Raw genomic sequence first — 181614 nt, 5'->3', positions numbered from 1 at the left:
GATTGCTGGAGAGTGAAGGTACGCATGAGCCGAAAGCACTGACTGGGTGAATGGATGTCAGATGCTATTATATCGCTCCAAGCCTTGTTATTGCAGGCTTTGGGCGTGAGTTCAGCTCGTTGAAGTCACGGATTCAGGAAATAGAGCGGATCGCCGTTGAACGCTCTCCCTCAAGAGCCAAGCCAGACGGATAAGTCGCGCTTGATCCGTCTGGCTTGGCTCTTGAGGGAAGGCGGATCAATCGGCAATCGTGGTCGCCTTTGTTCCGTGCCTTCGCATCTTCGGTGCCCCCGCTGACTACTGGCCTGATAACTTCCCAGGGATGTCTGCAGAGTGTGGAGTGGTCTGTGAGTAGGGTGGAGTATGAGAGTCTTTCAGGACGGTCCGTATAACCACACGTTAAGTCGGACCCTGGCTGGCGCCAGTGCCGCTTAACATCCGTCGTTAACACTAGGGAGTTGAGTTTGAGCAAGACGAACAAGCATGGACTCTCCCGCTATATCCCTGCCGATATCGAAAGGGATGTCCGAGTGCGCTCAAAGTTCGGTTGTGTTTTTTGCCGATCTGCGATCTACCAATATGAACACATTGTTCCCGAGTTCAACGATGCTACAGAGCACAGCAGTGAACATATGTGCCTTTTGTGTGGACGTTGCCACGATAAGGTTACAAAAGGCCAAATATCCAAAGATAGTGTCCGACGGCAGTACGAAAAAGTTCAGACCGATGCGAATATCAAACGACCTTTTGATGACCTTGTTCTGGACAGCCAAAGCCTGACAGTAGTTCTTGGTTCTAGCATTTTTCACGGAGCAAGAACTTTGATCGAAATAGATGGCGATGCGGTTCTCGCCATTGAGCCGCCAGAAGATGGAATGTCGTTTCCAACGATCTCGGGCGAATTCTCAGACGAAAATGGAGAAGAGCTTTTCCGTATCGAACGGAACGTCTGGTCGGGTCCGCCTGACGTTGGGATATGAAAGTTGAAGGAAAGGAAATAGTTATCCGGTCCGCGCCAGGAAAAGTTGCTCTTAAATTAATTATTGAACCACCGAATAGAATAGTGGTTGAACGCCTCGATATGAGAACGAGGAGCGCTTTTTTAAGGTTAAGAAAAGGATCGCTTGAAGTTGGAAGGGTTGAAGCTGATGCTGAATATTCAGTCGGGTTGGAAAGATTTGAATGTGACGGTGCAGATGTCGGCGTGAAAGTGGACTCCGTTGGGGTGCAGGAGCCAATCTTAAAAGCTGTCCGTATGGTTGGTGGGAAAGGTTTAACCCTTGAAGGAACGGGGATCTCTCTCGGGACAGGTACATCGAGAATGACTATTCTTGGGCTATCAATTGAGCATGCAACCAAGCGGTATACAAAGAGAATGGTGTTTCCTCTCCAAGAGGATCTGCAGGGCTATAGCGAAATTTTACCACCACGCATCTGATCGGACTGGTGTTAACAATCGGCTGCACAGCGACCGATTTTCCGCCGCTTCGCGGCTCCAAACCGGCGCGTGAGCCGGGCGTTATGCATAAAAAGGCCAAGTCATGGTGTTCTGATTTTTACATTATTCTACAATAAGCTCGTTGGTCTTTGAGTATAGGAAATTGGGGCAGAGCTCTACTGTTTTGCCAATATAGATGAGGTGCCGGTCTCTGGGGGGGGGCATGTTTTCGTTAATAGGGATAGTTTTAATTGCTGGGGGAGTGAAGATCAACGATGAAGCTCCGGGTATTTCAATAATTCTTATCATTGCCGGTGTAATCATATTTGGTTGGTCTTTCACTCTGCCGCAAACAGGGCAGGCTTATGGCTAAATTTTGGCTAAGGGAGTTTCTTTCACTGTCAGATCCATCACTATCAGATTCGTAGCATAACCAGTGCAGGCACAGCGACGCCCTTTCTATTACGCCTTCGGCTCCATTTCAAGGCCGCGCGTGCTGCAAGCGTTAGGGTTCATCATGACCGATGAAATTGAATTCCTTAAAAATGAAGTCGCTAGGCTAAGGACTGAACAGCTCATAGAGGATGACCCAGTAAGAAGGCTGAGCCTCGAAAAGAAAATTGCCGAAGCCCGCGCAATTATCGAAAAGTTCGACACAAACGAACCAACGGTCAAGAATGAAACACGACCGTTCAAGGCGGAAAAAGACCAAAATAATTCAAGCAGCGGTGCTCCCCAGAAACCAAAAGCCAAACCTGCTGACAGTGCTGGGCAGACAAAGTCTCCCGTAACCAACCGCATGTCCCTCATCAAAATCGCCGAGGGTGTTATTGCGGGCGTTCTGGTGCTTGTTGTTGCTTGGGTGATTGCTCATTATTTCGGGGTTACGCTATGAAAACCCTAACAAGGCAATTAAATTCGTTCCGGCCTGCGGCCTCCACCGGACGCCCCTGTCGGGCCGCCGTTTATTGCTGGCGTTATGTTTTCTGGAGTGACAAGTGGCTTCAGCAGAGCACATAAAATATCGGAAAATGGAGTTTCGACCCAATGTGCCGGATACGCTCTTCTCCGAGGACGAGATTGAGCTACTCATCAATTATGGCTCGTGGCTTGCCGCCCTTATGCGTGGCGCAATTACTCCTGAAACACCGGCCCAAGAACGCTTCATAGAGGTTTGTAGGGGAAATAAAGAGCCGCAAAGTCAGTTCGAGAAGGTCTGGGCCAAGTACATGAAACGCAAAATCTGGGAGTCAGAGAACCCAGACTATGTGGGTAAGCAAGAGGCAGATTTGCTGCTAGATTTGGGAATCACTGGTCGTGGATGGGGCGTTTACGGTCACTTCAAGTAAGAACATAACAAGTGACTGTGGTGTCAATTCCATAAATTAAGCCATTTCACCCCGCCATGATTCCTGGTTTTTGATCATGGTATTGAGCACCACAATCATCTTTCTCATGCAGGCGATGAGGGCGACTTTCGGGATCTTTCCCTGGGCCTTCAGGCGTTCATAAAAGCGTTTGAACACCGGGTTGCACTGGATGGATGAGAGCATGGCCATGAACATCACGGTGCGGACTCTGTGGCGGCCACCTCGTATCCTTCGTTTGCCATTAAGCTTGCCACTGTCTCGGTTGATGGGCGCTACGCCGACAAGCGCCGCGATCTCCTTGCGGTTCAGTGAACCTAGTTCTGGGAGTTCACTCAGGAAGGTGTAGGCGAGCACTTTTCCAACGCCAGGCACGCTGGTCATGATCTCCATTTTGGTACGCCACTGATCCACTTTGGCCACCTCTTGCTCAATCTGCCGGGTGACCGTTTCAATCTGGTTCTGAAGCATTCGGAGCATACTTTTGATCGACCGGTGAAGGGATTTCGGCAGGATCTGGAGACGGTTTTTCTCCATGGTGGACATTTCCAGAAGCTGAGAGCGGCGGACCAGTAAGTCCTTAATCTTCTGGGAGGTTTTGTCTGGGATAGGCTTGGGCTCAGGTTTCAGTGTGGCGGCGTATTGCGCGATGACCTGTGCGTCGATGCGGTCGGTTTTGGCGAGCACGCCAATGGCCTGAGCATAACGTCGAACGCTGATGGGATTGACGATGATGATCGGCAAACCGGCTTGGTCGCAGGCTTGAACCAGGGCCTGTTCATATCGGCCAGAGGATTCAACAACGATGCGTTCGATCGCGTAGTTTTTAAGGATACGGACAAAGCGACGAATATGCGCTTCGGTATTTGGGATGGTGTAGAACTGCCCGGAGGGATGAAGAGCGATGTCCAGATTGGCTTTACCGACATCGACACCGACATTGACTGGGGTTTGGATTTCCGTGTTGTTCATAATAAGCTGACTCTGCCTTGCTATACGGGCTCGAGGCCCCGATGACTGTTCGAGTTATCGCTTGAGAGTCATGCAGCGCTGCACACTTGTTATCGGTCTCTCGACAGAGGAGCCGGTCAGGCATCGAGCTGCTGCATGAAGGCCCCCAGCGGCCACTGGGGGGTGGGCCTCAATTTACCCAAACACGGCAGAAATTATCCATACAAGGCCAGGCACAGCGACGGCTTTTCCGTTGCGGCTTCGCCTACACTACAAAGCCGCGCGTGCTGGCGGCGTTAAATTCCCAAGGAGGGACTATGAAACATCTCACCGTTTTTGGACTAGCAATACTTCTTTTCAGCTTGCCCGCGCATAGTCAGCAAGCTTGGAGAGACTGCACTCCCGGCTCTATTGGCCCTGGAGGATGCGATTCGATTGGTCCTGGAGGTGGTCGCTCCATCGGCCCCGGAGGAGGTATGTCTATTGGCCCCGGCGGCGGTTTATCAATTGGTCCTGGAGGCGGGCAATCCATCGGACCGGGTGGTGGCCAATCTATAGGGCCAGGTGGCGGAAAATCGATTACGCGCGATCGTAGCCGGGGCCTAAATACGGACACCATGCGACCGTACAATGATCCATATGGTGCGCAGCCGCCTCGAATTAATCAGTTTGGTTCAGGCTCCCAATAAAATTTAACCATGCGGTCAACCGGACGCCAAAAGCGTGCCGCTTTTGGTTCCCTCCGCTGCGCTCCGGCGCCGGTTACCATCAGCGTTATGTGGAAGGGAAGCCATGACTTGCAAGAAGTGTGAAGAAGCGGTTCAGCCGCAAAGAATAAAGCGTCCTGACGATCTCTCAAGAGCGATTTTGGCTGCGGCCAATGCAATTGAATTGGGCATCCTAAGTTATGAGGGGGCTGGAGCGTGGGGGGATCCATTTCAATCTATCGCCCGAGGGGACGGTTGGGGCGATTTTGTAAATAACTATTTCTCATGTTTGTCATGTGGGCAGTGGTTCAACCTCCAGGCTGAGACATATCACGGAAGTGGTGGTGCGTTTGAGCCAGTGCGGGAACCGGCGGAACAAATTCAGAGAGACGTTTACCCCACATAACCAGTCATTCCAGTTCGTTACGGCCACAAAAGGCGTGGCCTCCACCGGACGCCCTTGTCAGGGCGCCGCTGAATATTGGCGTGTGTTCCGGGCATGGCACAGAACTAGGGAGGTGAAAGTCCTCCTGCCAGGTGTTCGCAGAGCCGAAGGCTAGGAGAAGGGCAAGGGCGTCACCGCGAGGTGGGTCTGAAGGAAGCCCAATCCAAAGCGGCGGGGCGACGAACAGGAACCCGATACGAGGTGTGGTACACCCGGGGCGAGCGGGCACGTGACCGCGAAGCCCTCCTTCTGCGATTGGGGTGTACTTTATAAATTGGGCCGGGCCGCGTTCGGATTCACGCCGTGAAAGCTCTGTGGCTTACCCCGGGAGGTCTGCTACGTGTGGACGGACCCACTGAGAGACGAGCGATCGCCTCTGATCGCGTGGCAGAAATCAGCAGAGGGCATAGTAGGTTCGCCCGTGAACCGAAGGCCCGAACAGAGACAGGAGTCGAGAGTCCGTGCAGGGAAACGGGATGGCATCCGCAAAGCAGCTAGCGCTGCCCCTGGAGTCTCCAGGGGATGAACCCGTTGCCGGAAATCGGGAAAGCTCGCACTCCGTTCAACCCTCACCGTGGATGGCGCGTGTATTGAGCAGGGACAACCTCAATCGCGCCCTGAAACAGGTTCGACGTAACAAGGGAGCGCCGGGCATCGACGGCATGACCGTGGATGAATTGCCGGATTACCTGCGCCAACATTGGCCAGAAATCCGGCAACAGCTGCTCCGGCAGACCTACCGACCCAAACCGGTCCGGCGGGTCACCATCCCAAAGGCCAACGGAGGTTCCCGCACTCTGGGTATTCCGACGGTGCTGGACCGCTTTATCCAGCAGGCGATTGCCCAGATTATCCAACAGGACTGGGAACCCCGCTTCCACCCCCACAGCTACGGCTTTCGTCCGGGGCGCTCTGCGCATCAAGCGGTGCGATACGGACAGCGCAACGCTCGGGAAGGCTGTAACTGGGTGGTGGATCTTGATCTGGAAGCCTTCTTTGATCGGGTAAACCATGATCGGCTGATGGCTCGGCTGAAACGCCACACGCCGGACAGGCCGATGCTCAGGTTGATCAACCGGTACCTGAAGGCAGGCGTTCAGATCGACAACCGCAAAGCTCCTACACCCGAGGGCGTGCCGCAAGGTGGGCCACTGTCTCCGGTGTTGGCGAATGTGGTGCTGGACGAACTGGATTGGGAGTTGGACCGGCGCAACCTGAAATTTGCCCGCTACGCGGACGACTGTCAGATCTACGTTGGCAGTCGCCGTGCAGGCGAGCGGGTGATGGTGAGTCTGACGCGCTTTATCGAGGACTCGCTGAGGCTCACAGTGAATGCACGAAAGAGCGCGGTGGATCGGCCCTGGAAGCGAGACTTCCTGGGCTTCACCCTCAGCCGGAAAGGGCAGCGACTGAAAGTGGCTGACAAAGCCATCACCAAGCTGAAAACCCAGATCCGGACACTGAGCCGCCGAACACGTGGCCACTCACTGGCCCAGGTGATCGCAGATCTGAAAGAGACCCTGCTTGGATGGAAAGCGTACTTCGACGCAGCCGAAGTACTGAGCCCGCTGCGGGACCTGGACAAGTGGATACGGCGGAGAATGAGAAGTTACGTGTGGAAGCAATGGGGCCGAAGGGGGTATCGTGAGTTGAGGAAGCGGGGTGTCTCGGTCAGATTGGCCTGGAACACCGCCAAATCGGCCCACGGCCCGTGGCGGTTGGGTCATTCGCCGGCATTGCGGGAAGCCCTACCGGCCCGGTTGTTCCGGAGCTATGGACTGCCGGAATTGGCAGTGCGGTAACGGGTTGAGTCAAGTCACTGAATCGCCGTGGTACGTGATCCGTATGCCCGGTGATGTGGGAGGAGGGGCATCGTGAGGTGCCTCCCTATCCCGATTAAATCAGTAGTGATACCGGAGTTGGGCGATAAGCAAAGCATCATCCGTGACTTTGTAAACTATTCGGTGTTCTTCATTGATCCTACGAGACCAGTACCCGGCAAGGCTGTGTTTGAGGGGCTCGGGTTTACCAACACCTTCGAAAGGCTCTCGCTTCGTCTCTTTTATCAGCTTGTTGATTCGGTTAAGAATCTTTTTGTCGGTTTTCTGCCAGTACAGATAGTCTTCCCAGGCGTTCTCGGAGAAGATGAGTTTCATTCAAGAAGTTCCTTTTCTTGACCGTCGCCTTGCTCCAGCTCGGCAACGGATTCCAGCAAACGCCGAGCGTTTTTTGGTGCGCGAAGAAGGTATGCAGTTTCTTGCAGCGCCTCGTAGTCCTCCAGGGAGATCATTACCACTGACTGCGACTTGCTCCGTGTGATGATCACAGGGGAATGGTCTTCACAGACCTGCTCCATGGTTTTTGCTAGATTGGTTCTAGCGGCTGTGTAGCTAATGGCATCCATAAGGTTGCTCCTGTACAGGATGTTGGTCATGGACAGGTTACCGTACGCCAAAGGATTTAACAATCGGCTGCACAGCGACCGATTTTCCGCCGCTTCGCGGCTCCAAACCGGCGCGTGAGCCGGGCGTTAGCACCTCAGGTCCGACGGCTGTCGTTCACGTCGTCCGCAAGCCAAGCCTTGATCAGCGATTGATAGGGCATGTCCCGCTTGTTGGCTTCGATTTTGATCCGATCAAGCAGAGGTTCCGGCAATCGGAGTGAGATCGTCTTGGTTGAGGGTTTCAGTTTCGGGAACGAAGCCGGCTTAGCCTGACTCCAGTCCAGGTAATCGGTGGAATCGTGGGTTTCCCAAAACTCCCGCTCTTCTGCTTCGGTTTTAAACTCAGGCATCTTTTTTAGTTTGCTCATAAACAGCCCTCTCTTTTCGGTGCATGTCGCGAGCGGAAATCACCCGAATCAGCGTTCCGTTCTGCCTCAGTGTGAATGTGATGTGGAGCAATCTCTCGTCATCTGTTTCACCAAGGGCATGAAAGCGGGCCTCAGCCTGGCTATGTTTGAAGTCTTCCAACACCAGAAGCGGCTCATTAAAGAAAATCTCTTCCGCTTCAGACTGGTTCACGCCGTGTTTCTCCGCGTTCTTACGGGAGTTGCCTTCGTCCCAGTCAAAGCCAGTAACTTGTGCCCAATTGATCATAAAAGTATATTATCAGCATATACGCAGTCGTCAACAAGTGCTAACCAATGCAGGCACGGCGATGCTCACTACATTGCGCCTTCGGCTCCATTCCGTGGGCGCGCATGCTGCAAGCGTTATGCGCTACGGAATAGTTGAGAGTATGGCATCGGGTGTATCGAATAAATTAACGGGATAGGTTTTTTGTGCACCTAGTGTCGGCGGTACTGGGGTAGAACCCCCACTCCATCCCGTTACCCAGCAGCCAGCATCGCTTTTGATCACGACTCATCGCCATTTATAGGGCTGGCAGTATTTCTTGCAGGAGGGTGAACAACTCAAAGTTGTCGCTGGCTGAGGTTGGCGACTACGCTGACATCTGAATACATGGTTCACCATGCTTTTCAGTCAGCGGAGGTGGCATGAGGTTTCCCTCAAGCACTGCATTCGCATTAGTGGGCGCGGGGTTGATTGCGATCAGCTTCGGCTTTGCGCGCTTTGCATTCGGCCTGTTCGTTCCGCCCATTCGTGCGGATCTGTCTTTGTCGCCCCATGTGGTCGGTATCATCGGTGCACTCCCTCTGATCAGTTTTGCGCTGGCGTCGGGGTTGCTGGCCTGTGTGGCGCCGTGGTTGCCGATCTGGCAGACCGCAATAATCCGCCGATCACCCAGGCATTGATGTTGATGATGCTTGCGGCGAGTCTGGCTCTGTTGGCTGCCAGTCCAGACAACCTGCCGCTGGCAGCTTTTTCAGCCCTGGTGTTCGGCCTGGCCTATATGAGTCTGACCGGGCTGTACCTGATGACAGGGATTCGTTTGTTGCCGGGGCGGCTGTCCATGGGGCCGGTGCTGCCATTCATGGCGGTGTCTCTGGGACAGGCAGCGGGCTCGCCTGTGGTCGGTATGCTGGTGGGGCAGGTGGGGTATGCCAATGCCTTTGGATTCTTCTGTGCGATTGGCATTGTGGTGGCCATGTTTTCCCCCCTATACCCGCGCTATCTGGAGCAGGAACCGGAGGAGGAGACGGAAGACGAAACCGGGCTCCAGGCTGCTTACGATTACCAGCTTCAGAACGAACAGGGCGAGCCTTTCCGGTACAAGCGCATGGGCAAGCATTAGGTGCAACAGAAAGCAGAAACCCGGCCGTGGCCGGGTTTCCTGGGGTTGGGCGGTATTCGATTATTGCTTCAGTCCCATTTCCTCAATCGAGATTTCCCGCATCTTGAACTTCTGGATCTTCCCGGTCACGGTCATCGGGAATGCATCCACAAACTTGTAGTTTTTGGGAATCTTGAAGTGGGCGATCTTGCCCTTGCAGAAGGCCTGCAGGTCCTCTGCGGTTACCGGGTCTGCATCGGGCCGCAGTTTCACCCAGGCAATCAGCTCTTCACCGTACTTCTCGTCCGGAATACCGGTTACCTGCACCTCTTCAATGGCGGGGTGGGTGTAGAGGAACTCTTCGATCTCTTTCGGGTAGATGTTTTCACCACCGCGGATCACCATGTCCTTGATGCGGCCCACGATCTGGATGTAACCATCCTCGTCCATGGTCGCCAGGTCGCCGGTGTGCATCCAGCCGGCATCGTCGATGGCTTCGCGGGTCTTTTCCTCGTTGTTCCAGTACTTCAGCATTACGCTGTAGCCGCGGGTACACAGTTCGCCAATCTCACCGCGGGGCATGACGTTACCGGTGCCCGGGTCGACAATCTTGGTTTCCAGGTGCGGCTGGGTGCGGCCCACGGTGGTGACCTGCTTCTCGAACGGGTCGAGGGAACTGGTCTGGGTGGAAACCGGGCTGGTTTCCGTCATGCCGTAGGCAATCTGCACTTCCTTCATGTGCATTTTGCCGTTGACCTTCTTCATTACTTCGGCGGGGCAGATGGAACCTGCCATGATGCCGGTGCGCAGGGTGGAAAGGTCGTAGCTGTCGAACTCCGGGTCGGCCAGTTCGGCGATGAACATGGTGGGCACACCGTACAAGGCCGTGGCTTTTTCCTGGTGGACCGCCTGGAGTACGGTTTTCGGGTCAAAGCCTTCGCTCGGGTAGATCATGGCGGTGCCATGGGTGATGCAGCCCAGGTTGCCCATCACCATGCCGAAGCAATGGTAGAGCGGCACTGGAATCACCAGCCGGTCGTTCTCGGTCAGGCGCTGGCTTTCACCAACAAAATAGCCGTTGTTCAGAATGTTGTGGTGGGTGAGCGTGGCGCCTTTCGGGTTGCCGGTGGTACCGGAGGTGAACTGGATATTGATGGGGTCGTCGAACTGCAGCTCATCCTGACGCTTGGCAAGGTCCGCCTCTGATACGTCGCCGGCAAAGCCCAGGAAATCCTGCCAGGTCCACATACCCTCGTGGTTATCCGGGTGTACGTTAATGACCGCCCGGAGATCGGGGACGTTGTCAGCTTTGAGTTTACCGGGTGCGCTGCGCTTCAGTTCCGGGGCCAGCTCGTAGATCATCTCCCGGTAGTTGGAGGTTTTGAAGCTGTCGGCGGTAACCAGAACGCTGATGCCGGCCAGATTCATGGCGTACTTCAGCTCGTGCACACCGTAGGCCGGGTTGATGTTTACCAGAATGGCGCCTACTTTCGCAGTCGCAAACTGGGTAACGGTCCATTCGTAACGGTTGGGTGACCAGATGCCCACGCGGTCGCCACGCTTGACGCCGATGGCCATGAACGCCCGGGCCGCCTCGTTCACCTTGTCGACGAACTCTTTGTAAGTCCAGCGAATGTCCTGGTGCAGGCACACCAGAGCCTCGTTGTCGGGAAACTGTTGGGCGGTGCGGTCCAGCATATCGCCGATGGTCATGCCCAGCAGTGGCTTTTCTGCGATACCGCTGGTGTAACTTGGGAGAGTCTTGCTCATGTCTCTGCCTCCATTGTTTTTGTAGTTGAGGGCTGGAAAGTTACTGGCACAGGCCCCCGAGTGCCTGGCCCACTTTAGAGCCGTTATGACGTTTCAGTTGCGCGCAGATCCAGTCGCCGGTTTTCACCAGCTTGTTCAGATCCACGCCGGTATCGATGCCCAGGCCGTTAAGCAGGTATAGCACGTCTTCGGTGGCTACGTTGCCAGATGCCCCTTTGGCATAAGGGCAGCCGCCCAGACCGGCCACAGAGGCGTCAATCACGCTTACGCCCTCTTCCAGTACTGCGTACAGGTTGGCCAGGGCCTGGCCATAGGTGTCGTGGAAATGCGCCGCCAGTTTGTCCATGGGCACATGGGCGGCCACGGCTTCGAGCATCCGCTTGGCTTTCAGGGGCGTACCCACGCCGATGGTGTCGCCCAGGGATATTTCGTGACAGCCCATGTCGTACAGGGCCTTGGCCACGGTGGCCACTTGTGCCGGTTGGATATCGCCCTCGTACGGGCAGCCCATCACGGTAGACACGTAACCGCGTACGGGAATGCCGTGTTTGCGGGCTTCTTCAACCACCGGTGCAAAGCGCTCCAGGCTTTCAGCAATCGTGCAGTTGATGTTCTTTTGGGTGAAGGACTCCGATGCCGCACCGAATACCGCTACTTCGTCGGCCCCGGCCGCCAGGGCGCCCTCGAATCCTTTCAGGTTCGGGGTGAGGGCCGAGTAGCGAACGCCGGGTTTACGGGTGATGCCGGCCATCACTGCGGCCGCGTCGCCCATTTGCGGCACCCATTTGGGTGATACGAAGCTGGCGGCCTCGATGTGACTGAGACCGCAATCGGCCAGCCGGTCGATCAGGCCGGTTTTGACCTCGGTGGCGATCACATCGCCGGGCTCATTCTGAAGCCCGTCCCTGGGGCTCATTTCCACCAACCGAGCCTGCTTCGGAAAGGCCATTATTCTGCCTCCCCGGTGTCGATGGCGATGAGTTCCGCACCCTCGGCCACCTGGTCACCCTCGGCGTAGAAAATCTCGGAAACCACACCATCGGCGGGCGCCTTGATGGCGTGTTCCATTTTCATGGCTTCCATGATCACCAGCGTCTGGCCGGCCGTTACCTTGTCGCCTACCTGGGCCTGAATCGCCACTACGGAGCCGTTCATGGGCGCCGCCAGGCTGCCTTCGCTGGCCATTTCCTCAAACCCGTAGGTTTCCCGGTATACGGTGCACTTGAAGGTATCGCCCTCGTAGAAGAGCACCAGTTCTTCGTTGTGCAGGTTGCCGTGCACGCTTAGCCGGTGGCCGTTGATCACCGCCTGCAGGTAATCGTCATTCAGTTTGGCGTTCAGGTGGTACACGCTGCCGCCCACGAACACCTGGTAGCGGTCATCCCGTTCCAGGATCTTGAGCTCGTGTTTATCGTCGCCCACCTGAAGGGTGAGAGGCTGGGCGTATTCGGAGTTCATGCGCCAGCTGTTCTTGCGGCCGAACGGCGACCAGGGATCGCCGGTAACCGGTTCCGCTGATTTGCGTTGCTCCAGGATGAATCCAGCGGCAAGCACCAGTGCCTTGTCCAGATCCAGTCTGGATTTCGGGAACAGCAGGTCGTTGTGAGTGGCAATGAAGTTGGTGGTCAGTTCGGCTTCGCGGAATGGCTGCGCATCCACCGCCGCGTGCAGGAACCGGATATTGGTTTTCAGCCCGGCGATACGGTAGTGCTCCAGGGCCTGAACCATGCGGTTGACCGCCTGTTCGCGGGTCTCGTCCCACACGATGAGTTTGGCAATCATCGGGTCGTAGTGGATGCTGATTTCATCGCCTTCGGTCACGCCGGTATCTACCCGCACGTGGGCAGACTCATCCGGAGTGCTGAGGTAACGCAGGGTTCCGGTGGCTGGCAGGAAGTCCTGATCCGGATCTTCGGCGTAGATACGCGCCTCGATGGCGTGGCCACGGGTCTTTACCTGGTCCTGGGTCAGCGGCAGGGGCTCACCCCAGGCCACTTTCAGTTGCCATTCCACCAGATCCTGGCCGGTGACCATTTCGGTGACCGGGTGTTCTACCTGCAGGCGGGTATTCATTTCCATGAAGAAGAAGGAACCGTCCACGTCGTACAGAAACTCGACGGTGCCGGCGCCCACGTAGTTGATGGCCTGGGCCGCCCGCACCGCGGCTTCGCCCATGGCTTTGCGGGTGTCTTCACTGAGGCCGGGGGCGGGCGCTTCTTCCAGCACTTTCTGGTGCCGGCGCTGCACGGAGCAGTCCCGCTCGGCCAGATAGATGCCGTTGCCGGATTGATCGCAGAACACCTGGATTTCGACATGGCGTGGCTGGGTCAGGTAGCGCTCGATCAGCATGTCCGGGTTGCCGAACGCATTTTTTGCCTCGCGCTGGGCCGCGGCCAGGGCATCGTCGAATTCGGCCATGTTTTCGACCACCCGCATGCCTTTGCCGCCACCGCCGGCAACCGCTTTCAGCAGCAGCGGGAAACCGCATTTTTCGGCTTCAGCCCGCAGCAAGTCCGGCGACTGGTCCTTGCCGTGGTAGCCCGGCACCAGCGGTACACCGGCGTCTTCCATGATCGCTTTTGCCGCGGACTTGGAGCCCATGGCGGCGATGGCGGAAGAGGGCGGGCCGATGAAGACGATATCGTTGGCTTCGCAGGCTTCTGCGAAGTCGGTGTTTTCAGACAGGAAGCCGTACCCCGGGTGGATAGCCTGGGCACCGCTTTCTTTGGCAATCTCGATAATCTTGTCGGCCCGCAGGTAGCTCTCAGAGCTGGGGGCGGGGCCGATGTAGAAGGCCTCATCGGCCATGGCCACGTGCCGGGCGTTGGCGTCGGCTTCGGAATAGACCGCTACGCAACGGATGCCCATTCGATGGGCCGTCTGGATGATCCGGCAGGCGATTTCGCCCCGGTTGGCTATCAGGATCTTGTTAAACATTATTGTGTCTCCGGAATCCAACTGGCCTTTCGTTTGTTCAGGAAAGCGCTAAGCCCTTCCTGGCCTTCTTCGCCCACACGAATATCAGCGATGCGCTGCGCGGTGTCGTCAATCACTTCGGAGGTGATGGTCTTGTGGCTGACCGCAAAGACCAGTTCTTTGGCTGCTTTCATGGCTTCGGGACCGTTCAGCGCAAGTTGCAGTAGCAGCTCGTCGCAACGCTGGTGCATGGCCTGTTCGTCTTCGCACACCAGGTGAACCAGGCCGTAGTGCTGCGCCTCCTGAGCACTGAAGACTTCCGCCGACAGGAAGTAGCGCCGGGCCTGACGTTCGCCGATGGCTCGCACCACATAGGGGCTGATCACGGCCGGAATCAGGCCGAGTTTGACTTCGCTCAGGCAGAAGCTGGCTTTTTCAGTGGCCAGCACGATGTCGCAGCAGGCCGCTAGGCCGACCGCGCCGCCGAAGGCCGCGCCCTGCACCAGGCCGATCACGGGCTTGGACAGGTGGTTCAGGGTGTTCATCAGACGGGCCAGTTCCCGGGAGTCGTCCAGGTTTTCCTGGCGGGTGTTGTCCGCCATGCGGCGCATCCAGCCCAGGTCGGCACCGGCAGAAAAGTGTTTGCCCTCTGAGCGCAGGATAACAATCTGGGTTTGCTCATCCCGGTCCACGTGTTCCAGTGCCTGAATCAGCTGCTGGATGATCACGTCGTCGAAGGCATTGCGTTTGTCCGGGCGGTTCAACACCACTTCCGAGACGCCATCGCCCCGTTGGTGCAGCAGAACCGCTGTGTCTTGCTGTGACATGGCTGCGCTCCTTTACATGCGGAACACGCCGAAGCGCGTTGGCTTGGCGGGCCGGTTGAGGGTGGCAGACAGGCTCAGGGCAACCACTTCCCGGGTCTGGGCCGGGTCGATCACGCCGTCATCCCACAGGCGGGCGCTGGCGTAGTAGGGGTGGCCCTGGTGTTCGTAGGTTTCGGTAATGGGCTTCTTGAACTCGGCTTCTTCCTCCGCGCTCCAGCTCTGGCCTTTACGCTCGAGGCCTTCCCGGCGCACCTGCGCCAGCACGCCGGCTGCCTGTTCGCCGCCCATGACGGAGATCCGGGCATTCGGCCACATCCACAGGAAGTCCGGGCTGTAGGCGCGGCCACACATGCCGTAGTTGCCGGCGCCGTAGCTACCGCCAATCAGAACGGTAATCTTGGGCACGTTGGCACAGGCCACGGCCATCACCATCTTGGCGCCGTGTTTGGCGATGCCCTCAGCTTCGTACTTCTGGCCGACCATGAAGCCGGTGATGTTCTGCAGGAACAGAAGCGGTATGTTTCGCTGGCAGCACAGTTCAATAAAGTGCGCGCCTTTCTGGGCGGATTCGCTGAACAGGATGCCGTTGTTGGCGATGATGCCCACGGGGTAGCCGTGGATGTGGGCAAACCCGGTTACCAGGGTGGAGCCGTAGTAACGCTTGAATTCGTCGAATTCTGAGCCGTCTACGATGCGGGCGATGACGTCGCGCGCATCAAACTGCTTGCGCAGGTCGGTGCCGACGATGCCGTAGATTTCTTCCTGATCGTACAGCGGTGCGCGGGGCTTCTGGACCTCAACCGGTACTGGTTTGCGACGGTTCAGGTTGGCCACGCAGCGCCGGGCGATTGCCAGGCCGTGGGCATCATTCTCGGCGTAGTGGTCGGCCACGCCGGAGATTTTACAATGCACGTCTGCGCCCCCCAGGTCTTCCGCGCTGACCACTTCACCTGTGGCGGCTTTTACCAGCGGTGGGCCGGCCAGGAAGATGGTGCCCTGGTTACGGACGATGATGGATTCGTCGGCCATGGCGGGCACGTAGGCGCCCCCGGCGGTACACAGGCCCATGACGACGGCGATCTGGGGAATGTCGTCTGCGCTCATGCGGGCCTGGTTGTAGAAAATGCGGCCGAAGTGGTCGCGGTCGGGGAAGACTTCGTCCTGTTGGGGCAGGTTGGCGCCACCGGAATCCACCAGGTAGATGCAGGGCAGGCGGTTGGCCATGGCGATTTCCTGGGCCCGCAGGTGTTTTTTCACGGTTAGCGGGAAGTAGGTGCCGCCTTTGACGGTGGCGTCGTTGGCGATAATCATGCACTCGGTGCCGGAGACGCGGCCGATGCCGGCGATGACGCCAGCGGCGGGCACTTCTTCCTTATAGACGTTGTAGGCGGCGAACTGGCCGATTTCGAGGAAGGGTGAGCCTTCGTCGATGAGGGTGTTGATGCGCTCGCGGGGCAGGAGTTTGCCTCGGTCGGTGTGGCGCTTCTGGTAGTCGGGGCCGCCGCCCTGGTGGATCTTTTCGACTTTTTCCCGGAGGTCGGCGACGGCTTGTTGCATGGCCTGGTGGTTGGCCTGGAATTCGTCGGACCTTGGGTTGATTTTGCTTTGGAGCACGGTCATTGGTTCGTATCCCTCGGTTTGGGGGCGTCCGGGTCTGGCGGGGTGTGCTTTCCGGGAAATGCTACGAGCATTCCGCCAAGCCCTTGTCCAACCTCGTCAATTCATGTGTTGTTGCTGCGGGGCTGGAGGGGGAGCCTTCCGAAAACCGCTACAAGCACATCCATGTGCGCTTCTCTCCGGCCATCCATGGCCTCCGACATTTTCGGAAGGCTCCCCCTCCAGCCCCTTGTCGTACATTGGGAGCTGGAGTCCGCGCTTCGTTACTTGTTCAGGAACAGCTCGCGACCGATCAGCATCCGTCGGATTTCAGACGTTCCAGCGCCGATTTCGTAGAGTTTCGCGTCCCGCAGCAGGCGGCCGGTCGGGTATTCGTTGATGTAGCCGTTGCCGCCCAGCAGCTGGATGGCGTCCAGGGCCAGTTTGGTGGCCATTTCGGCGGAGTAGAGGATGGCGCCGGCGGCGTCTTTGCGGGTGGTTTCGCCGCGGTCGGCGGACTGGGCCACCATGTAGACGTAGGATTTCGCGGTGTTCATCCAGGTGTACATGTCGGCGACTTTGCCCTGTACCAGTTCGAATTCACCGATGGCCTGGCCGAATTGTTTGCGCTCGCGGATGTAGGGGACGACCACGTCCATAGCAGCCTGCATGATGCCCAGCGGGCCGCCGGAGAGGACGAGGCGTTCGTAGTCGAGGCCGCTCATGAGGACTTTGGCACCGTTGCCCACGCCGCCGAGGACGTTTTCTTTGGGAACTTTGCAGTCCTGGAACACCAGTTCACAGGTGTTGGAGCCGCGCATGCCGAGTTTGTCGAGTTTCTGGTGGCGACTGAAGCCCGGGTAGTCGCGCTCCACGATAAAGGCGGTGACGCCTTTGGAACCGCCTTTCGGGTCGGTCTTGGCGTAGATAACGTAAGTGTGTGCGTCCGGGCCGTTGGTGATCCACATCTTGTTGCCGTTGAGGACGTAGTGGTCGCCTTCGTCGCGGGCGTGGAGTTTCATGGAAATTACGTCGGAGCCGGCGTTGGGCTCGGACATGGCCAGGGCGCCGATGTGTTCACCGGTGACCAGCTTGGGCAGGTATTTCTGCTTTTGTTCTTCGGTGCCGTTGCGGTGAATCTGGTTCACGCACAGGTTGGAGTGGGCACCGTAAGAGAGGCCAACGGAGGCCGAGGCGCGGCTGATTTCTTCCATGGCGATGACGTGGGCCACATAGCCCATGTCGGAGCCGCCGTACTCTTCGCTGACGGTAATGCCCAGCAGGCCCATGTCGCCCAGTTTGCGCCACAGGTCCATGGGGAATTCGTTGTTTTTGTCGATTTCCTCGGCCCGCGGGGCGATTTCGGTGGCGGCGAAGTTATTCACCTGTTCCCGGAGCATGTCCAGGGTCTCGCCGAGGCCGAAATTGAGCTCTGAGTACTGTGATTTCATCGTTTGCTACCTTTTTGTTTTTAACGTCGGGTATCCGTTGGCTGCCAGGTTCTATTTGCTGACAGCGGTTTCTTTGGTGTTCGTCGTCAGGCCCTGCTCTTCCTTTTTCTTCTGCAGTTCGGTCAGGGCCTCGCGGCACCGTGCTTCGGCGGTGTCCATTTCCATCTCTGCCATGGCAATGTCTTCTTTCTGCTGTTCCAGCTGTTCCCGTCTTGCGCTGAGGATTTCCAGCATCTTCAGCAGCTGCTTTTCATTGCCGGTCAGCGTTTCGTCCCAGAGGTCGAACAGTTCTTTGGTTTCGGCCAGGGAAAAGCCCATGCGCTTGCCCCGGAGAATCAGCTTCAAGCGAACGCGGTCCTTGGTGCTGAAGATCCGGGTTTGCCCGCGCCGGGTGGGCTTGAGCAGCCCCTGGTCTTCATAGAACCGGATGCTCCGGGTGGTTACATCGAACTCCTGGGAAAGCTCGCTGATGCTGAAAGTTCGTTTTTCGCTCATGACGGATTTCCTTTTTTCACCAAGGTTAGTTAAAGTTTACGTAAACGTAAAGTGTTTTTGTGGTCCGAATGGATACCCGCGGATCAGACTTCGATCATTGTTAATAAGGAGTACCCGATGGAATTCCAGAATGTGCCGGCAATTGTAACAGGCGGTGCCTCCGGTCTGGGTGAGGGCGCTGCCCGTGCTCTGGCGGCGGCTGGCTGCAAGGTTGCGATTCTTGATGTGAACAAGGAGCAGGGCGAAAAGGTTGCGGCTGAGCTCGGCGGTATCTTCCTGCATTGCGATGTGACCTCGGCCGACAGTGCTGAGGCTGCTGTTACTGCTGCGCGAGAGGCTCACGGCCCCTGCGGTGTCGCCGTGAACTGCGCGGGTATTGCGCCGGCGGCCAAGATTCTGGGCCGGGAAGGTGTGATGCCGCTGGAAAGCTTTAGCAAGGTGGTCCAGGTTAATCTGATCGGCACCTTCAATATCTTGCGGCTGGCGGCTGCCGATATGGCGCAACGGGAACCGAACGGTGACGGCGAGCGCGGTGTCATCATCAATACCGCTTCGGTTGCTGCCTACGAAGGCCAGATTGGCCAGGCGGCTTACAGCGCATCCAAAGGCGGTGTGGTGTCCCTGACCCTGCAGGCGGCCCGCGAGCTGGCCCGTGAAGGGATTCGGGTGAATACCATTGCTCCTGGCCTGTTTATGACACCAATGCTGGCGGGTATGCCCCAGGAAGTGCAGGACAGCCTTGCAGCCACGTTGCCGTTCCCGAAACGCCTCGGTAAGCCGGAAGAGTTCGGGATGATGGTGGACCAGATGGTGCGCAACCCGATTCTGAATGGCGAAGTCATCCGGCTTGATTGTGCCCTGCGGATGGCGCCAAAGTGACATTGGAATAACCTGCCAAAAGCAGGTTTCTGTAATGGTGTTCGCCAAAAGCGAACCGGTAACCACAGGTGAGTGATATGACTAACCCTGTCGATCAGGAAGAACTGGCTCTTTTCCGGGAGTCTGTGATCAAGGCTCTGGAAACCGAAGTGGCCCCGCATTACGAGGCCTGGGAGAAAAGCGGCATTGTGCCACGGGAGCTTTGGAACACTCTGGGCGATGCAGGCATGCTGTGTGTCGATGTGCCGGAAGACTGCGGCGGCTGCGGTGCACCCTTCCAGTACTCGGTCGTGGTGGGTGAGGAGCTTGCCCGGCTGGGATTCGGTGCGCTTTCCACCAACGTGATGGTGCATTCCGACATTGTCGCGCCCTACCTCAGCCATATCGGCAATGAAGAGCAGAAACAGCAGTGGCTGCCGAAGATGGTATCAGGTGAGGCGGTAGGCGCCATCGCCATGACCGAGCCGGGCGCCGGCAGCGACTTGCAGGCCATGCGCACCAGCGCTGTGAAAGACGGCGACGACTACATCCTCAATGGCTCCAAGACCTTCATCACCAACGGCCAACACGCCGATATGGTGATCGTCGCCGCCAAAACCGATCCCAAAGCCGGAGCCAAAGGGATCAGCCTGTTTCTGGTCGATACGTCGTTGCCAGGATTCAGCAAAGGCCGGAACCTGGACAAGATTGGCCAGCACTCTGGCGATACCTCCGAGCTGTTTTTCTCCGACATGCGCATACCTGCCTCGGCGTTGCTGGGCGAGGAAGGACAGGGTTTCGTTTACCTGATGCGCGAATTGCCCCGTGAGCGACTGGTGATCGGAGCGCTGGGTGTGGCAGCGGCCCGGGGCTCGCTGGACATGACCATCCAGTATGCCCAGGAGCGTGAGCTGTTTGGCCAAAAGCTCAGTCAGTTGCAGAACACACGCTTCGAAATTGCCCGCATGGAAACGGATTACCGCATCAACAAAGCGTTTGTGGATCAGTGCATTCGGGAATACGAACAGGGCAAATTGGATGCCCCCACGGCGTCCATGGCCAAGTACAGCGCTACCGAGATGCAGTGTCGTGTTGCTGATGGCTGTTTGCAGCTGTTTGGCGGCTATGGCTACACCACGGAGTACCCGATTTCCAGGAACTTTATTGATGCCCGGGTGCAGCGGATTTATGGCGGCACCTCGGAAGTAATGAAGGAAATCATTGCCCGGTCGGTTTTAGGTCGCTAATCCCCTATCACTTTTTCGGACAGATATAGACGTTGACCGGGCGGGTGCGGGGAGGCCTTTCAGGAACCGTCAAAAGCCATGGATGGCTTTTGTCGAGCGTACAGGGATGTATTTACAGCGTGTTTCTGAAAGGCCTCCCCGCACCCGACCGCTCACCAAAAAATGAGGACAGTCACCATGAGCTCAAACGATATAGTAATAGCAGGCTCCGCCCGAACCCCCATGGGCGGAATGATGGGCTCCCTGAGCTCGGTACGTTCACCGGACCTGGGCGCCGTCGCCATTAAGGCAGCCATTGAACGCTCCGGCCTTCAGCCGGCAGACATCCAGGAAGTGATCATGGGCTGCGTACTGCCCGGGGGGCTGGGCCAGGCACCAGCCCGCCAGGCCTCGAGGGCCTCTGGCATCCCGGACAGCTCAGGTTGTACCACCATCAACAAAATGTGCGGCTCCGGCATGCAGGCCGTCATCATGGCCCACGACCAGATCAAAGCTGGCACCAACAACATCATGATCGCCGGCGGCATGGAAAACATGAGCCAGGCACCGTATCTGTTGCCGAAAGCCCGCGCCGGCATGCGCATGGGCCATGGCCAGGTACTCGACAGCATGTTCCTGGACGGTCTGGAAGATGCCTACGAAGGTGGGCTGATGGGAGTATTCGCGCAGCGCACGGCTGACAAATTCGACATCACCCGCCAGGCCATGGATGAATTCGCCATCGGCTCCCTGCAGAAATCCCTGGCGGCCATCGAAAACGGCTGGTTCCGGGACGAAATCGTACCGGTAACCGTTCCGGGCCGCGGCGGCGACACCGAAGTGGATACCGATGAACAACCGGGCAACGCCAAACCGGAGAAAATTCCACACCTCAAACCCGCGTTCGCTAAGGACGGTTCTGTCACCGCCGCCAACTCCAGCTCCATCAGTGATGGTGCTTCCGCGCTGGTACTGGCCTCCGCCGCCGAAGCCGATGCCCGGGGCCTGACCCCGCAGGCCCGCATCGTGGCGCATGCGACTCACGCCCGCTTACCGGCTGAATTCACACTCGCGCCCATCGGCTCCATCGAAAAGGTGCTGAAGAAAGCAGGCTGGAGTATGGATGATGTGGATCTGTTCGAGATCAACGAAGCCTTTGCCGTGGTCACCCTCGCGGCGATCAATGAGCTGAAGCTTCCTGCGGAGAAGGTCAACGTGCACGGCGGTGCCTGCGCGCTGGGGCATCCGATCGGCTCCTCCGGCTCCCGGATCATCGTCACCCTGATCAATGCGCTGAAACAGCGTGGGCTTAAGCGTGGTGTAGCCTCGCTCTGCATCGGTGGTGGTGAAGCCACGGCTGTGGCTATTGAGTTGATCTGATCGGCTGATATTCCCTGTAGCCTGTCAGCTCTGGGGCGGGCTTGCGGGATGGCCGGTGGATTTTTCTTGTAAAAAGAACTCGCTTCGCTCAGACACCTTTTTCCGGCGAAAAATACCCCATACCCCCGTACCTGCCCCTAGACGAGAAGGCTGGGAACCCAAGCCCCACTAAGGCAGATCTGTTACGGCCCCAGTAGATGCAGAGCTCACCACACGGGCATACTTGGCCAGCACGCCCCGGGTAAATCTGGGTTCTGGCGGCGTCCAGGCTTTGCGCCGTTTTTCCATTTCCGCGTCAGAGATTTCCAGCACAATCGAGTTGCTCACGGCATCAATGGTGATGGTGTCGCCGTCTTCCACCAGCGCAATTGGCCCGCCCACGGCGGCCTCTGGTGTGATATGGCCAACCACAAAACCATGACTGCCACCGGAGAAGCGGCCGTCGGTAATCAAGGCTACATCGCTGCCAAGACCTTTGCCCATAATCGCCGAGGTGGGGCTGAGCATTTCCCGCATGCCGGGCCCGCCCTTGGGGCCTTCGTATCGGATCACCAGCACGTCGCCGGCCACCACGGTGCCGTCCAGGATGCGTGCCTGGGCCTCCTCTTCCGAGTGAAAGACACGGGCGCGGCCGGAGAAATGGGTGCCTTCCTTGCCAGTGATTTTCGCCACCGAGCCTTCCGGAGCCAGGTTGCCGTAGAGAATGCGCAAATGGCTGTCGGCTTTGATCGGGTTGTCGAAGGCGTGGATGATCTGCTGGTCTTCGGGGTAGGGCACCACGGTCTCGAGGTTTTCTGCCAGGGTCTTGCCGGTCACCGTGAGGCAGTCCCCGTGCAGCAGCCCCCGGTCGAGCAGCATCTTCATTAGCGGTTGAATGCCGCCAATGGCCACCAGCTCGGACATCATGTAGAGGCCGGAGGGGCGAAGGTCTGCCAGGACCGGTACCTGTTTGCCGATGCGTACGAAATCGTCCAGTGACAGCTCCACTCCCACGGTACTGGCCATACCCAGAAGGTGAAGCACGGCGTTGGTGGAACCGCCCAGCGCGATCACCACGGTGATGGCGTTCTCGAACGCTTCCCGGGTCATGATGTCGGAGGGCTTGATATCGGCTTCCAGCAGTTTCAGCACCGCGGCGCCTGCGGCTTCGCAATCCGCCAGTTTGCTGTCGGAAACGGCGTTCTGGGCCGAGCTGCCTGGCAGGCTCATGCCCATGGCCTCAATGGCAGAGGCCATGGTGTTGGCGGTGTACATCCCGCCACAGGAGCCTGGGCCGGGAATCGCGGTTTCCTCGATCTGTTTGACTTCGATCAGCTTCATGTTACCGCGGGCATGGGCGCCCACCGCCTCAAACACAGAGATGATGTCGGTATGGTTTTCGCCGGGCATGATGGTGCCGCCGTAAACGAAGACCGAGGGCCGGTTCAGCCGGGCCAGGCCCATCATGCAGCCGGGCATATTCTTGTCGCAGCCACCGATGGCGACCAGTCCGTCGAAGCCCTCACAACCGGCCACGGTCTCAATGGAATCGGCAATCACCTCGCGCGACACCAGAGAATATTTCATGCCCTCGGTGCCGTTGGCGATGCCATCGGAGATGGTGATGGTGTTGAAGATCAGGCTCTTGCCCCCGGCTCCGTCGGCACCCTTGGCGGCCTCCCGGGCCAGGCCGTCAATGTGCATGTTGCAGGGCGTGAGGTTGCTCCAGGTGGAGGCAATGCCAATCTGAGGTTTTCGGAAATCCTCGTCGGTAAAACCAACCGCCCGGAGCATGGCCCGGCTGGCGGATTTATTGATACCGTCTACCACCGGTGCCGAGTGTCGGCGTCGTTTATCGGTTGTCATGCGTTATCCCTCTCCGTCGTTTCAAGCCGATCGCGACCGTGCCATGGTATCGGAGACCAGTTCAACTCCGGCAACGGTATGCAGTTTCTCCAGCTGAGATTGAAGCATAGCAACTGGCCGGGAACCCTCCAGCGTGAGGGCAATGTCGAGGGTATCGCCAGTTGATTCCATGGCCATCCTGGAAATCCGGAAGCCGCGTACCCGCACCACCCGGCACAGCCGCTCCAGAGCTGCCGCTTCCTGGTTCATGCGGCAATTCAGGGTATATCGTTGACTGGCGCTTTCATGATTCGGCTTCATGCTACCTGCTCCTTGCGGCTGTTGGTTTTACGGGGTTCGTCAATCATTTCCTTGTTGCTGGCGCCGGCTTTGACGATGGGCCAGACGTTCTCTTCACGACTGATGGCAACGTGCAGCAGCATCGGGCCGTTGTAAGCCAGAATGGTTTCGATGCCGCGGCGGATCTGGTCGGTCCGCTCAATGTGCAGGGCCGGGATATCGAACGCCCGGGCCATGGCGACAAAGTCCGGATTGTCGTCCAGATCGATCTGGCTCTCGCGGTTGTTGTAGAACAGTTCCTGTTGCTGACGAACCATGCCCAGGCACTGGTTGTCCAGAATGATCAGCTTCAACGGCAGGTTGTAGCGCCGTATGGTGGCCAGTTCCTGAGCGTTCATCATGAACGAACCATCACCGGTCACGTTGATGACGGTGCGCGTTCGGTCCGAGAACTGGGCGCCGATGGCCGCCGGAAGCCCGAAGCCCATGGTGCCCAGGCCTCCGCTGGTCAGGTGGTGGCGTGGATGGGCGAACTGGTAGTACTGGGCAACCCACATCTGATGCTGGCCAACATCGCAGGCGATGACAGTGTCGTCGCCGGTGATGCCGGAAAGCTGACGGATGAATGCGGGGCCGGTAATGGGGGCCAACGGTTCCTCGTTATCGGCGGCGCGAAAGCCTCCGGTGGTATGCCAGGTGCGGCATTGTTTCTGCCAGGCGTCGATAGCCAGTGGCTCAGCCGCAATGGCATCGGTCAATGCCGCCAGAATGGCGTTCAGGTCACCACGCAGAGACAGGTCTGCCGGCCGCAGTTTGTTGATCTCGGCGGCATCGGCGTCAATATGGATCATCCGGGCATTAGGCGCGAATCCGTCCAACTTGCCGGTGGCACGGTCATCCAGCCGGGCGCCGATGACGACCAGGAGGTCGCACTCGTCAACCGCCTTGTTGGCCGCCCGGGAACCGTGCATGCCGAGCATGCCCAGATCATTCGGGTTGTTTCGGCCGGCGTTGCCTATGCCTTTGAGGGTAACCACGCCCGGCAGCCCCGAGACTTCGGCAAAGGTACGAAAACGGTCTTCGGCTCCGGCCAGAGACACACCGCCACCACTGTAGAGCAGGGGCCGCCTGGCTGATTTCAGCATGGCCAGGGCCGGGCCGATCTCCGGGCAATCCGCTGGCGGTGCCTCCGTGCAGGCCGGGGCTGGAGCCTCAATCTCGGACAACAGAATGTCTTTGGGAATATCAATCCACACCGGCCCGGGGCGGCCAGCCTGGGCGAGGTCGATGGCTTCCTCCAGAATGCCCGGCAAGTCTTCGGGGTCGTCCACCAGGTAGCTGTGTTTGACGATGCCCAGGGTCATGCCAAGGATGTCGGTTTCCTGAAAGGCGTCGGTACCAATCAATCCGGAGGGGACCTGCCCGGTGATCACCAGCAGGGGGATGGAATCCATGTAGGCATTGGCAACGCCAGTGATCAGGTTGGTGGCGCCGGGGCCGGAGGTGGCAATACAAACCCCCAGTTGGCCACTGGCCCTGGCATAACCGTCTGCCGCCAGGGCGCAGGCCTGCTCGTGGCGGCACAGCACATGCTCCATTCCCACGTCATCCACCAGCGCGTCATACAGGGGCATGATGCAGCCACCCGGATACCCGAAAACCGTGCTGATGTTATGGCGGTGGAACGCTGCAAGAATGTGCTGTGAGCCGTTCATGGTCGTTTTTCCCTTTTTCTTTGCCGCAAAAAAGAAACCCCCGGGACCTTGCGGTGCCGGGGGTTTCTGGTGTCGTTGTCAGGTTGTCGCTATCTCACCCGCTTGTCCACGCAAAAGCCCCCGGACGGTACCACGACCACCAGGACTAGCTTCACAAGGGCCATAACTGCGTTGAGATTCATGGAATCGACAATCTGCTCTGAATAGAGTTGAACAATGTGTGTAGAATCTAACCCACGTTTTCAGGCGGATGCAAGGGCTTATTTCCGGAAATTCAACCGGTGCCGGTTTTTCCGCTTTCTCAAACCGAATCTGTTCACGGCGAGTGGTGCATGACAAGAGCAAAATGGAGCTCCCTGGGATTATCCCTTCTGGTCATCGTGTTATTGGTTATCTGGATGGCAACGGGTGAGGTAAAAGTTGCCAGTGATGAGGCGCCGGAGGAGCCGGCCTCCGAACAGGTAGCCATAACTCGGGTAGAGGTAACACCGGTCAGCGCCCGGACTTATCAGCCAGCCCTGAAACTTCAGGGCCAGCTGGAGCCCTGGCAGTCGGTTCAGGTCAGTGCCCGGGTGGACGGCACCGTTGAGCAACTGAACGTTCAGCTGGGGCAACAGGTGAAAGCGGGTACGGTGCTTGCGACCTTGTCGACGGATGGTCGGGATACGGTGGTACAGCGCTGGCAGGCCAGTATTCGCAAGTTGGAAGCGGATCTGGCCGCCGCCCGGAAGCTGCGTTCCAGCAATCTGGCCGCGGAAACCGAAATCCTGCGCCTCCAGAGTGAGCTTGCAGCCGCCAGAGCCGAGCTGGCTGCGGCCGAGCTTGCCCTGAACCACCTCAAACCGATGGCGCCTTTTGATGCCATTGTGAATCGCCGCGAAGTGGACGAGGGCAGCCTGGTACAGGTGGGAACCCCTCTGTTTGAACTGGTACAGATAGACCGCCTGAAAGCCACCGGGCAGATCCCCCAACAATCGGCGGCGCTGGTTCAACCGGGGCAGGCAGTCGATATACAACTGCTGGATGGCTCCCAGCTGGCCGGCGTTGTCAGTTTTGTGGCCAGCGCTGCCAATTCGGACACCCGAAGTTTTGCGGTGGAAGTGGTGGTGGAGAATCCGGAATTGAAGCGGGCCGCGGGCGGCTCCGCCAGCCTGAGCATTCAACTGCCGGAGCAACAGGCCACATTCATATCGCCTGCCTACCTGGGGCTGGATGACGATGGTCGCCCCGGCGTGAAGTTTGTCGATGCTGATAACCGGGTGGTGTTCGAAACCGTACGACTGCTGAGCGTTTCCACCGACGGTGCCTGGGTTGCCGGATTGCCGCCGGAGATCCGCCTGATTACCCGAGGGGGTGGGTTTGTCTCGCCGGGTGAACAGGTGCGCCCTGTCGACACCTCAGACCAGCGGGGCTGACCGCCATGCGAGCATTGATTGCCGCGGCCATGGACCGAAGCCGCACCACGCTGTTGTTGTTCCTGTTCCTGCTGTTGGGCGGTATGGCGGCCTACCAGGCGATTCCCAAGGAATCCAATCCAGACGTCACCATCCCGATGATCTATGTCTCGATGACGCTTGAAGGCATCAGCCCGGAAGACGCTGAGCGCCTGCTGGTCCGGCCCATGGAGCAGGAGCTGCGCTCGCTGGAAGGCATCAAGGAAATGCGGGGTACCGCCTCAGAAGGCCATGCCTCGGTAATGCTTGAATTCGACGCCGGTTTCGATCCGGACAAGGCGCTGCAGGATGTCCGGGAGAAGGTGGATACCGCCCGCAGCAAGCTACCCCAGGAAGCCGACGAACCCCGGGTCAATGAAATCAACGTATCGCTGTTTCCGGTGTTGTCGGTAGGCTTGTCCGGTCCGCTGTCGGAACGCGAGCTGATCACCATTGCGCGCCGACTTCAGGATGCCATCGAAGCCATTCCCGAAGTGCTGGAGGTGGAAATTGGTGGCGACAGGGAGGATCTGCTGGAGATCGTGGTGGATCCCCAGGTGCTGGAAAGCTACGGCATCGATTTTGATCAGTTGGCCTCCCTGGTTACCCGGAACAACCAGCTGGTGGCTGCCGGCTCACTCGACACGGGTAATGGTCGGATGGCGCTGAAAGTGCCGGGAGTAATCGAAACCATCGAAGATGTGATGTCGATGCCTGTTAAGGTAGACGGCGACACTGTGGTTACCTTCGGTGATGTGGCCATGCTGCAGCGCACCTTCAAAGACCCGACCGGCTTCGCCCGCATCAACGGGGAGCCCGCCTTGGTACTGGAAGTTTCCAAGCGCTCGGGCGCCAACATTATTGAAACCATTGAGCAGATTCGCACCCTGATTGATGAGGCCCGGCCCCGGTTGCCGGAGACCCTCGATATCCGCTTCATCATGGATCAGTCTGAGGAAGTGCGCGATATCCTCTCGGATCTGCTCAACAACGTGCTGACTGCCATTGTGCTTGTGATCATCGTGGTGATTGCGGCCATGGGGCCCCGCTCTGCGGTGCTGGTGGGGCTCACCATTCCCGGGGCGTTTCTGACCGGCATCCTGGTGATCTGGAGTATGGGCCTGACGCTCAATATCGTGGTGCTGTTCAGCCTGATCCTCGTGGCGGGCATGCTGGTGGATGGCGCCATTGTGGTGTCAGAGCTGGCAGACCGGAATTTGTCGGACGGGCAGCCGGTCAAAGCCGCCTGGGTGGAAGCAGCCTCGCGCATGGCCTGGCCGGTTATTGCCTCCACTGCGACGACGCTTGCGGTCTTCGTGCCGCTGCTGTTCTGGCCCGGAGTGGTGGGCGAATTCATGAAATACCTGCCGATGACCGTGTTGATCTGCCTGATTGCTTCGCTGGCCATGGCGCTGGTTTTTCTCCCGGTTTTGGGTGGCGTGAGCGGAGGTCGCCGGCACCACCAGGATGCCAGTGAAGGGCGTTTCATGCGGGGCTACCGACAGGTGCTGGCCGCTCTTCTGCAGCGCCCGGGCCTGACCTTGCTCGGCACCCTGATGGTGATTGTTGTGATCTACGCCGCCTATGGGCGCTTTAACCACGGTGTCGAGTTTTTCCCGAGTGTCGAGCCGGATTCGGCCCAGGTTCAGGTGCGGGCTCGTGGCGATCTTTCGGTGTGGGAACGGGATGCCATTGTGCGTGAAGTGGAGTCTCGGCTGCAGAATATGCCGGAGGTAAAGGCCCTGTATGCGCGCTCCATGGTGACCACCAGCTCCCAGATGGCTCCGGATGTGATCGGCGTTCTGCAGTTCCAGTTCACGGACTGGTACACCCGCCGCACTGCCACGGATATTCTGGAAGACTTTCGGGAACGTACGGCAGATATCGCCGGTATTGAACTGGAGTTCCGCAAGCAGGAGGGCGGCCCGGCTGAAGGCAAGCCCATCGAGCTGCAGGTCAGCAGTATGGACAGCACACAGCTGGATGGCTATGTCGACAGCATTGAGAACCGCATGCGCGAACTCGGTGGTTTTGTCGATATTGAAGACGACCGGAGCTTGCCCGGGATCGAGTGGCGCCTGAATGTGGATCGTGAGGCGGCCGCTCGATTCGGTACCGATGTGTTGAGCATCGGCAGTGCGGTTCGGCTGGTAACCAATGGCCTGGTGCTGGCCACCTACCGGCCGGAAGATGTTCGCGATGAGGTGGACATTGCGGTGCGGGTGCCCAACAACTGGCGGGAGCTGGATCACCTGGAGCGCCAGACACTGAACACCCCTCGCGGTCAGGTGCCGCTGTCGGAATTCGTGGACCTGGAGCCAGGCGACAAGACCGGCTCAATCGTGCGGGTTGATGGCCAGCGCACGATCACCATCAAATCGGATATTGCGCCGGGCAGGCGAATGGACGAGCTGCTGCGGACCCTGCAGGCTGAGATGCCTGAGCCACCGGAAGGGGTGAGCGTGCGCTTTGCCGGCGAAAACGAGGATCAGCAGCAGGCCGCCAACTTCCTGACCTCCGCTTTTCTGGTTGCGGTTGGCCTGATGTTGCTGATTCTGGTGACCCAGTTCAATTCTCTTTACCAGACCCTTCTGATCCTGTCGGCGATTGTATTGTCCACCGCCGGAGTGCTGCTGGGCTTGCTGTTTTCCGGTCAGTCTTTCGGCGTGGTGATGGTGGGCATGGGCATTATTGCGCTGGCGGGTATTGTGGTGAACAACAACATCATCCTGATCGATACCTTCAACCAGATGAAGCGGGAGGGCAAAGCCGCCTACGAGGCCGCCCTGGAGACCGGATGTCTGCGTTTCCGGCCGGTGTTGCTGACGGCCATCACCACGATTCTTGGTCTGATGCCCATGGTGTTGGGGGTGAATGTGAACCTGCTGGAGCCATCATTGGGCCTGGGGGCTCCATCCACTCAATGGTGGACCCAGCTGTCCAGTGCCATCGCCGGTGGCCTTGCCTTTGCGACTCTGCTGACACTGCTGCTGACGCCCGCACTGCTGGTTCTGGGAGAACGCACCGGCCAGCGGGTCAGGGCGCTGGCCGGGCGCATTGCGCGGCGCGATCAGTAGCGGATTCGTTGGGCCAGGTCTTTGGCTTTGCTGGCCATGGCTTCAAGTTCCGGAACCGTGCGCAGGTTATCCTCGGCAGCGCTGTGCATGGCTTCGGAAATTTCAGCGACTTCGGTAACGTTGCGATTGATGTCTTCGCTCACACTGGTCTGCTCCTCGGCGGCCGTGGCCACCTGGGTGGTGGCATCATTCACGCTGACCATCCGCCGGGTAATGTCCTCCAGGGTTTTGCGAACGGCATCCACCGATTCACTGCTTTCCCGGGCCACCACTTCTGACGCCTGCATATATTCTGTGGCATCCCGGGAGCCGCCCTGAATGCTGGCAATAATCTCATCAATCTCGACCGTGGCCTCCTGGGTTTTCGCAGCCAGGTTGCGCACTTCATCGGCCACCACCGCAAAGCCTCGGCCGGCTTCGCCGGCCCGAGCAGCCTCGATGGCTGCGTTCAGCGCCAGCAGGTTGGTCTGATCGGCAATCTCGCGAATGACTCGCATCACATCACCCACGCGCTGACCGCTCCTGGCCAGTTCCGCCACTGTGGTGGCCGAGCTCCGGATCTGATCTGTCAGGCGATTCATGCTGTTGACGGCATCGTTGATCTGTTCGTCGGCATGGCGGGTCTGGTTCGTGGTCTCATCGACCTGGCTGGCTACTGAGGCCGCGTGCTGAGCAACATCCTGAGCGGTGGCGGACATCTCGTTCATGGCGGTTGCGATCTGGTCGATACGCTGATGAGCCCGATCAGACTGGGACGACACGGCATCGGCGTTGGTCCGGATCATGGCGCCGGTGTCTGCCAGTTGTTCGGCGTTGTGTTTCATCATTTCGCCGGTTTCCTGCAGGAACCGGTGCAAGGCGCGGGCGGTGTCTGCCAGCTTGCCCAACTCATCCGGGCGCTTCAGAGTGACCGGACCGGTCAGATCGCCTTTGCCGATGCGATCCAGCTTGCCGATCAGTTCCTGGGTTGGTCGAACCACAGAGCGAACCAGCACGCTCAAGCACGCCAGTGTGCCGAGAATAATGGCTGCCAGTAGAAATCCTCCCATCAGCCAGGTGGTGCTGGTGGCTTCGTCACGAAGCTCGGCGGAATGAGCCACGGCGGTGTCCCGGATTCTGGCGGATGCCTCTTCAATCAGTTTGGATGGTTCCCGGTCTATGCCGGAAACGGCCTGATCGCCTGCGGTGTGGTCGTAACCCGAGGAGACAAAATCGCGGAACCCTCTGCGATAGGCTTCGCCCATACGCTGGTGAGCGGTTCGGAACTGCATCATCAGGGATTGTGCCTGGTTGTCATTCAGTTCAGGAATCAATGCGCCCAGTTGTTGCTGGATATCCGCTTCCACCGCCTGGAAACGCTGCCAGTATTTTTCACGCTGGCCGGTATCGGCGCCCCGGATCAGCACGTTTTTCCATTCCTGAACCTGGGTTTTGAAGTCGCTGAGAATGTCCTGGGCCTGAAGTGCCTGGACCATTTCCTCGCTCACCAGATGATCATACTCATTCTGGGTGGCCAGAGAACGGTTAAAGTAGATGCCTGCAACAACGGCAATCACGAGGTTGGACACCACAATAATGGTAAGGATCCGGTTAAGGATACTTTTGAAGTACCAGTTCATGGGTGGGGTTCCTGTTTTAATCCGGGGGGTGGGGGTAAGATAACGCTTCATTGGAAGCCGGCCGGCTTTCCTGATCTGTTTATCGGCTGCCATTTTACATGCTGAACCCTCTCACTGAAATTTATCGGGACGACTGGCTGCTGGCCGTGCACAAGCCAGCCGGATTGCTGGTGCATCGCAGTCCCATCGACAAGCACGAAACCGAGTTTGCCCTGCAGTATGCCCGGGCCATGAATGGCGGTGAGCATGTATACCCGGTGCACCGGCTGGATCGTCCCACCTCGGGCGTTTTGTTGTTTGCCCGGGATCCGGAGACGGCGCGTACGCTTGGTCTGGCGATGATGGCCGGGGCCGTGAGCAAAACCTATCTGGCGATGGTCAGGGGCTGGGCACCGGAGCAGGGGGTGGTCGACCACCCGCTCCGGGATGAGCCGGAAGACCGACGTCTCAAAGGTCAGGAGCAGCCGGTTCGTGAGGCGCTCACCCGGTATCGCCGGCTGGCGACGACCGAATTGCCGGTGGCGATTGAGCGTTACCCCACGAGTCGATACAGCCTGGTGGAACTGAAGCCCGAAACCGGCCGGAAACATCAGCTTCGCCGGCATATGAAACACATCAACCACCCGATCATTGGCGATGCCAACCACGGTCGGGGCAGGCACAACCGGTATTTCGCCGAGCGTTTCGGTCAGGGGCGCTTGATGCTGGCAGCGACGGAGTTGCGGCTGAGACATCCGGTAACCGATGAGCCTCTGTGTCTGAAGGCCCACCCGGAGAGCAGTTTTGCGCAGGTGCTGGCTATTTTTGACGGGAACGACCTCCCTCTGCTGCAATAGCGGAGCGTTTCCGAACGGGCCAACTTGTGTAGCTTTTTATGTCAATTTGCGACAAATAGTACCCTCGGCAGACGCTTCGCTCACCTTGGTGCATACTCCTTTGTAAGCTTATAACCAATAAGAAAGGCGCATGACGCCAGAGACTCATATGCCAAGGCTCTTTGTCTTATTCAGTCTGCTGTGTTGCTTGTTGGCACCGTCTCTTTCGAGTGCCGAATCGGTGGAGTGGGGCCAGTTCTCCAAGCGACTGGAGCTCTCCCGTTTCGTCGACTACTGGAAGGAAGAGGGCGCCCGGTCGATCGAAGACGTTCGTGGTTTGCCGGCCCAGGCCTGGACCGGGAACGGGAGCGACAGCGTCAGTCTCGGCTATGGCGACGACATCTACTGGTTCCGCGTTGAGCTGACCAATACCCTGAAATCGGAAGCCAGTAATTTTCTGGAGATCGGTTACCCTGTCCTGGACCATATTGAGATCTACCGTGAGGTCAGGGGGAAGCTGCTTGAACCGCTGATCCTTGGGGATAAGCGTCCTTTCTACGATCGGCCGATCCACCATCGCAATTTCATTGTCCCGTTGGTGCTGCCCCCGGAATCGTCCACAACGGTTTATCTTCGGGTGGACACCACCAGCTCTATGCAGGTGCCCATGACGCTCTGGGAGCAGGATGCCTTCTACGCGGCTGAACAGGCTCGTAGCCTGTTTGAGGGGATCTATTACGGCATCGTCCTGGTGATGATGCTTTACAACCTTTTCGTCTTCATGGCTGTGGGAGAGCGCAGTTTTCTCTACTACGTGGGCTATATTGCAGCGATGCCGCTTTTCCTGGCGTCACTGCACGGTGTGGCGTTCCAGTACCTCTGGCCTGAGGCGACCTGGTGGAACGACCAATCCATTATTGTGTTCCTGAATCTGGTGGTGCTGTTCGGGGGGGCCTTCAGTATTCGCTTCATCAGTGTGACAAGAAAAAACCACCCGTGGCTGAACCGGTGGACGATGGCGATGATCATGACGGCCGGCCTGCTTGCTCTGGCGGGCCTTCTTATTCCCTACAGGCTGATGATTCTTCCGACGATTATGGTTGCCTTTGTAGGATGCTCCACCATGCTTATGCTGAGTGTGGTGCGCTGGCTGAAGCGTGACCCAGCTGCCCGGTATTACACGGTAGCCTGGGTTTTTATGCTGTTCGGGGGCATCGTATTGGCGCTGAGTAAATTTACCATGCTGCCCAGGAACCTGCTGACTGAGAATGCCACTCAGGTTGGCTCGGCCCTTGGCGTGATTCTGTTATCGCTTGCGCTGGCCGACAGGCTGAACCGGGAGAAGAAGAAGTCGTTTGCGGCCCAGCAGAAGTTATTGCGTGAGGAACGCAAAGCTCGACTGGCCCAGGAAAAATCGTTGCGTGTTCAGCAAGAGGCTAATGCCCTGTTGGAAGAGAGGGTGCAGGAGCGGACCCGCGACCTGGAATCCCTGAACGAACAACTACTGGAACTGAGTGCGACGGATCCCCTTACCGGACTCAAAAACCGGGGGCACTTTGACAAAAAGTTTCAGGCTGACGTGGTCCATGCCTATCGGTTTGAGGAGACACTGTCGCTTCTGGTGGTAGATATTGATCACTTCAAGAGCTTTAACGATACCTACGGACATCTCGTTGGCGATGATTGTCTGAAAATGGTCGCCGACTGCATCAAACGTCACGTCACCCGGCCGCAGGATCTGGCCGCGCGATACGGCGGCGAGGAGTTTGTTGTCCTGTTGCCAGACACTCCGGAAGCGGGCGCCGTTCGGGTCGCCGAGAGAATCCGCGAGGAGATTCAGAAAACAGCTTTCCGGGTCTCCGATCAGGTACTTCATCTGACCGTCAGTATCGGTGTTTGCAGCTGCGCGCCCGCCCGGGCGGACGCCACCAAAGCGTTGTTTGCCTGCGCCGATGGCGCGCTTTACCAGGCCAAGGCGGAGGGCCGCAACCGGGTAATTGCAAATACCCAGGCCGGGCAGGACCAGGCAGTCTGTCAGGCCTGATTTGACCGGGCTGCCTGGCTTAGAGTGGGCCAGGGGTGGTTGGCTTCCAGCGCGTAGGCAATTTCAAGTAGCGTTCGCTCATCGCCATGCCGACCCATAAACTGCACCGAAATGGGCAGGTGCTGGCTGCTTTCCCCCATAGGCAAGGCGATAGCCGGAGCACCTGTGGCGTTGGCCAGCGGCGTAAAACTCACATAGCGGGTCAGCCGTTCGAACAGGGTATCGAAAGGTACGCCGGGGTTCAGATGGCCCAGTGGCGGTGTGGTATGTCCCAGGACGGGGGTCAGCACCGCGTCATAATCATTCATGTGCCTCTGATAGTCGTGCCAGGAGCGTTTCAGCCGCCAGATGACAGCGGGCAGGCGCCAGAACTGGCGGCGGAACATTTTGTCGAGGCCATTGGTCAGGCCGTCCACTCGGGATTTGTCGAAATCCGGGTGATAGAGCTTCTTACCGCGGGCTTTTACACCGAACGCGAGCATCCCCCAGTAAAGCGCAAAGTCATCCGGAAATGAGCTGGCGACCGGCACATCCATGGGCTCGATAATGTGCCCCAGCTTTTCCAGGTAGCGGGCCGTCTGCTCCACGGTTAGCCGGGTTTCCGGGTCGGTGGGGTGGCCGTTGATGGAGTCCAGCACCAGGCCAATGCGCAATTGTCGGCCAGAGGGGCCCTGCACATGCCCGATGGCGGGTAGTTTCCGGTTCTTGAACCAGGACTCGGCGTACGCCAGGAAGCCGGCGGTATCGCGCACTGAACGCGTGACGACGCCATCACTGATGATGTTGACGGGTAAATCCCGGGCGGCATCGTTATCCACTACTCGGCCTCGTGTAGGTTTCAGGCCTACCAACCCGCAACAGGCAGCCGGTATGCGGATAGAGCCGCCACCGTCATTGGCGTGGGCGATGGGCACCACGCCGGCTGCGACCAGGGCGGCAGCACCGCCGGATGAAGCACCACAGGAATAGTCCAGGTTCCATGGGTTGCGTGTCGGGTCTCCCTGGGCGGGCTCAGTTGAGGCGTTAAAACCGAATTCCGGCAGTGTGGACTTGCCCAGGCAAATATAGCCCTGGGACAGCATCTGTTCGGCAAAAGGGCTGGTTCTTTTGGCCACCCGGGGCGTGACCGCCTGTGACCCGTGCCCGGTGGGCAAACCCTCAACGTCTGTGTTGTCCTTGATATAAGTAGGTACACCGGCAAAGGGGCCAGTCTGGGCGTCCGGTCGCTGGCTCTGTGTCAGCGCTGGCTGATAACGTTCAGCCACTACACCATTGATCACCGGCGCCGCCAGCTGTGCCCGCTCTATCGCCGCCGCCGTCACTTCCTGCGCCGAAACCTCGCCTGAACGAATCCGTTCAGCAAGTGCAGTAGCGTCGTTGTCGGCCATCGCGTCGTTGCGGAAACAATGGAAGCGGGTACTGGGTGGCTGATTCATGGCGGCTCCTGAAAGCAAAAACAGAGGCTTACTAACATAACTCAGGCTTAAACGTGACGTTATGTCATTTCAGGTATGGCGTCACAAAATGGGTGCAAAATATGGCAGCAAAGGATTGATCGGTGTCTCTTTCAATGCAGCCTCAAGCACAGTAAGCTGTTTGCCAACCTACTGAACCAGAATGAATAATGGATCTGATCGAGCCAGCTGTCCGGGTTTTTCTCGGCGTTTTTTTCCTGATGATTGGTCTGCAGTTTGCAGCCCGTACGCTCGGCCTGTATTCACGATTAGGCTTCTCTCACATCAACTATGGCAGGGCCGGTACGGCTACCTGGTGGCATCGCCACACCTTTAACCTGTTCCGGGCTGCGATTCTGCTGGTTTGCCTGGCCAGGATCTGGGTTGATCTGGACGCCTGGCTGGGCGTTTTCCCCCTGCTGTACCACTGGCCGGTGTTACTGGCCGGGGCTGTGCTTCTGCTGGTTTCCTACACCGCCGTGAACTATCTGCAGGCCTACATGCATGAGGACTGGCGTTCCGGCATTGATGACCAGCATGGCAGTGGGCACCTTCTGACCGATGGACCTTTTGGTCGCAGCCGGAACCCGCTGTTTCTGGCGGTGATGACGGGGCAGTTGGGGTTCTTTCTGGCGTTGCCCAGCGTGTTTTCGCTGGTGTGCCTGGTGACTGGCGTGCTGGTGATCATGCGCCAGGCCAGGGAGGAAGAGAAAGCCCTGGCCAGGCGTTTTGATGAACAGTACGAGGCCTATTGCAAACGGGTGCCCCGCTGGTTCTGACTGTCGGGTTCAGGATGCTTTGTTCCGCGCTTCCTTGATCACGTCGTAAGCGTGGCTGATTTCACGGGTTCGTTCTTCCGCCATTTCCCGCATACTTTCCGGCAAGCCGCGTCCGGCGAGTTTGTCCGGGTGGTTTTCACTCATCAGTTTGCGGTAAGCGCGCTTGATCTCGGCGTCTGAGGCCTCTGGCGAGACGCCAAGAACCTTGTAGGCATCATCGATCTGCTGGCTGCTGGAATAATTGCGGGTACCGCCCGCTTGGCCGGCATGGGCACCACGCAGCATAGCTTCGAGCTGGTCGACCTGACTTTCCGGCAGCCCCAGCCCACGGGCGATACGAACCAGCATTTCGTGCTCGGCCGGATGTACCTGCCCGTCTGCGGCAACCGCAGACACCTGTACCTGCAGAAACATCTGCAACAGCACCGGCTGGCGGCCGGACGCCCGCATGAAGCGCTGGAGTTCGGCATCCAGGTCGAAGTCCGATGCTTTACCCCGGTTGAACGCTTCCTTGGCCATGGCTTTCTGGGATTCGTTCAGGCGAAAGCGAACGAACATGGCCTCTGCCATCTGGATTTCATCCCGTGAGACCACGCCATCGGCCTTGCACAGGGCGCCCATCACCGCGAACACGGATTCAATGAAACCGGCCTGCAGCCCCTGAAGCTTGCCCAGCAGTCGGCTTTTCATGCGCTGGAACAGGAACGCACCAATGGCTGCGCCAACCAGAAAGCCGGGGAATCGACCAAAGACATAACCGATCAGACCGCCAAAAATGATTGCGAACAGCATTCTCTATCCTTCGTTGAGTAAACAGTCCTGAGAATATACGTGTTTTTGGTCAGGGCTTCATGAACAGGCTTTCATCCACGGCATCAATCTGCTCGGCCTTCAGGTGCTGGGCACCGTAGCGCCGATAGGTTCCGGAGCGCACGAAGAGCAGGAATACGTCCCGGTCTATATGGCCCTGTCTGGTCATGTTATCCATGATGTTCAGCGCTTCAGACAGTGTCTTGCCCTGCTTGTAAGGGCGATCCACGGCGGTCAGCGCCTCGAAGATGTCAGCTACGGCCATGATTTTCTCGGGAATGCTCATATCCTCACCGCTCAGGCCGAAGGGGTAGCCCTTGCCGTCCACACGCTCGTGGTGGGTGCCGGCCAGCCGGGGCACACGGGCCAGACGGTCTGGCAGGGGCAGGGCATCCAGCATGCAGATGGTCTGCACGATGTGTTCGTTGATACGGAAGCGCTCTTCTTCCGTCAGGGTGCCGTACTGGATGGTCAGATTGTGGAGTTCTCCCCGGTTATCGGCATACTCAGGCAGCTTCATGTCAAAGCCCCAGAGATTGCGCGGGTCGTCCCGCTGGACCGGAGGCACCCGGTCGCCCCAGGTGCGAATATGCCAGGGTTTGTCTGCCAGCAGTGGCTCGGTGGCGGGCAGTGCCGCTTCCGGAGAATCCGCCAGGGCTTGCTGCTCATCCCCGGAGAGGCCCAGCCGGTCACTGAAATGGCGTTGCCAGGTCTGGGCTCCGATCTGGCGAATGCGCGCTACATCCTCGTCCGACATGGACTCACTGCCCACATTGGCGTTTGCCAGGAAGCCAAAGTCAGCCTGCAGTTTTGCCTGGGCCTCATCTCTGTAACGGGCAGCCTGGGTCGGGTCTTCTCCATTCAGGCAGGCTTGAAGGTAACGGACCTCGGCATCCCGGTGCAGGATTTCAAAGCGGGCCCGGATTTCGTGGATGCGGTTGTAGATGGTTTCCAGCTTTACGGCTTTGTCGACCACATATTCCGGGCTGGTGATCTTGCCGCAGTCGTGCAACCAGGCCGCCAGGTGAAATTCGTAACGTTCGTCTTCGTTCATGCGGAAATGGGCAAAAGGCCCTTCCGATGCCTGCTCTGCCACCTCCGTGATCATCTGGGCGAGCTTGGGGACCCGCTCGCAATGACCGCCGGTGTAGGGCGACTTGGCATCAATGGCGCTGGCCACCAGGCGGATAAACCCATCGAGCAGGGCCTGCTGGCTTTCGATCAGTTCACGGGTTTCGATGGCAACTGCGGCGGAGCCGGCAATTTCATCCACGAAAACAATCAGGTCATCACTGAGGTGGGTGTGGTCGCCCACTTCCATTTCGATGATCAATGCACCAATGAGTTTCTTGCGTCGATTACGCAGGATGGCAAACACCGGGTGGCCGGATATGTGGTTTCTTAGCTGGCGAATGATCTCGTTATCGTCTGCCGCCTGGTTGATGGCTGGCAGGCTGGCGGGCAGTTCAAGTCCGCGGTTAACAGCCAGGTCGAGCTTATGTTCATGGCTGCTGTACAGGTAAATCGCGCCCCTTTCCTGGCTGACGATGGCGATGATCTGGTCAAGAATGTCGCGTAACAACTGGTTCAGGTCCTGGCCCCGGTTGAGCACCGTGGCGATGTTCTGGAAGCTTCGGATGGTGCGGGCCATGTCATCCAGGGCAATGCTGAGCTCCGAGGCTTCCCGGATATGCGACTCCGAACGGATTGGCGTGTCAAAGCGGAAGCGGGAGAGGCTGCTGACCCGGTCGGTCAGGCGTTCAAGGGGTTTGCCCACCTGGCGCCCCATAAACCAGCCAAGTATCAACAGCAGAAGCGCTATGGCGCCGGCGATCGCGGTCTGGCGGGCAAGGGCGGCCCAGACATCGGCCAGCAGTTCATCCGAGGGAATGGCGACAACCACGGAGAGTGCTTCATCGGGCAGGGTTCCAAGTCGCTCGGCCATGCCATACCAGTCACGGCCCTGCTGCTGAAAGCGGCGGATTTCCCGGTTGGTGCCAGGCTCAAGCACCTGGCGGATCACGGCATCGGGCTCGGTGTTACCGTCGGCGTCTGCAAGCAGTTCCCCGGAGGCGCTGACAATGGCCAGCCGGCTGCCTGGGGTCTGTTTCAGCTCCGCCAGTTGCGAGCCCAGGTCGGTCACGGTGACATCAACACCCAGCACGGTACCCGGGATACTGGCGGCCCTCTGAGACAGGGTCAGCCCGGTTTCCTGGGTGGTGAAAAACACATAGGGCGCTGATAGCTGCAGTGAATCTCCGGCCCTGGCTGCCTGATACCAGGGGCGCTGGCGGGGATCATAGTCGTAATCCGGCAGCGAGCGGCGTTCGAGCAGTTCCAGGTCGCTGTTATAGAATTGCCAGATGCCCTTGCGCAGGTTGCCCTGGTATTCCAGGCTTTGCAGCAGATAGCGACTGGTTGCGGGGGCGTCCGGAAACTGGAGTGAGCCCGAACTGCGAATCTTACGGAACAGGAAAAAATCGCCATTGTCATAGCCTGCGTATACCGCACTGACAATATCGCTGCTGGTGAGCACATCGGCAATCACCGGCAGGCGTTGCCGTCGTTGCTCAAGGGTGGAACTCCGGGTGAGTGGGTCGTGCCGCAACAAGGCCAGCGCCGTAGCCGGCGGTTGGGTAATGGCATTGATACGATCGTCCACGCTGAGAGCCAGCTGTCGGGCAGTGGCGGCGGCAGCGGTGACCTTGGCCTGTTCCATGCCCCGATAACTCTGGGCCACCAGTGTTATGGCCAGTATCAGCATTCCCAGGGTGATGGCAGACGCAATCAGGAATGCCAGTGATACCCGGGCGGTCTGTTTGTTGTGTGGCAGTTTTGTCTGTCTCACAGCGTCGGGATCCAGCGACGGATGAAGGGTTCTCTAAGTGTAGACGCTCTGCGGGCGTTATTCTGATTTCAGAAGATAAACGGGTGGCTTATGACGCCAGATCTGTTTTCCGGGTTGAATGATCAACCGACAGTGGAAGCCTTTGACGAGGGCGTGGTTGTGCTACGGCGTCATGCCGTGAAGCACCAGCAGGCCTTGATGCGAGATATAGATCAGGTGACGCGACTCGCGCCGTTCCGCCATATGAAAACGCCGGGTGGCCATCAGATGTCGGCCGCCATGACCTGTTGCGGCCCCCTGGGGTGGGTGACTGACGAGACAGGGTATCGCTACCAGCCCCAGGATCCGTTATCCGGGCTTCGGTGGCCGGCCATGCCCGAAAGCTTTGTCTCATTGGCCCGCAAGTCGGCCCGGGAAGCGGGATTTCCCGGCTTTGACCCGGATGCCTGCCTGATTAATCGCTATCAGCCTGGGGCCAAAATGGGACTGCATCAGGATAAGGACGAAAAAGACTTTGCCTGGCCCATTGTGTCGGTGTCTCTGGGCCTGCCCATTGTGTTTCAGTTTGGTGGACTCAAGCGCAGCGACCGCCCCGCGCGTATTCTGCTGGAACATGGTGATGTGGTGGTCTGGGGCGGCCCGGCCCGTTTGCGTTACCACGGCGTCCTGACTCTGAAAGCCGGTGAACACCCGGTGACCGGCTCGGCCCGCTACAATCTGACCTTCCGTAAGGCTGGCTGATACCTTATTGCAGCCAGGCCACCAACAGGCCTGCGGCCAGAGATAACACCATCGGGCCAGCCACCAGCAGACCGGTTTGTCGGTTGCCGATACTCCAGGCGATGCCCGATTTCACCAGATTATTCACCGCTGCCGCGATGACAATCCCCAGCACGGCTGCATCCATGCCCAGGCCATCGTTGGACATCCGGGTAAGAGACAGGGTGATGGCATCGACATCCGCCACGCCAGAGGTGGCGGCCAGGGCGTAAATGCCGACATCGCCAAAGGCATTCTTGAGGAATTCCCCCAGTAACAGAATGGCGGTCAGCAAGAAACCGAACACCAGTGCGGAAGAGAGATCCAGCGGGTTCTGGTTCATGGTGGGCTGGCTCACCTGCAGTTGCCGGGCGTTGCGGCGCCAAATGATCAGCGCGGGCACGTAGAGGAGGGCGGTCATCATGGCGACCGGCCAGATCAGGCTGGGTAGCAGTGCCTTGTTGATGACCAGGCAATAAACCAGAATCCGAGGGAACATGGTGCCGCAGGCAATCAGGATGCCGGCAGCAAACTGCGGGCTGAAGTCGGGATTCTTCGCCGATTGCCGGGCGAAGTGCAGGCTCAGGGCGGTAGATGAACTCAATCCGGCAAACAGACTGGTGAACAGAATGCCTTTGCGGGCTCCGGCAACCCGGATGGCAAAGTAACCGACAAATGAGATGGAGGCGATCATCACCACCATCCACCAGATTTCCCGGGGGTTCAGCACGCCACCCGGGCCCATGGCCTCGTTTGGTAGCAGAGGCAGCATCACCACCGAGATCAAGAGCAGTTTGAGGGCCGCGTCCAGTTCGCTGGCCTGAAGCTTGTGTACCCAGCCGTGGATTTCTTCCTTGTTGTCCAGAATGATGGCGGTGACCACCGCAGCAGCGGTGGCGATCACCGGATCCACCGCCACGGCAACGGCGCCAAAACAGAAGGTCAACAACATGCCGACCATGCCGGTAATGCTGAAATTGCGGATGTGTTCCAGGCGCTCGCTGTAGGCCACCAGCCCCATGGCCACTACACTGAGTAGCAATACCGGAAAGGCCCAGGGGGTAATCTGCTCCGACAATACGGCGGCAATACCGCCCAACAGCCCGACCAGTGAGAAGGTGCGGATACCGGCAATGCGTTCCCCGGATTTCTGCTCCCGGGCATCCCAGCCCCGCTCCAGGCCAATGATGGCCCCGAGCAGCAAGGCCACGGCCAGATTGATGGTGGTCTGGTTGGCGTTTAGGAACTGGCTTGCTACATCGTCCATGTATTTGTCACCACAAAGATTATTTAAACGCATTCTAGGCAATTAGCGGCCCCGGCGGCACCCCCGGTCTGTCTGGATGGCCAGTCTGGCCATACTTTCAGGACGGTTTCTGGTACCCTTCGCGGCCCCGATCTGATATCCCCAGGAATTGAAAGCGACACCCCTGACCATGACAAACGCACTCAAGCAGAACTGGTTTTCGAACATCCGCGGCGACTTACTCGCCGGAACCGTGGTTGCGCTGGCACTGATTCCGGAGGCGATTGCCTTCTCTATCATTGCCGGGGTTGACCCGAAAGTGGGCTTGTATGCCTCCTTCTGTATTGCCGTGATTATTGCCTTTGTAGGTGGCCGCCCGGGAATGATCTCGGCGGCCACCGGCGCCATGGCGCTGCTGATGGTGACGCTGGTGAAAGAGCATGGGCTGCAATACCTGCTGGCGGCAACCCTGCTGACCGGTGCGATCCAGATTGCCGCCGGCTACCTGAAACTGGGCGGCTTGATGCGGTTTGTATCCCGTTCAGTGGTGACCGGGTTCGTGAACGCTCTGGCCATCCTGATTTTTATGGCCCAGTTGCCGGAACTCACCAATGTGACCTGGCATGTCTACGCCATGACCGCCGCTGGTCTGGCTATTATCTATCTCTTCCCGCTGATACCCACTGTGGGCAAGTTGATTCCGTCTCCGCTGGTTTGCATCGTCGGTTTGACCATTGTTTCCATGGTTATGGGGCTGGATATTCGTACCGTAGGTGATATGGGGGAATTGCCGGATACCTTGCCGATTTTTCTGTGGCCAGACGTACCGCTGACGCTGGAAACCCTGATGATCATCCTGCCCTACTCACTCGGTCTTGCCGTGGTAGGGCTGCTGGAATCCTTGATGACGGCGACGATTGTCGATGATCTGACGGACACTACCAGCGACCGTAACCGCGAGTGCAAGGGCCAGGGCATTGCCAATATCGGTTCCGGCTTGCTGGGCGGCATGGCAGGCTGCGCGATGATCGGTCAGTCCATCATCAACGTGAAATCCGGTGGTCGCACACGTTTATCCACGCTCACGGCCGGGGTCTTTCTGCTGATTCTGGTGCTTGTGCTCGACAAGTGGCTGGTGCAGATTCCGATGGCCGCCCTGGTGGCCGTGATGATTATGGTCTCCATCGGTACCTTTAGCTGGGATTCCATCCGTAATCTCAGGGAGCATCCATTGTCCACCAATATCGTGATGCTGGTTACGGTCATTGTGGTCGTCGCCACCCACAACCTGGCTTTCGGCGTGCTGGCCGGTGTCCTGCTGGCGGCCCTGTTCTTCGCCAACAAGGTTGGCCATTACATGCTGGTGACCTCCGAGCTGGACGAGGCAACAGACACCCGTCGCTATACCGTGGTGGGCCAGGTGTTTTTCAGTTCCTCGGAAAAATTCCTGGAATCCTTTGACTTCAAGGAAGCGGTGGACAATGTTGTGATAGACCTCAGCCGCGCGCACTTCTGGGACATTACCGCCGTTGGCGCGTTGGACAAGGCAGTGATCAAGTTCCGCCGTGAGGGTGCGGATGTGGAAGTGATTGGCCTGAATGAGGCCAGTGCCACCATCGTTGACCGCTTCGGGGTGCACGACAAGCCCGACGCCGTTGACCAGCTGATGGGGCACTGATATGACTCAGACCAAAGAAAACTCTGACATTCGCAGCAATAATAACAGCCAGAATCAGGCGCAAGGCGAGGCAGCTATGACGGCAGACAAGTTGAGAATTGTGGCGTGTATTGACGGTTCACGGGCTGCCCCCGCGGTGTGCGACTTTGCCGCCTGGGCCAGCCGCCACATGGACACGCCGCTGATGCTGCTGCATGTTCTGGATGAAGAACGGTATCCGGCCGAGCCGGATCTGGCTGGCAGCATCGGCCTTGGCAGCCGCGAGCATTTGCTGGATGAGCTGGCGGAGCTGGACCGTAAGCGCTCCAAGCTTGCCCTGGAGCATGGCCACCACATGCTGGACGAAGCAGAGGCCAGGGTAAAAACTGCGGGTATTGGCGAGACGGTCAAGCGCCAGCGCCATGACAACCTGGCCGAGGCTCTGACCGCGCTGGAAAAAGAAACCCGGCTATTTGTGATGGGGTTGCACGGTGAAAGCAGTTCCGATCGCGATGTGCACATCGGTAGCCAGCTTGAGACCGTGATCCGTAGTGTGCATCGTCCGATTCTACTGGTGCCAGATGAATACAGCGAGCCGAAAAGTGCCATGGTGGCCTTTGATGGTTCCGCGACCGCCTTCAAGGGCATTGAGATGATTGCGGCCAGCCCGGTGTTACGGGGCATGCCTTTGCACCTGGTGATGGTTGGAGCCGACACGGCCGATCGTTGGGAGCAACTGAAAAAAGCGGAAAAAATGCTGGAAGGCCTCGGTGTTGAGATCACGCTGGCTATCCGCGCTGGCGATGTGGAGCCCACGCTGCACGCCTATCAGGAAGAGCACAGCATCGACATTCTGGTGATGGGCGCTTACGGCCACTCGCGAATCCGCCAGTTTCTGGTGGGCAGTACAACAACCACCATGCTGAAAACCGCGCACAAGCCGCTGGTTATTCTCAGATAAGGAGCAACCATTGCTCACAGGCAGCCGAGAGGGGAAGCCGATGATCAGAAGGTTATTGCCCCTGATATCCCTGGTTGTCCTTGCTGGCTGTGCAGGAGGGATCAAGCCGATGGAACACGGGCCGGCAATACCGGTCGCCTCGGAGCCAGACGCTTTTCTGCAGTCACAGAGCCAGGAGCGGGTCGGCTCCGGGCTGCCGGCGGTGAAGCTGCTGAATACCGGCCAGGATGCCTTTCTGGCCCGGGCTGCTCTGATCGAGACCGCCAACCAGCGCATCGACGCCCAGTATTACATCTGGAACGATGATGACAGTGGGCGTTACCTGGCCAGCCGTCTGGTTGCGGCCGCTGATCGCGGGGTGGTGATTCGCCTGCTGCTGGATGACATTAATGTTGCTGGCAAGGAATCCCTGTTCGCCCTGCTGGATGCCCATGCCAATATCCGTGTGCGTATATTCAATCCATCCCGGTCCCGGGATGGATTCGGTCGCTGGCTCTCGTTTATCACTGACTTTGATCGCATCAACCGGCGCATGCACAACAAAACCTTTGTGGTGGATGGTCTTGTGGGTATTGCCGGGGGCAGGAACATCGGGGATGAGTACTTCGATCAGCATCCGACACTGAACTTCCGGGACCGCGATGTCCTGGTGCTGGGGCCGTTGGCGGAGGACATGACCGCCAATTTTGAGGCCTACTGGGACAGTCCCTGGACCTTGCCGCTGGTAGAGCTTTATCCCAAGCCTGAACAGGCACAACCGAAGCTCAGCGTCCTGATTGAATCTGCCGCCTCGCGGCATTACCAGATCGAGCCCCCAGGAAACCGGCAAACGGCAAGAACCTATCTGGCGACCTTGTTTGCCAACACCGTTTCCGCACCCGCCGAACTGGTGTTTGATCCGCCTCCCGAAGACCCGGATGCCCCCGCAGAGGCTCCCCAGCGAACCGCACAAGCCCTGTATGAACTGGTAGAGGACGCTCGCTCCGAGATTTTGATTGAATCGGCGTATCTGATCCTCACCGACAACCAGCTGAAAGCGGTTGACGGAATTGGCAACGGTCGCCTGGAGGTCGCTGCACTGACCAACTCCCTGGCGACGAATGATCTGGTGACCAATCATTCGGGTTATGCCCGCTGGCGCCGGGCGATGCTGGAACAGGGTATTGAGCTGCACGAATTGCGATCGGATGCCCCTGCCTGCCAACGTTGGGTGGCCGCCAGCGCGGCCTGTGACGGCGGTGAGGTAAGCCTTCATTCCAAAGCGGTGGTGTTTGATCGGGAAACCCTGTTTATCGGTTCCTTTAACGTGAATCTGCGTTCCATTTATCTCAATGGCGAGACGGTGCTGGTGATCAAAAGCCCGGAGCTCGCCGGTGCCGTGGCGGACGATATCCGTTACGCCATGGAGCCCCGGAACAGCTGGCGGGTTGAGCTGAATGGCCAGGATGAACTGGTCTGGCGGTCAGAGGGGCAGGAGGTGCAGCACGAGCCGGAGGTGGGTTTCTGGCGCCGGGCCATGTCGCGGATGCTGTCGTGGTTGCCTATCGAGAAATACCTGTAGCGGGGCTCAGGCTTCGTTGCCGGCAGCCACACCGGACGCCCAGGCCCACTGGAAATTGTGACCACCCAGGTGCCCGGTCACGTCCACCACTTCGCCAATAAAAAACAGGTTCGGCCGATCCAGAACCGCCATGGTTTTGGAGGAGAGTTGGCGTGTATCAACTCCGCCCAGGGTCACTTCTGCCGTTCGATAACCTTCGGTGCCGGCAGGTTTCACCGTCCAGTTGCCCAGAGTGTCGGCAATCTGCTCGATGTCCTGATTGCTGCAGCCTTGAAGTGGGCCCTGCCAGCCCTGAAGTTCATTAAATGCCTGGGCAAAACGTTTGGGCAGATGCTGGTTGAGATACTGCGCCAGAGTGGATTGCGGCTTTTGCCTGCGAAGTGCCAGCAGGTCCTCCTGAATACGCAGGCCGGGCAACAGGTTGATGTGCACCTCATCCCCCGGCCGCCAGTAGCTGGACACCTGCAACATGGCCGGGCCACTCAGCCCCCGGTGCGTCACCAGCATGGGCTCGCGGAAATGCTGGTTGTGGCAGTGGGCATCCACAGGGCAACTGACGCCCGAGAGTGGTGCCAGTTGCTGTTTCAGCTCCGGTTGCAGGGTAAAGGGCACCAGCCCGGCCCGGGTCGGCAGAATGTTCAACCCGAATTTTCTGGCAAGCTCATAACCGAATCCGGTCGCGCCCATGGTGGGAATGGACAGGCCGCCGCAGGCAACCACCAGAGATTCGCAGCTCAGCACGCCGCTGCCGGTCACAACCTGATAGCCACCGGCCACCTCCCGTACCTTCTGAATCTGGGTCTTCAGCCGGATCTCCGCGCCCGCCCATTCACATTCGGTCAGCAGAACATTGAGGACATCTTTGGCGCTGTCCCGGCAGAACAACTGACCGGGCGCTTTCTCTTCGTACTCGACGCCGTGTCGATCCACCAGTTCGAGGAAATCCTGGGGCGTGTACCGCTTCAACGCCGAGATACAGTAATGGGGATTGTCCGAGAGGAAATTGGCGGGTGTGCTGTTCAGATTGGTGAAATTACAGCGCCCGCCGCCGGACATCAGAATCTTCTTGCCCGGTTTGTTGGCATGGTCCAGCACCAGCACATGCCGACCACGGTAGCCGGCGGTTGCCGCACACATCAGCCCTGCTGCGCCGGCGCCGATGATGATTACGTCATACGCTGAGGATGAACCTGCCATGATACTACCCGCCGTTGGTGAAAAACGCCGGGCAGTATACCAGCCTCACGGCAGGTGAACGGAGCCTTCCATGTAGAAGGCTGCCTGGCCAGAGATGGCGACCCGCTCGCCCCGGAGCTCGCAGCGCAGTTCGCCGCCGCGGGCAGAAACCTGGCGAGCCCTGAGTCCCGTTTTACCAAGCTTCTCAGCCCAGTAGGGCACCAACACGCTGTGGATGGAACCGGTCACGGGGTCCTCGTCGATACCGGCGCCGGGAGCGAAATAGCGGCTGACAAAATCGCAGTCCGTTCCCGGCGCGGTCACAATCAGGCCCTGGTTGCCCAGCTCGGCCAGTTTGCGGTTGTCCGGAGTTGCGCTCCGCACCTCGTTTTCGGAATCCAGCACCACCATGTAATTGGTGTCGTTAGGCACGTAGAAAGACTCGCCAGGTGCCCCAGGCAAAGCCTCCAGAATCAGCGCCGGCGTTGGCCTGTGCTCGAAGGGCAGGTTCGGGAAATCCAGCTCCAGCCAGCCTTCTGCCCGGCGGGTAACAGCCAATGGACCACTTCTGGAGTGAAAATTCACGGTGTCGGCCGGCCAGCTCAGCCGGTTGAACACCACCCACGCCGAGGCCAGTGTGGCATGGCCACATAACGGTACTTCCACCGCAGGGGTGAACCAGCGGATGTGAAAATCCGCCCGGTCAGACTCTGGCAACGGCACCAGGAACGCAGTCTCCGACAGGTTATTCTCCAGCGCTATTGCCTGCATCCGCTCGTCTGGCAGCCATTGGTCCAGCGGCATAACGGCCGCCGGATTACCGCCGAACAGGGTGTTGGTAAAGGCATCGACCTGATAAATCGGTGTGGTGTTCATAGGTTCTCCCTGTTGAGGTTGGTCAGATAATGTCTGGCTGGCGAACGGGCGAAGCGCTGTAATTCCTGCTCACTGTAGCAGTGGACTTCCGGCAGCGGGCGGTTGCCGGTGAGAATCCAGTGGTTGTGGCCGGCCGGGATTACCCGGATACCATCCCGGGCCAGCCCTTGTATGGTTTTGAGGTGGAGACCGTTGCCTGTCGTAGCGTCTGCACCGGCAAGGTTGAACAGATCCTTCCGACTGGCTCTGGGTCTATCCGGTTGTTGATTAAAACACTCGTGGGCTTGCTGTGCGTGTGCCATGGTGAAACTCCCTCTTCAGTGGATGGCTCTATTGTTCGCTTATCCGTGTTGCCATAACAGATTCAGTTAGCCAGGCATTGAATCGGTACAGATAACCTGTAATCTGAACTGTGCTGGCCGAAAAGTAGCCAATCTGTACTGCCTGAATTGACGCCGGATCTGCTGCAATAGACCTTGATTGGCCACTGCAAACAGGGAGAAGACCATGGGTGTGCTTTATAATCAGGTAGCAGATCAGCTGCAGGGGCTGATCCGTGATGGCGTTTACCGGGAGGGTGAGCGGTTGCCCGGGGTTCGGGTGCTCAGCCGCCAGTTCGGTGTCAGCATTTCCACAGTGCTTCAGGCCCACCAGACGCTGGAAGCCCGTGGCTATCTGCAGGCCAGGGAGCGCAGTGGCTATTTCGTAAAGTTGCCTGCCAGGGACGTGCCGGAACCCAGAATGTCGGAACAACGCAGCCAGCCGCTGCCGGTGTCTGCCCGGGAAATGACACTGGATCTGTGCGCGGACGAGCAAAAGCGCATGGTGCCGTTGGCAACCGCCATACCGCACCCGGATTACCTGCCGCTGCGGCAGATCCAGCAGAGCACCTTGTGGGCTGCCCGGCGGGGCCTGGAAACCCTGGACTACGCCTTCCCCGGCAAGGAATCCTTTCGCCGGCAGATTGCCCAACGCATGGCCAGCCTCGGCGTGCCGATTTCGCCAGACGATGTGCTCGCCACCAATGGTGCTCAGGAGGCCATCATCCTGGCCCTGCGAGCGGTCACCCAGCCCGGCGACATTGTGGCGGTGGAATCGCCTTCCTTTCCGGGAATCCTGCAGGCTCTGGAGGTGGTGGGGCTCCGGGTGATTGAGATTCCAACCCATCCCTCCGATGGTATCAGCCTGGAGGGGCTTCAGCTGGCCCTGGAGCAGTGGCCCCTGAAAGCCTGTGTGGTGGTGCCGAACCACAGTAATCCCATGGGCGCCCGGATGACGGACGAGCGCAAGCAGCAGCTGGTGGCCATGATGGCGGCTGCCAATGTGCCGTTGATTGAAGACGATATCTATGGCGATCTGTACCACACCGGTGAGCGACCGCGGCCGGCCAAGGCCTTTGATCGCGCAGACAACGTGATCTACTGCAGCTCCTTCTCCAAAACCATTTCACCGGGCCTGAGACTGGGCTGGATGATTCCCGGCCGGCACATGGCCAGTGCCCGCCAGCACAAATATTTTGTCAACCTGGCAACCTCGTCCATTCCACAGCTGGCGGTGGCGCATTTTCTGGAGCAGGGCGGTTACGATCGCTATCTGCGGGCTGCCCGCCAACACTACCGGGAGGCGACCGAACGGCTGCGTTCGTCCGTGGCCCGGTCGTTCCCGGAGGGCACGGCGGTCAGCAGGCCACAGGGAGGGTTTGTGCTCTGGGTGCAGCTGCCGGACGGTGTGTCCGGTACTGAAGTGTATCGGCGCGCCCGGGCCGAAAACATCAACGTGGCACCGGGGCTGATGTTCTCAACCACCAACAAGTTCGAGAACTGCCTGCGACTGAACGGTGGCAATCCCTGGACAGACCGGCTGGAGACCGCGGTGATACGACTTGGCTCCCTGGCCCACGAAGTCCAGCGTCATTCTGGCTGAGCGGGCGGCCTGAGTTCGAGCGGGTTCAACAGACCCGCGGCAATGGCCAGGCCGGTCACGTCTGGCAGACGCTCCGCACCAAGGCGCTTCATCACCCGGGCCCGGTACAGGTCGATGGTCTTGACGCTGACATCCAGCTGCTCGGCAATTTCCTTGCTGGTGTAACCCTGGGCCAGGGGCAGGAATACATCCTTTTCCCGGCGGGTCATGCTGGCAATCAATGCTTCGGTACTGGCAGCAGGCGTTGCGTTTGGTACAGGATCGTCGGCGTCCTGAAGGGCTTGTTGCACACTGTCCAGCAACAATTGTTCGTTGAATGGTTTTTCGATGAAGTCAAAAGCCCCGGACTTGAAGGCCCGTACCACAATGGGCACGTCGGCGTGGCCGGAAACAAAGATGATCGGCACGTCCAGGCCTCGTTTCTGCAACTCTTCCTGTACGTTCAATCCCCCCAGCCCCGGCATACGGATATCCAGAACCACGCAGCCAGGGCGCTGGTCTTCCACCGCATCAAGAAACTGGCGGCCATCGATGTAGGCTTTCACCTTCAGCCCCACTGATTCCAGTAGCCACTGGGTGGATTCAAGCATGCCGGCGTCGTCGTCGACCACGTAGACCGTGTTGTGCGTGTCTGGCATCAGGGTTTTTCTCCTGGCGGATGTGCGAAATCTGCGGTGCGATTTGGGGCGAGTCGGTGCTGGTTAGGCGGGAATCGACAGATCAATGACAGCCCGCCGGTTTCGGCGGGTATGGCGTCGAGAAAGCCGCCAAAACCTTCGATAATCGAACGGCTCATGGAAAGCCCGAGCCCCAGGCCTTTGGGTTTGCTGGTGAAAAACGGCTGAAACATCTGGCGTATGCCTTCGTCATCCAGGCCCGTGCCCTCGTCGGTGACCTGGATCAGGGTTTCGCGCTGATCGTTGATGCAGGTGGTCACCACGATATGGGACAGCCGGCCGGTTTCGCCACGGGCTTCGACATTGGCTTCTATGCCGTTACGGACCAGATTGATCAATACCTGCTCCAGCAGAACCGGGTCTGCGGTAATCACGGGAGAATCGGCGGCCAGATACTCCTGTAACCGGACCCCGTTTTTTTCAGCTTCCCACTGGCACAGTTTCACTACGTCGCTGATAACGGCATTGAGCGAGACCGGTGCCATGCGCTTCTGGCCCTTGCGCAGGAAAGCTCGTAGCCGTTTGATGACTTCTGAGGCCCGGTTGGCATGATGTACGATCTTCTGCAGACCGTCGTCCACTTTCAGCAGACGGTCCGGATGTTTGTCCGCTTCCTTGAGAAAACGCTGGCTGGCGCTGGCGAAATTGACGATGGAGGCCAGCGGCTGGTTCATTTCATGAGCAATGCTCGAGGCGAGCTCGCCCAGGGTGGCCAGGCGGGCGGTATGGGCCAGCTCGTCTGCCAGTCGGCGGTTCTGCTCTTCCGATTCTACCCGGGCCGTAATATCACGGGAGACACTGATCACTTCGACTACGGCACCGGTGTATGTCTCGCGGATGGCCCGGCTGGCAATTTCGAACCAGCGGCGGCTGCCGTCCCGGTGATGGAGTTCCAGAGTGAGGGTGGCGTAGCCGTCTTCCCGCAGGCGGTGGCGGGTTTGTGCCAGCTCTTCGGCCAGATTCTCCCCCTGGAAAACGTCTTCCAGGGCTTTGCCGCGCAGCTCTTCGGGCCAGTATCCCAGCAGCCGCCAGGAAGCGGGCGTGGCGTCGATAAAACGGCCATCCGGGGCATGGCGGGAGATCAGGTCGGTGGTGTTCTCAGTGATCAGGCGGTAAAGCCGGTTGGAGCGGACCGCCTGCTCCTGATCCCGAATGTCGTTGGTGGCATCGCGCCCGCGCACCAGAACCTGCGTGCCCTCTGGCAGGGGAATAAAGCTCCACAGAACGATTCGATCACTGAACCGTGACTCCACATCCTCAATGGCCCGGCCCTGGCCGATGGCCGCCTGCACCAGCGCCTGAGTGTTTACCGGTAACAAAGCATCTGGTGTCTGTGCTTTACTGATAGTGAGCAACTCACGGGTGGCACGGTTGCAGTCGGATACCGTGGCGTCGGCTGCCAGAATCAGCGTGGGTTGCGGGTCGCTGTCCAGTAGGAGATTGATTTGTCGAGAATTGTTGGGATCTGTCATGTTTTATAGAAGTATTCCCATAATACCATGGTAGAGTTTCTAGTAATTTTGCTGTGGTCTACCATTTTCGGCAATGCTGATTATAGCTGCTTTAGCGATTCTTCTGAATACGCCATAAGAACAACATCCGAGTTAGAGGACCACGCCAATGACGTCGATCTTTGACCAGGGCCTAGAGCCCCGGGACGCGAACTACGCTGTTCAATCCCCCATAGATTTTATCGAGCGCACGGCCAGTGTGTATCCGGATTACCCGGCCATTATTCACGGTGCTATCCGCCGCACCTGGGCTGAAACCTACGACCGTTGTCTGCGCCTGGCATCTGCCCTGAAAGGCCGTGGAATCGGCCGGGGCGACACCGTTGCCGTGATGCTGCCGAACATTCCGGCCATGGTGGAGTGCCATTTCGGCATCCCTATGATCGGTGCCGTGCTCAATACCCTGAACGTTCGCCTGGATGCCGAAGCCATCGCCTTCATGCTGGAGCATGGCGAAGCCAAGGTGGTGATTGCTGACCGGGAGTTCGGTCAGGTGATCAAGGACGCGGTGCGCCATCTGGAGCACAAGCCGCTGGTGATTGACGTGGATGACCCGGAATATGGTGAGGGCGTTCAGGTCAGCGATCTGGATTACGAGGCCTTCCTGCAGGAAGGGGACCCGCAGTTTCAGTGGAGTTTCCCGGATAATGAGTGGGATGCCATTTCACTGAACTACACCTCCGGCACCACCGGTAATCCCAAAGGCGTGGTGTACCATCACCGCGGTGCCTACATCAACGCGCTGGGCAACCAGACGGTGTGGTCCATGGACATGCACCCGGTGTACCTGTGGACGCTTCCGATGTTTCACTGCAATGGCTGGTGTTTCCCCTGGACCATTACCGCCATGGCCGGTACCCACGTGTGCCTGCGCCGGGTAGACCCGGAGAAGATTTTGCAGCTGATTCGTGACCATCAGGTTACCCACATGTGTGGTGCACCGATTGTGTTGAACGCACTGCTGAACGCCTCTCCGGCTGCCAAGGCGGGGATCGACCACGAGGTGAAGTCGATGACCGCCGGCGCTGCGCCCCCCGCGCAGGTGATCGGTGCCATTGAGGAAATGGGCATCAAGGTGACCCACGTGTACGGCCTGACCGAAGTCTACGGCCCGGTCACCGTCTGTGCCTGGAAATCCGAGTGGGACGAGCTGCCGTTGCAGGAACGTGCCAAGGTTAAGGCTCGCCAGGGTGTGCGTTATCACACGCTGGGAGGCACCATGGTGGCAGACCCGAACACCATGCAGCCGGTGCCTAAAGACGGCAAGACCATCGGTGAGATCTTCCTGCGCGGCAACACCGTAATGAAGGGCTACCTGAAGAATCCCAAAGCCACCGAAGAAGCCTTCCGGGGCGGCTGGTTCCACACCGGAGACCTGGCGGTCTGGCACGAAGACGGTTACATGGAAATCAAGGATCGTCTGAAAGACATCATTATTTCCGGGGGTGAGAACATTTCCACCATCGAAGTGGAAGACACGCTGTATCGTCACCCGGCGGTGATGGAAGCGGCGGTGGTGGCCCGTCCGGACGAAAAATGGGGCGAAACACCCTGTGCCTTCGTTACCCTGAAACCGGAGGCCGGCGATGTCTCCGAGGAAGACATCATCAACTTTTGCCGGGAGCATCTGGCCCGGTTCAAGGTGCCGAAGACCGTGGTCTTCACCGACCTGCCAAAGACCTCAACGGGCAAAATCCAGAAGTTCGTACTGAGGGACCAGGCCAAAGAGCTGAACTGATTCCTTGAACGGCTGCGCCGCTGGCGCAGCCAACCTCTCCACAAAAACAACACAGGCTGGCATCTGAAATACGGTGTCTGGAGGTATCGTTATGCAAATGTTCCACAGAAAGAATGGTGAAGAGCAGCCGTACTGGCCTGCTGGTCCCTTTAAAGTCCGACTGCCGTTTGTCCATTACCGCTGGGAATTCGCGGAGATGGTGCAGGCGTTGATCATGTTTGTGGTCAGTCTGGCCATGATTCCGCTGCTGGAAAAATATCTCGGTGTTCCCTACGACGTGGCCCTGGCTTACGTGGTGATCTGCGGTATCGGCTTTATGCTGCCAGCCTTGCTGGGTGTGCCTCTGGTGCCCGGCTGGATTACCCCGGGTATTCCGGTGGTGCTGCTGTTCCTTTCCGATTATGAACCCGGCCCTGAGGCCATCCAGGCGCTGTTTGCATTGCAGTTCCTGGTGTTCCTGATCTTTCTGATTCTGGGCGTGACCCGTCTGGGCAGCAAACTGGTTAACTGGATTCCGCGCTCGATGAAGGGCGGTATCATTATTGGTGCCGGTATTGCGGCATTGATGGGTGAAATCGAGGCCGGCGGCCGCCTGGCCAACACGCCGATCTCCCTGATCGTGGGTGGTCTGGTGTGTCTGTATCTGATGTTCTCGGTCTCGTTCAAAGGCTTTGTCGACAAGAACGTGCTGGCCCGCAAGATTGCCAACTACGGCATGGTGCCGGGCATGGTGGTGGCCATTCTGGTGGGCTTTGCCACCGGCGAATACGATGTGCCGAACGTGGAGTGGGGGATCACCAAGCCGGCGTTCGACCAGTTGTGGAACTACCTGCCGTTTAGCGTTGGTTTCCCGGATCTGAATGTATTTCTGTATGCGATTCCGACCGCAGTCATTGCCTACGTCATTGCCTTCGGTGACATCGTGGTGGGTCAGTCCCTGATGAATCGTGTCGACCACCTGCGCAAAGACGAAGACATCGACAACAGCGTGGACCGTGTGCACCTGGTGACCGCTATCCGTAACGGCGGCCACGCATTCTTCGCGCCATACCCTGGCCTGGCTGGCCCGATCTGGACGGCGGTGACCGCCACCATGGCCGAGCGCTACAAGTACGGCCGTAATGCCATGGATTCCATCTACAGCGGTGGTGGCACCTTCTGGATTACAGGCTTTATCGCACTGTTTGTGCTGCCGCTGGTGAGCTTCTTCCAGCCGGTGCTGCCGATTGCGCTGTCGCTGACACTGCTGCTGACCGGCTATATCTGCCTGATGGTGGGTCTGGAACAGCTGGAGAACAACACCGAGCGCGGTATCGCCGGTACCATGGGTGTGGTACTTGCGGTCTACGGCGCAGGCTGGGGCCTGGCCACCGGTGCGGTGTTGTATTTCCTGATTGAGCGCACTCACATTCTCGGCTTTACCCCAGATCCGGAAGCACCGGGTGTGGAGCCGGTTAAAGAGCACTGAACCTGATGCCGCTGTGTTCGGCGGCGGCATCTACCCACTGTGTGTCCTTGGGAGGCCTGAGCGCCTCCCTTTTTTGTTTCTGGTCGGGGTTCTGACAAGTTGTCATATTGTGACAAAGCGTCTTTTATTCTTGAGGTATGCCTTCCGGTTTGCGGTTACCTGGGGGTAAACTGGTTCCGTTGGTTAAAAATTACCCGCAGTCAAACTCCCGATAACAACAAACAGACCACAGGAGGCTGCCATGACGATCAGCTCCACCCCCGATGGTGTCACGGTCAAACCCCGGCACCTGCGGTTCGATGTTCGTACCGAACTGAGAACGCTCTGGCATGGTAACGATGCCTTTCGAACGGCCTTTTTCAATGCCTTGTCCCTGCAGTTTCCGGATGGCGAGCAACAGTTTATCAACGCAGTCCGGCTCTACCGGGATCAGATTACCGATCCCAAGTTGAAGGAGGAGATCAAGGGCTTTATCGGCCAGGAGGCTCTGCATAGTCGCGAGCATAAGGAATACAACGAGGCTCTGAAAGCCCGGGGCTACGATATTGATGCCCTGGACGAACGGTTCCGCAAACATATGGAGTGGGTCGGGCGCCTGCCGCCGAGTCGGCAGCTGGCCGGGACTTGTGGTGCTGAGCACTACACGGCCGTTCTGGCCAACGCCATTCTCAGTCACCCGGAGTGGATGGAAGGGGCGACTCCAACCATGAAGAGGCTGTGGCGCTGGCATGCCATTGAGGAAACCGAACACAAGTCGGTGGCCTTCGACGTATACCGTGCCTGTATTGGCAATGACAAGCTTCGCCGGATCGTGTTCCTGTTCGTAACCTGGAATTTCTTCCGCTACACCTTCCTTAATACCTGCAGCCTTCTGAAAACCGACGGCAAGCTCTGGAGCCTGAGAACCTGGTTGGGCGGGCTGAATTTCCTGTGGGGAAAACCGGGGGTTCTGCGCAAGTGCCTGCCGGATTTTCTGGCCTATTTCCGGCGGGATTTCCACCCGTGGCAGCAGGACAATCGCGGTTTGCTGGAAGCCAATCTGAGGGAACTGGAAGCCTGATCCGGTTCCCGGTTTGCTGAAATTTTCATCAGCCTGTGTAACACTGGGGCGCTGCAAAATAATCATAAAAAAGGGCGCTCCCGCCAGAGGACACGCCCGAATCCGGAGACATTCAGCATGCGAGTTGGTCTGATCGTTGATAGCGCCTGTGATCTACCCTATGAATTCGCCCGCAAACACGACCTGTTTGTGCTGCCCGTCACGGCCATAATTGATGGCCAGACCTACATCGATAACCACGATCCTGTCCGTACCCAGGAGTTCTATCAGAGCGGCCTGCTCGATAAGGGGCACCAGGCGGAAACGGAGGCGTTCAGCGCCGAGCAGATTCATGATCTTTTCATGGAAAAAATTGTCACCGAATTTGATGTCGCCATCTGCGAAACTGTTACCCGCAGCCGGAGCCTGATTTACCAGAACGCATCTGAAGCCATGAACTCTGTGATGGCGCATTATGAAGAGGCGCGCAAGGCTGCAGGCCGGGATGGCAAATTTTCCATGCGGGTGATCGACAGCAAACAGATCTTTGCCGGCCAGGGGCTGTTGGCGGCTCACACGCTGAAGCTGATTGGCCAGAAAGTATCGAAGAATGCGCTTCGCCATGAAGTGGAAACCTTCACCGACAAAATCTACACCTGTGTCATTCCCCGGGATCTGCATTACATCCGTGAACGCGCCCGGCGCCGAGGTGACAAAAGCGTGTCTGCGGTGGCGGCTTTCCTGGGTAAGGCGCTGAACATCATCCCGGTGATTTTCGGGCAGGGTGTGGAAGGCAAACCGGTTGCCAAGACCCGTAACTTCGACATGGCTGTAGAGAAGGTGATGAATTACGCGGTCGCCCGGGTGGAAGCGGGTTTGCTGACGCCGTATGTCAGCCTTTCCTGTGGCCTGAGCTGGACCGAGATCGAGGATCTGCCGGGCCTGAATCGCCTTCGAGACGCGTGTGAGCAGAACGGCGTTGAGCTGTTGTTGTCCCAGATGGGTATTACCAGTGCCATTTATGTGGGGCCGGGCAGTATCTGCCTGGCGTTGGCCGCGGAGCCTCACGAGTTCAGTGATTTTCAGTAAATCGAACGGGCCGGTCGCCAGACTGGCCCTGTATCACGCCTGAAGGTGTAGTTCGGGCAAACCCGCCTTACCCCGGAACGTGTTAGCCTCTTTGCCAGACAAGAAAACCTGGCAAAGGAAAACAGGCTTATGACCGAGACCACCTCAACCCTGGCGGACCAATTACTTGAAGCCCACGTTCGGCACGAGCTGAATGCCCTGAAAGGCGCCAAACTGAAAAAGTTCCTGCATCAGGAAGTGGACGAACTGCTGGAGTATGCCAATAGCGTGACCCTGGAGCGTGTGGTTAGTGCCGAGCAGATTATGGGCCTGATCCGGCGGGTGGTGGTGAGCATGGAGCTGGATGCCGGCATTCCGGAGTTGGCAGCGAACCTGGCAACCGAAGTGTTGAAGGCCCCGGTTCAGAGCCAGACCAGACTGGGCGATATTCTGTCCCGTGAGCAGGCCAGTGCGTTTGTTGAGGAAGCCCTGGAGTTGCGCCATCAGCGGGAACGGGTGATCAGTGAGATTATGGCTCACCCGGTTTATCAGGAGCTGGTGTCGAATGTGGTCTATCACGGCCTGGTGAACTACCTCTACGAGGATAATCTGATTACCCGCTCAGTACCCGGGGTGGGCTCGATGATGAAGTTCGGCAAGAAAATGGCTAACAAGGCGGTGCCGGGGCTGGATGAGACCTTTGAACGCCGCATCAAGGCCTGGCTTTCGGACAGCCTGCCGAGCCTGATTGCCCGAAGTGAGCAGTTCCTGCACAAGGCTTTGAGTGATGACGAGCTGCGTGACACTGTCATGGCGGCCTGGGTGTCTCTCGAAGACCGAACCATCGAGGATCTGCAGGACGGACTGGGTGATGTTCAGCTGCAGGAATTTGTGGTGCTGGGCTATGACTTCTGGCTGCATTTCCGCCAGACCCCGTATTTTGAGGGCTGCGTTCAGGCAGTAGTGGAGGGGTTGTATGCCCGTTATGGTAACCAACCGGTGATGAACCTGCTCGCGGATATCGGCGTCACGCGGGAAGTGATTGTCACGGAACTTGAAGCGGTGGGCTTGCCGCTGGTGGATCTGCTCCGGCAGGAGGGCTATCTGGAAGCGTTGTTGCGGCGCAGGCTGGAACCGTTCTATCGTTCGGCGGCGACGAAAAAGCTGCTGGCGGCCGCTGGCTGAAACGCATCAGGGCCAATCAAAAAAGGCCGGAGGTGATGCCTTCGGCCTTTTTCGTTTGCGCTCGGCCTGGCCTCAGCGCTCCAGGTACTTGAGTTTGTCGGGCTTACCGTCCCACTCTTCGGCATCTGGCAGCGGGTCTTTCTTTTCAGTGATGTTGGGCCACTTGCCGGCCAGCTCTGCGTTGATTTCAACAAAGGCTTCCTGGCCTGCCGGCAGCTCGTCTTCCGAGAAGATGGCCTCGGCCGGGCACTCTGGCTCGCACAGGGCGCAGTCAATGCACTCGTCCGGGTCGATGACCAGAAAGTTGGGGCCTTCGTAGAAGCAGTCCACGGGGCAGACTTCCACGCAGTCGGTGTATTTACACTTGATGCAGTTATCAGTAACGATAAACGCCATAGTCAGATCCCTGGTTCGTAGAAGATTCAGTCTCATCAGGAGCCTGTCAGTTACCCGGCCCCGTTTATAATTTGGAGCGATATTGTAGGGAGCCCCCCACACTGCCGCAAGCGTTGGCCTGCTATATCGTTATTACCCAGATCAAGTTTGGCGCAGAATGCTGTTATTTTGCCAGTAACTCCTTGAGTTCATAAAGCTGGTTCAGGGCGTCTCTAGGGGTAATGCCGTCCAGATCGAGCTTCTCCAGAGCCTGTTCCACTACACTCGGCTCGGCCACGGCAAACATGTCGCCCTGGTACACTGCATCCACACTGGCGGTCTTAGCCGCAGATGGCGTAGCCGGTTCCGGCTCATTAACGCTCACGGGCGCCGGCGACGGGTTGCTGCCTGCTTCCAGGCCTTCCAGATGCGCCAGCTGGGTTTTGGCGTTGCGGATCACATCCTGGGGTACACCGGCCAGTTTTGCCACCTGCAGCCCGTAACTCTGGCTTGCCGGGCCATCGTGCACATTGTGCAGAAACACGATGGAGTCGTCGTGCTCGGTGGCGGTCAGGTGCACGTTAACCGCATGTTCGAGGTCATCGGCCAACTGGGTCAGCTCGAAGTAGTGGGTGGCGAACAGGGTGTAACACCGGATGTTCTTTGCCAGGTGCTCGGCCGTGGCCCAGGCCAGCGAAAGGCCATCGAAGGTGCTGGTGCCGCGGCCCACTTCATCCATCAACACCAGGCTGTGTTCGGTGGCATTGTGCAGGATATTGGCGGTTTCAGTCATTTCCACCATGAAGGTGGAGCGGCCACCGGCTATGTCATCCGAGGAGCCCATGCGAGTGAATATCCTGTCCACCGGGCCAAGCACGGCGCGGTTGGCAGGCACGAAGCTACCGGTGTAAGCCAGCAGGGCAATCAGGGCGGCCTGGCGCATGTAGGTGGACTTACCGCCCATGTTCGGGCCGGTGATCACCAGCATGCGGCGTCTGGTATCCATCAACAGGTTGTTGGGCACAAACGGCTCGTCGAGCAGCTGCTCCACCACCGGGTGCCGACCTTCCTCCACATCAAATCCTGGCTGGTCGGTAAATTCCGGCGCGGTGAAGCGCAGGGAAGTGGCTCGTTCGGCGAAGTTGCTCAGCACGTCAAGTTCGGCCAGGGCCTGGGCGGCGTCCTGTAGCGGGGCCAGCTGTTCGGCCACGGTTTCGAGGACATCGTCGTACAGGCCTTTTTCCCGGGCCAGGGCACGGCTTTTGGCGCTCAGTGCCTTGTCCTCAAACTCTTTCAGTTCCGGGGTGATGAAACGTTCGGCGTTTTTCAGGGTCTGGCGGCGGATATAGTCCACCGGCGCCTGGTCAGACTGCGCCCGGCTGATTTCGATGTAATAACCATGCACCCGGTTGTACCCCACTTTCAGGGTGGAAATGCCGGTGCGTTCACGCTCCCGGGTTTCCACATCCAGCAGGTACTGGCCGGCGTTTTCACTGATGTTGCGGAGTTCATCCAATTCTTCGTCGAAGCCTTCGGCAATCACACCGCCATCACGAATCACCACGGGCGGGTTGTCGATGATGGCGCGTTCCAGCAGGTCGGCCAGTTCCGGGTATTCACCGATGACGGTGGCCAGCTTCACGACATGGTGTGAGTTGACCGGTTTCAGTGCCTCCTGCAGTTCTGGCAGGGCATGAAAAGCGTCGCGCAGGCGCGCAAGGTCCCTGGGGCGGGCAGAACGCAGGGCAACCCGGGCCAGAATCCGTTCGATATCACCCACCCGTTTCAGCAGATCGTGCACCGGCTCATAGTGGAAACCGTCCAGCAGCGCAGATACTGCCTGCTGGCGCTGGCGCACGCGCTCAACATCCCGAAGTGGACGGTTCAGCCAGCGTCGGAGCTCCCGGGCTCCCATGGCGGTGGCGGTGCGGTCCATCACCCAGGCCAGGGTGTGTTGTTGGCCACCCATCAGGTTGGTGTCGATTTCCAGGTTCCGGCGGCTGGCGGCATCCAGTATCACGGCGTCTTCCCGGCGTTCGCGGGTCAGTTTTCGGATATGTGGCAGTGCTGTGCGCTGGGTCTCCTTGGCGTATTGCAGCAGGCAGCCGGCAGCGCAAACGGCCAGGGTCAGGTCTTCGCAGCCAAAGCCGGTGAGATCGCGTACCTGCAACTGCTGGGTGATCACCCGGAGGGCGGTGTCCGATTCAAACAGCCAGGGGCCCTGGCGGCGTACGCCGGTGAAACCCTCAAGGATGTCGGTATAGGGAAAATCCTCGCTGATCAGGATTTCAGCGGGTCGCAGGCGCTGAAGCTCACCCTGCAGGGCTTCAAGGCTCTCCAGTTCCGACACCGCGAACCGGCCGCTGGAAATATCCAGTGAGGCAAAACCGAACTGCTCTTTGTGATGGTAGATGGCTGCCAGCAGGTTATCGCGGCGGTCTTCCAGAAACGCCTCGTCACTCAGTGTGCCGGGAGTGACAATGCGCACGACCTTGCGTTCCACCGGGCCCTTGCTGGTGGCAGGATCTCCAATCTGCTCGCAGATAGCGATGGACTGGCCCGCGCGAACCATGCGGGCAATGTAGCCTTCGGCCGAATGGAAGGGTACCCCTGCCATGGGAATCGGATTACCTCCGGACTGGCCACGTGCGGTCAGGGTAATGTCCAGCAACTCTGCGGCTTTTTTAGCGTCGTCGTAAAACAGCTCGTAGAAGTCCCCCATGCGGTAGAACACCATCTCGTTCGGGTGTTCTCCCTTGATTTTCAGGTACTGCTGCATCATCGGGGTGTGCTTGGACAGGTCCGTCATAGTTCCTCAATTCTTCCGGGTAAACATCGGCAAGGGTGGTGGCACGCCGTTCGGGATACCAAAACCCGCGATGGTACCACGGTCCGGAGGTGTCGGCAGCCGGTCAGTCACTCAGGGCATCATCAGTCCGGGATAGTCTGTCGCCAGCCTTTGCAGGTCAGCCGGTTCGTCGACGTCGTTCAGGGTTTCGCTCTCCGCCAGCCGCCACCCCAGGGCCGCCAGACGCTGTCGGGTGATGGCGGCCACCTGTTCGGTACTCCAGGGTATATCCGTGAAGAGGGTCGGGCTGAAACGCCGGAGCCCCAGCAGGGCATAGCCGCCGTCGGCGACCGGACAAAGGCAGGCATCGTGGTTCAGGAGGTCGCCGGCCATTTGCCTGAGTCGGTTGGCGTCAAGATCCGGGCAGTCTGTTCCGATCAGGATCACCGGTAAGCCGGCTGTCAGGGCATGTCTGGCGGCTTCCGCCATGCGATGGCCCAGGTCACCTTCAGCCTGGGAAGACAGGATGGCTCGGTCCCCAAGGTCCAACTGTTGCCAGTATTCTGCCGCAGGATCCGGGCTGACACAGAGCTCCACCGGGCCGATATTGGCGTCGAGGGCCTGCGCTAGAGTGTGCCGCAGCATGCGGTCTGCCAGCCGGGCGGCACCGGCCTCGCCCAACGCCGGGATCAGGCGGGTTTTTGCCTTTCCAGGTCGGGGTTCTTTGGCGATAACAATAATACGTGTCTGGTTCATCGGTAACGGGCTGCCAGTTGGTCTGCGGGAACGCCGCGCCAATAGGCCCAGCGCAACTGCCACATTAAAAAGATCGTCCGCCAGCCGCCGCGCTGGTCCCAGCGCCGGCCGGAGGTGACCACTCTGTCACTCAGACACACCGGGGGCGTGATGTGTTTCAGGCGTTTGCAGATTTCCACATCTTCCATCAGTGGTTGTTCCGGAAAGCCTCCGACCTGCTCGAACAGGGTTCGAGTCATAAACAGGGCCTGATCGCCCGTGGCGATGCCGGTCAGTCTTGAGCGCAGGTTCATCATGGCGCCAACGATCGGCAACAGGCGGGAACGGCCGTCGATACGAACATCAAAACGGCCCCAGCTGGTTTCTGAGCGTGCCAGGTGAGTCATTACTTGCGTGTCCGCATGCTCCGGCAACCGGGTGTCCGAGTGCAGGAATATCAGGAAAGGCGATTGGCTGCTGCGTGCTCCAGCATTCATCTGGGTTGCGCGTCCGCGGGCAGAGCGAATCAGGGGAAACCCCCTCGCTTCAATGAGACTGTCCGATTTGTCGTCGCTGCCGCCATCCACCACAATGATTTCGGCGCCCCGCTGACGCCAGATTTCCAGGTGGCTCAGCAGTGATTCGATACCGTCGATCTCGTTGAGAACGGGGACGATGATCGCCATCCGGGGATCTTCTTCGCGTATTGGGTGTCGCAACATGGATTTTGGTGGCCTCCTGAGAGGAGCATATCAGAGCTCGGGGTGGTGAGCATGGCAGGCGGGAGATGAGGTTATGAAACGACTGGTTTTGCTGGGTGCCGGCCACGCTCACATGGTGGCGTTGCGTCAGTTCGCGCGCGAGCCGTTGCCGGAAGCTGAGCTGGTGGTGGTGTCACCGTCCCGGTGGCAGTACTACTCCGGGATGATCCCGGGCTGGCTGGCCGGGCACTATCGCTTCGATCAGTGTCGTGTCCTGGTCGAGCCCACGGTGATCGCCGCCGGTGGCAGGCTGGTGCTCGATCGGGCTGTTGAATTGCGGGCAGCCGAGCAGGAGGTCGTGTTGGCAAGTGGTGAACGGGTGCCCTACGATCTGCTCTCTGTCGATGTTGGATCGGCCAGTGACAGTGCCGTGCTGAACGAGCCGGACAGCATGATCCTCGGTGTTAAGCCCGTCGAACGATTTGCTGAAGACTGGCCGGCAACCGAAAGATCCCTGCGCGCCAGAGCGCGCCCGCGCATTGTTGTTCTTGGTGGAGGCGCTGGAGGTGCGGAGATCGCTATGGCCCTGGCCCGGCGATCAGCGGACTGCGACCAGGCGGGCGTTGTTCTGGTGGCCGGCAGCAATGGTGTAGTGCCGGGCTTTCGTCCCCGCTTTCGCCGCCTGGTGCGGCGGGCGCTGATGCGCTGCGGTGTCGAGATTGTTGAGGAGTATGGCGAACCGGTGGTTGATGGGGTCCGGTTGGCTGGTGGGCGACGAATGCGGGCCGATGCGGTTCTGGTATCTACCGGTGGCAGGGCTCTGCCCTTTCTGGAAGCCAGCGGCCTGGCCGTAGACGAAGCCGGTTTTGTCAGGGTAGACGCCAGCCATCGCAGCACGTCTCACCACAATGTGTTTGTGGCCGGAGATGCCTGTAGCCGGGTTGACCAACGGCTGGACCGTTCCGGGGTACACGCGGTTCGTGCCGGGCCGATACTGGCCCGCAATCTTGCGGCTGCGACATCGGGTAAACCGTTGGTGCGTTTCTATCCGCGCAGGTTTTCGTTGTACCTGTTGGCGGCGGGAGACTGCACGGCGATTGGTAGTTATGGCCCCTTGACGTTTTCGGGCGCCTGGGTCTGGAAGTGGAAAGACCGCATTGATCGCGGATTTGTTGACAGTTTTCCCGGAGCCTGAGACTGGCGACGGGCATTATAGGAAACGGGAGAACCGTATGAATGTGACCGACGGACAATTGGCCAAGGCTGGTGACGCGCTGGCGGCGGCGCTTGAGCGCAGGCGGATGACCATCGCTACCGCTGAAAGCTGCACCGGTGGCTGGGTGGCCAAGGTGCTGACTGACCGGGCGGGTTCGTCCGCCTATGTTATGGCGGGTCTGGTGACCTACAGTAACGCCGCGAAGCAGGCCATCCTTGGCGTACAAGCTGATACTCTGGAGCAGTGCGGGGCGGTCAGTGAACCGGTGGTGCGACAGATGGTGACAGGTGCCATACGTGCCACAGGCGTGGATATCGCTGTCGCTGTCAGCGGTGTTGCCGGGCCGGGTGGGGGTAGTGCAGACAAGCCGGTTGGTACGGTCTGGTTTGCCTGGGGCAGCCGGGCTGACAACACCGAAGCCCGGGTAGCGCATTTCGATGGCGATCGGGATCAGGTGCGACGGCAGTCGGTTTTGTATGTATTAGAAGGAGTTACCGGATTTGTCGAAACCCTGTGAGGATTTTCACCTTTCCGGGGGTTGGTCTCCTTCTGGCCATATGTTTTAATACTGTTCAAATATACAGGAAAACACTGGATGGCTATTCAGGTTTTCTCCGGATTCTGCCGCATTGGCCAACAAGGTTGAGCGGCCCTGGTAACGAGGGTTTGCAAGAATGGAAGATAACCGCAAGAAAGCACTCGGCGCAGCGTTGAGCCAGATCGAACGTCAGTTCGGTAAAGGTGCTGTAATGAAGATGGGCGACCAGCCCCGTGAGGCGATTCCTGCCGTATCCACCGGCTCCCTTGGGCTGGATGTTGCTCTGGGCATTGGTGGTCTTCCTTACGGCCGGATCGTTGAGATTTACGGCCCGGAGAGCTCCGGTAAAACCACGCTGACTCTGCAGGTTATCGCGGAAGCGCAAAAACAGGGTAAAACCTGTGCCTTTGTGGATGCCGAGCACGCACTGGACCCGGTTTATGCGGAAAAGCTGGGTGTTAACGTTGATGAGCTGCTGGTTTCCCAGCCGGATACCGGTGAGCAGGCGCTGGAAATTGCCGACATGCTCGTGCGCTCGAACGCGGTGGACGTGATCATAGTCGATTCGGTAGCGGCCCTGACCCCGAAAGCGGAAATCGAAGGCGAGATGGGCGACAGCCACGTGGGTCTTCAGGCTCGCCTGATGTCACAGGCACTGCGCAAGCTTACCGGTAATGTGAAGCACGCCAATTGCCTGATGGTGTTCATCAACCAGATCCGTATGAAGATTGGTGTTATGTTCGGTAGCCCCGAGACCACCACCGGTGGTAACGCCCTGAAATTCTATTCCTCTGTGCGTCTGGATATTCGCCGTATCGGTTCGGTGAAAGACGGCGACGAGGTGGTGGGCAACGAAACCCGCGTAAAAGTCGTCAAGAACAAGGTGTCGCCTCCGTTCCGGCAGGCGGAGTTCCAGATCATGTACGGCAAGGGCATCTACCACATGGCGGAAGTGCTCGACATGGGCGTGAAAGAAGGCTTTGTGGACAAATCCGGCGCCTGGTACGCCTATAACGGCGACAAAATCGGCCAGGGCAAAGCAAACGCTTGTAAGTTCCTGGAAGAGAACCTGGATATCGCCAATGAAATCGAGGCTAAAGTGCGTGACAAGCTGATGCCCAAGCCGGTCAAGAAAGAGACGGCGGAGGCTCCTGCTGAAGCCAATGGCGAACTGCTATAAATTCTAAAAAGAGAAAGATAGGGAGGCGTGACATGAAGCGACTGCTAATTGTGGCTCATGCCCCGTCTCCGAATACCCTGAGATTACGGAGCGCCATCGAAAATGGCGCTCGTAATCCGGACATCGAAGCGGTAGAGGTGGTGGTAAAGGCGCCTCTCGAAGCTGGCCCCGAAGACATCCTCGCATGCGACGCCATCATCCTGGGCACCACGGAAAACCTCGGCTACATGTCTGGCGCCCTGAAAGACTTTTTCGACCGCAGCTACTATCCCTGCCTGGAGAAAACCCAGGGCCTGCCTTTTGCCTTTTATATCCGTGCCGGCCATGATGGTACCGGGACCCGCCGAGCTATTGAGACCATAACCACAGGGCTGCGCTGGAAGCTGGTGCAGGATGCACTGGTATGCCGGGGTGAATTCCGGCCCGAGTTTGAAGGGCAGTGTTACGAGTTGGGTATGGCAGTGGCGGCCAGCCTTGACGCCGGCCTGATTTGATCAACTGGCGTAGCGGTTGTAGAAGCCTTCAATACGGGACAGTGCGTTGTCCATCGTTCGTGAGTAGGCATTTTTGTCCAGGCAATAGGCAAACTGCAGACTGACCCGATATCCCGCCTGGTAGGGCTGGCAGGCGATAACCCGGGCGCCGACCCGGGATTCACTGATGTACTTGCCCTCGATATCAAGAAACAGTCGCACACCTACATCCACCGGTCGTGGGCAGAGAACCGCCATACCATAGCGGTTCATGTCCAGGCAGGTAACTGCCACAGGCTGTTTGCCACGGCCGAAGAAACCGCGCTCACGCAGTTGAACCCTCAGGCAGGACGCCGGAAAACGATCCTTGATGCGGCGATCTGCGGAATTATTCGTCATGTTTTCAGTCATCACGTGTCTTGTACTTGTTGTGGCCGGATTCCGTCCGGGAGATGAAGTGTAGTAATCGACGGCTTGCATGAAAAATGACCACGGCCGGATTTGTGACCAAGTTGGCACTTGCGGTCGGCTCTGGCCCCTTTCGATAAAACCGGACGAGGTACGCGACAGACCCGGCCCCAGGCACTACAATGGCGGGCCTGAAATCCGACAAAACTGACCGTTACGGGAAGCCAATTTGAAGTCTCTGCCCCTGCATCAGCTGTATAAAGCCTGCGTCCTCAAAGACCTGCCATTCAAGACCACAAGGCAACTTGAGCCCCTGGCCGAAATCGTGGGCCAGAACCGTGCCCAGGAGGCCGTGCGCTTTGCCCTGGCCATGCCCCATGGCGGCTACAACGTCTATGCCGTGGGTCGGAATGGGCTGGGCAAGCGAACCATGATGCTGCGTTACCTTGAGCATCATGTGGACACGCTGCAGCAAAGCCATGACTGGTGTTATGTCGCCAACTTCGAGGAACCGCGTAATCCCAAGCTGTTGCAGCTGCCGGGAGGTATGGGGACCCAGCTGAAGCAGGACATGGAAAAGCTGATGACCCGGCTGGTGAAAACGATCCCCCAGACTTTTGACAGCGACAGCTTTCTGGAACGCTCGGAGCAGTTGAAGAATGATTACGGCAAGAGGCAGGAAGATGAGCTGGCCAAAGTGGCTGCCCAGGCCAAACGGAAAAAGGTAAGCCTGACGGTAACCACCCCCGGTGGCTATCGCCTGGTCGCCATGAACGGCGACGAGCCTCACACGGCGGAAAGTTTCCAGGCTCTGACCGAGGAGCAGCGGGACAAGTTTGAGGACTCGATCAACAAGCTTGAGAAGAAGTTGCGCCAGGCGTTGCGGAAAATGGCGGACTGGGAACAGGAATATGCCGACAAACAGCAGGCTCTGAACCAGGAGACCCTAGAGGGTATCTCCGGCCATCAGATTGACGAGCTGGTGGAGAAATACCGTGAACAGCCCGATGTGGTTACATACCTGGAGGCGGTTCGCAAAGACCTGGTGGATAACCTGGATATCTTCCTGGAAGACGACGAGGAGCAGGCTGCCATTGCCTGGGCCGCACTGGACAAGAGAATGCCCCGGCGCTACCTCATCAATGTGCTGGTGCATCAGAAAACCAATGAAGTACCGGTGGTGGTGGAAGATAATCCCACCTATCACAATCTGTTCGGCTATGTGGAAAACGTGACCTACAAGGGCACGGTCTTTACCGACTTCTCTCTGATTCGGGCCGGAAGCCTGCACCGGGCCAACGGTGGCTATCTGCTGATGGACGCCATCAAGGTGCTGGAGCAGCCGTTCGTATGGGATGGTCTGAAGCGCGCATTGCGATCAAAATCTATCCAGATCAACTCCCTGGAGCGGGAGCTGACCCTGTCCGGCACCATTTCCATCGAGCCGGAGGCGGTTCCTCTGAACGTCAAGATTGTGTTGTTCGGCGATCGGGAAACCTGGATGCTGCTGCAGGAATACGATTCCGAGTTTGCCGAGCTGTTCCGGGTAACGGCGGATTTCGAAAACGAGATGTACCGCACCGAAGAGAGCCAGTTGCTGTACGCCAAGTTCATCTCCAGCCTTGTGGTTGAGAAGAAGCTGTTGCATTGCACCAACAAGGCGGTGGCTCGCATTATCGAGCATAGTGCCCGCATGGCTGACCATCAGGACAGGCTGTCGTTGCATGCCGCCGACATCGCCAACCTGTTGCGAGAGTCGGATTTCTGGGCCCGCCAGGCTGGTGCCAAGCTGATTTCTGAGGTACATGTGGAACGTGCGCTGGAGAGCGCCCGTTACCGCAGCAGTCGCATCCGTGATCAGTTCTATGATTCCATCCGGGACGGTTCCACTCTGGTGACCACCACGGGCACCTGCGTAGGTCAGGTAAACGCGCTTTCGGTATTGTCCACCGGTGGCTTCGAGTTTGGTTTGTCCAATCGTGTGACCGCAAGCTGCTACTATGGAGATGGCGGAGTCATGGACATTGAGCGCGATGTGAAGCTGGGAGGCAATATCCACTCCAAGGGCGTGATGATTCTGAGTTCCTGGCTGGCCTCTCATTTTGCCGTGAACGATCCCATGCACCTGTCTGCCAGCCTGACCTTTGAGCAGAACTATGGCGAGGTGGATGGCGACAGTGCCTCGTTGGCGGAACTCTGTGCGCTGATTTCGGCCTTGTCCGGCATTCCGGTGCGGCAGGATCTGGCCATTACCGGCTCTGTTAATCAGTTTGGCGAGGTTCAGCCGATTGGTGGTGTGAACGAAAAGGTGGAAGGCTTCTATGCCACCTGTGAGCTTAAAGGTGGTCTGACCGGCAGCCAGGGTGTCATCATTCCAACCACCAATGTCCAGAACCTGATGTTGGACAGCGAAGTGGTGCAGGCGGCCCGGGCAGGGCGGTTTGCCGTGTACCCGGTTGCCCGGGTGGAAGAGGCGATTACACTGTTACTGGGCAAGCCGGCGGGCAAAGCCGATGAGAAAGGCAGGTACCCCAAGCAGAGTGTTTTTGGCATTATTCAGCAACGGCTCGAAAAAATGCGCGAGCATGAGCGGCAGGAGCACGCCCGGGACGATCATAAAGATCCGTCCATTCACTGACCGGCACCATAATAAAACGGACAGGAGAGTACAGATCCATGACTGAGATCCAGCAAACTGTGTACGTGGTAGAGGACGATGAAGCCGTTCGTGATTCACTGGAGTTGTTGTTGAAATCCGATAGCAAGCCGGTGAAAACCTACGAAAGCGCCAATGCCTTTCTGAAGGACTATTCCGACAAGATGGCCGGCTGCATCGTGCTGGATATCCGTATGCCCGGGATGGATGGCATGGAGCTTCAGAAGAAGCTTAACGACAAGCATTCGATCCTGCCCATTATCTTTGTGACCGGCCATGGCGATGTGCCGATGGCGGTGGACGCCATGAAAGAGGGCGCCGTGGATTTCATCCAGAAGCCCTACCGTGAAGAGGCTCTGCTGGAGAAGATCGAGGCGGCCCTGGAGCAGGATCAGGAACAGCGTAAATCCCTGGACGAAAAACAGGAAATCATCCGCCGGGTGAAGAGCCTGACGCCCCGCGAGCGGGAAATCATGGACCGCATGATTGCCGGCCAGGCCAACAAGGTCATCGCCATTGAGTTGGAAATCAGCCAGCGTACCGTGGAGATTCACCGTTCCCGCGTAATGCACAAAATGGGCACCCATTCCCTGGCCCATCTGGTACGTATGGTCCTGTCCGTAAAGGACCTTATCGACTAGGACGGCCGGCACCGTCATCATGTCCGAACGTTTTTAACCGGCCGTATTTCTATGACTGAAACTGTCAGTGAGAACTCCGAGGTGACGGTTCTGTTGGTGGACGACAACCCGCAGAACCTGAAGGTCCTCTACGAGACCCTGAAAGACAAAGGCTACCGTTTGCTGATCGCCAACGAAGGCGAGAAAGCACTGGACCTTGCCCACCGACACCACCCTGAAGTCATCCTTCTGGATATCATGATGCCGGAAATGGACGGCTATGAGGTCTGCGAGCGCCTGAAAGCCGACCCGCAAACGGCCGACTGCGCGGTGGTGTTTCTGTCGGCACTGGATGATCTGCAGGCCAAGGTAAAAGGTTTTTCTCTTGGCGGCGCGGATTACATTTCCAAGCCGTTTCAGTCCCAGGAAGTGATTGCGCGGGTGAAAACCCATGCCCAGGTGATTCGCCTTGAGCGTGAATTGCAGGCCCGGAACCGCGAACTCCAGGGTGATCAGGCCCGGATTCTCAATTCCATCAGCGAGGGCATCTACGGCCTCGACGAGAATGGCATCATTGAATTCGCCAATCCCGCTGCGGGCATGATCATGGGCTGCCCGGTTGAAGACCTGATCGGCAAGAGCTTTTTTGATCTGCATTTTTCCACCGCGTCAGATTCGGAAGACAACCTGCCGGTAATGGCTACCTGCCGGCAAGGCGTGGCCGAGAACCAGCGCGATATCCGTATGCTACGGGCCGACGGTTCCGGTTTCCCCGCGGAGTATCGCTCAACGCCAAAGCTGGATGACGAAGAACTCCACGGCGCGGTGGTGGTGTTCCGGGATATCACTACCGAGCTGGAAAACGAGCAGGCACTGGAGGATGCCCGGGCCATGGTTCAGGAGCAGCGGGATCAGCTGGCCCACACCTCCCGTTTGAGCACCATGGGCGAGATGGCGGCGGGATTTGCCCATGAAGTCAATCAGCCACTGACGGCAATCACCAATTACGCCCGAGTGGCCAAGCGTATGATGGGCAAGGAGCAACCCGACCTGGGTTTGCTGCAGGAAACCCTGGACAAGGTCGAGGCTCAGTCCCATCGCGCCAGCGAAATCATCCGCCGGATCCGGCGATTCATGAAAAAACCCGCCACCGGTAAGGAAATACTCTCGGTTCCCGGTTTGCTGGAGGATACCCGCCAGTTTGCCGAAGTCGACATGCGCAACAACGAAGGTGGCATCGAGGTACAGGTAGAGGATTCGCTGCCGGATGTGCTGGCCGACCCCATACAGGTGCAGCAGGTCGCCCTGAACCTGATACGCAATGCCCTGGAAGCCACCCGCAGTGCCGGCGCGGCAACGCCGGTTGAAGTGAGTGCCCGCCGTTGTGGCGACCACTGTGTCCGGGTTCAGGTGCGGGACCATGGCATCGGAGTCGCCGAAGAGGCCGAAGAGAAACTGTTTCATCCGTTTCATACCACCAAGGACGAGGGTATGGGGATCGGATTGGCCACCTGCCGCTCCCTGATTCAGGCCCAGGGCGGCGAAATCGGATACGAGCGCCCGGACGATGGCGGCGCTTGTTTCTGGTTCACCCTGCCTGTTTCCGGAGCCGAAGGAGAACTCTGCGCTCCGGAGGAATAAGCGCTACAGCCAGTCGATGCGCCCGGTCAGATGCGGGGCATCGCCTTTCGCATTCAGTAACTGGAAATCCCAGCCATCCTTTCCTGTCTGCCAGTTGAGCATCGCGTTTCCCGGCAGCAGCAGGGGTTTCTTGAACTGGCAACTGGCCCGCACCGGGCCATCCTTCCATCCCTTCTGATTCTCCAGCAGCGCCAATGCCCGTGCTTTGCTCCACATGCCATGGGCAATGGCCCGTGGAAAGCCGAAGGCTCTGGCGCTCAGGGCGTGCATGTGGATCGGGTTTCGATCCCCCGAGACTTTGGCGTATTGCCGGCCCAGGTTTTCCGGGGCCTTGATCGCTTCGGAGAATGGGTAGGTTTCCAGCTCCGGTTTCGGTTTGGTGCTGGTTTTACCAGGGCCGTTGGTTATCCGGAACAGGTTGGTACTGACTTCCTCCCAGATCAGGCGCCCTGAGGCCCTCGCTTCCGTCACCAGGTCAAATTCCAGCCCCCGGTCGGTGCGTTGCTGGTTGCCCAGGATAACCCTGAGGTCCAGGTTTTCGCCTGCGGCCAGAGGGCGATGCTGGGTGATGCTGTTTCTCAGATGCACCAGGCCCAGCAACGGCAGCGGGAATGCGGGTTCGGTCAGCAGTTTCAGATGCAGGGGGAACACCAGGATATGCGGCCAGGTCACAGGCAGCCGGGTTCCCGGATGAAAACTGCAGATTTTCAGATAATCACGGAGTGCAGGGGTGTCCGTGGTAACGCCCAGGAGGCTGGCCTCCAGTCTTGGAATCTGCACCGCTTCCGGGTTGTTCGTTCCGGATTTCGGCAGCAGTGCCCTGCCGTACAGAGGCAAGAGGGCAGGAGGCGTGTGGTGATAAACCAGTGGCGCGGACATCGTAGCGTTCTCCTTGGTCGGCCCGGGGCCGGCGTCCATGTGCATGTCTTGATGGCAATGTGGTTTTATTCTGGGCATTGCCAATTTCTGGTACAACTGTGCGTTTGTGGCCTGATATGCTCTAATGTACGACGAAAGTCTGGCAAACCCGGCCAGATCTGGCATTGACCTGGCGTGCTCCGGGCCCTGTCCGGCGGGTCAAAGTAGTAACCAATAAATAAAAAAGCGGGATACTATGCAGGAACTACGTGATGCAGGCGTGATGCTACGCCTGATATACGAGGCGATGAAGCGAAGAGGTATTGATACCGACGCCATCTTCAGCCGCCTTGGCGTTAACGAGCAGTATGTATACACGGATCAGCTTAGGACTCCCCACAGCGCCCAGCTCTATTTCTGGCAGGCGGTGGAGGATGTATCCGGTGACCCCGATGTTGGTTTGCACCTTGGGCCATTGCTCCCCGCCTACAAGGGGCAGGTACTGGAATACCTGTTCCTGAGCAGTCCGACGTTTGGCGAGGGCTTGCGCCGCGCCCAGAATTATCAGCGCTTGCTCAGCGATGCCGCCAACACGGATTTTTTCGTGGCTGGCGATGAAGCCTGCATGGTTCTTGATACCGCCTCAGACGATGTTCGCCGTCTGAAACACTTCAATGAGTGTTTTGTTCAAGGCCTGATTACCTTCTTCAAATCCATTACCGACGGCAATTTCTACCCATCCCGGATTGAGTTCGAGCATGATCGGGAGCAGGGTCAGGACCATGTTCGTGAGGTGTTGGGGTGTGAGGTGGTGTTCGGTGCCGAGGAGAACCGGCTTTATTTCCCCGCCGAATTGCTGTCCCATGCATCGCCTCATGCGGAACCCGAACTGTTGGCCCTGCATGAACGCTTCGCCAGTGAGCAGGTGGCCCGGCTCGAGAAGAAGGACATTGTTGGCCAGGTGGAGCGCATCATCGCGGAATTGCTTGATAGCGGCGAAGTCACGCTTGATGCCGTGGCTGAGCGTTTGGGGATCAAGCCCCGGACCCTGCGAACCCGGCTGACCGAGGCCGAGACCAGTTTTAATCAGGTATTGGCGGATTTCCGCTACCGTCTAGCACGGCAGCTACTGGCCACCACCGATGAATCCATTGATGAAATTGTCTATCTGACCGGCTTTTCAGAACCCAGTACGTTTTATCGGGCGTTCAAGCGCTGGTCTGGCATGACACCGATTGAATACCGCAAGACCGCCCAGGGCAAGGATGCAATGGTTGATGCCATGTAAGTGGCGATTCAGGCAAATCTGAAAAAAGTTTGGCAAAATCGTTGACATAAACGAGGGCCTCTTTATAATGCGCCCTCGTTGTCACAGAGCAGTCGCAAGACAGCTCAGGCAGCTACGCGGAGCGGTAGTTCAGTTGGTTAGAATACCGGCCTGTCACGCCGGGGGTCGCGGGTTCGAGTCCCGTCCGCTCCGCCATTTTTTACCTCCCCTGAAGTCTTCTCAGTTTTTCTTGATCCTCAGAATCTTTCGATGTTCGCCCGGGCTGATGCCATGCCATCGCTGGTATGCCTTGTGAAATGCCGGAGGGTTGGCAAAGCCGAGCAGCCAGGCAATTTCTGCCAGCGAGCTGTCGGTTTCCTTCAAGTAATCCCAGGCCAGTTGTTGGCGGGTAGTGTCCAGTAATTGCCGGAATCCACTGCCTTCTTCGGCCAGCTGTCGTTGCAGTGTCCAGGGCGTCAGGCCCATTTTTGCGGCCAGAACGTCCACCGACACCTTGCCACCCACCAGTAATGGCGCCATGTGATGGCGGGCGCGATCGGTAATTCTCCACCCTCGCTGGATTCGCTGCAGTTCCTGTTCGCACAGGCTCACCAGTTTCTCATTCATGCCTCTCTGCGCCTGCGCCGGTACCAGCTCCCAGATTGTGTCCTTGATCCGGATATCGTTTGCCGGAGCCCCGAATTCCACGGGGCATCGGAACCAGCTCTCGAACAGGTCGTCCTGACCAATGGATGGGTACTCAATCCGGACACGCTCCAGTACATCGTAGCGGCCGGTCATGTGTCGAATCAGTTGGGTCCAGGCGGCCAGCACAGAATCCACGACAAAATAGTTGTATTGGTTATAGGGGCGAATGGAATAGAAGCTCACGGTTTTCATTGCGCGCTGAAAGCTGGGAGCCCCGCGGGAATTATGACTGGTGAGGAGCGAATATCGCACCAGCAATTCAAGTGCCCCGGCGACTGTCCCGGCGGTTTCGGCGGCGAGCCCCGCCATGCCGGCGTCGACCGGGCGTGACAGCGCCCCCATGCGCAGCCCCAGCGCCGGATTCCCCGTGGCATTGATAGCGGCGTGGCCCAGTCGCATGAATCTGGGGATGCTGATACGGGCATCGACAGCCGCCTGTTCCGGAGCGCTCAGATGGAACCGTGCTTTCAGCTGTTCCGCATCTCCACCTTCGGCAGCAACGGCCCGCAGTAGCACGGAGACATAGAGCAGGCTGATATCGCCCAGAGCATTCCGGGCCGGCGTTCGGGATTTGATCATGGGCCTATTATTGATGTTTTTCAGGGATAATCAAATGTTATTTTTGGATATTGTTGGCGCAGAGCAGGGTCGGTAGTGTTATGCCCATAACAAATGGGCGGATGTCCCGATACCTGATCAGATGAGGAGAATTTCATGACCACTGCTTCCGGCGAGAGCAAATACCCGAATCTTCTGAAGCCTCTTGATCTGGGCTTTACCACGTTACGCAACCGTACCCTGATGGGGTCCATGCACACCGGCCTTGAGGAAGTGAAAAACGGTTTTGAGCGCCTGGCTGCTTTCTACGCTGAGCGCGCCCGTGGCGGCGTTGGTCTTATCGTGACTGGTGGTATAGGCCCGAATACGGAAGGTGCGGTATTCCAGCATGCGGCCAAGATGAATACCGAGGAAGAGTCCGACAAGCACAAGGTCATCACCAAGGCGGTTCACGACGAAGGTGGCAAGATCTGTATGCAGATTCTGCATGCTGGCCGCTACGCCTACTCTCCGGAGCTGGTGGCACCCTCTGCTATTCAGGCGCCCATCAACCCTTTCAAACCCAGGGAGCTGGACGAAGCCGGTATCCAGAAGCAGATCGACGATTACGTGAATTGCGCCGCTCTCGCGCAGCGGGCCGGCTATGACGGCGTCGAGATCATGGGTTCTGAAGGTTACTTCATCAACCAGTTTATCGTCGCTCACACCAACCACCGCACCGACCAGTGGGGCGGCAGCTACGAGAACCGTATCCGTCTGCCGCTGGAGATTGTGCGCCGGGTCCGTGAGCGGGTGGGTGAGAACTTTATTATCGTCTACCGGTTGTCCATGCTGGACCTGATTGAAGACGGCAGCACCTGGGAAGAAGTGGTTCACCTGGCCAAGGAAATCGAGAAAGCCGGAGCCACCATTATCAACACCGGTATCGGTTGGCACGAAGCCCGTGTTCCGACCATTGCCACCTCGGTGCCCCGGGCCGCATTTACCAAGGTAACAGCGCGCCTGAAGGGCGAGGTCAGCATTCCTCTTGTGACCACCAACCGGATTAACATGCCGGATGTCGCCGAGAAAGTCCTGGCGGACGGCGATGCCGACATGGTCTCCATGGCCCGGCCGTTCCTGGCCGATGCTGAGCTGGTGCTGAAGGCGGAGCAGGATCGTGCCGACGAGATCAACACCTGCATCGGCTGTAACCAGGCTTGTCTGGATCATACCTTCAGCGGCAAGCTGACCTCCTGCCTGGTCAACCCGCGGGCCTGCCATGAAACCGAGCTGGCTTACGTTAAAGCGGCGCAGCCCAAGTCCATCGCGGTAGTCGGTGCCGGCCCTGCGGGCCTGGCGTTTTCCACCGTGGCCGCGGAGCGTGGTCACAAGGTGACCCTGTTTGATGCCGGCAGCGAAGTCGGTGGCCAGTTCAACGTGGCCAAGCGTATTCCGGGCAAGGAGGAATTCTACGAAACCCTGCGTTATTTCCGGAAAATGCTCGACAAGACCGGGGTCGATGTACGTCTGAATACCCGGGTTTCCGCCGAGGAACTCAAAGCGGGTGGTTTCGATGAAGTGGTTCTGGCTACTGGTGTGGAACCCCGCACTCCGGATATCGAGGGCATTGATCGCCCGAACGTTATCGGTTACCTCGACGCCCTGTTGGAGCGCAAGCCGGTGGGCCAGCGAGTGGCGGTGATCGGTGCCGGTGGTATCGGTTTTGATGTGTCCGAGTTTATTGTCCACAAGGGCGATTCTCCCTCTCTGAATACCGAACACTTCATGAAGGAGTGGGGCGTGGACCTGTCGGTCGAGCATCGCGGCGGTATCCAGGGCGTTACGGCGGAAGTGCCGGCACCGGCTCGCGAGGTCTATCTGCTGCAGCGTAAGGCCTCCAAAGTGGGCAAGAATCTGGGCAAGACCACAGGCTGGATTCACAGAACCTCGCTGAAGAATCGCCATGTTCAGATGGTGCCGGGGGTGACTTATCGCAAGATCGACGATGAAGGTCTGCACATCACGGTTACGCCGAAAGGCGCAGAGCAGGGTGAGGACAAGATCCTGCCGGTGGATACCATCATTGTGTGTGCGGGTCAGGAGCCGCTTCGCGAACTGCAGGCCGGTGTTGAGGCAGCGGGCATTCCGGTACACCTGATTGGTGGCGCCGATGTGGCGGCGGAGCTGGATGCCAAGCGGGCCATTAACCAGGGCAGCCGGCTCGCTGCGGAGATTTGATCACAAATCGTTGCAGTTTTTCTCTGTGCTTCGGCACTTGTCTGGCTAGACTATGTCGGAAAGTGTTTGAATTGGAACCAAAGGGCGCTGGCGAGCGTCCGGAACTGAGATTCCCGGGGCACGGAGAAGGTTGATGGTAAATGCCAGCCAGGCCGCTGAAGGTTATTCGGCGGTATTTTTTATGGACGGTAGCCAGGTTGCCCGGCAGATGAGACTGTCGGAATTTGGCGCTTTCCTGGATGGCTATGTTGGTCTGTCAGACCTGGCCGAGACTGATGTCCGGGCGGTTCTCGTCAATCTCAGCACCGATCTGAATGTGCGTTCTCTGGTGTTCTTCCGCATCTGGTTTGATGAGGAGGGGCGCGCAGACAGCCACTGGAATGTCCCCATTGAAGCGCTGGCAGAGCAGGGCGCGAAAGGCCCCAACATGGGGGGCGGCCCTATCAGGCTGGTGTGTCGTAGTCAGTGTCCGGATCCAGAGTTTGCCAATGAACTCTGGGACCCGGACATGACCCCCGGAAACAACCATTTTCAGGCCATTCGCAAGGCGGTTGACGCCAATACTCTCCGTTTTCAGAAGATCGAGCCCGAAGAAGAGAATATCCCGGTACTCACTGCCCCGACCCCGCAATCGAACAGTGACGATGGTAGCCGTGACCGCGCGCGTCTGGCTCAGGTCCTCCGCGAGCAACGGCTCAGAATCAAGACGCTCCAGAGCGTCCATCGGGATTCACTGGCTGACCTTCAGCGTGAGCATCGCAATGAAATGCAGGGGCTGCGCAGTGAGCTGGCGGACCTGGAGCAGCGACACGAACGCCTGAAACTGACCAACGAGCAGTTGAAAAAACGCCTGTCCCAGCGCAATGAGCAATACCTGAGCATGCAGGAGAAAATGGCGGAGGGCAGTGCCGAACAAGGCAGGGAAGATGCCAACGCCAATGCCGAGACGGTGTTGTTGCGGGAACAGTTGGAGCGCAAACAGCGGGAGCTGGAATTGCGTGACGACAAGATCGTGGCTCTGGAGCAGGAGAACCATGAACTCCGCCATCGCCAGCCTCCGGAAGATTCCCTGCTGGAGCAGCTGCGCACCCAGGCGGTATTCCTGGTGGCCTACCACCCCGGTGTCGGGCATATTACTTTGCCCTACGAAGACATCGACACTTACTTCGGGAACCCACTGGCCTATGCCGCAGAGCGCTGTGGCATGAATGAGCCAGCCTATCGGGAATGGCTTGCCCACTATGAACACCCCGTATGCAAACATGTTGATGACGAAGGCAAAGCCTGTGGCGAGCCCATCATGCGCGTGACCCAGCCTGCCGAATTCGAGCCCGGACAGGACGATCGCTGCGACCAGCACAAGGCCTGATCGGTATCTTTTTTCAGAATCTGCCCGAGTTTCGTTAAACTGTTTCCTGTTTCATTCAGAGACCACGGGACACTTCATGGACCAGTTCAGGAATATCGGCATCGTCGGGCGCATGGGCAGCGTCAAGGTGGTGGAGTCTTTACGGCAGCTCAAGCAGTACCTTACCGCCAACAATTACCATGTGATCATCGAGGAAGACACTTCCACCATGATTCCTGGTCATGGTTTGCAGGTGGCCAGCAAGAAGCTCCTGGGTGAGATCTGTGATCTGGTGATCGTGGTCGGGGGTGATGGTAGCCTGCTGGGCGCCGCCAGGGAGTTGGCCAAGTCCAAGATTCCGATTCTTGGCGTGAACCGCGGTCGACTGGGATTTCTGACCGATATCTCGCCGTCAGATCTTGAAGAGCGCCTGGCCCGGGTTCTTGAGGGCGATTACATCGAAGAATCCCGGTTTTTGCTGGATGGCCATGTTGAGCGTAATGGCCAGCCATTGGGGTATGGCTCGGCATTGAACGACGTGGTTCTGCATCCGGGCAAATCCACGCGCATGATTGGCTTTGATCTGTTTATCGACGGTCATTTCGTCTACAGCCAGCGTTCAGATGGTTTGATTGTGGCGACGCCGACCGGCTCTACAGCCTACTCTCTGTCGGCTGGTGGCCCGATTATGCATCCCAAGCTGGATGCGGTGGTGCTGGTGCCCATGTTCCCCCACACCCTGAGCAGTCGGCCGATCGTGGTGGATGGTAAAAGCGAGATCAAACTGGTGATCGGCGAAACCAATGAGACCTATCCACAGGTCAGCTTCGATGGTCAGATGAACATTGCCTGTGCCCCGGGGGATATCATCAGAATCACCAAAAAACCATTCAAGATCCGTCTGATTCATCCCACCGATCACAATTTTTACGCGACCTGCCGGGACAAGCTGGGCTGGGCAAGCGAAATAGCAGCGAGTTGATCATGGCGGCAATCAAGACAACCGCACATCGCGGCTACGACGTTATTGGTGACATCCACGGCTGCGCCCATACCCTGGAGCGATTGCTGGAGCAGATGGGGTATCGGAAGCGGAACGGCATATACCAGCACCCCAGCCGACAGGCCATTTTTATCGGCGATATTATTGATCGTGGGCCGAGAATACGGGAAGCGTTGCACCTGGTGCGTGACATGGTGGAGCACGGCTTTGCCCGAATTGTCATGGGCAACCACGAGTACAACGCACTGGGTTACTGCACCCGGGCACGGCCAGGCAGCGGCAAGAAATTTCTGAGGGAACACAATGCCCGCCACGATCGGCTGATCAAGGAAACCCTTGAGCAGTTTGATGCGTATCCACACGAATGGAACGAATTTCTGGAGTGGTTTTATAGCATTCCGCTGTTCATTGATGAGGATGGCTTCCGCGTGGTGCATGCCTGCTGGGATCAGACCCTGATTGATCAGTTCCGCCAGAGCCAGGGCGGCGCCTGTATCGACGAGGATTTCCTGCACGCCTCGGCGGCCATCGAATCCTTTGCCGGGCAGGTGATGGATACCCTGTTGCGCGGAACTGACCTGCGCCTGCCGGAAGGGATGTCCATTACGGGCCGGGATGGCTACGTCCGGCAGTTCTTCCGTACCAAGTTCTGGGCAGACGACCCGCAAACCTATGCAGATGTGGTGTTCCAGCCGGACCCGCTGCCGCCGGAGGTGGCCAGCAGGACTTTGCGCGAGGAGGAGCGCAAGCAGCTGATTACCTATCCACTGGACGCACCGCCGGTGTTTGTCGGGCATTACTGGATGGAGGGTGCCCCTGCTCCGCTCAAGCACAATGTGGCGTGTATTGATTTCAGCGCCGTGAAGTATGGCAAATTGGTGGCCTATCGGTTTGATGGGGAAAAGGTGCTCTCTTCGGACAAATTTGTCTGGGTTGATGTTGACCGGCCGGAGCAGCCCGATTACCCGACCAGCGAAGATAGTGTCGCCCGCTAACACCAGAGAGGTAGTTTTGGATAGTCCGTCGTCTTCTCCGATCACTCCTGGCGGCCGCTGGCAGCCGGCGCCCCGTCATGCCCCTTTTGTCATTGGCGTCATCGTGGTTGCCGTGGTGATGGTATGGCTGACCGGCATGGGGCAGAGCAATTTTGCCGCCGCTATGATGATTGTCGACCCCCGGCCGTTCAGCTGGGATACCTTCAGCACACTGGCAGGGCGCCTGGAAGCGCTCTCTATCACCCTTTCGGAAGGCCAGGTCTGGAGGCTGCTGACGCCGGATTTCCTGCATTTCAGCTGGACCCATATCATCTTCAACTCGGTGATGCTCTGGTTCCTGGGCAGTCAGATCGAATGGATGGACGGCCGGGCACGGCTGGTAGGACTGTTTCTGGCCACCAGTCTGGCGTCCAATCTTCTACAGTATCTGGTGTCCGGCCCGCTGTTCGGCGGGCTCTCGGGGGTGGTGTACGGCATTCTCGGTTATTGCTGGTTGAGCCAGCGAAGACTGCCGCGTTTCCAATTCCCGCCGGCACTGGTGACCTTTGCGCTGGTGTGGATGATCATTGGCTTTACGCCAGTGCCGGAGATGATTGGCGTGGGTCGCATGGCCAATGAGGCACACCTGGGCGGTTTTCTGGCCGGGTTGGCGATGGCGGCGATCATGCCTCCTCGTCGATACCGACGCTGAAACAAAAAAAAGCCCCACCAAAAGGTGAGGCTGTTAAAAGAGCTTTTAGCTCCTGATGAGGGAGTTTTCGGAGGCAATAAAAACAGGTGCTTACATGGGTTTTTGGCTCAGGTATACAAATAGGTATACACGAAGCTAGCTCCTGTCATCCGCTTGCTCGGCGTCTTCAATCAGCTGCTCGCTGTACCGATAAACATCCGAAAGCCGAAACATAACCCGCGCCATGCGGCCGTTTCCGGCCTTGTGTCCCTTCGGACAGCGATCATCACGCTTACGCAGACGGTCGAATTCGGTGGGGCTTCTGCCGATGATCGCGGCCGCCTCCTTCCGTGAGACCTGAACGTACTTCGGATCAAACCGTTTGACCGGTGGCGCCTCCCGCTTGCTGGTCTCTATTTGCATCATGATCAGGCTCCTGTCGTGATTTCGTGTTGCTGATTTCCTTCGCGCCGTTTCTGCCGTCCGCGCCAGCGCTGATAGTGTGCTTTGATCTGCCGGAACCGGGTGGCGGCCTGGACGTTATGGTCCAGTTCCGCCCGGCTACCGATGTTGCAGGCGGTCAGGATCAGGTCCCGGGCGTCTTCCTCTGAGTGGGTACCATCCGGAATGTGAACGCCGCCTTTGTGGCTCTGGGCTCGATCCAGGTAGCGGCGGAATTCCGGATCCTGGCATAGCATGGCGGCGGATCTGGCCAGGTGGCCGCCTTTCACTTCATTACCGGACATTATGAACCTCCATATTCTTGCCGTTCGGTGGTGTGATCTCGTAGCCGAGTGATTCGAGAAACCTGATAGAACGCTCTATCTGGGTAGACCGTTCGTTGACTTTGCGCAGCCGCATGGGCTGGCCTTCATCCTTTAAGCGCTCGATTCGTCCGTTCTCTATATCCCAGCTCAAAAGCGCAACCACACGCTTCTGAGGAATTCCGGTCAGCGCTTCCAACTCAGCAGATGATCGGGGTTGGCCATCCTTTAATGCTCGTCGGAGTGTCTCGGTTTTGTTGCTCACGGTGCCTCCTCACCTTCATCCGCATCATTAAAAAGACACTCGCCACAGAAGTATTCGTCGCTGTCCGGGTCCGCGGGGTTCTTGGGAGACATTGGACCTTCGCCGCATTCCGGACACGTTGGGCCATACCCTTTCAATTGTTCTTCACCGTCGGCCTGCTCTTTCAATGCCTTCTCCCGTCTCCGATCGATGAACTCCTGGCGCCAGTCCAGCGCCTTCTCGCAGGCCTGCTCGTAGCTCTCGGCATAGATCCACTTAATGCTGTAGTAGCCCCAGGAAAGGCGATGGGAATCAGCCGTGATGTCCTGCGGTACCGGCGTGGCGAACTTGACCAGGTAGCCGAACTTCTGGTTGTCGGTGAGGTGCTCGAAGATCAGGCCTTCGTCGTCCAGGTCGTAGGGCGGCTCGATGCCGATCTCTTCCCAGATCCGGTCTGGCTCGTCTTCCATGAACGCTTCCCGGGCAATGTCCGGCCAGGCGTCCTGCGCCAGCATGGTGGGGATGTGGATAATCCCCTCTGCCCGGATGTTGTTTTCAAACATCATGTCGATGATTGCTTCTTTCACGCTGCGTTCTCCTGTTCCAAAACCCGCTTTCTGTCTTCCAGGTATTCCCGGTTTACCTGGTGCCACCGGTCGTATCGCTCCTGGCTGAAGCCTGGGCCGGCCATTCGGGTGATGATCTTCTCGTTGTCGGTGATCCGGCGGATGACTTCCGCCGGGGCGTATTGGTAGTGCCAGAGCTCCAGCGGATCCTCGGGTTTCTTCCCGTGCCAGGTCTGGCAGATCCAGCCCAGGTCATACACCTGGTCGGTGCGCTGGGCGTTGAGCGCATCGGCGCGGAGCTGGTGGTACAGGTCCTCTACCTGCTGGATGTTGTAGCTGGGCAGATCAAACAGCCGGCTTTCCATCCAGCTCTTGCCGTCTGGCGCGCGACACAGGGCCCTCACTCCGACGAACCAGTTACGCGGGCGATTTACCAGGTGGTGGGCGAGGTCTTCGCCCATGGTGATCCAGCCGAACGGGGACCACCGCTCGGCGGTGGTGTATTGCTTGCCATCCACCGGGCTTGTCAGGCCCTCCCAGGTCCACACCCGGGAGTTGGCGAACAGGCGCTGGTCTCTGGCGATCGCGCTATGGTTTTTCCTGCGGTTTCGCTTCTTGCTCACTGCTGGAACTCCCCAATCTTGTTCAGCGCTTTGCGCCCGGCACGGAGCATGGCCTGGCGGTGGCTTTTCTTTTCAATGCCGCGAGAGTTCATAAGTTCCAGAACTCTGATCACCTTGCGAATCGTTTCTACCGGTTCGGTCTCGGCATGGCTGGTGATGCTGATGGCGCAATCGTCGGCGCTGGTGCCGATTAGGGCGGTCATTTCTTTTTCTTGGGTGGTTTCAATTAGCCCTCCGTAAGATGCGCGAACCGCCGTTCGTGCTTCATCCTCCCGGAGACCTTCTTCAAATTCCTGTCTGGTGACTGTTTGCATGCTCATGCCGCTGTCTCCTTCAGCTCGACTTCGATGGGCTTGTTCAGTGCGATCAGGTGATCCAGGTAGCGGATGAACTGTTCCAGGCTGGCCATGCGCGCCAGGTATTCGTCGTTCATCTCGCTCTTATTGAGCCAGTCGTAAAACGTCAGCCTGATATCGATCTCGGCCAGCTTGTCCGGCAGCTCAATTTCGTCCCTCCATTCGGTATTGGCCGGCATAATCCTGATATCGGTGCTGTGCGTGTGGCCGTGAATATTCAGGTGAGCCTGAACAATGCCGCGGCGGTTCAGCACCATGCACTGCAGCAGCACTTCCTCCGTGGCCAGGTGCAGGTTTTCGATCATTTCTTCTTCGGTTAGCGTCAGCATTTTCATTATTTCTCCTCGGCCTTTCCGGCCTGTCTTTATCGGTAGTTCCGAGTTCTTGCTTCCAGCAGCTGCTGGCAGTCCACGCAGGTGGGGCAGCCGGGCAGCGCTTCCCGCCGTTTGGCCGGGATCTCGACACCGCACTCTTCGCAGTGAGGGTCGTCACTGGTCGCGGTGGTCCGGTTGCGCTGGTTCTCAAGGGCAAGTTCCAGGGACTGCTCGATGTAGTCGCCAGCGATGTCGGCTTTATCCATGGTTCAGGTGCTCCGTGGCTTCGGGGTTCAGATCGTTGGCCGGTACCAATCGCACCAGGCCGGCTTCCATGCATGCGGCGGCTTCCTCGGGGGAATCGAAGATCAGGACCATGGCCACGCGGTGGTGGCAGCGGCCGTGGTCTTCGTTGATCACTGTGAGCTCGCCAACGTCATGCAGGCGGGCTTCCGGGGTGGTCTGTGTTGTGATTGCCTGTTCCATACTGCTCTCCTGTCTTTTGAAGAATGGGTAACCCCAGTCCTATCACGTGTTTTCAGAATGCAACCCCAGAGGGGTCAGTTAACCCAGCTCGCCGTGTGTTTGGTGCCTTCCGGCTGGTGTTGGGCGATGCCGAGTTTCCGGCTTACGGCATTCAGCCCTTTCACAGTGATGACGGTGCGGCCGTAGTGGCTGTAGCCGGCCACCGGGTGGCGGTACATCTTGGTAATCACGCGGAACACGCCCCGGCCACGCCAGCGGCCCGTTGGCAGGTTGTCCCTACCCAGCATTCCTTCCTCGCGCAGGCGGCGGATCAGGGTGTTTCGGCCCATGTTCAGCAGGGCGGCGGCTTGGTCGAAGGTGTATTCCACGGCTGCTTCCTCCTTACACTTCTTTCTCGAAGATCCAGCACCGAACCGACGTGCTGGCAGATGAATTGAGGCTCTCGCGAATGACCGAGCGCACGGTGCGGCTGCTTTCGATGAACTTCCGGCTGCGGCTGGTCTTCAGGTGGCGTTTTAATTCCGATATCGGGGGGATGCGCAGCTTGGCTTCGGCGCACACCTGCTCGAAATGCTTCAGGTTCACGGCGATCAGCTTCTCGTTCTCGCCGTAGTGGTTCAGCGTTGGGGTGCCGTTCAGGCCCTCGATGAAGTCGTAGGCTTCCCAGAATTCCTGGACCATCGGGTGGTCGGCGTTCACGGAGGTCTGACGCTCCTTGGCCATGTCGATGATCATTTCCCGGGCTGGTTCCAGGTAAGATTCGGGCAGAAGATTCAGCCCTTCCGGGCCGAGGCAATCGATCAGGGCGGTCATCTGGCCGTGGTTCTTGGCAATCCGGTGGATGCGGATTTCCGGAAGTTCAGCCAGGGCCTTTTCGTACTGGGGCGCCCGCTCGCACACCAGGCGCATGATCTGTGATTCCGATGTGGTGGCATGCAGGGCGAAGCCGGAGACCTGGTTCATGGGCCAGCGCTCCAACTTCTCGGCGAGGGCCTTGGTGGTCTCGTTGTGGTTTTCGCGGGTCACACTCACGTGAACGATCCGCTGCAGCACCGCGTCGCTGGCGTTCACCTGGGCGTTCTGGCTGATCACGATGGCGCCACGAAAGGGTGGCTCGTAGGTGTCGTTGCCGCCATTCTTCTGGCCACGGCTGCGCACGCTGCGGCCGTTGTAGGCCGTTTTGAGTTCGTCCCAGTCGAACTGCTTCTGCTTGGCGCCGGCTTCCTGGTCCCGATCTGACTCGATCAACACCACCGGCAGGTTGGATACCTGGGCAAAGTTCCGTGCCCGGGCGGCGAGGGTGGCCTTGCTCGGGTCGAAGCCCTCGTAATCCTGACGACCTACCAGCTTCCACAGGAATTCGATCAGCGTGGACTTACCGGAGCCCGCCTCACCGACGATCTCAATGAACGGGAAGCTCTTGTGTTCCTTACGGATCTGCTCGGCGAAGAGGCTGCCCAGCCAGTAGGCCAGGGCAATCACACCCTTCGGGCCGAAACACTCGGCCAGATCCCGGGCCCATCCGCGTTGGTAGTCGCCGCGATCTTTATTGATGGAGAGAGAAACCGACTCGGAGAGCGTCTTCACAGACATTCGGCCGATGTCGTAGTAATCCTCATTATTCAGCTCGTGGATTTGGCCCGCGTGAACAGCCAGTTCCGGGAATACCCAGGTTTCGTGCTCTTTGCTGTAGCCAATGAAATCGATGGTCTCAACGGTTTTGATACCGCTGATTTGCTGTTTCAGAAGGCGATCCAGCTGCTGGCTGGAGCCGGTCCATACGGCGCCGGGGGCTATGCCCAGCAGGCGCTTCTTAAATTCGCTGGCACTGGCCAACTGGCCGCCGCTGAAGGTGTTCTTCACGGGCCGGCCGTCGTGCGGGAAGTCCACGCGGTAGTAGTACCAGGACTCGTCCGTCACCTTGTTGGCCAGGTAGTACAAGGCGGTGGGGTAGCAGTTGGCGATCTCCACCACGGCGTTGCATTGTTCCAGGGCCCGGTCGACCATCTGGCGGTCTGTCAGCGGCTCGTCGCTGTCCTCCAGGTCCCGCATTGCCCTGTGGAATTCCTCCATGTTCAACTTGAACCAGAACAGCCGGTTGTTGAAACCGAACGGGAATTCATTGCGCCCGGTGTGGCTATACATCCGGTTCGCTTTTTCCTGGGCGCTGCGGGCAATCACCAGGTCGCCCTGGTACAGAAACTCCTTGGTGGTGGGCTCGCCGTCTTCTTTGATCAGCTCGCCGCGCTGCCAGGCGTCGTTCCAGTCGCGTTTGTGCTTGCCTTCCTGGGGGATGACAGCTGCGCCTACCTTCCAGCCCTGGGACCGGGCGATGTTGGCGAACTTGCGGATGTAGCGAACGCCGGCTTCGTCGCCGTCCATGGCCCAGATCAGGCGGGGCAGTTCCTCGCCGGCTTCCTCCCGGGCCTTCTGCAGTTCGGCCAGGAAGGTATCCGGGTAGTTGTTGCAGCTGAAGGCAGCCACAGCAGCGATACCGGCGTGGTATAACGCGGTAGCATCGAAGATGCCTTCCACGATCCAGAGCTCTTTGCCCTGAGCCAGATCCAGCCCGGGCGGTACCCAGGCGAGACCCTTGGTTTTGCTGCCGTAGTTGAAGTGGGCCTTCTTCTTGCCGAAGCGGTGCGGCTTGTCGATCAGCCGCTCCCAGTAGTCGCCTCGATCGTTTATCTTGAAGCGAACCGTGGCGGAACCGATATTGCGCTCTCGGTCCCAGTATTGCTCCTGGGTGTACCAGCCCAGGACTTTGGTCAGATCGAAGCCACGGCCATGCACCATGTAAGCGTCGGCCACTTCGGTACCGGTTTCCTTTTCGCCGGCTTTGCGATCCTTCCGGCCGTAGCGCTCCGTCCAGCTGTCGAACAGGTCCGGGAACAGCTCTTTGACGTGGTGCTGCTCCCCGCATTTGCTTTCGCGGCCGCACTTCACCATCCAGGGGGTCTCGGTGCCCACGAACGCCTCTCGCTTTCCGCAGGAAGGGCAGCGCAGGCGGCGGAGGAATGAGCCCCGTTCTACTCCGTCAAAGTCGCTCTGGAGCCGGCGCAGGATGTCGGCCCGTAGTTGGTCTTGCATTCGGAGCGCTCCGGATCAGGCGGGGAGTTGGATTGCTGTGGCCTGGTCCCGAAGCTTGAGCAGCTCCTGAACCGAGAAGATGCTGGTGCGGCCAGACTGGTCGTGAACCACCACCGTGTTGCCGGTAGTGAGACTCACGTCGACATAGGCCTTCGGCTGTTTGGTGCCTTCCAGATCGTGCCAGGCACGAATAACCAGCAGGGACGCCCGGCGGCGGGAGCACTGGTATTCCTCCATCAGGCTATCGACGGTCATTTCGATGCATTCCCGGGCATCTGTGCTGCCTTTGCGAAGGGCCAGAAGCTGGGAATAGGCGGCGTCAGTCATGCTTTGAGCTACTGCGTTCATCGCGTTGCGTCCTTCTTTTTAGGTGAGTACTTCTCGTAGGCCAGCTCCATTTCCTGCTGGCATTGCTCGCGGACTTCTGGAGCGAGGGGGATCTGGCGGACATTGCCGTCTGGGTCCAGAGAAAGCCGATCGGTATGGGTGAGGAACACCACGCCTTTGTATCCGCAGTGGTCCGCGTCCTGGCAGAACACGTAAAGCTGCCGCTGTGCCGAGATCATCTGCACGCTGGTGCGAACTCGGCAGACACCGGCGCAGTGGGGGCAGAGTATCCGGAGGAAGTTGTTCCGGACTCCGGACTGGAGCCGCTGCTGATTTTCAGCATCTGGGGTGCTCGGGTTCTTGGCCTGCAGCACCGGCCCATAGGAAACCTCCACGGAGCCGCGGTATCCGCATTCGATGTTCCGGCACTGAACGAAGGCATCTTTGCCCTTCTGCTGGATCGCCCTGCTGGACTGGATCGAACAGGATTCGCCGCAAGCCGGGCAGCCGATGGTCAGGTAATTGCGGGTTATCTGGTTGAGCTTCACTTTCTGGGGCCTCCTACGGCATGAAGCGCCCGGTTTCTGCCGGTCAACTTCAGGCTGGCTCCTCGCATGCGTTGTTTGATCAGCCACTCGGCGGCCTGATCCATGGTTTCCAGGCCCTGCTGTTTTCGAATGGTGTCCAGCAGTTCGGCCTGTTGGTCCGTCAGTTCCAGGGTGATTTCCGGCATCGTTTGAGGACCTCAAATGGTGCGAATGTGGGCCTCGGAAAGTGGCGCACCACCGGCCATGCTTGGAGACGTGGGCAGAAGTGCCGCCTCAGCCTGAGCGATCAGCATCTGGCGTAGCAGGCTGGCTCTGTCGGTACCGGTGTAATCCACCAGTGCGTTGATCACGGCAGCCTCGTAGTCGTCCAGATTGAGGCTCACACGGTGTTTGCGGATGCGTTTGGGGTCCTGATACATGCGGCTACTCCTTCAGTGCTTCAGGCAGACGTTTTGCGCTGGTAGTCATTCAGGCCTTGCAGAAAGAAGATGCGGGCCTGGGATGCCAGGGAACGGCCTTCCGCCAGGGCGGCCTGCTCCAGGGCGGAACGTTCTTCCGTGAGAAGGCGAAGCGCGATCGGCTTCGCAGTTAAAACACCGACGGGTGCGCGGTGGCTGGGACTGGGTTTTTTTGCACCTTGCATGGTGTATCCTCTGTGTAACGCTGAATTACACAGAAGGATAAACGCCATTTGGATAAACAATCAACCAAATGACGGATGAAATTTAACTATGGAAAACTATCTGACTGATAAAAGTCTTTTGGCTGAACGCATATTAAGCCGAATGAAAAGTGTTCTTGGTGTCACGATGGACAAGGATGTCGCGGCATATTTCGATATTAAGCAGGCAAGTGTTCATAACTGGCGCAAGCGAGGGACGGTTCCATACGATCAGTGTGTCCAGCTCGCTATGGATAAAGGTATTAGTCTCGATTGGCTGATTATTGGCCGAGACTCAGACGGTCAGGTTGACAGTTTTCCAGTCGCTCAAGATGTTGAGTACACCGAAGTACCGCTTTATGACGTGGAAGCAAGCGCTGGCAATGGCTCCTTCTTCAGTCATGAGCGAGTGATTAGCTACATCAAATTTCGCAATGACTGGCTCGCCCGTGAGGGCCTCCATGCAAAAGACCTGGCTTCTATTAGAGTCTCTGGAGATTCGATGGACGGCACACTCTCTGATGGCGATACGGTTCTGATCGATTGTTCCAGGAAGAAGCCAGATGGTGTTTTTGCTATTCGGATTGGGGATGCACTCCGAATAAAGCGTTTGCAGACCATGGCTGATGGCAGCCTGCGAGTGTCCAGTGATAACGCTCTGTATCAACCTGAGACTATTCATCCGGAGAATTTCGGGAATATTGAGATTGTGGGGCTTTGTTATTGGCGTGCGGGCCGGGTGTTTTAGCAGAATAAATAACTAATAAAAACGCGCTGGATATAATTATTAAAAAGGAGGTACGCAAAAATAATGAACGGTATAACTATAAACAAAGTTATTATCCATGGATTCAACAAAGATAAGAATGGGCCGGTAGAAGATCCGGATTGGGGCAGCATACTTGATACGACAAACAAAGGTGTCGTTCGATTGTTAGAAGCTATACTCGATGCCTATGGAAAAAAACACAATCGGGTTCAGTACGGCACTTTCTGCGAACCGTCAAGGAGAGGAAAATTTGCTGATCACTTCATGTCTTATTACGAGCTTCATTCTATTGAAGACCAGAATTTTGAAGACTTGAGTACAACAGCCATTAACGAACTGATGCGAACGGCCCATTCAGCGTCTGCGGCTACCGGTGGTTATATTGTGTTTTATGATTATCTGAGAGATGGTGTCAGGTTCTTCATGGTAGCTATGGTAAAGCAGCGGCCTGGACTTAGAATTACAGAGAAAATGGTTCCTGAGCTGGTGACTGAGGTGGAAACGAATAAGCTACATCAGGCCGCGAGAATTAATTTTCAGAAATTCTCAGAGTACAATTCGGCTACAGACGAAGAAAAGCAAGAGATTAGCTACCTTAACTTCCTTAGCCCAGCGGCATCGGCTGGGGCCTCCACGTATTTTATTCTGGCGCTGGATTGTATACCCGGCGTAGCCACATCTCGTGCAACGACAGCTGTAATTCGCGAAGCTTTTGCTATCTATAGCGATAACGGTAAACTGAAGCATCACGCACATGACATGCGCGCTGAAATGGTCAGTTTTTTAAAAGATAAAGCTGAGAATCAACAGCCAGTAAACTTACATGAAGTTTCAGCTATATTCCAAAAACATTTGCCGTTAAGTGTTTCGGATGAGGCTGAAGAAATAACTCAGAAATATATCGATACTTTGAATGACGAGTCAAATGCTGTTCCGTTTCAGTTTAATGTTAACAAAACTAGTACCAATGCATTTTCTCAGGTCACCGCAAAAACTAAGGCGTGGTCATTTAATGTGGAGTATAGCGTTTTGGGGGATGAACCTGGGGCGACAGTATATTATGATAGGAAAACTGGCTCTTTGACATTCACCGAATTGCCTGACGATGTAAAGCAAAAAATAATCAATGATCTGGATGCTAGGCAGCAATGACCATACGGACTTTTGTAGATTTATATAGGAGATCCGGCAAGCCTGGTTTAGTCGATGGCTGCTTTGCGGCAACCATTGAATATGAGGGTGCAAAGGATTTACTTGCCCGAATCTACGCAAAGAACAGCTCCTCGGTCCGTAGTTGTCGGGTAGACGGTCAGTTTGTGATGGAGAGTGTCGACCTTCCAGATTCTGGCAGCAAGGTGGAATTTGAGATATTGGTTCCATCTAATACTGATAGTAGGTTTTATCAGTCCCTTTGTGACATGCTAAATAAATCGCCAAGGGTATCTCAGGGAATATTGCCGTCTGAGTACTATTTGGTTCAAGAGGACTTTTATAGTCTCGAAGCAGATGATAATTCCGAAATTTCAAATGGCCTTGTAAAGACTTGCGAGCTTATCAGCTATTTGGTCAACCTTTCTCACTATAAAGATAAGACAAATGCTCAGCTAGGTGAGAGGTTGGTTTTTGTAAAACACGAAAGTGACAGGCATGACATTCCTATCGTTATAGAAACGAAGGTTGTGTCTTCGGTGGTTTACGCCGCATCTGCGATAAGTTTGGATATTGTCAGATCTCTGTGCGACGACAGTCAGTACGAGGATCCACATTACACTGCTCGTCTTGGTGTGTTCCACACGTCAATTGCTGAGTTCTGCAATAGGTCAGTAGATAATGAGGCCGAGAATTTTAAGAAACTGGTTGTTGAATGGGACGAATTCCTACGGTTATATCATAATAACTTAGAGGTTTATTTAAGCGGGTTCGCTTTTCAGAAAGCTAAGAAGGAAGTAGCTGATGCGGAGTTGGAGCTTGCAGCAAGTTACTCCAAAGTTCTATCGGATATTTCTGGGAAGCTTCTCGCCATTCCAGCATCGTTTGCCGGTTTGGTTGCGCTTTTAAAAGTAGAGGGTATTGCTCAGCAATTTCTTTCTGTTTTGGCCCTCGTAGGTGCGGCATTAATTGTCGCAGCTTCTGTTGTTAACCAAAAGCGTCAATTTAAGCAGGTGAGGCATGCTCGCCGTATTGTTTCTGACTCGCTTGAAGGTGAGAGCGCCCGTTATCCCGAAGATCTAAAGTCTAGAATACAGGAAATGAACAAAAGTTTAGATCGTGGCGAGCGTTGGATAGGAAACATGTTGTTTGGGATGCGTTTCTTAGGATGGATGCCTGCTTTAATTGGCACTTTTATATATTACGAGTTAAATGGTGGTCGTGATGCGTTTAATCAGGGGGTCAATCTGATATCGATGATGTTGGTTAAATCTCTATCGTAGTTGGCGTGTATTCTTAAACCGTTTTCCAGTATCTCAAGATTTTGTCTCTGTATCTAACGTTGTGACCAGTCCCCCATCACTCAAACTGTGACTGGCCCTGGTTACCACCCATTCCCGCCCGTTGATCTGCCGCTTGAATCCCTCTGCCCGCAGCTGCCACTCCGGCCCAACATCCGGCCTACCTGTGGACAGAGTAATGGTTAGCTCCGCCTCACCACGGTTCAGTCGTCGAAGCTCAGCCTGTGCCGCGGCCTTGGCCTCGCTCTCATTAGCATAGGTACCTCGCAGTCGTTTCACCCGTTCTTCCGTACCCTCCTGCACCTGAACCTGCTGGCCGGCGTCGACATCGTCCCAGAAGGCGATGACACCCGTGTAGCCGTCGCGATCGGTTTCGCGGTAGGTACCGCTGTCGCCGCTGCGAGGCCTTACGGTTATGGAGGGCAGGGCGGTACCGCCGGCGGTGGCCGCTTCTCCTCGAGGAGTGAATAGCAGCCTGCCCGCTTTCACGGTGGCGATCGCGTCGTGGCGTTCTCCCAGGCGAGTGAGCAGATTCAGATCGGATTCGTCGGTCTGGTCCAGGTGTTCGATGCTGATCGAAGCCAGGCTGCCGCCGATTACGGGCTCAAGCTCGTTTTCCCGGGCGATGGTGGTTACCAAATCGCTGAGGGTTACCTGGTCCCAGCTGCGGGTTCGGCGTGTGGGCAGGCCGTTGCGCATGTCGGCGCTGCGGGCGGTTATGTTCAGTACGTTGGGCGCCCAGCTGTACGAAGCCTCGTCCACAATGAACAGGCCCTTCTCGAATAGCGGCTGGCCTCTCCACCCAATAGCCAGTTGGATCTCTGCGCCCTTGGGCGGGATCTCCAGGGTATTGTCGTGGTCGCTGAGGGTGAGGGACAGTGTGTCAGCCTCATCCCCTGGTGTTTCATCCAGGGTAAGGTCTATCAGCCTGCCGTTCACCGTTGGAGTGATGTTGCGGCCGTTTACCACCAATCGATAATCAGGGGCTCGGTGCTGCATCAGGCGATGCCTCCGCTATTGCGCCTGGGCTGGTAAAGCCCGAGCCCGATCGCGGCATCCCGGCTGGTGGCGGCACGGTCGCGGAAGGCCTGAAAGTCGTCCTCGTCTACCCGCACCAGGTTGATGGTGAAGTCGATCTTGCGGGGTACCCCATCGGAGAAGAACACGGTACTGGTTTCTTCAACGCCAGTGACACACCAGAATCCGAACACCCGGCCAGAGCCTTCAATCAGGGGCCAGGCCTTGCCTTCGTCGGCCATGATGCGCACGTCGTCCAGGGTTACGCGGCCGCCGGTGAGCTCCGGGTAAAGGGTGCCACTCAGGGTGATAGTGTCTTCACCCGGGCCCAGGTATTGGTAAGCGGGGCGCTGACCAACGCGGCTTTGGCTGGGGTGTCGCCACTGGGTGCTGCGCTGGAGCTGCTGATATGGCAGCGACTGCACTTCGAAGACGAACATTCCGAGGGTCATCATCATGGCTGATTACTCCCTGTCATACAGTGCACTGCGGGCACGGGTGGCTTTGCGGCGGTCGCGCTCCTGGAGAATCCGATCGATCTGGGCCGCTATCTCTCGTTCGCTTTGCCCTGGTGCTGCATAGACATTGATCGTTACGCTATCGCCAGCAGTGGCTGCAGAAGGCGAGCCGGTGGCGATCGGTGGGCGGTTGTCGAACTGGACGCCGGCCGCAGCGGGCAGGGCGGACGCGCCAATGGCAATGCCGGCCCCTACACTGCGCACACGTTTGCCGAACCCGCTGACCTGCTTCAGTGCCGCCGGTTCCTGTTTCTGGATACCTTTCCGGTATCCCTCGAGGGTGTCCTGGCCAGCGCTCATGAATACCCGGGACGGTGACTTGATCCCGAGAACGCCCTTGAACCAGCCGATAGTTTTCTGGCCTGCGTTCACGATGGTGTCTTTCACCTTTTTCAGGCCGCCTAACAAGCCACCCACCAGACCGTCCATGATCATGGAGCCAAAGCCGGAGAACTTGGCTGGCAGGCTCTTGAAGAAGTCCATGATGGCGCCCCAGTTCTTGTAAATCAGGTAACCGGCGCCGGCGATAGCGGCGATGATCAGACCGATGGGGTTGGCGGTAAGCGCTACTCCGATCGCTTTGATGCCAGCCGCAACGGCCGGTAAACCGCCGGCCAAGCCGACGACTGCACTGGTGGCCATGAAAATGGCCTTGCCGAAGGCGAGGATGGCCATGATGGGCTTCATGGCCAGAACCACGGCTAGGATCATCCCCAGGTTATCGAAACCGCCCACCATGGTGGCGAGGTTACTGGTGATCATGCCCAGTGTCTTTGCCGTGGATGCGGCACCGACAGCAATATCACGCAGCACCGGGATGGCGTTCTTGAGCTTGGTACCGAAGGTGGAGGCGAACGCGCTTACCTGGTCCCGGTTCTCCCGCATCCAGGCGGAGAGGTCACCCATCATGTCGGTGATGGCGGGCATGAGCTCGGCGCCGATGGTGTTCTTCATGCCAGCCATGCCCAGCTGTGCGTCCAGCATTGCATCCTTGAAGGCTTCCGCGTCTCGGGCGGCCTGTTCGCTGAGCACATAGCCCGTGGCTCGGGCATCGCGTCTCAACGCCTGAAGGCCTGAACTGCCATCCTTCAGCATGTTGACCATGGCCACACCTTCGCGCCCGAACAGCTGAGCGGCGATGGCTACTCGCTGTGACTGGTTCTCTACGGAGGAGAGCCGATCGGCCACTACTTCCAGGCTTTGCTCTGGGGTCAGCTTGGCCAGGTCTTCAGCGGAAAGTCCCAACTCCTCGTAGGCCTTGCGGGCAGCGCCGGTGCCTTGGGTGGCTTCGCCCATTCGCTTGATGAACCGTTCCAGACTGGAATCGAATTTCTCGGTAGACACGCCGGAGCGCTCAGCGGCGTAGCGTAGTTCCTGGAAGGGGCCGAGTGCGATGCCGATCTTGTCGCCTGTTTTCGCTACCTGGTCGCCCAGGGTGGCCGTGGAGTTCGCGATACCGAAGATGCCAGCGGCAGCACCGGCGCCAACCATGGCCGTGCGTCGGCCGAACCGGCCTACTTCACCGGTCATGTTGCTGAACTTTCCGGATATGTCGGCCTTGCCCAGCTGATCCAGGTACTTCCTCTGGCGCTGGATTCGGTTGTTGGTAGCCTGCATCTGATCGGCCAGGCGCCGTTGCTCGCCGGATAGGTTGCGCACGTCCACGCCGGCATCGCTCAGCCGCTTGCGGACTTTGCCCAGCTCCTTCCGCTGGTCCTGTCCCTTGCGGGTGAATTTCTCCACCTCCTGCCGGGCTTTGTTGTACTCATTCCGAAGTTTGGCGGTCGGCTTGCTGGTTGTTCGGAGCTCGTGGCCCAGGCGGCGAACGCGCTCCTGTGATTCAGCCAGGGCCTTGGCATTCTTGCCCAGGGCATCGTCCATCCTGCGGAAGGATGAGATGTCACGCTGTGAGTTCTGCAACTGCTTCGTTTCCGCCTGGGCCTGTTTCAGCGCTCGGGCGGTACCGGTGGTGGTTGCGTCGATCTTCTTGAGGGGTTTGGTGAGCTTGTCTCTGGCGGCGAGTACCACCTGCAGGTCGAGGTTCTTGGCCATTACTCCTCCGTCGAGCTTCGCCTGCGGGCGTGTTCCCGCCACTCCATGAGTTCAGAAAGGGGCATGTCGTTCATGTCTGACGGCCGCCAATGGAAGATGGCGGCGATGTCAGCCATGGCTTCGTCTACGCGGTGTGGGATTACCCCTTCAACCGCTTCGGCAGCAAAAAACCGGCGATCTCGGTACCGCAGGCGGCCAGATCGGCCGGGTCCATCTCACGCACTTCCTGTTCGGTGAGGGTGGGGTTGCTGATGCGCGGCAGCACCTTGGTGATGCTGTCCACGTCCATGTTGATCAGGTCTGCCAGGGACAGGCCACGCAGTTCGCCAGAGGCCGGCTTGCGCAGGGTGAGCTTGGCCACCTCCTCCTGGTTGCGCTTGATCGGGGTATCCAGTTCGACGGTTGAAGTTACGGGCTTACTCATGAATCAGGGTCCTTACAGGCCAATGTTGCGGCGGTGTTCGGCCAGGCGATCCTGGCCTCGGATTCGCTCAACCATGCCGGGCACGTCGATCTCGACCACTTCCTCACCGCCGATGGTGAGCTTGAAGTAACTGAGTGTGGTGGTGACGGACAGGGTGTTGTCACTGCCAGGCTCGGCATCGCCCATGGCAATTTCTCGGTGACGGCCACGGACCACGATTTCCACGGGCAGGGTCTCGCCGGTGTCATCGCGCTGGTAGCTGCCGGAGAAGCGCAGCAGGTCGGCGTCCAGCTGGCTGGTACCGAAGTTGTCGAACAGGCCGGGGATGAGGCCTGCCGGGGTCCACTGGAACTCCATCTTTTCCATGCCCTGGTCGATGTCCACCGGGGCGTTCATGCCGCCGCCACGGAACTCCTCCATCTGGCGGACCATGGGCGGCAGGGTGAGGGAGGCGATCTGGCCCTGCCAGTTATCGCCGTTGCCGAACAGGTTGAAGTGCTTCAGCTTCTTGGGAAGTGCCATTGCTCAGCTCCTTATGCGTTCACGCGGGCGGCGAAGTCGGCCAGGTACCGGTCGGTGATCCGCTGACGGAACAGCAGGTTCTCCAACGGTGGTACCGGGGTGTAGTCGTAATCGATGTACAGCTTGCCGGCCTTCAGGGTGTCTTTGGTGTTGATCTCCGGATCCAGCCAGGCGCGTGCATCCACGATCAAGCCCAGGAGCTTCAGCTCGCGGAACTTGGCATTGATCCCTTCCAGGATGTCCTTGGCCAGTGATGGATGCATTGGTTTGTCCACGGCCCACATGTGCGCCTCAGCGATGGTGTCGGCGAGGATCTGGGCCGTGCGGGTGTAATTCTCGAAGGCGAACAGCGGATCCGAACTGCAGGTCCGGGAACCCCAGAAACGGAAACCGTCACGCTGGATCAGGGTGGTGACTTCGTTGGCGTTGAGCAGGCCGGCGTCGGTGTTCGGGTCCTGCAGATCCCAGTGCACGTCCTTATCGATGCCCGTTACTCCGTTTACCGCCACGTTAGACAGCGTCTTGTGCCAGCCCACCTGCTGGTCGATCTTCGCGCGCAGGCCCATGGCGCGAGCTACAGCGGCGGCCTGTTCCACGGTTGCGGTGTTGACGTTGAACGCGGTGAAGTCCGGCCAGATCAGCATCAGTTCCCGGGCGCCAAAGCCGTTACGGTAGAGGATGGCCTCAGAGATGGTCTGGCAGTTGTGTGCGTAGGCGTATGCGAATGCCCGCAGCTGCTGGGCAATGGTGATCAGCTCAGCAGTGACGTTCTCGGTGTCGAGACCGGGAACACCCAGAATGCGGGGTTTTACGCCCAGGTTCTGCTCGGCGGCCAGCAGTGCCTTCATGCCCGTTTTCTTGCCCTGGGCATTGGTAGTGCCGATCACGTTGGCTTCGGTGTCTTGCTCGGTCTGGCCCTCGGCAACCCGAACGACAACCATGATCGGTGAGGTTTGGTCGCCGATCGCATCCAGGGCCTTGGGCAGGGTGCCGGTGGTGCCAGCATTGCCGATCGCTTCGTCAATTCGGGTGACCAGAACCGGGGTATTCAGCGGGAAGGGCTCGTTCTCGCCACCGGCCAGGCTGGTGAAGTCCACGGCATTGACCAGGCCGGAACCATCGCTGCCGGCATCGTTGGCAGCGGTGACCAGGGCTGAGGCCTCGGCGCTGCCGTTGATGGCGGTAACCACCTGGTTGGCGGTGCTGGTGATCACGCCGGAGGCGTCGGTGGCCAGTGTTACGGTGATATCGTTGCCGCTGACACTCACGGCCAACGCTTCGGAATTCGCCGCTGGATCGACGTAGCGGACGCGGATCTGGTTGCCGGCGGTACCTACGGCCGCTGCAGTGATCAGCACATCAGCATTGTTGGCAATGGCCGGAACAACGGCTTCAGCCGCCACGCCAGGCAAGGCTTCGGGGGCTGTCGCAACCAGGCCGATAACGGCGGTGGAAACAGTGCGAATGGTACGGGTGCCTTCGTTAATCTCAAGCACCCGGACGCCGTGGTGGTATTGGTCGGGCATGACGCCTCCTGGTCATCTCAATGGCGGTGTTTTAACTGCCATAATGAACGCTGAAGGCTGAGAGGCTAGGTTGTGGATTTGTGGCAGGGAGCGATACAAAAAACGGGCAGGTTTAGCTCACAGGAATGAGCGCCGGGGACAGGAGAAGATCCCTTGGGGTTATTCTGTGGCTTCTATCACCACGAAGCAACGGGCAGCCGGCCTGCTCAAATGCCCAGGCGATCAGCTCAGAGCAGAACCAGGCATTCTGGTCCTGCCAGTTTCGGCGGAAACCCCAGCCGAGAATACCCGGCCAGTCGTAGGGCCTACCGATCTGGCTGCGGGCTGCCTCGATCGTCTCCACCGAACCAGACACTTGAAATCGTGCGTAGGTCTGGATGGGTTCGGGATCTCGAATAGAGACACCATAGCGGGCCGTCGCTCCTAGTAGTCGCCCGTCGTCCAGCACTAAATCCACGTGACTGTAGGGTGACCATGTAGCCCAGCGGATCACTTGGCTACCGACCCCTTTTGTGGTCGAGAACTGGAGTGTGATCATGTGGGCTCCATTGCATTCAACTGATCAATAAAGGGTTGAGCTATACCGGAAAAGTCGCTTCCGTCAGGTGCTGATTTGACGGAGGCCTTGCCTGCAAGTCGGATTCTTCGAATAGTGATCAATACCTGTTCCCAGTCTGCTGCGGTTTGCTCGATGCTAGCTGCAGCTATCTCGAAACTGATACCTTCAGCCTCTGCCCAATCTTTGACGGCGGGCGGCACATTTTCTGAGGGGCTGCCTTCCTGTCGCCACATTTCTACCTGTTGCAACGCGAGTCGATACTCTTGTTCAACTAATTGTCCTGCACTTACATAGCGAGATCTGGCGTTGCCAGCTGCTGTATCGATGCTGACAATCGCTCGGTTTCGAAGCACGGAGTCTTCTTCTGATGGAGTTGGTACCCAGGTTGGACGACCATCTTCACCGGGACCTCTTTGCATCCCAGGAGGGGGTGAACTCAGACCATAGGTAAGCCATTCGGAATCGGTGACCTCAATTACATCAGCGGGCAATTCGTCCTCTGGCCAGCCTTCTTTGAGGGCGTAGAGCTCAATCATGTCGTCAGGTAAGAACGCGTTTTTACTGCTTTGGTAATACATGGCTAGTCCTCAGTATCCAATGGCTGACCATCCGACGGTCAAGCTTATGTTGTTACCTATGGGCGCCGCACCGGGTTCGGCGGAGTAAAGAGCCAGCTGTCCATCGTTTTGACTTTTTCCGGTGGCTTGGGAGATGACATAGCGATTCGTCAGTTCGCTAACGTGCGTAGGCTGGAAAGAGACGCACTCGTTTGGGAACGCGATTGGAAAAATCACGCTTTGAGTGTTGGTGGTAACCGTGACTTCACCCCATTGACGGATCATGCCGTTGGGAAGCTGCTCATACCCATTGGTGGCTTTCACTGCTGGCATATTTCCGGTGTGGGCGACTTCTACCCATGGCTGCCATCCATTAACGCCATTCAATCTCCGGAAGAACATTCTGTTTTGGTCATAGGGGATAAAGATTTGGCAAGCATAACTACCATTGCTCCCATGCCTTGCGACATAGAGATATCCATTCTCGTCAGCGTCTGCTGGCCGATTGCTTTCACCAGCCGGATTGCCTGTTGAATAGTAAAAGCCTGAGGCGACTACTTCGTTGATATCTCCAGACCTCAGAGATCCACCGCCTAAACCAAACTGGCCGAACGCCTCACGCACTCCAGCAGCATCGGGGAATTTTCCTGGCGTGCCTTGCTTGGCTTCGGATGTGGATGCTTTTTGTCCCGAATGAAGGGCAGTTTGGCCTTCTGGGATTCCGTGTACTCCACCGGTTTTTTCGTTGTGAGAATTCACAGCGCTATCCGAATAGCCACGGGTAGCGAGAACCACCGATGGATCTACTTTGAGTGTCACTGCCTCGGTGTCGGAAACTTCCATCACGAAGCGGATTGTCTGAGTTCGGCTGGAGCCTTCGGCCAATACTGGCTTGTAGGTCTCTGGGTAGTTGCCATACCCGATCAAATCGCCATCGATATCGAAAACCCCGATCTCTCGAATCGTCCAACCGCCTACGTCTGGAGGTAGTACTTGCTCAACTACTACCCAGTTGGGATTCTGGCCATCCACTTCACTCAGGTTTATCGGTGCACGGCGCACTTCATTTACCAGGGCGGTACGGGAGGTTTCGGGCGTTGGCAGGGCGCCATTGCCGTCACCTACTGCCAGATCGGTGATTTCAATGGTTTGCCCCAGGGCGATCGCGTTCGCCAGCTTGGCCTGGCCTACGTCAGTGAGGATGGTGTAGAAGCTTGGCATGCGCTCTCCTATTGCGGATAAACCGTTGCTGAATCGTTGCTGTCAGTTGCCATGCAGACGAATAAAGGTCCGCTTACGGCGATGGTGCCAGGCTGATAGGGCAGGACTGCTGTAGCATCGCCATCGTAAGTAGCTGCACCAGCGTAGAAAGTGCCGAACGTCTCGCCGGCAAGGTCCAGCCCCGTGATGTGGCGGCTGGCAGGTTTTGCGTCATCGATGAGCCTTTCCAGTTCCTGGTACATGGCATCTGTGATGCCGGTGTTCAGTACACCGATGCGCAGCGCGAACGTCCCCGGCGTGCCCACTGGTGTGGTTTCCCACCATTCGGTTACCTCCAACAGATACCCAAGCGGCTCGACGACCCGGCGTAGGGCGCTGATCGTTCCCTTTTTCTTGTGCACGTAAAAGCTGGTGGCGATCACGTCGCGTTTGGCCGCTTCCGTCCAGGTTGGGTCCCAGCGATCGACGCTGAAGGCCCAGGCCAGATAAGGCAGCAGTCGCGCCGGGCAACTATGCGGGTTCCATAGGGTGCGCAATGGCACTGGTACCCGCTGGATATCGGCCAGAGCTTCAGAGGCAGCCCGTTCAAGCGGCGTCGCGTTGCTGGGTAGCAGAGGAGTGCGGTCGTCACTCATCGGAACCACCAATTACGACGCTAACGCTGGTGCAGTAGGCTGCCTCGGTCTCGTCCAGCACCACGTCCGACGCGGGTGAAGTTAGCTCCACTCGCTGGACGCCTTCTACGTGCAGGGCTGCGTGTAGAGCTGAGATGCGTATATCCCGACCAATACGGCGCTGGGTGCCGATATAGTTGTCGAGTGAGGCTCGGGCAGCTTCGATGATGGGTTCCTGTTCCGGGCCAGGGTAGACGTATAGGGTAGCTTCTACCTGGTAGTTAATGATGGTCGCCGACTGAACGGTCAGGCGGTCGCCGACCGGGCGGATATCCTCTGCAGAGAGGGCCGTGTCGACGTTGGTGATAATTTCCTGACTGGCTGTGCCATTGCCTTCAGATGACAGAAGGGTGACCGTTACATAGGCCGGGTTTGGACTGATCGCCCTGGCATCAGAAACCCGGCCATCAGCCGACAAGGCATGGAACTCGTAGGCTTTGGTTGGTCCGGCCACACTCAAACCTTCCCAGGACTGTTGTGAGCGCAGCCGCAGGCTATCGTTGGATTCGTAGGTGGGCTGTATCGGCGGGATGGAGTTCGGATCGCCTGGATCCACCATCAACCGTTCGGTGTCGAAGTTGGCAACCAGGTTGTCCAGATCTTCATCCTCGGCAAACGCCAGCATGTTGGCCACTGCCGCTTCGTTTACCCGCTTACGCCATACCAGCTCACGGTAGGCATTCTCCTGCAACTGAATGGTGAGGGGTTCGGATTCCAGGGCGAGCGTTTCCTCCACCTCCTGGCGACGATCTTCAGGTACCAGGGAAAGCAGTTTCTGTTTCCGTTGTTCCAGGATGGTTTCGTAATCCAGCTCCTCGATAACCTTGGGCTTGGGGAGTCTGGATAGATCAATGGGGCCGCTCACAGCGTACCTCCTACCGGCACGCGGATCTGATCGGATTCACCGGTGTCAGTCCTGGTCAGAGAAATCTCAAGGGTAAAGCGGCCGTCCTCGCCCATGGAGCGGTTGACGTTGCCAACGCGAACCCTTGGTTCCCACTGTTGAATGGCAACAACGGCCGCACTGTAAAGCCTGAGCACGGTGGCACGATTTAGGGGTTGATCAATCAGTTCAGGGATCAACGAACCGAAATCCCGGCGCATAACGCGGGATCCCAACGGTGTCGCTAAAATGGTACCGATGCTCTGACTGATATGTGCTGTTCCTGACAGGTAACGGCCCGTCGCTGCATTCATTCCCATCATTCGACCTTGTAGGTACCGGCACTGGAGCCGCCTGTTACTGGCACTTGCGCGTTCGCTTGAATCTCATCCACCACGGCGTTGGAAATGGCCTCTGCCATTTTCTCAACCCAGCTGAAGGGGCCTGTTTCGTTAGCGCCCTGAGCTTTCATTTCATTGATGATCCGGGTTTTCAGCTGACTCTTGCTTAGGGCCATGGCTATTTCCCCGCTGTTACTGTGCTAGATCCATCACCATGCGGAAGGCCGGTGAAATGGCAGATGTGGCCCGTGGTGACGACAGGATTGCCATTGTTGTGATGAATCTTCAGAGCATTGACTCTGCACGTTCCGGCCACCGCTGTAGTGGCGTTTCCGCCTACGTTGACTGTGGCGTCGCCGGTTATGTTGATGTTCACCTTTCCGGGAAAGCTGGCGACCAGCTCTTTCTTCACATGGTCGTAGGTGATGCTGGCACCGTCCGGGTAGACTCGCTTATGCTCGTCGGCGCTGTCGGAGGGTGCGTTCTGCTTGTATAGCCCGGTCACAATGATTGCCTGTGCCAGGTCGCCAGACGGCGAGAGCAGAACTACTTGTTCCCCAACGGTGGGTGGATCCCATTCCAAGCTGGTACCGGTTCTCGCAGATACCCATGGCTGCCAACCTGTGAGGTTGTCTCCAGCCTGGATGCGGGCACGCGCGCGCGAAACATCGACTTCGGCCACTTGGCCGATTCGGACAATGTTGTTGATCAGGCGGAAGGCTTCAGCGAGAGTATTCATGGGGCCAGTTTGTATTTTTGGACCCAACAATAAGAAGCCGTTGACGTTGTAACGGCCAGCGGAACAAAAAGCAGGGTTTAGGGCTGGATGTGTTCCAGGACGCGGTCGGCGATGAGTTCAAGGTCGCCCCGACCAAAGCCTATCAGGCGGCGAGCAGGGTAGTCGTAGATCGGGCCGTTCTTGTCCACCTTTGCACGCAGTCCGAAGTGGTGAATCACGGCGATTCGGGCTGCTGGTCCGGCAAAAGCCAGGCCGGCGGAATCCGGGCTGGTTCTGATCTTGAGGTACTTTGCTGTCCTCAACTTGGTAAACATAGCCTTTTTGCGAATCTGGCCGCGTTTACTGCGTAGGTTCCTTTTCTTTCTCGGGTCCCATTTCTGTCCATCGGGCCCTTCCTGGGCTTTCATCCGCTCCTGGTTCTCTTTCCGGAGATCCCGGGAAATGGTTTTCATCAGCTTGCGGCGTTCGGCTGGATCCATCTTCCGCAGCAGCGGTTCCACCCAGCCGGCGAGGGCGTCGATGTCGTCAGTCATCGCCCGGTACCTGTTCGGTCAGGCCGTGGAGGTCCATGATGATCTGCCACTCGGCATCCGGGTTCATTTGCATCTCTGGCTCAGGCAATACGTGCTCGGTCTGGAAACCAGTCTCCAGCGCGGTCACGATCACCCGCTCGGTCACGTTCACAGTGATGCTGATGTCGTAGCTGTTGTTGTTCAGGAGCTCGGCCTCAAAGCTGATGGAGCGTTGCGGATCCGCGCCAGGCTCACGGTATGCCAGCCAGGAGAGAATGGGCAGTATCAGGTGGTCAAGATCGCCGCTGTAATCGGTGACGATAATCCTGATCGGCAGGGTATACATGTGGCTGAGGTTCGGGCCCTGCCAGAATTCGATGTTTCCATCCTCGATGAAACTCAGAAGCTTATCCGGGTTCCGCTTGAGGTCCGATACATTGGCCAGTATGTGATTTCGGAGATCGGCAAGTTTTTTCATTCTGGCTCCTGCGTGCTCATCTGCTGGGCTCTCTGTTCGCAGCTTTCGATCTCGTCCCAGATTTCAGTCATGCGATCGTTCTGGGTGGTGAGTTTGATGCTGTACCGGTCAATCAGATCCAGCAGGTCGCCGTTCTGGTTCATCCACTCTCGGCCCGGGTGACGCTCCTGAATCGCCAGTGCCTTCACGTTGCTGCACACCAGGTATTCCGTTGTCTGGATGTATCGGACCTTTCCGGAGCAGGCGGACAACAACATCAGGGAGCTCAGTGCGAGCCCAGTTACGATAGACTTCATTCTCTTTCTCCAGTTGGGCCCGGGCTGCTCTTTCAGCCTCGAGGGCAGCTTCCAGGTCGGAGCCCTTCGACTCGATTCGTTCAATCCGCTCAGCCAGGCGGTCTCGGGCCTCTGTCATCTCCGTGAGTCTGGCCTGTGTCTGCTCTGCTTCTTGTTTCTGCAGGTTCAACGCATGGGCGGTTGATGCCAGTTTCGCGCTGGTTTCCATGTTCCGCTCGATGCTGGCCCAAAGGGACCCGCAAAGCGCGGTAATGACCAGCCCAATGACCAGGTATAGTTTCATTCCTGTTTTCTCCCGCTGTTGACGTAGAATCCGAACCATGCGGCCGCGCCGGTCCAGATCACGTTCGCGTAGAATTGCTGAGCTGTGGTGGGAACTTCCAGGGCGATGAACCATTGGTGGGTGTCGAAACAGAGCCAGCCGTAAAGGATCACCAGGAGTCTTGGGACGACTCTCCAAGCGTCCAGCTGTTCAGGTGTCAGTTTCACGAAATTCGCCCCACAGCGCGGAACCTGTCATAGGCGGCCGCCATCTTGGTGTCGTACTGGTTTCGGGCGTAGGCTGGGCCGTTGTAACGCTCTGCGAAGGCTGTCCAGTCACGGTTCTTCAGCGCCTGGTGCAGGGCCTTGTCCTTTTTGATGAACCGGAGGAACGCCTCCAGCTGCTCACCTTCGCTGCGGTGCATGGCTGCCCAGAAATCGAACGGGGACGAGTAGCCCAGGGCCTGCCAGTGGAAACCCATAATCTGGAAAAGGCCCCAGCTGGCTGACTCGATGGCGGTAGGTTCGTGGATGCTTCGTGCCCGGCTCAGGCGTCGCCATTCCCCCTCACCGCCAACATACCCGCCTGGCTTTGCGTTTACGATGCCAGGCGCCTTGGCGGCGTTGTGCCCCCGCTCGGAAGGGTGTAGGCGTCGGTACATGATGTGCCGCTCAAAAAGGATCACCGGCTTGCCGGAGGGCAGGAACCCGGATTCCTTGCTCTCTACCTCGGTCACCGCCTTGATCGCGGCGAGCTGCACGCCCAGCCGTCGTGCGGCATTTTTCAGATCATCCTCACTCAGCAGCTTGTCTGGGCTGATGATGTTGGCTGGATCCAGGCGGGCAAGAGTGGCCGGGCCGGCGATGCCGTCAACCATGAGGCCGTTCTTGCGTTGGAAGCGGATGACGGCTTTCTCTGTCGATTCACCAAACCAGCCGTCCACCTCGATAGCTGCTCCAGAACTATTCAAGCTGGCTTGCAGCTCTGAGACATGCTGGCCTACGTCTCCGATCTTGATCATCATGTCGTGGCTCCTATGACTGCGGCTGCAGCGCTGAACAGCTCTTTACGCATGGCAAATGCGATACCAGCGATACCGATGATTACCCAGACAGCCCCAGCGAAGAACCATACCTTTCTGGCCAATCCGGTCACGTTCCTATCCAGGCGGTTAATGGCGCCCTGCATGGCAGATTCACCTTTTTCCATTCGCTGCTGGCTGTGTTCCAGGTAATCCTTCAGCGCCTGTTGGGTTTCCTTATGGTTCTCTTTCTGGTCTTCAGCGAGGTTCTGAAGGTCTTTGTGCAACCCGGCGACAGCGCTTTCCAGCGCATTCACTCGTGGGTGAAGATCCTCCAGGTGTCTCAGCCTTGCCGCCCAATCTAGGGCGACCATCTCTTGCAGTTGCATAGATTCAGCCTTTTCTGGCGGCATGCCGTCTCCCTAATTCCACAACTGGACGGTCGCTTGGGTGGGTTTGGCTGCGACTTCTGGCATTTTGATCACGGTGCCGATCGGCAGTACCGGCCCCAGATCGGCGAGGCCAGGGTTCGCAGCAAGAACTGACTCAGTGACGCCGGCGGTGTAGCCGTAATAGCGGAAACAGACCCAGTCAACGGTATCGCCCTGGATGGTTCGAACCTCGTCCATCAGATCAGCTCCACGGTGGTGCGATTGGCGCCCCGGATATCGGATAACGCCCAAGCAGCATCACGCCTGAGATCATCACCGGTCAGATCCATGGCCTCGGCCCTCGCTTCTCCTTTCCCTGTGGAGTCGTAATCCCGGTACCGCTCGATCAGGTTGGCCTTTGCCAGACACCAGACTGCCCGAAGGTATAGGCGCACGTTTGTGCCGGATGGTTGCCAGTCGGCATCTGGCACGTTTTCCAAGCTGTCGAAGCCGAGATCCTTCTGAGACTTCATGTAATCGGCCAGAGAGCGGTTGGCATCGAACATCCCGGCCTCGAGGGCGTGCTGGGCTCGCTCGTCAGTGACGGTGCCGTCCAGGCGCATCGAATCGCGGAATTCCTGAAGGTTCAGGTCCGGGAAAAAAGCTGCGTTGGTGATGATGACGGGCTCGGTGGTGCCACCGGCTGCGATCAGGCTCATACTGCCTCCGGGTGAAGGCGGTGGACGGGGCCGTAGAGCTTCCGGCGTGGCCTTGGCTCAGGGCCCCGTGCCGCCTGGCGTCGGGGTGCCGACTCGGATCCGGTTATTGTCCGGAATTCTTGAGTTCCTTTCTCAGGCGCTCGATTTCCTTTTTCACGCCGATCTTGTCGTTCAGCTTCAGCGCCCGCTCATAAGCGGCGACTGCGGCTTCGGTGTGCCCGGTGTTATCCAGAATCGAGCCTTCTGCCTTGAAGAGCTTCGCCTTTACCTGGTCGTGCATGTCCGCATCCGCGAACAGGGCCAGGCAACGCTGGAGCTGTTCCAGAACCTCTTCCTGGTTCTCGGCTTCCTTATCCAGCTTCAGGGCAAAATCGGCCACTTCCTCAGAGACGAGAGCCGCGGTGCTGCGCTGGTACCGGTCCGGCGTTTCCAGCCCATAGTTTGCAGCGTACTCGGCGATATCCATTGCCGTGGAGAGCTCGCCCACATCCAGGTACCAGACCATCAGGGTCATCAGCACATCGTCCTGCTGGCCTTTGCCACCTTCCAGAACACCCTGAACATAGCTTTCGTAGTTCGGCAGGAGCTCCCGCTTCGCTTCAATCTTTCGCTCAATGCTCTGGATGTCGGACAGGCGCCGGATATCCTCGACGATCGCGGCCTTGTGGAGCTCATAGGAATCACCTTGAGGCCTGGCCGGCGTGGCCTGCGATGCCTCTGCCTTCGCCCGGGCACGGTCGAAGTGCTTGCGGGCAGGGCTCGGCCGGGGTTTTCCACCCTCTCCACGGTTGTAGGGGTTGGGCCGTTCCTTGCCCGAGGCTTCTGCCCGTTCCTTGTCTTTGGCCTTGGCTTCCTGCTGGGCCTTTTCCAAATCCTCGGCCGCAGCCGCCTCACGGGCGGCGCGGACCTGTTCAAACCGTTTCTTCGCTGGGCTGACCATTACGTCCCCCTTACACCATCGTGATGTTTTCAACGACTGCGCCGGCACCGAAGTCCTCGATCACGTAGGCATCGTTTGATGACTCGAAGTTCTCGATGCGGTTACGGCGCGGGTTGTCGATGATGTGACGGCGGCGGCCACCTTGCTGCCAGTAGATAGACAGGTTCTCCAGGGTGGTGATCATCAGGGTGCCGTCCGGGATGTATGGCACCTGAATCCCCTGCAGGCCGCCGATGCGCTTCTGGCTCACCAGCAGATCCAGTGCCTGCTGTTCGGTCGGGGCGTTGGACTGGTTGATCAGCGGGAAGTACTTGTCGGACATCAGGGTGCGGCCGACCAAAACTACCATGTCTGGATTCTCGCGATACCACGGATCAACCATGCTGTTCAGAACATCGAAGACCAGAGCGTCGAGGTTCTTGTAGTCGCCCGTGTCGCCAATGGTTACCTGGCCAGAGGATGCAACCACTTCGTTCAGGACTCGCTCGGCAGCCTGCTCGCGATAATGCTGGAGCCAGCCCTTGTTCACATCCTGCAGGAGCGGGTTGGTGGAGCGATTGGTGGCGGCTGCCGCGCTGGTACCGTTCCAGCCGATCATGATGCGGTCGAGGGCCTGCTGGCGAACGATGGCATCGCGCAGCATGGCCTGGAAGTTCGGGAACTTCGCCCAGGCATCGATCTTGGAGTAGGGCACAGCGGTGTCGAACTCGGTCAGGAAACACTCGTAACCATTGCCGGTGGTATCGCTGACGTCGGACGGGGTCCGGTCGTTGGCGCTGACGTCGGTACGGCCGGCGATGGTGGAGCCAACGCCTAGGCCAACCTTCTCGCCTTTGATTTCGTCCACACCGATCATGTTGATCCGGCTCAGGAAGTCGCTGGACTCCTGCATGCGGCGTTCCAGCGTTTGCTGGACGGTCGGAGTGACCGCGAAGGCCTCCGCTGCGGATTCAACGCCATTCAGCTTCGCGATCTGCTGCCGAAGCTTGTTGAACTGTACTCGGGATTCATTACGCATAGTCTGACTTCCTTCAGCAGTCGGTGAGGATTGCGTTTTCGCCACCGGTGGCGGGCGGACGCTGGCTGTGGTTGTGGGGGGATTTCTCCAGCTGGGCCTTCAGTTCGTTGAACTGCTGTTCCAGCGTTTCGTGGTCCTTCTTCAGCTGGCTGTAATGCCCCTGGGTTTTCTCCAGTTCGCTCCGCAGCTCCTGCGCTTCGGATACGAACAGGCCCAGCGTGCTCTCCAGATCCTTTTTGAAGTCGGCGAATTTGGCGGCGCCGGCTTCCCGGTGCTTGGTGAACAGAGCCTTCACCTTTTCGAACAGGCTGGGCTCTTCCGGGTCGCTGCCGGATTCGCCACCGGCTTCTTCGGTGAAGTCCAACTCGGTTTCCAGGGCAGCGGTGAACAGGTTTTCCGGGCGTTGCTTTCGGTCGTTCAGCGGGTTGGTTTTGGCGCTGGCACTGAACTGAAGCATCTCGGTACCGAGGGACGCTGGGGAGTCGGTGACGGCCAGACCTACCAGGTAGGCTTCGCCGGTATCTGAGAATTCCGGATCCACCTCGATGGAGGTGTAAATCTTCTGACGCTCCTTGTTCATGCTGACCAGGTCGTTGGTCGGCTCGATCTGGGCAAAGAGCTCCATCTTGCCGTCGGCGTTCTCTTCAGCCCGAAGTGCGTGGACATCACCCAGGGCTTTGAAAGGGCCATCGGCAAACATGCCGCGCATGTGCTCCAGCCAAACCCGGGCACCGTACTTCTGCGGGTTGAAGTTCTTGGCCATCTGCTCGATCCACGCCCGGCTGATAGCCCGGCCATCGGTAGTGGCGCCTTCGGTGGCCACTCGGAACCATTTTTTCATGTTGCCTCTCCAGTGCCTGTTGGGCGATGCTTACTCAGTTGTCATGCAAGTGCCCCCAGATTCGTGGGAAGGGCATTCAATGCCAACCTGCCGCCTTTGTGTCGATTCCCCATACAAAACACCGCACGCTGAACCCTCGCGCGCAGCCTTTACGCTGGCTGCATGGATAAAGTCGTCGAATCGGAATACAGAGAACAGTTCGTCTCCGCCCGCACTCTGCTGTGGATGGGGTGGCGGCCTTCGCGCATTGCGGAGCACCTGGACATTAGCCCGCAGTTGATCAACGCCTGGCGAAAGCGATTCAAATGGGACGACGCTCCACCGATGGAGCGGGTGGAGAGTTCGCTCGAATCTCGGATGATTCAGCTGATCTTCAAGGACCCGAAGGAAGGGAAGGACTACAAGGAAATCGATCTGCTAGGACGGCAGTTCGAACGGTTGGCTCGTGTCCATAAGTATGAGGAGACCGGCCGCGAATCGGATCTGAACCCGAAGATCCAGGAGCGGAACCGGGCGCCCAGAAAGGCCAAGAACGATATCGGCGAGGAAGGCCTGGAACTGATCGAAAAAGCCTTCGATGAATCGCTTTTCGACTACCAGCACAAGTGGAAGGTGGCGGGCCTTACCCAACGGATCCGGAACATTCTGAAGTCACGCCAGATCGGTGCAACCTGGTACTTTGCCCGGGAAGCGATCGTGGATGCGTTCCACACCGGCAAAAACAAGATCTTCCTCAGTGCCTCGAAGGCCCAGGCCCATGTTTTCCGGCAGTACATCGTCCAGTTCATCAAGGACACTTGCGGGGTTGAACTTCGAGGCGATCCGCTGGTGCTGCCCAATGGCGCCACCCTATATTTTCTCGGTACCAACGTCCGAACCGCCCAGAGTTACCACGGCGATCTGTACATGGATGAGTACTTCTGGATCCAGAACTTCCAGGAGTTCCGGAAGGTGGCCTCCGGCATGGCCATGCACAAGAAGTGGAGCCAGACCTATTTCTCCACACCTTCCGCGATCACCCATGATGCCTACCCATTCTGGACCGGTGACCTGTTCAACAAACGCCGGGCCAAGGATAAGCGAGTAAGCATCGACACTTCCCATGCGGCACTTGCCAATGGCATGGCGTGTGGTGATGGCCAATGGCGCCAGATCGTTACCGTCGAAGATGCCATGGCAGGTGGGTGCGACCTGTTCGATATCGACCAGCTGCGCCTCGAGTACTCCGATGATGAATACGCGAACCTGCTGATGTGCCAGTTCGTGGATGACACCCACGCCGTGTTCCCCCTGGCCAAGCTGCAGCGCTGCATGGTGGACAGTTGGGTGGAATGGCGAGACCTGAAGCCGTACACCGATCGACCGCTCGGTGATGGTGCGGTCTGGATTGGTTACGATCCGGCAGGCGGCAGCGAGGATGGAGACGGAGCCGGTGTTGCCGTGGTGTCTCCATCAAGATCCAACCTCAAGCCCCACCGGGTAATCGAGAAACAGCGCTTCCGGGGCCTGGACTATGAACAGCAGGCCGAGGAGATCCGCAAGCTCACTCATCGCTACAACGTCGCCTACATCGGCATCGATACCACCGGCCTGGGTGAAGCTGTCGCCGAGTTAGTGGAGAAGTTCTTCCCCGCGGTAACACGATTCAACTACAGCCCGGATGTTAAAGCCCGTCTGGTGATCAAAACCCAGAACATCATCGACCGCGGTCGCCTCCAGTTTGATGCCGGCTGGAGCGATCTGGCCCAGAGCTTTATGGCAATCCGCCGGGGAATGACCGATTCCCAACGCCACATCACCTACAAATCCGGCCGTCGTGAAGACACCGGCCACGCCGATCTGGCATGGGCGGTAATGCACGCACTGGCAAATGAACCCCTCGAAGGGCCAACCGAACAAGGTGGCAGCATGATGGAGATTTATTGATGACCAAACCGCACGTTGAAGCTTTCACCTTCGGTGACCCGGTACCGGTGATGGACCGGTATGACATGCTCTATACCGGCTGCTGGATGGCTGGAATGGATTACTACGAACCGCCGGTGGACCAATCGGCGCTGGCCAAGTCATACCGGGCAACGGCTCACCATGGAAGCGCACTCCAGGTGAAACGGAACATTCTGGTGAAGTCTTTCCAGCCAACCGAGTACCTGAGCCGTCAGGATTTCTCTCGCATGGCTCTGGATTACCTGGTGTTCGGCAACCTCTATGGGGAACAGCTGACCAACCGGCTCGGTAATCTGGTACGGATCCGGCCTGCTCTGGCGAAGTACTGCCGCCGTGGTGTCGAGGAAGATCAGTACTGGTGGGTTCACGACTGGGAGCAGAAACAGGAGTTTCCGCGAGGAAGCATTGTTCACCTGATGGAGCCCGATATCGACCAGGAACTCTATGGCGTTCCGGATTACATCGGATCCCTGCAATCTGCCTGGCTGAATGAAAGCGCCACGCTATTTCGCCGGAAGTATTACCAGAACGGAAGCCACGCCGGGTTCATAATGTACATGACTGATCCCGCTCAGAATCAGGAAGACATCGATGCCCTTCGCAAAGCTTTGCGTGAAAGCAAGGGGCCGGGCAACTTCAAGAACCTGTTCATGTATGCCCCGAACGGCAAGAAAGACGGCATGCAGGTGATCCCTGTGAGTGAAGTAGCGGCCAAGGACGAGTTCTGGAACATCAAGAATGCCACCCGTGACGACCAACTGGCCGGCCATCGCGTGCCGCCCCAGCTGATGGGCATCATCCCAACTAACACCAGCGGCTTCGGCGATTCGGAAAAAGCTGCCCGAGTCTTCGCGGCCAACGAACTGGAGCCACTGCAGGAGCGGCTGCTGGAAATGAACGACATCGTGGGCAAGGAAGTGATCCGCTTCCGGCCCTACAGCCTGGGCGAACCAACCGCCTGAACCTCTTTAGACGACTGCGTCAGCGTTTGGCCACCTTCGGGTGGTCTTTTTTTGTGCCCGAGATAGGCCACCCCCGGGGCGGGGTGCCCACACCCGACGCTCGCGGTCACCCCGCCCCGCCTGCGCGCTCTTGGTACCGAGGTTTTTCAACGGCCCGGAATTTCAAACGCTGCATGAGCTGTAAGTCATTGATTGATGGTCTGCCGGGTCCTGCGAAGTAGGGGGGTCTTCGGAAAAGTGTAACAACGTAACAGGGGCTGAAAATGGCTTTCAGGTAACTGATATATATAGAAAAATCCTGTTACACCCAAAGTGCAACAAAACGTAACGGAAATGCTACATCGTTGATTTTATTAGGGTAGATGATCGCTATTTGTTACAGGTAGAAAGTGTAACAACGTTACGTTTTTACCTTCAAAAGTGTAACAAGTAATTATCAATAAAATCAGATAGCTATAAGCAAATATTACACTTATTACAGTTGTTACACTTTTCCGAAGCCCTCCTGCATTCTGAGCCAGCCCGCCCAACGCGCACGCACACACGCGCGTATATCACTCAAAATCGCCGCTCTTTTATAAACAGAGTTCAGGCAATAAACGGAGCTGGTCTGCAGGCGTGAATGTGAGGAGAGCTCGTATCAGCGGAGAATACGCACGGAGAAGTCGTCCTGTTTCTCCTGGGCGGTGCCATCGGCCAGAGCGTGGAGGTAATCGGCGTACCACTGCATCATCTGCCGCCGTTGCCGAAGGTACTCGGCTTTGTTGTAAACACCAGAGACACCACCCTCAACGTGCGCCAGCTGGCGTTCGACAAAGTCCTTTCGCCAACCGTGATCGCGCAGCAGCGTTGAGGCCGTGTGTCGAGCTCCGTGGCCGACCAGCTTTCCCTTATATCCCATCAGGTTCAGCGCCATGTTGAACGAGGTGTGGCTGATCGGTCGGCGTGAATCTCGGCTACCAGGGAACAGCCAGCGGCAATTGCCTGTCACGTCAGATAAGAGCTCAAGCCATCGCACGAGTTGAGTCGGCAAGCTTATGACGATGTCCAGGTCCTTTTTCATTTTAGTTCCTGGAATAGTCCATAACGCTTCGTCCAGATCGATTTCAGGCCATTCGGCATGCCGAACCATGCCTGGTCTACTCGCTGTTAACAGCAGCATCCACAAACCAACTCTGGTGTTGAACGTGCTGTTGGATCGGTGGAGGCTGTTCAGAAAAGCGGGGAGCTCTGGCTCCAGCAGGAAAGGGTGGTGTTTTGTCGGTGGCGCCTTGCGGGCAACCTCGCCCAGTTCACCGGCCGGGTTGAATTCCCGGTGGCCGTGGGCGATCGCCAGTTTGAAGATCTGGTTCAGCCAGCTCCGGACCTTCTTCGCTATTTCGAAGGCCTTTCGTTCCTCGATGCGTGACTGGACCTTGGTGCACTGAGCTCGCGTCACAGTGTCTATCTTGTAGTCGCCGAGAATCGGCAGGATGTCATTGTCCAGGGCATCCCGCATCAGTCTCAGAGTCTTCGGTGCGAGATCATCCCCGGATTTGCGCCGGTACCAGTCCTCGGCGACCTCTCGGAACAGCGGTTTTGAGCGTTTGCCCTCGCTGTATTCTTTCAAGTCGACACCGCTGGCCGCTTTCTTCTGCAGAGCGTAAGCCTTTTCCCGGGCTGCCTCGCCGGAAACATTCGGGTAAGATCCCAGTCCAAGCCATGCCCATTTACCGTTCGGACGTTTGTATCTGAGGTTCCAGGACTTGGTACCGTTGGATTTCACCCGAAAATACAGGCCAGGACTGTCTTTTTCGCGATAGTCCTTGCTTTCAGGCTCCAGGTTGTCCAGAACTGTATCGGCGAGCGGCCGTCGCTTGATCTGTGACCGTTTCATGCATTGATCCGGTGTAGTTTGAGCACAGGTCTACAAGGCGGGGCCAGGTATACAAAGGGGTATACATAAAAAAAGGGGCTGGCACGGTGACGCCTGGTTAAATCAGGTGAACACTATACCAGCCCTAACGAGCTTTCAACGAGAGTTCTAGCCAAGTACGGTTACACTCGGTTAGCCTCTCTAGCTCCTGATGAGAGAGACCAAATGATACGACCGTTGTCATTTGGTGAATTAATGATAATCGTTATCATTTTTAATTGTCAAACGGTCTTGGCATTTTTTTATATGAAGAAACGTTCAGGAGGCGGGAATGACATACGAAGAACTGATTGAGCGGCTGGACCCGACGGTTTACCGCAACCTGAAACGGGCCATTGAGCTTGGCAAATGGCCAGATGGTCGCGCGCTGACCCGTGAGCAGCGCGCTATCAGCCTTGAAGCTGTGATTTATTATGAAGAGAAGCACAACGTGCCGGAAGAACAGCGAGTGGGATACCTGGACCGTGGCGAGAAAGCCGGTACCGCTTGCGATCCGTCTGTGCAGTTCCGCAAAGATCGCCAGGGTAACAACGATGTGGACCCCGATCAGTTTGTTGAGGTCAAGGTTTGAGCGAATCCATTGATGTAACCGGTCGGCTTCGTAAGATGCCGGCCGAGGCCGGCGACCCGGTGGCCTATAACCTGGCTATCGGCGACAAACGCATTACCCTGAATGACCTTATTGGTCATAAGGTGCGGCTGAATTTTGATGGCGTGATTCGCTGTATTCATTGCGATCGCACCACCAAAAAGAGTTTCAGTCAGGGCTACTGCTATCCGTGTTTCCGAAAGCTGGCCGCCTGCGACAGCTGCATCATGAGCCCGGAAAAATGCCACTATCACCTGGGTACCTGCCGGGAGCCGGAGTGGGGCGAGGCCAACTGCATGGTTGAACATGTTGTGTATCTGGCCAATTCCAGCGGCTTGAAAGTGGGTATAACACGGGCCACCCAGGTACCGACCCGCTGGATTGATCAGGGGGCGGTAACGGCGATACCGATGCTGCGGGTCGCCAGCCGTTACCTGTCTGGTCTGGTGGAAGTGGCGTGCAAGAACCACGTGGCCGACCGCACCAACTGGCGAGCCATGCTAAAGGGTGATGTGCCGGAGCTGGATCTGGTGCAGGAGCGTGAGCGCCTGTTGGACTTGATCGCAGACGACCTGGCGCAATTGCGGGCGCAGCATGGTGAAGACAGCATACGAATTGTGGACGAAGCCACACTTGGGCTGGGTTATCCGGTTCAGGTATGGCCGGCCAAGGTGAAAACCCATAATCTGGACAAAACGCCGGAAGTGGAAGGCTTGCTGGAAGGTATCAAAGGCCAGTATCTGATGCTCGACACCGGTGTAATCAATATCCGCAAATTTACCGGCTATGAAGTCCGGTTCCGGGTTCTTGACTGAATCCGCCATGTCTTTTCTCTGGAGAGTATGAATGCGAACCAACCAGCCACAAACCATTTACCTGAGTGAATACAAGGTTCCTGCGTATCTGGTTGATCAGGTGGATCTGCGTTTTGAATTATTTGAAGACGGCGCCCGTGTGCACAGTACCCTGACTGTGCGCCGCAACCCGGATTCCGCGGAGAGCGCTGCCCCTCTGTTTCTGCACGGTGATAGTCTGCAACTGGAATCGGTTGCCCTGAATGGCTCGCCTCTGGGCACCGGTGAGTTCGAAGACCGTGGCGATGCGCTGGTCGTGCCCTCGGTGCCGGAAGAATTCGAGCTGCAGGTAGTCACCTGGATCGAACCTCAGAACAACACCCGGCTGGAAGGTTTGTACAAGTCCTCCGGTATGTTCTGCACTCAGTGCGAGGCGGAAGGATTTCGCTGCATTACCCTCTATCCGGACCGGCCGGATGTCATGGCGCGCTTCCGTACCCGTATCGAGGCAGACAAAAGCGCCTATCCCGTGCTGCTCTCCAATGGTAACCCGGTGGATAAGGGCGAGCTGGAAAATGGTCGCCATTTTGTCACCTGGGAAGATCCGTTCCCCAAGCCGGCTTACCTCTTTGCCCTGGTAGCCGGAGACCTGGAGGAGAAAAAAGATACCTTCACCACCTGTTCCGGCCGCAACATTGATCTGCGGATGTATGTCGAGCCCCGCAACGCGAAGAAGTGTGATTTCGCGATGGATGCCCTCAAGCGTTCCATGCGCTGGGACGAAGAGGTCTACGGGCGGGAGTACGACCTGGATATCTTCATGATCGTGGCGGTGGACGACTTCAACATGGGCGCCATGGAAAACAAAGGGCTGAATATTTTCAACTCTTCGTGTGTGCTGGCCAGTCAGGAGACTGCCACGGACGCCGCCTTCCAGCGTATCGAGGCCATCGTCGCCCACGAATACTTCCATAACTGGTCCGGCAACCGGGTAACCTGCCGCGACTGGTTTCAGCTGAGCCTGAAAGAGGGTTTTACGGTGTTCCGGGATTCCCAGTTCTCTGCCGATATGGGATCGCCGACGGTGAAACGAATAGAGGATGCCACCCTGTTGCGCACAGCACAGTTTGCCGAGGATGCCGGCCCCATGGCCCACCCGGTGCGCCCGGCGTCTTACATGGAAATCTCCAACTTCTATACCCTGACCATCTACGAAAAGGGTGCCGAAGTGGTTCGGATGATCCACAACCTCCTTGGTGACGAGATGTTCCGTAAGGGCAGCGATCTGTACTTCCAGCGCCATGACGGGCAGGCGGTCACCACCGATGATTTTGTTCGCGCTATGGAAGACGCGTCCGGGCGGGACCTGGGCCAGTTCCGGCTATGGTATGAGCAGGCCGGCACGCCGGTGGTTTCGGTGTCTGATGAGTACGACGAGGCGCGCGGTGTCTATCGGCTTACCGTGCGCCAGAGTATTCCTGACACGCCGGGCCAGACCGACAAGAAGCCGCAGCATATTCCGTTTGCGCTCGGGCTTCTGGGCGCCGACGGGCAGCCTCTGCCCCTGAAGCTGAGTGGTGAGAGTGGCGAAGCGCCTCTGGAGCGGGTGCTGGAGCTGAGCCAGGCGGAACACTGCTTTGAGTTTGAGGGCCTGTCGGAGCGCCCGGTACCTTCTCTGCTGAGAGATTTTTCTGCCCCCGTGCGGGTGCACTACCCCTGGACGCGGGAGCAACTACTGTTCCTGATGAGCCATGATCCGGACGGTTTTAACCGCTGGGACGCAGGTCAGCGCCTGGCCGTGGACGTTATTCAGTCTCTGGTGGGGGCTCCGGAGTCTGCCGGGGTGGAGCCGCGCCTGGTGGATGCCTATCGGTCGTTGCTGCAGGACAGCGAGCTGGATCAGGCTCTGATGGCAAAGATGCTGCAGTTGCCTTCAGAGGCCTATCTCATTGAGCTGGCGGAGCAGGCTGATGTTGCTGCCATTCACCAGGCCCGTGAAAAGGTGCTTGGTTATTTGGCTGAAGGCCTGCGGGATGAACTCATGGCCTGTTATCAGCGTAACGCCGGGCAGGGCGATTACCAGCTGACGCCCGAGGCCATTGCCCGCCGCAGTCTCCGTAACACCGCGCTGGGCTGGTTGCTACATATTGGTGATCAGGAAGCGCTGGCGCTGGCCAAAGAGCAGTTCCGGGGCGCTGATAACATGACTGACCGGCTCGGCGCACTGCGAGCGTTGGTGAATTCTGATTTCGCGGAAGATCGAACACAGGCCCTGGAAGCCTTTTACAAGCGATTCAGCGACGACCCGCAAGTGGTAGAGTTGTGGTTCTCGGTGCAGGCTTCCAGCGATCGTGCAGGTCAGCTGCCGCAGATACGGCAGTTGCTCGATCACCCGGCGTTTGACTGGAAGAATCCGAACAAGGTGCGCTCTGTCGTGGGTGCCTTTGCGGCCCAGAACCTGGCGGCATTCCACAATCCTGACGGCAGCGGGTATGAATTCCTTGCCGAGCAGGTATGCCGACTGGATGACAGCAATCCCCAGATTGCGGCGCGACTGGTGGCACCGCTGACCCGTTGGCGGAAGTTCGCTCCCGGGTATAGCAAACAGATGAAATCGGCACTGGAGCGGATTCGCGATAAAGCCGAGTTGTCCCGAGACGTGTATGAAGTAGTACACAAGAGCCTGGCAGACTGACGCCGGAGCCTGGCCCCGCGACTGATGCCGTGGGGCCCTTTGTCTGGCTGTGATTGTAAAGCCGTCGTCACAGCCGGATACAAAATCGCACTTTCGGTCGATAGACAATGTTGCCGGATCGGCTAATCTGTCAGAAAGTCTGCGATTGCATCAGACGATAACAAAAAGGCCCACAGAGGCTTCCAGACGGATTTAAGGTTGCACAATGAGATACAACAAAAACGTTTTGTTTGGCGGGTTGCTGGCTCTGTCCTTTGCTGCTTCGCCACTTCAGGCGGCAGTGTCTTCATCCGAGGCAGCGCGCCTTGGCCAGGATCTCACCCCGTTCGGTTCACCCAAGGCCGGTAACAATGCCGGCACCATTCCGGCGTGGGATGGCGGCCTGACGGAGCCGCCGGCTGGCTACGAGGGCAGCGGGCAGCACCATATCAATCCATTCCCTGACGACGAAGTGCTGTTTACCATTACAGCCTCCAACATGGATCAGTACAGCGAGTATCTGACCGATGGCGTCCGGGCGATGCTGGAAACCTACCCGACCACCTTCCGCATACCCGTGTATCAGTCCCGGCGCACCCACGCGGTGCCCGAATGGGTGGCTGAAAACACCCGTAAGAACGCGGTAAATGCCGAGATTGTGGGTGAGGCAGAGGGTATTGAGGGTGCCTTTGGTGGCTATCCTTTCCCGATTCTTCACGGCAATAATGAAGAAAAGGCCTGGCAGGTAATCTGGAACCACCTGACCCGTTGGCGCGGTGTGTCTGTCACCCGGCGCTCCAGTGAGGTGGCGGTTCAGACCAACGGCGACTACAGCCTGGTGACCTCTCAGCAGGAAGCGTTCTTCAACTTCTACAACCCTGAGGGTGGTGAAGAAGATCTGGACAACGTGATCTTCTACTATCTGTCGTTCACTCAGTCGCCACCCCGTCTTGCCGGTGGCGCCATTCTGATTCACGAAACCCTGAATCAGATCATCAATCCGCGCAATGGCTGGGGCTATAACGCTGGTCAACGTCGTGTCCGCCGTGCTCCGAACCTGGGCTACGACTCACCGATTGCGGCCTCCGATAACCTGCGTACCGCTGATGACACCGATATCTTCAACGGTGCCATGGATCGCTATAACTGGGATTACGAAGGTGTTCGGGAAATCTACATTCCCTACAACAACTACCGGATCGGTGAGAAGGGAACGCCTTACTCTGAAATTCTGGGTATGTCCCACCTCAATCCTGATCTGACCCGCTGGGAGCTCCACCGCGTGCACGTGGTCGAAGCGACCCTCAAGGAAGGCGAGCGTCACATCTACGGTAAGCGCCGCTTCTATGTGGATGAAGACAGCTGGAACACCGTATTGCTCGACCAGTATGACGGTCGCGGCAATCTCTGGCGTGTGACCATGGGTATTCCCAAGAACTACTACGAGTTGCCGGGGGTTTGGACGGTGCTTGATGTGTATCACGATCTCCAGGCGCGTCGATATCACGTGTTGGGTCTGGACACCGAAGAGCCGAATACCCGTGTATTTACCAATGATGTACCAAACACACGGTACTTCTCGCCAGCTTCTTTGCGCAGGCGAAGCGTACGCTGAGGCTTCGGCGCCGGTTTGATCCGGCGCCTGAGGCCACAAGCAGGATGTCGACCGGCGGCCCAGGGGGCTGCCGGTTTGTTTGCGAGGGCTGCTGCCAGTCGTGCAGCAGGCGCATCAGGATTTAACCAACGTAAAGGCAATCTGAATGGCTAAAAGGTTCATGTGCGAGACACTGGGAACTGCCTGCCTTGGCCTCTCTATGGCACTGGCAGCTCCAGCGGCATTTGCACTCGCGGATATTATCGAGACACCGGCGAGGCCAACAGAACTGGCTCCCCAGTCACTACTGACCGACGCAACCCGCGCAGACGATCGAATCGTGTCAGTGGGTGAGCGTGGGCACGTAATCTATTCCGACGATCAGGGCCAGTCGTGGACGCAGGCCGAGGTGCCGGTGGCGGTCACGTTGACCGCCGTTGATTTTGGCACCGAGCAGCATGGCTGGGTGGTTGGCCACAGCGGTGTTGTGCTGCATTCCAGCGATTCCGGGGAGACCTGGGAGCTGCAGCTCGATGGTATTCAGGCCGCCGAGCTGGTGATTGCCAGCAAGGAAGACCAGATTGCTGAGCTGGAAGAGCGCATTGAACAGGCTCCGGAAGAAGAGAAGGCTGACCTGGAGTGGGCGCTTGACGATCTGTTCTTCGCCCTCGAAAACACCCAGGCAGATATGGAAATCGGGCCGGTTAACCCGTTCCTTGATGTCTGGTTCGAAGACGAGAACCACGGTTTTGTGGTGGGTGCCTATGGCATGATTCTGCGAACCCAGGATGGTGGGCAGACCTGGGAAGACTGGGCGCCGAAACTCGATAACCCAACCAACTTCCACTACAACAGCATTACCGAGGTAGCCGGTGGCGCGCTGGTGGTGGTCGGTGAAGCTGGTCAGATTCACGTATCTGTTGACGGCGGAGAATCCTGGGAGAAGCGGGAAAGCCCTTACGACGGCTCCCTGTTTGGCGTCACCGGAACCGGGCGGGTGAACGAGGTGCTGGCGTTCGGCTTGCGGGGCAACACTCTGCTGTCGACCGATCTTGGCCGCAGCTGGACCATGGTGCCCAATGAGGGTGGCGCCACCCTGAATAACGCGGCGGTGGCCGAGGATGGACGCATTACCCTGGTGGGAAATGGCGGCGCAGTGCTGATGAGCACCAACAATGGTGAAAGCTTCCGCCCCTACTTCCGCAATGACCGGGAAGGTGTCATGGGTGTGGTTCCATTGCCGGGAACCAATCTATTGCTGGTCGGCGAAGGCGGTGTTGAGATTACCGACGCTCGCGGCCGGAACCTGAATTAACGCCCTGGTGTGGCATCAACGGATTAATGGATAGAGGGGTTTTTTAATGTCTGACCCGATGCATGACAGGGGTGAACATTACCTGACAACGCCCAAGGCGGAACCGTTCCTTGAGCGTTTACTTTTCAACAACCGGGCGCTGATCCTGGTCGCCTTTTTTGTGCTGACGCTGTTTCTTGGCTACAACGCCATCAAAATTCAGCCGGATGCCAGTTTTGAGCGGATGATTCCGCTGGAACATCCGTACATCGTCAATATGCTGGATCACCGGGACGACCTGGACAACCTGGGTAACTTTGTCCGGATTGCGGTTGCCGTGGAAGAAGGCGACATCTTTACTGCCGAATACATGGAAACCCTCAAGCAGATCACCGATGAGGTGTTCTATCTGAATGGGGTGGACCGTTCCGGCCTGAAAACCTTGTGGACATCGAACGTTCGCTGGGTAGAGGTTACCGAGCAGGGCTTCCAGGGCGGTACGGTTATTCCGGATGGCTACGATGGCTCCCGGGAGAGCCTGGAGCAGTTGCGCCAGAACGTATTGCGTTCGAACGAAGTGGGCCGTCTGATATCAGACAACTTCAAGTCCACGATTGTGTATGCTCCCCTGTATGAGAAAAATCCGGAAACTGGTGAGGCTCTGGATTACGCAGCATTCTCCCGTGAGCTGGAAGAGAAGATCCGGGAGAAGTACGAAGCACAGAATCCGAACGTCAATATTCACATTGTTGGTTTCGCCAAGAAAGTCGGTGACCTGATTGAAGGTATCGGCTCCATTGCCTGGTTTGCCGGCATTACCATTCTGCTGACCACGCTGCTGCTGTTCTGGTATTCCCGCTGTATCGCCGGAACCCTGGTGCCGATCTTTACCTCAATCATTGCCGTGTTCTGGCAGTTGGGGGCCCTGCGGCTGCTGGGCTATGGCCTGGATCCATACTCGGTACTGGTGCCGTTTCTGGTGTTCGCGATCGGTATCAGTCATGGGGTTCAGATCGTTAATGCCATGGCGGTTGAGTCGGCCAAAGGTTTCGATGCCGTCACCTCAGCACGTCTGGCGTTCCGGGCTCTTTATATTCCGGGCATGCTGGCGTTGATTTCTGACGCTGTCGGCTTCCTCACGCTGGTGTTTATCGAAATCGACGTTATTCGTGATCTGGCTGTGGCGGCCGGTCTGGGTGTGGCGTTCGTCATTATCACCAACCTGGTGCTGCACGTTCTGATCATGTCTTACATCGGCATCTCCAAAGGCGGTGTCCAGCATGTTCAGAATCATGGTGAAAAGCAGGACCGCAAGTGGCGGGTCATGTCCTACTTCTCCCATCCGGGGGTTGCGCCGATTTCCCTGCTGATCGCGGTGATCGGCCTGGGGCTGGGCATGTACTACAAGCAGGACCTGAAAGTGGGGGACCTGGACCAGGGTGCGCCCGAATTGCGCCCGGATTCCCGCTACAACAAGGATAACGCCTACATCATCAACAATTATTCCACCAGTGCAGACGTGCTTGTGGTGATGGTGAAGACCCCGGAAGAACAATGTACCCAGTACAACGTACTCCGGGCCATGGACAGTCTGCAGTGGGAGCTGCAGAACACTCCGGGTGTGCAGAGCTCCGCCTCCCTGGCTGATGTCTCCAAGCTGGTTACCAAGGCTCTGAACGAGGGTAACTGGAAGTGGTACGAGATTTCCCGCAACCAGACCATCATCAATGCCTCCATTCGTGACGCGCCGGCAGGTTTGATTAATACCAACTGCAGTCTCACGCCGGTTCTGGTGTTCCTGGAAGATCACAAGGCGGAAACTCTGGAAACGGTAGTCGAGCGGGTCGAACAGTTCGCCGATGCCAACAGCAACGAAGAGCATACCTTCCTGCTGGCAGCTGGTAACGCCGGTATCGAAGCGGCGACTAACGAGGTGATCTCGAACGCCAAGGACATGATGCTGCTGCTGGTGTATGGCGTAGTGAGTTTGCTCTGCTTCCTGACCTTCCGCTCCATCAGGGCTGTGGCCTGTATTGTGATTCCGCTGGGCCTGACCTCCATCCTGTGTGAGGCGATCATGGCGGTGTCCGGTATCGGTATCAAGGTGGCCACGCTGCCGGTGATTGCGTTGGGTGTGGGTATCGGTGTGGACTACGGTATCTATATCTACAGCAAACTTGAAAAGTTCCTGCTGGAGGGCAAGACGCTGCAGGAGGCGTACTATGAAACCCTGCGCTCCACCGGTAAGGCGGTTATCTTTACCGGTGTGACTCTGGGTCTTGGTGTTGTGACCTGGATATTCTCTCCGATCAAGTTCCAGGCGGACATGGGCTTCCTGCTGTTCTTCATGTTCCTGTGGAACATGGTAGGGGCAATCTGGCTGCTGCCGGCCCTGGCGAGATTCCTGCTTCGCCCGGACAAGATGCTGGCGAAAGCACGGGCTGCGAAGTCCTGAAAATCGCCCTGAACCAGCAAAAAAGCCCGCCTGTGCGGGCTTTTTTGTTGATAGGTCAGCTGGTTAGCGTGCTAATCCTTCCTTTATTTATGGCCAGAAGTGTTCTATGTTCTAGAACGAACCGGATGTTTGCCCGTATACCCGTGCGGGTAATCGACTATAACTATCAAGAAAAGGAAGAGCACACATGACACTGAAACTCAAAGCGTCCGCTTTTGCCGTTGCAGCCGCCGTGAGCCTGGGTGCCGCGTCCTCTGCGGTTTCCGCGCAGGAACAGCGCTTCGTGACCATCGGTACCGGTGGTGTTACCGGCGTTTATTATCCGGCGGGTGGCGCTATCTGTCGCCTGGTGAATATGGATCGCAAGGAGCATGGTATCCGTTGCTCGGTTGAGAGTACCGGTGGCTCCGTTTACAACCTGAACGCCATTCGCCAGGGCGAGCTGGATCTGGCTGTTGCCCAGTCCGACTGGCAATACCACGCCTACAATGGCACCAGCCAGTTTGAAGATGCGGGCAAAAACGAGAAGCTGCGTGCGGTCTTCTCGCTGCACCCTGAGCCGTTCACCGTGGTTGCCAGCAAAGGTTCCGGCATCAAGACCTTTGAAGACCTGGAAGGCAAGCGCGTGTCTGTGGGTAATCCGGGTTCTGGCCAACGCGCCACAGCAGAAGTGCTGATGGATGAAATGGGCTGGACCATGGATAAGTTCTCGCTGGCGGCTGAGATCAAGGCTGCCGAGCAGTCCCAGGCGCTGTGCGATGGCAACATTGACGCTTTCTTCTACACCGTTGGCCACCCCTCCGGTGCCATCAAGGAAGCCACCACGTCCTGTGACAGTGTAATTGTTGCCGTTGACAACAAGGCGACGGAAGCGTTGATCAAGGAAAACCCCTACTACCGTAAGGCAGTGATTCCGGGTGGTATGTACCGTGGTTCCGACGAAGATGTAACTACCTTCGGTGTGGCTGCTACGTTCGTTTCCTCAACTGACGTTCCGGAAGATGTCGTGTACGAAGTGGTCAAGGCCGTGTTCGAGAACTTCGACAGCTTCAAGCGTCTGCACCCTGCCTTCGGCAACCTGAAGAAAGAAGAAATGGTCTCTGATGCCCTGAGTGCGCCGCTGCACCCGGGCGCGGCCAAGTACTATCGCGAGGCTGGCCTGATCGACTGATCGGCCAGGAATATCAACAGAGCGGGCTGAGGCCCGCTCTGTTGATTCAGTAAGGTTATTTCCCATCACAGGAACATTCTATGGCAAAGAATGACCCCGGTACCGGGGCGGGAGTTGATGCCAGCAAGGTAGAACAGGTATTGCAGACCGAAACCGGAGGCCGGGCGCTGACCGGGCCTGCAGCGGTTATCCTGTTCATCGTTCCGGTGTGCTGGTCGTTGTTCCAGCTCTGGATTGCATCACCCCTGCCGTTCATTCTGAATTTCGGAATATTCAACTCCACCGAAGCGCGGTCAATTCACCTGGCGTTTGCGGTGTTTCTCGCTTTCTCGGCATTCCCGATGATCAAGGGGGTGCATGCCAACAAGGTCCCCCTATACGACTGGGTACTGGCTTTGGCTGCTGCGTTTGCGGCTTCCTATCTTTATGTTTTTTATGATGCTCTTTCGCAGAGGCCGGGGGCACCAACCACCATGGATCTCTGGGTGGCGTTGGGTGGCCTGGTATTGCTGCTGGAAGCTACCCGGAGGGCCCTTGGGCTCCCGCTGACTGTTGTTGCGGCGGTTTTTATTGCCTATTCACTGGCCGGCCCTTACATGCCGGATGTGATTTCTCATAAAGGCGTGAGCCTGAACAAGCTGGCTTCCCACCAATGGCTCGGAACCGAGGGGGTATTCGGGGTTGCTCTTGGGGTATCTACCAGCTTTGTTTTCCTGTTTGTGTTGTTCGGTGCCTTGCTTGAGCGGGCGGGAGCCGGTAACTACTTTATCAAGGTGGCTTACGCCATGCTGGGGCATATGCGCGGAGGCCCGGCCAAGGCGGCGGTGGTTTCCAGTGGTCTGAGTGGGGTGATTTCCGGCTCCTCCATCGCCAATGTGGTGACCACCGGTACCTTCACCATTCCCCTGATGAAACGGGTCGGTTTCCCGGCTACCAAAGCCGGCGCGGTTGAAGTGGCTGCGTCCACCAACGGCCAGCTTACCCCGCCCATCATGGGGGCCGCGGCCTTCCTGATGGTCGAGTACGTGGGGATTTCCTATCTCGAGGTGATCAAGCACGCCATTCTGCCGGCACTGATTTCCTATGTTGCCCTGATTTACATCGTCCATCTGGAAGCCTGCAAGCTGAAGATGGAAGGGGTAGAGCGGCTGAATCGTCCAACCCTGGCCCAGCGCATGCTGAACTGGGTGGTCATTCTGATTGGCCTGATCGTACTGACCTTCGCGGTTTATTACGGGGTTGGCTGGACCAAAGGGGTGTTGGGTGAGGCCGCGCCCTGGGTGCTTGGGCCGATTCTGGTGATGATATATGTCGGCCTGGTAGGTTATGCCACCCGCTTCCCGGAGCTGGAGGAAGACGATCCCAATAAAGAAATGAACGAGTTGCCAGAGGTAGGCCCCACCGTTAAAACCGGACTCTATTATCTGCTGCCGGTGGTGGTGCTGGTCTGGTGTCTGACGGTTGAACGCTTTTCGCCCCAGCTGTCTGCCTTCTGGGCGACCTTGTTCATGATCTTTATCGTTATTACCCAGCGGCCGCTGAAGGCCTTTTTCCGCAAGCATGGCGGATTGGTTTCTGAGTTCACCGGCGGCATCAGTGATTTGTTCCATTCGCTGGCGACCGGCGCCAGGAACATGGTGGGTATCGGCGTTGCGACAGCAACGGCCGGCATCGTAGTTGGTACGGTGACGCTGACCGGTATCGGCCTGGTGATGACTCAGTTCGTGGAATTCCTGTCTGGCGGAAATCTGCTGCTGATGCTCATCTTCACTGCTGTGATCAGTCTGATTCTGGGGATGGGATTGCCGACAACCGCCAACTACATTGTGGTTTCCACCTTGATGGCGCCGGTTATCGTAACCCTGGGGGCCCAGAATGGCCTGATCGTTCCGCTGATTGCGGTGCACCTGTTCGTGTTCTATTTCGGGATACTGGCGGATGATACGCCGCCCGTGGGGTTGGCCGCCTACGCGGCGGCGGCAATCTCAGGGGCAGACCCGATCCGAACGGGTGTCCAGGGTTTTACCTACGATATTCGAACCGCCATCCTGCCGTTCATGTTCATCTTCAATACGCAGCTGTTGTTGATTGGCCTGACTGGCTGGTTTGATCTGCTGGTTACGGTGTTCAGTGCCGTCACGGCCATGCTGGTGTTCTCGGCGGCAACTCAGGGCTTCTGGTTCACCCGGAGCCGGAAGTGGGAAACCCTGTTGTTGTTGCTGATTACCTTCACCATGTTCCGGCCCGGTTTCTGGTGGGACATGATCTATCCGCCGAACGAAGAGCGGCCGGGGACCGCCGTTATGGAATACGTGGCGGATGTGCCTGCTGATGGTGAGGTGGTGCTGAAGGTGTCAGGCATGGCGCTGGATGGCAGTGATGTCACCACCTACGTCGAGCTTGAGATCCCTGGAGGTGAAACCGCGCAGGAGCGCCTGGCGGGTGCAGGCCTGGAAGTGTCAGAGCAGGGCGGTGATCTGGTGGTGGATTTCGTCAACTTTGGCAGTGCTGCGGAAGATGCCGGTATCCAGTTTGGCTGGACCATTGATGCAGTCCAGATTGAGCTGGAGCGGCCACCAAAAGAGTTGATGTTTATCCCGGCACTGTTACTGTTGGGCCTGGTCGCTTTCGGACAGCTCAGGCGCAAGGCGCGGGAGGATGCTCAACCCCAGCCGGCCTGATTGGCTTCGGCTCCGTAAAAACCCGGCGTTGCTGCCGGGTTTTTTTCTGTTAGACTCGCCCTCAAATCCGGCTCGCGGTTTGTGTCGCGCAGCCCGGCAACCAAGTGATCTTTGGTATAGATCACCGCTGAGAAACCACGAGGAGATCATCATGCCCGTCATTACCCTGCCAGATGGCAGTCATCGCAGTTTTGCTGAACCCGTAACCGTACACGACGTTGCCGCAGACATTGGCGCGGGCCTGGCCAAAGCGGCCCTGGCCGGAAAGGTTAACGGAAAGCTTGTGGATACCAGCCACCTGATTGAAAACGATACAGAGCTGGCGATTGTGACGGAGCGTGATGAAGAAGGCGTGGATATTATTCGCCACTCCACTGCTCACCTGATGGCCATGGCGGTTCAGGAGCTGTTCCCTGGCGCCCAGGTCACCATCGGTCCGGTAATCGAGAACGGCTTCTACTACGACTTCAAATATGAGCGCCCGTTTACCAACGAAGACATGGCGCGTATCGAGAAGCGCATGGAAGAGCTGGCCAAGCAGGATCTGCCGGTATCCCGTTCCATTATGTCCCGGGACGAAGCGATCAAGCTGTTTAACGAGATGGGCGAGGAGTACAAGGTTCGCATCATCGAGGATATTCCGGGAGAGGAAGACCTGTCGTTCTATCGTCAGGGCGACTTCATCGATCTTTGCCGTGGTCCTCACGTGCCCAGCACCGGTAAGCTCAAGGCCTTCAAGCTGACCAAGGTGGCCGGGGCCTATTGGCGTGGCGATACCAGCAATGAGCAGTTGCAGCGTATCTACGGTACGGCCTGGTGTAACAAGAAAGACCTCAAGGCCTACCTGCACCGCCTGGAAGAAGCTGAAAAAAGGGATCATCGCAAGATTGGCAAGAAGCTGGGCCTGTTCCACATGCAGGAAGAAGCCCCGGGTATGGTGTTCTGGCATCCGGATGGCTGGTCCCTCTATCAGGAGGTGGAACAGTACATGCGTGCCCAGCAGCATAAGCATGGCTACAAGGAGATCAAGACACCTCAGGTGGTGTCGCGGACCCTGTGGGAAAAGTCCGGCCACTGGGACAAGTTCAAGGACGACATGTTTACCACTGAGTCCGAGAAGCACGATTACGCCATCAAGCCCATGAACTGTCCGTGTCACGTGCAGGTGTTTAATCAGGGGCTGAAAAGCTACAAGGATCTGCCACTGCGCCTGGCCGAGTTTGGCTCCTGTCACCGGAATGAAGCTTCCGGCGCGTTGCATGGCCTGATGCGGGTGCGTGGTTTTACCCAGGATGATGCCCATATCTTCTGTGAGGAAGATGCTATCCAGGAAGAAGTGTCTGCATTTATTGCCATGTTGCACGAGATATATGCAGACTTCGGCTTCAGTGAAATTCTTTACAAGTTGTCCACCCGCCCTGAAAAGCGGGTAGGGTCGGACGAAGTCTGGGACAAAGCCGAGGCAGCGCTCGAGCAGGCGCTGAACCGTGAAGGGGTTGACTGGGAGCTGTTGCCGGGCGAAGGTGCCTTCTACGGCCCGAAGATCGAGTTTTCTCTGAAAGATTGCCTCGGTCGGGTATGGCAGTGTGGTACCATCCAGGTCGACTTCTCGATGCCGGGTCGTCTGGGGGCGCAGTATGTGGCCGACAATTCCGAGCGCAAAACGCCGGTTATGCTGCATCGGGCGGTATTGGGTTCCTTTGAGCGCTTCATCGGTATCCTGATCGAGGAGTACGAGGGTGCTTTCCCAACCTGGCTGGCACCGACACAGGTTGCTGTCCTGAATATTACCGATAAACAGCGTGATTACTGTCAGAATCTGGCCAAAAAACTGGATTCTTCAGGCTATCGGGTTAATGCTGACTTGAGAAACGAGAAGATCGGCTTTAAAATCCGCGAGCATACTCTAAATAAGGTTCCCTATCTGGTTGTTGTTGGCGATAAAGAAATCGAGAACAACGCCGTTGCCGTCCGGACACGTAAGGGCGAAGACCTGGGAACCATGTCGGTCGACGATTTTGAAAAGCTGCTTGCAGCCGACGTCGAGCGCAAAGGTAGAACCAAAACGGAGATCTGATTATTAAACAGCGAGCGAATCGGGGTGGGCGCGCACCCAAGGCGCCTATCAATGAGAATATTGACGCAACTGAAGTCCGACTGATTGATGCCGAAGGCAATCAGGTCGGGATTGTTCCGATCGAAGACGCCCTGCGTATGGCGGAAGAGGCGACCCTGGATCTGGTACAGGTTACGGATTCCGATCCGATCGTCTGTAAGATAATGGACTACGGCAAGAAGATCTTTGAAGAGAAAAAGGCCAAAGCGGCTGCCAAGAAAAAGCAGAAGCAGACGCAGGTCAAAGAGCTGAAGTTCCGACCAGGAACGGAAGAAGGGGATTATCAGGTCAAACTACGCAACCTGGTACGTTTCCTTGAGAACGGGGACCGCGGCAAGATCACAATCCGGTTCCGTGGACGTGAGATGGCACACCAGGAAATTGGTATGAAGCTCATGCAGCGGATTGAGGAAGATGTGGCAGAAATAGCCCAGGTTGAGATGCGGCCGAAAATGGAAGGCCGGCAGATGACCATGGTTATCGCACCCCGCAAGAAGAAGTGAACCTGATCCCGTGACGGGTCCCCCGCATTAGCGGGGGATTTGTCGTTCAGGGGCACAATTGTTTATCCAAAATAGAATGCGGAGTTTTAAAAATGCCGAAGATGAAAACCAAGAGCGGAGCTACCAAGCGGTTCAAGAAGACCGCCACTGGCTTCAAGCACAAGCAGTCCTTCACCAGCCACATCCTGACCAAGAAGAGCCCGAAGCGTAAGCGTCAGCTGCGCGGTACCAAGCTCATCGCCAAGTCGGACGTAGCGTCTATCAAGCGCATGACCGCGTGCTGATTCAGCCGCGCGAATCATTCCTTAGAAAGTAAAGGTAGAAGGATTAAAGTATGGCTCGTGTAAAGCGTGGCGTGGTAGCACGTCGTCGTCACAAGAAGATTCTCAATCAGGCCAAAGGTTACTACGGTGCCCGTAGCCGTGTTTACCGCGTTGCCAAGCAAGCGGTTATCAAGGCCGGTCAGTATGCCTACCGTGACCGTCGCAACCGTAAGCGTGCATTCCGCGCTCTGTGGATTGCCCGTATCAACGCTGGCGCCCGTGCAAACGGTCTGTCTTACAGCCGTCTGATCGCTGGTCTGAAGAAGGCGAATGTTGAAATCGATCGTAAGGTTCTGGCTGATCTGGCCATGAACGAACAGCAGGCGTTTGCCGCTGTTGTTGAGAAGGCCAAAGCGTCCCTGTGATCGCTTAAGCTCTTTCATCGATTGCTGATCGATCCGGGCGCCCCATGTTTCATGACGGCGCCTTCTGATAGGGGAAGGGCACGCTCTTCCCCTATTTTTGTTTTAACCTACCCCATTTCTGGTTTGGAGCAGGGTCAATGGAAAACCTGGAGCAACTGGTTCAGGACGGGTTGAATGCCGTAGAAAAGGCCGACAACCTGCAGGCGCTTGATCAAATTCGTGTGGAATACCTCGGCAAAAAGGGTGTGATTACCCAGCAGGCAAAAACTCTGGGCAAGCTCTCTGCGGAGGAGCGCCCTGCGGCCGGCCAGAAGATCAATGAAGCCAAGGGGCAGGTGGAGCAAGCCATCAACGCACGGCGGGCAGATCTTGAGAAAGCGGCCATTGAAGCCAGGCTTGCGGCGGAATCCATTGACGTAACACTGCCGGGAAGGGGGCAGGACCTGGGTGGTTTGCATCCGGTAACCCGCACCCTGCAGCGCATTGAGGAAATCTTTGCCCGTGCCGGTTATAGCGTAGAGCAGGGGCCTGAAATCGAAGACGATTACCACAACTTCGAAGCTCTGAATATTCCCGGGCACCACCCGGCTCGTGCCATGCACGATACTTTCTATTTCAATCCGGGTACCTTGCTCCGTACCCACACCTCGCCGGTACAGATTCGGACCATGGAGGCAGGCAAGCCACCGTTCCGCATGATCTGCCCCGGACGGGTCTATCGCTGTGATTCCGATATGACTCACACCCCTATGTTCCATCAGGTGGAAGGTCTGCTGGTGGAGAAGAATGTCAGCTTCGCGGACCTGAAAAGCACCGTGGAGGAATTCCTCAGGGTTTTCTTTGAGCGGGATCTGAAAGTGCGCTTCCGTCCCTCCTACTTCCCGTTCACCGAACCATCGGCGGAAGTGGATATTGAATGGGGACGTGAGCAGGATGGCAGCATCAAGTGGCTGGAAGTGATGGGCTGCGGCATGGTGCATCCGAAAGTGTTCGAATATTGCGGTATTGATTCCGAGGAATATCGCGGGTTTGCTTTTGGTCTGGGTGTCGAGCGCCTGGCCATGCTTCGTTATGGAGTAAAAGACCTGCGTATGTTCTTCGAAAACGACCTGCGTTTCCTTCGTCAGTTCCGTTGATACGACACCAGGAATTGGCGTAACAGGCTCAGAATCAACCGAATCAGGACAGGACCAGGATAATGAAATTCAGTGAACAGTGGCTGCGCGAGTGGGTAAACCCGAACATTGGCTCTCAGGAGTTGATGGACCAGATCACCATGGCGGGGCTGGAAGTCGACGGCTTTGAGGCCGTGGCTGGCGAATTTTCCGGCGTGGTTGTGGGTGAGGTCGTTTCCGTTGCGCCCCATCCGGATGCCGACAAGCTGCGGGTGTGTCAGGTGAGCAATGGCGAGCAGACCGTGCAGGTGGTCTGTGGTGCCCCCAATGTTCGCGACGGGCTGAAGGTGCCTTTTGCCGAGGTGGGCGCTGTGCTGCCCGGCAATTTCAAGATCAAGAAAGCCAAGCTCCGGGGGCAGCCCTCCGAGGGTATGCTGTGTTCGGAATCCGAGCTGGGCTTGTCCGATAACCATGACGGCCTGATGGAGCTCCCGGAGGATGCCCCGGTTGGGCAGCCGGTGGTTGACTATCTGAAGCTGAATGACATCACCATTGATGTGGATCTGACCCCGAATCGCAGCGACTGTCTGTCCATCAAGGGCCTGGCCCGGGAAGTGGGCGTGTTGAACAGCCTGGTCACCAATGCGCCTTCCATTCCGCACGTGGAAGCGGTGCACTCGGAAGTGCCTGATATCCGGGTGGAAGCCCCTGAGGGTTGCCCCCGTTATCTGGGGCGTGTTCTGCGAAACGTCAATCTGCAGGCAGAAACGCCGCTCTGGATGCAGGAGAAGCTGCGTCGTTCCGGTATCCGTTCCATTGATGCGGCGGTGGATGTCACCAACTACGTCATGCTGGAACTGGGCCAGCCCATGCATGCCTTTGACCGGGATGAGATCAAAGGTGGGATTGTTGTGCGTATGGCTGGCTCGGGCGAAAAACTGGTATTGCTGGACGGTCAGGAGGTCGAGCTTACTCCGGAAACGCTGGTGATTGCCGACCACGAGAAGCCAGTGGCCATTGCCGGTGTGATGGGGGGCGAGCATTCCGGGGTGAGTGAGAAAACCCGGGATCTGGTGCTTGAATCCGCCTATTTTGACCCGATCACGCTGGCCGGCAAGGCTCGTCAATATGGCCTGCATACAGATGCCTCCCACCGTTTTGAGCGGGGCGTGGATTATGAGCTGGCACGGGATGCCATGGAGCGGGCAACCGGTCTGCTGATGGCTATTGTCGGGGGTGAGCCCGGCGAAATTGTCGAAGTGGCCAGCAAGGAACACCTGCCAAAGGCGCAGGTGATTGATCTGCGTGAGCAGCGCCTGGCGGATGTGTTGGGGCTTAGAATTGACCGCACTACCGTTGAAGAGATTCTCAGCCGGCTTGGCCTGCACATCGACAAGCTGTTGAAAGACGGCTGGCGTATCAGTGTGCCCAGCTTCCGGCCGGATATTTCCATCGAAGAAGACCTGATCGAAGAGGTCGGTCGCATTTTTGGTTATAACAATCTGCCGGTCACCGAGCCAACCGGCTCGCTTGGGCTGCGGGCCCGGGAAGAAGCGGTTCGGCCGCTGTCTGCTGTGCGTAACTTTTTCGTCGCCCAGGGCTACCAGGAAGCGGTGACCTACAGCTTTGTTGATCCCAAGGTTCAACAGCTGGTGGATCCGGAACGTGAGGGGATTGCGTTGGCCAATCCCATCTCGTCGGATCTTTCGGTGATGCGCACGACGCTTTGGAGCGGCCTGCTTAAAACCGTGGGCTACAACCAGAACCGGCAGCAGCCCCGTATTCGCTTGTTCGAGACCGGTTTGCGATTCGTTCAGGATGCCGATGGCATCAGTCAGCAGCCGATGTTGGCAGGGGTGGTGGTTGGTAACCAGAATCCCGAAAACTGGGTAAACGGTCGCAGAACCACGGATTTCTTTGATGTAAAAGGGGAATTGGAAAGCCTGTTCCGACTGCTTGGCATCGAGGTTGATTTTATTGCCAGCCAGCACCCTGCGCTGCATCCGGGCCAGACGGCGGAACTGTTGAGGGATGGCGAGCATGTGGGCTGGCTGGGTGCACTGCATCCACAAGTTCAGAAAAATCTTGAACTTAATGGCACGATCCTGATGTTTGAGCTATTCTTGAATTCGATCGTTGCCGGTTATGTGCCTAATTTCAAAGATATTTCAAAATTCCCGGAAGTTCGCCGGGATTTGGCTATCATTATCGGGAGCGATGTGGCGTTCGCCCAGGTAGAACATGTGGCCCGTAAACATGCTGGCGAGCACCTCACGGCGTTGCGTGTGTTTGATGTCTACGAAGGTGAAAGCCTGGGTGAGGGTAACCGAAGCCTGGCTCTGAGCCTGTTCTGGCAGCATCCTGAACGCACGCTTAACGAGGACGAAGTGCATTCGCTCTTCAATGGGGTTATCGATGCCCTGAAAGAAGAGTTGGGGGCAACACTGAGGAGTTGACAGATGGCGGCTTTGACGAAAGCGGACATGGCAGAGCGCTTGTACGAGGAGTTGGGGCTTAACAAGCGGGAAGCCAAGGAAATGGTGGAAGCTTTCTTCGACGAAATCAGAGGCGCACTCAGCCACAACGAGCAGGTGAAGTTGTCGGGTTTCGGCAACTTCGATCTCAGGGACAAGAAGCAGCGACCGGGACGGAACCCGAAAACGGGTGAGGAAATTCCCATCAGTGCACGGCGCGTAGTTACGTTTCGACCAGGTCAGAAACTGAAGCAGAAAGTAGAAGCGTATGCTGGAACCCAGTCATAACAATGAGCTCCCGGTTATTCCGGGCAAGCGTTATTTCACCATTGGTGAAGTAGCCGAGCTGTGTGCGGTCAAGGCGCATGTGTTGCGCTATTGGGAGCAGGAATTCCCGCAGCTGTCGCCGGTCAAGCGCCGGGGCAATCGCCGTTACTATCAACGCGCGGATGTGATCACCATCCGCCAGATCCGCAGCCTGCTGTACGATCAGGGCTACACCATTGGTGGTGCCAAGCAGAAGCTCAGCAGCAGCGAAGTGAAGGATGATACTTCACAGTACAAGCAGTTGATCCGTCAGATGATCACCGAGCTTGAGGAAGTGCTGGATGTGCTGAACACGCCGGTGCGCTGAAACAGCAGTAAGCCTGTCTGCATTGAAGAACGACAAAGGCCAGAGTGGCGAGAGCTGCTCTGGCCTTTGTGTTTCTGGTGCCTGGAGGCCTATTTTGTTTTGCAGGTTTTGATGCCGAGCAGGGAATAGGCAGGGCAGTTTCCCACCAGTGCTGTTGCCAGCGGTACAATGCCAATCCAGCCCCAGGGCGTCTGAGGGCCAACAAAGACCAGGGCCAGCAGGACAACACCCACGATGGCACGAATAATACGATCAGCGGAACCCATGTTTACCGTCATCTTGGTCTCTCCTGTGTGATGTCGGATGATGGTTTGACTATAGGCCTGTTATTGGCCGGGTTCAGTGATAAAGTCACACAGGCAGACGACTTTCGATACAAGGCAATGCGGAATGGCCAGGCACAGTATTCTCGACACACTACATGACTCCTTGCGCAAAGATGCCCTTGAGGGGCTCCAGGCCATGCGTTTCCCTCCCGGGCAGGTGCTGTTCAGTGCCGGAGAACATTGCCGGGGGCTTCCCCTGGTGCTGGATGGCAGTATCAAGGTGCAGATGACCGGAGCATCTGGCCACAGCATCGTGCTCTACCGTATGGGCGCTGACGATATCTGCACGTTGTCCATTGGCTGTCTGATGACGGGCCGTGGCTACCGGGCTGAAGCCATCGTTGAAGAGGAGGCAGAAGCCGCCATTATCCCGCGCGGATTATTCGATCGGCTGATGGATCAGTCGGCAGAGTTCCGGCTGGGGATTATGGAGTCCTATGGCCGTCGACTTGACGATCTGATGTTGTTGGTTGAAGAAGTAGCGTTTCACCGTATGGATGAGCGCCTGGCGGAGTGGCTTCAGGCCCGTGCGGCTGATGGTCAGAGTGTACTGAATATTACCCATCAGGAGCTGGCCGTGGAGCTGGGAACGGCCAGGGAAGTGGTCAGCCGACTGCTTAAAGAACTCGAACGCCGGGGCCAGGTTCGGTTGGCCCGCGGTCGGGTTGAGCTCACCGGATTACGGAAAACCGCTTCACCGGCGTGAGAAACTGTGCGTCAGGCGCGCCAGCTGCTCCGAAGACTTCTCGAGGTTAGCTTCTGCCAAACCATAGGCTTCCGTCAGGGTGATGGGAGCGGGGGTGATCGAGAAAACCGCTGTTAACCCAACGCTATGGAGCGGAGCCAGTTCAGCCCCTAATTTTCCACACAGGCCAATCACTGGTACACCGCAGGCATGCGCCAGTCTGGACACGCCGGCCGGCGTTTTTCCAAAGGCGCTTTGAGCATCGATGGCGCCTTCCGCGGTGATCACCAGATCTGCGTTGCGGATATGCTGCTCCAGTTTGACGGCCTCCATCACCAGCTCTATTCCCGGTTGGAGTCGGGCGCCCAGAATACCCTTGACCGTGCCACCAATACCCCCGGCGGCGCCACTACCGGGAAAGCTGGCAATGTCCAGGCCCTGCGCCTTAACCAGACGGGAAAAATGCGCAAGATTGGCGTCCAGCTGACGAACGTCGTCTTCATTGGCGCCTTTCTGCGGCCCGAAAACCGCTGCCGCTCCCTCCGGGCCCAGCAACGCATTGGTAACATCACAGGCCACAATCAACTGGATGCCGTTGAGTCTGCGAATGGCAGGTTCAAGGTCCGCCGTGGCCAGTCGTGCCAGGCCTGCACCGCCGGGCCCGATTTCCTCGCTCTGGTTATCCAGCAGGCGCGCCCCCAGAGCCTGCAGTATGCCCGCGCCGCCATCCGTTGTGGCGCTTCCTCCCAGGCCCATGATCAATGTTTTCGGCCGGTGTTTCAGGGCTGCCAGAATCATCTCTCCGGTACCACGGCTGGTTGCCCGGAGCGCATCACGGGCCTCGGCGGGTACACAATGCAAGCCACTGGCTTCAGCTACCTCAATGACGGCGGTTTCGTTGTTATTGGCCAGGCCAAAGCGGGCTTCGATACGCTCACCCAGCGGGCCCGTGACGGCCACCGTATGCAGTTGCCCGCCCAGAGCCTCTGTCAGTGCCACTGTGGTTCCTTCGCCCCCATCAGCGAGAGGGATTTCTACAATCTCATCCTCCGGGGCAGCGTTGCGCCAACCACGGGCGATGGCAGAGGCAACTTGCTGTGCTGAGAGACATTCCTTGAAAGAGTCGGGGGCAACAACGATCCGCATCTTACTGTCCTCGGTCTTTAACGTTTTCCATCACGACAAAAGTGCTGGTCTGGAGTACGTGGGGCAGGCTGGAGATCTGTTCTCCCAGAACCTGGCGGTATTCAGCCATGTTGCGGGTACGTATTTTCAGAAGATAGTCGAAATTCGCCGCCATCATATGACACTGCTCCACCGCGGAGATTTGCCGGACGGCCTCATTGAACGCCGCCAGTGCCTTGCTGCTGGTGTCATTCAGAGTGACCTGGGCGAACGCAACATGAGAGAGCCCCAGCTTGGTCTGATTCACCATGGCGCTGTAGCCGGTAATGTATCCCTGATCTTCCAGCCGTTTCATTCGTACCTGACAGGGAGTCTTTGATAAACCGACCCGGGAAGCAAGGTCTGTCACGGTAATACGGCCGTTCTTCTGCAGTTCCCGGATGATGGAAAGATCGATTCTGTCGAGATCTGCCATGACTGCTATCCTTTGAGATAGTGGATGAATTTTTTTAAAAGGCCGAAACGTCCAATATTAGCGAAAGTGCAGGCTTATAGGTAACTTTTCAGGTACTAAAAAAGGAAAATAATAATCTATTTCGATGCTGAACAGGCTAATTGCATGTACCTGCTTCGCTAAAATGCGGTCAGTATTCAAACAATCAGGAGGGTACACCATGAGTCTTCAGCAATCTGTGGCACCGGAGCTTAACGATATTCGTCAGGCGATCCGTGCAAACTACCTGGCAGATGAACATGAAGTGATTCACCGGCTGATTGCTGAGGCCCAGTTGTCGGATGAAACCCGAAAGGCGATTTCGGCCCGGGCGGCAGAGCTGGTGCGTGATGTTCGCAACAGCGCTCGCCCGACCATCATGGAAAAGTTTCTGGCCGAATATGGGCTGACCACCAAAGAAGGTGTGGCTCTTATGTGCCTGGCGGAGGCTTTGCTGCGGGTGCCCGACAACCTCACCATCCAGGACCTGATCGAAGACAAGATTACCTCGGGCAACTGGGGCGCTCACGTGGGCAAAGCCAAATCCGGAATGATCAACTCGGCCACCCTGGCCCTGCTGATGACCAGCAACCTGCTGAAGGATTCCGAGCGCCAGAGTGTGGGTGATACCTTGCGTAAGCTGGTAAAGCGCCTGGGCGAACCGGTTGTGCGAACCGTGGCGGGCCAGGCCATGAAGGAAATGGGGCGCCAGTTTGTACTGGGTCGTACCATTGAAGAGGCACAGGACCGCGGCAAGTCCCAGGAAGAGCGGGGCTATACCTATTCCTATGACATGCTGGGCGAAGCGGCGCGCACCGATGCCGATGCTCAGCGTTATTACCAGGCGTACTCTGATGCCATTGACAGCATCAGCAAGCGCTGCAAAGGCGATGTAAGAACGAATCCGGGTATCTCGGTGAAGCTGTCGGCGCTGCTGGCACGCTATGAGTACGGGCATAAAGAGCGGGTGATGAATGAGCTCATGCCCCGGGCACTCAAGCTCGCCAAAAAGGCGGCAGCGGCCAACATGGGCTTCAATATTGATGCCGAAGAGCAGGATCGTCTGGATCTTTCCCTGGATGTGATTGAGGCCATCCTGTCCGACCCGGAACTGAAAGACTGGCAAGGTTTTGGTGTTGTGGTCCAGGCGTTCGGCAAGCGTGCCTCGCAGACCCTGGACTGGCTCTATGCGCTTTCTGAAAAACTGGATCGCCGCATCATGGTGCGGCTGGTTAAAGGTGCTTACTGGGATGCCGAGATCAAGCGTGCCCAGGTGATGGGCCTGTCAGACTTTCCGGTCTTCACCCGCAAGGCCTGCAGCGACGTCGCTTACCTGGCCGGTGCTCGAAAGCTTCTGGGCATGACCGACCGTATATACCCGCAGTTCGCCACCCACAACGCCCATTCGGTGTCAGCGGTGCTGGAACTGGCCAAGGATCTGAGTCGGGATAAATTCGAGTTCCAGCGCCTGCATGGTATGGGGGAATCCCTGCACGATCAGGTTCTGGAGGACAGTGGTGTGCCTTGCCGGATCTACGCGCCGGTGGGTGCTCACAAAGACCTGCTGGCTTACCTGGTTCGCCGGTTGCTGGAGAACGGTGCCAACAGTTCTTTTGTTAACCAGATTGTGGATACCAGCATCACCCCGGAAGAAATCGCCAAAGACCCGATTGATGTCGTGGTGGAGCTTGGCCATAACCTGTCCAGCAAGGCGATCGTGCATCCGTCGAAAATCTTCGGAGATCAGCGTAGAAACTCCAAGGGCTGGGATATTACCGATCCGGTGACGGTGGCCGAGATTGATGAAGGTCGAAACCGTTACAAGAGCCATCAGTGGAAGGGCGGCCCGGTGCTGGCGGTGGATTCCGTGAGTGATGAGGTGGTCGAAGTACGGAATCCGGCAAACCCGGACGATCTGGTTGGCCACATCACCTATACCTCAGAGGCGGATATTTCGTCGGCTCTGGACGCCGCCCAGGATGGCTTCAAACAGTGGTCTGCTGTACCGGCGGAAGAGCGTGCGGCCATGATCCGTAAGGTCGGTGACCTTTACGAAGAGAACGTGCACGAGCTGTTTGCGCTGACGACCCGCGAAGCCGGTAAATCCCTGCTGGATGCCGTGGCCGAGATTCGCGAGGCTGTGGATTTTGCCATGTTCTATGCCAACGAAGGCATCCGTTACAAGCATGACGGCGAAGCCCGTGGTGTGATGTGCTGCATCTCGCCCTGGAACTTCCCGCTGGCGATCTTTACCGGACAGATACTGGCGAACCTGGCGGCCGGTAACGCGGTAGTCGCCAAGCCGGCAGAGCAAACCTCGCTGCTGGCCTTCCGTGCCGTAGAGCTGATGCATCAGGCCGGCATACCCAGGGCCGCGATCCAGTTATTGCCCGGTACCGGCGCCACCGTGGGTTCCGGCCTGACGTCCGATGCGCGGGTAACCGGTGTGTGTTTCACGGGTTCAACCGCCACGGCGCAGCGGATCAACAAGGCCATGACTGAACACATGGAGCCGGATGCACCGCTGGTGGCAGAAACCGGTGGCCTGAACGCCATGATCGTGGATTCCACCGCGTTGCCGGAGCAGGTGGTGCGTGACGTGCTGGCATCCTCCTTCCAGAGTGCCGGTCAGCGCTGTTCTGCGCTTCGCATGCTGTATGTACAGAAGGACATTGCCGATAATCTGCTGGAAATGCTCTACGGTGCGATGGAGGAACTGGGCATTGGTGATCCGTGGCAGTTGTCGACCGATGTGGGCCCGGTGATCGACGAAAATGCCCGAAAGAAGATTACCGACCATTGCCAGAAATTCGAGCAGCAGGGCAAGCTGCTCAAAAAATTGAACGTACCGGAGAAGGGCCTGTTCGTGTCGCCGGCAGTGCTTCAGGTGAGCGGAATTGAAGAGCTGGAAGAGGAAATCTTCGGCCCGGTTCTGCATGTGGCCACGTTTGAAGCCAAGGACATCGACAAGGTGATTGACGCCGTCAATGCCAAGGGATACGGCCTGACTTTCGGTATTCATAGCCGCGTTGACCGCCGGATCGAGCACATTGCCAGTCGTATCAAGGTGGGTAACACCTACGTGAACCGGAACCAGATCGGCGCCATCGTCGGTTCCCAGCCATTCGGTGGCGAGGGACTGTCGGGTACCGGGCCGAAAGCCGGTGGCCCGCAGTACGTGCGCCGTTTCCTGCGGGGTGAGGTGGTTGAAAAGCCTGCTCAGTCCAGTGACAAGGTGTTCAGTACCGACAAGGCCCAGAAGCTGATCGACAAGCTGGCCAAAGCAGCGGTACCGGAAGCGGAAGGTCGTCAGGCGTTGCTGGAGCCCTTCTTCGGTAAGGTGCCGGCGCCTCTGGACGAAGGGTACGAGGAGATGCCGGGGCCGACGGGCGAGCAGAACCATCTGTCCTGCCATGGTCGCGGGCTGGTGCTGTGCCTTGGTCCAGACGCCGAGTCTGCCGTTGAGCAGGCCGGCACCGCCCTGTCGCAGGGTAACAAGGTGGTAGTGATTGCGCCGGGTGCCGAGAAGGCACTGGCCGATGCCATCAAGGCCGGACTTCCGGTTATTGCCAGCGATGGCATGCTTGATCCGGACGCTCTGAGCCACCTGACCGGATTTGAAGCGGTGGTGAGCGTAGCCGAGAAGCCGCTGCTCAAGCAGTATCGCATGGCGCTGAGCAAGCGTGAGGGCGCGCTGTTGCCGGTGATCACAGAACACAAGCTGGATCAACGCTACGTGATTGAGCGGCATCTGTGTATCGACACCACAGCGGCCGGCGGTAACGCCAGCCTGATTGCGTCGGCTGAATAAAGGCGGCTTGGGCCGGGGGATCGCTTCCCCCGGCTTTTCCTTTCCTCGCGTTTCTGTTGCGAGCCATTCGCGTTACCATAGCCCGTTTTAGCTACATCATTCGAATCGGGCATCCACTTGCAAAACAACCATTCCAGCCACCGCGACTCTTCCGGGGGAGCCTCTGAGGCCTCGCAAAATTTCTTCGCGGTCTGTCTGTCACTGACGCTGTGTTTTGTCGTCTACTCAATGCTGATTGTGGCAGTGCCTGTGTATGGACTTCAACTTGGCGCCTCTCCGCTCGTTCTGGGTGCAGTGTTAAGCGCCCAGTATCTGCTACCGCTGGTGCTGGCCATTCCCCTGGGAGGCATCGTGAGCCGGTTTGGTGGCAGGTCCACGCTGCTGGCCGGGGCGGGCATTATGGTGGCAGGCTTGTTGTCGATGCATGCGTGGTATGGCTATGCGGGCCTCGTGACTGGTCAGTTGCTGGTGGGGCTGGCTCACCTCCAGATGGTTCTGGCCGCCCAAACCATCATTTCCAACCTGGGCACGGGGCCGAGGCTGGAGCAGTACTTTGGCTGGTATGCCACCTGGCTGTCGGGCGGGCAGGTTATCGGCCCCCTGTTGGCCGGTGTTGTGCTGAAGTATTCTGGTACCCAGTACGTGTTCCTTGTGATGGCTCTGTTTGCGCTGGTCTCGGGCGTTGTAACACTCCGCCTGACCGGGCAGGCGAGGGAACGTATTCATGTTACCCGACAGCAGGCGGGCTTCCGGGCGCAATGGCAGCTTGTCGGCAGTAACCGCGGGGTGCAGTTGTCGATTCTGGTCACGGTATTGGGGATGTTCGCGCTCGGGGTCTACGGCAGCTATTTGCCAGTGTACCTGGAGAGCCTGGCCATCAGCCCGTTGATTATTGGAGTTCTGGTCAGTCTTCGAGCCGGTGTGTCCATGCTGGTTCGGCCGTTTATGGCGCGCATTATTGCACTTGCCGGGGGCCGCGTGCCGACAGTGTTGCTCTCGCTCAGTACCCTTGCCACTGGCTTGGCTTTTCTGGGGGCGTCTGAGCAGTTGCTGCTGATGGCTGCCCTGGCCATGTTGGTCGGTATCGGTTCCGGCCTTACCCAGCCTTTATCCATGGTGATCCTGGCGGAATCTGTTGAACGTGAGCGGCGCGCAGGGGCATTGGGTATGCGTTTGATGGCAAACCGGGCGGTGCACTTTCTGGCGCCCCTGTTCTTTGGTCTGCTACTTGAACTGAGCGGCTTTACACTGGCTTTCGCTGCTTCAGGTATACTGATTGGCTTCGCGCTTATTGTGGCGCACCGACTGTTCAGCTCCGGGAATCTGTAACCATGTCTGGCACGGCCTCCGGCACCTATGATCGACTGATCAACCCTGTACTTGTCGCAGGCTGTATTATTATTCTGGTTGGTTTTTCCGTGCGGGCCTCGTTCGGTCTGTTTCAACTGCCGATTGCCCTGGAATTTGCCTGGCCAAGGGAGTCGTTTTCTCTGGCCATCGCCATTCAGAACCTGTTCTGGGGCATCGGGCAACCCATCTTTGGTGCCTTTGCCGAACGCTACGGTGATCGCAAAGCTATCCTGGTGGGCGGTATCTGTTACGTGGTCGGGCTGGTTGCCTCGGCATTCGCCATTACCCCGGGCCAGCACCAGTTCCTGGAGATGCTGGTTGGGTTCGGGATTGCCGGAACCGGATTCGGGGTCATTCTCGCTGTCGTAGGGCGCTCTGCCCCGGAAAAGCATCGCTCCATGGCGCTGGGTATTGCAACCGCCGCCGGTTCTGCAGGGCAGATCATTGGCCCGCCCGTCGCGCAGGCGCTGCTGAGCCAGATGCCCTGGCAAAGCGTGTTCATGGTGCTGGCCGGTTTCATTACGGTGTCGATGCTTGCCCTTCTGTTTATGCGGGCACCCAAGGCGGCGCCCTCGGTATCGACCGATGAACCGATGGGGGTGGTGCTGAAGCGAGCGGTGAAAGACCCCTCGTTCCTGTTCATTTTTATCGGCTTTTTCTCTTGCGGGTACCAACTGGCGTTCATCACCGCGCATTTTCCGGCGTTTATTACGGAAATGTGTGGGCCAATTACGCCGGACAGCCTGATCTACGTGCTGGGGGTAACGTCAGCGTCCGGGCTCGGCGCCATCTCAATTGCCCTGATCGGTCTGTTCAATATCGGTGGCACACTGATGGCCGGCTGGTTGGGTAACCGATACTCGCGCAAGTACCTTCTGGCGACGATTTACCTGTTACGAACAATCGTCTCTGCCGCCTTTATCATGGCGCCCATCACTCCTGAAAGCGTTGTGCTCTTCTCAGTGGCGATGGGTTCGTTGTGGTTGGCAACGGTACCGCTGACGTCTGGCCTGGTTGCCCACATCTACGGGTTGAAGTACATGGGCACGCTCTATGGCCTGGTATTCTTTTCGCACCAGCTTGGCGGTTTTCTTGGTGTCTGGCTGGGTGGAGCCCTGTACGACCTCTACCATAACTACACGCTGGTGTGGTGGATCGGTGTGGGCGTCGGGGCGTTGTCGGCACTGATTCACCTGCCGATTCGGGAATACCCCTGGGAGAAGCGTGGGCAGGCGGTCACTGCCTGATAGAACGACAAAGCCCGGACCTTTCGGCCCGGGCTTTGTGTAGGGAATTCTGGTCGGGACGGTAGGATTTGAACCTACGACCCCTTGCACCCCATGCAAGTGCGCTACCAAGCTGCGCTACGCCCCGTAAACTGCAAGCCGCCGAGAAACAAGGTTTATCTCAGTGGCTTAGCGGGAGCGAAGTCTACACCAGCCCAGGCTAAAAATAAACACCGGGCTGGCGAATTTCTCTCGAAATCAACGTAACTTGGTCTCCCGCAGTGCCAGGATGAATTCCGGCGGCTCGAAGGTATCCGGTTGGGCGCTTTCCCAGTACTTGTCGAACACCCTAAGGCCGGTTTTGCCCTCCAGTAGTGCTCCCGGTTCGAGGAACGGAAACAGGTCCAGATAGCTATGCACTTCGGTTTTGGAGACGCGACGGACGATGTGCTCCGGGCCAAGCTCAGAGGGATGCCGGAGACCCGAGGCCTCAAGCAGATTCTGCAGGGCATCCAGAGTGTTCTTGTGGAAGTTGAATACCCGCTCGCTTTTCAAGGGCACGTCCAGTTTATTGCCACGACGCGGATCCTGTGTTGCGACCCCGCTGGGACAGCGGCCGGTATGACAATTCAATGCCTGGATGCAGCCCAGGGAAAACATGTAGCCCCTGGCGGAATTACACCAGTCCGCTCCCAGAGCAAGGGTGCGGGCAATATTGAACGCGGACGTAATCTTGCCTGCGGCGCCAATGGCGATGTCTTCGCGCAGGTGAGTGCCTACCAGTGTGTTATGAACCAGAAGCAGAGCCTCTGTCATCGGCATGCCAAGGCGATTGATGAACTCCAGTGGCGCCGCACCGGTGCCGCCTTCGCCGCCATCAACCACGATGAAATCGGGCTTTTTGCCTGTCTTCAGCATGGCCTTAACGATGGCGAACCATTCCCAGGGGTGGCCGATGGCGAGCTTGAAGCCGACCGGCTTGCCGCCGGAGAGGCTTCGCAGCTGTTCGAGGAATTCCAACAGTTCAACGGGGGTGGAAAAGGCGGAATGGCTGGCGGGTGAAATGCAATCTTCGCCAACCTGAACGCCGCGGGCTTCAGCGATTTCGGGGGTCACTTTTGCGCCGGGCAAAATGCCACCGTGGCCTGGTTTTGCCCCTTGAGATAGTTTGACCTCTATCATTTTGACCTGGTCCAGGGTGGCATTCCTTTCGAACATCTGGGCATTGAAGGAGCCGTCGGGATGCCGGCAACCGAAATAGCCGGATCCGATTTCCCAGACCAGATCTCCGCCGGGTTCCCGGTGGTAGCGGGAGATCGATCCTTCCCCTGTGTCGTGGTAGAAGCCTCCTTTTTTTGCGCCGGTATTCAGGCTCAGAATGGCGTTGGCGGAAAGTGAGCCAAAGCTCATGGCGGAGATATTGAAAACGCTTGCACTGTAAGGTTTCTCGCAGTTTTTGCCGATCAGAATCCGGAAGTTACTGCTGTCGAGTCGGGTTGGGGTGAGCGAGTGGTTCATCCATTCAAAGCCTTCGTCGTACATGCCTAACTGTGAGCCGAATGGTCGCTTGTCGAGCACGTTCTTCGCCCGCTGGTAGATAATAGTGCGCTGTTCCCGCGAGAAGGGCCGCTCCTCTGTATCGGACTGGATAAAGTACTGCCTGATCTCCGGGCCGATCGACTCAAACAGATACCGGAAGTTGGCCATGATGGGATAGTTTCGGCTAACAGTATGCTTTCGCTGCAGTAAATCCCAGGTGCCGAGGGCTGTGAGAACACCAAAAATCACCGGAAACAGATAGCCTGCTTCAAGCCAAAGCGTTACCGGTAACGACACCAGCAGCCCGGCGATGCTGAGAACATAAACGGAGTAGCGCAAAGGGAAGGTGGTGGTTTTTTCCATGAATACCTCTGGTTGCTGTCGGGCGGGTGTCGGCGAAACCTTGCAGTATAACTACGTCACCTGTCCGGGTAGTAGACCTGTTTCAGGGAACAATCGTTGCCTCTGAAAAATCTGGTCTATGCTGATGTAGATAAAAAAGGCATTTTTCTTGCTTTTGATGTTTTGAGTTCAAAGTAATAAAATGACCGGCTTGTAACGTATGAATGATTGTTCATTGCGTTATCCATTCACTCAGCATATTCAGTGATCACACCAGACCAGGAGGCGCCAACGTGGGCGAGGTAGTGAAAGACGAATATCAGACGGATTACGTCGCAGGCCAGGATAATATCAATCCGTTCGGCCTGGATCTTCATAACTGGGTTTTCCCGGTAGCGGCCATCATTGTGGTTCTGTTTGTTATCGGAACCCTGATGTTTCCGACAGCGGCGAAGGAGACTCTTGATGGGGCCAAGTGGGACATTATTGCCAGTTTTGACTGGTTCTTCCTGCTCAGCGCCAACATTTTCGTGGTTGTCAGCCTTGCGCTGATCTTCATGCCGGTGGGCAAGATCCGGCTGGGCGGACAGGATGCAACGCCCGAATTCTCAACCATGTCCTGGTTTGCCATGCTGTTCGCAGCCGGGATGGGGATCGGCCTGATGTTCTGGGCCGTGGCCGAGCCGGTGGCGTACTATACAGGCTGGTATGAAACTCCCTTCAATGTGGCTGCCAACTCTCCGGAAGCGCGTGATCTGGCGATGGGGGCGACCCTTTATCACTGGGGGCTGCATCCCTGGGCAATCTACGCCATCGTGGCCCTGTCTCTGGCGTTCTTTGCGTTCAACAAGAACATGCCACTGACCATCCGTTCCGCGTTTTTCCCACTGCTGAAAGACAAGGTGTGGGGCTGGCCGGGGCACATCATTGATGTCCTCGCGGTTGTGGCCACTATCTTTGGTCTGGCCACGTCACTTGGCTTTGGTGCCCAGCAGGCTGCCTCCGGCCTGGATTACCTGTTTCAGGTAGGTTCTGGCACCAATGTGCAGATGGCTATCATTGTTGGCGTTACGGCCTTGGCGCTCATTTCCGTGCTGCGTGGCCTGGACGGCGGCGTGAAGGTGCTCAGTAACATCAACATGGCGACGGCAGGCATCTTGCTGTTTTTCGTGATCTTCGCCGGCCCGACCATGACCATTCTGGAAACCATCTGGGTAACCTCTTCCACCTACGTGGCCAACCTTGTGCCGCTGAGTAATCCGTTTGGTCGTGAAGATGAAGCCTGGTTCCAAGGCTGGACTGTATTCTACTGGGCCTGGTGGATTTCCTGGTCACCGTTCGTAGGTATGTTTATCGCGCGGGTTTCAAAAGGCCGGACAGTACGTGAGTTTGTCACTGCGGTTCTGATTATCCCGACCTTGATCACCACCGTATGGATGAGTGGTTTCGGTGGCACGGCACTGGAACAGATCCAGCAAGGCGTTGGTGTGCTCGCAGACAAAGGGCTGACCGAGGTTTCTCTGGCGACCTTCCAGATGTTTGAGCAGCTGCCCTGGACCGGCATTGTCTCGTTCGTCGGTATTATCCTGGTGCTGGTGTTCTTCGTAACCTCGTCGGATTCCGGCTCGCTGGTGATCGACAGCATCACTGCTGGCGGCAAAACCGATGCCCCGACGGCTCAGCGTGTATTCTGGGTGGTCATGGAAGGCGCCATTGCGGCGGCGTTGATCTTCGGCGGTGGCGAAGACGCTCTGGGCGCGATCCAGGCGGTGGCCATCAGTGCCGGGTTGCCCTTCACTGCAATACTTCTACTGATGACCTGGGGCTTGTTGAAAGGCCTGACCCATGAGAGGAAGTTGCTCCTGCAAAGGGGTGAGCTGGCCTCCTGATCAGCGGGTCTGAACAAAAAACCGGAGCTACACCAGCTCCGGTTTTTTTATGCCCAAACACTGATTGTCAGCGCCGGGCAAAGCTATCCATGGCAAACAGCGCTCGCTCTCTGGGGCTGAAATGCGGGCGCTTGAGGCTCTCGATCGCGTTGAGCCTGGGCAGCAGGCCGCAGCCGTTGGCCATCTGAATGGCCAGTCCGGGCCGGGCGTTCAGTTCGAGCAGAAGAGGGCCTTCGTTGGCGTCCACCACCAGGTCTACGCCCATATATCCCAGGCCGGTGGCCTCATAGCATCGGGCTGCCATTTCCAGCATGTTTTCCCAGTCTTCAATCTGGATATTCTCCAGAGCCAGTCCGGTGTCCGGGTGCAGGGTAATTGGCCGATTGAACTGAACTGCGTTCAGACTCTGGCCAGAGCCGATATCCAGCCCGACGCCAACAGCCCCCTGGTGCAGGTTGGCTTTACCGTCGGACGCGGTGGTTGCCAGACGGAGCATAGCCATGACGGGATATCCCTGAAACACCACAATCCGGATGTCGGGAACGCCCTGGAAGGAGTACTTGGCGAGTGCCGGGGAGGACTGAACCAGGTTTTCAACAATGGCAACATCCGGGGTACCGGCCAGGGAATACAGGCCAGCCAGAATATTGGTAAGGTGACGCTCCAGCATGGCGACGGAAATGCGGGCGCTGGAGGCCTTGATAAAGTCGTCGCCGTCTCGCCCGGTAATCACGGTAATGCCCTTGCCACCAGAGCCTTTTGCTGGCTTGATGGCGAAACCGGCCAGATCCTCTGCCATTTCCCGAAAATGGGAGATTTCGTGTTGCTGGCGAACCACCTGCAGCAGCTTGGGGGTTTTTACGCCGTATTCGCTGACCGCCAGCTTGGTTTTCAGCTTGTTGTCCACCAGCGGGTAGGAGGTGCGATCATTGTACCGGGCAATGTAATCTACATTGCGCCGGTTCATGTTCAGCATCCCGAGATTTTTCAGCCTGCGTGGAGAGATCCAGTCCATATCAGTCGTAGGCCTTCATCGGGGTAAACCGCTTGAGCTCGCTGAGCTTGTAGCCGGTGTACTGACCCATCAGCAGGATCAGCCCGAGAATAACCAGATGTAACTCCGGGAAGTTGAAGGTGAGGTGGCCAGCCAGCGGAGTGCTCATGGCCAGGTAGGCGCAGATGGCCACAAACAGACTGCCTGAACCCTGCACCAGCACTTCGCGGGCGCCTTCCTCTTCCCAGAGAATGGACATACGTTCGATGGTCCAGGCGATGATCACCATGGGGAAGAAGGTGACGGTCATGCCGGTGTTAAAGCCCATCTGGTAGCCAATGATGCTGAGCCCCGCGGTGATGAAGATCACCAGAATGATCAGCGCCGATATGCGTGATACCAGCAGCAGGTTCAGGCTGGAAAGATAGCCGCGCAACAGCAGGCCAATGGCTACAACGGACAGAAAGGCGATCAGCCCTGGCACCAGAGTGGTCTGTACAAAGGCCACGGCGATCAGGACCGGCATAAAGGTGCCCGACGTTCGGATGCCAATGACAATCCGCATGAAGGCGACAATGAGAGCGCCGATGGGGAGCAACAGCAGCATTCGGAACATGCTCTGTTCTTCGATGGGTAGCTGGTAGAAACCGAGCACACTCAGCCCATTGGCGTTGGACTCCAGCGTTGCCAGTTGCAGCGCCGGCACGGTCTGCCGCAGCATGGAAAAGCTTACCTGGGAGTCGTCGCCACCCACCACGTCGAGGAGGGAATCTGCCCCCTGTCTCCAGAGCAACAGGTTTTCCGGTACACCTTGTTCTGCGGTGCGCGGGTCGAAGGTAAGCCAGCGCTTGCCGTTGTATATCTGTAGAAATGGCACCAGTTGTTGGCGACGGCGGGCATCCTCAAGCTTCAGGGCATCTGCGGTGCGCGCAGCGATGCCAGCGTGGTTCAGCATCTTCACCAGCAGTTGCAGATAGTTGTCGTCAGATACCAGTAATGTTGTGTTCTGGGTGCGGTTGTCTGGCTGCATCAGGCGGATCAGCTCGCGGGTCATGCTCTCCGGGGAACTGGATCGCTCGGAAGCCTGGGTCAGGAGCTCTCTTACGGCGGTGGCCTGGGGCTCCTCCCAGAAAACCGTCAATGCCCGGGGTTTACGCACTGGCGGAGTATGAATTGCGTCTTCATCCGGTACAAACTGTGCCTTGAAATAGAGAGTCTGAGGACCGGCGACGTCTCGTTTTGTCCACTGGGCCCTGCGCCCGCTGTTGCTATCCAGAATTGAGAAGCCGTAGCCGGGCGAGGCGGCCTGCTCCGTCAGGATACGGAAGCCGGGCGGTTGCTCCGGGATGTGCAGGCTCACTTCAGCCGGGCTGTTCTGGCCCTCAAAATCGACTCGCGCCTCAATCATCCAGACCGGACGTTGTTCACCGGTCATCCACGGAATACCCAGTTCCAGATGGCGCCAGGTGGCGATCGCTATCCCTGCCGCAATCAACAGGAAGACAAACACGTAAAACGGGACCCGGGAGCGTACCGTCATTCTTCCTCTCCGTTTGCCGCTTGTTCAAGGTAGGATTCGGGCAACTCGGTTGCGAATTCCTTGCCGACATCGATCAACATGACGTCTCGCAATACGTTGCGGCCAATCAGGACTTCGTAAGTCAGATTTGTCCGGTCGGCCAACGTAAACTCAGCCACCTGCTGGTGGTCGCCGATGGCAAACTGAAGCTCCACCACCACCCGGCGCTCTGACTCATCGGCACTGGACTGGATAATTTTCACGCGCCGGGAGATTTCTTTCTCCATGGCAACCCATTCGGCCTCCTTGGTGCCAGGAACCGGCACTTCAAAGCGCACCCAGTTGCTGCCGTCGCGCTCGAAACGTTGAACGTTGCGGGCGTGTATGGAAGAGGTTTCCGCGCCACTGTCGATTCGGGCGGTATAGACATGGTCGGGGCCAGCCAGGAAAAACTTTTCGACCTCACCGACAACGACTTTGCCTTTTAGGCGATCCGCCCGGCCTTTATCTTCGCGGGAAGCGGGGCAGGTAGGTGCCGCCTTTGGTGGTGGGCACGATGGCTTTTCAACCTGACTGGCAATTGCTTGAAGAATGGTCTGGGTAGAATCCTGATTCTGCTGCAGGAGCTTTTCGTGCCTTACACCGGCATTCTGCTCCATGGTAACAAGGGTCGCACGCTGGCTTTGGACCGAGGCTCGCACCTCTTCAATATTCTCTTTCGGTACCATGAAATAACGATCGGAAGCGCAACCAGAAAGTGCGACTGCCAGCCCTGTTAAGGCAACTGCGAACAATGAGCGGGTTTGCGAAACACTGGACCCCATGAATATCCCCTGAACCGGCCGTGAGAATTATTGGCAATGGATGCCTCAGCCATTGGATGTGTTGTCAATCAGGCGGGAGAGTATACTACAACGTACCTGTGTGGTGACTTTACAGATGGTTAAGGCGCATCTTTACCGGCCCAGGAAAGGCCCCTGGCCCAGCGGCGTCTCGGATCTCAGGTACTCCTGGATGACCGGGGAACAATTCAGGTAGAACAGTAGCAGCTCCCGCTGAATATCCTGGTCCTGAATGCGCGCAGCAAAGGAAATGACTTCTTTGAGCGCACGGTCGCTGGAGGTGGTGTCGGTCGGCACCGTGAAGCTCTTTCCATAACGGCTTTTCAGCAACTGGGTCAGTCGCTCAAGGTGAAACTCGCCCGTATGGGTGATGTGAGGCAAAACCCGCACATGCTTTTCCGCCGAGCGCTGATTTTCCGAAGACAATGTCTGTTCGTCTTCCACACAGGTAGCCTGCAGGAAATCGGACCCGAATTTTCTCCACAATTCCTTGAACATGCTCCGACCTGCCAGTCAGCTTTCCGTTTACGGCTTTAGCACTCCGGTTGGGTGCTTTTTAACCGTTGTAGAGCAATTTACGCTCTGCGTCCATAGGTGGATTGACGCAATGTTGATAAATGCCAAACAGTCGAGGCCGGCCTGGTGGCACCGTTCCGCCAACAAGAAAAAAGGGTGAGCATTGCGGTAGACTGTCAGGCTTTGATCCCGGGGCCATGCCCTGAATTGACCAACGAAGACCAAGGAGAAGATGCTGGTGCTAGATGCGCTTACCCTCACCATGGCTGAACGTCCGGAATGGCTGGCAGGCTGGTTCCTTGCTCTGGTGGCGAGTGCCGCCTCGCTTTTGGCGGGCGTGATCTGGCTGCTGTGGCGTCGGCGTCAGGATAGAGCCACCGAGTCTGCCTTGCGCGAGGAACTGGACGCCCGGGACAGGCAACTGAGAGATAGCGAGCAGGTGCAGGCGTTGCATGAACAGGAAGTTGAACACCTGCGGACCGCACTCGAGGAGCAGAAAGCCCGCTCTGGGCAACTGGAGCAGGGCATCGAGCACTGGCGACAGCAGTCTGCCAACCTGGAAAACCGATTGGCGGCTCTGGAATCGGAGCTAGCGGCAAAACAGGACCGGGTTGCGCAACTGGCAAGTGAGAGCGGTCAATACCAGCAGCGGGCTGAAATGCTCTCGGAAGAGCTGGGCCAGTTGAAGGTCGAGTTACGCGAGCAGCAGGTCACTCTGGATAAAGAGCGCCGTAGTGCCTCGGAAAAACTGGAGTTGCTGGAAAAGAATCGAGATGCACTGAAACAGGAATTCGAGAACCTGGCGAACCGGATTTTCGAGCAGAAAAGTGAGCGCTTCAGCCAGCAATCCAAAACCAGCCTGGACTCCTTGCTTAACCCCTTCCGCGACCAGTTGCAGGATTTCCGCAAACGGGTTGAGGATGTCTACACCACGGAAACCCGGGATCGTCAGGCGCTTCGCAGCGAAATAAAATCGTTGCAGGAGCTGAACCGGCAAATTACCGAAGAAGCCGCCAATCTGACCCGCGCTCTCAAAGGCGACAAGAAAATTCAGGGCAACTGGGGTGAGTTGATCCTGGAGCGGGTGCTGGAACGGTCGGGCCTGCGCAAAGGGGTCGAGTACGAAACCCAGGGGAGTTACCGGGACGAAGATAATCAGTTGTTGAGGCCTGATGTCATCGTGCATTTGCCGGACCAGCGAAATCTGGTGATTGATTCCAAGGTATCCCTGGTGGCTTATCAGCAGTGGGTTACTGCGGACGAAGAGGAAGAACGGGCCGCAGCGTTGAAGCAGCATGTCGAGGCGGTTCGCAACCACATCCGCACATTGAGCGAGAAAGATTACAGCCAGCTTAACGGGCTGCATTCTCCCGATTTCGTGCTGCTGTTCATGCCCATCGAGCCGGCATTTGTGGCAGCATTCCAGCAGGACGAGAACCTGTTCGCAGAAGCGTTCGAACGCAAGATTATTGTGGTGACGCCTACCACCCTGCTGGCGACACTGAGAACGATTGAGAATATCTGGCGTTATGAACGCCAGAGCCAGAACGCCCGACGCATTGCAGATCGTGCCGGTGCGGTCTATGACAAGCTGAGGGTGTTTGTCGAGGCTATGGAAAAGCTGGGAAGCCAGTTACACACGGCCCAGGGCACCTACGATAATGCCATGAATACCCTGACCCGGGGCCGTGGTAATCTGATTTCCCAGGCCAATCGGTTTGTGGAGCTGGGGGTCAGGGTTAAAAAAGAGTTGCCCAAGTCGATTGTGGATCAGGCCGAGGTCGATTCTGAAGACGCCGATGAGCCGGGAGATACGCCTGCCATCGATAGGGAGCCTACGGACGCCGGGGAAGCCCGTGCAGAGGACCAACAGGAGTAGCGGTATGTTGTCATCCATGAAAAAAAGGCGTTTGCCTGGTCACAGGGTATTTGCGGGCCTGGTGTTGTCTTCTGTTCTTGCCCTGCAGGCGGGGTTCGCCCAGGCATTGGCTCCGGAACACGAGATTCGCCGCTTGATGCTGGCGACGGAAGAAGCCGTTGCAGCAGAGAACTGGAGTGAGGCAGGGGAGTACCTGAACCGCCTTCAGGCCATGGAGGGAGAGAAGCCCGCCGAGTATTACTACTATCGCGGCCGGGCCATGTTGCAGGCCAATCATCTGAATGAGGCACGTTCAGCACTGGAGCAATACATTACCCGGGCCGGGGCAGAGGGCACGCATTACCAGCAAAGCCTGAAGCTGATTACCGACATAGAGAAGGCCAGCCGTGCCAGTGTTCGCGCTCTGGCCGAAGGGCAGGCCAATGCCAACGAGCCCGTGGCCGTGATTGAGCCGGCGAATGAACAGGATGTGAAGGCGCTGCGCCAGCTGTATCTGGCCAGCTCGGACAGGGAGGCTCTGGTCATCCATCTGAATACTCTGCTTGAGACCGCTGGCTGGCGGCGTGACAAAACGGTGGTGCGCCTGGACAGGCCAGCAGATCGCCAGTACCAGGTGGCTCTGGATGATGGCAATATCAGTATTCAGGACATCGAGCGTAATCCCGATGGCACCACCGTTCGCAGAACCCTGTCTCTGTCGGTATTCGGTGTGAATCCTCAGTTGCGTTGGGATTGTGAACCGGTGGTCGGAGCCTGCTGGGTTTATGATCCGCGGGACGGCTCCCGGCTTTTCCAGTTGGCGGAGAATCGCGATCAGGCCCGGGACATTGCCCGAACTCTGGGGCGCTTGATCCGGAACCTGCAGCAGGGAAGTTCGTAAGGCCGGGTGTTCAGACCAGATCGCCCCGTTCGCCTTCCCGCCAGGCGCCCGGGGTGACCCCCGTCCATTTTTTGAAGGCCCGATGGAAGGTGGATGGTTCGGTAAAGCCTACCCGTTCGGCAATATCGTTGATGGGTATCTCCGGATGGGCCAGATAGTAGATGGCCATATCCCGCCGCAATAGATCCTTGATCTCCTGAAACGACGTGTTCTCCTGCTTCAGGCGGCGCCTGAGGGTTTGCGGGCTGGTGTGCAGCTCTTGTGCTATCCAGTCGAAATCCGGCATGGGTTTGGAGAAGTCACGGCCAATCAGGCCCCGAATACGACCGGTCCAGGTGTTGCTCTCATCCGGTCGTGACAGCAGGTCTGCCGGGGAGGTTTTCAGGAATTGTCGCATTTCCGGTTTGTCCCGAATCACCGGGGCGGAGAGGAAACGTTTGCTGAAGGTCAATGCCGTACAGTCGGATTCGAACGCCAGCGGACAATGAAAAATGTGCCGGTATTCGTCCCCGTGGTCTGGCCTCGGGTAATCGAACTCAGCTTTCTCCAGTTCCACGGGCTGGCCAATAAGCCAGCTGCCGAGCCGGTGCCAGATCACCAGAATGCTCTCGCGCAGAAAATAGTCCGGGTCGTGGATGCTGCCTTCAATTCGCGTGACCAGGCGCGCACGGTCATTGAGGATTTCAAGCTCCATGGACGCCATCGGTTCGAACAGCCGAGAGAACCGGAAGGCCTGTTGATATACCTCTTCCAGCGTCTGGCAACCGACCACCAACGCACACATGGTGGCGAACGTTCCGGAGCGGGCACGGCGTGGCCCCATGCCCATAAACTCATCGCCAGTGCGCTGCCAGATTACCTGCATCAGCTTGCTGAACTGATCACTGCTCACTCTTGCCATTTCAATGCGAAGAAGATCTGGCGAGATCCCGGCCTCCTGGAGCAAAGCACGGCTGTCCAGGCCCAGGCGTTCGGCGCCTGACAGGGAAGCTTCAACAAAATGTCGTGAGACTGTCAGTGTTGACATAGAGGCAGCCAGAAGAAAGAACGAACTTCATCATAAGTACCCGGCTCAACATTGCAAGCCCATGATTTGCCAACGGATGGAAGAAACGGTCAATAGGAATGAAGGAACCGGTAGTTGGCCCGGGCTGCAAAACCCGTCAGCATGAGCCAGAGTCATTGCCGCCGATCAAAAACAAGGAGACGCTTTATGGCAGCCCCGCTCGCCAACCTGAAAATTCTGGATTTCAGTACCTTGCTGCCCGGACCCTACGCCACCATGATGCTCGCCGATATGGGCGCGGAAGTGCTCAGAATTGAAGCTCCGGATCGCGTGGATCTGGCCAAGGTAATGCCACCTTTTGATGGTAAATTCAGCACCACTTTTTCCTACCTCGGTCGCGGCAAGCAAACCTTGCAACTGAACCTGAAGCAGCCCGAGAGTGTTGAAAAGGTCAAGCAGCTGGTTCAGGACTACGACATCGTGGTGGAGCAATTTCGCCCGGGCGTCATGGACCGCCTCGGGATAGGCTATGAGGTACTCAAAGCCATCAATCCCAAGCTGATTTACTGTGCCATTACGGGCTATGGCCAAACCGGTCCCTACAAGGACAGGGCAGGCCACGATATCAACTATCTTGCTATTTCCGGTGTTGCCAGCCACTGCGGTCGTGCCGACAGTGGTCCACCACCCATGGGCATTCAGATTGCCGACGTGGCCGGAGGCTCCCATCACGCCGTGATGGGCATCCTCGCTGCGGTCATCAAACGCCAGGAAACCGGAGAGGGCGCCTTTATCGACATCAGCATGACCGATGCCGCCTTCGCCCTGAATGCCATGGCGGGTGCTGCTGCCCTGGCAGGCGGACAGCCTCAGAAGCCCGAAAGCGGCATGCTCAATGGTGGCACCTTCTACGACTATTACCAGACCAGAGATGGCCGCTGGTTGTCTGTCGGGAGCCTGGAGCCGCAGTTCTCTTCGCGCCTGTGCGATACCCTTGGGTTGGGCGAGCTGAAAAGCTATGCCTTGAGCCAGAAGCCTGAACATCAGCAGGAATTGAAAGCCGCTATCAAGCAGAAGATCTCGGAGCGTTCACTGGCTGAGTGGCGGGAGGTGTTTGCCGATGTGGATGCCTGCGTAGAGCCGGTATTGACGATTGAGGAGGCGGCAGAGCATCCGCAGTTGAAGGCCAGGGGGATGGTTGTTGAGAGGGATAGGGGGGATGGACAGCTGCAGAGACAGCTTGGTTTGCCTTTGAGAATTGTCTGAGTAAACAAAAAACCCGGCATTTCGCCGGGTTTTTTGTTCTAACAGAGCTGCATTACGGCTGCTGTGGCGCAGAGGACTGAAGAATCATCTGCAGAGTCTGTCCTACCAAGCCGCTGAACATCAGGCTGGCATTGGCAGCGCTTACTACTTGCGTTTCTGTTAGTGCAAGCGTCCGATCCTTCAGGAAGTCGAATTCAAATTCCGCAAAGTTCGGGGCTTCCGTAGCTTCCGCGAGAGGGAGTACTGGAGTTCCATGGGTACCCTCTGCATAGCGAGTGATGGCCGGCAATCCTTCGGCAAAGCTACCTGCAGCGATCCAGGCTGCAAGGGGCTCTGAGCCAGCCAGAGGTGCAGGGCTTTGCGAGTCAATGTTGAGACCAACTACTTGCAAAGCATCGGTCACGAAGGGCTTGTAGCCGGCTTCCCAGTTGGTGCCGCTGCCTTCGATGTAGAAATCAAAGGCGGCGTTGATGGTGGTTCGGTCGCCATCAACCTGGGAAATCAAGGTGTTGGAACCCTGAAGCTCATCGACCATGTTGATCGGGTCAACGGTATCGATAGCAGCCTGGAACACAGTAAAGAACGACTGCAGGTTGTTACTTGCCTGAGTCAGTTCAGAGTCTGTTTGCTTCAGCCCGGCGAGAATTGTCGGCGCAAAGGACGGAGAGTTCTCAAGCATTCGCACTACGCCAGAAGCAGGGGTCATCAGGTGGCTGTTCTCGATCTTCAGATCTTCACGGTCGCCTGAATTGGCAGCCACTACAAACGCATTACCGTTGATAGTACCCAGCGAGTGCCCTACGAAATGGAACTTGGCATTGGCAAAGGCTCCAACTTCCACCGGCAGTGATGCCCGCAGGTTCAGGAGGTCAAGAACGCCCTGGCGCAGATTGTCACGGCTATTCAGGAAGTTTCCGAGGTTGATGAACAGGTCGCCGGAAGCTCCCGGTTCTTTTACCTCTGGTGCCGGATTAAACTGCATAGGCGCCCAAGGCAGATTTCCTTGGCCGACTGGCAGAGTGCGGTCAAAGTTGCTGTTGCTTGCCCATCCGAAGTGGCGCTCGTTAATGCCGCTGGCATCGTAACCTGTCGCAGTCGACTGCGGTGCCAGGCCCGGGATCGTGCTGCCGGCGTTGTCGACAGTACCAATAAGGACTGCCGCTTGACCCACTTGTTCTTGAGTCGGGGTTTGCGTTTGGAACAGTGCTCCGGCCAGTGTTGGCGCATCACCTGCCAGAATGAGCGCGGTCAATTGTGGAATTTGCTGTTCTGTCAGGCCAGGGTTTAGAGACATCAACAAGGTTGCTGATAGCTCCTCCTTATCTTCCAGAGTCGCAGGCGCAATGCCATGCAGGGGCTGATCAATTGCCACGACAGCAATGCGCTTGTTCTGCTGGATGCCGCTGGCAACCAATGCTGAGCCAAACGCCAGAGCGGCGCTTCGATCAGTGGTTATACCGTGTTGGAAAATGACGACGTCGGTAATTGCGCCTGGCGTGCTAAGCGTGGCGTTTTCCAGGGGGCTACCCGCAAAGGGTGCAGTGCTGAAGTCCGGGTGCAAAACGAGCATCGGAACTTCTGTATCGCCCTCGGCTGCGGGGAACGGGAAAATCGCGTTAACGACCTCGCTCAGTCCGGCGCCTTGAGGAATAACCAGACCCGCCTGAGCAAACTGTTGGTTCAGCGCGGCTGCAAAGGTTGTATCGGCCTTCCAGGCTTGAGTCTGAATTGGAGCGCCATTCACGTTGCTGGGGAGGCCCAGGTAATATGGCAATGTGATGCTGCTTTCCGAAACGGCAACGAACTCGGACCCGGGGACGGTTGCCAAGATGGCTGACTTGGTCTGAGCTGGAGCTGAGGCGCCCACAGTGATTGGTCTGCTATCCGGCTCTGCGATCTCGATTCCCTTGCCCGCTAAAGCCTGGTCAATGGCGGCGCCAAGGCCGGCAGCCACGCAAGCGAATTGGTCCTCAAAGCTACCAAGCGGTACATACTCGTAGTTCCCGGTCTGAGAGTTTGGTGTGTCGCAGGGAGCCAATGCAGCATTGTTGAGCGCAGTCGAGGGCTCAAATGTTGCCAGGGCGCCTTGGACTGCAGCTTCCACATCCTTGTAGCCGAAGTTGGCCGGGCTGGTGTTCACAAAGAGGAAGTCTGCGGTGCTAACTGAGCCATCGCCATTCACATCGAAGTCTTTGCTGTCGATGCTGCCGTCTCGATTGAGATCCCATTTCTGGAAGCCGGTCAAAGGGCTAGGAGCGGCCTCCTCAAGATCTTGGCCAGACGCGAACAATGCCGCGCCAACAACTTTCTTGGCCGTTGATACTCTAACGAATCCTTCGAGTTGGTCACGCAGCCAGTTCTCCGGATATGCGATATAGCGTGTGACCATGATGTCATTTGAGGTGGTGAAGCTGTAACTCATAGCAATATCGTTTGCTGACAGCTTGTTTGCACCGTTAGAGATGGCAGCTGCAAATCCAGATACAGTCGGTTCCCAGAACTTGTTGACCAAAGAGCGAATCGGGGCCAAAGCAGCGTTTACGAGGCCAAAGTTAGGATCCGTCTCTGTACCTTCGCCAGTGATATTAGCGTAGACAGGATCCTGGCCGATGGATTTTCCTGAACCATCCTTTACACCTTTGGTGATGCCCACCACGTAACGGGTGTTCGGTGCCAGAGGCTCCGTTGGTGTGATTCTGATGGCTGTGGAATCGTCAACATCAATCACGTCAACGATAAAGTTGGTTTTTGCGACCTTTGCCAGGTCCACGGTTGGAGGTTCCTGGTTAGACAGTCCTTGAATCGGGTCCCCGCTTGCGTACTTAACGGGTATCAGGAAGATGTTCTGGTTCGGTTTTAGTGATGATTTATCGATCTGCCCGCTGGTCTTGATAGTAATGGGGTCGACAGTAGAGGCGCCGCTAAGGCTATCGAGAGCGATTTCAACAGGGCTGGAATCTGCAGTCAAATCCAGTTTGAAAGTTCCATCCAGTGAACCTGAGAAACTCAGGTCGGTCGGTGTCGGGATTTGGCGCTTGGCCGGGTTGAACAGCGGGTATGTTGTATTCAGGGCATCGCCGGCATACTGCGGCTTGGGATTATCATTACCCCCACTGTTAGAGCCACTGAAACAGCCCGTCAACCCAAGGGAAGAAGCCACGGCAAGACTTATTAGAGTTTTCTTGAACATGGGTGGAACCTTTTCCTGTTGTTGTGTCGTTATATCCGGCGTTGACGGAACCGGTCGGCCCCAGGATTCCGCGCACAGCCTTTTCTGATTTGTTGGTTGTCTGAAATTGTAGCCAGCACTTAAAAGCCAATTTCTGTAGCTTCGACTATAGCGACAGAGTAGCAAGTGTTGATCAGCCAAAAGTGTGATTCTGCGTCTGGAAACCCTCCTCGCACCCTTGGAGTGGCCCTCAATCAAAAATAGTGGCCGCTCCGCGGTTTGTCGAGTTCCAGTGGCCGGGTAATGCCTGTTTTAACAAATTGTTGCGAATTGGTTTTACCGTAATAGCTATTTTCGCTGGCCTACATAGCATTTGCGCCTTCTGTCGCATCAACCGCTGAGTCGAATTTCTGGTAAACTCTCGCTTCCTTATATAAGCAGGGGGCTGCTTTGGTGGCTCCGCATACTTCCGATAATCAGAAAGCTGATGAGGCCACTATGACCACCGTGATCCGCCAGGACGACCTGATCGAAAGCGTAGCCGATGCGCTGCAGTTCATTTCCTATTATCACCCGAAGGATTTCATTCAGGCCGTGTACGAGGCCTACCAGAAGGAAGAGTCCCAGGCGGCCAAGGATGCCATGGCCCAGATTCTGATTAACTCCCGTATGTGTGCCCAGGGCCACCGTCCGATCTGCCAGGACACCGGTATCGTCACCGTGTTCGTGAACATCGGTATGAACGTGAAGTTCGAGTGCGACATGGCGCTGGACGACGTGATCAACGAAGGAGTGCGCCGTGCTTACACCCATCCGGACAACGTGCTGCGGGCCTCTGTGTTGGCAGATCCGGACGGCAAACGCCAGAACACCAAAGACAACACCCCCGCCATCATTCACTACAAGATGGTGCCGGGTAACACCGTAGACGTGCACGTGGCAGCCAAGGGCGGCGGCTCTGAAGCCAAGTCCAAGTTTGCCATGCTGAACCCGTCCGACTCGGTTGTGGACTGGGTGTTGAAGATGGTGCCGCAGATGGGTGCCGGCTGGTGTCCGCCTGGCATGCTGGGTATTGGTATTGGTGGTACCGCTGAGAAGGCGATGGAGCTGGCGAAAGAGGCTCTGTTGGATCCGATCGATATTCACGATCTGCAGGCCCGTGGTGCCTCCAATCGTGCCGAGGAATTGCGCCTGGAGCTGTTCGAGAAGGTGAACGAGCTGGGCATCGGCGCTCAGGGGTTGGGTGGCCTGACCACCGTTCTGGATGTAAAAGTCAAGGATTACCCCACCCACGCGGCCAACAAGCCGGTGGCGATCATCCCGAACTGCGCCGCAACCCGCCACGCACACTTTGTGCTGGATGGTACGGGCCCGTCCCTGCAGACCCCGCCGAGCCTGGACGACTGGCCGGAAATCACCTGGGAAGTAGGCGAGAATGTTCGCCGTGTGAATCTGGACACTGTAACTCCGGAAGACGTGAAAGACTGGCAACCGGGTGAAACCGTTCTGCTGTCCGGCAAGATGCTGACCGGCCGTGATGCGGCCCACAAGAAGATGGTGGATATGATCGAGCGCGGTGAAGAGCTGCCGGTGGATCTGAAAGGCCGCTTCATTTACTACGTGGGCCCGGTTGATCCGGTACGCGAAGAAGTGGTTGGCCCCGCTGGCCCTACTACTGCAACCCGCATGGACAAGTTCACTGACACCATGCTGGAAAAAACCGGCCTGACTGGCATGATCGGCAAAGCCGAGCGTGGCCAGGTTGCCATCGACGCCATCAAGAAGCACGGCGCAGTGTATCTGATGGCGGTGGGTGGTGCTGCGTACCTGGTCTCCAAGGCCATCAAGGGCGCCAAGGTGGTGGCCTTCGAAGAGCTGGGTATGGAAGCCATCTACGAGTTTGAGGTGGAAGAAATGCCGGTAACCGTAGCCGTGGATTCCCGTGGCAGTTCCGTGCACCAGACCGGCCCGGTTGAGTGGCACGACAAGATCATTGCCGCCAAGGCGGTTTGATCTGAGTCTTTGTTGGTCCGGTGGCAGCCTTGGGCGTTCGGCTCAAGGCTGCCACTGAAAGTCCTTCATCTTTACCCTTCCTTTATACACTTCCACCCCTTCCAGCCTCAGTTTCTCTGTTTGAAGCTGGCAGGTTTCCGTGCCTTCAGGAAAAGCGATCTGGCCATTGCTCCGGATAACCCGATACCAGGGAATGCAGTGGCCGGCGGGCAGTTTGCCCAGGGCACGGCCAACGAAACGCGCCTGGCGTCCGAGGCCGGCCATGGCGGCTACCTGGCCGTAGCTGGCCACTTTTCCTTTCGGAATCGCGGCCACTACCTGCCAGATTTTCTGCTCCTTTGTCGGTTCCTTTTCGGACTCGTTCATTCAGAGCTCCGGAATTGGCCGGGTTACAGGCGCAGGGCGCCGTCCACCTCGATCATGCGGCCAGAAACGTAGTCGTTCTCGAAGATAAATGCTACCGCCGAGGCGATTTCCTCCGGCTTGCCCATGCGTTTCAGGGGGATGCCGGCGGTCATTTTCTCCAGGGCTTCCGGTTTCATGGAAGCCGTCATTTCGGTTTCGATAAACCCTGGGGCGATGCCCATGCAGCGGATGCCGTAGCGGGCGAGTTCTTTGGCCCACACTGGCACCAGGGCAGATACGCCGGCTTTGGCGGCGGAGTAGTTGCTCTGGCCCATGTTTCCGGCGCGTGAGATGGAGGCGATGTTGATGATCGCGCCCTGGTCGCCGTTTTCGATCATGCGGGTGGCCGCTTCACGGCCGCACAGGAAAACGCCGGTGAGGTTAACGTCGATCACGGACTGCCACTGGGCCAGCTCCATGCGCTTCTCGAGCTTGCCGTCCTTGAATTTCACCATCAGGCCGTCGCGCAGGATGCCGGCGTTGTTCACCAGGCCGTTGAGGTGGCCGAAGTCATTGATGATTGCCTGAAAGGTTGCCTCAACGTCTTCTTCTTTGGCGACGTTGCAGACATAGGTTTTGGCGTCGCCACCGGCCAGTTTGCAGGCCTCAGCGGCTTCAGCCAGCTTGTCTTCCATCAGGTCGATGAGTGCCAGCCTGGCGCCTTTGGCTGCCAGGTATTCAGCCATTGCGCGGCCGAGGCCCTGGCCGCCACCAGTGATTGCGATAACAGAATCTTGAAGTTTCATGGTTTGCCCTAATTAAGTTCAGAGGTGTTTTACGTTCTCTGTGTGTCTGCATCGTTTTTATGGGGAGGCATTTTGCCCGTTTTCTTTTTACTTTTCATCGTTATGCCCATTGCCGAACTGGCGGTATTGATTCAGGTCGGTAGCGTTATCGGCGTGTTGAATACGGTAGGGCTGGTGTTTCTGACGGCTGTAATCGGGGCCTGGTTGCTGCGCCAGCAGGGGCTGGCGACCTTGTTGCGGGCGAATGAACGGCTCAACAGCGGTGAGTTGCCGGCAAAAGAAGTGGCCGAGGGGCTGGTTCTTGCGGTCGGTGGCGCCATGTTGCTCACGCCGGGGTTTATCACCGACACCTTCGGCTTTCTGTGTTTGTTGCCGGGCTCGCGACATTGGCTGGCATCGCAGGCGCTGAAGCGGATGACGGTGTCGGGGCAGAATCACGGCCGGAGTTTCTTTTTCAGCGCCGGAGGCGGTGCAGGGCCCTTCGGGCAAGGCCCATTTGGCCAGCAGCGACCATTCGATCGTGATGCCAACGGCAACATCATTGAAGGCGAGTACCAGGATCAGACCCGGACTGATAGGGGCCAGCTCCAGCAGGGGCAGTCTGATCAGGATGAGCAGGAAAAAAAGTAAATTTTTTTTCGTTGCGGGTGTTGAAAACCTTTCGCTCAACCCCATTAACACAGCACAGATTCGCTTCAGGCTGAAAACCGCTGTCTATCAGTGGCTTGGATGCCGGGGCAATTTGTCGGGTCCGGGTCTCCGGCCAGACATTTTTAACATGCAATTGTCATTGCCACATTAATCTGACTATTGGAGAAACAGAGCAATGAAAATTCGTCCGCTACACGATCGTGTTGTCGTACGCCGTAAGGAAGAAGAAGAGAAAACTGCGGGTGGCATCGTGCTGCCGGGTAATGCCAAAGAAAAGCCTTCCCAGGGCGAAGTGATCGCTGTGGGTAATGGCCGCATTCTGGATAACGGCGAAACCCGTGCACTGGCGGTCAAGGTGGGTGACACCGTGGTCTTCGGTCAGTACGCCGGTAACACCGTGAAGGTTGACGGTGAAGAGCTGCTCATCATGAGTGAGAACGATATTTACGGCGTGCTTGAGTGATCGCAACAGCGATAGGCACGAACGCTCATTAATCCGATCGGTTCAATTTTCGGTTTAACGAACAGGAATAGAAGACATGGCAGCAAAAGACGTTAAATTCGGTGATAGCGCCCGTAAGCGCATGGTAGCAGGTGTTAACATCCTGGCGGACGCGGTCAAGGTAACACTGGGCCCCAAAGGCCGTAACGTGGTTCTGGAGAAGTCTTTCGGCGCTCCGACTGTGACCAAGGACGGCGTATCTGTGGCCAAGGAAATCGAGCTGAAAGACAAGTTCGAGAACATGGGCGCGCAGATGGTGAAGGAAGTCGCTTCCCAGGCCAACGAAACTGCTGGTGACGGTACCACGACTGCGACCGTACTGGCCCAGTCCATCGTGAATGAGGGTATCAAGGCCGTGACTGCCGGCATGAACCCGATGGACCTGAAGCGTGGTATCGACAAAGGTACCGCCGAAGCTGTTAAAGCCATCCGTGAAATGGCCAAGCCCTGCGACGACAGCCGCATGATCGCCCAGGTCGGTACTATCTCCGCCAACGGTGACGAAACCATCGGCAAGATCATCGCAGACGCGATGGAAAAAGTGGGTAAAGAAGGCGTCATTACCGTTGAGGAAGGCCGTGGCCTGGAAGACGAGCTGGACGTGGTTGAAGGCATGCAGTTTGACCGCGGCTTCCTGAGCCCGTACTTCATCAACAACCAGGACAACATGTCTGCCGAGCTGGAAGACCCGTACATCCTGTTGGTCGACAAGAAGATCTCCAACATCCGCGAACTGCTGCCGGTGCTGGAAGCAGTTGCCAAGGCTGGCAAACCGCTCCAGATCATTGCTGAAGACATCGAAGGCGAAGCCCTGGCTACTCTGGTGGTCAACAACATGCGCGGCATTGTGAAAGTCAACGCTGTGAAGGCGCCTGGCTTTGGTGACCGTCGCAAGGAAATGCTGCAGGATATCGCCATTCTGACTGGCGGTACGGTGATTTCCGAAGAAGTCGGCCTGACCCTGGAAAACACCACTCTGGATGACCTGGGTACTGCCAAGCGTGTCAACGTGACCAAGGAAAACACCACGATCATCGGTGGCGCTGGTGCCGAGGCTGATATCAGCGCTCGCGTTGAGCAGATTCGCAAGCAGATCGAAGACAGCAGCTCTGATTACGACAAAGAGAAGCTGCAAGAGCGCGTCGCCAAGCTGGCTGGCGGTGTCGCCGTCATCAAAGTGGGCGCCGGCTCTGAAGTTGAAATGAAAGAGAAGAAGGCCCGCGTTGAAGACGCTCTGCACTCCACCCGCGCTGCCGTTGAAGAAGGCATCGTAGCTGGTGGTGGTGTTACCCTCATCCGCGCTATTGCGGCTTTGGACAAGGTAGACGCCATCAACGACGAGCAGAAAGCCGGTGTGAACATTCTGCGTCGCGCCATGGAAGCTCCGCTGCGTCAGATCGTATTCAATGCAGGCGGTGAGTCTTCTGTGGTGGTTGCCAAGGTAAAAGAAGGCGAAGGTTCCTTCGGCTTCAACGCTGCTACCGAGCAGTATGGCGACATGCTGGAAATGGGTATCCTGGATCCCGCCAAGGTAACCCGTTCTTCCCTGCAGGCCGCGGCTTCTGTCGCTTCTCTGATCATCACCACCGAGGCGATGGTTGCAGACGAGCCGGAAGACGAGAAAGCCGGCGGTGGTATGCCGGATATGGGTGGCATGGGCGGAATGGGAGGCATGGGCGGCATGATGTAATGCCGGCCAGATCCCGAACAGGTCTCAGTTTCTGAGGCCTGGCCCGATCTACCCCTGAAAACCCCGCGCTGGTTCACACTGGCGCGGGGTTTTTCGTTTTTTTGTCATGAACTTGCCCAATGGCTTTGTTAGACTCGGCTACCGGTTTTTAAATGTGCCAATTGCAATGACTGAATCCCGATCAAAATCCTTTCTCGGCCCTGGCAAAGTGGTTCTGCTGCTGTTGCTCGGTCTGCTGGTTTACGGGATCACGCTGATTGTTCTGGTTCCGGCTGGCTGGCTCTGGCAGCAGGCCTCGGCCCAGGTGCAGCTGCCAGAGCAGGTTCGGGTGCAGCAGGTATCCGGGCGTCTCTGGGATGGGGCCGCAGGGGTTGTTGTGGCTGGTTTTCCGGCACGCCTGGAATGGCAATTTGGCTGGCCATCGCTGTCCGGGGTGACATTACCGCTGCAATTTTCCGTGTCTTCATCACAATCCCGCGTGGAAGGGGTTGCCCGTGCCGGTTGGCAGGGTAATTTTGAGGTCAGTGCCAATGGGCTGATAGCGGTTGCCGAGTTCGAGCAACTGATACGCCAGAGCGGTGGCGCCATGATTGAGGGAACCGTGTCTGTGGATCGCTTCGAGATGTCCTGGGCAGACGGTCGCCTGAAGTCAGCAGACGGGCTCGGGCGCTGGGATGGTGGCAGGGTTACCTGGCCGATGGGCAATCAGGTGGGCCAGGCCGTGTTTCCTCCCATGCAGGCAGATCTGGACACCGTGGACGGAGGCGTTTCACTGGTAGTGGCAGAGCAGGGTGCAAGCGGGCCGGCGGCTGATGCCAGCATACTCTGGGATGGCATGATGGAACTGCGGGTGTACAAGCGCATGGTCGATCTGGCGCAACAGCCCTGGCCAGATTCTGCAAGGCCGGGTGACGTAGTGTTCCGGGTCCGGCAGCCATTGCTGCCCGGAGGCCTGTAATATGATGAAGCTGTCGGTGGGGCGTCAGGAGCGGTTCTCGCGTACATTGGCGAATCTGCTGTTGCTTGCGCTGGTGCTTTACCTTGCGGTAGAGCTGGCGAAACTAACCTGGTTGATTGCCTGGAACGACCGGCCTGTACCGGAAATCTTCGGGCAGACGGCTGCCGGCGCTGAGGTCCGTAGCCGAGTGTCAGAGGCTCCGATCGCCGGTTATGAGTTCTTCGGGAGACCTGATAATCAGGTGGGTGTGGCCGACGTGGTGCGCCGCTCTGCACCGGAAACCGGGCTGCGCCTGAGGCTGGAAGGTGTGCTTGTCGGGCGGCGTCCGGAGGACTCCGGTGCTATAGTTGCCGGAAGTAACGGCGAAACCGAATACTATCGGGTTGGCGACCAGTTACCGGGCAACGCTGAGCTGGCGGAGGTCGAGGCTGGAAGAATTCTGCTACGCAGGGGGGGGAGGTACGAATCCCTGGCGTTTGAGGAACAGATAGAGACCGGAGCGCTGGTTGCGGAAGAGCCGGTGCAAACGGCAGAATCGCCGGATACCTACCTGGAAGACGCCAGAGCGCGGCTGAACAGTGAAGGCGTGGCTGCACTGGCAACCTACGGTCTGCAGCCTGCAGAGGATCGCGGCGGGTATGTGTATGATGGCTCGAACGCCATGCTGAACGCCGTGAATCTGCGTCCGGGAGATATCATTACCTCGGTGAACGGTCAGCCTCTGGGCGACATCGAGCAGGACAAGCAGCTGCTGGACAGTTGGCGCAGCCAGCCGCAGCTGGATATTGAAATTGAACGTGACGGAACCCTGCTGACGGTCAGTTACGCCATACCCGAACAATGGCGCTGACAGGGTACTCAAAAAAACAGGACGATATCGCCAGATGTATAACCACAAGATCAACCTCCTCCAGGCAATCATGTTCGCGCTTTTACTGCCGCTGGCTTCGCTGGCGCAGGCGCAGGAAGAAACCTGGAGGCTGAACCTCAAGGATGCGGACATTCGGGCCTTCGTCACCCAGGTGGCAGACATAACCGGCTACAGCTTTGTGGTGGATCCCCGGGTTAAAGGGAAAGTGACGGTATTGTCCAGTGCCCCCATGAACAAGGACGAAATCTACGATCTTTTCCTGGCAGTGCTGAATGTGCACGGTTTTACTGCGATCCCCGGAGAGGAAGTCGTCAAAATTGTCCAGCAGGTCGATGCCAAACAGTCTGCAGAGAACCTGAACAGATTTCCGCAAACGCCCTCCGAGCAACTGATCACCCGTGTTATCCAGATTGATAATGCCAACGCCCTGGAACTGGTTCCGATTCTGCGGCCGCTGGTTGCCAAATACGGCCATCTGGCGGGCGTGGCTGCGGCAAACGCCCTGATTGTCAGTGATCATGCCTCTAATATCGCTCGCATTGAACAGATCGTTCGGGAACTGGACAGCCCCTCAAAATACGAAGTGGAAGTGATTCAGCTGCAGGAAGCCTGGGTTGGTGACATGGTGACCCTGCTGCAGGAGCTGGCACCAGAAGAGCTTGGCCGCGCTGGCGGTGAGAATGCCGCACGCAAATACAGCGTGACAGCCGACGAGCGCAGCAATCGATTGATTCTGCGCGGCGACGAAACCTTTCGGGACAAGATGCGCGGTTTGATTCTCCAACTGGACCAACCGTCTGCCAGTGGCGGAACCACCAAGGTGATTCGTCTTCGTCATGCCGATGCCAAGACCCTGACCGAAATACTCAAAGGTGTGATGGGTGAGGTAGTGAAAGAGAGCAGCGCTGGCGGCAACTCGGGTGGCTCTACCGGGAATCCGGGCAGCAGCTTTTCAGTCTTTGCTGATGAAGGGCTGAATGCTCTCGTTGTCCGGGGGGACCCCTCCCTGATGCAGGAAGCCGAGCAGATTGTGGCACAGCTGGATGTGCGCCGTGCCCAGGTGATGATTGAAGCGGCCATTGTGGAAATCAGTGATGAGCTGGGCGATCAACTCGGGGTGCAATTGGCGGCTGGCGATGAGTCTGCAGGTTCATTTCCGGTGCTGGGTACAAACCTGACAAGTGGCCAGGGTATGGTTGGCCTGAACTCCGTGATTGGAGCTCTGGTGGGTGACACTATTCCGCAGCTAGCCGGCGGGTTGACCGTCGGTGCCGGGCAGCGTGATGAGGATGGTGTTACCTGGGGCTTACTGATTCAGGCACTGTCCTCTTCTTCCGCGGCGAACCTGTTGTCTACGCCCAGCATTATTACCCTCGACAATCAGGAATCTGAAATTATCGTTGGCCAGAACGTACCGTTCCGTACTGGCCAGTCTACCGTGACCGGAGACGGGACCACCAACCCGTTTACCACCATCGAGCGGCGCGATGTGGGGTTGTCGCTGAAAGTCACGCCTACGATCAGTGCCGATGGCCTGGTGCGTCTGGTGGTTGAGCAAACGACCGAGGACATTTCCACAACCAGCGTTGATGGTGCATCCGATCTGATCACCAACAAACGTGAGATTAAAACCACCGTGCTGGCGGATGACGGCGAGACCGTGGTACTGGGCGGTCTGATCAAGGACGATTACCAGGTCAGCAAGAGCAAGGTACCGCTGCTGGGCGATATCCCGGTGCTTGGTCGCTTGTTCTCTTCTGAATCCGAGACCCGCGTTAAGCGCAACCTGCTGGTTTTCCTGCGCCCCACGATCATGCTGGGTAAAGCAGATGCTGTGGCGGCGACCACTGAAAAGTTCAACCGCCTCTGGGATGTAAACCTGGAAGTGCGGGAAAAGCTTGGCTTGCCGCAGGAAGAATCCGATCCGTCGGTCGATATGCTGTTTGAAGGGCGCCGGCAGTAGGGAGTTGCGCTGACGAGACAGCGTTGATAACCGCGCTGTCTGATCATCGCCCTGGCGAGCAGGACTGGGGCGGTGCTTCGAGTGCTCTCAGAGTGGCGGCATCGGGCAGTCCAGTTGATCCGCCACCAGCCTCATTAATTCGTATTCCTTAATTTCCACCTTTCCGTCGTGACTGATGCAATGTCCGCAGGCATCAATAATGGCAGGCTTCAGCAGTGGTGAGAGCTTGCTGAGAACATTCAGAGCAGCTCTCAGGTTCTGCATGGTGATCTTGCTGTGCATGGTTTCGTCGTTTCCGTTACCGAACCCGGAAATAGCCTCCTGATAGAGCGCTTGAGCCTTTTCCGGTGCTTCGGTGCCGGCCCGGGCGAACAGGCTCAGCACCTGCTCAATGGCGGGTTTGACTTGCCGGAAGCTTCGGTATTTTACGGGCACGACCTGCCCGGAGCCACGGCCTAGATGCCGCCACAGGAAGGTGGTGAGTGCGAGTTCGAACAGGGTTACCCGGTTGTCCGCCTGAACCAGCGTCTGAATATTTGCAAGAAGGGTATCCCGCTCCTCCGGATCGAGCTTTCGCAGCGCCGGCATGGCCAGTTCAAGCATTGGAAAACGTGCGCGTTCGCCAAGTTCCTTTAGGGATGGCAGTAGTTTGCCAAGCAACTCGGGTTGTGCGCCCAGCACGGAGTGCTCTGGTATGAGAGCAAGCCTCTCGGTTTGCTCGGCGTCCGTCAGTTCGTAGATCACCAGGCCATAGCAAAGCTGAACGGCTCCAGCCCGGGTATATAACAGGTTGCGAAAGGTCGATGGCAGTTTTTTCAGGAGATTGCTGGCGAAGCGCTCGCTGTCCGCGGAAACCGTGCCAACGCGGCTGGACAGCGCAGGGGCTGCCGTCGGAGACTCGTTGGTCAGGGAGCTTGCCAGAGGCGATAGGCTGTACTTTCGGGTGCCTTGAGCTGGTTCGACTACCTGGCTCACCAGGTCGCCAATGGCTGCCTTATCCGGACTGCGGCCTTGTCCCTGCAATCGTGAGCCAGGTTCAGTATCCCGTAGCCTGCTGCGCAGGCGGGCCATCAGCCCTGGCTGGATGGCGTTGATTCGTTCGTCAATGGGAGGGTGGGATGCCAGCAAAGAGGTGAATTTCATCCTTGCCGCCTCGCCGAAACACATGTGGTTCATGTCGCTGGCATGGCTGGTAGTGTCCAGATACCCGCCTTTCATCCCGATTTTGAACAGGGCTGCGCCAATGCCTTCGGGGTTACGAGTGAACTGAACGGATGACGCGTCGGCCAGCATCTCCCGTTGACGTGAGACGGCCGACTGAATGAGCCGGCCAAAGAACACGCCGACATAACCGATCAGCATCAAGGCCAGCCCGATCAGCCCCATGGCAGCCTGTGCCCGGCCGTCCCGGTTTCGGCTACGACCGCTGCTGTAGAAGCCAGCCCTCAGGAGAAACTGGCCAATCTGGCCGATCATCAGTATTCCGGCCAGCAGGGCGATCAACCTGACATTGATGCGCATATCGCCGTTGAGGATGTGGCTGAATTCGTGGCCTACCACGCCCTGGAGTTCGTCCCGGTTCAATTGGGTCAGGGCTCCGTGGGTAACCACCATCACCGCTTCACCAGGGGTGTAACCGGCCACAAAGGCGTTGATGCCGGTTTCATGGTCCATCACGTAGAGCTCCGGTACCGGAACACCACTGGCAATCGACATTTCCTCGACGATATTGCGCAGTTTGCGTTCTTCCGGGTCGCGGGTGTCCGGATCAATAGCCCGGGCACCAACCATTCGCGCCACGCGCGTGCCGCCTCCGGCGAGGTCCACCCAGCGTACCAGGGAGCCGATGCCAATCAGCGCGACCACCGCACCGGCGGTTGTCAGGCCATGGCTGGACAGTAGCCAGTAATGAAATGGCAGGGCCGAGGTCTGGCTGCGGGTGACCATGTAACCCACCAGACAGACCGCCAGAGTAATCAGGGTGACTGCGGTGAGAAACAGCACAACCAACAAGCCAGTGTTGCGCCGGGCACTGGCCTGGCGCTGGAAGAAACCGGGGCTCGCCATGAATCAGGCCTCAGAAACTGACTTTCGGAGCCTGGCGGGCCTCTGGAGATTCAAGCTGGAGCTGGGCGGTTTCCTTGAACGCAAACAGGCCAGCGACCAGATTGTTGGGGAACTTCTCGCGGAAGATGTTGTAGTTCATCACGCCATCGTTATACGCCTGGCGCGCGAACGCGACACGGTTCTCGGTGCTGGAGAGTTCTTCCATCAGTTGCTGGATGGTCTCGTTGGCTTTCAGCTCAGGGTAGTTCTCGGCCACGGCGTAGAAATTGGCGAGGGCTTTGGTCAGCAGGTTCTCGGCGCTGCCAAGGCGTTGGATCTTGGTGCTGTCGCCTGGGTCACGGGCGGCATCCTTCTGAGCACTGACCGCGTTATTGCGTGCTTCCATTACCTGGGTCAGGGTGGACTTTTCATGGTCCAGATAGGCTTTGGCGGACTCCACCAGGTTGGGGATCAGATCGTGGCGGCGCTGAAGCTGGACATCAATCTGGGCGAAGCCATTCTTGAACTGGTTGCGCAAAGAAACAAGCTGGTTGTAGATAAACACCAGATAGAGGATGACAACGGCAATTACTACAAGACCGATGACAGTCGTTCCCATGACTACTCCTAAGGGCTAAAGGTTCAGGCGTTATTTTCCACGATCCGGGCGTGGAAAGTCTGTACGAAATTCTCAAAATCTCTGGGTAACAGGGGCTTGGAGAAGAAATACCCCTGAGCAAGCGCACAGCCACGCTGGCTGAGGTAATACTCCTGCTCTGCTGTTTCCACACCTTCTGCGACGACGGTCAGATTCAGGCTCTTGCCAAGGTCGATGATGGTGTTGGCAATTCGGGTATCTTCCTCGTTGATCAGCAGGTCCCGAATGAACTGCTTGTCGATCTTCAGATGCTGTACCGGCATCTGCTTTAGATAGGTCAGCGATGAATAGCCCGTGCCGAAATCATCAACCGCAATACTGATGCCGGCCCGATGCAGCCGATGCAGCTTGGCGACCGCATCGGTGAGGTTGGTCATAAAACTGGTTTCGGTCACTTCCAGTTCCAGGCGTCCCGCCGGAATATTATGACGTTTCAGGGTGTTGAGAATATCGTCAACAATGGATTCCTGGCGTAGCTGAACGGCGGAAAGGTTCACGGCGATTCTGAGGTGCGTACCTTCGGATGCCCAGCGAGCGGCCTGCCAGCAAGCCTGATCCAGTACCCATTGGCCAATTTCGACGATGGAACCGTTCGCTTCGGCCACCGGAATGAAGTGGTCCGGGGGAATCATGCCGTGTTCAGGGTGTTCCCACCGCAGCAGTGCTTCTGCGCCAATAACGCGCCGGGTCTCCAGATTGATCTGTGGCTGGTAGACCAGGTGGAACTCGTGGTTTGCGAGGGCCTGGGCCAGGTCCTTTTCCATCTGTTTGCGTTCGCGGATTTCCTGGTCGATGCTGGCTACATAGAACTGGAAGTGGTTGTGTCCGGTTTGTTTCGCCAGAGCCATGGTTTGCTCGGCACTCTGGAGCAGGCGGTCTGCCTGGTCGGCATCTGACGGGAACAGGGAAATCCCCAGCGTGGCGGTCATGGAAATCCGGTGGTTACCGGAATTGATCGGCGACCCGATGGTGGCCAGGACCTTCTCGGCGGTTTCTGCTGCCTGGAAGCCATCGCGCAGATGTTTTTCAACGATGACAAACTGGTCACTGCCCAGCCGGGCGACATTGAATCTGTCGGAGGAAAGATTGGCGGTCAGGCGACCGGCGACGGTTTGCAGGATGGTATCGCCGGTGCGGAAACCGCACTGTTCGTTGACGGATTTGAAGTCATCAATGCCACAGACCATGAGCGCGATCGAGCTGTGTCCTTCTCTGGCCCGTTCGATAGCGCCCTGCAGATCTTCCATAAAGGCATCCCGGCTGGGCAGGCCGGTCAGTGTGTCGTAGCGGGCAAGGCGGGTGACCCGGTCTTCTGCTTCACGATGCTTTTTCTGGGTGTCGCCGATAGCCACAAGCAGATTATTGGTGGCGTTAACCCAAAGGCCAAGCTCATCGGCCCGGTGTCCTTCCGGAATTGACACCAGACGATCGTCCGGGTGTGCCGGGTCTACCTTTTTGACCGACTGCACAATGCGCAGCAGCGGGCGGGTCAGCAGCAGATGGAACACCACGAACAGTACGATGCCAAGAATAAGTGCCAGGGCGATGCCTGAGGCAAACGTCACCAGTGCTCGGCCGAGCCAGGTTCGAGCATAGGGGGCGGTGTCGTAGTGAACCTCAAGATAGCCGTAGACAAGATCCGGATTGCTGCCTCGCGTGAGACTTTCGCGGTATTCGCGAACCTGGCCGAATATCGGGCCAGTTAAAGGGCGAAACGGGGAGTCTTGCAGAGGCCGTAGCCGATCACCCAGTTCATCACCATCGGGATGGGTGATTTTGGCCATGTGAATGGGTTCCAGGGCGAACAGTCCATCCACCACCTGTTGCGCGAGCGTGTCATCAATGCTGAAAACGGCCTGGGTGGCGGAGTCTTCCACCATGGCCAGGGTCTGGGCCGCATCACGCTCCAGTTCAGCGGATACCCTCTTTGCATCCAGCACCACCTGTACCGCGCTCATCAGAATACCGCTCAGCAACGCGACGAGCAGTACCCATCGGAGAATGCGGTATCCGAGGTGGTTCTCTACTTCAAAGGTTTTTTGCATCCGCTGTTCTTGGCTCATCTGTCTGATTGGTTCTGTCGGACTCTGCGACAGGATCTATCACGCGGCACATGACAGTATGGTTCAGATTCCTTTCAACTTCATGGAGTATGGACGATTTTTTCAGAGTTTCTTGTGGATGCGTGTGTCGATTTGTTTCGGTTTCGTCGCATTCAGATACAGAAACGCCCGCAGGGGTTCCCGTGCGGGCGTTTGGTCAACGGTCAGGCTGTTGCTGCCTACCGTTGTTCCGGCTGGATCAGGCCAGGTTTTCGTTCACGAAATCCCAGTTGACCAGGTTCCAGAACGCTTCCAGGTAATTCGGACGGCTGTTCCGGTAGTCGATGTAGTAGGCGTGCTCCCAGACATCAACGGTCAGAACCGGCTTGTCGGCGCCGGTCAGTGGGGTTTCGGCGTTGCTGGTGTTGGCGATGGCAACACTGCCGTCAGCTTTTTTCACCAGCCAGGTCCAGCCGGAACCAAAGTTGTTGGCGGCCTTGTCGTTGAATTCTTTCTTGAAGTCTTCGAAGGAGCCAAAGGCCTTCTCGATGGCTTCTTTGGCGGCGCCGGTGGGCTCACCACCACCGTTCGGGCTCAGGCAGTGCCAGTAGAAGGTGTGGTTCCATACCTGGGCTGCGTTGTTGAACAGCGGGCCACTGGCGCTCTTGATGATGTCTTCCAGAGACTTGTTGGCATTCTCAGTACCTTCAACCAGGCCGTTCAGCTTGGTTACATAGGTGTTGTGATGCTTGCCGTAATGGTACTCCAGGGTTTCCTGAGAGATATGCGGTTCCAGTGCGTTTTTTTCGTAAGGCAGTGCGGGAAGTTCAAATGCCATGAGGTCGTTCTCCCTGGTTCTCTCTGTTTATGTGAGTTGACACTCTCGCAATATAAGGGCGGTTTGAGTTAAATCAACCCCTTGTTGTGAGAGAGCTTTTAAACTCGGGGCTGCCGGGCAGAAACTGTGCGCAGTTCCGGACCCGCCAGACCAGCTCTTCATAACTGTCTGCCAGAATGTTCACGTGCCCTAGCTTGCGGCCGGGGCGCTCCCCTTTATTGTAGAGGTGAAGGTGAGCGTAGGGCAGTTCCAGTATCCGTTCAATGTCGCCGTGCTCGCCGATGATATTAATCATGCAGCTCAGGCCGCGTGCCTGAACATTGCCCAGAGCGTGTCCGCTGACCGCGCGAACGTGATTCTCGAACTGGCTGGTCATGGAACCCTCAATGGTCCAGTGCCCGGAATTGTGGACCCGTGGAGCCATCTCGTTTGCTACCAGGCCGTCCTCGGTCTCAAACAGTTCCAGAGTCAGTACGCCCACATAGTTCAATTCGTTCAATAGTGCCTTGATGTACTTTTCAGCATCTTGCTGGATGTGGGGTTGCAGTCCGGGTGCCGGGGCAATGGAGTAGCGTAGAATGCCCTCGTGGTGGGTGTTCTCGGCAATGGGGTAAAAGGCCACATCGCCATCCTCACCGCGAACAGCGATGATGGACACTTCGCGTTTGAAGTTAACGAACTTCTCCACGATTACCCTGGGGTGGCCGATGGCCTTCCAGGCTTCTTCTGCCTGTTCCGGATCTCTCAGGACAGCCTGGCCTTTGCCGTCGTAGCCCTCAGTGATGGATTTGGCTACCACCGGGCAGCCAAGTGCCTCGGCAGCGGCTTTCAGGGAAGCGGCGCTATCAGCGATTTTCCATTCCGGCGTTGGAATGCCAAGCTGGCCGAACAGGGTTTTCTCTGCTTCCCGGTTCTGGCAAACCTGAAGCGCCCTGGGGCAGGGGTGAACCGGCTTGTGTTGGGCCAGCTTCTCCGCCACTTCAACGGGCAGGTGCTCGAATTCGTAGGTTACGCGGTCGACGCGGGTGAGGAAGTCGTCCAGGTAGCTGCCGTCGCGATCCACAATGACTTCCCCCAGACCGGCGCTGGGGCTGCCGGACATGTCGTAGAAGACAAATTCCTTTGCGAGGGGGTATCCGGCAAGGGCCAGCATGCGCCCGAGTTGGCCGGCTCCTAGTACACCGATTCTCATCTGGTTCTCCTGCTCTATATCTGGGTCGACGCCAGAGCGGGCCGGGGAGGGCTTTCCAAAACTGTTGAGGGCCATGGACGGCCCGAAACAAGCGCACAGGGATGTGCTTGTAGCGTGTTTTGGAAAGCCCTCCCCGGCCCGCTCGCCTGGTCTCGGCAATAGGTTATTGATCCCTGGGATCAGGGTTATCCAGAATCGTCTGGGTCTGGTTTTTCCTGAAGTCTTCCACCGCCTGGCGAACCTTGTCGTCGAACGTGCCAACGATTTGTGCTGCCAGCAGGCCCGCGTTGGTGGCGCCGGCCTTGCCAATCGCCAGGGTGCCGACAGCAATGCCACCGGGCATCTGAACGATGGAGAGCAGGGAATCAAGCCCGTTCAGTGCTTTTGATTGTACGGGGACGCCCAGCACCGGCAAAGACGTTTGTGAGGCGACCATGCCAGGCAGGTGCGCTGCGCCGCCGGCACCACCGATGATGACCTTCAGGCCGCGATCGGCCGCGGTCTTGGCGTAATCAAAAAGCAGATCCGGTGTGCGATGGGCGGAGACAACCCGGGTTTCGTAGGGCACGCCGAGTTTGTCGAGCATATCGGCAGCGTGTTCCATGGTGGGCCAGTCAGATTTGGAGCCCATGATGAGTCCAACAAGCGGCTGCATAAGCAACAGTCCTGTGATAATTGGAAAGCCGGCCATTGTATGTTCTGGCCAGTTGCCGTGCAACACGGTAACCCGGGCGTTCGGCTGTCTGAGCGCTTTCTTTATAAGCCTTCATTTTAACCCGTCCGTAACTGCAGGTATTATCGTCGGTTATACCATTAAACCATCCATTCCCAGGAGCTGTAATGGAACCCATCCGCCCGGACGAAGATGAGCTGAGAGCAGACCCCCCGATCGGCGCCGGGGAAGCGCGAACCCCTCGTGCCAGTAAAGAGCGTGAGGCCGGGCGTGGGGCTCCCAAAGCCAGGCCGCCCGGTGCAGTTGCGGGCCCTGGCGGAGGCGGTGGTCGTGGTGGACGAATTCTTGTCTGGGGAGCGATTCTCGGGCTTGCGGTGGCTGCTGGCGCAGGGTGGTATAGCCAGAGTCAGCGCATCGCCGCGCTGGAGAGTCAACTCGAAGAGGCGGATTACTGGGCCCGGCAGAGCAAGCTGGCGCTGGCCCGTTTCGAGGGTGAGCTTTCGGAAACCGGGGAATCCTTGCAGGAGCGCGGTGCTTCCCTGGAGGAAAAGATAGCGGCCAATGCTGAAAGGGTAGAGACCGCCAACAGCGAAATCCGCAAGCTCTGGGTGGTTGCTAATGAGCGTAACCGGAAACAGCTAGAGGAACATGGCCAGCGGCTCTCGGCGCTGGATCAGAATCTGGGCGAGACCGGAAAGTCAGTGTCGGATCTGGAAACCACGGTCGAACAGTTTCGTACAACGCTGGCTGGAGATATCGCTCAATTGAGCCAGAAGCTGGAGGCCTCTGTGGCGGCTCTGGAGCAGGCAAATAACGAGGCGACGTCGCAGCTGACCAGGCTAAGCCAGCAGATAGGCGACATCGACCAGGTGGTGGAGAGCCGTATCCGCCGGTTCGAGCAGGAGCAGAAACTGGGTATCGACGGTATTGAAAGCCGGCTGTCATCCCTCGAGGCCCAAACGGATGGGCTGGCTGGCGCCGGTGACGTTCAGGCACTGCGGAATCGACTGGCGGAACTGGCCCGCACCGTTGAGTCCATTGACGCATCCCGTGCCCAGCTTACCTCACGGCTTGTGCGTCTGTCGGAGGAGGTCAATCAGCTCAGGGCATCGAGCTCAGGGCAGTAGTGGTTGCAGGGGATGAATGTAACGGTTTGTATTCATCCCTTGCGGTAGCTCTCATTTCTTGCGGTGGCCAGTTGTTATGATCGTCCCTACTCGATAAGGGATGAAGAGTGCATAACAATGAAAATCCGAGTGCCTTTCGTTAAAAGTGCTGCCGTCGTGGCATGCTTTCTGGTGTTGTCTGGCTGCACCGTTTATCAGTCTATTGGCAAGAGTGTGGGTGGCTTTCTGCATCCGGTGTCTGGCCATGATTTTGTGCATATCGACACCGATCAGTGGGACCAGAACAATGCCTTGTTGTATTTCTACCGCACCCACTCCCAGTGGGCGGCGGATGAGATTGAGTCTCCCAGCGTCTATATTGACGACAAACACTATTTCAATATCCGCAATAACAGCTTTACCTGGCTGGAAGTGAGTCCCGGCGAACGTCACATTGCCATGCGCCGGCCGTTGCTTGGGCTTGAAGGCCTGAATTCCTTCAGTCTGAGCCTGATTGCGGATGCCACTCTGAAGGCGGAGCCTGGCAAGATCTACTACCTGAGATACAACGAACTGGAGGAGCCCTCGCGTCCTCATCCGGACCTGGACCCGGAGCACCCGCTGGCCTCGGGGGATCTGCAGCTGGTTACCCGTGAGTATGCCATGCAGTCCGATGAAATTGTGACCACGCTGTTCCTGAACAGTGACTTACTGGCGCCGAACCATGCGGCAACGTCGATTGTCGAAGTTAACGAAGATACCGACTACGAGAAGCGGAAGCTGGCTCTTGAGCAGGAGCGCGAGCTGGAGATTGAGCGTCTGCAGCAGCAGGGTAAATATGAGGAGACCTCCTGGTTCTGGCCATTCGGGGGTGGGCCAACGGTACCGCTGGAAGCCGATCGCAAGCTGAAGGCGCTGGAGCAGGAGTATGCCCAACTGGAACTTGAGCGCGAGCGCAGGGAAGAGGCAGAATCGGGAGGCTGGTGGATCTTCTAGGCAATGTCTACACTGGGGATGGTGTAGTGAAGAGAGATAAAAACAATGTCCTTCAAAGATACGTTCCGGCTACGTATTGGCAGGCTGGCCCGGCAGGTTGGTCCGTTGCTTGAGGAATCCTGGCGGGAGGCTCGGCAACGCCTGGATGACCTTAACCAGGCGCTTGCCAGTCAGGCGGTGCCTGGCGAGCGCCGGGCGCGAGTGAGTGAGCTGGCTCTGAAGCGAAAGGGGCAGCAGGCAGGCCAGAAGTCTGCGGAAATACGGCACTTCCCTGAGCAGGGTAAAACAGTACAACGTTCTGATTTTGATCAATAAATGTTCGCCTGAGAGCGTCTCGGAAAAAAGTTCAGTATTTTTCGGAAAAACATTTGACACAGTGAGCGAAATGCTTAAAATGCGCGTCTCACTTGGTTGAGACAGCAACGCTGACTCAGCAGGCGCCAAGCGCAGCAAGTGACTGTTTTGAGCCTGAAGTAAAGTAAGGCAGCGAAAGTGGGTGGTTAGCTCAGCTGGGAGAGCATCGCCCTTACAAGGCGAGGGTCGCAGGTTCGATCCCTGCACCACCCACCACTTTCAAAACAGAGTTCAGATTCGGCAAAGCTGAATCGATGCGGAGCGGTAGTTCAGTTGGTTAGAATACCGGCCTGTCACGCCGGGGGTCGCGGGTTCGAGTCCCGTCCGCTCCGCCACCTTACCCTGGGTGGTTAGCTCAGCTGGGAGAGCATCGCCCTTACAAGGCGAGGGTCGCAGGTTCGATCCCTGCACCACCCACCAGATTCTAAAAAGCAGACCAATCTGGTCTGCTTTTTTTATGCCCTCAGAAAATGCCAAGCTCCTTTGGCGAGCCGCAGCGAGTAGGGTGAGGCGTTACCGCCTCATCCCTCTCACAGAACCGTACATACGGACCACGTATACGGCTCATGCCATTAACTTGCCCTGAACTCGGGGACAGGGATGCCGGTTCGTACTTGGGTCAGATCCATCAACCT

General features: G+C 57.6%; 170 protein-coding genes and 5 tRNA genes. 81 read left to right on the top strand and 94 right to left on the bottom strand.

Going from position 1 to position 181614, the window contains the following annotated elements; genetic code table 11:
• Positions 1–464: 464 nt before the first annotated feature.
• The 4 genes from JIF53_RS16625 to maoP all read left to right on the top strand — a co-directional run bounded on the left by JIF53_RS16625 (position 465) and on the right by maoP (position 2787).
• On the top strand, positions 465–980 hold the full coding sequence (locus JIF53_RS16625) for a hypothetical protein (RefSeq protein WP_199453421.1): 516 nt from the start codon (positions 465–467) through the stop codon (positions 978–980).
• Entirely contained in the window at positions 977–1438 is a 462-nt protein-coding gene (locus JIF53_RS16620; protein WP_199453419.1) for a hypothetical protein, read from the top strand. Before JIF53_RS16625 ends, JIF53_RS16620 begins: the two co-directional genes overlap by 4 nt.
• A 517-nt stretch (positions 1439–1955) precedes the next feature.
• Positions 1956–2333 carry a hypothetical protein gene (locus tag JIF53_RS16615; protein ID WP_199453417.1) on the top strand — a complete coding sequence of 126 codons (378 nt, stop codon included), beginning with the start codon at positions 1956–1958 and terminating at the stop codon, positions 2331–2333.
• Between the two features lie 103 nt (positions 2334–2436).
• Positions 2437–2787, top strand: a complete 351-nt coding sequence (gene maoP / locus JIF53_RS16610; protein WP_199453415.1) for a DUF413 domain-containing protein — start codon at positions 2437–2439, stop codon at positions 2785–2787.
• A gap of 36 nt (positions 2788–2823) precedes the next feature.
• Here maoP and JIF53_RS16605 read toward each other — a convergent pair whose 3' ends face one another.
• Positions 2824–3777, bottom strand: coding sequence for an IS110 family transposase (locus tag JIF53_RS16605; protein ID WP_199453413.1), 954 nt, complete (start codon positions 3775–3777; stop codon positions 2824–2826).
• A gap of 1607 nt (positions 3778–5384) precedes the next feature.
• On the opposite strand from JIF53_RS16605, the gene ltrA reads away from it, so the two are divergent.
• Positions 5385–6710, top strand: a complete 1326-nt coding sequence (gene ltrA / locus JIF53_RS16600; protein ID WP_199453411.1) for a group II intron reverse transcriptase/maturase — start codon at positions 5385–5387, stop codon at positions 6708–6710.
• A 99-nt stretch (positions 6711–6809) separates the two neighbouring features.
• Here the strand turns inward: ltrA and JIF53_RS16595 are convergent, their stop codons facing one another.
• The 4 genes from JIF53_RS16595 to JIF53_RS16580 form a co-directional block, all read right to left on the bottom strand.
• The gene (locus JIF53_RS16595) at positions 6810–7064 is read right to left on the bottom strand and encodes a Txe/YoeB family addiction module toxin (protein WP_008938367.1); all 255 of its coding nucleotides are present in this window, start codon (positions 7062–7064) and stop codon (positions 6810–6812) included.
• Positions 7061–7312, bottom strand: coding sequence for a type II toxin-antitoxin system Phd/YefM family antitoxin (locus tag JIF53_RS16590; protein WP_199453409.1), 252 nt, complete (start codon positions 7310–7312; stop codon positions 7061–7063). The genes JIF53_RS16595 and JIF53_RS16590 overlap by 4 nt, the downstream gene beginning before the upstream one ends.
• A gap of 134 nt (positions 7313–7446) precedes the next feature.
• On the bottom strand, positions 7447–7719 hold the full coding sequence (locus JIF53_RS16585) for a BrnA antitoxin family protein (protein WP_199453407.1): 273 nt from the start codon (positions 7717–7719) through the stop codon (positions 7447–7449).
• Positions 7694–8005: a BrnT family toxin gene (locus JIF53_RS16580; RefSeq protein ID WP_199453405.1), complete on the bottom strand. Its 312-nt coding sequence runs from the start codon at positions 8003–8005 to the stop codon at positions 7694–7696. Before JIF53_RS16580 ends, JIF53_RS16585 begins: the two co-directional genes overlap by 26 nt.
• A 401-nt stretch (positions 8006–8406) precedes the next feature.
• Here JIF53_RS16580 and JIF53_RS19510 point away from each other — a divergent pair, with 401 nt between their 5' ends.
• Both JIF53_RS19510 and JIF53_RS16575 read left to right on the top strand, forming a co-directional pair.
• Entirely contained in the window at positions 8407–8664 is a 258-nt protein-coding gene (locus tag JIF53_RS19510; protein ID WP_228285593.1) for a hypothetical protein, read from the top strand.
• Complete coding sequence (locus JIF53_RS16575; protein ID WP_228285592.1) at positions 8613–9104, top strand: hypothetical protein; 492 nt, start codon at positions 8613–8615, stop codon at positions 9102–9104. The genes JIF53_RS19510 and JIF53_RS16575 overlap by 52 nt, the downstream gene beginning before the upstream one ends.
• Positions 9105–9164: 60 nt before the next feature.
• Here JIF53_RS16575 and JIF53_RS16570 read toward each other — a convergent pair whose 3' ends face one another.
• From JIF53_RS16570 to JIF53_RS16540, 7 genes are all read right to left on the bottom strand, one after another.
• Positions 9165–10853 carry an AMP-binding protein gene (locus tag JIF53_RS16570; RefSeq protein ID WP_014420925.1) on the bottom strand — a complete coding sequence of 563 codons (1689 nt, stop codon included), beginning with the start codon at positions 10851–10853 and terminating at the stop codon, positions 9165–9167.
• Positions 10854–10893: 40 nt separating this feature from the next.
• Complete coding sequence (locus JIF53_RS16565; protein ID WP_199453403.1) at positions 10894–11802, bottom strand: hydroxymethylglutaryl-CoA lyase; 909 nt, start codon at positions 11800–11802, stop codon at positions 10894–10896.
• Positions 11802–13790 carry an acetyl/propionyl/methylcrotonyl-CoA carboxylase subunit alpha gene (locus JIF53_RS16560; RefSeq protein ID WP_014420927.1) on the bottom strand — a complete coding sequence of 663 codons (1989 nt, stop codon included), beginning with the start codon at positions 13788–13790 and terminating at the stop codon, positions 11802–11804. Before JIF53_RS16560 ends, JIF53_RS16565 begins: the two co-directional genes overlap by 1 nt.
• Complete coding sequence (locus JIF53_RS16555) at positions 13790–14596, bottom strand: enoyl-CoA hydratase-related protein (RefSeq protein ID WP_014420928.1); 807 nt, start codon at positions 14594–14596, stop codon at positions 13790–13792. The genes JIF53_RS16560 and JIF53_RS16555 overlap by 1 nt, the downstream gene beginning before the upstream one ends.
• 12 nt (positions 14597–14608) lie before the next feature.
• The gene (locus JIF53_RS16550; RefSeq protein WP_022990981.1) at positions 14609–16216 is read right to left on the bottom strand and encodes a carboxyl transferase domain-containing protein; all 1608 of its coding nucleotides are present in this window, start codon (positions 16214–16216) and stop codon (positions 14609–14611) included.
• Positions 16217–16476: 260 nt separating this feature from the next.
• Positions 16477–17643, bottom strand: a complete 1167-nt coding sequence (locus tag JIF53_RS16545; RefSeq protein ID WP_014420930.1) for an isovaleryl-CoA dehydrogenase — start codon at positions 17641–17643, stop codon at positions 16477–16479.
• 51 nt (positions 17644–17694) lie between these two features.
• Complete coding sequence (locus JIF53_RS16540) at positions 17695–18138, bottom strand: MerR family transcriptional regulator (RefSeq protein WP_011785591.1); 444 nt, start codon at positions 18136–18138, stop codon at positions 17695–17697.
• A gap of 117 nt (positions 18139–18255) precedes the next feature.
• Here JIF53_RS16540 and JIF53_RS16535 point away from each other — a divergent pair, with 117 nt between their 5' ends.
• The 3 genes from JIF53_RS16535 to JIF53_RS16525 all read left to right on the top strand — a co-directional run bounded on the left by JIF53_RS16535 (position 18256) and on the right by JIF53_RS16525 (position 21602).
• Entirely contained in the window at positions 18256–19017 is a 762-nt protein-coding gene (locus tag JIF53_RS16535; protein ID WP_121206981.1) for a 3-hydroxyacyl-CoA dehydrogenase, read from the top strand.
• 77 nt (positions 19018–19094) lie between these two features.
• On the top strand, positions 19095–20243 hold the full coding sequence (locus JIF53_RS16530; protein ID WP_199453401.1) for an acyl-CoA dehydrogenase family protein: 1149 nt from the start codon (positions 19095–19097) through the stop codon (positions 20241–20243).
• 177 nt (positions 20244–20420) lie between these two features.
• Positions 20421–21602, top strand: a complete 1182-nt coding sequence (locus tag JIF53_RS16525; RefSeq protein ID WP_199453399.1) for an acetyl-CoA C-acyltransferase — start codon at positions 20421–20423, stop codon at positions 21600–21602.
• Positions 21603–21770: 168 nt separating this feature from the next.
• Here JIF53_RS16525 and ilvD read toward each other — a convergent pair whose 3' ends face one another.
• From ilvD to ilvG, 3 genes are read right to left on the bottom strand one after another with little or no spacing between them, the layout of a single operon-like run.
• Complete coding sequence (ilvD, locus tag JIF53_RS16520) at positions 21771–23447, bottom strand: dihydroxy-acid dehydratase (RefSeq protein WP_199453397.1); 1677 nt, start codon at positions 23445–23447, stop codon at positions 21771–21773.
• Positions 23448–23468: 21 nt separating this feature from the next.
• A complete protein-coding gene (locus JIF53_RS16515) occupies positions 23469–23747 on the bottom strand; it encodes an ACT domain-containing protein (RefSeq protein ID WP_011785586.1) in 279 nt (92 codons plus the stop codon).
• Positions 23744–25441 (bottom strand): acetolactate synthase 2 catalytic subunit, encoded by a 1698-nt coding sequence (gene ilvG / locus JIF53_RS16510; protein ID WP_199453395.1) that lies wholly within the window; start codon positions 25439–25441, stop codon positions 23744–23746. Before ilvG ends, JIF53_RS16515 begins: the two co-directional genes overlap by 4 nt.
• A 332-nt stretch (positions 25442–25773) precedes the next feature.
• Here ilvG and JIF53_RS16505 point away from each other — a divergent pair, with 332 nt between their 5' ends.
• Positions 25774–26856, top strand: a complete 1083-nt coding sequence (locus JIF53_RS16505; RefSeq protein ID WP_199453393.1) for an efflux RND transporter periplasmic adaptor subunit — start codon at positions 25774–25776, stop codon at positions 26854–26856.
• A gap of 5 nt (positions 26857–26861) precedes the next feature.
• Positions 26862–29951 (top strand): efflux RND transporter permease subunit, encoded by a 3090-nt coding sequence (locus tag JIF53_RS16500; RefSeq protein ID WP_199453392.1) that lies wholly within the window; start codon positions 26862–26864, stop codon positions 29949–29951.
• Here JIF53_RS16500 and JIF53_RS16495 read toward each other — a convergent pair.
• A complete protein-coding gene (locus tag JIF53_RS16495) occupies positions 29945–31570 on the bottom strand; it encodes a methyl-accepting chemotaxis protein (RefSeq protein WP_199453390.1) in 1626 nt (541 codons plus the stop codon). The two genes, JIF53_RS16500 and JIF53_RS16495, sit on opposite strands and share 7 nt — an antisense overlap.
• Positions 31571–31668: 98 nt before the next feature.
• Here JIF53_RS16495 and JIF53_RS16490 point away from each other — a divergent pair, with 98 nt between their 5' ends.
• Positions 31669–32406: a pseudouridine synthase gene (locus tag JIF53_RS16490; protein WP_199453388.1), complete on the top strand. Its 738-nt coding sequence runs from the start codon at positions 31669–31671 to the stop codon at positions 32404–32406.
• A gap of 190 nt (positions 32407–32596) precedes the next feature.
• Positions 32597–34429: a diguanylate cyclase gene (locus JIF53_RS16485; RefSeq protein ID WP_228285591.1), complete on the top strand. Its 1833-nt coding sequence runs from the start codon at positions 32597–32599 to the stop codon at positions 34427–34429.
• Here JIF53_RS16485 and JIF53_RS16480 read toward each other — a convergent pair.
• Entirely contained in the window at positions 34420–35865 is a 1446-nt protein-coding gene (locus tag JIF53_RS16480) for an amidase (RefSeq protein ID WP_199453384.1), read from the bottom strand. The genes JIF53_RS16485 and JIF53_RS16480 overlap by 10 nt on opposite strands.
• 188 nt (positions 35866–36053) lie before the next feature.
• Between JIF53_RS16480 and JIF53_RS16475 the strand changes: the two genes are divergently transcribed.
• The gene (locus JIF53_RS16475) at positions 36054–36662 is read left to right on the top strand and encodes a methyltransferase family protein (RefSeq protein WP_023009343.1); all 609 of its coding nucleotides are present in this window, start codon (positions 36054–36056) and stop codon (positions 36660–36662) included.
• Positions 36663–36671: 9 nt separating this feature from the next.
• Here JIF53_RS16475 and djlA read toward each other — a convergent pair whose 3' ends face one another.
• Together djlA and JIF53_RS16465 are read right to left on the bottom strand one after the other, a co-directional pair.
• Positions 36672–37454: a co-chaperone DjlA gene (djlA, locus tag JIF53_RS16470; protein WP_199453382.1), complete on the bottom strand. Its 783-nt coding sequence runs from the start codon at positions 37452–37454 to the stop codon at positions 36672–36674.
• Positions 37455–37503: 49 nt separating this feature from the next.
• Positions 37504–40320: an HD domain-containing phosphohydrolase gene (locus JIF53_RS16465; protein WP_199453380.1), complete on the bottom strand. Its 2817-nt coding sequence runs from the start codon at positions 40318–40320 to the stop codon at positions 37504–37506.
• 90 nt (positions 40321–40410) lie between these two features.
• On the opposite strand from JIF53_RS16465, the gene alkB reads away from it, so the two are divergent.
• Positions 40411–41061: a DNA oxidative demethylase AlkB gene (alkB, locus tag JIF53_RS16460; RefSeq protein WP_153741361.1), complete on the top strand. Its 651-nt coding sequence runs from the start codon at positions 40411–40413 to the stop codon at positions 41059–41061.
• Between the two features lie 4 nt (positions 41062–41065).
• Here alkB and JIF53_RS16455 read toward each other — a convergent pair whose 3' ends face one another.
• A complete protein-coding gene (locus JIF53_RS16455) occupies positions 41066–42346 on the bottom strand; it encodes an MgtC/SapB family protein (protein WP_022990968.1) in 1281 nt (426 codons plus the stop codon).
• A 169-nt stretch (positions 42347–42515) separates the two neighbouring features.
• On the opposite strand from JIF53_RS16455, the gene JIF53_RS16450 reads away from it, so the two are divergent.
• The 3 genes from JIF53_RS16450 to JIF53_RS16440 all read left to right on the top strand — a co-directional run bounded on the left by JIF53_RS16450 (position 42516) and on the right by JIF53_RS16440 (position 46504).
• Positions 42516–44003 carry a SulP family inorganic anion transporter gene (locus tag JIF53_RS16450; protein WP_153741362.1) on the top strand — a complete coding sequence of 496 codons (1488 nt, stop codon included), beginning with the start codon at positions 42516–42518 and terminating at the stop codon, positions 44001–44003.
• 1 nt (position 44004) lies between these two features.
• Complete coding sequence (locus tag JIF53_RS16445) at positions 44005–44943, top strand: universal stress protein (protein WP_113878871.1); 939 nt, start codon at positions 44005–44007, stop codon at positions 44941–44943.
• Positions 44944–45052: 109 nt separating this feature from the next.
• A complete protein-coding gene (locus JIF53_RS16440; protein ID WP_227548957.1) occupies positions 45053–46504 on the top strand; it encodes a phospholipase D family protein in 1452 nt (483 codons plus the stop codon).
• 6 nt (positions 46505–46510) lie between these two features.
• On the opposite strand, the gene JIF53_RS16435 is transcribed toward JIF53_RS16440, so the two are convergent.
• Genes JIF53_RS16435 through JIF53_RS16425 form a run of 3 tightly spaced genes read right to left on the bottom strand, consistent with a single transcriptional unit; the run spans position 46511 to position 48858 of the window.
• Entirely contained in the window at positions 46511–47701 is a 1191-nt protein-coding gene (locus JIF53_RS16435) for an NAD(P)/FAD-dependent oxidoreductase (protein WP_153741364.1), read from the bottom strand.
• Positions 47702–47746: 45 nt separating this feature from the next.
• The gene (locus JIF53_RS16430) at positions 47747–48556 is read right to left on the bottom strand and encodes a PhzF family phenazine biosynthesis protein (protein ID WP_153741365.1); all 810 of its coding nucleotides are present in this window, start codon (positions 48554–48556) and stop codon (positions 47747–47749) included.
• A complete protein-coding gene (locus JIF53_RS16425; RefSeq protein ID WP_153741366.1) occupies positions 48553–48858 on the bottom strand; it encodes a hypothetical protein in 306 nt (101 codons plus the stop codon). Before JIF53_RS16425 ends, JIF53_RS16430 begins: the two co-directional genes overlap by 4 nt.
• 205 nt (positions 48859–49063) lie before the next feature.
• Between JIF53_RS16425 and JIF53_RS16420 the strand changes: the two genes are divergently transcribed.
• Complete coding sequence (locus tag JIF53_RS16420; protein ID WP_153741367.1) at positions 49064–50479, top strand: PLP-dependent aminotransferase family protein; 1416 nt, start codon at positions 49064–49066, stop codon at positions 50477–50479.
• Here the strand turns inward: JIF53_RS16420 and JIF53_RS16415 are convergent.
• Positions 50467–51117, bottom strand: coding sequence for a response regulator transcription factor (locus tag JIF53_RS16415; RefSeq protein WP_153741368.1), 651 nt, complete (start codon positions 51115–51117; stop codon positions 50467–50469). The two genes, JIF53_RS16420 and JIF53_RS16415, sit on opposite strands and share 13 nt — an antisense overlap.
• Complete coding sequence (locus tag JIF53_RS16410) at positions 51117–52628, bottom strand: PAS domain-containing sensor histidine kinase (protein ID WP_153741369.1); 1512 nt, start codon at positions 52626–52628, stop codon at positions 51117–51119. The genes JIF53_RS16415 and JIF53_RS16410 overlap by 1 nt, the downstream gene beginning before the upstream one ends.
• 148 nt (positions 52629–52776) lie before the next feature.
• On the opposite strand from JIF53_RS16410, the gene JIF53_RS16405 reads away from it, so the two are divergent.
• The 5 genes from JIF53_RS16405 (at position 52777) to JIF53_RS16385 (ending at position 59165) form a co-directional block, all read left to right on the top strand.
• Positions 52777–54405 carry an acyl-CoA synthetase gene (locus JIF53_RS16405; RefSeq protein ID WP_153741370.1) on the top strand — a complete coding sequence of 543 codons (1629 nt, stop codon included), beginning with the start codon at positions 52777–52779 and terminating at the stop codon, positions 54403–54405.
• 91 nt (positions 54406–54496) lie between these two features.
• Positions 54497–55873: a solute carrier family 23 protein gene (locus JIF53_RS16400; protein ID WP_022990961.1), complete on the top strand. Its 1377-nt coding sequence runs from the start codon at positions 54497–54499 to the stop codon at positions 55871–55873.
• A gap of 241 nt (positions 55874–56114) precedes the next feature.
• Positions 56115–56933, top strand: coding sequence for a metal-dependent hydrolase (locus tag JIF53_RS16395; protein WP_011785563.1), 819 nt, complete (start codon positions 56115–56117; stop codon positions 56931–56933).
• 117 nt (positions 56934–57050) lie between these two features.
• Positions 57051–58001, top strand: a complete 951-nt coding sequence (locus tag JIF53_RS16390; protein ID WP_011785562.1) for a DegV family protein — start codon at positions 57051–57053, stop codon at positions 57999–58001.
• A 129-nt stretch (positions 58002–58130) separates the two neighbouring features.
• Entirely contained in the window at positions 58131–59165 is a 1035-nt protein-coding gene (locus JIF53_RS16385) for a hypothetical protein (protein WP_153741371.1), read from the top strand.
• Between the two features lie 72 nt (positions 59166–59237).
• Here the strand turns inward: JIF53_RS16385 and fdxA are convergent, their stop codons facing one another.
• From fdxA to JIF53_RS16365, 4 genes are all read right to left on the bottom strand, one after another.
• Positions 59238–59561 (bottom strand): ferredoxin FdxA, encoded by a 324-nt coding sequence (gene fdxA, locus JIF53_RS16380; protein WP_011785560.1) that lies wholly within the window; start codon positions 59559–59561, stop codon positions 59238–59240.
• 163 nt (positions 59562–59724) lie between these two features.
• Positions 59725–62349 carry a DNA mismatch repair protein MutS gene (gene mutS / locus JIF53_RS16375; protein WP_153741372.1) on the bottom strand — a complete coding sequence of 875 codons (2625 nt, stop codon included), beginning with the start codon at positions 62347–62349 and terminating at the stop codon, positions 59725–59727.
• 111 nt (positions 62350–62460) lie between these two features.
• Entirely contained in the window at positions 62461–63084 is a 624-nt protein-coding gene (locus JIF53_RS16370) for a TIGR04282 family arsenosugar biosynthesis glycosyltransferase (protein WP_153741373.1), read from the bottom strand.
• Positions 63081–63785, bottom strand: a complete 705-nt coding sequence (locus JIF53_RS16365; protein ID WP_014420965.1) for a TIGR04283 family arsenosugar biosynthesis glycosyltransferase — start codon at positions 63783–63785, stop codon at positions 63081–63083. The genes JIF53_RS16370 and JIF53_RS16365 overlap by 4 nt, the downstream gene beginning before the upstream one ends.
• Positions 63786–63858: 73 nt before the next feature.
• Here JIF53_RS16365 and JIF53_RS16360 point away from each other — a divergent pair, with 73 nt between their 5' ends.
• From JIF53_RS16360 to JIF53_RS16345, 4 genes are all read left to right on the top strand, one after another.
• Positions 63859–64959 carry an FAD-dependent oxidoreductase gene (locus JIF53_RS16360; protein ID WP_153741374.1) on the top strand — a complete coding sequence of 367 codons (1101 nt, stop codon included), beginning with the start codon at positions 63859–63861 and terminating at the stop codon, positions 64957–64959.
• A gap of 37 nt (positions 64960–64996) precedes the next feature.
• Positions 64997–65497 (top strand): CinA family protein, encoded by a 501-nt coding sequence (locus JIF53_RS16355; RefSeq protein WP_014420967.1) that lies wholly within the window; start codon positions 64997–64999, stop codon positions 65495–65497.
• Between the two features lie 157 nt (positions 65498–65654).
• Positions 65655–66698: a recombinase RecA gene (recA, locus tag JIF53_RS16350; RefSeq protein ID WP_011785554.1), complete on the top strand. Its 1044-nt coding sequence runs from the start codon at positions 65655–65657 to the stop codon at positions 66696–66698.
• Positions 66699–66730: 32 nt separating this feature from the next.
• A complete protein-coding gene (locus tag JIF53_RS16345) occupies positions 66731–67192 on the top strand; it encodes a flavodoxin family protein (RefSeq protein ID WP_153741375.1) in 462 nt (153 codons plus the stop codon).
• On the opposite strand, the gene JIF53_RS16340 is transcribed toward JIF53_RS16345, so the two are convergent.
• Positions 67193–67570, bottom strand: a complete 378-nt coding sequence (locus tag JIF53_RS16340; RefSeq protein ID WP_031210250.1) for a PilZ domain-containing protein — start codon at positions 67568–67570, stop codon at positions 67193–67195.
• 238 nt (positions 67571–67808) lie between these two features.
• Here JIF53_RS16340 and JIF53_RS16335 point away from each other — a divergent pair, with 238 nt between their 5' ends.
• The 3 genes from JIF53_RS16335 to JIF53_RS16325 are packed head-to-tail and all read left to right on the top strand — an operon-like array spanning position 67809 to position 72496.
• A complete protein-coding gene (locus JIF53_RS16335; RefSeq protein WP_011785551.1) occupies positions 67809–70217 on the top strand; it encodes a Lon protease family protein in 2409 nt (802 codons plus the stop codon).
• Positions 70218–70255: 38 nt separating this feature from the next.
• A complete protein-coding gene (fixJ, locus tag JIF53_RS16330; protein ID WP_014420970.1) occupies positions 70256–70876 on the top strand; it encodes a response regulator FixJ in 621 nt (206 codons plus the stop codon).
• Positions 70877–70927: 51 nt separating this feature from the next.
• Positions 70928–72496 (top strand): response regulator, encoded by a 1569-nt coding sequence (locus JIF53_RS16325; RefSeq protein ID WP_183579249.1) that lies wholly within the window; start codon positions 70928–70930, stop codon positions 72494–72496.
• 3 nt (positions 72497–72499) lie between these two features.
• Here JIF53_RS16325 and JIF53_RS16320 read toward each other — a convergent pair whose 3' ends face one another.
• On the bottom strand, positions 72500–73375 hold the full coding sequence (locus JIF53_RS16320) for a MaoC family dehydratase (RefSeq protein WP_199453378.1): 876 nt from the start codon (positions 73373–73375) through the stop codon (positions 72500–72502).
• 235 nt (positions 73376–73610) lie between these two features.
• On the opposite strand from JIF53_RS16320, the gene JIF53_RS16315 reads away from it, so the two are divergent.
• A complete protein-coding gene (locus tag JIF53_RS16315; protein ID WP_014420974.1) occupies positions 73611–74642 on the top strand; it encodes an AraC family transcriptional regulator in 1032 nt (343 codons plus the stop codon).
• Positions 74643–74760: 118 nt separating this feature from the next.
• Positions 74761–74837, top strand: a tRNA-Asp gene (locus tag JIF53_RS16310).
• Positions 74838–74861: 24 nt separating this feature from the next.
• Here JIF53_RS16310 and JIF53_RS16305 read toward each other — a convergent pair.
• Entirely contained in the window at positions 74862–75908 is a 1047-nt protein-coding gene (locus JIF53_RS16305) for an AraC family transcriptional regulator (RefSeq protein ID WP_011785548.1), read from the bottom strand.
• 135 nt (positions 75909–76043) lie between these two features.
• Between JIF53_RS16305 and JIF53_RS16300 the strand changes: the two genes are divergently transcribed.
• The 5 genes from JIF53_RS16300 to JIF53_RS16280 all read left to right on the top strand — a co-directional run bounded on the left by JIF53_RS16300 (position 76044) and on the right by JIF53_RS16280 (position 82144).
• Positions 76044–78107 carry an NADPH-dependent 2,4-dienoyl-CoA reductase gene (locus tag JIF53_RS16300; RefSeq protein ID WP_011785547.1) on the top strand — a complete coding sequence of 688 codons (2064 nt, stop codon included), beginning with the start codon at positions 76044–76046 and terminating at the stop codon, positions 78105–78107.
• Between the two features lie 133 nt (positions 78108–78240).
• Positions 78241–79476 carry a DNA repair ATPase gene (locus JIF53_RS16295; protein WP_011785546.1) on the top strand — a complete coding sequence of 412 codons (1236 nt, stop codon included), beginning with the start codon at positions 78241–78243 and terminating at the stop codon, positions 79474–79476.
• Between the two features lie 76 nt (positions 79477–79552).
• Positions 79553–80437, top strand: a complete 885-nt coding sequence (locus JIF53_RS16290) for an NAD(+) kinase (protein WP_011785545.1) — start codon at positions 79553–79555, stop codon at positions 80435–80437.
• Between the two features lie 2 nt (positions 80438–80439).
• Positions 80440–81453: a metallophosphoesterase gene (locus tag JIF53_RS16285; RefSeq protein WP_011785544.1), complete on the top strand. Its 1014-nt coding sequence runs from the start codon at positions 80440–80442 to the stop codon at positions 81451–81453.
• A 16-nt stretch (positions 81454–81469) separates the two neighbouring features.
• A complete protein-coding gene (locus JIF53_RS16280) occupies positions 81470–82144 on the top strand; it encodes a rhomboid family intramembrane serine protease (RefSeq protein ID WP_206769636.1) in 675 nt (224 codons plus the stop codon).
• A 135-nt stretch (positions 82145–82279) separates the two neighbouring features.
• Here the strand turns inward: JIF53_RS16280 and JIF53_RS16275 are convergent, their stop codons facing one another.
• The 16 genes from JIF53_RS16275 to JIF53_RS16200 form a co-directional block, all read right to left on the bottom strand.
• Positions 82280–82549, bottom strand: a complete 270-nt coding sequence (locus tag JIF53_RS16275; RefSeq protein WP_199453374.1) for a hypothetical protein — start codon at positions 82547–82549, stop codon at positions 82280–82282.
• Between the two features lie 2 nt (positions 82550–82551).
• Positions 82552–82869 carry a hypothetical protein gene (locus tag JIF53_RS16270; RefSeq protein WP_199453372.1) on the bottom strand — a complete coding sequence of 106 codons (318 nt, stop codon included), beginning with the start codon at positions 82867–82869 and terminating at the stop codon, positions 82552–82554.
• Positions 82859–83152, bottom strand: a complete 294-nt coding sequence (locus JIF53_RS16265) for a hypothetical protein (protein WP_199453370.1) — start codon at positions 83150–83152, stop codon at positions 82859–82861. Before JIF53_RS16265 ends, JIF53_RS16270 begins: the two co-directional genes overlap by 11 nt.
• The gene (locus JIF53_RS16260; protein ID WP_199453368.1) at positions 83149–83718 is read right to left on the bottom strand and encodes a hypothetical protein; all 570 of its coding nucleotides are present in this window, start codon (positions 83716–83718) and stop codon (positions 83149–83151) included. Before JIF53_RS16260 ends, JIF53_RS16265 begins: the two co-directional genes overlap by 4 nt.
• Complete coding sequence (locus JIF53_RS16255; protein ID WP_199453367.1) at positions 83715–84320, bottom strand: hypothetical protein; 606 nt, start codon at positions 84318–84320, stop codon at positions 83715–83717. Before JIF53_RS16255 ends, JIF53_RS16260 begins: the two co-directional genes overlap by 4 nt.
• Entirely contained in the window at positions 84317–84640 is a 324-nt protein-coding gene (locus tag JIF53_RS19505) for a hypothetical protein (protein WP_228285589.1), read from the bottom strand. The genes JIF53_RS16255 and JIF53_RS19505 overlap by 4 nt, the downstream gene beginning before the upstream one ends.
• On the bottom strand, positions 84637–85011 hold the full coding sequence (locus JIF53_RS16245) for a hypothetical protein (RefSeq protein ID WP_199453365.1): 375 nt from the start codon (positions 85009–85011) through the stop codon (positions 84637–84639). The genes JIF53_RS19505 and JIF53_RS16245 overlap by 4 nt, the downstream gene beginning before the upstream one ends.
• A 29-nt stretch (positions 85012–85040) precedes the next feature.
• Positions 85041–85256 carry a TraR/DksA family transcriptional regulator gene (locus JIF53_RS16240; RefSeq protein WP_199453363.1) on the bottom strand — a complete coding sequence of 72 codons (216 nt, stop codon included), beginning with the start codon at positions 85254–85256 and terminating at the stop codon, positions 85041–85043.
• The gene (locus JIF53_RS16235) at positions 85249–85476 is read right to left on the bottom strand and encodes a hypothetical protein (protein ID WP_199453361.1); all 228 of its coding nucleotides are present in this window, start codon (positions 85474–85476) and stop codon (positions 85249–85251) included. The genes JIF53_RS16240 and JIF53_RS16235 overlap by 8 nt, the downstream gene beginning before the upstream one ends.
• A 74-nt stretch (positions 85477–85550) precedes the next feature.
• Positions 85551–85844 (bottom strand): phage antirepressor KilAC domain-containing protein, encoded by a 294-nt coding sequence (locus JIF53_RS16230; RefSeq protein WP_199453359.1) that lies wholly within the window; start codon positions 85842–85844, stop codon positions 85551–85553.
• A gap of 13 nt (positions 85845–85857) precedes the next feature.
• Complete coding sequence (locus JIF53_RS16225) at positions 85858–88566, bottom strand: toprim domain-containing protein (RefSeq protein ID WP_199453357.1); 2709 nt, start codon at positions 88564–88566, stop codon at positions 85858–85860.
• A gap of 15 nt (positions 88567–88581) precedes the next feature.
• Positions 88582–88914, bottom strand: coding sequence for a hypothetical protein (locus JIF53_RS16220; RefSeq protein ID WP_199453355.1), 333 nt, complete (start codon positions 88912–88914; stop codon positions 88582–88584).
• Entirely contained in the window at positions 88911–89441 is a 531-nt protein-coding gene (locus JIF53_RS16215; RefSeq protein ID WP_199453353.1) for an ogr/Delta-like zinc finger family protein, read from the bottom strand. The genes JIF53_RS16220 and JIF53_RS16215 overlap by 4 nt, the downstream gene beginning before the upstream one ends.
• On the bottom strand, positions 89438–89626 hold the full coding sequence (locus JIF53_RS16210; RefSeq protein WP_113878899.1) for a hypothetical protein: 189 nt from the start codon (positions 89624–89626) through the stop codon (positions 89438–89440). Before JIF53_RS16210 ends, JIF53_RS16215 begins: the two co-directional genes overlap by 4 nt.
• Positions 89627–89638: 12 nt before the next feature.
• Positions 89639–89860: a hypothetical protein gene (locus JIF53_RS16205; protein WP_108019134.1), complete on the bottom strand. Its 222-nt coding sequence runs from the start codon at positions 89858–89860 to the stop codon at positions 89639–89641.
• Between the two features lie 20 nt (positions 89861–89880).
• A complete protein-coding gene (locus tag JIF53_RS16200; RefSeq protein ID WP_108019135.1) occupies positions 89881–90084 on the bottom strand; it encodes a hypothetical protein in 204 nt (67 codons plus the stop codon).
• A gap of 88 nt (positions 90085–90172) precedes the next feature.
• Between JIF53_RS16200 and JIF53_RS16195 the strand changes: the two genes are divergently transcribed.
• From JIF53_RS16195 to JIF53_RS16185, 3 genes are all read left to right on the top strand, one after another.
• Positions 90173–90850 carry a LexA family transcriptional regulator gene (locus tag JIF53_RS16195; RefSeq protein ID WP_199453351.1) on the top strand — a complete coding sequence of 226 codons (678 nt, stop codon included), beginning with the start codon at positions 90173–90175 and terminating at the stop codon, positions 90848–90850.
• Between the two features lie 63 nt (positions 90851–90913).
• Complete coding sequence (locus JIF53_RS16190) at positions 90914–92023, top strand: nucleoid-associated protein (protein ID WP_199453349.1); 1110 nt, start codon at positions 90914–90916, stop codon at positions 92021–92023.
• Positions 92020–93303 (top strand): hypothetical protein, encoded by a 1284-nt coding sequence (locus JIF53_RS16185; protein ID WP_199453347.1) that lies wholly within the window; start codon positions 92020–92022, stop codon positions 93301–93303. Before JIF53_RS16190 ends, JIF53_RS16185 begins: the two co-directional genes overlap by 4 nt.
• Before the next feature lie 33 nt (positions 93304–93336).
• On the opposite strand, the gene JIF53_RS16180 is transcribed toward JIF53_RS16185, so the two are convergent.
• The 26 genes from JIF53_RS16180 to JIF53_RS16055 all read right to left on the bottom strand — a co-directional run bounded on the left by JIF53_RS16180 (position 93337) and on the right by JIF53_RS16055 (position 110812).
• A complete protein-coding gene (locus JIF53_RS16180) occupies positions 93337–94320 on the bottom strand; it encodes a contractile injection system protein, VgrG/Pvc8 family (RefSeq protein WP_199453346.1) in 984 nt (327 codons plus the stop codon).
• Positions 94320–94796 (bottom strand): phage tail protein, encoded by a 477-nt coding sequence (locus JIF53_RS16175; protein WP_108019140.1) that lies wholly within the window; start codon positions 94794–94796, stop codon positions 94320–94322. Before JIF53_RS16175 ends, JIF53_RS16180 begins: the two co-directional genes overlap by 1 nt.
• Positions 94797–94802: 6 nt before the next feature.
• Positions 94803–96908, bottom strand: a complete 2106-nt coding sequence (locus tag JIF53_RS16170; protein ID WP_199453344.1) for a hypothetical protein — start codon at positions 96906–96908, stop codon at positions 94803–94805.
• Complete coding sequence (locus tag JIF53_RS16165; RefSeq protein WP_108019142.1) at positions 96908–97024, bottom strand: GpE family phage tail protein; 117 nt, start codon at positions 97022–97024, stop codon at positions 96908–96910. The genes JIF53_RS16170 and JIF53_RS16165 overlap by 1 nt, the downstream gene beginning before the upstream one ends.
• A 23-nt stretch (positions 97025–97047) precedes the next feature.
• A complete protein-coding gene (locus JIF53_RS16160) occupies positions 97048–97332 on the bottom strand; it encodes a phage tail assembly protein (RefSeq protein ID WP_199453343.1) in 285 nt (94 codons plus the stop codon).
• 12 nt (positions 97333–97344) lie between these two features.
• Positions 97345–97854, bottom strand: coding sequence for a phage major tail tube protein (locus JIF53_RS16155; protein WP_199453341.1), 510 nt, complete (start codon positions 97852–97854; stop codon positions 97345–97347).
• An 11-nt stretch (positions 97855–97865) separates the two neighbouring features.
• The gene (locus JIF53_RS16150; protein ID WP_416234189.1) at positions 97866–99005 is read right to left on the bottom strand and encodes a phage tail sheath protein; all 1140 of its coding nucleotides are present in this window, start codon (positions 99003–99005) and stop codon (positions 97866–97868) included.
• A 487-nt stretch (positions 99006–99492) separates the two neighbouring features.
• Complete coding sequence (locus JIF53_RS16145; protein ID WP_199453337.1) at positions 99493–99918, bottom strand: hypothetical protein; 426 nt, start codon at positions 99916–99918, stop codon at positions 99493–99495.
• Positions 99915–100517, bottom strand: coding sequence for a hypothetical protein (locus tag JIF53_RS16140; RefSeq protein WP_199453335.1), 603 nt, complete (start codon positions 100515–100517; stop codon positions 99915–99917). Before JIF53_RS16140 ends, JIF53_RS16145 begins: the two co-directional genes overlap by 4 nt.
• Positions 100518–100526: 9 nt before the next feature.
• On the bottom strand, positions 100527–101717 hold the full coding sequence (locus tag JIF53_RS16135; RefSeq protein ID WP_199453333.1) for a phage tail protein: 1191 nt from the start codon (positions 101715–101717) through the stop codon (positions 100527–100529).
• 8 nt (positions 101718–101725) lie between these two features.
• Positions 101726–102352: a phage tail protein I gene (locus tag JIF53_RS16130; protein WP_199453331.1), complete on the bottom strand. Its 627-nt coding sequence runs from the start codon at positions 102350–102352 to the stop codon at positions 101726–101728.
• On the bottom strand, positions 102345–103256 hold the full coding sequence (locus JIF53_RS16125) for a baseplate assembly protein (protein ID WP_323127206.1): 912 nt from the start codon (positions 103254–103256) through the stop codon (positions 102345–102347). The genes JIF53_RS16130 and JIF53_RS16125 overlap by 8 nt, the downstream gene beginning before the upstream one ends.
• Positions 103253–103588 (bottom strand): GPW/gp25 family protein, encoded by a 336-nt coding sequence (locus JIF53_RS16120; RefSeq protein ID WP_228285588.1) that lies wholly within the window; start codon positions 103586–103588, stop codon positions 103253–103255. The genes JIF53_RS16125 and JIF53_RS16120 overlap by 4 nt, the downstream gene beginning before the upstream one ends.
• Before the next feature lie 5 nt (positions 103589–103593).
• Positions 103594–103791: a hypothetical protein gene (locus JIF53_RS16115; RefSeq protein ID WP_108019149.1), complete on the bottom strand. Its 198-nt coding sequence runs from the start codon at positions 103789–103791 to the stop codon at positions 103594–103596.
• A 2-nt stretch (positions 103792–103793) separates the two neighbouring features.
• Entirely contained in the window at positions 103794–104354 is a 561-nt protein-coding gene (locus JIF53_RS16110; protein ID WP_199453327.1) for a phage baseplate assembly protein V, read from the bottom strand.
• A gap of 77 nt (positions 104355–104431) precedes the next feature.
• Positions 104432–104887, bottom strand: a complete 456-nt coding sequence (locus tag JIF53_RS16105) for a phage virion morphogenesis protein (protein ID WP_199453325.1) — start codon at positions 104885–104887, stop codon at positions 104432–104434.
• On the bottom strand, positions 104880–105344 hold the full coding sequence (locus tag JIF53_RS16100; protein WP_199453323.1) for a phage tail protein: 465 nt from the start codon (positions 105342–105344) through the stop codon (positions 104880–104882). Before JIF53_RS16100 ends, JIF53_RS16105 begins: the two co-directional genes overlap by 8 nt.
• Positions 105341–105640 (bottom strand): hypothetical protein, encoded by a 300-nt coding sequence (locus JIF53_RS16095; RefSeq protein ID WP_199453321.1) that lies wholly within the window; start codon positions 105638–105640, stop codon positions 105341–105343. Before JIF53_RS16095 ends, JIF53_RS16100 begins: the two co-directional genes overlap by 4 nt.
• A gap of 279 nt (positions 105641–105919) precedes the next feature.
• Positions 105920–106129: a hypothetical protein gene (locus JIF53_RS16090; RefSeq protein ID WP_113878918.1), complete on the bottom strand. Its 210-nt coding sequence runs from the start codon at positions 106127–106129 to the stop codon at positions 105920–105922.
• Positions 106126–106926, bottom strand: a complete 801-nt coding sequence (locus JIF53_RS16085; protein WP_199453319.1) for an N-acetylmuramidase domain-containing protein — start codon at positions 106924–106926, stop codon at positions 106126–106128. Before JIF53_RS16085 ends, JIF53_RS16090 begins: the two co-directional genes overlap by 4 nt.
• Positions 106923–107312, bottom strand: coding sequence for a hypothetical protein (locus JIF53_RS16080; protein WP_113878919.1), 390 nt, complete (start codon positions 107310–107312; stop codon positions 106923–106925). Before JIF53_RS16080 ends, JIF53_RS16085 begins: the two co-directional genes overlap by 4 nt.
• A gap of 33 nt (positions 107313–107345) precedes the next feature.
• Complete coding sequence (locus JIF53_RS16075; RefSeq protein ID WP_416234188.1) at positions 107346–107555, bottom strand: tail protein X; 210 nt, start codon at positions 107553–107555, stop codon at positions 107346–107348.
• On the bottom strand, positions 107552–108013 hold the full coding sequence (locus JIF53_RS16070) for a head completion/stabilization protein (protein ID WP_113878921.1): 462 nt from the start codon (positions 108011–108013) through the stop codon (positions 107552–107554). Before JIF53_RS16070 ends, JIF53_RS16075 begins: the two co-directional genes overlap by 4 nt.
• Before the next feature lie 103 nt (positions 108014–108116).
• Entirely contained in the window at positions 108117–108953 is an 837-nt protein-coding gene (gene gpM / locus JIF53_RS16065) for a phage terminase small subunit (RefSeq protein ID WP_113878922.1), read from the bottom strand.
• 10 nt (positions 108954–108963) lie between these two features.
• Entirely contained in the window at positions 108964–109971 is a 1008-nt protein-coding gene (locus JIF53_RS16060) for a phage major capsid protein, P2 family (protein WP_113878923.1), read from the bottom strand.
• Between the two features lie 13 nt (positions 109972–109984).
• Positions 109985–110812, bottom strand: a complete 828-nt coding sequence (locus JIF53_RS16055; protein WP_199453315.1) for a GPO family capsid scaffolding protein — start codon at positions 110810–110812, stop codon at positions 109985–109987.
• Positions 110813–110974: 162 nt separating this feature from the next.
• On the opposite strand from JIF53_RS16055, the gene JIF53_RS16050 reads away from it, so the two are divergent.
• The gene (locus JIF53_RS16050) at positions 110975–112738 is read left to right on the top strand and encodes a terminase large subunit domain-containing protein (protein WP_199453313.1); all 1764 of its coding nucleotides are present in this window, start codon (positions 110975–110977) and stop codon (positions 112736–112738) included.
• On the top strand, positions 112738–113721 hold the full coding sequence (locus JIF53_RS16045; protein WP_199453311.1) for a phage portal protein: 984 nt from the start codon (positions 112738–112740) through the stop codon (positions 113719–113721). Before JIF53_RS16050 ends, JIF53_RS16045 begins: the two co-directional genes overlap by 1 nt.
• A 640-nt stretch (positions 113722–114361) precedes the next feature.
• Here the strand turns inward: JIF53_RS16045 and JIF53_RS16040 are convergent.
• On the bottom strand, positions 114362–115597 hold the full coding sequence (locus JIF53_RS16040; RefSeq protein ID WP_199453309.1) for a tyrosine-type recombinase/integrase: 1236 nt from the start codon (positions 115595–115597) through the stop codon (positions 114362–114364).
• 310 nt (positions 115598–115907) lie between these two features.
• Between JIF53_RS16040 and JIF53_RS16035 the strand changes: the two genes are divergently transcribed.
• The 16 genes from JIF53_RS16035 to JIF53_RS15960 all read left to right on the top strand — a co-directional run bounded on the left by JIF53_RS16035 (position 115908) and on the right by JIF53_RS15960 (position 136418).
• Complete coding sequence (locus JIF53_RS16035) at positions 115908–116207, top strand: YeaC family protein (RefSeq protein ID WP_011785542.1); 300 nt, start codon at positions 115908–115910, stop codon at positions 116205–116207.
• Positions 116204–117040, top strand: a complete 837-nt coding sequence (locus JIF53_RS16030) for a DUF2797 domain-containing protein (protein WP_199453307.1) — start codon at positions 116204–116206, stop codon at positions 117038–117040. Before JIF53_RS16035 ends, JIF53_RS16030 begins: the two co-directional genes overlap by 4 nt.
• Positions 117041–117071: 31 nt before the next feature.
• Positions 117072–119714: an aminopeptidase N gene (gene pepN / locus JIF53_RS16025; protein ID WP_199453305.1), complete on the top strand. Its 2643-nt coding sequence runs from the start codon at positions 117072–117074 to the stop codon at positions 119712–119714.
• Positions 119715–119919: 205 nt separating this feature from the next.
• On the top strand, positions 119920–121308 hold the full coding sequence (locus JIF53_RS16020; protein ID WP_199453303.1) for a DUF1329 domain-containing protein: 1389 nt from the start codon (positions 119920–119922) through the stop codon (positions 121306–121308).
• Positions 121309–121453: 145 nt separating this feature from the next.
• The gene (locus JIF53_RS16015) at positions 121454–122602 is read left to right on the top strand and encodes a WD40/YVTN/BNR-like repeat-containing protein (protein ID WP_228285587.1); all 1149 of its coding nucleotides are present in this window, start codon (positions 121454–121456) and stop codon (positions 122600–122602) included.
• Positions 122603–122648: 46 nt separating this feature from the next.
• Positions 122649–125036 carry an efflux RND transporter permease subunit gene (locus JIF53_RS16010; RefSeq protein WP_011785537.1) on the top strand — a complete coding sequence of 796 codons (2388 nt, stop codon included), beginning with the start codon at positions 122649–122651 and terminating at the stop codon, positions 125034–125036.
• A 187-nt stretch (positions 125037–125223) separates the two neighbouring features.
• On the top strand, positions 125224–126207 hold the full coding sequence (locus JIF53_RS16005; RefSeq protein WP_011785536.1) for a TAXI family TRAP transporter solute-binding subunit: 984 nt from the start codon (positions 125224–125226) through the stop codon (positions 126205–126207).
• Between the two features lie 80 nt (positions 126208–126287).
• Entirely contained in the window at positions 126288–128888 is a 2601-nt protein-coding gene (locus JIF53_RS16000) for a TRAP transporter permease (protein WP_199453301.1), read from the top strand.
• 151 nt (positions 128889–129039) lie between these two features.
• Positions 129040–130965: a threonine--tRNA ligase gene (thrS, locus tag JIF53_RS15995; protein ID WP_199453299.1), complete on the top strand. Its 1926-nt coding sequence runs from the start codon at positions 129040–129042 to the stop codon at positions 130963–130965.
• Positions 130962–131507, top strand: a complete 546-nt coding sequence (infC, locus tag JIF53_RS15990) for a translation initiation factor IF-3 (protein WP_081432078.1) — start codon at positions 130962–130964, stop codon at positions 131505–131507. The genes thrS and infC overlap by 4 nt, the downstream gene beginning before the upstream one ends.
• Positions 131508–131599: 92 nt before the next feature.
• On the top strand, positions 131600–131791 hold the full coding sequence (rpmI, locus tag JIF53_RS15985) for a 50S ribosomal protein L35 (protein WP_007151842.1): 192 nt from the start codon (positions 131600–131602) through the stop codon (positions 131789–131791).
• Between the two features lie 50 nt (positions 131792–131841).
• Positions 131842–132195 (top strand): 50S ribosomal protein L20, encoded by a 354-nt coding sequence (gene rplT / locus JIF53_RS15980; protein WP_011785532.1) that lies wholly within the window; start codon positions 131842–131844, stop codon positions 132193–132195.
• A 137-nt stretch (positions 132196–132332) separates the two neighbouring features.
• Positions 132333–133331, top strand: a complete 999-nt coding sequence (gene pheS, locus JIF53_RS15975; RefSeq protein WP_199453297.1) for a phenylalanine--tRNA ligase subunit alpha — start codon at positions 132333–132335, stop codon at positions 133329–133331.
• Positions 133332–133393: 62 nt separating this feature from the next.
• On the top strand, positions 133394–135766 hold the full coding sequence (pheT, locus tag JIF53_RS15970) for a phenylalanine--tRNA ligase subunit beta (RefSeq protein ID WP_199453295.1): 2373 nt from the start codon (positions 133394–133396) through the stop codon (positions 135764–135766).
• A gap of 3 nt (positions 135767–135769) precedes the next feature.
• Entirely contained in the window at positions 135770–136072 is a 303-nt protein-coding gene (gene ihfA, locus JIF53_RS15965; RefSeq protein WP_011785529.1) for an integration host factor subunit alpha, read from the top strand.
• Positions 136053–136418, top strand: coding sequence for a MerR family transcriptional regulator (locus JIF53_RS15960; RefSeq protein ID WP_011785528.1), 366 nt, complete (start codon positions 136053–136055; stop codon positions 136416–136418). Before ihfA ends, JIF53_RS15960 begins: the two co-directional genes overlap by 20 nt.
• An 89-nt stretch (positions 136419–136507) precedes the next feature.
• Here the strand turns inward: JIF53_RS15960 and JIF53_RS15955 are convergent, their stop codons facing one another.
• Positions 136508–136696 (bottom strand): DUF2892 domain-containing protein, encoded by a 189-nt coding sequence (locus tag JIF53_RS15955; RefSeq protein ID WP_011785527.1) that lies wholly within the window; start codon positions 136694–136696, stop codon positions 136508–136510.
• A 112-nt stretch (positions 136697–136808) separates the two neighbouring features.
• Here JIF53_RS15955 and JIF53_RS15950 point away from each other — a divergent pair, with 112 nt between their 5' ends.
• The gene (locus JIF53_RS15950; RefSeq protein WP_153741387.1) at positions 136809–137450 is read left to right on the top strand and encodes a Crp/Fnr family transcriptional regulator; all 642 of its coding nucleotides are present in this window, start codon (positions 136809–136811) and stop codon (positions 137448–137450) included.
• Here JIF53_RS15950 and JIF53_RS15945 read toward each other — a convergent pair.
• Positions 137439–138575 (bottom strand): glycerate kinase, encoded by a 1137-nt coding sequence (locus JIF53_RS15945; protein ID WP_199453293.1) that lies wholly within the window; start codon positions 138573–138575, stop codon positions 137439–137441. The two genes, JIF53_RS15950 and JIF53_RS15945, sit on opposite strands and share 12 nt — an antisense overlap.
• Position 138576: 1 nt before the next feature.
• Entirely contained in the window at positions 138577–139029 is a 453-nt protein-coding gene (locus JIF53_RS15940; protein ID WP_011785524.1) for a winged helix-turn-helix transcriptional regulator, read from the bottom strand.
• Between the two features lie 199 nt (positions 139030–139228).
• Between JIF53_RS15940 and putA the strand changes: the two genes are divergently transcribed.
• From putA to JIF53_RS15925, 3 genes are all read left to right on the top strand, one after another.
• The gene (gene putA, locus JIF53_RS15935) at positions 139229–142858 is read left to right on the top strand and encodes a bifunctional proline dehydrogenase/L-glutamate gamma-semialdehyde dehydrogenase PutA (protein ID WP_199453291.1); all 3630 of its coding nucleotides are present in this window, start codon (positions 139229–139231) and stop codon (positions 142856–142858) included.
• 117 nt (positions 142859–142975) lie between these two features.
• Positions 142976–144187: an MFS transporter gene (locus tag JIF53_RS15930; RefSeq protein WP_199453289.1), complete on the top strand. Its 1212-nt coding sequence runs from the start codon at positions 142976–142978 to the stop codon at positions 144185–144187.
• 2 nt (positions 144188–144189) lie between these two features.
• Positions 144190–145455, top strand: coding sequence for an MFS transporter (locus JIF53_RS15925; RefSeq protein ID WP_199453287.1), 1266 nt, complete (start codon positions 144190–144192; stop codon positions 145453–145455).
• 50 nt (positions 145456–145505) lie between these two features.
• Here the strand turns inward: JIF53_RS15925 and JIF53_RS15920 are convergent.
• Together JIF53_RS15920 and JIF53_RS15915 are read right to left on the bottom strand one after the other, a co-directional pair.
• Positions 145506–145582, bottom strand: a tRNA-Pro gene (locus JIF53_RS15920).
• Between the two features lie 110 nt (positions 145583–145692).
• The gene (locus tag JIF53_RS15915) at positions 145693–147336 is read right to left on the bottom strand and encodes an FMN-binding glutamate synthase family protein (protein ID WP_199453285.1); all 1644 of its coding nucleotides are present in this window, start codon (positions 147334–147336) and stop codon (positions 145693–145695) included.
• A gap of 272 nt (positions 147337–147608) precedes the next feature.
• Between JIF53_RS15915 and JIF53_RS15910 the strand changes: the two genes are divergently transcribed.
• On the top strand, positions 147609–149204 hold the full coding sequence (locus tag JIF53_RS15910; RefSeq protein WP_199453284.1) for a BCCT family transporter: 1596 nt from the start codon (positions 147609–147611) through the stop codon (positions 149202–149204).
• Between the two features lie 67 nt (positions 149205–149271).
• Here the strand turns inward: JIF53_RS15910 and JIF53_RS15905 are convergent, their stop codons facing one another.
• The 4 genes from JIF53_RS15905 to JIF53_RS15890 form a co-directional block, all read right to left on the bottom strand.
• The gene (locus tag JIF53_RS15905; RefSeq protein WP_199453282.1) at positions 149272–150219 is read right to left on the bottom strand and encodes an alpha-L-glutamate ligase-like protein; all 948 of its coding nucleotides are present in this window, start codon (positions 150217–150219) and stop codon (positions 149272–149274) included.
• A 1-nt stretch (position 150220) separates the two neighbouring features.
• The gene (locus JIF53_RS15900) at positions 150221–151738 is read right to left on the bottom strand and encodes an inactive transglutaminase family protein (RefSeq protein ID WP_014420997.1); all 1518 of its coding nucleotides are present in this window, start codon (positions 151736–151738) and stop codon (positions 150221–150223) included.
• Entirely contained in the window at positions 151735–152541 is an 807-nt protein-coding gene (locus tag JIF53_RS15895; RefSeq protein WP_199453280.1) for an ATP-dependent zinc protease, read from the bottom strand. The genes JIF53_RS15900 and JIF53_RS15895 overlap by 4 nt, the downstream gene beginning before the upstream one ends.
• 132 nt (positions 152542–152673) lie before the next feature.
• Positions 152674–153057 (bottom strand): hypothetical protein, encoded by a 384-nt coding sequence (locus JIF53_RS15890; RefSeq protein WP_011785515.1) that lies wholly within the window; start codon positions 153055–153057, stop codon positions 152674–152676.
• 250 nt (positions 153058–153307) lie between these two features.
• Here JIF53_RS15890 and rmuC point away from each other — a divergent pair, with 250 nt between their 5' ends.
• Both rmuC and JIF53_RS15880 read left to right on the top strand, forming a co-directional pair.
• The gene (rmuC, locus tag JIF53_RS15885) at positions 153308–154954 is read left to right on the top strand and encodes a DNA recombination protein RmuC (protein WP_199453278.1); all 1647 of its coding nucleotides are present in this window, start codon (positions 153308–153310) and stop codon (positions 154952–154954) included.
• Positions 154955–154958: 4 nt separating this feature from the next.
• Positions 154959–155834: a hypothetical protein gene (locus JIF53_RS15880; protein WP_199453276.1), complete on the top strand. Its 876-nt coding sequence runs from the start codon at positions 154959–154961 to the stop codon at positions 155832–155834.
• Between the two features lie 10 nt (positions 155835–155844).
• Here JIF53_RS15880 and JIF53_RS15875 read toward each other — a convergent pair whose 3' ends face one another.
• Positions 155845–156861, bottom strand: a complete 1017-nt coding sequence (locus JIF53_RS15875; protein ID WP_199453274.1) for an AraC family transcriptional regulator — start codon at positions 156859–156861, stop codon at positions 155845–155847.
• A 186-nt stretch (positions 156862–157047) separates the two neighbouring features.
• On the opposite strand from JIF53_RS15875, the gene JIF53_RS15870 reads away from it, so the two are divergent.
• On the top strand, positions 157048–158106 hold the full coding sequence (locus tag JIF53_RS15870; RefSeq protein WP_199453272.1) for a CaiB/BaiF CoA transferase family protein: 1059 nt from the start codon (positions 157048–157050) through the stop codon (positions 158104–158106).
• A 52-nt stretch (positions 158107–158158) separates the two neighbouring features.
• On the opposite strand, the gene JIF53_RS15865 is transcribed toward JIF53_RS15870, so the two are convergent.
• Positions 158159–161296: an Ig-like domain-containing protein gene (locus JIF53_RS15865; protein WP_199453270.1), complete on the bottom strand. Its 3138-nt coding sequence runs from the start codon at positions 161294–161296 to the stop codon at positions 158159–158161.
• Positions 161297–161773: 477 nt separating this feature from the next.
• Between JIF53_RS15865 and JIF53_RS15860 the strand changes: the two genes are divergently transcribed.
• Entirely contained in the window at positions 161774–163288 is a 1515-nt protein-coding gene (locus JIF53_RS15860) for a fumarate hydratase (RefSeq protein WP_041655452.1), read from the top strand.
• 42 nt (positions 163289–163330) lie between these two features.
• Here JIF53_RS15860 and JIF53_RS15855 read toward each other — a convergent pair whose 3' ends face one another.
• On the bottom strand, positions 163331–163654 hold the full coding sequence (locus JIF53_RS15855) for an MGMT family protein (RefSeq protein ID WP_023010611.1): 324 nt from the start codon (positions 163652–163654) through the stop codon (positions 163331–163333).
• A gap of 23 nt (positions 163655–163677) precedes the next feature.
• Positions 163678–164439, bottom strand: coding sequence for an SDR family oxidoreductase (locus JIF53_RS15850; protein WP_011785507.1), 762 nt, complete (start codon positions 164437–164439; stop codon positions 163678–163680).
• 72 nt (positions 164440–164511) lie between these two features.
• On the opposite strand from JIF53_RS15850, the gene JIF53_RS15845 reads away from it, so the two are divergent.
• The 6 genes from JIF53_RS15845 (at position 164512) to gspD (ending at position 171074) form a co-directional block, all read left to right on the top strand.
• The gene (locus tag JIF53_RS15845; protein WP_199453268.1) at positions 164512–165069 is read left to right on the top strand and encodes an FxsA family protein; all 558 of its coding nucleotides are present in this window, start codon (positions 164512–164514) and stop codon (positions 165067–165069) included.
• A gap of 196 nt (positions 165070–165265) precedes the next feature.
• Positions 165266–165553: a co-chaperone GroES gene (groES, locus tag JIF53_RS15840; protein WP_011785505.1), complete on the top strand. Its 288-nt coding sequence runs from the start codon at positions 165266–165268 to the stop codon at positions 165551–165553.
• Positions 165554–165629: 76 nt separating this feature from the next.
• On the top strand, positions 165630–167282 hold the full coding sequence (gene groL / locus JIF53_RS15835; protein ID WP_014421008.1) for a chaperonin GroEL: 1653 nt from the start codon (positions 165630–165632) through the stop codon (positions 167280–167282).
• A 166-nt stretch (positions 167283–167448) separates the two neighbouring features.
• Positions 167449–168240, top strand: coding sequence for a type II secretion system protein N (gene gspN, locus JIF53_RS15830; RefSeq protein ID WP_114433394.1), 792 nt, complete (start codon positions 167449–167451; stop codon positions 168238–168240).
• Position 168241: 1 nt separating this feature from the next.
• Entirely contained in the window at positions 168242–169090 is an 849-nt protein-coding gene (locus JIF53_RS15825) for a type II secretion system protein N (RefSeq protein WP_199453265.1), read from the top strand.
• A 34-nt stretch (positions 169091–169124) separates the two neighbouring features.
• A complete protein-coding gene (gene gspD, locus JIF53_RS15820; RefSeq protein WP_199453263.1) occupies positions 169125–171074 on the top strand; it encodes a type II secretion system secretin GspD in 1950 nt (649 codons plus the stop codon).
• An 87-nt stretch (positions 171075–171161) separates the two neighbouring features.
• Here gspD and JIF53_RS15815 read toward each other — a convergent pair whose 3' ends face one another.
• The 6 genes from JIF53_RS15815 to purE form a co-directional block, all read right to left on the bottom strand.
• Positions 171162–173141: a M48 family metallopeptidase gene (locus tag JIF53_RS15815; protein ID WP_199453261.1), complete on the bottom strand. Its 1980-nt coding sequence runs from the start codon at positions 173139–173141 to the stop codon at positions 171162–171164.
• Between the two features lie 10 nt (positions 173142–173151).
• A complete protein-coding gene (locus tag JIF53_RS15810; RefSeq protein ID WP_011785499.1) occupies positions 173152–173739 on the bottom strand; it encodes a LemA family protein in 588 nt (195 codons plus the stop codon).
• A gap of 23 nt (positions 173740–173762) precedes the next feature.
• On the bottom strand, positions 173763–175823 hold the full coding sequence (locus JIF53_RS15805) for a putative bifunctional diguanylate cyclase/phosphodiesterase (protein ID WP_228285586.1): 2061 nt from the start codon (positions 175821–175823) through the stop codon (positions 173763–173765).
• A 256-nt stretch (positions 175824–176079) separates the two neighbouring features.
• Entirely contained in the window at positions 176080–176658 is a 579-nt protein-coding gene (gene sodB / locus JIF53_RS15800; protein ID WP_011785497.1) for a superoxide dismutase [Fe], read from the bottom strand.
• A 73-nt stretch (positions 176659–176731) separates the two neighbouring features.
• A complete protein-coding gene (locus JIF53_RS15795) occupies positions 176732–177850 on the bottom strand; it encodes a 5-(carboxyamino)imidazole ribonucleotide synthase (protein WP_199453257.1) in 1119 nt (372 codons plus the stop codon).
• 163 nt (positions 177851–178013) lie between these two features.
• Entirely contained in the window at positions 178014–178505 is a 492-nt protein-coding gene (purE, locus tag JIF53_RS15790; RefSeq protein ID WP_011785495.1) for a 5-(carboxyamino)imidazole ribonucleotide mutase, read from the bottom strand.
• Positions 178506–178690: 185 nt separating this feature from the next.
• Here purE and JIF53_RS15785 point away from each other — a divergent pair, with 185 nt between their 5' ends.
• From JIF53_RS15785 to JIF53_RS15760, 6 genes are all read left to right on the top strand, one after another.
• Complete coding sequence (locus JIF53_RS15785) at positions 178691–179650, top strand: hypothetical protein (RefSeq protein ID WP_199453255.1); 960 nt, start codon at positions 178691–178693, stop codon at positions 179648–179650.
• A gap of 117 nt (positions 179651–179767) precedes the next feature.
• The gene (locus JIF53_RS15780; RefSeq protein WP_199453253.1) at positions 179768–180625 is read left to right on the top strand and encodes a DUF2846 domain-containing protein; all 858 of its coding nucleotides are present in this window, start codon (positions 179768–179770) and stop codon (positions 180623–180625) included.
• A 45-nt stretch (positions 180626–180670) separates the two neighbouring features.
• Positions 180671–180940 carry a hypothetical protein gene (locus JIF53_RS15775; RefSeq protein WP_199453251.1) on the top strand — a complete coding sequence of 90 codons (270 nt, stop codon included), beginning with the start codon at positions 180671–180673 and terminating at the stop codon, positions 180938–180940.
• Between the two features lie 179 nt (positions 180941–181119).
• Positions 181120–181195, top strand: a tRNA-Val gene (locus tag JIF53_RS15770).
• A gap of 42 nt (positions 181196–181237) precedes the next feature.
• Positions 181238–181314 (top strand) — tRNA-Asp (locus JIF53_RS15765).
• A 9-nt stretch (positions 181315–181323) separates the two neighbouring features.
• Positions 181324–181399: transfer RNA gene (locus JIF53_RS15760), tRNA-Val, on the top strand.
• The last annotated feature ends 215 nt before the right edge of the window (positions 181400–181614 follow it).

It is taken from the genome of Marinobacter sp. bablab_jr008, from assembly GCF_016464145.1.
Taxonomy (GTDB): domain Bacteria; phylum Pseudomonadota; class Gammaproteobacteria; order Pseudomonadales; family Oleiphilaceae; genus Marinobacter; species Marinobacter nauticus.
This window is presented reverse-complemented; position numbering and strand designations above follow the sequence as displayed.

Coding starts and splice junctions, on each gene's coding strand:
- JIF53_RS15825 (WP_199453265.1), top strand. CDS start 168,242: ATGATGAAGCTGTCGGTGGGGCGTCAGGAGCGGTTCTCGCGTACATTG.
- JIF53_RS19505 (WP_228285589.1), bottom strand. CDS start 84,640: ATGAGCATGCAAACAGTCACCAGACAGGAATTTGAAGAAGGTCTCCGG.
- JIF53_RS16525 (WP_199453399.1), top strand. CDS start 20,421: ATGAGCTCAAACGATATAGTAATAGCAGGCTCCGCCCGAACCCCCATG.
- JIF53_RS16110 (WP_199453327.1), bottom strand. CDS start 104,354: ATGAATACTCTCGCTGAAGCCTTCCGCCTGATCAACAACATTGTCCGA.
- JIF53_RS15960 (WP_011785528.1), top strand. CDS start 136,053: ATGCTGGAACCCAGTCATAACAATGAGCTCCCGGTTATTCCGGGCAAG.
- JIF53_RS16490 (WP_199453388.1), top strand. CDS start 31,669: ATGCTGAACCCTCTCACTGAAATTTATCGGGACGACTGGCTGCTGGCC.
- JIF53_RS15925 (WP_199453287.1), top strand. CDS start 144,190: ATGTCTGGCACGGCCTCCGGCACCTATGATCGACTGATCAACCCTGTA.
- JIF53_RS19510 (WP_228285593.1), top strand. CDS start 8,407: ATGAGGTTTCCCTCAAGCACTGCATTCGCATTAGTGGGCGCGGGGTTG.
- JIF53_RS16410 (WP_153741369.1), bottom strand. CDS start 52,628: ATGACAGATCCCAACAATTCTCGACAAATCAATCTCCTACTGGACAGC.
- JIF53_RS16270 (WP_199453372.1), bottom strand. CDS start 82,869: ATGTCCGGTAATGAAGTGAAAGGCGGCCACCTGGCCAGATCCGCCGCC.
- rmuC (WP_199453278.1), top strand. CDS start 153,308: ATGCTGGTGCTAGATGCGCTTACCCTCACCATGGCTGAACGTCCGGAA.
- ltrA (WP_199453411.1), top strand. CDS start 5,385: ATGGCATCCGCAAAGCAGCTAGCGCTGCCCCTGGAGTCTCCAGGGGAT.
- JIF53_RS15940 (WP_011785524.1), bottom strand. CDS start 139,029: ATGGCAGATCTCGACAGAATCGATCTTTCCATCATCCGGGAACTGCAG.
- JIF53_RS16190 (WP_199453349.1), top strand. CDS start 90,914: ATGAACGGTATAACTATAAACAAAGTTATTATCCATGGATTCAACAAA.
- gspN (WP_114433394.1), top strand. CDS start 167,449: ATGACTGAATCCCGATCAAAATCCTTTCTCGGCCCTGGCAAAGTGGTT.
- gspD (WP_199453263.1), top strand. CDS start 169,125: ATGTATAACCACAAGATCAACCTCCTCCAGGCAATCATGTTCGCGCTT.
- JIF53_RS16365 (WP_014420965.1), bottom strand. CDS start 63,785: ATGTTGCGACACCCAATACGCGAAGAAGATCCCCGGATGGCGATCATC.
- JIF53_RS16295 (WP_011785546.1), top strand. CDS start 78,241: ATGGTAAATGCCAGCCAGGCCGCTGAAGGTTATTCGGCGGTATTTTTT.
- JIF53_RS15870 (WP_199453272.1), top strand. CDS start 157,048: ATGGCAGCCCCGCTCGCCAACCTGAAAATTCTGGATTTCAGTACCTTG.
- JIF53_RS15950 (WP_153741387.1), top strand. CDS start 136,809: ATGGCCAGGCACAGTATTCTCGACACACTACATGACTCCTTGCGCAAA.
- JIF53_RS16530 (WP_199453401.1), top strand. CDS start 19,095: ATGACTAACCCTGTCGATCAGGAAGAACTGGCTCTTTTCCGGGAGTCT.
- JIF53_RS16080 (WP_113878919.1), bottom strand. CDS start 107,312: ATGCAACTGCAAGAGATGGTCGCCCTAGATTGGGCGGCAAGGCTGAGA.
- JIF53_RS15945 (WP_199453293.1), bottom strand. CDS start 138,575: ATGCGGATCGTTGTTGCCCCCGACTCTTTCAAGGAATGTCTCTCAGCA.
- JIF53_RS16565 (WP_199453403.1), bottom strand. CDS start 11,802: ATGGCCTTTCCGAAGCAGGCTCGGTTGGTGGAAATGAGCCCCAGGGAC.
- JIF53_RS16620 (WP_199453419.1), top strand. CDS start 977: ATGAAAGTTGAAGGAAAGGAAATAGTTATCCGGTCCGCGCCAGGAAAA.
- JIF53_RS16145 (WP_199453337.1), bottom strand. CDS start 99,918: ATGATCACACTCCAGTTCTCGACCACAAAAGGGGTCGGTAGCCAAGTG.
- JIF53_RS15780 (WP_199453253.1), top strand. CDS start 179,768: ATGAAAATCCGAGTGCCTTTCGTTAAAAGTGCTGCCGTCGTGGCATGC.
- sodB (WP_011785497.1), bottom strand. CDS start 176,658: ATGGCATTTGAACTTCCCGCACTGCCTTACGAAAAAAACGCACTGGAA.
- JIF53_RS16580 (WP_199453405.1), bottom strand. CDS start 8,005: ATGATCAATTGGGCACAAGTTACTGGCTTTGACTGGGACGAAGGCAAC.
- JIF53_RS16070 (WP_113878921.1), bottom strand. CDS start 108,013: ATGAGCCTGATCGCAGCCGGTGGCACCACCGAGCCCGTCATCATCACC.
- JIF53_RS16505 (WP_199453393.1), top strand. CDS start 25,774: ATGACAAGAGCAAAATGGAGCTCCCTGGGATTATCCCTTCTGGTCATC.
- JIF53_RS16405 (WP_153741370.1), top strand. CDS start 52,777: ATGACGTCGATCTTTGACCAGGGCCTAGAGCCCCGGGACGCGAACTAC.
- JIF53_RS16550 (WP_022990981.1), bottom strand. CDS start 16,216: ATGACCGTGCTCCAAAGCAAAATCAACCCAAGGTCCGACGAATTCCAG.
- gpM (WP_113878922.1), bottom strand. CDS start 108,953: ATGGTCAGCCCAGCGAAGAAACGGTTTGAACAGGTCCGCGCCGCCCGT.
- JIF53_RS16535 (WP_121206981.1), top strand. CDS start 18,256: ATGGAATTCCAGAATGTGCCGGCAATTGTAACAGGCGGTGCCTCCGGT.
- JIF53_RS16540 (WP_011785591.1), bottom strand. CDS start 18,138: ATGAGCGAAAAACGAACTTTCAGCATCAGCGAGCTTTCCCAGGAGTTC.
- JIF53_RS16130 (WP_199453331.1), bottom strand. CDS start 102,352: ATGAGTGACGACCGCACTCCTCTGCTACCCAGCAACGCGACGCCGCTT.
- JIF53_RS16340 (WP_031210250.1), bottom strand. CDS start 67,570: ATGACGAATAATTCCGCAGATCGCCGCATCAAGGATCGTTTTCCGGCG.
- JIF53_RS16585 (WP_199453407.1), bottom strand. CDS start 7,719: ATGAGCAAACTAAAAAAGATGCCTGAGTTTAAAACCGAAGCAGAAGAG.
- rpmI (WP_007151842.1), top strand. CDS start 131,600: ATGCCGAAGATGAAAACCAAGAGCGGAGCTACCAAGCGGTTCAAGAAG.
- JIF53_RS16200 (WP_108019135.1), bottom strand. CDS start 90,084: ATGCAAGGTGCAAAAAAACCCAGTCCCAGCCACCGCGCACCCGTCGGT.
- fdxA (WP_011785560.1), bottom strand. CDS start 59,561: ATGGCGTTTATCGTTACTGATAACTGCATCAAGTGTAAATACACCGAC.
- JIF53_RS16495 (WP_199453390.1), bottom strand. CDS start 31,570: ATGAACTGGTACTTCAAAAGTATCCTTAACCGGATCCTTACCATTATT.
- pepN (WP_199453305.1), top strand. CDS start 117,072: ATGCGAACCAACCAGCCACAAACCATTTACCTGAGTGAATACAAGGTT.
- JIF53_RS15850 (WP_011785507.1), bottom strand. CDS start 164,439: ATGAAACTTCAAGATTCTGTTATCGCAATCACTGGTGGCGGCCAGGGC.
- JIF53_RS16480 (WP_199453384.1), bottom strand. CDS start 35,865: ATGAATCAGCCACCCAGTACCCGCTTCCATTGTTTCCGCAACGACGCG.
- JIF53_RS16355 (WP_014420967.1), top strand. CDS start 64,997: ATGAATGTGACCGACGGACAATTGGCCAAGGCTGGTGACGCGCTGGCG.
- JIF53_RS15805 (WP_228285586.1), bottom strand. CDS start 175,823: ATGCAAAAAACCTTTGAAGTAGAGAACCACCTCGGATACCGCATTCTC.
- JIF53_RS16420 (WP_153741367.1), top strand. CDS start 49,064: ATGGGTGTGCTTTATAATCAGGTAGCAGATCAGCTGCAGGGGCTGATC.
- JIF53_RS16040 (WP_199453309.1), bottom strand. CDS start 115,597: ATGAAACGGTCACAGATCAAGCGACGGCCGCTCGCCGATACAGTTCTG.
- JIF53_RS15775 (WP_199453251.1), top strand. CDS start 180,671: ATGTCCTTCAAAGATACGTTCCGGCTACGTATTGGCAGGCTGGCCCGG.
- JIF53_RS15795 (WP_199453257.1), bottom strand. CDS start 177,850: ATGAGAATCGGTGTACTAGGAGCCGGCCAACTCGGGCGCATGCTGGCC.
- JIF53_RS16370 (WP_153741373.1), bottom strand. CDS start 63,084: ATGAACCAGACACGTATTATTGTTATCGCCAAAGAACCCCGACCTGGA.
- JIF53_RS16605 (WP_199453413.1), bottom strand. CDS start 3,777: ATGAACAACACGGAAATCCAAACCCCAGTCAATGTCGGTGTCGATGTC.
- JIF53_RS16305 (WP_011785548.1), bottom strand. CDS start 75,908: ATGATCAAATCCCGAACGCCGGCCCGGAATGCTCTGGGCGATATCAGC.
- putA (WP_199453291.1), top strand. CDS start 139,229: ATGAGTCTTCAGCAATCTGTGGCACCGGAGCTTAACGATATTCGTCAG.
- JIF53_RS16385 (WP_153741371.1), top strand. CDS start 58,131: ATGACCGAGACCACCTCAACCCTGGCGGACCAATTACTTGAAGCCCAC.
- JIF53_RS16595 (WP_008938367.1), bottom strand. CDS start 7,064: ATGAAACTCATCTTCTCCGAGAACGCCTGGGAAGACTATCTGTACTGG.
- JIF53_RS15905 (WP_199453282.1), bottom strand. CDS start 150,219: ATGGACTGGATCTCTCCACGCAGGCTGAAAAATCTCGGGATGCTGAAC.
- JIF53_RS16345 (WP_153741375.1), top strand. CDS start 66,731: ATGAAGCGACTGCTAATTGTGGCTCATGCCCCGTCTCCGAATACCCTG.
- JIF53_RS16570 (WP_014420925.1), bottom strand. CDS start 10,853: ATGAGCAAGACTCTCCCAAGTTACACCAGCGGTATCGCAGAAAAGCCA.
- JIF53_RS16195 (WP_199453351.1), top strand. CDS start 90,173: ATGGAAAACTATCTGACTGATAAAAGTCTTTTGGCTGAACGCATATTA.
- JIF53_RS16050 (WP_199453313.1), top strand. CDS start 110,975: ATGGATAAAGTCGTCGAATCGGAATACAGAGAACAGTTCGTCTCCGCC.
- JIF53_RS16140 (WP_199453335.1), bottom strand. CDS start 100,517: ATGTATTACCAAAGCAGTAAAAACGCGTTCTTACCTGACGACATGATT.
- JIF53_RS16590 (WP_199453409.1), bottom strand. CDS start 7,312: ATGGATGCCATTAGCTACACAGCCGCTAGAACCAATCTAGCAAAAACC.
- JIF53_RS16275 (WP_199453374.1), bottom strand. CDS start 82,549: ATGATGCAAATAGAGACCAGCAAGCGGGAGGCGCCACCGGTCAAACGG.
- JIF53_RS16210 (WP_113878899.1), bottom strand. CDS start 89,626: ATGCCGGAAATCACCCTGGAACTGACGGACCAACAGGCCGAACTGCTG.
- JIF53_RS16440 (WP_227548957.1), top strand. CDS start 45,053: ATGGAACACGGGCCGGCAATACCGGTCGCCTCGGAGCCAGACGCTTTT.
- JIF53_RS16000 (WP_199453301.1), top strand. CDS start 126,288: ATGGCAAAGAATGACCCCGGTACCGGGGCGGGAGTTGATGCCAGCAAG.
- JIF53_RS16155 (WP_199453341.1), bottom strand. CDS start 97,854: ATGGCACTTCCCAAGAAGCTGAAGCACTTCAACCTGTTCGGCAACGGC.
- JIF53_RS16120 (WP_228285588.1), bottom strand. CDS start 103,588: ATGAATGCAGCGACGGGCCGTTACCTGTCAGGAACAGCACATATCAGT.
- JIF53_RS16035 (WP_011785542.1), top strand. CDS start 115,908: ATGACATACGAAGAACTGATTGAGCGGCTGGACCCGACGGTTTACCGC.
- JIF53_RS15810 (WP_011785499.1), bottom strand. CDS start 173,739: ATGGGAACGACTGTCATCGGTCTTGTAGTAATTGCCGTTGTCATCCTC.
- JIF53_RS16175 (WP_108019140.1), bottom strand. CDS start 94,796: ATGATGATGACCCTCGGAATGTTCGTCTTCGAAGTGCAGTCGCTGCCA.
- pheT (WP_199453295.1), top strand. CDS start 133,394: ATGAAATTCAGTGAACAGTGGCTGCGCGAGTGGGTAAACCCGAACATT.
- JIF53_RS15875 (WP_199453274.1), bottom strand. CDS start 156,861: ATGTCAACACTGACAGTCTCACGACATTTTGTTGAAGCTTCCCTGTCA.
- JIF53_RS16005 (WP_011785536.1), top strand. CDS start 125,224: ATGACACTGAAACTCAAAGCGTCCGCTTTTGCCGTTGCAGCCGCCGTG.
- JIF53_RS15895 (WP_199453280.1), bottom strand. CDS start 152,541: ATGGGGTCCAGTGTTTCGCAAACCCGCTCATTGTTCGCAGTTGCCTTA.
- JIF53_RS16115 (WP_108019149.1), bottom strand. CDS start 103,791: ATGGCCCTAAGCAAGAGTCAGCTGAAAACCCGGATCATCAATGAAATG.
- JIF53_RS16290 (WP_011785545.1), top strand. CDS start 79,553: ATGGACCAGTTCAGGAATATCGGCATCGTCGGGCGCATGGGCAGCGTC.
- JIF53_RS16615 (WP_199453417.1), top strand. CDS start 1,956: ATGACCGATGAAATTGAATTCCTTAAAAATGAAGTCGCTAGGCTAAGG.
- JIF53_RS16285 (WP_011785544.1), top strand. CDS start 80,440: ATGGCGGCAATCAAGACAACCGCACATCGCGGCTACGACGTTATTGGT.
- JIF53_RS16555 (WP_014420928.1), bottom strand. CDS start 14,596: ATGTCACAGCAAGACACAGCGGTTCTGCTGCACCAACGGGGCGATGGC.
- JIF53_RS16105 (WP_199453325.1), bottom strand. CDS start 104,887: ATGACTGACGACATCGACGCCCTCGCCGGCTGGGTGGAACCGCTGCTG.
- JIF53_RS16235 (WP_199453361.1), bottom strand. CDS start 85,476: ATGGAACAGGCAATCACAACACAGACCACCCCGGAAGCCCGCCTGCAT.
- JIF53_RS16325 (WP_183579249.1), top strand. CDS start 70,928: ATGACTGAAACTGTCAGTGAGAACTCCGAGGTGACGGTTCTGTTGGTG.
- recA (WP_011785554.1), top strand. CDS start 65,655: ATGGAAGATAACCGCAAGAAAGCACTCGGCGCAGCGTTGAGCCAGATC.
- JIF53_RS16360 (WP_153741374.1), top strand. CDS start 63,859: ATGAAACGACTGGTTTTGCTGGGTGCCGGCCACGCTCACATGGTGGCG.
- rplT (WP_011785532.1), top strand. CDS start 131,842: ATGGCTCGTGTAAAGCGTGGCGTGGTAGCACGTCGTCGTCACAAGAAG.
- JIF53_RS16245 (WP_199453365.1), bottom strand. CDS start 85,011: ATGAAAATGCTGACGCTAACCGAAGAAGAAATGATCGAAAACCTGCAC.
- JIF53_RS16225 (WP_199453357.1), bottom strand. CDS start 88,566: ATGCAAGACCAACTACGGGCCGACATCCTGCGCCGGCTCCAGAGCGAC.
- JIF53_RS16395 (WP_011785563.1), top strand. CDS start 56,115: ATGACGATCAGCTCCACCCCCGATGGTGTCACGGTCAAACCCCGGCAC.
- JIF53_RS16045 (WP_199453311.1), top strand. CDS start 112,738: ATGACCAAACCGCACGTTGAAGCTTTCACCTTCGGTGACCCGGTACCG.
- fixJ (WP_014420970.1), top strand. CDS start 70,256: ATGACTGAGATCCAGCAAACTGTGTACGTGGTAGAGGACGATGAAGCC.
- JIF53_RS16315 (WP_014420974.1), top strand. CDS start 73,611: ATGCAGGAACTACGTGATGCAGGCGTGATGCTACGCCTGATATACGAG.
- JIF53_RS16545 (WP_014420930.1), bottom strand. CDS start 17,643: ATGAAATCACAGTACTCAGAGCTCAATTTCGGCCTCGGCGAGACCCTG.
- JIF53_RS16400 (WP_022990961.1), top strand. CDS start 54,497: ATGCAAATGTTCCACAGAAAGAATGGTGAAGAGCAGCCGTACTGGCCT.
- JIF53_RS16560 (WP_014420927.1), bottom strand. CDS start 13,790: ATGTTTAACAAGATCCTGATAGCCAACCGGGGCGAAATCGCCTGCCGG.
- pheS (WP_199453297.1), top strand. CDS start 132,333: ATGGAAAACCTGGAGCAACTGGTTCAGGACGGGTTGAATGCCGTAGAA.
- JIF53_RS16085 (WP_199453319.1), bottom strand. CDS start 106,926: ATGATGATCAAGATCGGAGACGTAGGCCAGCATGTCTCAGAGCTGCAA.
- alkB (WP_153741361.1), top strand. CDS start 40,411: ATGACGCCAGATCTGTTTTCCGGGTTGAATGATCAACCGACAGTGGAA.
- JIF53_RS15855 (WP_023010611.1), bottom strand. CDS start 163,654: ATGAACGAGTCCGAAAAGGAACCGACAAAGGAGCAGAAAATCTGGCAG.
- JIF53_RS16455 (WP_022990968.1), bottom strand. CDS start 42,346: ATGGACGATGTAGCAAGCCAGTTCCTAAACGCCAACCAGACCACCATC.
- JIF53_RS15865 (WP_199453270.1), bottom strand. CDS start 161,296: ATGTTCAAGAAAACTCTAATAAGTCTTGCCGTGGCTTCTTCCCTTGGG.
- groL (WP_014421008.1), top strand. CDS start 165,630: ATGGCAGCAAAAGACGTTAAATTCGGTGATAGCGCCCGTAAGCGCATG.
- JIF53_RS16390 (WP_011785562.1), top strand. CDS start 57,051: ATGCGAGTTGGTCTGATCGTTGATAGCGCCTGTGATCTACCCTATGAA.
- JIF53_RS16425 (WP_153741366.1), bottom strand. CDS start 48,858: ATGGCACACGCACAGCAAGCCCACGAGTGTTTTAATCAACAACCGGAT.
- JIF53_RS15880 (WP_199453276.1), top strand. CDS start 154,959: ATGTTGTCATCCATGAAAAAAAGGCGTTTGCCTGGTCACAGGGTATTT.
- JIF53_RS16180 (WP_199453346.1), bottom strand. CDS start 94,320: ATGCAGCACCGAGCCCCTGATTATCGATTGGTGGTAAACGGCCGCAAC.
- JIF53_RS16055 (WP_199453315.1), bottom strand. CDS start 110,812: ATGAAAAAATGGTTCCGAGTGGCCACCGAAGGCGCCACTACCGATGGC.
- JIF53_RS15860 (WP_041655452.1), top strand. CDS start 161,774: ATGACCACCGTGATCCGCCAGGACGACCTGATCGAAAGCGTAGCCGAT.
- JIF53_RS16020 (WP_199453303.1), top strand. CDS start 119,920: ATGAGATACAACAAAAACGTTTTGTTTGGCGGGTTGCTGGCTCTGTCC.
- JIF53_RS16320 (WP_199453378.1), bottom strand. CDS start 73,375: ATGTCCGCGCCACTGGTTTATCACCACACGCCTCCTGCCCTCTTGCCT.
- JIF53_RS15890 (WP_011785515.1), bottom strand. CDS start 153,057: ATGTTCAAGGAATTGTGGAGAAAATTCGGGTCCGATTTCCTGCAGGCT.
- JIF53_RS16450 (WP_153741362.1), top strand. CDS start 42,516: ATGACAAACGCACTCAAGCAGAACTGGTTTTCGAACATCCGCGGCGAC.
- JIF53_RS15785 (WP_199453255.1), top strand. CDS start 178,691: ATGGAACCCATCCGCCCGGACGAAGATGAGCTGAGAGCAGACCCCCCG.
- JIF53_RS16095 (WP_199453321.1), bottom strand. CDS start 105,640: ATGAAGTCTATCGTAACTGGGCTCGCACTGAGCTCCCTGATGTTGTTG.
- JIF53_RS16135 (WP_199453333.1), bottom strand. CDS start 101,717: ATGCCAAGCTTCTACACCATCCTCACTGACGTAGGCCAGGCCAAGCTG.
- JIF53_RS16165 (WP_108019142.1), bottom strand. CDS start 97,024: ATGGCTGACATCGCCGCCATCTTCCATTGGCGGCCGTCAGACATGAAC.
- JIF53_RS16205 (WP_108019134.1), bottom strand. CDS start 89,860: ATGTATCAGGACCCCAAACGCATCCGCAAACACCGTGTGAGCCTCAAT.
- JIF53_RS15900 (WP_014420997.1), bottom strand. CDS start 151,738: ATGACGGTACGCTCCCGGGTCCCGTTTTACGTGTTTGTCTTCCTGTTG.
- JIF53_RS16435 (WP_153741364.1), bottom strand. CDS start 47,701: ATGGCAGGTTCATCCTCAGCGTATGACGTAATCATCATCGGCGCCGGC.
- JIF53_RS16240 (WP_199453363.1), bottom strand. CDS start 85,256: ATGGATAAAGCCGACATCGCTGGCGACTACATCGAGCAGTCCCTGGAA.
- JIF53_RS16185 (WP_199453347.1), top strand. CDS start 92,020: ATGACCATACGGACTTTTGTAGATTTATATAGGAGATCCGGCAAGCCT.
- JIF53_RS15815 (WP_199453261.1), bottom strand. CDS start 173,141: ATGGCGAGCCCCGGTTTCTTCCAGCGCCAGGCCAGTGCCCGGCGCAAC.
- ihfA (WP_011785529.1), top strand. CDS start 135,770: ATGGCGGCTTTGACGAAAGCGGACATGGCAGAGCGCTTGTACGAGGAG.
- ilvG (WP_199453395.1), bottom strand. CDS start 25,441: ATGAACGGCTCACAGCACATTCTTGCAGCGTTCCACCGCCATAACATC.
- JIF53_RS16160 (WP_199453343.1), bottom strand. CDS start 97,332: ATGAGTAAGCCCGTAACTTCAACCGTCGAACTGGATACCCCGATCAAG.
- JIF53_RS16515 (WP_011785586.1), bottom strand. CDS start 23,747: ATGAAGCCGAATCATGAAAGCGCCAGTCAACGATATACCCTGAATTGC.
- JIF53_RS15915 (WP_199453285.1), bottom strand. CDS start 147,336: ATGGAAAAAACCACCACCTTCCCTTTGCGCTACTCCGTTTATGTTCTC.
- JIF53_RS16415 (WP_153741368.1), bottom strand. CDS start 51,117: ATGCCAGACACGCACAACACGGTCTACGTGGTCGACGACGACGCCGGC.
- djlA (WP_199453382.1), bottom strand. CDS start 37,454: ATGCTGTTCGCAATCATTTTTGGCGGTCTGATCGGTTATGTCTTTGGT.
- JIF53_RS16060 (WP_113878923.1), bottom strand. CDS start 109,971: ATGCGTAATGAATCCCGAGTACAGTTCAACAAGCTTCGGCAGCAGATC.
- JIF53_RS16500 (WP_199453392.1), top strand. CDS start 26,862: ATGCGAGCATTGATTGCCGCGGCCATGGACCGAAGCCGCACCACGCTG.
- JIF53_RS16445 (WP_113878871.1), top strand. CDS start 44,005: ATGACTCAGACCAAAGAAAACTCTGACATTCGCAGCAATAATAACAGC.
- JIF53_RS16430 (WP_153741365.1), bottom strand. CDS start 48,556: ATGAACACCACACCGATTTATCAGGTCGATGCCTTTACCAACACCCTG.
- JIF53_RS16170 (WP_199453344.1), bottom strand. CDS start 96,908: ATGGCCAAGAACCTCGACCTGCAGGTGGTACTCGCCGCCAGAGACAAG.
- JIF53_RS16220 (WP_199453355.1), bottom strand. CDS start 88,914: ATGAACGCAGTAGCTCAAAGCATGACTGACGCCGCCTATTCCCAGCTT.
- thrS (WP_199453299.1), top strand. CDS start 129,040: ATGCCCGTCATTACCCTGCCAGATGGCAGTCATCGCAGTTTTGCTGAA.
- mutS (WP_153741372.1), bottom strand. CDS start 62,349: ATGACGGACCTGTCCAAGCACACCCCGATGATGCAGCAGTACCTGAAA.
- JIF53_RS16015 (WP_228285587.1), top strand. CDS start 121,454: ATGGCTAAAAGGTTCATGTGCGAGACACTGGGAACTGCCTGCCTTGGC.
- JIF53_RS16100 (WP_199453323.1), bottom strand. CDS start 105,344: ATGAAAAAACTTGCCGATCTCCGAAATCACATACTGGCCAATGTATCG.
- ilvD (WP_199453397.1), bottom strand. CDS start 23,447: ATGACAACCGATAAACGACGCCGACACTCGGCACCGGTGGTAGACGGT.
- purE (WP_011785495.1), bottom strand. CDS start 178,505: ATGCAGCCGCTTGTTGGACTCATCATGGGCTCCAAATCTGACTGGCCC.
- JIF53_RS16475 (WP_023009343.1), top strand. CDS start 36,054: ATGGATCTGATCGAGCCAGCTGTCCGGGTTTTTCTCGGCGTTTTTTTC.
- groES (WP_011785505.1), top strand. CDS start 165,266: ATGAAAATTCGTCCGCTACACGATCGTGTTGTCGTACGCCGTAAGGAA.
- JIF53_RS16300 (WP_011785547.1), top strand. CDS start 76,044: ATGACCACTGCTTCCGGCGAGAGCAAATACCCGAATCTTCTGAAGCCT.
- JIF53_RS15955 (WP_011785527.1), bottom strand. CDS start 136,696: ATGACGGTAAACATGGGTTCCGCTGATCGTATTATTCGTGCCATCGTG.
- JIF53_RS16010 (WP_011785537.1), top strand. CDS start 122,649: ATGTCTGACCCGATGCATGACAGGGGTGAACATTACCTGACAACGCCC.